This is a genomic window from Paenibacillus sp. GYB004 (genome assembly GCF_036577605.1).
GTDB lineage: Bacteria > Bacillota > Bacilli > Paenibacillales > NBRC-103111 > Paenibacillus_AB > Paenibacillus_AB oceani.
Window position 1 is genome coordinate 1 of record NZ_JARBDB010000072.1, and the last position, 229,944, is coordinate 229,944.

A 229,944-nucleotide genomic window follows, 5' to 3' on the forward strand; every position below is an offset into this window, starting at 1 on the left:
TTACAGGCAGGTTGCCTACGTGTTACTCACCCGTCCGCCGCTAGCCCCGAAGGACTCGCTCGACTTGCATGTATTAGGCACGCCGCCAGCGTTCGTCCTGAGCCAGGATCAAACTCTCCAATAAGGTTGAGTCGCTTCTCCGATTTCACTCACGAGAAGCTTCTCTTTATTTTAGAGCTGATTGCTCAAACGTACTGACTTGTGTCGATTACTCGACTTGTTTTGATCTCTTGCGAGATCATCACTTGCACGCTCGTTGTTCAGTTTTCAAGGAGCAAAAGCTTGTCTTGCTTGCCGCTGTGTTGTTCCCTTTAAGACAAGGTTTCAAGCGGCGACTTTCTTAATGTACCACATCCGGGGTTATCATTGCAAGTCTTTTTTTGCTTGCATTTTTTACCGAATCGCTGCCGTTTGAAGCGGCGAGTTTTAATATAACAAATTTCGCCACGATATGCAAACAAAAAATTGAACTTTTTTTATAACTGATTCAACAAGGACCGTTCCAAACAAAAAAGAAACGCCGACACGCAGCCGGCGCCTCTCGCTTATATACAATTAGTGTACCCCGAGGAACATATAACGAATGACGATCAATATGCTGATGACCCACAGCAGCCAGTGAACCGGAACCCGTCTTTTCGGGAAAACGAGATTGCTGATAATGGCAAGCAGCGTGTAGGAAACGACACCGAACGAAATCCCGTTGGCGATGCTGTTCGTGAACGGCATCATAACGATCGTCAAGAACGCAGGGAAAGCTTCGAAGAAATTGTCCCACTCGATCTCTTTCACTTGCGACATCATCAGTACGCCGACGATAATCAGCGCCGGAGCCGTAGCGGCGGACGGAACGATCAGGGCAAGCGGAGCGATAAACAACGCCAGAATGAACAATACGCCTGTAGTTACAGCGGTCAGACCGGTACGTCCGCCTTCAGCGACACCGCTCGCGCTTTCCACATATGCCGTAATCGTGCTTGTTCCCAGCAACGCGCCTGTACTTACACCTGCAGCGTCTACGAGCATCGCTTTACCGACTTTCTTCTCGCCTTTTTCTTTATCCTTCAAAATCCCCGCGCGGCTCGCCGTACCAACCAGCGTGCCGAACGTATCGAACAATTCAACGAACGTAAAGATCAGGATGATCTCGATAATCCCTACACCGAAAGCTCCCATAATATCGAGCTTGCCTACGGCCAGGTTGTCGAAGGACGGCAGCCAGCTCGCGCCGGACAGGCCGCTTACGTTCGTTACGCCCATCGGAATCCCGATAATGGTCGCTGCGACGATACCGATCAGCAGCGCGCCTTTTACCCGCAAAACCATAAGAACGGCAATCAGGATCAACGCAATGAGCGCAAGGCCCGTATCTTTATTATGTATAAAATCGCCCATCACGATATTAAACTGGTTCGAGTTCAATACCGGTGTCGCATTCACGTCGGTGCCCGGATTTACGCTGACCATCATAATGTTGGCCAGTTTCGCCCCGATAATCGTAATGAACAGCCCGATCCCGACCGTAATAGCAATTTTCAGGTTGTGCGGAACGGCTCTGAGGAGCATTTGACGCACTTTAGTAACGGTCAAAATGATAAATACAATACCCGACAGGAATACGGCGCCCAGCGCGGTTTGCCAAGTAATTGCACCGTTAGAAGTCAATACGACTGTCATGAAGTAAGCGTTCAAGCCCATCCCCGGAGCGAGCGCCACCGGAATGTTGACGAACAGCCCCATCGCAAGCGTAACCAATCCCGCGCCGACCGCCGTAGCGAAGAAGACGCCTTCGTTCGGAATTCCCGCACCATTTTCACCCAAGAACAGCGTGTTGACGAATAGAATGTAAGCCATCGTCATGAAAGTGGTCAAACCGGCGATAATCTCGGTTCGGACCGTGGTCCCGTTCTCCTTCAACCTAAAATAACGATCCATTTTTTTACTATTCCTCCTAAATAATATTTACTTGGAATAACAAAAACGCCCGTCGGGAGTGCCGCGCGGTAGCGGAAAAACAAAAAAACCTTAGACGGCTCCAGGCTCAATGTCTAGGTTTCCACTCCCAGGGAAGCGTTATGCATCCATGACCGGTCCGGTGCGAAAGGTCGCGGCCATCCTGCTTTGCTTCCCTGTTTCGTAGCCAGATCATTTACGGTGACCTCGTAGAAACTCTCAAGCCAATTCTTGAGATTATACGAAAACAGTATGTTATTCAAACATATTCTAATGCGTACTGTCGAACGTTGTCAATACAAATCCGAACATTGAATTTGAATATTTGCAACTTCGTTCGGGAAGTATGCGTTTTCATTGTATTTGCATCGGATTTCAGGCCCTTTCCATCCGGTCACGTACCCGCAACCGGCTGCGTCGACTGACGAATCACAAGCTCGGGCTCCACCACGACGTCCTGCCAGACGAAAGTCCCATCTTCGTTCAACTGCTCTTGCTCGGCCTCGCTGCCTTTGACCGGATGGCGGGTATCGCCATCGCCAATCAGCATATCGAGCGCGGTCCTTACCATATGCTCGATGCTTGGACCAATAACGGTTAAAGGCACTTCCAGCAGCGTCGTCATCTCCGGTATATTATCGTACGAAATCAAAGACATGTCCTCCGGTATCCGAATCCCGAGCTGACGGAAACACCTTTGCACCCGGAATAACGTGCCCTGACTGTCCACGATAATCGCCGTCACCCGTTCTTCCTTGGGCCGGGTCAGCATGGCGAGCAGTTCCGCCTCCGACTCCAATCCGCTTCGCTCATCACGGCGAATGAAGTAATCCGGGTGATGCTCCATGCGGAATTCTACCATACCTTGCATGAATCCGGAGTATTTGTCGTTCAAATATCCGATATACGACACTTTGCGGTGCCCCAGCTCGGCCAGATGCTTCATCGCTTTATAGAAGCCTCTCTGCCGATCGATCTGAATCCGGTGAGCTCCCTCCAGTTTGGCGCCGCCCATTACAACCATTTTCCCCTGAAACGTTTCCTTCTCCTTTATAAAATCGAGACTGGGCACCCATCCCGGACCTTCCCAGAACAAGATGCGGTCAACGAAGTGGTCGTTAAACGTATGCACGGCTACCGCAGGGTCGGCTACCGAGATCAGAAACGTATACCCCCGCCTCGTTACTTCCTTCTGGATCTCTTGCGAGAGGCGAAAATGAAACAGCCCGCCCGCACTTGGCCATACCAGTCCGATGCAGTCCGACTTGCGCTGTACCAGCCGTTTTGCCGCGAGATTGGGGACGTAGTTCAATTCCTTAGCGATCGTAAGAATACGCATTCTTGTTTGCTCACTGACACCCGGTTCGTTGTTCAGCGCCTTCGACACGGTAGGCTGCGTCACTCCGGCAATTTTCGCTATATCTTTAACCGTGACCCTCAAACGGTAACACCCTTTCTCCGAATCGGTCGATCCCCTCTTACTATAAACGAATCCGGCTAATTTCGCATCCTAAATCCTGTGTCAAACATACGCATACTTTGCAGCGGCAAAACTCGCAAGTTCGCTGATCCGTAAACAAAAGAAAAAGCCGCCGGTCCGGCAGCTCCTATACGTACGTTTTTGAAACGGCCTCTTGTGTGTCCTTTCGTGTGTCGCTAGGCAACCAGCTCCAATTCGGTTAATTTCATCAGTTCCTCCAGCTCCTTCAGAAGCTCCGGGATTGCCTTGGACTGCTCCTCAGCCTCTTTCTCCAACTGGGCTAGCCGTTCCGACTTGTATGCGTTCAATTGAAGGAAGGCTTCGTACTGCGGATCGTTACTTTCTTATAGTGGAGCAGCAGCTTTTGTCCGTCGGCGATAACCGCTTTCGCTCCTTTTAATCTGCTCTCCAGCTCTCGTTCCGGATAATCGGGATCAACCTCTCTCTCGAGCCAACCGAGCTCCCGACCGATTTCCTTTACTTTACGGCCCTGCTACACAATGAATCGACAGCCTCACAAACCGCTCCTATTCGGTTCCTCCTCTGCTTGAAGCATGGCAGAAGGTTCGAACGGCCGGCCACCGTCCGCCCACGAAGAACGGCCTGCGACCCTCGCGAACTCGAAAAGAGAAATGCCCCCTAGCACTTCAACAATCTGAACACAAAAAAGAAAACCGCCGAAGCTTATCGCTCCAGCGGCTTAATTTCGCCTTCTTACTCCCACTCGATCGTAGCGGGAGGCTTGGACGTAATGTCGTACACGACGCGGTTGACGTTCTCGACTTCGTTGACGATCCGCACGCTGATTTTCTCAAGCACATCCCACGGGATGCGCGCCCAGTCGGCGGTCATGCCGTCGATGGACGTGACGGCGCGGATGCCGACGGTGTGCGAATACGTACGGCCGTCACCCATGACGCCAACGCTTTTCATATTCGGCAATGCCGTGAAATATTGCCAGATCTCGCGATCGAGTCCCGCCTTAGCGATTTCATCGCGCAGGATGGCATCGGATTCGCGGACGATGTGCAGCTTCTCCTCGGTCACTTCGCCGAGCACGCGGATCGCGAGCCCCGGTCCCGGGAACGGCTGGCGCCATACGATTGCCTCCGGCAGGCCGCACTCCTCGCCTACTTTGCGGACTTCGTCCTTGAACAACGCTTTGAGCGGCTCGACCAGCTTGAACTTGATGTCTTCCGGCAAGCCCCCGACGTTGTGGTGCGACTTGATCGTTTGCGCCGTAGCTGTGCCGCTTTCGATAATATCTGTATACAGCGTTCCTTGAGCCAAAAATTCGAAGTCGTCAAACTTCGCCGACTCTTCCTGGAACACATAAATAAACTCGTTGCCGATAATTTTACGCTTCTGCTCCGGATCGTCTACGCCTTTCAGCTTAGACATAAACCGGTCGCGCGCGTCGATCTTGACGACTTTCATATCGAACTTGCCGACGAACGTCTCCATAACGCCTTCGGCTTCCCCTTTGCGGAGCAGTCCGTGGTCGATGAACATGCAAGTCAGCTGCGGCCCGATCGCCTTGTGAAGCAAAATGGCTACAACAGACGAATCGACGCCGCCGCTCAGCGCGCACAGCACTTTGCTGTCGCCGACCTGGTCCCGGATTTCGCGGATCGTATCTTCAATAAACGTCTCCATGCTCCAGTTGCCTTCGCAGCCGCACACGTCAAACAGGAAGTTGCGGATCATCTCGTTGCCATAGACGGAATGACGCACTTCGGGATGGAACTGGACGGCAAAAAACTTTTTGTCCGGATGGCTCATCGCCGCAACCGGAGCGTGCTCCGTGCTCGCATCCACAACGAATCCTTCAGGAAGCGCGGAGACGTGGTCCCCGTGGCTCATCCAGACGGTTTGCTTGCTCTCCAGCCCTTTGATCAGGCTGCTGCTTGCCTGGAATTCGACATCGGCTTTGCCATACTCCCGCTTCGTCGATTTGTCCACCTTGCCGTTCAGTTGGAACGCCATCAGCTGCATGCCGTAACAGATCCCCAGAATCGGAAGTCCCAGCTCATAGATGCCCGGATCGACCTTCGGCGAGTTTTCCTCGTACACGCTGGCCGGTCCGCCGGAGAACACGATTCCTTTCGGCGACAGCTCGCGGATTTTCTCCACCGTTGTGTTGTAAGGCAGAAGCTCGCTGTAAACGCCCATATCGCGAATACGGCGCGCGATAAGCTGATTGTATTGTCCTCCGAAGTCCAGCACGACGATCATTTCACTCGGCTTGCTCATATAGGCCCCCTCAAAAGCGTTAACGCTTTTCGTTTTCATTCGTTTTCATTTAGAGTTAATTATATATAAGAGCTTGTTCAAAAAGCAATATTGCAGTTTGCCAAATATGAGCAGCTCAAACAACCGGGCAATCCTTAATGAGATCGAGGGGTGTGGAAGCTTAATAAAAAGACTCCCTCCAATTACCAGATGATCAATTTCATCTAATAATCGAGGAAGTCCATTTCGTCAGCACATCGAGCCGGCAAAACCGGATATGATCAGATCTCCGATGTGCGACCGTAATCTATTCATTTGGTCGGCTATCCCTCCCGCGCGTAATTCGCCGCCATAGTTCCTTCAAGCCGCGCGCGGTCGTCCGCGGAACCGGGGCGGCTCCGTAGCGGACCGCTTCGTACCGCTTCACGAAATCGAGCAGCGCTTCGCGTTGTCCAACCTCGGACAGCGGCAGCGATTCGACGTATTCGCGGACGGTGTGCTCCGGCTTCTTGCGTCCGAGCCGGCCGAACAGCCTGATCCACAGCTTGTCGAACGGCCGGTAGGAGGACGCTCTTCTGCTCGTATAGGCACCCGCGGAAGGGTAACCCGGGCCGTTCCGGATCGACGGGCTCCGCCGGACGATCCGGACGAGTATAATCAGCAGCGGTAGCAGAAGCGCGATCAGCGCTGCCGCGGTCCATTTCATGCCGGCGGAAAGCCTATCGCTGCCGCCGGCGCCCTGTCTCCCGAAGCCGGACAGCCATTGTCCGGCTTCGGCCATCCGCTGCTGCAGCCGCTGCAGCAGCGGCGCATCGCCATCGGCGGCAACCGCCGCTGATGGCAGAGCGGACGCCTGGACGGCGGCTCCGTTCTCTGTCGGGGCCGAGTCGGGACCGGCCGGCGTCGGGTCGAACACGGTCCATCCGCTGCCCGGGATATACGCTTCGACCCACGAGTGGGCGTTCCGGTTCAGCACTGTAACGTCCAGCATCCCGCCCGCTCCGGTTCCGGTCACCTGACCGGACGTAAATCCTTTCACCCATCGCGCCGGAATGCCCGCCGCTCGGAGCAGCACGGCCATCGAGGTTGAGAAGTAGTCGCAATAGCCTTCCTTCGTCTCGAACAAAAACGTATCCGCAAAATCTGCCGCCGTCTTCGGCAGCTCCGGAACGTCCATCCGGTACGTATAATTTTCCTGCAAAAACGACTCTATCGCCTGCGCCCGCTCCGCATCGCCGGTCAGGCCGGCTGTGAGCGCATCGGCAAGCGCGTATACCCGAGCCGGCAGCCCCGGCGGCAGCTGCAGCTCCGCGCGGAACGTCTCCCGGTCCGGCAGCGGCTCGGATCGCCTGGCGCTCTCTGCTGCGGCATCAGCCTCGCCGTCCGCCGCCTCCGCTGCAGCCGGTTCCGGGACCGCCTGGATCGGCGCCAGCTCCGCAGGCTGATGAACGGCCGCGGTTACCGTCCATGCCTCGGAAGGCGCCATGGTCAAAGTCCAGCTGTTATCCGGAACTGTGGCACGAACAGCAACAGTGTCGGACGTCCCGCCGCCCTTCGGAGGCACCGCCACCTTCACCCGGTATGACAACAAAGGATCTGAGGTGGACGAAGCGGTTGTATAGGCGCCGCCCCCCTCAATCACATCCAAGGGAGCGAGATTGCGCCCGCTCCGGGCCACAAGCCGCTCGATCTCGATGATCGTCCCTCCGGCGAACAACCGCCCGGCGAGCGCCGCATCGACAAGCGTCACTTCCTGCACGATCGGAGCTTCCCTCCATCCGCTGGCCGCTGCCGGTGCAGCTGCCGCTTCCGAAGCCGCTGCTCCCTTCTCCCAGCCTTGGCCCGTATACAGCGTCTTGGCCTCTCCCCGCCAATAAGTCAGCTTCTCCGTCCGGGCATAAAAAGCGACCGAGTCGTCCGGGCGTACCGGTCCTCCCAGAACCGAGTCGTCTTCGCCGTATCCGGTTCTGGCCGGTCCGGATGTCCCGGCCGCCACGGAAGCAGCCGCTCCGGTTCCGCCATTCGCCCAAGAGGCGAGTCGGTCGGCCAGACCGCTGGAATCCAGCGGCTTCATGACGCCGGTGCTTGACTCCGGCGGAAGCCATAAGCCGACTGCCACGACAGCCGCAAGCAGCAGCGGAACGACCGCCAGCCAGCGCGCAGGCCAGCCGCTCGGACGATGCCGCAGCTCGAATCGGCTGACCAGCCGGGAAAACTGCAGCAGCCCCATCAGCAAAAAGCCGAACCAAACGGTGCGGATAACCGCATTGGCCGTATTCACGCCGGGCCACAGCTGGAGCCCAAGCAGATACAGCAGCGTAGCGGCCACGAACCACAACACCTGCTGCCGCTCCACGACCGAGGCATATATGACGCTGATCATCATCGACCAGCCGATCAGAAACAGCATCGTCCGGTTTTCCGGACTGAAATAGGCAAATTCCCCGTCCGCAAGCGCCGCCGCATCCTGCATCGTCAGCCCCGCATGGTGGATCAGCCACCCCACCCCTGGAAACCCGGGACTGTCAAACAAAAAACCGACGATGCCGACACAGACGATCATTCTAAGCGGCCATCCGATCCAAGGGGACAGCCGCAGCCAATCGACGGCCAGAAACAAACCGAACGCCAGCAAAAACGGACTGAGTCGGTACACGCCGCTCCATTCCGACATGTCCAGTAAAGGACGCAGCCATTCGAGCAACAGCGCAAACAACAGCACCGAAGCAACGCCTTCGCGAATATACGACCGTTCAGGCGATGACATCTTCGGCACCTCCCGCTTCGCGCCAATGCGAACGCACCAGGGCTACGGCGTATACGCGGCACCCGGCCGTCTCCAGCTCCTGTACCCATGGGCGGTAACGGTCCGGTATCTCCGTGCCGGTATGGACAAGCCATACGTCGAGTCTGCGCCGGCACGTACGCAATATGCGCGCTGCACGGACGACCGATTCGTCCGCTGCCGCGGTGACGAGAGCAACCGGGCACTCCGCAGGCCAGCTCATCGCTTCCTGCAATATCAGGTCCGCCGCCGAGCCGGAACCGTCCGCCTTAACCCGGCTCAACAGCTCATACATGCCCGCCAGCCCCGGTGTAAGAGCCAGGGGAAACGCCTGATCCGGATGACGGCCCGCATACAAACCGATCTGCAGGCGCTGCCGCACAGCCTGCTCCGCCAAGCCCGCAGCCACCCGGACACAAGCTTCGAACCGTTCGTCACCTTCTTTTCCTACATAGACGTCAGAGGAACGGTCCAATACGACCAGTAGACGGCCGGAATCCGTAGGATCGGATGATTTCGTCATCAATGACCCGATGCGGGCGGTCGCCTTCCAATGAATCGTCCGTTGCGGGTCCCCGGGGGCATATCCGCGTATGCCGGTCATCACCGCCGATTGGCTCGGCTTCATCCACGGCAGCGCAACCGGGTTGTCCGATTCTGCGAACGTCCTTTTGCCGTATTGATCCAGATGTAGCGGCTTCGGATAAACCGCAATCCCGGTCTCCCCTGCAAAAGAAAGACGCCTGCGAAGCAGTCCGATCCAATCCCCGGCATGAACGTCCGTGCGGAAAAACCGGTACTGCCCTCGAGCGGCACGGCTCAGCTTGTACCGATAACGAACAATACCGCGAAAGCCGGGAAACAGCAGCCGGCTGTGGCGGTATTCCTCCCTTCCGTCCGTCCACACGTCGGTCACTATGATCCAACCGGCCGGAAAGACGGTCCCCCGGCGAATCGTAACCGTCACTGGAACGTCTTCTCCGGCAAAATAACGGCTCTGCTCGATAGTCCGCTCCACCCGCAGTCCTCTCATTCCGAGACTTACGGGCAGCAGCGCCAGGATTAGCAGCGCCGCCGTTCCATACAGGAGGAAGGAAGAGGAGTAGCCGCCTCTCCATGCATATAATCCGTAAGAACCTAAGCATAGCCCGGCTACGGCCGCAAAATTCCCCCAGCTCCAGCTTCTCATGACGTCCTCCCCGAAGCCGCCTGAACCGTCGGAACGGGAATCGTTGCGATCAGCTGTCTGACGATAGTATCCGCCGTTTTGCCCGTATAACGGGCGTCCGGCTGAAGCGCGAGCCGGTGAGCGATGACGGGCAGCGCCATAGCCTTGATGTCGTCCGGCACCGCATAAGAACGCCCGTTGCAGAACGCCTTCGCCTGCGCGGCGCGCATCAGCGCATACGACGCCCGGGGGCTGGCGCCTAGCGCCACGTCGGGATGCGTGCGGGTAGCGGACGTCAGCCGGACGATGTACTGCTTCAGCGTCTCGTCTACGAGAATTTGCCGGACTTCCTGTTGAAGCCGAATCCACTCCTCGACCAGCAGCACCGCCTTGACCTCATCCAGGGGATGACGCTCCTGCAGCCGTCCGAGCAGCTCCACCTCGTGCCGTTCCTCCGGGTAACCCAGCCTGATCTTCAGCAGAAACCGGTCCAGTTGAGCTTCCGGCAGCGGATACGTCCCTTCGTGCTCCACCGGATTTTGCGTAGCGAGCAGCATAAACGGGTCCGGCAGCAGGCAAGTTTCACCGTCGACCGTCAGCTGTTTTTCTTCCATCGCTTCAAGCAAAGCGGACTGTGTCTTCGGAGACGCGCGGTTCATCTCATCGGCCAGAACTACGTTCGCCATCACTGGTCCGGGGCGAAATTCAAACTCCCCGCTCCGCTGGTTGTATACCGACACGCCGGTCACATCGGACGGAAGCAGGTCGGGCGTGCATTGAATCCGTTTAAACGAAGCTCCCACCGTCTTGGCCATCGCGCGGACGAGCATCGTCTTGCCGACTCCCGGCACATCCTCGAGCAATATATGTCCTCCGCACAAAAAGGCGATGACAACCGCTTCGATGCTTTCGCGCTTGCCGACGATCGCCTTCTCTACTTGATGGACGATCCGCTCTATGAAGGGGTGGGGCCGATCGAACGGCGAAGGAGCGCCGCGTCCTAGCTGCATGTGGAAAACCTCCCTATCTTATCGATAGTTTCAGTTTTCCCTTCGTTCTACCAATTTAGACTTGCTTCTATTAAAATTTCGGAGATTTCGGTCCGTCCGCCAAATAGATAAAGTTCCGCCACTCCAGGTCCAGATGCTTCGGCGCCGCTGCCAACCCGTATCCGCCCTGCATGTTCACCGTTACCTCGCGGCTGTCCGCCAGAAACGAATAATCGCTCACTTCTCCGCCCAGCAGCTCGACCGCGGAGCGAAGCGGGACGATCAGCCGGTTATCCTTTAATTGCATACCGGGCAGCACCAGCTTTCTCGGCTCTTTGCCGGGAGCGATAACGGTGACGGACCGATCCGGCAAATCATAGACGACCTGGTACCTACCATACCGGGCGGTCGCTTTGCGGCTGTCCGCTTCCCATTCGACAAGGCCTCCGGATGATTCCACAAGCGCCCGCAGCGGAACGTACAACCGGTCGGACTGAAGCGAGTAGTCGTTTCCTTCCAAAGAGAGCATAGACGTCCCGATCCGGAGCGTCAGCGGCGGAGCCGCCTGCTCAGACGTTGCGTTCGCTCCGGCAACGGAAAGCACGACGCTTTTTTCCGCCTCCTCTTCAGCGTGCGCCAACGCTTGCCGGGCATTCCGCTCCTCCTGATCCGGCCAGACGGCCGACCGTTCCTTCGCAGCAGCGATCCAACCGTTATACTCGGCAAAGGTACCGCCGCTCCGGTTCCACTTCGGCTTGCTGACCGCGAACTGAACCGGCTTCACCTCGGGCGAAAGCGATGCGAACGAGTAGCCTTTCTCTTTGTAATAGCGGATAATCGCCGGAAGTGCCTTCACCGTCTCGGCGTGTCCGGACCCGTCATGGAGCAGGACGGTCATCTCGTGCCGTAACGTTACATTCGTGGAATTGGCCACGATATCGGAAGCCGGCACCCCTTTACGCCGCGAATCGCCGCTGTCCACGTTCCAATCGAAGATATGGTAGCCCGCCTGCTCCAATACGTAAAAGTAGGCAGCGTCAAAATTCGTGCTCGTGCCTCCCGGAGCCCGCAGCAGGCGCGTGCTCACCCCCGCCTTCTCCTCCAGCACCGCATCCGTCTGCCGGACCTGATCCCAGAACGTGCCAAAGCTTCCGTACAAATCGGCGTACACGTGGTTGTAGGTATGGTTGCCGATCGCATGCCCGTCCTGTACGATCCGCTTCACCAGCTCCGGTCTTGCCTTGGCCGATTCGCCAAGCACGAAAAACGTTGCACTCACCTGTTCCTGCTGTAAAATATCGAGAACTTCCGGCGTATGGGCGCTCGGACCGTCATCAAATGTTAAATAAACGGTAGGCCGCTCCGGGGTTGCATATTCCCGCTCTGCAGCCTGCCTCTGTCCGGCCTTCAGCCGGTTGTATACCGCTTTCTCCGAGTCGGATGGAGCCGAATCTTCCGCCGAAGCGCGGACTTCAAGCAGCGGCAGCGCAAGCAGCGAGACCGTCAGCAGCAGCCCCATCCATTGCAGTACCGTTTTCCAGCCAAAATGCTTCCCGTCCGCCAACATCCGTCTCTCCATCCCGGTCCCCTCCGTACATGCCTATTGCGATTTTTCGCGATGCTAGAGTATATGGTAGAAACGGCGGGAGTATGACCTGGGGCAGATCGGATGCGAAGTAACACTTTATGGAGACGTCTTTATCAATAGCCTGTTTCAAGATGAAGCGGCCCCCTTTGCGCATACAAAAAAAGAGACTCGCCTCAAGCGAATCTCCTACTTCCGACAAAAAAGAGTTATCCGGCCGCAATCCGGACTCCTCTACAAACTATATAAGTTGAACTATTGTTTGAAGTCCATTTCATTGCGAAAAAAATTGCTTGAAGCTTCAGACATCTTGTTTTAAGTGTCTCGGATTGGATTGGCCTTCGGACGGTTGACACTCAAAGCCAAAACTCGCTTTCAAGCTAATTTCTTTTCTCCACTACATTCAGCTTATTCATAGATGATATTTAGTTCAACTTATATAACCACAAGTTTGGTTCAGGTTGGGCAGCGCTGTGAGTAGCGCTTCTCGCCTGCCCTTAGCCGACCTAGACCGCAGAAAAGATCTACCCCGTTCATGATTCACGCTGTTAATCGAACTGGACGCATTCTCCCGGTCTTTCGATCCGACATCAGCAAGCTCACCCTACTACCTTCCATCTACTCCAGCCCTTTCACCGCCGCCAGCACCGCTTCCACATGCCCCTTGATCCGCACGTTGCGCCATTCGCGGGCCAGCTTGCCTTCCCGGTCGATCAGGAACGTCGAACGCTGCACTCCCATATATTCGCGGCCATACAGCTTCTTCAGCTTCCATACGTCGTACAGCTTGCACGCTTCCAGCTCCTCGTCGGCCAGCAGCGGATAAGGCAGGCCATATTGCTCCGCAAACTTCAAATGACGATTCACAGGGTCCGGGCTAATGCCCAGCACAACCGCGCCGTGTCTGCGGAACTTGCCAATCCCGTCGCGGAATTCGCACGCTTCCGCCGTGCAGGTGGGGGTCATGTCCTGGGGGTAAAAAAACAGCACGACTTTTTTGCCGGCGAATTGGCTCAGCGATATAGATTTGCCGGTCGAGGCCGGAAGCTTGAAGTCCGGCGCCGGTTGTCCGATTTGTAAAAGCGACATCTCCGATCCCTCTCTCTACTTTCTTTTTAATCCCGACCCGATTCGAACCCGTCTTCGCAGATTCGAAGCCTCTGGCTTTTCCGCGGCTCAAGATCCGGCTCCCCGATACCGTTTCACGCCGAAATTCCATAGCGATAAGCCGATCGTCAAAAATACGATGCCGACGACAGGCGTCCACAGCGCGATCCAGCCCCAGCCTTCCCGGTCCAGGAAATAAGCCGCCGGATAAAAGCCGACGAAAGCGAACGGGGTGACGAACGTCAGCACGAACTTGATCGTTTTGTTATAAATATTGACCGGATACCTTCCGTAGTTCTGAATGTTCCACATCAGCGGCAAAATGCCCGTCGGCGCGTCCGAGAAAAACGAGACCGACGTCAGCGAGATGTACACTCCCCCGTAAATCATAATCGCCCCGGCTGTAAACAGCACGAACATAATCGGATCGTACCAAGCGATGGACAAGTCCAACTGCGCCCCCGCATACCCCATAATGAACAAACCGACGACAGTACCGGACAATGAGGCGGGATCGAGATTTTCCAGTACAATCTGCCATAAATTATAGGCGGGACGCGTCAGAATACGGTCCATCTCACCCTTTACGATATACCGCTCGGTAAACCCCCACAAGTTGAAGAAACAGCTGAATATCCCGTACGGCACCATAAAATATCCGTATATAAACACAACCTGCTCTTGAGACCAGCCGCCCAGCAGCGGGGTATGAAGGAATACGACGAGAATGAAAATGAGGTTCATCCCTTGAAACAGCAAGTCCGACACGATCTCGATCAGAAAGTCCGACCGGTAGGTCAGCCGCCGTTTCAAATAATCTTTGAAATAATCGATAAATAACGAAGCGTAAAACATCCCTTCACCCCCCTTGGACAAACAGCCGGCCGCGCGCTTTCCGCCACATCCACCAGATCGGAACAATTAAGACCGCAAACCAGACGAACTGCACGAACATCGCTTGGTACACGGCGGCTCCGGTGACGCGGCCGGTAAATACCGATCCCGGCAAATACGTTATCGCCTGAAACGGAAGCCATTCCAGCACCCTGGCCATAAAACCGGGGAACAGCGATACCGGAATAATCAGACCGGAGAACAGATCGACCGCAACCCGCTTCATCCGCATCATGCCTTCGTTGTTTTCCACGAAAAAGGCGAACAGTCCGGTCAGCATATTAATCTGCGAATTAATCAAAAAGCTGAAAAACATCATGATCATAAACACGGCCCAAACGGCCGGTTCCTTGGGAAGCTGGACGGGGAACAGCAGCGAAGCGATGATCATGCCCGGCACCGAAAACAGCAGCAGGCGGAACAAGCCCTCTCCGAAGCCCTGCATCATTTTGACGACCAGATAGTTATAGGGCCGGATAAATTGGACCGCGACGCTTCCGTCCCTAATTTCGGTAGCGATCTCGCGATCCAGATTGTTGAAATAAAACGCCCGCGCCATCCACGAAACCGCGACGTAAGTCGTCATCTGAGTCACGGTCATGCCGCCCAGCGTCTCGCTGGAGCCGTAGATCGCTTTCCATAAGAAGTAGTACGCTCCGATATTCAGCGCATAAATAAGGATTCCGCTGTAATAGTTCACGCGATAAGCCAGCATCATCATGAAGCGGATCCGGATGACGTATGCATACGTGTTAAGCAAGACGGCCCGCTCCCTTCGCCCCTGCCGGAACGGCTGTCTGCGGCTCTGCGCCGTCACTGTCTCCGCCGCCGTTCGCAGCGTCAGACGCCGGCCCGGCACCTGCTCCCGGCTCTTCCCCGCCGCCGGATTCGCCGTTCCCATCCCGCTTGTCCGGGTCCGGCCCGGACCGCCCGTGCGCCGGCGATTCGCTCCGCGCTTCCGCAGAGCCGGACTTGTAAATCTCCCGTACGATATCGTCCGTGTTCGGCTCGAGGATACTCACATCCCCGACTTCGACCGCTCCGACTACCCGGCTGAGCACCACCGATACAGGGGCCGCTTCGAACGGCACCCATACGCTAGCCGCCAGCTCGTTTTCTTTGCTCCACGTAACGCCGAGCCCTTCGGTCAATCCGTTCAGCGTATCCAGCGAGACCGGCTCGTGCAGGCGGAACGTAATTTCCCGGCCTTTGCCCCAACGCGTCTTCAGCTCGTCGAGGTTGCCGTCATAAATAATATTGCCGTCGTCCAGCATAATGACGCGCGTACATAAAGCTTCAATATCCTGCAGGTCATGCGTCGTAAGCAATATCGTCGTACCGTACTGACGGTTCATCTGTTTGAGAAATTCGCGAATTTCCGTCTTCACGACAATATCGAGTCCGATCGTCGGCTCGTCCAGAAACAAAATATCCGGGTTGTGCAGCAGGGAAGCCGCCAGCTCACAGCGCATCCGCTGCCCCAGACTCAGCTTGCGAACGGGGCGATGAAGCAGATCGCCAAGCTGCAGCCGGTCCGTCAATTCGCCGAGCCGCTGCCGGTATTCGACTTCGGGCACCCGGTATACTTTGCGCAGCAGTTGGAACGACTCGATAACGCCGATATCCCACCACAGCTGGCTTCGCTGGCCGAATACGACGCCGATCCGCCGGACGAATTTCTCCCGCTCCTTGTACGGGACATACCCGCCCACCTCGAGATCGCCGGAGGTCGGAACGAGTATGCCTGTCAGCATTTTGATCGTGGTCGATTTGCCCGCCCCGTTCTCGCCGATATAGCCGCATATTTCCCCTTTCGGAATGGTGAAGCTGATATCCTTGACGGCGGCAACCTCCGTGTATTCGCGCTTGAACAGGTCGCGAAGGGCGCCTTTTAGTCCTTCCCGGTTTTTCTGAACGCGAAATTGTTTGCGCAGATTTTGAACTTTTATCGCAATAGACGCGTCTGTCATAATGATTCCTCCTACATGAAACGAGTGCAAACGACAAGCTCCGCCAACGTGCCCGGGCCCCGATTCCGTTGATGCCAAGCCAACTTTTGGCTGCTGGTTGCCGGCCGGCCCATTGAAATTCCGCATCCGTCAAGGCTCGGGGTTGCGACGGTTATTCCCCGGCACGTATAATGGAATAGGCGCTTGATGATATTGCCGCACGTTTTGGATACATTAATTTTGTTGAACGATCCCGAATTTTATGATACACGAAAACAGCGCCAGAAGGAAAAGTCGAACCGGGTCTAAAGGAGTTGGAAGCATGTGGAGAAAGGTGAAATGGATCGCGTTGTCCCTTACGGCGGTCATCCTATGCGTCGTCGGCTATTATGGATATTCTTTATACCAATTCGGCAATCATATTCAGGAAAAGCAGGATGATCCGCTTTTCTCTCAGTTCAAACCTCAACCGACGAGCCAGAAGGAAGAGGCTCCGCCAAAATGGGAGGGCAAGGAGCGGGTCAACATTTTGCTGCTCGGAGCCGATGCCCGCGGGCTTTCCAAAAACGAGGTGCCCCGATCCGATACGATCATGGTCGTCTCCGTCGATCCGGTAACCAAAAAAGCGAATTTATTCTCCATCCTTCGCGATACTTACGTGAAAATACCCGGACATGGCGACGATAGGATCAACGCCGCTCTCGCTTACGGCGGTCCGAATCTGGCGATGAAGACGGTAGGCGACTTGCTCGGCCTGTCCATCCAATATTACGTTTACACCGACTTCCAGGGCTTTATGGCGCTCGTAGACGCCATCGGCGGCATCGAGCTCGAAGTCGAGAAGGATATGAAATACCGCGACTCGGAAGAGCCCGAATTCGACATTAATTTGAAGAAAGGGCTTCAGCATATGGACGGCAAAACCGCCCTCCAGTACGTGCGCTTCCGTCATGACGCGATGTCCGACTACTCGCGGACCGAACGCCAGCGCAAATTCATGACGGCCGTCGCCGAGGAGCTTCAGACGACATCATCGATCTTGCGTCTGCCGAGCATTTTGAACAAAATCGATCCTTACATCACGACCAACATATCCATTACCGATATGATCAAGCTCGGTTCGCTCGGATTTGAAGTCAAAGCCCAAGGCATCAACAGCCAGCAAATCCCTCCGCTGAACCTGCTGCAGGAGGACAATGTCGGGGGCGCTTCCGTTATTACAGTCAACAAGCAGAAGCTGCATCAGTTCGTCAAAAACCAGCTGGAGCGCACCTCTTCTTCCGACGATACCGAAACGGAAGGAACGGAGCCGGAGCGGAACGGATCGGGCTCAGCCTCGGGTTCGAACGGCGGCGGCACTCCCGCAAGAAGCGGATCTTCGTCAAGCAGCAGCGGCGTAACCGCAGGCGGCAGCGACAAGTCCGGCTCCAGCTCGGGCGCGACGTCCGGCGGGACGAAGACCGGGACAAGCTCCACCAAACCGCCGAGCAGCACCGGAAGCACGAAGCCGGGTACCGCGTCCGGCAGCACCTCCGGTTCATCCGCGGTGAAGCCCGACACCGGAACGGCAGGCTCCGGCACTACGAACGGCGCCAAAAAGCCGGACGACTCCACAGGCACGCCGGGCACGGGCAATAAGCCGGACGCCGGGGAAGGCAAGACCGGCTCAGGCAGCACGGCAGGCAGTACGCCAAGCGGAGCGAACGGCGGCGGAACGACAACAGGGAATGGCAGCGGAACCGGAACCGGCAGTTCCACCGGAACTGGAAGTACGTCCGGATCGGCAGGAACAAGCGGCACGAAACCGGAAAAACCGATCGATATTACAATCATTCCCGACGGTACCGGCAACGGCATTCCGCAGAAGCCGTCCCAAGGAACCGGCAGCGGTACGAACGGTTCTACGGGCAGCTCGTCGACAAACGGCGGCACAACCGGGGGATCGTCCGGCAGTTCCGCAGGCACCAGCTCTTAGAGGCTTTGGAACCGTTCTATTTTGAAGTTTACTTGACGAATGGCAATAACACTCACTACAGCCGGCAACGGCTGTAGTGATTTTTTGTTGGGCAACAGGTACAATGAGACTGCAGCAAGATGATTCCCGAAAGATCCACACCTGCTTCCATCCAAAACGCAATTCAGAAGAGCAGCCACTCCCTCCTTACGGCTCTGCAGCAAATTCGGTTTGAATTCATACAGGAGATGATATTGCAAATGAGTATGATCCAGCAACCAGACCGGAAACAATCCTTACAACTGTACGAAGAGGCACAACGACATATCGTCGGCGGGGTAAACAGTCCTTCCCGATCGTTCAAGGCGGTGGGAGGCGGAGCACCCGTCTTTATGGAACGGGCGCAAGGAGCTTACTTCTGGGACGTCGACGGCAACCGTTACATCGATTATTTGGCCGCTTACGGTCCGATCATCCTCGGACATGCGCATCCTCATGTAACCGAGGCGATCTGTACAGCGGCTGCAAACGGCACGTTGTACGGCACTCCGACCGAACTGGAGATTACGTTCGCCCGGATGCTGAAAGAAGCGGTTCCGTCTCTGGACAAAGTCCGCTTCGTCAACTCGGGGACGGAGGCGGTCATGACCACAGTCCGCGTCGCCCGGGCGTACACCGGACGGGACAAAATCATTAAATTCGCCGGCTGCTATCACGGCCATTCGGATCTCGTACTCGTCGCCGCGGGCTCCGGCCCTTCGACTCTCGGCATACCGGACAGCGCCGGCATTCCGGTCAGCATCGCGAAGGAAGTCATCACCGTTCCATATAACGACCTGCCGGCGCTGGAGGCGGCGCTTGAACGCTGGGGCGACGAAGTGGCCGCCGTTATGGTGGAGCCGATCGTCGGCAATTTCGGGATGGTTATGCCGGAGCCCGGCTTCCTGGAAGGCTTGTGCAGGCTGACGCGGGCTCACGGAGCTCTCGTCATTTATGACGAAGTGATCGTCGCCTTCCGGCTGCATTACGGAGCGGCCCAGACGTATGCGGGGGGACACTTCCCGGATCACGCCGCAATCGAGCCCGACCTGACCGCCATGGGCAAAATTATCGGCGGCGGCCTGCCGATCGGCGCTTACGGCGGACGCCGCGACATTATGGAGCGGGTCGCTCCGCTTGGCCCCGCCTATCAAGCAGGGACGATGGCAGGCAACCCCGCCTCCATCGCCGCCGGCATCGCCTGCCTGGAGACGCTTCGTCAGCCGGGCGTATACGAGCGTATGAGCGCCTTGTCGGAGAAGCTGGCCGGCGGTATCGCAGACGGCGCCCGCAGGCACGGCATACCGCTGACGATTAACCGGATCGGCGGCGCCTTCTCCACTCATTTCTGCGATCATCCGGTCCGCAATTACGAGGATGCGCAGCAGACGGACGGAGAACAATTCGCCTTGTTTTTCCGGCTGATGTTGAATCAAGGCATCTGTCTCGCCCCTTCGAAATACGAAGCCTGGTTTTTGACGACCGCCCATACGGAAGCGGATATCGACGCTACCATCGAAGCGGCCGACCGCGCTTTTGCCGCTATGAAATAAAATAACTTTGTCCACATACACGAACATTCAATGAGACGATCTCATTCTATGTTCGTGTATTTTTTGTGAAGGTTTATCCGACTAACGCGCACACTTCCATATCGTTCTAGGAGACTGATGTTTTCTGAAAATAATTGACATTTACTTGAAGTATCGCAAAATTCGTGTTATGATTCTTAGTGTAGTTTTTTGATAGGATGATTTCTTCGCTATCCGGCCCATCCGGGCCAAAGAGGTGAGGTCATCCGGTCCCTTCGTCTCACCGGGCGGTCCCGCTTCGAAACGGCCGTTGGAAGCAGCCCACCCGTCCCCGAGAACCTTTGTACCGGATGCCGAACCGGCCCGTCCTCATGGACGGCAAAACGTTGTACACTCACGGCCGAAATATTTTTTTCAACGTTAACCCTGTTTGTCACAACACCTGTTACCCATTTATAAACTAATACAACCTAAAACCATTGAAACCAAAAACCAATAACCCAAACAAAACCCAAAAACCAAAAACCAATAACCCTAAACCAAAAACTAAAAAACCTATAACCCTTAAACCAACAACTCTAAACCAAAAACCCAATTAATCCCATAAAACAACCTTTATTCCATCTGAAACCAAAAACCAAAACCTTAAACCCATTAAAAACCTACAACCCCTTAACCGAAAACCGGCGACCTATAATCCGACACGACAGCAGTGACTGATGCACAACAGGACTTAGGACATGACGTAACCGAAGAAGCGTACGTTTCTTTGTCGTCTGGCGAGGTTCTTTAACCCAATTAAGGAGGTCAGTAGGCCGGTGAAGGTTTTTTTAGGCTCCCTCGAAGTACCGGCTGAAATTACAATATGCATACATCCATGATCAACGAGGGTCGTTTTCAAGACCTGTTAACGACCGAGCACGACAGCTGCGGCATTATTTGTATTATCGAAAAAGACGGACACCCGTCCCGTGACAATATTCAGAAAACGATCGATGCGCTCGTCAAGATGGAGCACCGCTCCGGGTTTATCGACGGCGAAGGCGACGGCTGCGGCATTTTGACCGACATCCCGCGGGCGCTCTGGGCGAAACGTCTGGAAGACGCCGGCTTGTCCCGACAATTGGCCGAAGACCCGAACTTCTCGATCGCGCATATCTTCATTCCGCGCAAGCTGGATCAATCCGTAGCGGACATTCAGGAAACGATCCGTTCGATGTTCGCGGAGCGCGGCATCCGGATTCTGATCGAACAGGAAGCGCAGACGGACAGCAGCGTGCTGGGCCGTAACGGACGCCTCGACGAGCCGTGCTTCTGGCAGGTAGCCGCCCTGTGCGAGCAAGAAGGCGTAGTGGCAGCCGACCACCTGTTCGAGCTGCATGCGGCGATCGAAGCCCGCTTCACGGTGCACGTAGCTTCGCTCAGCAACGTGACAGCCGCTTACAAAGTGATGGGCGCGGCGAGCATTTTGCCCAAATATTTCAAGGACACGCAAGATCCGTTGTTCGCGGCTCAAGTGACGATAGGTCACAACCGGTATTCGACGAACACGCTGTCGAGCTTTTTCCGGGTACAGCCCTTCTCCCTGCTCGGCCATAACGGTGAAATCAATACGGTGAAGAAAATGCGCTACGAAGCCGACATGATCGGCGTACCGCTCGTCGACGGCGGAAGCGATTCGCAGGATATGAACCGGGTGATCGAGACGTTTATTCACCGGTTCGGGATGAGCCTGTTCGAAGCGATGGAGCTTGTCTTCCCGCCGATTCATAATGAAATCAAGCTGTTCCGTCCGGAATTGCAGGACTTGTATATGTATTATCGCCAGATCTGGGGTCACTATGCCCAAGGACCGGCAGGTATCGTATCGCGCTACGGCAACGAGTGCGTATTCAGCGTAGACGCTCTCGGGCTCCGTCCGGTATGGATGGTCGAAAGCGAGACGTCGCTTTATTTCTCCTCCGAGCAAGGCATCATCACGGTTGACGAAATGGTCGCCGAGCCGAAGCCTACCGCACCGGGAGAGAAAATCGGCGTCGTGCTGACCCCAGGACAGCCGGTTCGCGTCGTCCCTTACGGCGAGCTGCAAACCCTCGTGCTGGAACGGACGAAGTCCCGCATCGACCTGCAAGGAATGGGCGGCCACTTGTCTTTCGGCAAGACGGATGCAGCGGTCGAGCGGTTCCCTAAAGTTGCTGCTGCCGATAATGTGTACAGCGCGTTCGGCTGGGACCGCGACGGCATCCAGATGATTGAATCGATGTCGCAAACGGGCGCCGAGCCGATCCGTTCGCTCGGACACGACGCTCCGCACGCGGCTATTCATTGGGAACGTCAGAACATTCCCGATTTTATTAAAGAGAGCGTCGCCGTCGTCACGAATCCGGCGATCGACCGCGACCGCGAGCAGGAGCATTTCTCCACCCGCGTGATCATCGGACGCCGTCCTTCCGTCTATGGACAGCCGGGCAGCGAGACGCGGTTTGAGATTATGGCGCCGATGGTGCTCGAAGGCGAGAACGGGATCGGTTCGCTGGAAGAGATCGGCCATATGTCGCTGGAGCAAATTATGGCGGAATGCCGGAAACAGGGCGAACACGCGGTGGCGAGCTTATCGCTGTCGTTCAAGCGCGGATCGTCGCTTCAGGGCGCTCTGAACCAGCTTGCGCTGGATGCCGTCGACGCCGTCCAAAACGGCGCGGTCCTCGTGCTGCTCGACGACGCGGCCGTGCATCAGGACGACAACCTGTGGATGGACCCGCATCTGGCTATCTCCAGGATCGACGTCGCGCTTCGCGCCGTCAAGCTCGGGTCCGGCGACAATCTGCGCCGCCGCGCTTCGATTGCGGTCCGTTCCGCTTCGATCCGCAACCTGCACGATATTGCGCTGGCCTGCGGTCTGGGCGCGGAAATCGTCTCTCCTTACATCCTGTTCGAGACGGCCGCTGTCAAAGACGGTGCCGCTGCAGCCCGCAAAGTGCTGCTGACCTTGCAAAAAGGGCTGGAGAAAGTAATCTCCACGATCGGAACGCACGAGCTGCGCGGGTATACCCGATTCTTCTCCTCGATCGGATTAAAGCCGGAGCTGGCGGAAGTGCTTGATATCGTCAATTATTTAGGCAGCGAACAAGCGGGCACCGGGTATGCCGAACTGGAGAAGGACGCCGAAGCCCGCTGGACGGATTATCACAATCCGAAGGCGAAAGCGGGGAAAAACTTCCGTTTCTTCCAGCGGATGTGGAAAGCGCTCGGCGACGCCGCATCGGGCGAAGCGCCTTACAGCGAATACCGCGACAAGCTGTATGAGGAAGAAAAGAAAAATCCGATATCGATCCGTCACGTCGCCGAATTCGATTATGAAAAGTCGGGGCGCAAGCCGGTCGATCCGTCCCAAGTCGATATTTCGGTCGGCAAGCACAGTCTGCCGATGCTCATCTCCTCCATGTCGTTCGGCTCGCAGAACGAAACGGCGTTCCGCGCTTATGCGGAAGCCGGCGAGCGTCTTAACATGGTGACGATGAATGGTGAAGGCGGAGAGATCAAAGACATGCTCGGCCGCTACAAGCGGACCCGCGGGGCCCAGGTCGCGTCCGGACGTTTCGGCGTCAACGTCGAGCTGGCGAACGCCGTGGCGTTCCTCGAGATCAAGATCGGCCAAGGCGCGAAGCCGGGCGAAGGCGGCCATCTGCCGGGCTCCAAGGTTACCGCCAAAATCGCCGCAGCCCGTAATGCGACGATCGGCTCCGACCTGATCTCGCCATCGAACAACCATGACATTTATTCGATCGAGGATCTGGCGCAGCTGATCTCCGAGCTGAAGGAAGCAAGCGGCCGCAAGGCGCAAATCATCGTCAAAGTACCGATCGTTCCGGGAATCGGCACGATTGCCGTAGGCGTCGCCAAAGCCGGCGCGGACGTTATTACTTTGTCCGGCTTCGACGGCGGCACGGGTGCGGCGCGGATTCACTCGCTGACACACGTCGGGCTGCCTACCGAGATCGGGACGAAGCTCGCTCACGTCGCCCTGATCGAAGCGGGCCTCCGCCACAAAGTGGAGCTGTGGTCCGACGGCGGCATGAAGTCCGGTTCGGACGTCGTGAAGCAGGTGCTGCTCGGCGCGAACCGGGTTGGCTTCGGAACGATCGCGATGCTTGCCATCGGTTGTACGACCTGCCGCGGCTGTCACCTCGATACGTGCCATGTCGGGATCGCCACGCAAATCGATCATATGGAGGAAGCCGAGGAAAAAGGACTTCGCCGCTTCGTACCGCGCCAGTTCGATCTGGCCGTCGATTCGCTTGTTCGTCTGTTCGGCCAGTTCGGCGACGAGATTCGCGAGATCGTGGCGAAGCTCGGCTATACCAGCCTGCAGGAGCTCGTAGGCCGCTCCGACCTGCTGAAGCAGGTCGACCATCTGGACCGGATCGATCTGTCCGACCTGCTTCGTCCGGCTCCGCTGTCGTTCCTGCAAGCGGCTGACGCTCAGGCGGAAGCGGCTGCGGCCGTATCGTCCGATATCCGGATTGCCGCAGGCGCGGAAGGCCAAGAGTTTTATCCCGACGTACTCGCGTTCGACCGGGCTGTGGAGCGCAGATGGTCGAAGATCGACGCGGAATCGCGTATTATCGGCAGCCGCTTCTCCAGCCATCGCGTCCGCGACCGATTCGACGGCAGCTACGACAGCCTGCCGGAAGTGTCGCTTACGCTCGCTGACGGCTCGGTGCCGGGCAACGGCCTCGCCGCCTTCAACGCCCGCGGCGTGAACATTACCGTACACGGCGGAGCCGAGGACGGCGTCGGCAAAATGTCGTTCGGCGGCAAAGTCGCCATCCTGAAAGCACCTGGTAAAAATGGAGTGCGGATCGACGGCTCTGTCGGCAAATCGTTCTGCTACGGCGCGCAGAAAGGATTGTTTATCGTACAGGGCGGCGCGGACTCCCGTGCCTGCATCCGGCTGTCGGGCGCCGACGTCATCTTCGGCGGCGAAGTGACCCAGCCGCTGCAAGACGCGCTCGGTTCGATCGCGAGCCGCGCGAACTTGAAAGGCTTCGCGTTCGAGTATATGACGAACGGCCGCGCTGTCGTGATGGGCGATCCGGGTCCATGGATCTGCGCCGGCATGACCGGCGGCGTCATCTACCAGCGTCTCGTGCCGGAGATGGGCCTCGATACACAAGCAATCGAGCGCCGCATTGCCAAAGGCGCGAAGGTCAGTATTCAGCCGCTCGGCACGCAAAGCCGCGCCGATCTGACCGGGCTGCTCGCCGCTTACCGCGAAGAGCTGCAAGTCTCCGGACAGACGGAAGCGGCTGCGCGCATCGAAGCGCTGCTGGGCGACCTGGACGCGAACTTCGTTCGCATCTCGCCGGTCGGCATGCAGGCCGATCAGTCGGTAGCGACGGAATAATTTTCGCAAGACGGGGCTCAATTACGCAGCACTTATAACGAACCCCCGGAACTCTGCTTGGGCAGGGAACCGGGGGTTTCCTTGTAAGGACCGGGATCAATCAGGCGCTGCCGTACGGGTAGCGCAGCCCCTCTCGGCGCTGCTCGATAACGATCGCGCCTAGCGATAAATCTGCTTCATCGAGCCCGGCTCGATGATGTTGTCCCCTTCCACGGTCGGCGGATTGCCGCCGTTTGCGTCGCCGGGGCGAATGTTTTGCTGCCGGTCGTATACGTCCTGCGGAGTCGTACCGCCTTGCGGAAGGTTCGTATTAACCCGGTCCTCCAGGTAACGCTCATCCCGGGTGCCCCGGGTGTCCTGATTCGGGTTTTGCTGCTCTTTCATCCGGTAATTCGTCTGCTGGCAGCCGGTCGCCGTTACGGTCAGAAGCAGGACCGCGGCGGTCAGCCCGCTTGTGCCAAGCCGCGCTTTCCACCGGCCGGAATGTGCTTTGTTCGTTATGCTCATGCTAGCTCCACCTTCCTCCTGTTGCAAGATTTACGAAACCTTTTTAGGATGCCCCGCAAATCGTGTTACAATAGAGGGTACCCGCTGAAAGAATTTCATCCGTACAAGGAGGCGAATGCGGCATGCCCAAACAAACGATTCTGTTCGATCTGGACGATACGCTGATTCACTGCAACAAATATTTCGACGCGGTGCTGATCCAATTCGCCGATCTGATGACGACATGGTTCAATGGGTATCGGCTGACCGAAGACGAGGTGCGCCGCAAGCAGTCCGAGTTCGATATTGCCGGCATACACAAGCTCGGGTTTGCCGCCGGTCATTTTCCCCAGTCGTTTCTGGAGACGTACGACTACTTCTCGGCCCAAACCGGGCGGAAGCCCAGCGCAGAAGAACGGAAAAGGCTGTATGAGCTGGGCAAGAGCGTATACGAATTTCCTGAGATCGAGCCTTACCCGGACATGACGGAGACGCTGGAGAAGCTCCGGCACGCAGGGCACGAGCTGTTTCTATATACAGGCGGTGAACCTTCGATCCAGCAAGGCAAGGTGAGTAAAATGGGACTGGACTCTTTCTTCGGCGACCGGTTGTTTATCTCTCCCCATAAAACGACGGAAGTGCTCGAATCGATTTTGACCCAAAGCAAGTTCGACCGCAATGCGACATGGATGATCGGCAATTCGATCCGTACCGATGTCGTTCCGGCGCTGGAGACCGGCATTAATGCCATTCATATTCCGGCCATCACCGAGTGGTCGTTCAACATCATCGATATTCTCGTGAAGCCGAAGCGGGCTTTCCTGCAGTTGAACAAGCTGCTCGACGTTCCGCCCGCCATCCGTAAACACAGCCTGGCCTAATTCGGCCCTAATCTTAACGGCCGCTGCAAAAAGAAGCCTTCATCCCCACTAAAGGGTGAAGGCTTTTCTCTTTTCACTTTTCGCCCGGAAGGGACGTTTCCGGTTTCGCTCCACCTTTATCGGGCCGGCTACTTCGCTTTCTCCTCGGCGATCAATTTGACCATCTCCTCGTCGATTTGCCGGAAGGCGGTGTTCAGATCGATCGTGCCTTTGGCAAGATCCTGGATATATTTGCCGTAGATGGACCGGGCCTTGGCTTCGTACGTAACTTTCGGTGTAATCGGCGCGAACTTTTTGCCAAGAATGGCCTGAAAGTTTTTATCTTTGTATTTGCTGTTTTTTGCGAACGCTTTCATAACTGTATCGCTTTGCAGCACCGGAATGATCGCCCGCTCGGACAACGACTTCTGCACCTCCTCGGACAGCATATAGGCGAGAACTTCGGCAGCGGCTTCCTTATGCTTGCTGATCGAGGTAATGCCGAACATCGTAGGCAACGGCTGTGAGGCGATTCCGGGTGCGGACTTGTAGGAGGGATAGCTGACCAGATCCCAATTAAGCGTTGTCATATCGAAGTTCAAAAACGCGTTGGCCAGCCCGTCAACCATCGCCAAGTTTTTCTCCTGAACGAAGTTGCTCGCATTAAGCGACTTGTAGTCCGTCGTCTTCTTCATCTCAATAAGCTGGTTAAAGATCGTGCTCCAGCCGCCGTTCGTCAGAATGGTCGGCTTCTCCGTCTTCGGATCGACGTACGGGATCGATAAGGAGCTCAAATTCAGATGCGGCTGAACATCGCTTCCGATGCCGTAATATTCAAGCCCTCCATCCGTCCTGCGCATGCGCTTGGCCACCCCGATCACTTCGTCCCAGGTCACCCCGTCTTTCAGATACGGTACGCCGAACTTATCGAACAAATCTTTGTTGTAGTATAGGGCGGCTGCATTATTCACGATTGGTAGCGCATACATTTTCCCGTTTGACATCGATCTCGCCGCTTCTACAGAGGAGGGCTCCAGTTGGTTCAAATTGACGCCGTATTTCTTAATCAGCTCCGTCATATCGTATTCCAGTTTGTATTGGAGCAGATGAGGAATCGTATTGTCCACCGCCTGCCAGTAGACGTCGATCTGCGCTCCCGCCGAAAGCATATCCGGAAACTCCATCCCTTTGCCCGAAGCAACGTATTCGATCTCATACTCAGGAAACTTCTTCCTCATCGTATCGCCGAACCGTTCGTTGAAAGCTTCCTGCGTCCAGCCTGCCGTCGAATAAAAGACAAGCTTGACCGGGTCTTTCTTCACGGGCGTCGTACCGGACGGTCCCTCCGCCGTCATCTGTTGTTTCTCAGCCCCGCACGCGGCGAGGAGAAGCAGCAGAACGGCGGCGGAAACCGGAGCCATACAGTTTTTTACCCCTATCCTGCTTTGTCCATTCATCTTCTTGTTCATCGTACCCCTCCCTTTTCCCCTTTGCACATCCTCTATTCGTAATCATCATACGATAGCCGCCGGGGTGGAGAACATGCAATTATCCCGCAATCTGCATATCCTTTTTTGTAAGGAAAGGGAAAGCTGCGGAAAAAGGGCAGCTGCGAATCGGCAACATTCTATCAGGCAAAATCGGACGGACTGCGTCCCGTATACTTCTTGAACACCCGCGAGAAGTAGCTCGGGTCCTTATACCCGAGCCGGTCCGCCACTTCGTACACAAGCGCCTGCTCTTCCTGAAGCAGGCTCATTGCCTTTTCCATCTTTTTACGAAGCACGAAATCGGAGAACGCCTCCCCGGTTACTTCGCGAAACAGCCTGCTTAAGTAGGAGGAGTTGATTCGGATATGTTCCGCCGCATCCTCGCGCGTGATTTTGTCGAAGATATGCTCCTCGACATAAGTCATGACCGCCTCCATCAGCTTGACCTTGCGCGCCTTCCGGTAATTATCGAACTGCAGGCTGATCCGGATAAACCGGTCGCACCACCAGCGGCCCATCTCATCCAGCGAGCGGAACTGCTCCGGGTAACGGAACAGCTTGTAGTCTTCCTCGTCCAGCACGCTCCGCACGCCTCGGCCCAACCGGTGCACGAGCGACACGAACAGTCCAGCAAACGGGAAAAACAGCTCCTCGGGATATTTATGAGGAGGATCGAGACGTTTGGCACTGTCGAAAAACTGTCTGATCACGCGCTCCAGCTCCGCTTCGTCGTTCAGCTCGACGCAATGAACGATCAGCGTCTGATCGGAGTCGGTCAGCAGCGGCAAGTGTCCGGACGGAGGCAGCACCAGATCCTCGTACAAGACGAGTCCCGCTCCGACCGACAGCTTCAGCCGCAGCGCCTGCTGGGCTTCTGTGAACACGGCCGGCACTTCCGCCAGCGGCACCACCCGGCTGCCGACACCGACCGTAATCGATACTTTCAGATACCGTGCCGCTTCCCGCTTGGCGCGCTCCACCCATAAAAGCAGTTCGTTCAAGCTGTCTTTGGCGGTGACCGACTGATAGATGACGACCGTCTGTCCGTTGCCCCGCAGATGCGAGATGCCGCAGCCTCCTAACTGCTCGGAGACGATATTGTGCATGGCGAATTGCAGCAGCGGATCGTCAGCGGGAGACTCGGTCCGGTCGAGCTCGAACACCGCCACCGCCGCAAGTCCCGTATCGTCGAGAGGCAGATCGAAGAAGGCGATTTTCTCTCCGATCGGCCCGGTTCTCTTCCCTTCCCCGTTCAACCAGTCTTCCATAAAAGCCGAGCGGAGGACAGGCAGCTGCCGTTCCATGCTGCGGCGTATCGCCTCGGTGTCGTGCTTGCGATCCAGAGCTTCGCGCCAATCGTCCCTCGCGCTTTGCAACTCTTCGAGCAGCTGCCGCTTGCCGATCGGCTTGAGCAAATAATTGCGGACGCCGAGCCGGATCGCTTTCTGCGCGTATTCGAACTCGTCATAACCGGTAAGCACGATCAGAAGCGTCTCCGGCTGCTCCTCCACAATCTGCTCCGCCATCTGCAGGCCGTCCATGACAGGCATCCGCACGTCGGCAAGCACCAGGTCGGGCCGATAGCGGCGAAACGCCTCAAGCCCGTCGAGACCGTTCTCGGCCGTCCCGACCAGCTCCATCCCGTGTTCGTTCCAGGCGATCGCCTCCGACAGCCCTTCCCGTACTCTAGGCTCATCCTCGACGATCATCACCTTCATCTTCATGGCGGACCCCCTCTAATCTGGACTCGGCGATCCGGATCGCCACGGTCGTCCCGCCGAACGGTTCGCTCGTCATCTCGAATCGCATATCTTCTTCGCCATATATGAGCCGCAGCCGCTGATACAGATTGCGCAGCCCGTACGTCTTCCCGCCCTCGGGCCGTTCGTCGCGCACGGCCTCCAGCAGCTCCTTAAGCCGGGGAGCCGGAATGCCGATACCCGAGTCCGTCACCTCGAATAAGATCCACGGCCCGTCCCGAACCGTTCTCACCCGAAGCCGGCAGGCGTCAGCCAAAGCTTCCAGACCGTGAACGATCGCATTTTCCACGACAGGCTGCAGCATCAGCTTAATGATCTTCACCTCATGCAGCGTATCATCGATATCCCATTCCACTTCGAACTTACCTTTATGCCGGAACTGCTGAATCCGGATATACGTCTTCAGATGGTCGATCGTCTCGCGAACGGTAACGAACTCCTTGCCCCTGCTTAAGCTCAGCCGGAAAAACCGCGACAAATCGAGCACCATGTCGCTGATCTCGTTATTGTCCGAACGCTCGGCCGCCCAGTAGATCGAATCCAGCGTATTGTACAGAAAGTGCGGATTCATCTGCGATTGCAGCAGCTTGAGCTCCACATCCTTGCCGCGCAGCTCCTGCTCGAACATCGCTTGGCGCATCTGCTGCTCATTCACGACCATATCGTTAAACCGTTTCTGCAAATAACCGAATTCGTCCATCATCGATATGGGCACCGGGACGAACGCCGCCCCGCTCTCGACGCGCCGGATGCCGGCCATCAGCTGGCGGATCGGAGTCGAAATCTGCATATACAGCAGCGTGAACAGTGCAAAAGAAAGCAGCACCAATACGGCGAGCACCGCGTACAGCAGCAGCTTCATCCGCCGGATCTCCCCCATGATCTCCTCTTCCGGAATGCACATGGCCACCTTCCAGCCCGTCAGCTCAGACTGTTTCTGGACGAACCGGTACTCACGATCCCCCAGTGTGACCGGCGCGTATTCGGAAGCCGGAAAGCGCCGCACTTCCCCGCCGCGCCCGTCTTGCGGCTGTTCGGGTACTATCCAGCCTGCCGCCGCACGTTGAAAATCCGGGTCCCCCTTGCTCCAGATCACGTTCCCGCCGTTGTCATAGATCAGGATGCCGGTTCCCTTCCATAGCGGGCTGTCGCCGACCAGCATCTCGAAGATCGATTTCTCCGTATTGACGAGCAGCACGTTGGCTCCGCCGCCGTCGGACGTACGCAGCAGCCGGGCAACGCTGACGAGACCGCTGCGGCTTCCTGCAAAGGCCGGCGCCGAGGCGGCCAGATCGGCCCCGATCAGCGGCGTTCCTTTGTAACCCGTCACGATCTTCAGCCAGTCCGGCCTGGCTTCGGGCTCGGAAGCCGAAGACGCCGAATAAATGCCGTCCTTGGTGGTCAGCATTTTGTTCGACGTTTCGTTGTAGATTCCGACGGAATCGATATATTGGTTTACTACGGAAAACGACTTCAGGTCGCCCATCACCTCGAGCAGCGGCCATACCGCGTCAGGCGAACGGAAGTCGGGATACCGGCCCAGCTGCTTCAGCAGATTGTCGCTTGCTGCGATCGACTCCGACAGCTTGACCGTATTCTCCATATACATCTCAATGCCGGAAATCGCCGTTCCGAGCGCCTGCTCCGCCGAGGTGCGGATTTTCTGCTCCAGCACGTTTTGAAACCATAAAATCAACAGGAAAGTGACCGCCGCAAATACCGCCAGGCTGCCGACCGCGAACATAAGAAGTGTCGATTTAATAGTGCGTTTTGGGGGGAAGGCGAGCTTGCTTCGATTCACGACGATCACCGCTTCTGCTAGGCGTTATGCCTGTTTTCTGAGTAAGTTCTTGCTGTATCTTCACCAATTGTATCATACGAGACAGACTGCTATGATCTTACTTGCCCTTTTGGGCGTACCACTCTTCGACTTCCTTCCATATTTTGTCTCCGCCCTTGGCTTTGTAATCGGTGACAAACTTGTCGAACGCTTCGAGCGGCAACTCGCCGATAATGATTTTCACGAACGTTTCGTCGCGCAGCTTGCGCAGGCTGCTCAAATTCTCGATCATCGCCGGCGTAGGCGAACCGGTGAACTGGTCGCGGATCGCGTTTTTGACCGACAGATTGATATTGTCGACAAGCTTGAAATCGGCGCCGAGCGACTCCATCTTACCGGAATTGAGTTCCTTCGGCTGCATGAACATCAGCTGCTGGCGGTAGCCGTACTTGTTGTGGTTTTCGAAGTTCAGCGCTAGCTTGCCGTCTTTTTTCGTATACATGAAGTTTTCGCCGTACTCGCCGAAGCCGAACACGAACTTGTCGATATTGCTCTGAACGGACAGCCAGTCGAGCATGTTCAGGATCGCTTCCGGATGTTTCGCTTTGCTCGTAATGACGGCGAACGACTTGTAGGCCGGGTCTCCGAACACGCCTTTTTTGCCGGTAGGGCCAGTCGGCGGATCGATGGCGATCCAGTTTGCCGCAGGGTCGTTCGTTTTGCTCGTATTGATCTCGTTGCGCGCTGCCGCCCAGTTTCCTTCGTACAGCCCGACCTTGTTGTTGCTGACCTTCTCCGTGTACGCCTTCACTTTGGTCAGCGGCCATTCGTTATCGAGCAGCTTGTCGGCGTGCAGCTTGCGGATGTAATTGAGCGCGTCCTTCATCTCGGGTTGGATGTCCGCTTGGACGATTTTGCTGTCCTTGATGATCCACTCGTCCGGGATGACGCCGAAGGCTCCGAACAAGCCCGACCAGCCTTTCAAATTATCGTAGCCGATAAAGCCGTACGTATCCGGTTTGCCGTTGCCGTCCGGGTCCTGCTCTTTGAACGCTTTGGCGACGTTGTGAAAGTCGTCGAGCGTCTTCGGCACGTCCAGCTTCAGCTTGTCGAGCCAGTCTTTGCGCACATAGAAGTTGTTCGTTCCGAGGTTCCCGTCGTTCAATACCGGCACGGCATAGATTTTGCCATTGTATTTGGCGGCTTCCCACGCGTCGGGGAATACGGCGTTCGACAAGTTTTTGTAATTTTTCACTTTGTCGCCGAGCTCCATCAGCGCTCCCTGCTTGGCGTTGTCCATCAGCCAAGATTGGCTCGTTGCCGGAAGGACGAAGAAATCGGGGATGTCGCCGGAAGCGAACTTCAGGTTTAGCTTGCTTATAAAATCTTCCGGAGTGGCCGGTCCGTATTCGATCTCGAGGTCAACGTTCGTCTCCTTCTCCAGCATCGCCGTCCAAGGATTTTCATTGATCGTCTGGCCGTCCGGAAATTTCAAGCCCCCGGACATAAATACTTTCACGACAGGCGCTTTCTCCGGCTCCTTCGCCTTCGAATCCGCTCCGCCGGCGCTGCCCGTTTGCCCCGTTTGGCCGGACGAACAGCCGGCTGCCAGCGCTGCGGCCAGCAAGGAGTTGACGACAAGTGTTTTTCTCAGCTTCATGTTGTAAAGTGCCTCCCTTTTCTTGTCTTTGTTAGTATAACTCTTCTTGCCTTGGTTCTCTTCCCTTCGGACGAAAGCGGCTGCGGAGCCCTTATTCCTTCACCGCTCCGAGCATCACTCCTTTCACGAAAAACTTTTGCAGAAACGGGTACAGAATGATCATCGGCAATACGCTTGCCATGATCGTCGCCGCCTTTAACGTTTCCGGAGCGACGAGGAACAGCCCCATGTTGTTCGTAAGCTCGATATTCGATTCGTTCTGAACGATCAGATTCCGCAAATAAACCTGAAGCGGATTCAAGTCGGCGTTGCTGATATACATAACCGCATCGAAGTAGCTGTTCCAGTGCATCACCGCGTAGAACAGCGTCAGCGTCGCAATGGCCGGCAGCGACAGCGGAATGAACAGCCGCGTCAGAATCGTCCAGTGGCCGGCCCCGTCGATTTTGGCGGATTCCTCCAGGCTTTCCGGAATCGATTCGAAAAAGTTTTTCATCAGAATCAGGTTAAAGGCACTGACTGCGGATGGCAGAATTAGCGACCCGAACGTATTAAGCAGGCTCAGCTCCTTCAAAAGCAGGAAGCTCGGAATCATTCCGCCGCTGAACAGCATCGTGAACACGACCATCGCCATAACGGCGCCGCGTCCCCGGAGCGTCCGGCGCGAGACGGAATACGCCATCAGACACGTCAGAATCATATTGATCGCCGTCCCGAATACGGTCCGCATGACCGAGATGCCGAACGCCTTGTAAAACGCGCTGTCCTGCAAAAGCAGCTTGTACGCTTCCAGTTGAAAATCAATCGGATAAATCGTCACCTGATTGGAGACGACCGCATGCGGACTGCTCAGCGATTGGGCCAGGACATGCAGGAACGGGAACAGCGTAAGCAGCCCGAAGCCGGCCAGCAGCGTATAGTTCAGCGCACTTCCGAATTTCTCGGACCAAGACCGGTTCATCACCATACCCCTCCCCCATAACGTTTCGCGATCCGGTTGGCGATCAGAATGAGCACCAGTCCGACGACCGATTGGAACAGCCCGACGGCGGTGGCGAAGCTGAATTTCTGCTCGGTCAAGCCGACGCGGTATACGTACGTATCGATAATATCGCCTACCTCGTAGACGAGCGGATTGTACAGCATGAACACTTGCTGAACGCCGAGCTCGAGAATGTTGCCCAGCTGGAGCACAAGCAAGATGAGGATCGTGCTGCGGATGCTCGGCAGCGTAATGTACCAGATCTCATGACGCTTTTTCGCTCCGTCGATCCGGGCCGCCTCATACAGCGACGGGTCCACGCCGGTGATCGCCGCCAGATAAATAATCGAAGCCCATCCGGATTCCTTCAAAATGTCGGTGATGATTAGGATGCTCCGGAAGTACGCCTTCTCTCCCAGAAACAATACCGGCTCGAAGCCGAGAAACACCAATACGTTGTTAATCATCCCCGTCCCCGACAGTACGTTGATGACGATGCCCCCGAAAATAACCCAGGAGAAGAAGTGCGGGATGTAAAACAGCGTCTGGGCCGTCCGCTTAAACCAGGAGATCCGCACCTCGTTCAGCATGAGCGCGATCAGGATCGGGACGGGAAATCCCCATACCAGCTTGTACACGCTGATCAGCAGCGTATTGCGGAAGACGGTCAGAAATTCATCGTCGGCGAAAAACCGCTCAAAATGCTTCAACCCGACAAATTCGCTGCCGCTCATGCCGAGAAACGGGCTGTAATCCTGAAAAGCGATCAGCACGCCGTACATCGGTACATACTTGAAGAGGATAAAATAAAGCAATCCCGGAAACAGGAACACGTACAACAGCCATTCCGTCCGCAGATGCTTCCGCCAGTTGCCGCGGGTTGCAGTTTTCATCGAGCGTTACACCTTTCCACATGTTGATGGCGCCACTTGGCTATGTCTTTATTGTGGCAGGCGGGCAGAGCGTTTCACTAGAGGAATTGTGTTGAAATGACAGGACTTCTGTGACTGAAATGCAGCCGCAGAAGTCCGGGTACAATCGGGTATCAGGTTCCGAGAAGTCGGCTGACGGCGGCTTCCTGAAGCGAAGGGGCATGATCGTAGGCGAGCAGAACCGGCACATCGGGCAGATGGTCCGCATCGTAGTTGGAGCCGAAATGCACCCAGCGGACACCGCTGCCGCCGCGCTGGCGGAGCCGCTCGTTCATCTGCGCAAGGTAAGCCTGATCGATCGGTTTATTGTGGCATACGGCTACAATAATACGGCTGCCGCCCCCGATCCGGTCCAGCGCCTCTCCCAGCTCCAGATAAGAGGGGATCGTGACTTCGCCGGCCAGCCGTCCACCCAGCTGATCTTTCAGCCGCGAGGCGAACATTTCCGCTTTGACGTCGCGAATCAGCGTCCAAGGCTGGCCGTCCGAGGGCAGGGCAGCCATCCCGTGAAGAGGGCAAAGCGCCAGCTCTGCGATCTCCCGGCTGACGCGCCGGGACGGCTCGGCATCGAGCCTTGACAAGCCGTCAGCTGATGACGATGCCTCTGCAAACCGCTCGCGCGTCAGGCCATACTTTTCCTTCGCAGCCAGAATCCGCGCTACCGATTCGTCGATCCGCGCTTCAGAGATGTCCCCGCCGGTTACGGCAGCCATCACCGTTTCCACCATCGAGAGCGCCTCTTCGTGACTGCGCGCCGTGCCCAGCAGGATGTCCGCTCCCGCATGGAGCGCTCGGACGCAAGCCTCCTCCATCGAATAACGGTTCGTAATGCCTTTCATCGACAAGCCGTCGGTCACGATCAGCCCTTGGAAGCCGAGCTCCTCGCGCAGCAGCCGGGTCGTCATCTCGTAAGAGAGCGATGCGGGCAGCCCTGTAGAGTCCAGCGCCGGCACCGAGATATGGCCGATCATAATCGCCTCCACGCCCGCTGCGATCGCCCGGCGGAATGGCTCCAGCTCGAACTTCTCCAGCCGCTCGCGATCGAACGTCAGCTCAGGCAGGTTGTAGTGCGAATCGATATTCGTATCGCCGTGACCGGGAAAATGTTTCGCCGTCGCAATCAATCCGTGATCCTGGTAACCCCGGATGACGGCGTTCGCGAGCAGGGAGACGGACTCCGGATCGTCGCCGAATGAATGGGTGCCGATCACCGGGTTGCCCGGATTGTTATTAATGTCCGTTACCGGGCTGTAGTTGAAATTAACGCCCATCGCCAGCGACTCTTCCGCGGTGACACGTCCGGATTCGTAGGCGAGACGCTCGTCGCCCGCCGCTCCGATCGCCCGGTTTTTGGGGAAATGAACCGCTCCGCCCTTCAGCTTGCAGCCCGCGCCCGCGACAAAATCGGCCGAGATGAACAGCGGAATGCCTGCGCCGTTCGTCAGCGCCTCCCGCTGCAAATCGTCCGTCAGCCGCTTCACCTGCTCCGGGTCCTGCAGGCTGTCGATATTCAGAAACACGCCGCCCAGCTTCTTCTCCGCCACGAGCTGCCGGGTTTCCGGCGATACGGTCGTACCTTTGCTTGTTAATGCGAACAACTGGCCTACCTTTTGCTCCAGCGTCATGTTCGATATGTTCATTCTGGCTGCTCTCCTTCCGGACCGCGCTTTACGATACTTGCATACGCGTTTGTCCGTGTGCTGTGTCTACTCCGGTTACCGGTACCAAATTCAAAACTTGTCTATCAGTTTGAAAAGGCATAACCAGCGCACTGAATGTGTACTCGTCCTAATTGTAAAAGCGGTTGTCGCCTGACGACAGAGGAATGGCGTGCCATTTCCGGTACTATTGTGACATGGGAAAGAGAGCCGGCGGATTTTTTCAATGTTAAAAAAGCCCCTTCTGAATTAGCTATCCAGAAGGGACTTTTGCTCATTACACTTATTCGTTTTTATTCCATGCGGGGATTACTTGGCAGTACTTCCCTCAGATAAAACTCATAAAGCTGGTTAATCGAAGAGCTTGACAAGATCGGACTGGCGCGTTCAACCTGCTCCCGTTTCCAATCGAACCAACGCATTTCCTTTAACATTTCGATTTCATTGTCCTTAAACCGCTTCTTGATCTCTTTGGCCGGGTTGCCGCCTACTATGGTATAGGGCGGGACATCTTTTGCAACAACCGATCCGGCTGCCACAATGGCGCCTTCGCCTATCTTCACACCGGGCATGATCATTGCATTCATGCCGATCCAGGCATCACTTTCGATGACCGTATCCCCTTTCGGTTCGTAAGAAGTTTCAATCTGCTCCACAAACGGATACACGGTAATCCAGTCAGGACGATGATTGTGATTGCCGCCCATTAAAATAATTACACCACTTGCCAGACAGACGTAATTTCCTATAATCAATTTATCCAAATGCCAACCATAGTCTTCAATGGGGTTAAATAGCGTTCTGGATTTCTCATCTCCCCATAAGTATCTGACGCATCCATCCTCAAAATCATGATTATCGTAATAACCGGAGTAATAGGAGTATTCCCCTACCTCGATCATGGGGTTCGTGACTATATCCTTCAGATACTTCATTTCCGACCAATGATTAAACCGATGCTGTTTCATTTCGTTTCCCTCGCTTCTAAGTAATGAAGATCTTTTTTTACTTAGAAGCTTAATCCAGTAGCCACATTCTTAAACCGTTTCAAACGACGAACCATCGTTCTCATCCTTTTCCCGATTGATTAGGAGATTGTAACAAACGAATCTTTTGTTCGTCAAATTTACTATAGCGGAATCCCCTATTCCACGTTTACGAGCACTGGATCAAGCGCAACAGCTTCAAATATTAAGCGTATTATAATGAAAGAGATCAGATCTTAAGCAACGGGAGAGGCGTACCGAAATGAAGCTCAGAACGACCCAAATATTCCTGTATCTCATCATTATTGCGGGAATGTTACTACTTGGTACCGGGTTCTGGCAATATGTGCCCGAGTCGGTTTCATCGCAGATTCCGGAAAAAGTAAGAATTGCAATTACTGCGGAGAGTATTGTATTTCCGATTCTGGGCATCCTGCTGATCGGTTTTGGTTTTGCCTTATTAAAGATCATTCGTGAAGTTAGAGAAGAAGCTCGGGTACTTAGAGAAGAGATCGGGTATTTGGCTGAAACAGTCGAAAGTAGTTACGACGATTCGGAGTACGAAGATCAAGGCGATGAAGCTGCAGTAGAGTATTGTTCGTTTTGCGACAAGCAACAGGGCGATGTATGGAAAATTATTACCGGTCCGGGGGTTAATATTTGCTCAGAATGTGTGGAAGCATGCGCAGAGTTATTAAAACAAAAGAAAGAAGCCAGAGAATAGCGTGGACAGTCCCATCGCAGGGAAGCCTGCTTTCAATGGTATCAGCGAGCGAGCTGTCCCCAACGAACGAAGCACAAAGACGCTCCCATAACCACGGTATAAGCGGGGCTGGAATCGTCTTTGTGCTTGTATATTCCTAGGAGAGAGGAAGCTCCATAAATCAAAGATTGACTTTTGGATCGTCCCCTCGCATGATCAGGCGGAATAAAGATAGCTCCCGTGCCTGTTGAAAGCCGGGCTCACTTCCCCTTCGCCTCGCGGTAAGCCGCAATGTACTGGGCCGCCTTCTCCGCTATAAGCCCGTAGTCGCCCGTCTTGACCGCTTCGCTCGTCAGGTCGGAGCCGATACCTACGGCCGCCGCTCCCGCTTGGATCCATTCCCCGAGATTCGCAAGCGATACGCCCCCGGTAGGCATAATGTTCGCTTGCGGCAGCGGACCTTTAATCGCCTTAATCATCGACGGCGAGTACAGGTTGCCCGGGAACAGCTTCACGATGTCCACCCCGAGCTCGAGCGCCGTCTGAATTTCCTGAACCGTCATCACGCCCGGCATCACCGGAATCCGGTACCGGTTGCACAAAGCGACGGTCGCCGGATTCAACGACGGCCCGACTACAAATTCCGCTCCGCTCAATATCGCGGCACGCGCCGTCTCCGGATCGAGCACTGTACCTACGCCGATGATCGCATAGTTGTCTGCGCCAGGCCGGGCGCTCGAATACCGCTGCGCCAGCTGCTCAATCGCCCGCAGTGCGAACGGTACGGTCATCGTCACTTCGATGACCTTGATGCCGCCCGCGATCGCCTGCTCGGCCATCCGGACGACCTCTTCGGCCGTATCGCCGCGAAGTACGGCAACGACTCCTTCTTCTGCGATTTGCTGAATCAGTCTGATTTTTTTCATGATGTATATTCCGCCCTTCTGCGATCTGTATCGATGCCCGCTTCTACCGCTCCACGTGCGTTTCATTATGGAGAACAGCCTGCACTTGCGCCCAAGTCGGCAGTCCTTCCCAGTCTCCGGACGCCTGCACGACCAGCGAACCGATCAGATTGCCGAGCCGGACCGCCTCCGTATGCGACTGTCCCTTCAACAGACCGGCGATAAATCCGGCGCAAAAGCCGTCGCCTGCCCCTACCGTATCGATGACGCGCTCGGCCTTAAAATAAGGAACCGCGGAGACGCTGCCGTTCTCGACCACATAGGTTTCGTCATCGCCGCCCTTAACAATCGAGACCGCGTTCAGCTTGCCGAGCCGTTCCACGATTTGTTCGAAATTGTCGGTTTCGTACAGAAGCTTCAACTCATCGAGCCCCGGCAGGAAGTAGTCGGCCTGCCCGGCCAGCTCCAGCAGCACTTCTCTCGCCTCGGCGGCGGACCATAACTTCAGCCTCAGATTCGGGTCGAAGCATACTTTCACTCCATGTTTGCGCGCGATCCGGACCGCTTCCTGAACTGTATCCCGGCACGAGCCGCTTAACGCCGGCGTAATTCCCGTTACATGCAGCAGCTTGGCTCCGGCAATGTACGCTTCGTCCAGATGAACCGGCTGCATGAGGCTGGCGGCCGAATGCTTCCGGTAATAATAGACCGACGACCTTCCGTTTACGACCTCGCGAATAATTAGCCCCGTCGGAGCGCCTTCGGTCAGCTGAGCGCGGGATACATCGACGCCTTCCCCGCGAATCAGCTTCAGCCCGTATTGTCCCAATGGATCTGCGCCCAGATGACCGAACCAGCCGACCGTATGGCCAAGACGAGCTATCCCGATCGCCACGTTGCTCTCCGCACCGGCCAGCGATTTCTCAAACTGGGCGGAATACTCGATTCCTTTTACGCCGGTCGGCATCATTAAACCCATCGTTTCGCCGAAAGTGACGACCTCCGGGGACGGGGTGATTGTTCCAGTATGCGCCTTCGACATCTTCTGACCATCCTCCATCATCTGCACACAAATTAGCCGCTTTTGTACCATCTTAACAAGTTTAAACGTTTAAATCAATTGGAATCGCCGGATCGAGACTTGATCCACTAGCTATATTGCCAGTTCCGTCACGGCGTTATACCATAGCGGCCAAACTCCAGGATATCGCTATCGTGTCCGCTCAGGTACAGCTGCAACCCGAAGGGAGCTCTCGTCGTATCGATCCGGCCGAACCGCGAATCGAAGCCGCTCCATCCGAAAAGCGTTTCTTCCGCGTCAAAGTCTCCGCTAATATACTGCCTGGCCAGCCGCTCGTCGTCCCAGAACGTTAAAATGACCTCGCGCTCATGCGCGAACAGGACGGCTGCCTTCAGCAGAAACGTTTCCTTTTCCTTCAGATCCGTCAAACCCTTTACATAGATGACCTTTTCGTTCCCGTTGTTGCCGGCTCCGGCAGCGAGGACGGTATAAGCAAGCTCCCGGTTTTCCGTGATCCCTCTCACCCGGTCCTCCGTTACCCGAAGCTTGTTAATGACGGCGTCCTGCTCTTGCACCGTTTGTTTCGCCTGGCGAGCCTCCTCACTGAGCCGGTTTATCGTTTCGTTCCGCTGGTGCAACTCCCCGGTCCGGCTGCGGAGTTCTTGTTCAAGCTCGGCCACTTGCCTGGACAGTTGTTCATTTTGTTGTGCGAGACCGCCGGATTCGCATCCTGCGATCGCCAGGACGAACAGCATGCCGACTGCTACTCTTTTCATAGCTGACCTCCTTCCGCATATGCGATGCGCTCATAGGACACTGCTTTTGGTCTCACCCGCAAATGTCGCGTATGTCACGATCGGAACGCCTACCGCTCTCTGGAAATAATGCGCTGTCCCTACTTGCTCCATTTGAGCCGATAAACTTCTTTCCCTTCGTATTGTTCTTCCCCCTTCCACCAGGTAAGCTTTACTTCGGCTTTTTCTGGAAAGCCTTCTAGTTTAATTTTTTTTGTTGTAAGTCCTTCCTGGAAGTTATCGGTACTGAACTCAGCAAGACTTCAAATAATCACCCGCCCCTTCCTAACACAAGTCCCGCTCTTCCTTACCTATAAAATAATAAACCCCATTGACCCCCAAAAAGTCGCGCCGAAACGTAAAATAACAGCAAAAAAGCAGAAGCTGCCCCAATCGCGAACAGCTTCCTTCTTTTTAATCCGCTGCATGGTTAGGAACCTTTATTTTTGATCCTGGTAATCTTCCCATAGATCGTGTCGGTTCTCGGTAATCAAACTTGGCGGGCGTATCCGGAACGGCGTACCCGAGCTAGAATAGCAATCCGGAAGAAACGTCAGAATAGACGAAAGGGTACAATAGAAGAAACAGAGGTCCATAATCGAAACCAGAGAGGATACTGCCAAATGGCTAAACACACGACTTATATATTCTCGGAAGATGCGAAGGGGCAAGCTGAATTTTACATTCAGGCATTCGGGGGCGAGATCTTATCCGTCATGACCTACGGTCAGCTTCCCGATGCGAAAGAGGGGCTCCAGGACAAGATCATTCATTTAAGTATGGTCGCCGGCGGGGTGCCGTTCTACTTGTGCGATTCTTTCAAACCTGTCCATCCCGGCAATGCGATCAGCCAAAGCATGGAATTTGAAACAGAGGCCGAAGCCCGCGATGCGTTCGATAAGCTGGCGGCAGGAGGTAAGGTAACTCAGCCCCTGAAGCCCGAGTTCTGGGGCGACTTGTTCGGTCAGCTCGAAGACAAATACGGAATCCAGTGGATGATTACCGCCAAGGCGGAACAAGCCCAGTCTTGATCTACCGGTGGCGAGCCTGAAAGGCCCGGCAGCCGCAGCGCCGCAGCCCGTTCCATCCGCTGGGACGTGTTGCGACGTCTTTCATTAGAGACGGAGCGGTTTGCCGTCATCCGTTTCATTTTTCGCCTCTTACAAACGTTCCGTATCCGATCTCATAATCGGCCTCGATTCCGCCGCCCTCAGCAGGAAAAGATTCGGTATAGATTCGTTCCATCGTCTCCAGCAGCTTTCGGCCGCCGACTCCGCTCCGGCTTCCCGTTACCGCATTGCCCGCTCCCACCCGTTTCACCTGATGAAGAAACGTGCGCACATCCGCATACACGAACGTCCGGACCGACTCGCTCCATCGGAACTCCCCGGATTCTCCTGCCACACACGCGCTCCACTCATCCTGTCCGAGAAATCGCTGTCCGTGCGGCGACGGTGCTGCGCCTAACTGCCGCTCCGCTTCCGCGAAGGAAGCATGCAATTGGTGAAAGGTCCCCGGTCCAAAGGTAGAGAAAGCAAGCACGCCTCCATCGGTGCCCAACAGATGGATACAAGCTGCCACCGTCTCTGCCGGCTTATTGAACCATTGGAAGGCGGCGTTGGAGATGATCAGGTCGAATGGCGGGAGCGGCATGGGGTCGTCCGGCCGCCGAGCTTCGCCAGTGACAGAGTCCCATCCGGCAGCTTCCACCGAACACCGCAGCTCCGAGTGGTCGGCCAGCAGCTTCTCCGCATCTCCCACTATCCAGCATACGCGATCTGCCCGCTCCGGCTGGGAGCGCCGCAAGTTATGCCGGGCCGCCTCCACCATATTCGGCGACAGGTCGACAGCCGCAATCGTCGCATGCGGAAAAGCCGATACGAGCATCGCCGTCAATCGGCCGGTCCCGCATCCGATCTCCAAAATTCGCTCAACTCGCTCGGCCCCTCTCGCCCCAAGCCGCTTCATCGCATGAGCAACCAGCTCCTCGGCCATTTCTTTCTGAACGTCCGCATAACGCTCGTACTCCGAAGCATGACGGTCGAAATGACGGCGCACAAGCGACTTATTGATGTTCATGGGCGATTCTCCTCAACTGTTCGGCGAAACGGTCCGGCTCTGTCCAAAACGGCGCATGGCCCGCTCCCGGAAATAACACCTTCATCGATGCAGGGATGTCTTGAAGAGCACCCGCCGGGCATATCGGATCTTCTTCGCCGTGCAGCCACATAATTGGAGGGGTTGCGATTCGGGCTTTGCCGGATTGGTCTTCGCCGCCTGTCTCCCTGCTTCGAATAAAGCTTTGCCACCGCTGCGTCAAATCCGTTTCCGCCAAGTAAGCCAGACCCGCGTCCAGTCCCCGTTGTGTGAAATCCGTATCCGCCCCAGCAGCGGACATTCGCGCGACGACAACTTCCCGGTTCCGCCGTTCCCGCTCGGAAAACATCGACTCCGCGAACTTCCGCAGTGTCTCACGGGGCTTGTCGGCAAGCTGAGAGCGCATGCGCCTCACCAACCGCTCCGGCCAACCGCTCGCCCGGTCCTCCGCCACAAAGCGCAGGGTTGCACCGACCAGCACCAACCGCTCGATCCGGCAATGGAAATCGCCCGGATTCGGAGCAGCTCGCAACCCTGCTTCCCAGCTGTCCAGCACCGTATCCAGCGCCAGCATCCCCCCGAGCGACCAGCCGATTACATAAACCGGGCCGGTAAGCCCGCTCACCGTCTGATGCAGACGGCTGCGCATCTGTCCGACGGAATCACAGTCGGCATAGGTGAACAAACTGTGCCGGGCATCCGGCAGCCACCGGTACGACTGATCCCATACGCGCGGCGACTGTCCCCAGCCATGTATCCATACTACGGACGGTATCGTCCGCTCCATGTCAAATAACCCCCAGTTCCAAGCCGATGCTCACGATGATATCGAGCGCCATTCTCAAATCGTCGTCCCGGTGTGTAGCCATCGGCGTCAACCGAATCCGCGCCGACCCTTCCGGTACGGTAGGCGGCCGGATCGGCACCGCCGCGATGCCCGCCTCCTGCAGCTTCGAACCGAACACAAGCGACCGCTCGTTATCCCCGACGATAACCGGTACGATGTGGCACTCGCTGTCTCCCGTGTCGAATCCGGCGCTCCGCAGCTCGCCTCGCAGCCAGTCCGCTTTGCGAAGCAGGGCGTCTCTTCTCCAGCCTTCCGTCCGGATGATGTTCCACTGATCCCGGATCGCGTACACGAGCATCGGCGGCAGCGCCGTGGAGTAGATCAAGCTCCGGGCCTTGTTGATCAGATAGTCGATCACCAGGGCAGGCCCAGATGCATAAGCGCCATAGCAGCCGTATGCCTTGCTGAACGTCCCCATGTGGACATCGATCCGCTGCGTTAAACCGAGCTCTCCGGCCAGTCCTTCCCCCCGGAGTCCGAACACGCCCCCGCTATGGGCTTCGTCAACCATCAGCATCGCGCCGTAACGCTCCTTCAGCTCCACCAGTTCGCGAAGCGGCGCGATACTGCCGTCCATACTGAAAACCGAGTCGGTCACAACGAGCTTGCGCTTGGCAGGATCTGCCTTGCGCAGCAATTGCTCCAGATGGTTCATATCCCGGTTCCGGTACCGGAACACCTTGGCTCGGCTGAGAATAGCCCCGTCTACGATGCTCGCATGATTATATTTATCGCTGAAAACCAGATCGTTGCGTCCTGCCAGCGCGCTGATGATTCCGATATTCGCCATGTAGCCGCTGCCGAATATAAGGCACGCTTCCGTTCCTTTGTACGCCGCGAACTCCCGTTCGAAGCTTCCGAGGATCGGATCTCCGCCGACGATCAGCCGCGATGCGGTCGCGCCTGTCCGGATCGGTGAGCCGCCGGGTTCACCGGATTTCCCCGCTTCGCTCCCAACCGCTCCCGAGCCCGATTCCGCGCGGATTCGGTCTGCGTAATCGTTCCAGCGGGACATCACGTCCTCGTTCACCTCATGATGAAGACCCAGATAATGGTTGGAGGCCAAATTAAGCATGCTCCGTCCGTTTCGGATGATCCAGCCTTCCCTCCGTGCCCGGGCGCTTTCGGTTAAAGCTCGGGCCTGCCCGGCGGCCGCCAGCCGGTCCAGCTCGCCGCGCATCCATTGCAAATGGTCCATTCTCTCCTCATCCCTTACTTATCCGTGCGGATTGCTTCCCCTCACAGTGCGCATCGTTCAATTTCAAAGCCGAGATCTTCGATCATCCGGTGATCCTCTCGCGCTTCCTGACCTTCCGTCGTTAAATAGTCGCCGACAAAGATCGAATTGGCTGCGTACAGACCGAGCGGCTGCAAGGAACGCAGATTGACTTCCCGTCCGCCCGAGACCCGGATCTCCTTAGTCGGGCAAATGAACCGGAACAGCGCCAACACTTTGAGGCATTTGCGCGGATTCAGCTCCCGGTTATTTTCCAGCGGAGTGCCCGGGATGGAGTTGAGAAAATTAACCGGAATCGAGTCGGCGTCCAGCTCCCGCAGCGCATAAGCGATCTGCACGATCTCCGCGTTCGTCTCTCCCATGCCTACGATACAGCCGGAACAAGGGGACATGCCGGAAGCTTTCGCCTTCTCCACCGTAGCGACCCGATCGTCGTATGTATGAGTGGTCGTAATATTCGCGAAGTTGCCTGCGCTCGTATTCAGGTTATGATTGTACCGGTCGACGCCTGCCTCTTTCAGCTGCCCCGCCTGCTCCTCCGACAAAATTCCAAGGCAGGCGCATACTTTCATCGGCATCGTCGCTTTGATTTCCTTCACCGCATCGATGACTTGATCCAATTCCTTGCTTGTCGGACCGCGTCCGCTCGCCACGATACAATATGTTCCGACCTTCAACTCCATCGCCTTCCGGGCGCCGTCGATCAGCACGCTTTTCTCCAGCAGCGGGTACTTCGAGACGGGCGCTTTGGACACGATCGACTGGGAGCAATATCCGCAGTCTTCGGGGCACAACCCGCTTTTCGCATTGATGATCAGGTTTAGCTTCACTTTTTTGCCGTAATACGTCTTCCGGACTTTAAAAGCGGCGTGAAGCAGCGGCAGCAGCTCGTCGTCATCCGCCTCCAGTACGGCAAGCCCCTCCTCCGCACTTAGCAGCTCGCCACGCAGCGCCTTCTCTGCAAATAAGTCCCATTTCGAACGCAATTCGATCATTCAGTTCTCCTCCGACCATTGGATTTCAGTGTGAATGTGCGATCTGTCGCACTTTGCAAAAAGGTAATCTATGTATGAATTACAGCTGCAATAACGTCTCCCAGTCGATCGCAGACCGGACAACGTCCGCCCAGCGGTTCGGCGTTCCGCCCAGTTTCGGTTGGCTGGCCGTGGCCGCGGGCTTACTAGCCGTGTTCTCGCGCGCATCGCCTGCTGGATGGCCGCTTTCCGCTTCCTCCTGCCATGGCAGCAGACCGACGACCGGGATACCGGAAAACGTCTCGATCATCTCCGCATTTTCCCGGACAGCGGGCATATCCGTAACTGTATGCTTATAGCCGTTAAGTATAATTCCCGCGACAGGAATCCCGAACTGCTTCGCCACAGCAACCGTGAGCAGCGTATGGTTAACTGTCCCTAGTCCGGGTCTCGCCACGATCAGCAGCGGCAGACCGAGACCTGCGGCAAGATCAGCCACCAGATGCCGTTCCGTCAGCGGCACCGCAAGCCCTCCCGCCCCCTCGACGAGCAGGAAGTCTCCGGCACTCAGCCTGCTCCGCCCTTCTGCAAGCAGCGCGTCCACATCGATCGTCTCGCCGATCCGGCGGGCCGCCATCCACGGCGCCAGCGGGTCCGGCAGCGTCAGTGTCGCGATATCCCGTTCCTGCTGCGCCAGCCCGCCTTCCTTGCGAAGGCGATAGCTGTCCGATTCCGGAGCTTCGGCAGAAGGAATCCCGGTTTGTACCGGCTTCCATACCTGCACGTTCCCGGGGCAGTATCCGTCCCTTATCGGGACTCGCTCCCGCAATACGGCGGCGAGGCCGGCCGTCACGCTCGTCTTGCCGACTCCCGTGTCGGTTCCCGTAATGAACAAACCTCTGCGGTTCTTCATCGTGAATCCTCCTCCAGATCGTGTTCGTGTTGTCAGCGTCTAATGGAGTTTAATTGTTAACCTCTTTCTACAATACGGGTTAACAATTAGGCTAGAACCGATTGTAACACGATTTTCGAGGCAGCGACAATGACTATTTTTGCAAATGAACTTGAAAGCGGGTCGAAGAATAGGGTCAAAAAGCTGGAGTGGCGCTTCGTCCGGTGACCTTGCAAGGAAGTTTTCCACAAAATAGGAGGTACTAAAAAGGCTGTCGATTCATTATGGACAACCAAGTGGAAAGGGAAAAGATTACCTTCTGGCGAGTTTTGTCAGGAATCCCCTACTTTACAATCCTTATTATATCAAGGGATTCCGGACAACCTGTTTGAGTAGAAGAAGGTAACTTTTCACTTGGAGCGGCCTGCTAACACTTCTACACATTGAATCGACAGCCTCACTAAAGACCGTTATTTCTCATCAAGGGGGCTGCATCGCGGTTAACCACCGCCCAGCGACACCACAGCCTTTTTACGGCCCATTGCTGCCTCAAATAAAAGTAAGGCGCCCCGCAGGGCACCCAAGCAAGCTTAACCATCTTAAAGTTTGCCTCCCGCCGAAGCGGCGCTTATGACGGCGTATCGATCACCGTCAGCAGCTCCGACGCCGGTGTACGCGGCTGTGCCGGCGGCACTTTGGCCGGATAGCCGATATGCAGGCTGGCGACGGCCCGTTCCCCGGGCCCGATGCCCAGCGTCTCGCGGAATTCCGCCTGCGTCAGCAGCGGATAGCTCTCCCAGACGAGGCCGAGCCCCTGCTCCCAGGCGAGCAGGCTGAAATTTTGGATCAGGCAGCAAATTGCAGCGAAATCGTCCTCCCGCACGGCCAGATTCGGATTCTCCTTCTGGACGACGACCAGGATCACCGGCACGTTCATAAACCGGTTGTAAAACTTCTGCCCCATGCCCAATCATAACCTGACAATGGACTTTCATCCCGGAGCATATGGATTTTTCCCTAAACCGTCTTCACTTTGCGGTATATTTTCTGCGTGCAGTCCATCGCCGTGTAACGCCCCGATTGCTGGACGGCCAACAGCGACTCCTTGCTGCCGAGCGCAAGAATCCCGGTCGGATGCAAGCTTTCGTCGAACAGGCTGTGCACCTTATTTTGCAGAACCGTATCGAAGTAGATCAGCACATTGCGGCAAATAATGACATGAAATTCGTTAAAGGACCGGTCCGTCACGAGGTTATGCTGAAAAAAATGAATGTTCCGGCTAAGCTCCGGCTGAAAATAGGCAAATTCATGATCCGTCGTATAATAGGCCGAAAATTCCTGACTGCCGCCCGCAAGCAAATAATTTTTCGTATAGCCTTGCATCCGCGCCAGCGGAAACGCGCTTGCCCGCGCCCGTTCCAGCACATGCTCATTCATATCCGTAGCGAACAGCTGCGCTCTCTCGGCAAGTCCTTCCTCCTGCAGCAGGATCGCCATCGAATAAACTTCCTCTCCCGTCGAGCAGCCGGCGTGCCAGATGCGAATTTCCGGCAGCTCTCGCAGCAGCGGAACGACATTTTGGCGTAAAGAGGTAAAAAAGGCAGGATCCCGGAACATCTCGGTCACATTAATCGAAAAGTCGCCCAGCAGCTTCTTCGCCATGTCGGGATGGTGGAGCACTTTGTCCAGAAGCGCGGTTATCGACGGCAGCTTTTCCATCCGGACCCGGTTCATAATCCGCCTCGTAATGGAAGTACGTACATAATTCCGGAAATCAAACCCGTACAGACGGTACAATCCTTCCAGCAATAAGCCGACCTCGATCTTCTCCAGCTCGCTCGTATGGGTCTCCTCGGCTTCCAGATCCGCCGGTTGCAGCATCAGATCATCCGTATTCATCGTTCACACCTTCGTCAGCCAAACCCGCATCAGCGAGAACAGCTGATTCATATTTAATGGCTTGCTTATATAATCCGAAGCTCCCGCTTCCAGACATTTCTCCCGGTCGTACTTCATCGCTTTGGCCGTGAGCGCGATGATCGGCACCGCATCGAACTCCGGCATTTCGCGAATGTGGCGCATCGTCGTGTAGCCGTCCATAACCGGCATCATGATGTCCATCAGGATCAGATCGAATTTCTCCGCCGCCCTGTGCAGCGACTCCATGCATTCCTGCCCGTTGTGTGCGACTGCGACCTCGATGCCCGCCGCTTCCAGCGAAATTTGCAGCGCATACCGGTTGCGTGCATCGTCGTCCACAACCAGCACTTTTTTGTTTTTGAAAATCTCCTTGTGTATCGAGGCTGACGTCACCAGGCTTTCTTCGATATGGCCCTCGCCGCCCTCTGTGCACGCTGCCTCAACCGCCGAATCGGCCGCCGCCGACGCCTCGCTGACCATCATAGCCGACTCATGAGATTTCGTCTGACCGAGCGGAGGCAGCAGGATCGTAAACGTGCTGCCCCGTCCTTCCTCGCTGTCGAGCAGGATCGTCCCGCCAAGCAGATTGGCGAATTCGCGGCAGATCGATAACCCGAGTCCCGTACCGCCGTATTTGCGGCTCGTCGTCCCGTCGACCTGCTGGAACGCTTCGAAAATAATTTCCCGCTTGCTTGCAGGGATGCCGACACCGGTATCCGCCACAGATATCGCCAGCACCGTCTCGTTCCGGTATTCCGGCAGCGCGTCCGCCACAACGGTCGGGTCGGCCCGGCGGATCGACAGAACGACTTCCCCGCTGTCGGTAAATTTGAATGCGTTTGACAGCAAATTTTTCACAATTTGATGCAGCCGATGCTCATCCGTCCAAAAAATCGCCGGAGCGTCCGGCTCCATTCGGGTAACGAAACGAACCCCTTTTTGTTCGGCGATTTTGCCGAATTGGTATTCCATAACGAGCGGAAACTCGGTTACGCTCATCTCTTCGGGCACAATTTCCACTTTGCCGGCTTCCACCTTGGACAGATCCAAAATATCGTTAATCAGCGTAAGCAGATCGCTGCCGGACGAGTGGATGACTTTGGCGTACTGCCTCTCCTCGATGCCAAGCTCGGCATTCTCCGCAAGAAGCTGCGACAAGATCAGCATGCTGTTCAGCGGCGTCCGGAGCTCGTGGGACATATTGGCCAGGAAATCCGACTTGTACTGCGAACTCTGCTCCAGCTGCTCCGTATATTCCTCGAGCTCGATCCGGATCTTCTCCAGCTCCCGTGATTTCTCCTCGGCGTACCGGTTCTGCTCTTCCAGCTGTTCGTTCGAGACGCGCAGCTCCTCCTGCTGGGTTTGCAGCTCCTCGGCCTGAACCTGCATCTCCTCCGCCTGCGACTGCAGCTCCTCGGTCATCGCCTGCGATTCGCGAAGCAGCCGTTCGATCTCCATCTGGTTCTCGACCCTGTCGATCGTCGTGCCGAACGTATCCAGAATCTCTTCGAGCAGTTGCCGCTGAACCGGCGTAAACGCATCCAGCGTAGCCAGCTCCAGCACGGCCGTAACCCGTCCCTCGAACTCGACCGGAGCGATCAGCACCTGCTTCGGAACAGCGCTCCCGAGACCGGAAGCGATCCGAATATAGTCGTCCGGAACGTGCTCCAGATGAAACATCCGGTTTTCTTTGGCGCATTGCCCGACCAGCCCTTCTCCCGGATAGATCGTCTCCGGGCTGACTGCCGGCTCGCCCTCCCCCGCATAAGAGGCTAGCCGCATCAGCTTGCGCTGCTCCCCGCGGCCTGTACCTACATACAAGACACCGTATACGGCATCGAGCAGCGGCGTTACTTTATCGATAAACGAATGACCGAGCGACGAAAGATCGGTCACCCCTTGGTACATACTGACGACCTCGGCAAGCTTCGTCTTCGTCCAGTTTTTCTGCTCCTGGTCCCCCAACAACTCGTTCATCGCAGTCCCCAGATCGCCGATCTCATCCCGGGCGCTTACTTCGACGCGGCGCTGCATGCCTCCGGCCGAGCTGGAAATTTCTTTAATGCTTTGCGTAACCGCTTGAATCGTCCTCAGGATCGAGCCTGAGATGAGCGTTGCCGCAGCGGCCGATATGACCGTCACCATAACGAGCATCACGTACAAAGCCGTCTTCAGAGCGGCGTTCCGATCGTTCAAAGCCGCCGCTCTCTCCTGGGTCAGCTGATTTTCGGTCTCGCGGAAAATGTCGAATTGCGAACGCATTTCGTCCATGTAAATTTTACCGGGATCTTTCCTGTAAAATTCGGCGATTCCCGCGTTATCGTTCGCTTTCTTCAACCCGATAGCCCGCTCCCCGGCCGATTCGATCCATTGCTCAATCGTTAACTTGACCGTCTCCAGCCGTTGCTGCTGAGTCGGGTTATCCGACACGAGCTGCTTCAGCCGGATATAGTCCTTCTGCCATTCCGCCTTGGCGGCCATATAAGGCTCGAGGTAAGCGGCGTCGCCTGTAATCAAATAACCGCGCTGGCCGGTCTGCATGTCGAGCAGATGTTTTTCGATCCGGTTCGTTATATCGATTACCGCCATATCGTGCTCAATGACGTAATTCCGCTCCTCCTGCATGGAAGTCATCTGTTGATCGACAATAATTAGCGAGACAACAAAACAGATAATGCTCACCATGTAGCCAAGTACGATTTTGGCGCGTATTCCAAATCTGAACCTGTTTGCCATTACCTTGTGTCCTGCCTTTTCTTGTAGATAGGATAAATTGCCGTTGAACGTCGAATAATCCAACCTTTTGACTATTATCATACTACCATACTATAGATCGAGACAATTTGACCATTTCTTAAGTTACACAAAAAAGAGACTCCACAGCTCTTCGTCTCTGCGAGTCTCTTTCTCATACACACAATTTTGCAAGAACGGACATACACGCTTATTGTCCAAAACGTCCGATCGCTTCAACGACACCCTCCCCGTACGGCGACCGGGTGACGTAATCGGCCGCCGCCTTCAGCTCGTCGGGGCTGTTCGCTACCGCGACCCCTACGCCCGCCGTCTTCAGCATCGCCAAATCGTTGAGCTGGTTGCCGATCGCCATGACGTCGACCAGTTCGACGCCGAGCACGTAAGCCACTTTGCGCAGCGCCGTGCCCTTGTCGATTCGCGCGGGGATCAGCTCCAGATAGTCGCTTTCCGATTGAAGCGCGGCGATCCGATCGCCCAGCAGCGGCTCCCAGCGCTTCCATAGCTGTGTGGACAGGCGGATGTCGCCGAGCAAGATGACTTTATCCAGCTCGCCCTGCCTCCACCCTTCGTCGGCTGCGGACAGCAGCGTGCAGGCCACCTGCTCCTTATGCTCGAACGTCACGATTTCCGGGGTCCGGCCGAAGACGCCGATCCGCTCGTCGCGGAATTGCAGCACGTTCAGACCGACTTCGTGCGCGGCGACCAGCAGCTCCGCCGTCAAACCGGCCTCGTAGCCGTTCTGTTCCAGAATCCGGCCGCGAGCGGCAAGGACCGCCCCGTTGCACAGGATGACCGGAATCTCGATGCCGAGCTGCTCGATCACCCGCCTAGCCGTCAGCAGCGGCCTTCCCGTCGCAATCGTAAAGTATCCGCCCTTCCGGACGAATGCGTGAATACTGCTTGCTACTTCTGGCGCAAGCTTGTGGTCCGGGGACAGCAGCGTCCCGTCCAGATCGCTTACAATCAATCGGATGCTGCTCATGCTGTAGTATTATTCTCTCCTTGGCCCCGCGACCAAGGTGAACAGGCTTTCTCCGTCCTCCGCCCGCTCCCGAAACCTGCGGCGCGTTATTTGAAAGTCGAATTGGCCATCGCCGTTACAATATGTTTCTGCATCGAAGCGAATACGGCCACAATCGGTAAAATCGCCATGACGCTCGCCGCCATGATGACATGGAAATGCATCGCCTCGTTCCCTGCAATCGAATCCCGAAGCATCGTAATGCCGACCGTCAGCACCCGCATCTCGTTCGTGTTGGTCATAATCAGCGGCCAGAAATAAGAATTCCAGCCGGAGATGAAAATAAGCACGCCAAGCGTGACGACCGTCGGCATCGCCATCGGCAGCAAGATCCGGTAGAGCATCCCGAACCGTCCGGCCCCGTCCACACGCGCCGCCTCGAGCACGTCGTTGTTAAGCGACTTGAACGCCTGCCGGAGCAGAAAGATGCCGAATGCCGAGGCGCCGTGGGGGACGATCAGCGCCCAGAACGTGTTCAGCCAGCCGAGCTTGGACATCATCACGTAAACCGGCACGAAGGTAACCTGGTCCGGCACGATCATCGCGGCGAGCACGAGGAAAAACAAAACTTCCTTGCCCCAAAACGTCCCTTTGGCAAACGCGTAAGCGGCCATCAGAGCGACGTTCAGCTGGAGCACGATCAGTCCGACCGACATCAGCAGCGTGTTGCCGAAAAAACGTGCGTACGGAATGACGCGGAATGCCTCCGCGTAGTTTTCCCACGCGAACGACTGCGGCCACAGGGTCGGAATCGCCATCCGCATCTCCGCCTGAGTCTTCAAGGAACTGATGACCAGCCAGTAGACGGGAAAAAACATCACCACTACAACAAGAAGCGCGATAACGCCTCGAATCACGTACTTAAACTTGCCGTTTCCTTGTCCGGCCATCCGGCTATCCCTCATAGTGCACCTTCTTCCGGCCGACTGCCCATTGAAGGAGCGTTAGCAGCAGGATGATGACGAACAAAATGATGACAAGGGCCGAAGCGCGTCCGGTCTTAAACTCCGAGAACGCCATCGTGTAGATCCAGTAGACGATCGCATTGGAAGCTTGAAGCGGCCCCCCGTTGGTCATCACGTCGATCGACTGGAATACTTGCATCGAGGAGATAAACGTCGTAATCAGCAGGAATAAGGTCATCGGCGACAGCAAAGGAAGCGTAATATGGCGGAACTGCTGCGCCCTGCCCGCCCCGTCGATCGCGGCCGCTTCATAATATTCCTGCGGAATGCCGCGCATGCCCGCAATGAACAAGATCATCGCAAAGCCGGCGCCCTTCCATACCGACACCGCGACAAGCGCGGGAATGACGGTAGCCGGGTTAACGAGCCAATTGACTCCATCGAGCCCCAGCAGCCCCATTATATAGTTCAGCAAACCGTACTGTCCGTTGTAGATCCATGTAAATACCATCGCGGCGATAACCATCGAAATATAATACGGCATAAAAATTACGCCGCGCATAAACGCATACAGCTTCGAGTTCGCCACGTTGAACAGCAGAGCCAGCAGCAGGCCGATGCCGAGCGTAAACGCCACATCCAGCACCGTGTATACCATCGTCACCTTCAACGACTGGTAAAAATCGGCGCTCGTCAGCAGACGGGTATAGTTATCCGCCCCGACGAACTTTTTGACCGGCCTCGTCATGTTCCAATTCGTAAAGCTGATATAGATCGAATACGCCAGCGGATAATAGAGGAAAGCGCCCATGAAGACCAGCGCCGGCAAAGCGAACGAAAAATCTTTCAGCGCCCCGATCCATTTGCGCCCGCCGCGAAGGCGGGAGGAAGCGGCGATCCTGCCGGATGCCGCCACCGTCCTCTTTCCGTTAGTCGTTACGTAGCTCTCCATCGACATCACTCATAATCCTTCAAGACGTCGTTCATTTTCTGGGTCGCTTCCTTCATCAGAGGTACCGGATCTTCGTTGTTAAGCGCCAGACGTCCCACCACTTCCATATACTGCTTGCTGAATTCCGGGTAAGCCGGATGCTGCAGGCGCGGAGTGACGCTGTCGAAATTATCGAATACCGCTTTATACTGCGGCCATCTCTTGAAATATTCCGCTCCTTCGGAAGAAGCTATCGCGGATTTACGGGTAGGCAGGTAGCCGACTGATTCCGCCCACTTGATATTCGGCTCCGCGGACGTCATAAACTCGATGAACTTCCAGGCCGCTTCCTTCTGGTTCGCCTTCGCGCCTTCCATCATGACAATCCCGGCGCCGCCGATATTGGAGGTGCGTGTCTTGTCGCCCGGCAGGAACGAAACCCCTACCTCGAACTTGGCGTTCTCGCGGTACATCTTGAGCAGAGCGGACGTGTGCTGCACCATGGCGATTTCGCCGTTCAGGAACATTTGCCGCATATTGTCGGAGGCGCCTTTGCCGTACCCGATATGCATACTGCCCTCTTGCTTCCACTTTTTGAAGTTTTCGATAAACCGCAGCGATTCCGGCGTATCCATCGCCGACTTTTTCATATCGCCTGTCAAAATTTTGCCGCCGCCGTTCACGATCCACGGATCGTAATACCACGTATCCCAGCCGGGCACAGAGAAGGCGTAACGCGTCGTTTTGTCGCCTTCTTTTTTCGTTACCTTCTGGTTGAATGCCTCAATCTCGTTCCAGGTTTGCGGAGGCTTTACGCCGAGCTCGTCGAGCAGCGTTTTGTTGTAGACGAATACGCTGGTGCTGACGATCAGCGGGAAGCCGTACTGTTTGCCGTTATAAGCATAAGCTTGCAGCATGCCCTTGGAGAAATCGTTCAGATCGGTTTTGTCGCGCTTGATCCAGGAGGTCAGATCTGCGAATACCCCGCCGTCGGCGAAGTTCGGCAGCGACGCCACCTCAACGTTCGTCACCGCAGGCACATCGCCGGCCGCTACAGCCGCCTGCAGCTTCTTATGAAGGTCGCCGTACGCTCCTTGATACACCGGCTCTACCGTAATATGCGGGTATTTCTTCTTAAACTCCTCGATCATATCATTCAAGCCGGCCAACTGCGCTTCCGCATGGGCATGCCAATATTGAATCGTAACCGGAGTCGTGTCCGGCTTCGCCTCAGCCGGCGCCGCCCCGGCCCCCGTCGTCCCGGCCGGTGTCCCTCCGCTCGAGCACGCCGCCAAACCGGCTGTAAGTACGCCTGCCAATACCGGCGTAACCCATCTTTTCACATTCATGTTCATGTACATAGTCTCCTCTCCAAATTGAAAACCGCGGTTTTTGTTTCGTTTCCAGACACACCAAAAGACACGATCAAGCCCGACTAGACAGACCACCCCCGCAGAATCGCTTGGACGTCCGCATGCCGCTGGGTTTTCTCGTCGTCTCCACCCGAGGCGCACTTCTGAACGAAATCCGATCCTTTACCAAAACCGCTGGTCTCCGATGGAGACGTGGTCCGCGCCGCTGTTCAGCGCAACTCTGATTTCTTCCTCGCTGCGGATGAGCCCGCCTACTATTAACGGCCGATTCAGTCTCGCCTTCAGATCGCGGATGACGCGGGGCATCAGTCCCGGCATCAGTTCCACTTCGTCCGGCATCACTTGGCCGATCATTTTCACCGCTGTTTCGACCGCTGCGCTGTCGATCGCGAAGATCCGCTGGATCGAGCGGATACCCGCCTGCCGGGCCGCCGCAATCGCGTTGCTCTTCGTCGTAACGATCCCGTCGACCGCGAACGTTGCCGCCAAATACTGCACCGCGGAACTGTCCCGGCCAAGCCCCTGCACCATCTCCAAATGAACGAACACTTCTTTCCCGGACTCGTGCAGCCGATTTCGAATATCCGCCAGCCTCACGATATCGCCGGTCATCAGGATGACCCGTTTCACCTTGCTGGCCGCCGCCGCTGCAATCTGCTCCGGCTTCGTGATGGAGGCTATAATCGGAAGCCCGCTTTCTTCTGTTTGTACCATTGACTAGTCCCCCTCCTCGTAAGCCATTGTAAACGACAACTATAATCGCAATATTCGAGAAATGTTAAGCGAATGTTAACCTTTGCCTTTTGCTACGGCTTCTCCGGATAGGCCGACAACGTCTTGCCGTCTGCCACGAACAGCAGATGCCCGTTTTTCCCGGTGTTGTATACGGTCGCGCCTTCTTTTTCATACCGTTTCAGCACGTCCATGCTTTGCAGGAAATTGGCGCTTAAGACGGTTATTCCCGGATTGACCGCCTTGATGAACGTGCCCGACGAGGACGTCATGTCCCCGTGATGGGGAGCGTGCAGCAGATCGGCCTTCAGCTTGCCGCCGTATTTGTCCGCAAGGGCGTATTCCTGCGTCTTGTACAGGTCCCCGGTGAGCAGGATGCGATTGTCTCCGTATGCCATCATCAGCACGAGGGAATGATTGTTGTGCTCCTCGGTTCCCCACTTCTCGTATTTGTCCGGCGTCGTGCCTTGCGGCGGGTTCAGCACTTCCATCGAGACGGAAGGCGACCATTCGATCTTCATCCCTTCGGCCGCCGCCTCATGGGGGATCTGTTTCTCCTGAAGGATGCTTTGTACTTTGCGGTACGTCTCCGTCTGATGCGGAATGCCGTTATGGATCAACCGATCAACCGTCTTCGTATGTAAAAGGGTCGTCAGTCCTCCGATATGATCGATATGCGGGTGCGTGTTCACGACCAGGTCGAGCTTGTTCACGCCCAGCTTCGTAAGCTGCTCCTCCAGCTTAGGACCCGTCTCCGGAATCCCGGCGTCCACCAGCAGCTGCTTGCCCTCCGGCGAAGTGATCAGGATCGCATCCCCCGACTTTTCTTGCGACTGCAAATGGAAATAGCGGATCGACAGCTTCCCCTGATTCGAAGCCATATCGTAAAAAGGCGCTTTCGCCGCGGCGGTCCGCCCGTTTCCCGATTCGACGGCGGAAGTCGGCGAGCAGCCGGCCGCAAGGAGCAGGCTAAATCCCAGCGCCGCCGGGACTGCAAGCTTTCGGAGCCAGTTGCGTATACGTTTCATCTCTTGATGTTCCCCCCCGGACGTATTTCAATTTATGAACAGCACAAAAAACCCGAACACAAGCCGCCTCCATCCAAAATACAAAAATAGAAGCTGCAAGCGTCGCGGGTTTTCTCTAGGCTCTACCCGAACATATGCTGATACGGTTACTATACTGGGCAATTGTTCGAACCGTGTTAACTGGTTGTAAAGAAATCGTAAAGAAGCGCAAGAGGAGTGCTCAGACGCCTTTGACTTTGAAAACCCGTACGTTTGCGTGGGAATGGGGGCACAGCATACTGGCTCCAGCCGCATGCGGATCAGGTTATACGGAACCATCAACTTCAGAGGAAGCCCGTGATCCTCATTCCGGTGAGCGGGTCGTGTTCGCCCGCCTTCGCCAAAACGTATGCATCGCGGGCTCAGAACAAAATAAGAGTCTTTGGCACCTCCTACGTTCGGCCTTATGGCAAAACCGAAACGAACAGAGGCGATTTGCACCCCTTATTTCCACCAACTGGGCGCATTTGCACCTTCTTCGTCTATTTTAACGGTCCCAAACCGCACTCGCTGACCGACAAGGAAGGAGATCCTCTTCTTCTGCTTAGTACGGATGAAGAAAATCAAACCTTCTACTTCATAAAAAAAGACCGCCCTCCAGTCGGTTCGACTGGAAGGACAGCCTTTATGCGTACTTACTCGCAGATTGCGATGGCCAGGATCGGTCACGCCCCCGTCGCGCCCGCCTCGGACAACGTCGTCCGTAGCTCGTCGTGAACCGTCCCGTTCGTGGCGAGCACGTGGCGAACCGCCAGCGTGTACGGCTGTCCGGACGTGTCGGTTACCCGGCCGCCCGCTTCGCTGACAAGCAGGGAGCCTGCGGCGATATCCCAACTGTTCAGCCCGATTTCCCAGAAGCCGCTTAATCTTCCGGCCGCTACATAAGCCATATGAAGCGCCGCCGAGCCGGCCACCCGGATGTTTCTCGCTTTCGGGGCGACCGCCTGAACGCCTTTCAAATTAAGCGGAAGCGCAAAATCGCTGTCTGCCGGGAAGCCGGTCGCGATCAAGGAATCGGACAGCTTCGCTTCTCCCGATACTTGCATCCGCTTCCCTTTCAGATAAGCGCCCTTGCCCTTCTCGGCGACGAACAGCTCGTCCCCGCACGGATCGTACACGACGCCGACAATCACTTCGCCCCGGTGCGCCAGCGCGATCGATACCGAGAAAAACGGAAAGCCGTGCACATAGTTAGTCGTGCCGTCGATCGGATCGACGATCCATAAATATTCGTTATCCTTCATCGTCTCGAGAGCTTTAGCGGAGGCGTCGGCCCCCGGGGCCACTCCCTCTTCCCCGAGTATCGTATGATGCGGAAAATGCGTTTTGATCAAGTTGCGGATCATCGTCTCCGAACCCTTGTCCACCTCGGTGACGAGATCGTGCGGCGTGCTCTTCAGCGTCAGTCTCTCATGGGTGCCAAGCTTCAGCTTGATCCATTCGCCGGCCTTGGCAGCGGTATTGATGGCAACGGCGGTGAAGCTTTTGCCGCCTACTGTAAAGGTTGGTTTTGGCTCATTGCTCAACGGTAGATCACTCATTTCTATCGATACGTTGCGATACTAGTAAGTATAGTATAATTTCGCTTGATTGTCCTCGGAGTTTCACCCAAAATCGTTCGGCGAATCGTACAACTTCCCGCTAGTTTCCTAACCCCAGATCATTTTGAGCGCCAGCACAATCAGCGTGATGCGCAGTACCCACAGCAAGGCGTTGCCGCTCATCTTGCGCACGATCCGGGCGCCCAGCCAACCGCCGACCCACGCTCCGGGTGCGAGAGCCAACGTACTGTACACATCGATCTCGCCATGAAAACCGTGTGTAATGCTGCCCAGGATGGACGACAGGAAAATGACGAACATCGACGTGGCCGTCGCCACATGGGGCGGATACCGGAACAGCAGCACCATAACCGGCACGAACAGAGATCCGCCGCCGATGCCGAACAAGCCCGAGATGAAGCCGACGCCAAATCCGACCGTTAACGCTAATGCGATATTATAACCGTATTCGTACGAGTTCCCCTGCAGATCCGTATAGGATCGCTTGATGCTCCAGTCGATGGCCGCCGGCTTAATCTTATTGCGAAACATAAGCAACAGCGCCATGAACAGCATGAAGAATCCGAACGACAGCTCGAACGGGCGCGGCGCGAAGTTGCCCGTCAGCGAAGCCCCGATCATCGCAGCCGGTCCGCTCGTCGTAAAATAAAGCCATCCGCTTCGAAAGTCCACCTTCTTCTCTTTCATAAACGTTAACGTCGAAGACAGCGCGGTAAAAATCAATACCGTCAGCGAAGTCCCTACCGCCATCGCCGTCGAGATGTCGCGCTCCAGAAAAATCGGTGCAATATATAGAAGCGCAGGCACGATAATAATGCCCCCGCCCAAACCAACGATGCTTCCAAACGTCGCCGACACGACGCCGAGCAGAAGCAGCAACAGGAAGCCGGTCATACGAATCCCTCCGCAGCAATGTCATTTCCTTAATGTAGCAATCCGGTCACCGTTCGTCAATCGCTTGTCCCCGTTCCCATAACAATTCGCGCACCCGAAATGATTCAGGGATAACATTAATTCTAAATAGAAGCTCTTAGAATGTTGCGTAATCTGAGTTACAATATACACAGTATCAAGTCACAATGGTTTTTTCCGGCCAGAGGGTCAACTGAGGCTTCCGGAAAATGTATTGTACGGAGCGGTGTAACTGTCTGCTTTTATCTTTTTTAGAATGGCCGCTCTTCGGTTTGTGATTCAGCCGGTTTTTGTTGCATAATTTTTGTATAAATATTGTATAACCTTTTATCGAAATAGTGTACAATTATGAAGATCAAGTAACTCTGTTCTTGAAGGGGCCATCCGTATGAAAAAGTGTCCGTATCATGCCTTGACTTCACTCTTGAAGCCGTCTGTAAAAAAAGAGTATTCGCAGCATTCATCCCGCATAACTCTCCCGTCTACATCGCCGGCAAACGATACCGTCAAGCTGGAAGCATTCGCAGACTCCCAAATAACGGCCCAGCTCCGGATGATTGCGCTGACCGAGGAAGATTTGCGGCTTCTGCAAAGCATTCAGCCTTTTATTATGGAACATATCGACGAGATCGTGGACGATTTCTACAAAACCGTCATAGCCGTTAACGGGCTTAAAGACATTATCGAGCGCCACAGCACAGTCGAAAGGCTAAGGGAAACGCTTCGCCAGCATCTGATCGAGATGTTCGACGGCAGGCTGGATGCCGAATTCGTACAAAAGCGGCTGAAGATCGCCGAGGTTCATCAGCGGATCGGACTTACGCCCAAATGGTATATGGGCGCTTTTCAAAACTTGCAGAATACGCTTCTCACTGTCCTTTTACCTTATCTTCGTAATGGAGAAGACAGCTTAACCGTCGGAAAGTCGATTACCAAGCTGCTTAACTTCGAGCAGCAGTTGGTATTGGAGGCTTACGAGAAAAAAAATGTAGAGCTTCGGGAGCTCCAGTACGAGCGGATCAAGAAGGAATTGAAGCATTCGATCAGCACAATTAGCGAAGAACTGGCCTCTATTACGGAGCAAACGTACGCTTCGACCCACAAGCTGATCGCAGCCAGCAGTCAAGTGAACGAATCGGTCACGCACAGCACGGACCGGGCCAACGAATCCAGGAGTCTGGCGGAAGACGGCGCGAAGAAAGTTTCGGAGCTGCAGGCGCGCATCGAGCTGATCCGCCAAAGCTCGCTGCAGGTGGAACGGGCAGTGATGCAGCTTAAGGAATCGTCGCGGCAGATCGGCAGCATCGTGACGATCGTAAAAGATATAGCGAGTCAAACGAATCTGTTGTCGCTGAATGCGGCGATCGAAGCGGCGCGGGCCGGAGAATTCGGAGCGGGCTTTTCCGTCGTCGCCCAGGAGGTCAAAAAGCTGTCCGACCATACCCAGCAAGAGGTGCGTCAAATCAGCAAGCTGATCGAACAGTCGAACGAATATACGAAGCAGGTGATCGACTCGATTCAGGACGTGCAGCAGCAGGTCGAGGCCGGGAGGCACGAGTCGTATACTACGAAGGAAACGTTCGCTCAAATCGAGCAGTCGCTCGAGAACGGGCTGTCTGAAATCAGCAAATCGAAGCAGGAAATGAAGCAGCTCGCCCACGCCATCGAACAGATGGAGGAAGCGACGCACCGGGCCGCCGTATCCGCCGAACGGCTGGATGCGACGACGCGGAATTATTAGTGAGGCCAATGCGCAGCCGAGGAACCCGTTGACATGGCAGACAGGTATTTCCCCCGTCATTTTCAGGACTGTCCAATTGATAAAGTCTAGAAGGACCGTAACCGGGCAGCACTTACCGGGCGAGTCGCCTAGCGCTTAGATGCCGTTACATTAGGAAAAGCCATCCCGGGGGGCAGAATCCCCTGGAATGGCTTTGTTGGTAATTCGTTTAAACTCCGATAATATGATAGCCGTTGTCGACGTGGATCACTTCGCCGGTGATGCCTCGGGACAGGTCGCTCATGAGGAACATCGCGGTGTCTCCGACTTCCGCCGTCTCGGTCGTGCGGCGCAGCGGAGCTTTCTCCTCGACTTGACGCAAGATCGAATTGAAGTCCTTGATGCCTTTGGCCGCAAGCGTTCGGATCGGTCCGGCCGAAATGCCATTGACGCGGACGTTGAATTGGCCGAGGTCGTTCGCGAGATAACGGATGCTTGCTTCCAGCGCCGCCTTGGCGACACCCATGACGTTGTAGTTTTTCATCGCGCGTTCGGCTCCGAGATACGTCATCGTCATGATGCTTCCGCCTTCGGTCATCAGCGGATAGATCCGCTTGGCAACCGCCGTCAGCGAGTAGGCGCTGATATCGTGCGCAAGCGCGAATCCGTCACGGGACGTGTCGACGAACAGTCCTTCCAGTTCCTCGGTCCGTGCGAAGGCGATGCTGTGCACATACCCGTGAAGAACGCCGAAATGCTCTTTCAGCTTCTCCGTAAGCGTATCGATTTCGGAATCGACGGTTACGTTGCACGGCAGCACGATCGAATTCGGGATGGTGGCGGCCAGCTTGCTGACCCGCTCCTCTACCCGCTCGCTCTCATACGTAAATGCAAGACGCGCTCCTTGAGCGGAAAGCGATTGGGCGATCGCCCAGGCGATGCTGCGATCGTTCGCGACACCCATGACCAATATATTTTTACCTGCCAGCAATTGACTCATCGTTTCGTTTCCCCTCTCGACAATGAACAAATGGTCACAGCTCGGTTAATTCCTCTTTCAACGTACCTTATTTTCCCATCCGGATCAAGCCCTGATCTCGAAACAAGCCTGATCTGCTATCCGAATCCCGCTTCTGTTCCGTATATCCTCCATCAGCCGGAGCAGAGCCGCATCCTTCATCTTGGCCTCCAGCATCACATCAAGCCGTTCCGTACCCGCTTCGGCCGCCATTCGCAGAAAGGCCAGCAGCTTGTCCGCTTCTACATAATCGGCATGACCCCGGACATCCTTCAGGCTTTTGGGGCTGGACATGTGGATCTTGGGAGGCAGCGCCCGGGTCGCCCAAGTATTCGTGATCCGCGGCCACAGCTGTCCGGCAGTATGTTCTCCGGGATTCACTCCGTGGTGGTGGATATCAAGCACCATCGGCGTCCCTACCGCTTCGCAGATGTCCAGCGTTTCCTCCGCCGTGAACGTCTTGTCGTCATTCTCCAGCGTAATGCGGCGCCTGATCGGCCCGTCCATCTCCTGAAACTGCTTGACGAACCGGTCGCGGGCTTGCACCCGGTCCCCGTATGTACCTCCGACATGGATGTTGCACATCGCCCGCTCGTCCAGTCCCATGGCATCCAGCATCCGGACATGCCGCCGCAGATCGTCAACCGAATTGCGCAGCACCTCCGGCCTAGGCGTACTTAATACCGTAAAATGATCGGGATGAAAGCTGACGCGCATATCATGCTCTCGGACATAATCTCCGATTGCACGGAAATCGTCCTCCAGCGCCGGAAACGGGTCCCATCCTTGGAGCAGCTCGTGTCCGATCAGAGGGATCAGCTTGGAGGAAAAGCGGTACATCCGAATATCAAAAGCGCGGTTATGTCTGAGCAGCCTGAGCGTGTTATGCAAATTCTCGGCCGCAATCCGTTCCAGCTTGCGAATCGCCGCTTCACGATCCGGAAGCTTCCTGAAAAAAGTGGCAGTCATCGTTTTGGACGGCGAAGCGTTCTGGACAATAGTCGACATCGCTACATATCCGAGTCTGACGATCAAGCGGCAATCCTCCCATCGGCACCTCATATAGAAATGGAAACCTCTATAGTAGGATGCCCTTACGGAGGAAAACCATAATCCGCCCCCGAGCAAGCCGGCCCGACATCGGCGAACTTCTTCTTCGTAAACTACGCCTCCGAAGCCGCTTCGGGAGCAAATCCCTGCTTCCGCAGCCAGTTGGCGCATTCCAGCGTCCATGCGTACGCTTCCGGGTGCGTCTCCGCCAGACCGAGGCCGTGACGGCCGCTTTCGTAGACGTGAAGATCGAACGGGATCTTGTGCCGGCTTAAAGACGCGGCAAACATCAGACTGTTCTCCACCGGGACGGCCCCATCATTCGCCGTATGCCACAAAAACGTAGGCGGCGTCTCGCTGTTGACCGCGAGCTCACCCGACATCAGCTCGCGAAGCTCTTGAGACGGCTCCGGTCCAAGAAGATTGTTCATCGATCCCTGATGATAGGATTGAACAAACGAGATTACGGGATAACAGAGCACAAGCGCATCCGGCCTGGAACCGACCCGTTCGATCGGGTCCGCCGCCCCGGGATCGCCCGGCTCGTGATGGACGCCTGCCATCGCGGCGGCATGTCCGCCAGCCGAGAAGCCCAAAATCCCGATCTTGTCCGGATCGATGCCGTACTCCTCCGCGTGGCTCCGCACCCAGCGGATCGCTCTGCGGCAATCTCCGAGCTGCACGGGATGGCGGTAAGGAGCCACCCGGTAATGCAGCACGAACGCGGCGATGCCGAGCGAATTCAGCCATCTGGCGATCGGCTCTCCCTCATGATCCGCTCTGCGGGCATACCCTCCGCCCGGGCATACGATTACACATCCTACAGGTTTGTTGCTGCCGCTAACCGGAAACGCAATCAGGCGAGGGTAATCCTCCTCGGTCTCTCCCGCCCGATATGGCGCGCCCTCCGGCCATAGTTCGATCGTCATTGTAAAGTCCGCCTCTCCCTAAGGTTGGTTCTTCACACTCGGATGACTGATTATGCGGGCAATCTGTTTGCATGGTCAACTGACGTTTGGTTCCCGGCCGCTTCCTTCTACTGCCTGTCGCCAAAAAACATTTCGTGGGCAAGCGACGTCTGAATGCGGGACTCTTCCTCGGTCAGCTTGCGCACGAGCTCCATTTCCACTTCGGTTACTTCTTCGCCCTGAAAATTGATTTCCGCAATCGAAACGACGATCTTCACGATCGCCACCGCTACGTTGTTAGGCGTGTAAGCAATAACCTTCTGCCCGGTCGGGTAGACGCGGAACCCTTTCTTAACCATCTTCCCTCTGCCGTACTCCAGCAGTTCGTACAGCTCCTGGTCCGACTTGAACTTGCAGACGGAGTTGAATTCCGATTGAAAGCCCATTGCATCATCTTCCTTTCTCTATTAGAGGTTGTTCAAAAAGTCCACTTTTGATCACGAAGCACATCAGGAAGCCTACTTGACATCGAATATGGAATTTAGCCGGAACTTCCGGTGCTCACAAAAGCTGCCACTACGCTCCGCTCCTCATTTCCTAGCTTCATCCCATCTTCTCGGTGCTGAAAACTGGACTTTTTGAATTCGCACTATTAGTCCAGATCGAATGAATAACGGATGCTTTGTCTGGAAGCATGCCGCTCCAGCGCCAATCGGATCAGTTCGTTCAGCAACTCGCCATAAGGCTTGCCGGTTTCCTTCCATAATAACGGATACATGCTGAACGGAGTAAAGCCAGGCATCGTATTAATCTCATTAATAAAAACAGCCCCGTCCGATTTGCGCAGGAAAAAGTCGACACGCGCCAGCCCGCTGCCATCGATCGCCTGGAACGCGCGCACGGCCATCTCGCGAATATCCTTTGCGACCTCCTCGGAAAGCTCCGCAGGTATAATCATGGCCGACTTGCCGTCAATATATTTGGCCCGGTAGTCGTAAAATTCATTGGACGATACGATTTCTCCGGGAACGGAAGCTTCCGGCTGCTCGTTGCCCAGTACCCCGACCTCAATCTCTCTGGCTTCCACGAACTCCTCGACAATGACTTTGCGGTCGTATTCGAAAGCTTCGGTTACCGCCGCAATCAGCTCTTCGCGGTTGCGCGCCTTGGAGACACCTACGCTGGAGCCGAGATTGGCGGGCTTGACGAAGCACGGATACCCTACGGATACTTCGATTTCCATCAGGAAAAACGGCTGATCCTTATCCCACTGCGTCCTCGTGAAATGACGGAATACGCACTGCGGCAGACCTTCCTGGGCGAACAGCTTCTTCATCATGACTTTGTCCATTCCCACTGCCGAGGCCAGTACGCCAGCCCCTACATACGGAATGCCAGCCATTTCCAGAAATCCCTGAACCGTCCCGTCCTCGCCGAACGTACCGTGAAGCAGCGGAAGCACTACATCCAGCTTACGTTCGGAGGCCATCCCGGATGCGCCGGCTACCGGCTGCAAATTGCTGAAAAAAGGCTGCAGCGCTGTCGAGCTTCCGGAGGAAGTAGCCGAATCCGCCGCCGCGATCCGCACTTCACCGTCCGTCTCAAACCGCAGCCGCTGCAATTGGTCCACAGGCCCGGTCAAGGCAGGCCCCGACCTCCACTCTCCGTGCTTCGTAATATAGAAAGGATGAACTTCGTATTGCGTATGATCGAAAGCGCGGATAACGGCCATCGCGGTTTGCAGGGACACGTCGTGTTCGCCCGATCTGCCGCCATATACCAATCCGACCCGAATTTTTCTATTCATGGCTACCTCCGTCTTGTTGAATAATGAAGTCGTGTTTTGTTGCATGCTAACGGTATTAAAAATAGTCCGCAATATGAAAAAAGCTGTAACGGGTATTTGGTGTCCATGCATAGGAATCCCGGTAGTCCCAGTAACGCATGCGGCTGTCGATCGTATGCGCGTTAACGAGCGGCATCCCTGCCGCATCGAAGCCGGTTACGATCGTATTATGTTGAAACCGGCCGTCGCCGTCCCAGTCGTAGCAGATCACGTCACCGATCGTAAGCTGCCTCGGCGAGTAAACGATTTCCGAACGCAATCCGGACTTGCTGGAAGCCAAAAACGATTTCAGACTATGGGCTACCGCCCAGCTGTAACTCCACAGCTCGCGGCCGCCGTCCATGCCTTGATACCACCATCCCGATTCCCTTTTTCCAGTATAGTTCATGGGGGCTCCCCCTGCAACGAGGCATTGCGAGACATAGTTGGTGCAATCCACCTCGAAACTCGTGTAGGCGGGATTGGCTTTATTCCACCATGTTTCGGCATAACGCTGCGCCTTGGCGCGGTCATAAGGGATGTTCCGGACGGACGGCTGGGCGGCGAACGAAGACAATACGCCGTAATTCAAATAAGGAACGGAGCGAAGTCCGGCCTGCTTCTCTCTCTCCGGTTCGGCTTCGGCAAAAGGAAGCTCCGACTGCGGCGGTCTGCGCCGCTCCGATTCGTCCGGCTGCACGTTCGTAATGATCCATTGCTTGCCTTGCTTCACAACCTGAATCCGCTCCCGGTCCATCCGTTCTTCGCGGTGCGACTGACCGGCCTGCCCGTATTCCGTGCAAAGACGCAGCTCCAGATCCACGACCGCCCGGCGTTCGGTATCGTCGATCGCGCGCATCCTCATGCCCGCTTCGCTGCGCAGCGCGACGACCCCCCTGGCGTCCCGGCTCGCCTGCACGCGGTGAATTCGCTGCTCCAGCCGGCGGACGAATCTGTCGTCGCGGACGATCGGTACAAGCTGTCCCGCATCGCCGTCGACCTCAAGCCGATTGCGGCGGTGCGCATATTCGTAGATGGCGGATTTCCAATTAGCGAACATGGCGATTCCTCCTAATAGTCGGAACTACATGCAGGCGATCATCGTCCCTCGTTTCCTCGGGCTGAGCGCTATTTTCATATGTATGTTCACATCGGGCAAAACATGTGCCGGACGCCGGGGACGGGCAACCGTCAAAAGGATTAAAAAGCCCGTAATGACAACGATTCTCAGTGCGAAACAGGACAAAAAAGAGCTTTACGCTTGCCGCAAGAGACGGTATACTAAAGGTATAGCAATTTTGAAATCAGGTTTCATAAGGTGAAACTGATAAGCCGAACATCCGGCTACTTACAAGTACAAAGGAGGCTATCATCCATGTCCAGAAAGGACCATTTCAGCGTCCGGACGCAGCTTGCCGTCGGCGGCAAGCCGTATAACTACTACAGCCTGAAAGCGCTGGAGGGCAAAGGCTTCAGCGGCATCGACCGTCTGCCTTTCTCCATTAAAGTTCTTCTTGAAGCAGCTGTCCGCCAGTTCGACGGCCGTGCGATTACGAACGAGCACGTCAAGCAAATCGCCAGCTGGGCCGAAGGCCGCGACGATAATAAAGAAATTCCGTTCATTCCTGCACGGATCGTGCTTCAAGACTTCACCGGCGTACCGGTTGTCGTTGACCTCGCAGCTATGCGCGCGACGATGAAACGTTCCGGCGGAGATCCGAAGCGCATTAACCCGCTCGTTCCGGTTGATCTCGTTATCGACCACTCGGTCATGGTTGACGCATTCGGCAGCAAGGACGCTTTGGAATATAACATGAAGGTCGAATTCGAGCGCAACGAGGAGCGTTACCGTTTCCTCCGCTGGGCGCAAACGGCGTTCGACAACTTCCGTGCCGTTCCTCCGGCTACCGGTATCGTTCACCAGGTCAACCTGGAGTATCTGGCATCCGTAGCGGCAACGAAGACGGTTGACGGCGAAACTGAAGTATATCCGGACTCCCTCGTCGGTACGGACTCCCATACGACGATGATCAACGGTCTCGGCGTAGTGGGCTGGGGCGTTGGCGGTATCGAAGCGGAAGCCGGCATGCTCGGACAACCGCTGTACTTCGTAACTCCTGAGGTTATCGGCTTCAAGCTGACCGGAAGCTTGGCGGAAGGCGCTACGGCGACTGACCTGGCCCTGACGGTTACGCAAATTCTCCGTAAAAAAGGCGTTGTCGGCAAATTCGTCGAGTTCTACGGCTCCGGCCTCAGCAATATCAGCCTTGCAGACCGCGCTACTGTGGCGAACATGGCTCCGGAATACGGCGCTACAGTCGGCTTCTTCCCGGTCGACAGCGAGACGCTGAACTATATGCGCAGCACCGGCCGCGAAGAGGATCAGATCGCCCTCGTCGAAGCCTACTATAAAGAGCAAGGCATGTTCCGTACGGACGACACGCCGGACCCGGTATTCTCCGACACGATCGAGCTCGATCTGTCCACGATCGTACCGAGCTTGGCCGGTCCGAAGCGTCCTCAAGACCGCGTCGAATTGACGCAAATGAAAGAAGCGTTCAACTCGATCATCCGTACACCGATCGAAAAAGGCGGTTACGGACTGAGCGAGGAGAAAATCGAGCAATCCGCCGAAGTGAAACACCCGAACGGCGAAACGACGAAGCTCGGAACAGGCGCTGTCGTTATCGCGGCGATCACGAGCTGTACGAACACGTCGAACCCAAGCGTTATGCTGGGCGCCGGTCTCGTCGCCAAAAAAGCGGTCGAACGCGGGCTTAAAAAGCCGGCTTACGTGAAAAGCAGCTTGACTCCGGGTTCCCTTGTCGTTACCGAATATTTGCAAAAAGCAGGCCTGATCGAGCCGCTCGAAGCGCTCGGCTTCCACGTGGCAGGTTACGGCTGCGCGACTTGTATCGGGAACAGCGGTCCGCTGCCGGACGAAGTGAGCCAAGCGATCGCCGACAACGACTTGACGGTAGCCGCCGTATTGTCCGGTAACCGGAACTTCGAAGGACGCGTTCATGCTCAAGTCAAAGCAAACTATCTGGCTTCTCCTCCGCTCGTCGTCGCTTACGCGCTTGCCGGTACGGTCAATATCGACCTGGCAAACGATCCGATCGGCTACGACAGCGAAGACAAGCCGGTTTACCTGAAAGACATCTGGCCTACTAACGATGAGATCAAAGCAGCGATCGGTACCGCTCTTACGCCTGAGATGTTCCGCGACAAGTACCGCAACGTCTTCACGCAAAACGAGCGCTGGAATCAAATTCCGGTGCCGCAAGGCGAATTGTACGAGTGGGATACAAGCTCGACGTACATTCAGGAGCCTCCGTTCTTTATGGACCTGGGCGAGCAAGTGGGCGACATCGGCGAGATCCGCAGCGCCAAGACGCTTGCGCTTATGGGCGATTCGGTTACGACCGACCATATCTCCCCGGCCGGCAACATCAAGACCGACAGCCCTGCGGGCAAATATTTGCTCGAGCATGGCGTACAGAAGGCGGACTTCAACTCGTACGGTTCCCGCCGCGGCAACCACGAAGTAATGATGCGCGGTACGTTCGCCAACATCCGGATCCGCAACCAAGTGGCTCCAGGCACCGAGGGCGGCGTAACGACTTACTTGCCAAGCGATGAAGTAATGTCCATCTACGACGCGTCGATGCTGTACCAAGGCGAGAACACGAACCTGGTCGTGATCGCCGGCAAAGAATACGGAACCGGAAGCTCCCGCGACTGGGCGGCTAAAGGTACGTTCCTGCTGGGCGTCAAAGCGGTTATCGCGGAAAGCTTCGAGCGGATTCACCGTTCCAACCTGGTGGGCATGGGCGTTCTGCCTCTGCAGTTCCCGGAAGGCATGGGCTGGAAAACACTCGGCATCACCGGCCGCGAAACGTTCGACATCATCGGCCTCGACAACGGCGTACAGCCGAGCCAAACCGTCCGCGTTCAAGCAACCCGCGAAGACGGCACCACGTTCGAGTTCGACGCCATCGTCCGTCTGGACAGCATGGTTGACGTCGACTACTATCGCAACGGCGGTATCCTGCAAACGGTACTTCGCCAGCTGATTAAAGAAGCGAAGTAAGCTATATATGGAAGAGGCCCGGGGGCTTAGCCCCTGGGCTTTTTTGGTCGACTGCCTAAAAAAAATCCGAAGAATTGGGAATTCCGGATATCGTAGCCCTCAATCGATCTCCAATGCAGCAGCCAGCACCGGGTCCCTGTTCTCGTACAAGTCTTCCCGAGTCGGCGTAATGGCAAGATCAGGAGCAATGCCTACTCCTTCAAAAGGAGAGCCGTCAGGGAAGTACGCCCGCTTCGTACTGATCCGGAACGACATCCCATTGGCAAATTCGTAGTAAAAAGGCTGTCCCGTTGACCCGAACGTCGATTGTCCGATCACAGCCGCTCTCCCGTTGTCTTTGAAAGGCAGTACAAAATCCTCCGCCGCCGAACCGGTCCCCCGATCCGTCAGGATAATGACGCGGCCGCCGTACGCACCGCCGTCAGACTCTTGATACGGGCGGCGCATCAGTACATAAGAATCGTAGTATTGGTTCGCCCAGCCTTTGGCCGCCTGCAGCGTATGAATGCCTACGTTATGCGGAGTCATTTCCGCGTACCACCGGTACGGTTTGTTCATCAGCGCCCGGGTCAGCTTCGAAGGCGTGCTCCCTCCGCCATTTCCCCGCACATCGATAATCAATCGCTCCATGTCAGCGTATTCCTTCACAAGCTCCATCGCCCTATTCTCGAACTCCGGATTACCAAAGGAAGGGATGCGGATATAACCTGCTCCTGCTCTTGTTCCTGCCTCTGCGCCGATAACGCGGCCCGTCGTGCCCCTGTCGCCGTCCGCAGCCCCAGATGGGGAAGGCTGCTTTCGGAGCAAAGTCCATTCCTTCTTCTGACCTTCCCGGTTTTCCGCTTCCAGAACGAACGTCTCCGGCAAGATCAAGTTTAACGCTCTAAACAACTGCCGCTTGTTCGATTCCGGATTGCTCGGATGGATGTACCTTCTCAGATCGCAGTACCATTGATCCGGCGTCTTGCCCTCCACGCGCTCGACTTTATCGCCGGGAACGAGTCCTTCTATGGAACTGTCCCGCACAATCCATTCCCCACGGAAAGGAAGGGCATATACCCCGATCGGCGCACCGTACAAGGAAGGCTTTGGAGAAAAGTTCGTATGGCCGTTGTTCAGCTTGGCCATAAACTCGATCATCTGCAAAGAAAACTGCCGCTCCGTATCGGCTGCGGCCGCTTGTGCGATCAGCTCCTTATATCGTTCATCCAATTCCTCCTTCGGAAATGATGCATCCTCCCAATGTGCAAAATAAAGCGGAATCGATTGAAACACTTTGCTGACGATCCACATCTTGTCCTCTACTTTCATTGCAGCCTCTCCCATGCCCGATTCGCCTCCCATTTCCCGTTTTCTGTAATTAGATTACAATATTGTCACCCGACTTGTCACCGATTCAATGGCGGCTCGCCTTGCGATTCGCTATAATTAACCGCGTTAGACATTCATCTGTTAAACAAGGAGTGTGCCGCATGCGTACAACGACGGGTGCCTACGACGGGGAGCGGATCGATACTCTCGATTATTTGCGCGGTTTTGCCTTGATCGGCATCGCGCTTGTTAATGTTCTGACGCTGTTCAAGGTCGGCTCCGGCGCTCCCGGCAGTGCCGACCGCTATTGGTTTGTATTTCTGAATCTCACCGTGGAAGGCCGATTTTATGCGATCTTTTCGTTTCTGTTCGGCATCGGGTTTTCAATTTTCTTGTCCCGGGCCAAGGAGAAAGGCGCAAAAGGCAACGTACTGTTCATACGCCGCCTGCTGGTGTTGCTCGTCATGGGTATCGTCCACCAGCCGTTTCATCCGGGCGAGGCGCTGCTGCCTTATGCGGTGTTCGGATTTGTGCTGCTGCCTTTTCAGAAGCTGAGGCCGGCGGTTAACATGACGCTTGCGCTTGTCCTGTTCGTTCCTGCTGCTTATTACGGAGGCAAGCTGCTGCTCGTCCTGCCGCTGTTCCTGCTGGGCTTGGCTACCGGACAATACGGCGTGTTTGTCCACATCCGGAAGCATTTGCGGGGAATCCGGAGCATTCAGTACGTTACCGGCGCACTCTCCGCCATCGGACTCGTCCTGCAGCTCTTATGGATGCCGAATCAGCCGGAAATGGCGATCGTTGACGAAGGAACTCGCGTTTCCCTCATGAGCCGGCTCGCCGATTACTCGTTTATCCAGACGATGACGGGGCTGGTTATGGCGGCGTTTTACGTCACGACGCTGATCCGCGCTCTCCAGAGCGAGAAAGTCCGCAGCTGGTTAAGGCCGATGCAGGCGTACGGGCGGATGGCTTTAACGAACTATTTGGGGCAAACGGTACTGTTGCTGACGGCCGGGAGCCTGTTCAGGTGGAGCGGTAATCTGGGCGTCGTGCAAACCACTTTAGTATGTATCGGCATGTACGTGATGCAGATGGTATTCAGTATGCTGTGGCTTTCCTGGTTTCGGATGGGACCGCTGGAATGGTGCTGGCGGCTTCTGACGTACGGCAGGCTGCCGGAGATGCGAAAGGCGAGGGGAATGTAGCGTCAGAGGCGGAACCGGTTGCAGGCTTGAGGAGTTTGCTCGCTCGCCGGAAAATGAAATAGCGGTCTTGTGCGAGGCTGTCGATTCATTGTGGACAACCAAGTGGAAAGGGAAAAGATTACCTTCTGGCGAGTTTTGTCTGGAATCCCCTACCTTACAATCCTTATGAAATCAAGGGATTCCGGACAACCTGTCTGAGCAGAAGAAGGTAACTTTTCACTTGGAACGGCCTGCTAACACTTCTACACATTGAATCGACAGGCTCTCTAGCACCTCTTATTTTCGGAAAAAGTGGCCGATTCCACCAAATAGCGGATGTTTGAGGCTGTTATTTGGGGGAAATTAGGATGATCTTGCAGATAGGCTGAAAATAAGCGTCTCAAGAAGCTCCTATTCACATTTTTCTCGTTAATGGGCCGAATTTAGCGTATACGAAAGACTCTTATTGTCGGCGAGGATTCAAGGCGCTGCCATAGCGGACGCCGCCTTACCTCGTTTACCTTACGCCGCTTACCTTCTACCTTACACAGCTTCACCCTTGGCATCATTCATGCCCACTGTAAGTGTATGGAAATGTACAAGCTAGCCTCGGCGGCGCCCCCCCTCCTCTCCGCCAAATAGATAAGAACCGGGCAGTAGTTCACCCGGCTCTTTGTCTTGCCGCTATAACAGATCCGCATCGACTCGATTCCACAGAGCCCGGGATCACGCTTTTTGTCTTGAACACCAGTGATCGTATTCTTCCTGCGCCTTGTCCTTGGCGTAGCCGTAACGCTCCTGCAGCTTGCCCACGAACTTCTCCTTCTCGCCATTGATGACGTCGAGGTCGTCGTTGGTCAATTTGCCCCACTGCTTCTGAGCTTCGCCTTTGAGCTGCTTCCAGTTGCCTTTGATAACGTCTTGGTTCATGGTTATCACTCCTATTCAAGGGTTGGATGGGTGTACAAGAATGTATTACCCCTATTGTTTGACATTCAAACTTTAGCTCCCTGCCTATATCCAACCCATGAGTCCAATCCGGCGCAAAAGGAACCTGCTCTGCAACACTTCCATTATATGCTATATCAACCCTCGCCGTCCGTCACCCGATTAGGTTGCCGCTGCCGATGGCACCTTCACCGTACAACGGCGTCCCATCTACCGCATTACCTGCACCCGCCAGTTGCCCGCAGGCAAGCTTATAGCGGAGCCCGTCAGGTTGGTCAGCACGACCCGGACGAGGTCCGGACCGACAACCATCGCGCTGACGCCGAGACTTCCCGTACTCGTATTGCTTCCGGCCAGAGCAAACTGTCCGGGCAGCGCACCCTGCACCGACACATCATATTCCGCGTAACCTCCGGCCGGTACCGTAACGGCGTTCCAAGCGAAGGAGGCCGTCAACGGAGCCGCATACGGATCGTATCCCTGATTATTAAAGGACGAGAAGTCCGTCAGCATGGTCAGTCCCGTTGGCGCAGCGCCAAACTGATTATGCAGCATTCGGATATTGGCCGAAGGATTAACCGTAAATTTGACGGTAGAGTTTTGCAGATCGTTCGAGTTGACCGTAATACCTTCGCTCGCCCGGATGTTGATTCCCGCAAATGCGGCGCTTGCATTGCCGATTCCGCCGATGATGTTGCCCTCGATCGTCGAATTCGCCACATGGTCCAGCACGATGCCCAGACCGCCTCCCTGGATCACGTTGCCGGTAACGAGCAAATTTTGCAAATTCACGGCGCTGATCGTACGCGTGCCTCCCGGCGACGGCGCATTGCTGCTTAAGATGTTGTTGGCGATCAAATAGCTGGACGGAAGCGGCGATACATTGTTCGGCATTTGCAAGCCGATCAGATTGCGTCCGGACGTACTTTCGATAATATTGCTTTCTATAAGCAGGTTATTTGCCTGGTAGTCTGCACTAATTCCGCGCCCCGTGGACGTTTCGATCTTGTTGCCGACGGCGAGACTGAAATTTCTCGTAGTGCCTGTAAAGGTGACTACCGGCGAATAGGCGAAAGCGATGCTGGAATATTTGGCTGTGGACGTATTGTAGTACGGCTTGCTGACGCCTCCATCCGGGGAATCGTTGGCGTTTCTCAGCGTATTGTTGACGATTTTCACTCCCGTGGACTGGAACATCGCAATATTGTTTTTCCCGGTATGCTCGACGATGCTGTTCACGATCGTCAAATTCCGGTTCGAGCCGCCGGAAATCCCATCCTGACCGATATGCTTCACATGGACGTTCTCGACCTTCGAGTTCGAGGTGGTCGACAGCGTCAGGCCGTTCTGATCATAAATCCCGCTGCTCTCCATACCCGTCGGCCCGGCCCACGTCACATTGTTCCAGTTGCCGTCGATGGTCAGATTGGCGATCCGAATATTGCTGAGCGCCTTGGCCAGCGGGCCGTCGATGCTGGAATTATTGATGACAGTGCGCAGGATCGTGCCGTTCTGGCCGTCCGCCATCTTAAGAATCGATACGCCCATGCCCGAACCTTCGATCGTCACATTGCTTTCCTTGATCAAAAGGCTGTAATTATAATTCCGGGCCGGCGAAGTCCGAGAGACGCTATAGGTTCCCGGGGGCAGGAAGACGACACCGCCGCCCGCTTCACCCGCCGCATCGATCGCCGCCTGAACCGCAGCCGTATCGTCCGCGACTCCGTCGCCTATGGCGCCGTAATCCTGGACCGAATAAATCCGCATCGGATTCGGATCGATCCCGTACACAGCCTGCTGCACAACTTGCCGGACATACTCGCCAATCGCGCCGAATTCCTTGCCTCCCCGAAATTCGGACGAGTCCGCACGTGCCGGCATCGCCGGGGATACCATAAAGAATACTGCCGCAAGAGCTAGCCAATTAAACCATTTCAACCGCATTGTACCGCCTCCCGTATTTATATTAGGGACTGAACCCGGGTGCACCTATTTGCTTTTTTCTTTCTCGACTTCTTTTCTCAGCCTCTCGCTTACATCGTTAAGGGCTGTGTTGATGTCCATCTCGCCTGTTGCGACTTTCTGAAATGTGTTTGCGACCAGATTTTGCTGGGTGCCCAGAGGGACGTCGGCCAGCCCGGCCTCGCGCTTGGCCGTCGGGGGAATCGGCGCATAGTAGTTGACCGCCCCCGTATTTTTCTTGCTGTACACCGGATGGTCTTTCCCAAGGTTGGCTGCGATCTCTTTGCTCGCCAGCGTAGTCGGGATACCGCCGCGCGAGTCCTGCATCTGGACTTCCTCCGACAGCATCGTCATGATCGCCTGGAACGCTTCGCTCTTATACTTGCTCTGCTTCGTAATCGACCAGTAGGCCGGGCCGCGCTGCGGCATCAGCTTCGGGGCTCCGTCCATCGTAGGAGCGGATACGATGTCCCAATTGAGCTCAGGCGGCAAATTGACATAGATGCTGTACTGGTTCACCTGCATCGCGACCCGGCCTTGACCGAATACCGCCCCCTCCTCAACCGCCGTCTTGGCAATCGTATTGTTCGGGATATCGTAAAACCGCTTCAGATTTTCAAACAACGTTTTCCACACGTCCGGATTAGCTAAGCGGTCCGCCTTCGGGTCGAGAATCGGCTGCGAATACGGGTTGTCTCTCAGCAGTGCGATCGTCCCCGCGCTAAATCCCCGATAGATCCGATCCCCGTCTACCCTCGTCAGCTTTTTGGCTAATTCGTAAACCTCGTCCCATCTCATTCCGTCTTTCAGGTAAGGTTGGCCGAACTTGTCGAACAAATCTTTGTTGTAATACAGCACTTGGGGAAAATAAGGCGGAACGGGTAAGCCGTACAGCTCTCCGGTCTTGACTACATCGACGATTTCCTGCACGAACACCGGATTGAACCGGCTTGTCGAATAGTTGTGGACGTTCAACTGCTCCCGCAAGTCGTAAGCCAGACCGAGGTCGATATAGGACGTTTTCAATGAAGGAATATCGGTTCGGATCAGGTCGGGAATGTCGCCTTGGGCGACGAGCTCTTGAATCGAGGAGCCTTTGTCGCTCGTTCTGAACTTGAACGTAATATGCGGGAACTTGCTCTCCAGCGCCTTGCGGAATCGGGAGTCAAACTCTTCCGCCTTGACTCCCGCCGCATAAATTGTCATCGTGAACGGTTCCGGAGCTTCCTTCGCCTGCTTCTCCGGCTGGCCGTCCTCCTTCCCTCCTCCGCAAGCGGTTAATGCAACCGTTCCCAACAAACATACAGCCGTAAATAACCGTTTCATCCTTCGCACCCTCCGACTAATTCACATCTAAATTCATATTGATATGAATTAATAGTTAAAAACTCTTCATTAATTCACATCATGATTATAATGATATTTAGAAAGCGCTGTCAATGCATTGTTTTTGTTTACCAAAAAAACGTATTTCACACTTCATTCTGTTGCAAACTAACTTCCCAAACAAAAAAAAGAGAAATAAATATCCTCTACCCCCTTTTAATCCATATGTAATTCATATACAATCATAATATCAATTAGATCGAAAGGTGAGATTATGTCCGAGAAAGCTAGCCGCAAAACGTTCCGAGCCCGCCTTCAAACGATGGTTCAGCAGCTGCGCAGCGGCATAATAGAGGGCACCTACTCCATTGGCGACTATTTGCCTGCCGAGAGCACGCTCGCCGAGCAATTTCAGCTCAGCAACAATTCGGTGCGCAAAGGACTCGAGGTGCTGGTGGACGAAGGCTTTATTGTCAAAATCGATAAAGTCGGCAGCCGTGTGATCAAGTCGGCGGAGCGGGAACGGATCACTGTAACCGTAGGCTGCATGCCTTCAATAACGCGGGATTTGGAGTTTATGCGGCTGCTCGATGATTTCCACGCCCTTCATCCTGCAGTTGCCGTCAAACCGGTTACCGGAACGGCAAGCGGTCTATTCACCAGCCGCACCTATATCGAATCGATCAGGGAGCAGATGGAGAGCGGCTCGATTGACATTTTCACGCTCAACAACATGAATTTCAACGAGCTCGCGGAAAGCGGCTATACGGGGCTGCTGGAGGAGCAGCAGGCAAATGCGGGTATCTATCCGTTCCTGAACGAGGCTTTTACTGCTGACGGCACCTTGTATGTACAGCCCGTAACATTTTCGCCGGTCGTGCTCTGCTACAACCGGACTCATTTCGGCGAAGCGAAGCTGCTGGAGCCGGACTCCGGATGGAAATGGAACGATCTCGTTCAGGCAGCGGCCCGGCTGACCGTGCCCGGTCAGAAGCACGGCTTTTACTTTTATCAAGTATCGGAGAACCGATGGCCGCTCTTCCTGCTCCAAAGCGGCGAATCTTTTCTACGGGATGGCGGTCTTCCGGGGGACATACGGGGAACCCGGCTGATGGAAGGCATCCGGCTGTGCGGGGAGCTGATCCGTGATAGAGACATCTTCCCGGGCTACTTGTCCGAGAGCAGCACGGATGCGAGCCGTCTGTTTCTGGAAGGAAAAATATCGATGATGCTGGCTACGTACAGCAGTTTAAACGACCTAAAGCATTCCGGCCTCGACTACGACATATCGCCGGTACCTTATATCCATATCCCGATTACGCTGCTGCTCTCGATCGGTATGATCGTGAACAAGCGCTCCAAGCATAAAGAAGCGGCCCGGCAGTTCGTAGACTATATGACCTCCGAAAGGGCGCAGAGTCTGATCCGCCGACACACAGTCAGCATTCCCGCCATGAAGCAGGCTGCAGAAGCTCCGGTCCCGGAGGAACCCCGGCTGAACCGGCCGAGACACTATTCGTTGTTCCGCGAAATCATTCCTTCGTACCGGCTGCATTCGGAGCTCCACTGGCCGGCCCGGGATTTCGAGCCCCTGCGCCATCTGCTCAAAATGTTCTGGTCCGGTCTGATCGACGAACACACATTGAGCGAACGGATCACATCTCTGCTGCGGAAAGACGGTGCATGCTAAACGAATCAGAATCCGGCCGTCCGACTGCGGACAGACGGCGAAACCGCCCGGCATCGGACAGGAACGAACCCTTGACGGACACGCAGAGAGACGCGGGTATGCTCAGCGGCAATACGAGTCCGCCCGCCTCACTCTAAGATTCATACGGCAAAGAGGCAGCCCGATGGCTGCCCCTGACCTCTTTACCTATTGTCGCATCAAGCCTTCAAAGACACGATCATATCGACCTCAGTCGAGGATCCGAGCGGAAGCGTGTGAATGCCCAGAGCGGCCCGGGCATGCTCGCCGGACGATCCGAACACGCCGATCAGCACCTCGCTGCCTGCGTTCATGATGACCGGATGCTCCGTAACATGATCGGCGCAGGACAAAAAGCCGTTGACTTTGAGAATTTTGTCCACCTTGTCCAGACCGATCTCGCGGTCGAGCGATTCGAGACAGTTAATGACGGACAACGCCGCCGACTTCTTCGCTTCTTCGATCGACACGTCGACGCCGATCCGCCCTTTGTACAGCAGTTCTCCTCCGGAGAACGGCACGTGACCGGACACATAGGCGAGATTCCCCTCCACCCGTACCGGCAAAATGACGCGAGGCCCGCTGCTTGCAGGAGCAGGCTTAAATCCTAGCGATTGTTTAATCTCTTCATACTTTTGACGATCCATGTTCCATCCGCCTCCATGATCTTTGATTGATAGGATATGGCTTTCTGCTGCGACTATCTCCCGCAGGCTGTCTCATCTTCCTAACTCTACCGTTTGCTTTTACTGCGTGTCAATAACGGGGTTCGCTTCAACCTTCACGACGAAACCGTAAGAAGCGTCTCCCCCGAACGTATCCTTCCCGTCCCATACCGCCCTGACCGCGTAGAAATAAACCCCTTCCTGCTCCGGAGCGGCGAAGCCGCCGTTCATCAGCTGGATCTCCGCCATCGTCCCGTCCGCATGCAGCCGGTACAGCAGCAGATGGGTCGGCCGGTTGTTGCCTTTGAAGGAAGTCCGGATAGCCGCCCCGGGGGCGACCGCCTGTATCGGCAACTCCTGGGTTACTCCAAGCAGGCTTCTCTCGGCGCACCCAAACCAGCAATACGTACCGACAGCTACAGGCAGCTCAACCCCGTCTGCGATGACGGCCGGTATCGGGGGCCCCAACGCCCCCGCATCAGAATCGGGGCCCTGATACGTGAAAAAGCCGCCAACCAGCAGCACATCGGCATATCCTGAAAGATCGGCTCCGCCTTCCACCGGAGTTTCGAAACGCTGCACCCGATAAGGTCCGCCTTCCGCATCCTCATGGAAGCGCTGGCTAATACCGGCTCGCCCGATCACTTCGCTCTGCCCGTCGTAGAAGACCAGATCTCCCCGGAACGCATAAGGTATCCTCTCCCGCGCTATGGTGGACATCGTATCATCCAGCAGCACCAGACCGGTCACCACCGAACTCCCGTTTGTTTGACTTACCTGTAATCCGCCAACGTAAATCTCCGGGTAATCCGGATCGTGCAGCAGAGGCCCGGCTTCGTTCGACAAAACGGATACGGTCCGGCTCCGTTCGTCGTAGCTGACGGCGGCTCCCATCTGCTCGGCCATATAGCGAAGCGGAACATAGACATGACCGTCATAATTCAAGATCTCGTACCCGGCAGGCAGGGCAGCCGCTTCCCCGTTCATATGCAGCGACACGGCAGCTTTCACCGCCTGCAGCACCGACTCTCCCGCCGCCCAGACGGAGCTGCCCGCCCCCAGCATCATTCCCAGCACAAGTCCGAACAACACTTTCTTCATCCGCATCCTCTCCTAATCTGTCCCGGCCTCCAGACGGCCGAGTACTATTTTCCAATATATACCTAATTAAAACAGGAAAGTTGTGCAGGCAGCACAAAAAGAGAGCCGCCCACAGGCAGACTCTCTTCCGGTATAACGCTATATCTGCTTCACCACTTCTTGCCGTCCCGTCTCTCCCCGAACACCTGAAGCTCCAGATCGCTCAGCCGGCGCTGCATCTGGCTAAGCGGGTCCTCCGGTTCGATCCGGCTTTCCACGTGCCGCTCCTGAACCAGGGCCTCCAGAGTCTCGATCTTGCCTTCGAGCTCCTTCAGGATCACCACAAAGCGTTCGTAATCTTTGATGATGATATCCAGATATTCGTTCACTTGATCCTCATTATAACCCCGCAGCTGCTTATCGAACTCGTGATTGTATATATCCAGCGGGCTTAAAGACAGCTTGTATTTGCTCAAATGCGATGCATTCCGCTCGGACATCTGCTCAGCGCCTCCTTATTCTTCGGACAGGCTGCTTTCCTTCAGGATGACGTCATGAGCGCCGCCCTCAACGATGCTGGTTGCGGATACGAGCGTAATTCTCGCCTTCTGCTGCAGCTCTTCAATGGAGAGTGAACCGCAGTTGCACATCGTCGATTTGATTTTGCCGATCGTCTTATCGAGGTTTTCCTGCAGACTGCCCGCGTACGGCACATACGAGTCGACACCCTCCTCGAACAACAGGCCCTGCTTGCCGCCCGTGTCGTACCGCTGCCAGTTGCGCGCACGGTTCGAGCCTTCGCCCCAGAACTCCTTAACGAAGTTATTGCCGACACGCAGCTTGCGGGTCGGGCTCTCGTCGAAGCGGGCAAAGTAACGGCCCATCATAACGAAATCCGCGCCCATAGCCAGCGCCAGTGTAATATGATAATCGTGCACAATGCCGCCGTCCGAACAGATCGGAACATAGATGCCCGTTTCCCGGTAGTATTCGTCCCGGGCTTGCGCAACTTCAATGAGAGCGGATGCCTGGCCGCGGCCGATCCCTTTCGCCTCACGGGTTATGCAGATCGAACCGCCGCCGATTCCGACCTTGACAAAGTCCGCTCCCGCTTCGACCAGATACAGGAAGCCTTCGCGGTCCACGACGTTACCCGCTCCGATCTTGGCGTTAAAGTTCGCTTTCACGTACTGGATCGTCTCGCGCTGCCATTCGGAATAACCGTCCGACGAGTCGATGACGAGCACGTCGACTCCGGCTTCCACCAGAGCAGGGACTCTTTCCTCGTAATCCTTCGTATTAATGCCGGCTCCAACGATGTAGCTTTTGTTCGAATCGAGCAGCTCCAGCGGATTTTCCTTATGCGCGTCGTAGTCTTTGCGGAAAACGAGGTATTCGAGGTTTTGATGGCCGTCCACGATCGGCAGACAGTTCAGCTTATGCTCCCAGATCAGATCGTTCGCTTCCGACAGCGTAATCCCGGACTTGCCATAAATAAGCGAAGAGAACGGCGTCATAAAATCGGCTACCCGCTTATCCTGCGCATCCCGGCTGACCCGGTAATCCCGGCTCGTTACGATCCCGAGCAGCTTGCCGGTCGGCAAGCCGTTGTCCGTAATGGCGACGGTCGAGTGCCCGGTCTTCTCTTTTAACTGCAGCACATCTTTTAAAGTATGGTCAGGAGTTAAATTGGAGCGGCTCACGACAAATCCGGCCTTATAGCCTTTTACCTTACGAACCATCTCCGCCTGGTCTTGCACCGATTGAGAACCGAAAATAAACGAAATTCCGCCGCACCGCGCCAAAGCGACCGCCATACCATGGTCGGATACCGCCTGCATAACCGCAGATGAGAACGGAATGTTCAAAGATACGTCGGGCTTCTCGCCCTTCTTAAACTTTACGATCGGCGTCTTCAAGCTGACATTGGCCGGCGTACAGTCCTTTGTCGTCAAGTTCGGCAGCAACAAATATTCGCTAAACGTCCTCGATGGTTCTGTGTAATAATAAGCCACTTTCCTCTGCCCTCCATTATTTGTTCTCGATAAATTTTTGCAATCATACCATACGATTATGAAAGAAGCAACGGATATTTTTGCATCTTGAGGTTCTTCTATGAAGGATGCCATATAAGTTGAACTAAAGATAAGTCCATTCCATTCCGGAAAAAATTGCTTGAAGCTTCAGACATCTTGTTTGGAGTGTCTCGATTTGAATTGGCCTTCGGATTGTTGACACTCCAAGCCAAAACTCGCTTTCAAGCTAATTTCTTTTCTCCATTGCATTGAGTTTTACCATCGAGGATGTTTGTTCAACTTAATATAGCAATCAAAGTAAAAAAACCTCCAAGCCTGATTCTGCATGGAGGGAATACTTGATTGACCGGCTGCCCGGTTACAGAACCCCGATCACGTACCTTAAAGGGTCACTCGCGCTTACGACGGTAAGCTGCGTATGCGTATCAATGGATGCGACCAGCTTGCCGCCGGAGGTGGCGACATTCAGGAAGTCCGTCCCGGGCCGGAAGCCAGACGTATACCAGCCTCTTGCGATTTCGTGGCGCAAACCGCCGCCGGAGACGGAGCCTGTCGCGATGATCAGCGTTCTGTATTTCGTTATATCGTCATTCAACACGACCGTTCCGCTGGAAACATTCAGACTCCCGGTCAGCATACGCTCGCCGCTCTCCATAGCGATGACGGCGTCAGCCGAGTCGCTGCGAATCGTTCCGGACACTCCCGGTGCGGCCGTATTGCCCGAGATCTTCACGCCCGTGCTGCCAGCGGGGATGTAGATCGCGTATTTGTAATTATTCGTATAGCCCGCGTTACTGAGCGAATTGCCGGCTATGTCTACATTCGAGCAGTTGTCGGCACGAATGCCGTAATATTGCCCGTGTTGCGCCTGACCGACTCCCCGAAAGACGTTATTGCGCAGCACAAGATCGTCCGTATTCGTTATATAGGCCCCTTCGCGATTAGAGGTCGACCCGATGTTGCCGTCCACCACAATCCCCGCTCCCCCGATAATTCGAAAAGGCGAAAACGCGATGTTGTTCAGCACATTGCCGCATACCGTGATGTCGGCGGAAGGCTCGTCGAATACGCTGCTCGTCTTGCGGGAAATCGTAATGCCGTGCAAGCCGGCATAGCTTACGGTATTGTTGGCAATAATCGTATTCCGGCACGAGTATACCGCGATCCCCGCACTTCCCGTATTCTCGATTGTATTGCCAGCCACCACGGCGTTCCGGTAGCTTTCCGGCTTGATCGCAATATCGGCGATCTGGTTGAAGTAGTTGTTCACGATACGGATATTGCTGTGAAACACCTGCTTGCCCGCACTGTCGTACTTCGAGCCGTGAGTGCCAACTCCTCTATGTCCGTTCACGAACGTACAGCCCTCGATCAGTACGTCGCAGCATGGCGTATCGTCGAACGCGCCGAATGTGGGGAACGCTTCGGCTGAGGCGAAATCGATCTGCACCATCTCGTATTGGCCGGTCGAAGCGACCACCTGGTCCTGGAACAAACAGTGAAGCAGCTTGACATTGCGGCTCGAATTGAATTCGATGATATGCCCGTTATGCCCGTTAATAAACCGGACTCTCTCGATATGAACACTGTCGGCGTGGGCAATGCCGAACGCCTGGTAGTTGCGCGACGGGTTGGTCGGAGGAAACGTATTCCCGCACAGATCGATCGTCCCGCCGATGACCGTGATGTTGCCATCGCCGCCGTAGCCGCTTGCATATTCAGCATCGCCGATATCCCCGTTCACGAACAGCTTCAGATTGGAGTCGGGATTTCCGAGCTTTTTCAGTACGGCCCCATCTTCCATTTTGATCGTCGTATGGCTGTACAACCGGAGCACCCGGGTGATGACATATTGTCCGGGAGGCACGTAAACGACTCCGCCGCCCCTCATCTTCATATGCAGCAAAGCTTGTTCGAACGCCCCCGTATCGTCCGTCACTCCGTCTCCAACCGCTCCCAGCCGCTTCACATCGTACCAGCCCTCCGTCCCGTGCCGGTCCGGATTAGGGTGACCAGGGTAAACGCTTTCCGTAACCGATAGGTTCCCGCGTCCCGATTGCTCCCAATCGGCAGACTTGCCGTGAGCGATTGCCGCTCCGACGGAGCCAACCGCCATAACGGCACCGGCTGCGCCGAGCGACTGCAGCAGCTTTCTCCGGTTGAATCTGGCCTCCGACGAAGGATTGTCGTATGAATTGTTCGACATCCCGCCCACCTCCCGGTGTTTTATTGTCCCTTCGCTTTAATGCTGTTGTTGATCGCCTCTTCCGCATCTCTCAGCGCCGAATTCACGTCCTTGCCCTTCTGGAATATATTGCGGAGCTCCGCCTGGATCAACGTCATCGAGCTTGTATCATGCAGGGACGGCGTATACGGAGCGGCGGTTGTCGTCTTAAACACAGCTGCAATATTTTTGCCTTTCAGGAACGGCAAGTCTTGCCCGAACGCCGTCTTGTATTTCTCGTCTTTCATGATGCTGTTCCTGCCTTGCTTCGCCATATCGAGCTGGACTTCGTCGGAGATGACGGTCGTCATCACTTTAAACACCTCGTCCGGATATTTGCTTATACTCGTCGGCACCATAATGTGCAGATCCGCTCCCATTCCTTTGCCCGGCGCTTCGGGAAATACCGGGTAGGCTGCAAAATCCCAATTGAGATCGGTCAGTTCTCCCAGCCGGGCGGTCGTGATGATGTTGACATCGGCCAGCATGGCGAGCGTCCGGTCTTTGGTGAAAGCGTTGATGCCGGCCGTTTTCCATGCATGCTTGCCGTTGCCCGGTATGGAGTAGATTTCCGCCGCCTGAAGCAGCACCTTTTTCCATAGCTCATTATTAATAACGGCACGGTTCGTCTTCGGGTCCACGAACGGCAAGGACAGCTGCATCGCCATCCGTTCCGGAACGTTAGGCTCAAGTCCGCGGTATTGGGTCGTCCCGTCCATACGGGTGAGCCGCTTCGCCAGCTCCGTCGCTTCCTGCCACGTCATTCCGTCTTTCGGATACGGCACGGCGAATTTGTCGAAAATGTCTTTATTGTAATACAAGGCGCTGAAGCTTCTGGTGTACGGAATCGCTACGAGATCGTCTCTCTGCGCGGCGGCTTGGATCGCTTCCAGCGTCTGCGGCTCGAATCGGGCCAGATCGACCGAATGCTTCTTCAGCCCTTCCGTAAGCGAGGTTAGCAGCTTGGCTTCGCTGATCGCGGGAATTCCGTTGACGTTATTCGTTACGATAATATCGGGCACACCGTTCGATGCCAGCATCTCCGGAATGAGCTTGTCGTCGTAGTCGACCCGTTCGACCGTAATCCACGGGTAAGCCTTGCTGACCGAATCGGCAAAAAACCGTTTAAATTCTTCATCCGTCAAATAACCGCTCTTCTTCACCCCGATCTTGATCGTTACCGGGTCCGGGGCTTTCTCTTCCGGCTTGGCGGCAGGTGCAGGTTCCGCGGACTGCGAGCATGCGGCGAGTACAATCAGCGCCGCAGCGGGAACGATGTAGCGTAATGCCGCACCTATCCGAATCGTTACTTTTCTAGAATGGATCATTTGCGAGGACTCCCTTCCCATCGGAAATTTTCGTAATCGATTACATTTCAGACAAACCCGTTCGTTCCTGTTTGTACGATCCTGCATCCGGCAATAACGATCGATTTCTTCGCACTACACCGTTCGGCCATCCTCACCCCCTCAGCTTAATTCATTACTGCCGGAACGGGAAGCAAAATTTTGCAACCGTTTTTCGTAATCGATTACATTCCAGAGAACATTACATTCCCTTGCCAATTTTCAAGATATCATCGGTATGTTAACTTGCGGTAAAGAATTTGTAAAGATCGGGAACTACCGCCCGTCGGAACGTCCCGCCCGCCTGAAAAACGTCTCCATATCGTTCATCCCGTACATGCCGATGGTGGAGAAACGGAGCCGCTGCCCGCTAATCGCCGGCGCAAGCTGAGCATGTAATCGCTGTACAGCCTCCTCCGCCTTCTCGCCCAGCTGTTTATTGGCCAAATATCCGATCGAGACGTGCGGCCGGTACTGCGGTGCGGCTGTCGGAAAGCCGAAACGCTGTTCGAACTCGCCATTCAATCGATCTCTTTCCTTCTCAATGCCGCTAAGTACAGCTTCCGCCTGGCTGTCCGTTGGCTTTAGTCTGGCTACAATCGAGGCGTTGTTCCATTTCTCCAGGCAGTCGTATTCGAATTCGATCGGTTCAATGCGGATGCCGATCGGTTCGCCGTCAGGAACGGTAAGAAGCGGATGTCGGGAATCGAACGAGGCCGGCAAGCTTCTCAGCCACTGCTCCGCTTCTAACCGGGCCCGATCGGGCAGCCTGCGGACATTGAAATCGTTCAGGCCGTCCCACACCGTTACGTGATAAGAATGAAACGGCAGCGCACAGAACAAGTAAGTGCAGACGAGCTCGCTCGCTTTACTGCTTGCGTCCCACAACGTTTGATAAAAAGCAAGCTCGGGACTGCCGCTGCGGCAGTCCATCTTCTCCAGTTCCGGGTAACCGTTTAATCTGGAGTAACTGTCCCCCGGATTGTCGAACAAGAGGGAAAATCCTTTGAACGGTGCCCACACAGGTACGAAGCCGCTCACTTTGGGATTGGCAATCATCTTCATTGGATAACCCCTTCCGGTTGCAAGGAATCGTGCAGCAAGTAGATGCATGCATGCTTGTTTGTCTTTTGTAATCGATTACATATCTTTCAAAAGAAAATCGTCCCTCTTTGCCGCCCTCGCCTGGGGTCGGGTACATCTCCGGCCGAATGTGCTCCGTCCCCGCCCGGTACTTTAGCCGCCTGCCCGTCCGTCCGGTTCGCCGAACGCTTTCAACGACCGGACCTGCGGCTCTGCGAGGCTTATGTTTCTCGCACTTCCAAATGGTGCGGCAGCAGGATCAGCCCCTCTTCCTCGTCGCCCGATTCGCCCTGCAGCTTCTCGATAAGTTTGCAGACCGACGTGTAACCCAGATCATACAAAGGTTGGACGATCGAAGTAAGGGTCGGATTCGTAATCTCCGCCACAAACGTGCCGTCGAAGCTGACTAATCCAACCCCGGCGGATAAGCCGATCGACTTTTCCTTAATCCCTTTCAGCAGATAGGACGCCTGGAGGTCTGAATGAGTCAGGATGCCGTCGATTTGTAGTCCTTGGCCGAGTATGCCGTTTACGATTTCTTTGACATGTTCGAATTTGTTTTTCGCTCCGGCGATTAATTCCGGCCGAAACGGGATGCCCGCTTCGTTCAGCGCCTCCTTGTACCCTTCGATCCGGGCGGCAACGGAGCTCGACGCACTGTTTCCGGCAATGTAGGCGATATGGGTATGACCGCGGCGGATCAGTTCCCTCGCTGCCTCATAACCTGCTTTTTTGTTATCGATCGCTACGCAGGCCGCTTTAATACCCGGATAATATTCGGTGCACAGAACGACGCTGTATTCGTCCACAAGCGTTTCGAGCAATTCCTTGCTCACACTGGACGAAACGAAGACGATTCCTTCCGCCAGATTGGTCTTGAGCATATTGATGTAAGTATCCAGTATCCAGCGCTTCGATTCGATCGTTCCGATAATGATGTTGTAGCCTTTGTCGTAGGCGGCGGCCTGCGCTCCCCTGGCAATTTCCGAGAAGTACGGATTGGACATGGAAGGCAGCACCATCACGACTGTGCGGCTGGCCTGCTTTCGCAAATTTTTGGCGAGCAGGTTCGGCTTGTAGTTCATTTCTTTGATAACCTGCAGCACTTTATTCTTCGTGGCGGGCTTAACGACCGGATCGTTGTTCAGCACTCTGGATACCGTCGCGACCGAAACGTTGGCTTGCTTGGCAACCTCTTTAATGGAGCTCATGAGCGGGCAGTTTCCTTTTAGCTGGAGTCGGCTGACATCCGATTTGTAATCGATTACAAAACAATTAATATAACGTTATATTAGCAGAAACCTACATAATTATCTATACCTTTATAACCATCTGCCCGAAAATTTTACGGGGTAACGGGAACAGCTGGAGATTGAAGTTTCGGCAGCCGTCCTTTCCCGTCGCCCGGGTCGGATACAGCCGCACTCCCATAGTCCTGCGGGCTGCCTGCACCTTACATCCGTACAACCAAAGAGACCCGCCAGGCGGCTGTCGCCGAGCGGGCCTTGATGCCGCTCCCACTTCAGGGGAGCGCTGTCTGTACCGATGCTGTGTAATTATGCCGATCCGCGGCGTCCGGTAAACAGCGAGATCAGGAACAAGATCAGGAATATGAAGAACAGCACCTTCGCGATCGAAGCGGCTGCGGATACGATGCCGCCGAATCCGAATATGGCGGCTACAATTGCGATAACGAGGAATAAAGCGGCCCAGCTTAACATATGCATCACCTGTCCTTTTGGGATTATGGATGTCCGACGTTTTGCCGGTACATTTCATTACCCGCTGCCCCCCGAATGAAACATGACGCGTTTTCTCGCCCGGACCTCCCCTTTTATTCGCTGTCGCTTGCCGTTGATTGCGTCTTCTTCGTAACTTCGCATCAGACCGCGATTCCCCTCGCGACAAAGTCATTCCTGCTGGAAACCTTATGTTTCAACCTGTCCTCCCCCGGTTAATAAAAGCCTAGTACGATGCCGGACCGGAAGCGGCGAGGCTTCACCCATGTTGAAATGTTTATCCGCATCCAGCACCGGCTTCGTACACAAGATCGGCATTCGCCCCACCGGGGCAACGAACAGGAGGCGTTCACTATGAACGAAAAAGTTTTCTTGAAAGTAGTCGATAACGGGGCTAGGGCGATGGAGGAAATCAACACGCTTCACCGTCAAGGCTATTTGCCTGAAGATATTTTCGTCCTGGCGCACGATAAGGATCGCACCGAGTACTTGGCGGGAGCGGCGGATGTCAATACGATCACTTTGGAAGAAGAAGGCGTCATCAAAAGTATCGCCAATATGTTCCGCTCCAGGGGAGACGAGCTGCGCTCCAAGCTGGAGGCGATGGGCTGTACCCCTCGCGAAGCGGAAATGCATGAAGCGGAGCTGGACCGCGGCAAGGTGATCATTATGGCGAGAGCCCGGTCCGCGACTCAGAGGATATTGTAGGATGCGACCATGAGCCAGCCTGCCCCCGACCGGGGAAGCTCCGGAACAGGCAAGGAATGAGAGCCCGCCCGCTCTCATTCCTTCTTGTCGTTTCAGCCCGGGTGGACAGCCTTTTGGCCGATAAGATAGTATAAACGTACAGCTAACGTGAGAACATCGCCGGATATTCGAACGATTCCATCGATAAGGGAGCAGCAAACGATGCGCATTATGATTGTAGATGATAACCCGATGAACGTGATGGTCGTAAGGGAGATGCTGAAAAAGGCCGGCTACGCCAAAATCGAGACCGCTTCTTCCGCCGGAGAAATGTTCCAGCATCTCGGCCTGGTCGATCCCGCGCCGCTGCCGCCGCCCAAGATCGACCTGATCTTGCTGGATATGATGATGCCGGGCATCGACGGCATCGAGGCGTGCCGGAGAGTGCAGCAGTCCGAGCAATGGCGCGATATCCCGGTCATTATGGTGACGGCCGTCGGCGATTCGAACAAGCTGGCGGAGGCGCTGGATGCGGGAGCAAGCGACTTCGTCACCAAGCCGATCAACCGGGTCGAGCTGCTCGCCCGAATTCGCGCGGCGCTTCGCCTGAAGGCGGAGATGGACTGGCACAAGGAGCGGGACCGGCGGCTCCGCGAGGAGCTGGAGCTGGCCCGGCAGGTGCAGGCTGCCGCGCTTCCTTCCCCGGTGGAAGAACCCCGCTTGTCGATCCGCGGGCTGTACCGCCCCGCTGACGACCTCGCGGGCGATCTGTACGCCTGGTACCGGATCGACCGCGACCGTTACGGCATCGCCGTCATCGATGCGATGGGGCACGGGATCTCGTCGTCGCTCGTCTGCATGTTCGTCGCTTCCGCTCTAAGGGATGCGATCCTGACCCGAGTCGATCCGGAGTTCGTCATTCGCGAGTTGAACCGGAGGACGATGCAGCTTCAATTTTCGAATCCGCTCATCCAATATTACTTCACTTGCCTGTATGTGGTTGTAGATACATCCCGCGGTACCGCCGAATATGTCAACGCCGGCCATCCTCCGGGACTGTTGTCCCGGGGCGACGGCTCCGCGCCGGAGCGGCTGGAGCGATGCTGTACGGCAATTGGACTGTTCGAGCAGATCGAAGTCGAGAAACGGGTGCTCGACCTGAACGCAGGCGACCGTTTGTTCCTCTACACGGACGGAGTGCTGGAGCTGATCGAATCCGGCGAGGAACAGCGCGTCGACCGGCTGCTGGACGCTTTGCTGGAAAGCGGAGCGGACTGCGCAGCGCTGGAGAACCGTTTTTTCCTCAAGCCCGAGCCTGACGCGCGCCAAGACGACCGTTGTCTGGTTGTCGTCGAAGTCCGCAAAGGAGACAGCTCCTGATGAAAATAAAAACGAAGCTCGTCATGGGCTACGGCCTGCTCGTCGCTCTGCTGATCGTCATTACGACGATCGGCTACGAACGGATGGCCAATATGAACGATGCCCTGGAGAAGTTTTACACGATGCGTTATGCCAAAGTAAAGCTGACCTCCACCATTCACGGGGATGTCAACACCGCCGCCCGGGAAATCAACAACGTCCTGCTCGATGCGGATGGCCCCAGAAGCCGGTTCGACGTCATCGATCAGTCGGTCGATAACGTCATCCGGCAGCTCGCCGAGCTGCAAAGCCGGGTGCAGGAGCCGGCCGAGCAGCAGCTCGTCGATACGGCCGTCCGGGAAGCCGAACGGTTCCGGACCTTCAAGGACAATGTCCTCTCGATGCTGATGGAAGGCCGGATGAGCGCCGCGCTCGAATACCGCAGGACGGTGGGCAACGACACGCAGAAAGAGTTTCTCGGCAGTCTGGAGAGCTTGTCCGGCTATCACCAGCGGGCGCTCGACGCCGAGCTGGCGGCCTCGCAGGCCACTTACCGCCAATCGGTCAGCGCGACGGCCGTCCTGACCGTGACGGGCATCCTGATCGCGCTGTGCATTATGCTCTGGGTCATTCCGAGCATCACGAAGGGACTCAGCCTGCTGACCGGCATGGCCCGAAAATTCGGTCAGCACCGGCTGCGGTCGCTGCAGCGTATCGAGGTGCAATCGAAGGACGAGCTCGGCCAGCTGGCCCGGGTATTCCAAAGAATCGCGATGGACCTGCACGCCAAAAACGAGCTGGAAGCGAAATACAACATGGCCAAGGAAGAGCAGGCCTGGGTTAATACGCATATGGCGCGGATTACGGAGCTGCTGGAGCACGCCACCGATATCGGACAGGTGGCGCAGACGTTCATCACCGAGTTCGCGCCCGTGCTCGGAGCGCAGTACGGCGCCATCTACTTGTACGACGAGCTGCGGCGCACGGACAGTCTGACGCTGCATGGCGTGTATGCCGCAAGCGGCGACGTGGTCGTAGAGCCGTCGTTCCGGACCGGCCAGGGACTGATCGGCCAATGCGCCCAAGATGGCAAGCCGATGACGGTGGACGGCATTCCGGACCATTATGTCCGCATCCGGTCGGGCCTCGGGGAAACTGTACCGGCGCAGCTGCTTATTTATCCGGTCCGCTTCCGCGGCGACGTGATCGGCGTGATCGAGCTCGCCTCCCTCCTCCCGTTCACCTTCATCCGCCGCGAGCTATTGAAGCAGCTTGCCGAGAAGCTCGGCACCATCCTGAACACGATTCACGACCGGCTGCATGTGGAAGAACTGCTCCGGCAATCCCGGGCGCTCACCGAGGAATTGCAAAACCAGTCCAAGGAACTGATGCGCTCCAACGAGATGCTCGAGAAGCATACGAGACAGCTGGAGCGCTCCGAAGAGCTGCTCCAGAAGCAAAGCCTTCTGCTTATCGAGGCGAAAGAAACGGCGGAGCTTGCTTCCCGGGCCAAAAGCGACTTTTTGGCTGTCATGAGCCATGAAATCCGCACTCCGATGAACGGGGTTACCGGCATGACCGATCTGCTGCTCGAATCCGATCTGCAGCCGGAGCAGCAGGAATACGCCCTAATAATCCGCAAAAGTATGGATGCGCTGCTTAAGGTGATGAACGATATTCTCGACTTTACGAAGATGGAGTCCGGGAAGATGGAGCTGGAGGAACTGCCGTTTCAACTGGATGCGTGCATCGCCGAGGCGGCCGATCTGTTCCGCGCGGAGGCGGCGAAGCGTAACCTGGAACTGCTGGCCGATATTGACCCGGCCGTACCCGGCTGGATTGTCGGCGACCCGTCGAGGCTGCGGCAGGTGCTGGCGAATCTGATCGGCAATGCGGTTAAATTTACCGAGTCCGGCGGTATTTACGTGCTCGTTCGTCTGGCCGAGGAACCTGCCGACCGGGCCGATTCGGCCGAAGCAACGGATGTGTCGGAGGCCGCCGCTTCGGATGGGCCCGCCTCGGATACTATGGATGCTGCGGGTGCGGCCCCCTCCGACACCGTTTATCTCGAATTTGCCGTCAAGGATACCGGAATCGGCATCCCGCAGGATAAGGAAAGCAGGCTGTTCCAGCCGTTCTCCCAGCTCGACGCCTCGATGTCGCGCCGTTACGGCGGAACCGGTCTGGGGCTGGCGATCTGCAAGTCGCTCGTGCAGCTGATGGGCGGGGAAATCCGCTCGGTCACGGAGGAGCGGGACGGCGCGCTGTTCGTATTCACGATCCGCGCATCGCGGCTCGATGCAGGCAGCGCCGGCGGCGATCTCTCCTTGCGGGAGATGGCTGCCTCCGCCGATAACGCAGCCGAAGAGTTTGCCGCCCGGACGTCCGGAGTCCCCTTAACGGCGGTTATCGCCGATACGCGGCCTTACCGGGCGCTGTTAAACGCCGGTCTGCTTCGCCGGCTCGGGTACAGCTCCACCATCCTGAACGCCTCCGATCCCGCAGAGCTGCGCGAAGCCGTCTCGGCGCAAGACCCCGCCAGCCTGCTCGTGTTCGGAGCGAAGCTGCCCGGCGCGGTTCCTCTCGCCAAGGAGCTTGCCGCCGCAGGGCGGCGAATCGTCCTGGTGGCGAACCGCGACGGCGAAGCCGCTCTGCTCCCGGCGGAAGAGGCAGCCGGCGGCCTTGTCGCCCTGGCGAAGCCTCTTACGCTGAACCGCTGGAAGGAGGCGCTGCTGCGTTAGCGGTGCCGTTTATCGTTTCAACCGTCCCGCCCGGGGGTAATAATAGACAGGGCCGAGAGGCCAATCCAAGCGGCGGGAGGTAGATTGCGATGGAAAGAACGATCGGTATATTTCAGGAAGAGACAGGTGTGGTACGCGCGGTCGAAGCCCTGGAAGCGCAAGGCTTCGGTTCGGAGTCGGTCCGGATCATTGCCGGCAACGGCGACCGCGCGCAGCGGGTGGTAGCTGAAACCGATATGCCGGTGGACCGGCTTCGCGGAGAAGAGGCATACGCAGGCGGCAGGCCGGAGCCGCTTGAGGATCGGGTGCCGTTCGGGCCGATCGGCATGCTGGGAGCAGCCGCTTATCTCACCCATCCCTCCGGCTATTCCGCACCCGGCTCTGCAGACGGATACGTCGGACCGGTAATCGGGGCAGCCGCTCTCTACGACGGGGACAGCAATGCAAGACATAAGATTGATGCGCTCGGACTCAAGGAGTCGGATACCGACTACTGTCTGGACCGAATCGAGCAAGGCGGGCTGCTGGTCGTCGTCGACTCGGACCGGACCGGCCGGCCTTATGCGGAGTCGGCTCTGCGGGAAGGCGGAGCTTCGACGATTTTGTAACCGACCGGCATGACAGACCGGCCGCGGGCCGCTCCCGGACTACTGTTCCGGGATGCGGCTCTTTTGGGTTGCCTTGGACTCGCTTGGGGAGCGGGAGAGGCTCGGAGAGGCCCCTCCTGCCTCCCTTTCCGCTGTATAGATCGAGCAGAACCAATTTCCTGCTGAGTTAAGGGTTGAGAGTTGATCAGTTGGGCAGTTGGGCAGCTGGGCAGTTGAGAGTTGAGGAACTGAGTAATTGGGGAGTTGAGCAACTGAAGATCGGAGGAGTTGAGGAGCTAAGCAACTGAAGAGTTGAACAACTAAGGAGCAACTGACGAGCTAAGCAACGGAGCAACGGAGCAGCAGAGCAGCAGGATAAGAGTCGATTGCACCTCTTATTTTAGAGTAAATTCTAATATTTTGAAAAATAAGAGGTGCATAAGGCTGCAATTTTAGTCATGCATCCATAGATACCTCCGGAAACCCAATGGAATCCCTCGATTCGAACACCCCAGCGGGATTCACACCGCCCCCGGCACAGACTTTGGCGCACACTTCCCTTTTTTCCACACCGCGAGCGACCCTGGCGCACGGTGCCCGCGCAGCCTCGTGTGACTGCGACACCACTCGCAATCCGGACCCGGCACCCGGGCCCAGCTTCTAACCAACACTCTTCCCCGGTATCTCCCCCATTCCCGCAGACGCTTTCTATCCTCTATTCCAAGCTGCGGCTATCTTTTACTTATTGGGAAAACGGAACATCCTATCTGCTATCGCTAAAAAAAGGCCGCTCCCGCTTACGGCCCGCACTCCCGATTCCCCATACGGGTTACCCGAGAAGAGCTGCGCGCGCAAGACGGGAACGGCCCCTCTCCGCTTCTATTTCTTTAGAACATCGGAAAGACGTATTTGACGAGGAAGTACAGGGCGCCGAAGAAGATGACGATGTATGCCGCATATTTGATAAAGGTTGACGCCACCAGGCTCGAATCCATCTTTTTCTCCACATTGGTTTTCTCGATTTCGACGTTCCGGTTTTGTTCGATAGCCATACGATCGCTCCCTTTCCGTCTTGTATAGTAGCGAAGCAACGCTTACTTGTCGTTACCCGCTCCAAGTCTTTCCTAAACGATTTGTTTTTCGATGCCGCCGGCATGTTTCAACCCGATTTTTTGTGGTTAAATAACAATAGACGTTCGGATAAGGGAGATGAACCGAGTTGAACAAGCATACCTCTGATAAATTAAAACTGCGCACCGAGACCCAGGAAGGCCGGTGCACCGTGTATATAAGCGGCGAGCTCGATCTTGAAGTCGCTTCACAGATGCGGGCGGTCATGGAGCCGCTTGTCGAGCTCTGTGACCGGATCCTGACGTTGAACCTGAAGGAGCTCCGTTACATCGACAGCACCGGGATCGGCATTCTGATATCCGTGCTGAAGGCGCGTCACGCCAGGAACGGGTCTTTCACGGTAGAAGCGATTCCGCCCAATATCAAGAAACTGTTCGACATGACCGGCATTACGCCGTTCCTCACCCAAGTCGGCCCATCGTCGGCCGCTCAAGCTCACTAAGAAAGGATCGATACAATCCAGATGAAATCCGTTGAACCGACTGTCACGCTTCGCGTTCCGGCCACGGCGGAATACGTCGACCTGGTCCGGTTAACTTTATATGGAATTGCCTCCAAGATGGGATTTTTGTACGAGGAAATTGAGGATATGAAGGTGGCGGTTTCCGAAGCTTGCAACAATGCCGTATTGTATGCTTACGAAGGAATGGGCATGATGGAGATCCGTTTCCTGATTGACGGGGATGCTCTCTCCATTACCGTAAAGGATGAAGGAAAAAGCTTTAGCGTGACAGCGGCGGATGCTCAGTCGTCTCCATCGCTGCACGGCAAGACGATCGATGAAATCGAAGCCGGGGGGCTAGGTTTATACTTGATGCAGGCGCTTATGGATGAGGTCGAGGTAAACGGCGGTGCCGGAACCGAGGTCGTCATGACGAAGCGTCTGGGCAGGAGTGAGGAGATGGCATGAGCTCTAACCCGGCATGGCCTTGCCCGAATTCGTCTGCTGCACTGATCGTCGAGTATCAGCGCAACCCGAGTGACGATTTGGCTACAACGCTCATCCGGCAATACGAACCTATGGTCAAAATGGCAGCGGGCAAAATGTCCCGAAATCGTCCCGATCTGTACGAGGATTTAATTCAGGTCGGGCAAATGTCGCTTCTCCGCTTGTTCGACCAGTTCGACGCCGGAAAGGGCAGCCCGTTCGAACCTTACGCTATGAAAAGCATTATCGGGCATATGAAAAATTTTCTTCGCGATACGTCCTGGTACATTCAAGTGCCGCGCCGCATTAAGGAAAAAGGCGCCCTGCTCCAACAGGCGGTCGACGAATTGACGATCCGGCTGGAGCGTTCTCCGAAGATCGAGGAAATCGCAGACCACCTCGGACTGTCGTACGAGGAGACGATGGAGGTGTTCGCCGGACGCGAGCTGTATCACTACGTTTCCCTCGACACCCCCGTATCGGAGGAGGAATCCACCTCTACGCTGGGCGATCTGATCGGCGCGCCGGTTAACGATTTCGAATCTGTGGATAACCGGATGGATCTGGAAGCGGCGCTGGCTCACCTGAAGCTTGAGGAACGAAAGGTGCTGTCCCTCGTCTTCGAAGCCGGGCTGTCCCAGCGGGCGATAGCCGAACAGCTTCACGTCTCACAAATGAGCGTATCCCGCATTCTGAAAAGGGCTACAGAAAAGCTGAAAGCGCTGCTGGAGAACGAGAACCCGGAGCCGTAGCTTCGCCCTTCGCGCGCTGCGGCAGGCAAAGCAGAACCAAGACGGCGCGTACGGCCCGGAGCCGACCGGAGAACGGACGTGCCTCTTCGGAATGGCCGGGACCGCAATGCCGAGAGGAGAGCGGATATGAGCGAGCCTACTTCAAGCCAATACTCAAGCCCGGATTCGTTTGCCGATTGGCAGTGGGTTCGGCGGCAGCTTCCCCCGCACAAGGACGATCTCTTCGTCACTGACACGGACACGGCTGCCTGGATCGAACGCTTAAGCCAGGAAGACGACAATTTGACGATCGTGACGGCGACATCGGGCGGGCTGCCCGTCCTGTACGGGACGTTGCGGTACAAGGTCGATTTCGGTTCGAAGCCTGCTCACCCGGAATGTCCTCCGCTGCATTTCCATGTGATGAAATCGCGGCTGATCACCGTTATTCCGGCAAGCAGCGGGCTGGACATCCGCTTGGAGGAATCACCTTGGGCCCAGCGCCTGGAACGCTGCAGAACGGCCCACGAGGCGTTTTGTGTCCTGTTATGCTCGCTCGTCGAGCCGCTGCATGCCGCGCTGGACGGCTACGAGGCCAGGCTCGGCGAATTGGAACAGTCGATGCGGGAGCGCAATCGCAAGCGGATTGTGGATCGGCTGTTGGAGCGGAGGCACGAGCTGATTCGATTCGGTCTGGCTCTGACTCCTCTGCGTGAAGCCGGGGACGCCGTACGCGAATCGTTTCTGGACGAGCCGGACGAGCTTCCGGAATGCCTCCGGTTGAGCCTGAAGCTCGAACGGATCGAGCGGCTGCTTCGCAAGCACGAGAACCATATCGATACGCTGCTGCAGATGGAGGAGGTCGTCTCTTCAGTGCGCGGCAACGAGATTATGAAAACGCTGACGATCTTCACCGTGCTGTTCACGCCGGCTACAGTCATAGGCGCCCTATGGGGGATGAATTTCGATCTGCTGCCGTTTGCGGATTGGTCTTCCGGGTTTGGGGCCGCCTGCGCGGCCGTGCTGGTGCTGACCGCCGTCATCTACGCCTGGTTATGGCGCAAAGGCTGGACCGGCGATCTGCTGAGGGGGCGTAAAGCCGGCTCCAACGTCTAAAGGAGAGCTGTTCCAGAAGAGTTCGCCTACATCGCAACGTCCCGATTCCGAAGCGAAAGGACCTCGGTTTCCACTGCAACGTGGAGGACGAGGTCCTTTTTCTCGGGTAAGCCGACGTGTGACCGGGCATCAATCGCCGGGAAAATCGGTGCGAAGCGGGGCGCAACCGTCGCAAAAAAACGTTGAGGACAGCCCCTTCCTATTGTTCCCTCAGTCCCGCGAATACTCCCTTTCGGCGGATAACGGAATATACAACGCCGCGCCCTCCTTAATATCGTAAACAAATCCTTTGGCATAGTCCTCCGGATCGGCGTACGAGCGTATGAGCGTCATATCCCCGATATCCAGCACCGTCCCGCCTCCGGGACCGGCATAAGCGCTCCGAATCCGGTATACTGCATTGCGGACGCCGTCATTCGCAACGTATACGAACCGTCCCGCGAGCGTCTGCAGTTCCGCTGCCTCCGCCGTTCCTTCGAGCTGTACGGTTATCGTGTTCCGATCGCTTGGCTCCTTCGTAAACCCGGTTACTTTGCCGGTACGTCTTCCCGCTGCCAGCACCAGCCGTTCCGCGGAATCCGCGCGTCCGATCTCCGTTCCGTCATGGACATAGGCGTACTCCGGGCGGCCCGCACGCTCGGAATACAATCCGAACGCCCCGCGGAATACGATCTCGCCGTCCAGCAGCAGTTCCTCGTCCGGATGAAGCGAGCTGACGATATAGTCGGTTCTTCCGCACGCCAGCTCCACCCGGACCGCACGGGCGGCCAGATCGCCGGCGGCAGCTCTTTTCGCTCCCGCTTCGGCTTCGGCTCCGGCTCCTGCAGCTTCCGAACCGGCATTCTTCCGCTCCACGGTCGCCAGCCGGATCGCCCGTACAACACGTTCGCCCTGATAAGGCTCTAGGACCGAGGTGAAAAAACTGGACAGATCGCCGCCTTGGCGGTGGGCCAGCACGTAGCGGAGGGAGGCCGGGTTGCCGGGTTTGTTGCGGGGCGGCACTCCGTCCGCCAAGGCAACCTCGTCGAACTCGCCCAGCATCGTCAGCCTGATGTGCACGGTTCCCCGTTCGCTCTCCGGCAAACTTCCCCATGTGTCGACGACAGACCAGTCGACGCTGAACTGCCGCTGCGGATTGCGGTCCCGCTCGACGTTATTCAGCCAGTGGAAGCCGGCTCCGTTGTAAGCCGCCCCCGGCACATCGTCCCCTTCCGGGCGGACGCCGAACGAGCTGTCCGCCCCCGCATACGTTCCTTCCTTCTGCGGGACCAGGCTCAGTCCCTCGACCGTAACCGGCCCTTCGGCGCCGTGGAAGCTGTAATGATGGTCCTGACCGCCCTGTACGCGGAACAGGTCAACGGCGTAAAACGATTCCCGCCCCACACGGACCATCGCCGTCACCCTTTTGTACATCGAGATGTGGCGGTACGCCAGCGGAGCTTCGACGTCCATCAGCTTGATACGGCCGGCGTCGTCAAAATGTCGGGGCTCGCCGACCCATTGCGGGTCCTGCTTTTTCTTGTCCACCAGCACTGTATTGTGACTGATCGTCCCGATCACCCACTGGGCCCGGTGCATATCGACCACATCGGCGAACTCGGGGTAGCCCAGATCCGGCGTTAAATCGATGCCGAACGCGTGAATCCCGATATTCAGCGTGTCGCGGTGCCCGTGCCCCGTGTTGCGGCCGTAATACATCCAGACGTCCCGCCTTGTATCCGCCGCGCTTCCGTCCGCTCCGCCTCCTTCGCCCTCCTCGCCGTCCCTCAGTACGGAGAAGCCGTAGCCGGTTAACTGATCGCTGTCCAGACGCAGCCGTCCGCGGTTTGCAATTACGTCCTCGATGTCGCGCGCGATCCGTTCCGGATCATCCGAGAACATCCCGCCGGTAATCCCCGCGGTTCCGTTCCCGTTGATCAAGTAGGCAGCCTGCGCGAATACCGGATCTCCGTATACTTCAAACGCCTTTACAAACACGGAACCTTTGAACCCTATGCCGGGATTTCCGGCCTTCCCGGTATCCCCGATCGTCGGCACGAACCGTCCGGAGCATATTAACGGGATAAAGGCATCAAACATTTTGCGGAATTTGGGATGCCGGTACAAATCGGCCGCCGGATCATCCGAATACCCTTCCATAATATCCGCCACCTCGAGCAGCGAATTCAGCCACAAAGCGTTGTAGCCGGGCGAAGCTTCGTTGCCGTGACCGTCGCGGTCGACGTCGTTGACGAGCGCTGACAATATATTGCCGCCGGTCACCTGCCAAGGCTGATTCAGTCTTTTCCCCGCACGCCCGTTGAAGGCGATCCATTCCCCGGTTTCCGGCTCCTGGTCGAGTACGACGGCCGCCAGCGCCAGCGCGCTTTGGTGGAAGCCGGTATTTCCGTAGTTTCTTGCCGCCTTGACGGCGGGGTATACCTGCCTCACGATCCCGTGCTCGATATGACTGCACAGCGTTTCCGCCGTATGACCGGTCCCGGACAAGGCCGGCGATTTCCCGTTCAGAAAGCGGATCGCCTCCGGTTCGCCCATCGCCGGGAAAAAAGCGTCGTAGCTGTAAAGCAGCTGCTTGACCAGCGAAGCCTCCCAAATCGAGCCGAGCGCCTGACCGAGTCCGGTCCCTCCGTGCGAATTCAAAAAAATCGTTTTGTCATGCTCGGCTACGTCCAGACTTGGATAGACGTCAGCCACGCGATGCAGCAGTACAATGCCGGCTGCGGCATATTCCGGCCTGCCGGTATATAGGTAGGCGTCGCGCAACGCGGCAAGCGCCTTTAAGATCACGCCCGTGCCCGGGTGCCACAAAAACCAATGCACATAATAAGCGACGAACGTATACGTATTCCCTTTCTCATCCGTCCAGCCATAGCCGTCGTCGACGCCCCAGTCCAGGCCCCTCTCGGGATACAGCGTGTTGACGAGCAAGCTGCGGTCCGCTCTTTCCGGACGGAAGAAGCCCGATTCGTCGAGGCCGCTGGCGTAATACGCCGCGAAATCGTTCGCCGGGAACGACATCCCGCTGCTCGGGTCCGTTATTTTCCAAGGCGCCTTCAGCGGGTCGGCCTGGTACGGATAATTGCCGTACTTATCGATCTCCTTGCCCGTAACCGGGCTTCCTAGACGCTGATTCACCCCGTAGCTGCGCGGCAGTGTCTGCCCCGGCACGAGATTCCACAACGCTTCATGCCCGATCGCCAAATAGCTGTCGGCGTCGTTCACCGCGCAGTCCCTCAGCACCTTCGCCCACTCGAACCGCTCTGCGTTACGGCGGGCATTTTCCCTTTTGGGCGGCGTATAAATCGTGCTTCGACGTTTCATCCGGATTCCCCTCTCCATCCTCTCGGTTATCCTATCATACTGCCGGCCGCCTTAGAGGTCATGCCAATTTCGTAAGAAGTGACGGTCATTTATTGAGGTGTAGACGAACTTCTCGGTAACCGGTTTCAAATCGCAGCGTTCCGGTTAAGTAGAAGTACGGGATACCCTAATATAAGCAAGCATCGTACCGTACGATCAGGCTTAACCCTTATTCTAAGGACAGGCGGTGAATGTCATGACAGTGAAACATCAGATTCGTTGTTTTGACAGTGACATATTGGTTTTCGAGACGGATCGCTGCTTCAATGTGAATATTCAAACCCGTTCCAACCCGCTGGGCTTCGGGCGTACGCTTTGTGCCTATGATTCGCTGGAGCAAGCCGTCGAAAGCGCGGAGCACTTCTGTATGGTGTATCAGATCGCCAAGGAACACGGCTACTACTTGAAGGAGGACGAACTGGTCCGGCACGAGCGCAGACCGATCGCCGTAGCGTGGATTATGGAGAGGCGTCTGACCTCCCGCGAATGGATGGACCTGCTGTCCCGTGCCGAGACGGTTTCATAAGGAAAAAGCCGGCCTCCGGTCCGCTCATGGCGGCCAGGCCGGCCGTATTTTTAAAGCAGTAATTCTAAAGCAGTTGTTTAAGCAGTATTTTAAGCAGATTATTAAGCAGGTTTTTAAAGCAGTATTTATAAGAGCGATCTGCAGCTCTTAATCGGGAACTTGTTTGTTTTTTTGGGAAATAAAGGTGGTTTGTATCTCTTATTTTCCGTTGCTGGTTGAAGTTACTCCATTTTTCTTCCGAATTAAGCGCTGCAAAAAGCTCTTATTTTCGAGAAAATGGGGGGGCATCCAAAAAAAAGAGTTCCAAACCACCCTTATCCCCCGTCGGCTCCCTGATCTTCGGCTCCACTTTCAACCTAAGATGGGATCTATCCTTTGTTTTGGTTCAACCTTGGTTTTGTTCATTTTTGCTTTTGTTCATTTTTGCTTTTGTTCATTTTTGGTTTCGCTTCAATCTGGATTTTGGTTCATCCCGGCTTCGTCCACTCTTGATTGCGGTCCACCCTCGATTGCGCTCCGTCCAAAGTTTCCGTTCTTCCACGCTTTCTTCATGGCCGCTGACCCGGCAGGTGTTGACTTTCCCGAGCAGTCCCGCATATTTCCGGGGACCTTCCACAACCAACAACATCGACAATAATCCGGCACCCGCCGCTTCTCGCACAATTCGATCCGCACGTCCCACATTTCTCATCCTTTTACTCCCTCCTGTGATGATCCTCCGATCACCTTTACAAGGTAGGGGAAAAATGCCGGCTTTTCTGTAACCTAGTCACTTTACTTGCACAGCAGCCGCTCAAGCTCGCCGCGCCGGAGCACGTACAGCTTGCCTCTTCCCAGCCGGAGCCAGCCGCGCTTCTCAAACCTTTTCAATATTCTGCTGACGACCTCCCGCGCCGTTCCCAGTTCGACAGCCAGCGATTCATGAGTGATGTACAAAGGGATCTCCGTTGACCCGCCCGGCTGCCGCAGCAGCCATTCCGCAACCCTATGGTCCATGGAGTGGAACGTCATCTCCTCGATCAGCCCGGCGACCGAAACCATGCGTTGGATAAACAATCGGTAAATGAACTGGCTCAGCTCCTTGTGCGTATGCATCCATAATTGGAACGGCGCGGCGGGCAGCACCAGCAGTTCCGTGTCCTCCTCCGTCTGCGCCATCGCTTCATAGCCGGTATTCCCCAGGATGCTGGCCATCATAATAACGCACGTCTCGCCGCTTCGCACCCGATAGAGGGTCAACTCTTTGCCGGCGATGCTCGAATAGATGTCCCTCTCCGACCACGGGCTGAGCCGGGAGACGCATTATGAACGCTTCCGACTGCCGCCATTCCTCTTGCGTAGCAACATCCTGCTAAAACCTTCAACATCGGAAAATCGCTCTTTGAAGCTTAGAAGACTACTCCCCGCAATGTCGCTTTTAACGTTCCGCCGCAAAAAAAGACGCCTTCCGGCGTCAGTTTTGGATCGGATCGGGAATCATCCCTTCCTGCTCCAGCTCCGTATTCGTCTTCATCGCTTTCATCTCTTTGCCGAGTCGGATCAGATCCTGTTCATCCTGCGCCATCACGCCGTTTAACGTCATGTGCAGCGCCGGGTCCGCCTCTTGCTCCGCCTGACCGGTTCCGGCCCCAGCGCTCGGGGTCTCCCGCCCCCGCGCACGGTGCGCCGATTCCCCGATCAGCTCGCACAGCTTCCGGTGCGCTTCATCCCGTACGGATACGGGGACACCCTCGCCGCCGCTCCAGTCTCCGCTGAACTCCGCTTGTTGAACGAGCAGCGTAATCCGCTCGGAGCCGTCCGACAAAAACGGAATCCGGTACGTGATTGCGCCGTCACGCTCAGGAGAACGAAACGTCAGCTGGATCACTTTGCGGCCTTCCGTCTCGGAAGGCTGAAACCCTAGCCGAAATGCAGTTTTCCCAAATTCCACCAACGGCCTCGTTACATTTAATTCGCTTAACGTCATCCTGCCTCGCCTCCTGTTATCGTGATTCCGGCCCCGCTCCGCTTCCTTCCACCCGTGATTAGCGCCGAAGCAACCCCCTGCGCGGCTTTGCCTTGCGCACCCGCAGCACCGAACGGGCCATACCCCGTGCGAGATCCGACCATTCGGACGCGTACCCGCTTACTTGCTTGACCGCTTTTTGAGTGCTGTAGGATGCATCCTTGGCCCATTCGCTCGTAGTATCGCGAAGATCCTGGGCTCCGCGTACAAGATCACGGCGAAGCCTTTTGCCTGATTTGGGAGCAAAAAGCAAGGCGGCCGTCGCTCCCACCATTCCTCCGATCCATACCGCTTTCCAGGAACCTTGCAGGTTGCGTTTGCTCATTGCGAATTCCTCCTCATTTGGTTTGTATCGCGTTATCCCATCGTTCATGCTTGCCGTATAGGGTTTATCCGGTTATTCGCTAAGCCGACTTTCGAATCGCTTGGGACAGCATCCCCAGCAACAATACGAACAATGCGGCGCCGACAATGGCCGGGATGACTGCAAAACCGCCAATGACCGGGCCCCAACTGCCAAGCAGCAGCGATCCGAGCCAGCCGCCGGCAAATCCGGCAACCATCGCTCCGAGCATACCGCCCGGCATCCGGTTTCTTACAAGGGCATCTCCGATCGTCCCAATTAAAATGGCCATCACGATGCTGATCAAGAGTCCCCACATGCGATCTCCTCCTTCTTGTTGATGAAGGCCGCCTACCGTTTATTACCCCGGCATGCCGCGCATGAACCAGCCAAATACCGCCACTCCGCGGCGCCCCGTATAAAAATAACCCTACTAAGTGAGACCTCGGCTTTGAAGCGAATCCGGCTGTTTCTCGTAAAACCGGAAACTGCCATGCGTGGTTGCTAAAAAAAAACGGTCCGGACGGTCCTTTGGCGTGCAAACCCATACGTTGGTGCATGGAAGGGAACCGGTACCTTCGATCCAGCCGGTCGTTAATGAGGTTGTGCGGGAACAACCCGTCCCCGAATGAAGCCTGTTACCAAGTTTCTTGCGAACCGATCGGGTTGGGCTGCGCCTTTTTTCGCCAATATTAGCAGCTTCAAACCGCTCATATTCCGCGCCCAAGCCGGTTTTCGGACAAGATAAAGGCTGCAAACCACTTCTATTGACGGTGCACAATAGCAATGCAACTCCAAAAAACCGTCCCTCCATTCCAGAGAGACGGCTTTTTCCCCATATTTCCTTGGTGCAACGAATACCGATCACGGCCCCGGTTCCCTAGATACGAGAAACGTTACTAAACCTATCTTAATCTCACTTCAGCATCTTCCCCATCCGGTTCGCGCCTTCGATAATCAGCATCGCATGCTCCTTCATCTTCTCCAGCGTCAGCCGGTTGGAAGGGCCCGATACGCCAAGTGCGGCGACGAGCTTGTGCGCACGGTTGTAGATCGGAGCCGACACGGCGGCCGCGCCGGGTTCACGCTCCTCGATACTGGTCGCATAACCCAGCCGGCGTATGTCCCCCAGTTGACCGACGAAAGCATCCCGGTCTGCGGGCGAAGCCCATTCCAGCTCCTGCAGCAGTTGCGCCTGCTCATCCGGTTCGGCGAAAGCGATAAGCACCTTGCTCGAAGCGCCCACGCTGAGCGGCAGCCGCGCCCCGATCGGAGCGACCCGCCGGATCGCCTGATTGCTCTGCACCGCCTGAATCCGGATCCGCTCATTCCCGTCGCGCACATACAGACTGATCGTCTCGCCGAGCGAATCCCGCAGCCGCTCCATCTCGGGTTGCAGCAGGACTCCAGGATCGTCGCTTTGCGACATGTTGGCGGCAAGCTCCCAGATCCGGAAGCCGATCCGGTACTTTTCCGTCTCCGCATTGCGGACCAGATAACCTTTCCCTTCCAGAGACGCGAGCAGCCGGTGGACCGTGCTCTTGTGAAGTTCGGTCTTGGCGGCGATCTCGGTGAGACTCAGCTCGGCCTCGTCGGTGAACAAGGATAAAATATCGAGCGCCCGTTCCACGGCGCGTACGGTCAGCTTCGTATCGTCCATTTTCGATTCGCTCCACATGTTTCATTATATGAAACTCAGTTTTAATTCAAGTATACCTTATCCTTCTTCGGATCGTAAAGAGACTCCGGACTGCCTTTTTCTACACATTTCCTATCCGGCATCTATTGACCAACAGGCCTGTAAACGAATACTATAGAATTAAGATAATTACTTACGTGTATACGATTGGATTCTTGCCCCTACCGCCGGCCTGCGCTTGCCGGAGCGAGTCTCCTTTCCAATCGGCACCCTGTCCCTGGCCGCAACGATTTTATCCCGATCCAAGCAGAGAACCTCCCTTATTACGCAACTCGAAGTGCATCATCGATCAAGGAGGGTTACCCCATGGAAACGACCCACGTTCCATCCACAACTTACAGCACACCCGTATTTGAAAACGCTAACATTGGCAAATCGTACAAAAAGCTATGGATGCTGCTTCCCCTTGCCTTGCTGATCGTTCTGTGTACCGGAGCGATCGTCGCTTTCCACGGTTATATCGCCTGGATGCTCGGCCGGCCGTCGATCGCTCCACTCAGCTCGAACCCGATGAAGGCCGCAGGACTGGCCTATGACGACGTCGTCTTCACGAGCAGCGACGGCGGCAGCACGCTGGAAGGCTGGCTGATTCCGGCAGCCGGCTCCGACCGGTCGGTCATCTTCTCCCACGGGTACGGCGGCAACCGCGAAGAGCTGTGGGTCCCTTTCTACAGTCTCGCCAAAGAGCTGAATAAGCAAAACTTCAACGTTCTCCTGTTCGACTACGCATATGTAGGCACGGATATGTCCGTGACGGGAGGCGTACGGGAGTCGCTCGAGCTGCAGGGCGCGATCGACTTTTTGAAGAAAATCGGGACGAAGCACACGTACGTATGGGGCTTTTCCATGGGAGCGGGCACTGCGTTGCAGACGGCTCTGTACAGCAAAGACATCGAAGCGATGATTCTCGACAGCACCTTTCTGCTCGAGCCCGACACGCTTTACCATAACATTAAAAATCAGGTCGACTTGCCCCGGTTTCCTTCTTTGCCGCTGATTCGCCTGTTTTTCCCGATTATGAACGGCACGAGCATGAACCAGATTCCGTATCAGGATGTCAAACAAAAAGAGTACCCGATGCCGATCCTGTTCATCCATGGCATGAAAGACACCAAAGCGCCGTATGATATCGCGCAATCGATCTATGAGAACCAGTCCGCTCCGAATACCGACCTGTGGCTGCTTCCCGAAGGTCGGCACGAGTTGATTTACAAAGCGAATAAAAAAGAATACGTTAAGCGGGCGATGGCGTTTTTTAACACTGCGGCGGCACGCCAACCGTAACCTCATTTGCCTGCAAGATCGCTACGTTCTCCCGCAGAATCGCCGATTTCCCCGCATGGGCCAACTTCCCTTCCGAATACACTAAAGGATACAGCCTTAGGTAGGAGGGAAGACCATGTTAGTTGTATACGGCTCGCTGATGCCGCTCAGACTTCTGGAGGAAATCCGCTTCTGGAAAATGCAGGAGAAGGAGCATACCGTCGTAATCCGCGAGCTTATCCCGAATTTGGAGCAGCCGTACGTGCAGCTGCTGGAGCAGTGGGAGCTTGTCTTCGCACAAACCGAGGCCGCCGCGAACAAATGGATCGAAGCGGTCATTCGGTCCAATATGACGATAAGCCCGGAGCTGTGGAAGCATGTCGAAGCTTTGCTCCAGCGCTCCACCGCCCAGTCGACGGAATTTATCAAGCAGCTGTTCGGCATGCTTGAGAGAAGCGCTGCGGTCCGCAGCGTACCAACCGCGCCCACGGTCATTCAGCACATTATCCGGGAATCGGAATATTTCCTCGGCATCCTGCAATCGATCCTCACCGCGCCGGCGTTCCCCCCGTCTTCCCATCCGGTTCCGTCCCCTCAGCCTCAACCTTACCGCAACGAGGAGCAAGCAGACCGGGAGGAGCCGCTTACGCCGGAAGGCGTATGGACCGATTACACGGCTGCCGCAAAGCCCGTGCCGATCGGCGGTCATACCCTGCCGCCGCTTCCTTATGCGTATAACGCGCTCGAACCGCATATTGACGAGAAAACGATGCGGATTCATCACGACAAGCATCACCAAACCTACGTAGACGGCTTGAACAAAGCCGAGAAAATGATGGAGCAAGCGCGCAAAACCGGCGATTTCGACCTGATCAAGCATTGGGAGCGGGAAGCGGCATTTAACGGGGCGGGACACTACTTGCATACCCTCTTCTGGTACGTGATGGCTCCAAAAGCGGGCGGCAAGCCCACAGGGGCGATCGCGACTCAGATCGACCGCGACTTCGGCAGCTTCGAATCGTTCCGGAAGCACTTCTCCGCAGCAGCCGACAAAGTCGAGGGGGGAGGATGGGCCGTGCTCGTCTGGAGCCCGCGCAGTCATAGGCTCGAGATTTTGCAGGCGGAGAAGCATCAGAATTTGTCGCAATGGGATGCGATCCCGCTCCTTGCCCTGGATGTCTGGGAACATGCTTATTATTTGAAACATCAAAACGAGCGGCCCAAATACATCGAAGCGTGGTGGAACGTCGTCAATTGGCCGTACGTGAACGAAAGATTCGTCCAGGCGTCCAAATTGAAATGGCGGCCGTACTGAGGGAGGCGGCGCTCCGGAACGGGCCCCGCTTCTAAGCCGCAGCCGCTAATACAGGTCAGCTCAGGCTCTCAGGCACCCATCCACCGTTGTGTGCCTTTTCTGTCCGAATGATCCGAACCGTCCGCTCCCTTTCCCGATTGGCCTGGTCATTTCGAGTGAAATCGGATCTTTTCTTCTGCCTTCCGTTCCGGTACGATCATAGAAATCCCGGACATTAGAGACACGTTTTCCGGACTAGGGAAGGTGGCGCCATACAATGAACAGACTATACCAACCATTAACCGGAACAGCCGTACAGCTTGTACCGATGGAGCTTGCGCATGCGAGCGCTCTGTACGAAACCGCCCGTGCTCCCGGTGTCTGGACCTATATCCCTGTACGCATGGAATCGCCCGAGGACATGCAGCGGCTGGTCGACGAAGCTATGGCCGAAGCGGAACGCGGTCACACGCTGCCCTATACGATCATAGATATAGCAGACAGCCGGGTGCTCGGAAGCACTCGGCTGTTCGATTTATCCGATGAAAATCGTTCCCTTGAACTTGGCTGGACATGGCTGACCCCAGGCGTGTGGCGAACACGGGTTAATACCGAGTGCAAGCTGCTCCTGCTGACTCATGCCTTCGAGACGATGGGCGCTAACCGCGTACAGATCAAAACGGATTCGCGGAACGAGCGCTCCCGCCAGGCGATCGAGAGAATCGGCGCCGTCTTCGAGGGCGCTCTGCGCTGCCATTATATTTTGCCGGACGGCTACGTTCGCGATTCGGTCTATTACAGCGTCATATCGGCGGAATGGCCGGAAGTGAAGCACAGGATAGAACACCTGCTTATAAACCCTCCTTCCTCCAGGCGGCAAGTAAGACTTGTCGGCGACTAAAGGAACGGATGAACCTCTGACCGGCAGGAGTCCATTTCACAAACCGTATACCGTATATTACTTTCGTCGGCCCGGTTGTATGTGATTATCGCAGGAATGAACTTATCCCGTACTAATTCAGTTGCCAGCGGCTGGTCGGTTTCGCCGATTTGCTCCCTCCGGCATGCGTGTAATCCGCTTTATGCCTGCATTTGCGGCAAACGTTCCGTCTCCGGTGCACATGCCCCGTTTCCTCTTCCTCCTGAGCGGCGGTTTCCGTTTCGCGGGCATATTCCCGGAGCAGACGGATATAATCCGCCGCCTTCGCCACTTCCTCCGCCTGCGGGCGGAACACGTACTTGCTGCCGCTCAGCACGCCGAACACCTCGATGCGTCCGGGCAGCTCCTCGAACGCTTCGCTGCAGAACAGGACGGCCAGATGGCGGAAACCGGCAATCACATCGGGATCGTCATCCACCAGATATTTCCGGATCACATAAGGCGAATCCGGACGGTCGTCGGGACGGTACAGCACCTGCACGATGAACGAAATTTCCGCTTGAACGGCTTCGATATGGGTGCGGTACGACTCGAATACGATCAGCGGCCGGATTGCGCCATTCTGCTCGCCGTGCAGCAGCTGTTTCAACGCGCTTACGGCCCGGTACCGCACCTGCCAGTAATGATCGGCGGAATCGAACTTGTAAGTCCGGTTCGTCCACCGACGGTCCGCCGACCGTTCGATCGAATACTCCGACCGGTGCTCCGGCGGGAGGCTGTAATAATCGTTAACCATATGACAGACCGAATATTGGACGAGCTGCTGCCAGCTTACCTCCGTACCCAGCATCGCCGCGGCGCCGGCTTCCTCATCCGCTTTGCGCTTCAGATAACGGGACGGGCAGCGCAGCAGCTCTTCCAGCTTGTAATCTTCGATCAGCGCCTCCTCCCCCTGCTTTCGGCCGAGCTCTTTATACGCTTCCAGTCCATTCGCGCGTATCATCATCCGGACACACTCACAGCGGCAGCAGCCACCCGTCTTCCCAACTCGCGGCACGCCTCCTTCTCCTGCTCGGACGGATTCAGCTCCACCTTCAGACCTTCCGCAGCAAGTACCGCTCCGCAGCTCAGCAGCTTTTCCTCCAGCAGATTCACCGCTTTGCCGAATTCAGGATAGGAGGAATCGGCCGAGCCGAACGCCGCCGACGGTTTGCCCGATAAATCGACGTCGTCCATCTCGTCATAGAAATCGAGAAATTCATCCGGCAAATCCCCGTCTCCCCATGTATAAGCGCCGAGCAATATCGCGTCATAATCCGTAAGCTCCGAGGCGTTCGTATCAAACACGTCTTTCAATACAGCCTCGGCCCCTTGCCCGCGAATCCCTTCCGCTACCGCATCAGCCATTTCTTCCGTGTTCCCGGTCATGCTCGCAAATACGACAATAACCTTCATTCCTGTCCGCTCCTACCCTTCTCCCTTGATCCGATGATCCTTTCCGGAGTCATCCTACATGTCCCATACCGAATTTATGTACAATTGCGCAGCTTGGATGCTCTGGCCCGCATATACAGCTTCAACAAAGCAATCCGGACAGCCAGCAAAATCAATGCCGTTAACCGGGCAGTCGTCACAGCCGTACCTCCTTCCTGTTCCCATCCGATGCGTACATATCAAGCAAAGAAAGCTCGTTCTCGCGTTTCATCCATATATCGCAGCACGAGCACTCGTAGCGGACGATACCGGCCGGCGGCAGCTCGGAGATCACCGCTCCGTACCAGTCGCTGCATACCTGATCGAACTGCTCCGCCGTCAGGTCCCACCGGCTGGTGACGATAAATTCCTCGTACTCCTCCGGACTCCGGGCGGCTAATACTTCGATCGACGACCATTTGCCGCAACCCGCCTTCGACTTGAACTTATCGATGCCGCTAAGCATCCGTCCGCTCAGCCCGTGCTTCAAACAGATCCTTTGAACAACGGCGATCACATGCTCATCCTCCCAATCGAAAGTTCGTACTGCCCGCAGCTGAAAGCAGCCGGTCCGCACACGGCATTGGCCCTTATTTCGCTCCCTTTCGCCGGCCCGAACCGGTATCCTAAACGCAAATGGGCTCGGTACTTCCGAATCCCAAACGATACCCCGACAATCTATCCAAACAATCGCAACAATATATAAGCGAACAACTGATAACGTTTCTCATTATATTGATAATGATTTTCAATGTCAATAAAAAAATATCTTTATTCTACTTCCGCCTATCGTTCATCATGCTGTCCCTGGCCCTGACGAAGACCCGATAACGGGCATACAAAAAGACGCTCCCACCTCACTGTTACCCAGTGAACGGTTGAAAGCGTCTTTTGCTCTTTGCTTTTGCTTTTGGAATTGCTTTGGGTTCCGGCCATCGCCGCAAGCGAACGTCCGGGAAAGAGCCGCGCTCCTCTCATTCCTTCACAAGCGACAAAAACTCCGAGCGCAGCGCCGAGTCTGTAGCGAACCGGCCGCGGACACCCGATGTAACCGTCTTGCTGCCGGGCTTCTTCACGCCCCGGGAACACATGCACAGATGCTCGCCTTCTACGATGACCATGACGCCTTGCGGGTGAAGCACTTCCACGAGGATATCGGCGATCTCCGACGTAATCCGCTCCTGCACTTGCAGCCGCCGTGTTACGGCCTCCACCAGACGGGCGAACTTGCTCAGTCCGGCGATCTTGCCGCTAGGCAAATAGCCGATATGGATCTTACCGAAAAAAGGCGCCATATGATGCTCGCACTGGCTGTAATATACGATATCCTTAACGATAACGAGCTCCTCATGCTTCTCGTCGAACGTTACGCCCAGCACTTCCCGGGGATCTACGGAATAACCCGCGAAAATCTCCTCGTACATTCTCGTTACCCGGGCCGGTGTCTCGATCAGCCCTTCGCGGTCGACATCTTCCCCGATCAGCCGCAAAATTTCTTTCACATGATTCTCGATCAGCTCGCGGTTCCGTCCAACGTTATCGTTCTGGTATTCCTTGGTACCTGCCATTCTACCCCTCCTCCTCGCTTGCGCGGGAGACGCAGCAATTATTTCCACTTCTGGTTTTTCATCATGTGCTGCATTTGCTGCATCTGCTTTTTATTCAAATTGTAGCCCATTTTTTTGGCCATCTGCTGCAGCATCTCCGGATTCGACTGCATCGCTTCCATCTGCTTGCGCAAATAATAAACACCGATGAAAAAACCTCCGACCAGACCAACGATCAACGTTACGATCGGAATTACCCAATTCCACCACATTCCAGCGTCACCCCAACATTTGTTCGTAAAAACTCCCGAATACACTTCATCATAACGAAATAAGCCGCTCTTAGCAAGCGGTACAATGTGCCGGATTCGGCCCCGCTTTTCGTGCAGTCGAGCCGGCTTTTAAGTTAGATCCGGCTCGGGTCAAGCGCTAGAGCAGCACATTTTCTACGAACACGGTCGTATGTTTGGCGAGATCCACTTCCTTGACCTCGATATGGTCGTCGTTTTGGCTGACGACGCGGACAACCGGACGGCCGGGCAGCCCCCGGTGCTGTCCGACGACAACGCCGGTCTCCCTCGTCGACAGCCGGACCGAGGAGCCGGTCGGATAGATCGAGACGGTGCGCAGAAAATGAATCAGCACCTCCCGGTCGAGCTTCGAACCCGCCAGCGCCATCATATGCTCGCAGGCCTCGTGCGGAAGCATTCGTTTGCCTCCGGCCGGCTGCTTGAACTGCAGATTGTCGAACATGTTGGCGACCGCCACGATTTTGGCGTACAGATGAATCTGGTCGGCCGCTACTTTCCGCGGCAGCCCTTCCCCGTCCGGCGTCTCATGATGCTGCAGCGCCACGTGCGCAATTAACAGGTTGAACTCCTGCTTCTGCTTCAGCACCTCGAAGCCCCGCCACGTATGATGACGCTTCGGATCGGCCGAGCTGTCATCCGTCAGCTTCTCCACCTTGCCGATATCGTGCAGCAGGGCGCCGATCGCCAGTTCCTTGAGCTGCTGCGGGGTGAGGCTCATATTGATGCCGATCATCGTCGACATCATACATACGTTTAAGGCATGCACGTACGATTCGTTATCCTGTGTGCGGATGTCGGAGAGCTGGATCAGCACCTCTTTGTTTCTCATCACGTCTTCCAGCAGTTGATCGACGCTGATGCTCACTGCGCGGGTATCGAACTGCTTGCCCGAGCGGATCGAGTCGAACGTCTCCGTCATTTTTTTCAGTACGCCCCGTCTCGTCTCCTCCGACAGCACATCGGGAATCTCGACGTCCTCGAACTGGGGATCTTTAATATAAATCATCGTTGCCCCGATCCGGTTCAACGTATTGATCATGTAGACGGTCAATTGCACACCCTCGGACAGCAGCACTGCCCCGGAGCTGGAGAAGATCGTTTTCCCCAGAAATTGTCCCGGCTCCACCTGATCGATGCTAATGTATCTCATGATGCGCCCCCTTCCAGCATAAAAACTTCATCCACCCCTTCATTCGGGGCGTCTATGAGCGCACTTCCGCAAACGGTTATACGTCCCCCTCCTCCAGTTCCTGAAGAGCGGAGCCAATCCGCTCGGCCGCTTCGGGATGGCTCTCCCTCGGCCAAGCGCGCTTAAGCGCCTCAAGCGCTTCCGCACCGCCTATACGCCCGAGCGCCCACGCCGCCGTCCCGCGAATTTCCGGCCTCTCGTCCTCCAGCAGCAGACCCGCGAGCAGCGGCACGGCTGTCGCGTCCTTGAAATTGCCCAGCGCGATAACCGCATTGCGCTGAATCGGCTTCTTTCCGCGCCACGAGGCGGACATATCGCCGTAAAGCTCGCGGAATTGCTTGTTCGTCATCGACAGCAGCGGCTTCAGGAGCGGCTTCACCTTCTCCGGGTCCGGCTGCAGCTCGGGCTGATGTGCCCAGTGCTTCCCTTTATTCACGGGACAGACCACTTGGCACGTATCGCAGCCGTAGAGCCGGTTGCCGATCTTCCGCATCAGCTCGTCCGAGACGAAGCCTTTGGTCTGGGTGACGAACGACACGCACAAGTTCGAATGCAACTGCCCCGGACCTACCAGCGCCCCGGTCGGACAAGCGTCGATACAGATCGTACAGTCGCCGCACTGATCCGTAATCGGCTTGTCCGGCGGAAACGGAATATTCGTAATCATCTCGCCCAAATAAACCCACGATCCCCATTCCGGGGTGATGATCGCACAGTTTTTGCCGCTCCAGCCGATCCCCGCCCGTTCGGCAACCGCACGATCCGCCAGCGCGCCGGTATCGACCATGCTCTCGGTACGGGCGTCCGGCACCCGCTCCCGGATGAACACCTCAAGCGCCGCCATCCGTTTGCGCAGCACGCGATGATAATCCTCGCCCCAGGACGACCGTGAGATGATCCCCCGGTAAGCGCCGGGCTCCGACCTGGGCGGGTTCGCCAGCTTGGACGGATAGGCGATCGCGATCGACACGATCGACTGCGGCTGCTCCAGACTAAGCGCTGGATCGGTACGCTTGTCCAGATCCGGCTCCTCGAAGCCGGATTCGCGTCCGAGCTCCCGGTGGCGAAGCAGGATTTGCTTCAACTCTATAAAAGGCTCCGCGGACGCGAAGCCAATCTTGTCGATTCCAAGCGAGAGCGCAGCCTCGCGTATATCTTCTTTTAGTTTTGCCCAGTATTCCCGGGTACCGGGCGCCTTTCCCGCGTCGTCCATGGTGCTCACCTCATGTCAGGCGCTTGATCGCTTCCCGAGCCAAAAAATCGCAATGATTGTTGAACTCGTTGTCGCTATGTCCTTTAACTTTAATATACTCCACCTTATGCGTTTCCATTAATTGAAGCAGTTGCTTCCACAGATCCTGATTTTCCACCGGCTGCCCTTTGCTGTTCTTCCAGCCGTTCTTCAGCCAGCCCCGGAACCAGCCCTGCTTGAAGCAGTTGACCAGATAGGCGGAGTCGCTATAGAGCTTTACGGTGCACGCTTCCTTCAGCGAGCCGATCGCTTCGATGGCGGCCAGCAGCTCCATCCGGTTATTCGTCGTATGCTTCTCGCCTCCGGACATTTCCTTGCGGTGCTGGCCGTAAAACAGAATGGCTCCCCAGCCTCCGGGACCGGGATTGCCGGAGCATGCCCCGTCCGTATAGATCATGACGTCCTTCACTTACAAACCTCCCATTTGATCGATCGGCCAGAGGATGAAGTCCGCACGACCTTGAATCGCCTTCTCCGATACCGTACCAAATATGCGGCTGTCCTTGCTGGCGTTCTGGTGCCGGTTATCCCCCATTACAAAGTAACGGCCTTCCTCGACTACGACCGGTCCGCGATCGCCGTCTTCGATCTTGATGTCGGTATAGGGCTCGGCCACCGTGTCTCCGTTCACGTACAGCTTGCCCCCGCGAATCTCCACTTGATCGCCGGGAATCGCTACAACCCGTTTGACCAGATACTGCTTCTCTACCGACTGCATGTCGGGGTCCTTCAAGATAACGACGTCGCCGCGGTTCGGATGCCCTACCAGGTATACGAACTTGTTGACGAACAGCCATTCCTTCTCCCGGAGCGTAGGCTCCATCGAATGACCCTTCACCGTAGACAAATTGAACACGTACAAATTGAGCAAAATGACAATGACAAGTGCCACTGCGATCGATTTGGTCCAATCCCACAATTCCGCCGCCAAACTTTGTCCCTTCGGCTCCTCGGCTGTTACCGCTGGTGCCGTCTCCCGTCCGTCCTGGCTTTCAAAAGTGCCCATGTCACACCCCCGGCCCTTCGTTTCTCCACAACTCGTAGTAGGCAAGCACCTGATCGTTGCAAAACGGCGGCCCTTCCCGTTTCAGCCGCGCCAGCAGCGATTCGAGTCCCCGCTTCACCTTGCGCTCCACGACATCGGAGTAATGGTAATTGTGCTTATGAAGCTCGTATTCTTCCTGATCGACGATCTGAATCGTGCCGTTCGGCGTGCGGATGACATCCAGATCGTAATCAATGTAAGTGATGACGCCTTCATTCACGTAGGGAGGCGAAGCGATGTTGCAATAGTAGCGGATACCCTGATCCTCCAGTAGCGAGACGACGTTGTACCATTCCCCGGGGATAAAAAAAGTGACCGACGGAATCTTGCTCGTCCATTCCTTGCCGTCCCTTTCGCGGATCGGCGTCTGAGAGTTAATCAGCGCAATCATCGATTCGGCCCGATGCTCCGGGGCAAGCAGCGCGTCCGGAACCCGCCAGTTCTGCATCCACATCCGGTGAAGATGACCGTCATGCTTGAAGCTTTTAATTTGATATGGGAGATATGGATTCATAGTAAGCCCTTTCTGACAACTACTCCTATTATATATCGTCCACCCGTTATTGTCTTTTTAATAAATCTCGAAGTACGTTCTAAAAAAACTCGTTATGTAATACAAAAGCATATCTCTTCGCCAAATGCAATGGCTTCAAGATATGCCCCTAGAAACGCCGATAGGCAGACGACTGTTACCGGCCGCTGACGATTCTTAAATGACGGTAAGAACGGGAAAAATGATGGTCGGTGTAGCCGACCGCTTCATAAACAGGGAGAATCGGTTCGTTGTGTACGTCCACCGTTACGAGAATTTTGCTGACCTTCCGCTGCGTGAACTTTTTCTTCAGGCCGTTAATTAAAGTCTTGCCGATCCCTCTGCGCTGGTGCTCCTTCGCTACGGCTATTCGGTAATAGTATCCTTGATTGCGTTGATCGATCGTACCGATAATAATCCCGGCGATTTCGTCGTCCACTACCGAGACGAGAACCAGCTCCGGATCCAGAGACAGCTGCTTAGCAAAGGCATCCATCGTTTCCTCGCAGCACGATTCGGACAACACTTCGCTAAATAGAGTCGTAATCGACGCATAATCGGACAATTGGAAAGGTCGAACGAACATCTTGGTCTCTCCCCGTTTTGTTTTTTGTAAACGATAAAGAATGTTTCACTTCGATCAGAAGCTTTTTTTCTTGTAACGTAACAAATACGACAAAAATCGAGGAAATCCTTCCTAAACCTTAACAAAACCTTAAAAAGTTTCGTTTTTTTCGATATTTCGTGAGAAAACGCTTTACTGAGAGCGATTTCACTTCCTTCTCAGGAAAGAGTTGCTTGCAATCGCCGGATGAAACATGGGCATTCCTGTGCGCTCTGCTCCGTGCCGCTTCTATCCGTTGCTTCTATTTGTTGCCGGGCATTAGTTCTTTTCTCCCGGATATGGTTCGGAAGAGCTACGGCGTACCCTCTTAAGCAGGAAGTTTTAATAATTAAAAATATGAAAGCCGTTTGGAAAATATACGAGTCATCCAACGGATCTAATATCGGCCGCCGTCATCCTGAAAAATCCGGTTCATTCCGGCCCGTCCGTTACGGCCCCGGCTCTTCAATCGGACAGCTGCAAATCGCGGATAACGCCGGTTCATTTTTTTTCGGTTGTGGGCATAATGGAAGAGGACCCCGGAGTAACTTTTCAAACATAAGTGTTTCACATGTATATTTAGTGTTGATTTACGTTCAAAAATGAGGGATAATAGTGTTTGTACAAATCCAATATTTAGGGAGGGCTTACTAATGGCACACCAATTGCCACCACTGCCTTACGCTAACAACGCGCTGGAGCCTCATATCGACGCTCAAACGATGGAGATCCATCACGACCGTCACCACAATGCCTACGTTACGAACCTGAATGCAGCGCTTGACAAGCATCCGGAACTGCACGACAAATCGCTCGAAGATTTGATCGCGGATCTGAACGCTGTACCGGAAGCGATCCGCACAGCTGTTCGCAACAACGGCGGCGGCCATGCGAACCACTCCCTGTTCTGGACGACGATCGGCCCGAACGCAGGCGGTCAGCCTACAGGCGCACTTGCTGCAGCGATCGAGAGCGAGCTGGGCGGCTTCGATAAATTCAAAGAAACATTTGCAGCAGCCGGCGCTACCCGTTTCGGCAGCGGCTGGGCGTTCCTTGCTCTCAGCGCTGACGGCAAGCTGAAAGTGTACAGCCTGCCTAACCAGGACAGCCCGATCATGGAAGGCGAAACGCCGCTCCTCGGCCTGGACGTATGGGAGCATGCTTACTATCTGAAATATCAAAACAAACGCCCTGACTACATCGCCGCTTTCTGGAACGTAGTGAATTGGGACGAAGTTGGCAAGCGTTACGACGCCGCCAAAAAATAATTCGCTCTAAGCGGACTCCGGCTCCCCGCCCGGATCGTTACCTTGCGTAACGTCCGGCGGGGAGCTTTCGTTTGTCGGTAGAGCCTCCGCTCCCCATCAGCCCCGCGTGTCCGTTTCTCCTCCCGCTGCTTCCGTTCGGGCTTCGCATGTTTTGCCGGTTCTCCGAATACAATGTAGCGAATCCAGATGAACCTAAGAGAGAGGAACGAAACCGGTATGTCCAAATCAAACCGCGGAAAAGCGCTCTGGAAGCTGCCCTCCAGAGGGCGAGGAACATGCCCCGTCTGCCGGGCCACCCGCATCAAGCTGCTGTATACCCGGACGCTGGAGAACGGCGCCAAAGCCAAAGTATGTAAACGATGCCGCGTCAGCGCCTGATGCGATCCCAGAGCTTATCCTACGGCTTCATCCGGCGTCACGAGCATCAACTCCCCTTTGTTCAAACCAATCTTCAGCCCTGAACTTGCACTGGCTGGAAGCGCCGCTATCGCAGCCTGAGGCGAGCGCAAAGAGGCTGCGCATCCCGCGACGAATTCGCGACGATACGCAGCCTCTTTGGCCTGTCCCGCCGGTTCAGCTTCTGTAGCTTCCCGCCTGTTTTAATATTTTCAGGAATACGTTCGGCAGCGCGTACTGCTCCAGCTCGCGTTCACCGAACCAGAGGAACACGTTTCCGTCGTCGGAATCACCCGCTGCGGAGCCGTTCTCCGCCGCCCTGCCGGCCAGTCCGGCGAACCGGCAGCGGTAGACGCGCATCTGCCAGTGGATGTGGCTGAACGTGTGCTCCGCATCCATCATCGGGGCCAGCGGCTCCACCTCCAAGCCATACTCGCTCGCCAGGCTCTCGCTTAGACAATGCATTGCCGCTTCGTCCGATTCCGTGCCGAGCGCCGCAATCGTCTCGGGCAGCAGAACGTGCGGCAGCTCCCACATGCGGGCGAGCAGCCCTTCCTTCGGCCGCTGGCGGGCGAGCACTTTGCCGGCGTTCTCTCCGGCGCCCTCGATAAAAGCGACGGCGCGCTTCTCCGGACGGGGCGGCTTCGCTTTCGTTTTGACCGGAAGCTCGTCCACCGCCCCTTCCATCCGTCCCGCGCAATGCTCCATGACCGGACAAGTCAGGCAATGCGGCGATTTCGGCGTACACACGGTTGCGCCCAGCTCCATCAGCGCCTGATTGAAATCGCGCGCCTCCCCTTCGGGGATCAGTTCCTTGGCGAGCCGCTCCATGCCGATCCGCGTCGCAGGCTTGGCAATATCGTCGCGAAGCAGGAAGTACCGGGACAGCACCCGCATCACATTGCCGTCCACGGCCGGCTCCGGCTTGTTGTAGGCGATGCTCAGCACCGCTCCGGCCGTATAAGGCCCGACGCCCTTCAAGGAGGAGATCTCCTCCTGCGTGTCCGGCACGCGCCCGCCGTAGACCTCCTTCACTTCCCGCACCGCCGCCTGCAGATTGCGCGCCCGCGAGTAGTAGCCGAGCCCTTCCCAGGCTTTCAGCACTTCCTCCTCCGGGGCGTCCGCGAGCGCCTCGACCGACGGAAACTTCTCCACGAACCGGTGGAAGTACGGAATAACGGTCTCGACCCGGGTTTGCTGCAGCATCACTTCCGATATCCATATATAGTACGGGTTGCGGCTTCTCCGCCAGGGCAAATCCCGCTTATGCACGTTGTACCATTCCAACAAATGTTTAGAAAAATATAGCTTTGCCTCCGTTGTATCCACTCGAATCTCCTCTTTCGTCGCTGTCGTATCCCGTTTCTGGTATGATTGATCTTGTTGTTGATCCGCAAGAAGCTTGCGGGTGAAAGGAGCGTAGGTTTTCGTATGCTGACACCGGGGGAAATAGCCGCCAGGCTGAACCGGCTTGTCTACTCCATCGTGCTGATCGGTCATCAAAAATGCGAACCCACCTGGGCGCATCCGATGCGCTCGATCAAGCACCATTCCTTTTGGCTGATCGTAAAAGGCAAAGGGACGTTTACCGTCAACGGTACCCATTACCCGGCCGAACCCGGCAAGCTGTTCTTTTTCTCGCCCGGCATGCTGGTAGAGCGCCGTACCGATCCCGAACAGCCGATCGAATATTACTTTTTACGTTTTCATTATACGGAAACGTACGAAGAGAAGGAACAGTGGATTTCCCGCTGCTCTGCGGAAAGTCCGTTTCCGCTGCAGGGCATGTACTCGCTGCAAAATACGCCGCAGTTCATCTATTTGATGGAGCAGCTGTTCGTTCTGTGGCAGCGGCGGGGCCATATAACGGCGATGCGCCGCAAAATTTTGCTTCACGAATTTTGGCTGGCGCTGCTGCAAGATTTTCGCGCACAGAAAAATGCTGGCGACACGACCGCAGCCATCGAGCATACGCAAGATTACATGGTGCAGCACTACCAGGAGCCGCTGACGCTCGAATCGCTTGCCCAGCTCGCCGGACTGAGCGTCAGCCACTACTCGCGCCTGTTCAAGAAGGTGATCGGCTACAGCCCGATCGACTACTTGACGCATCTGCGGATGGACCGCGCCAAGGAGCTGCTCGTCTTGTCCGACTACCGGCTCAAATCGATCGCCCACAGCGTAGGCTACGGCGACGAGTTTTATTTCAGCCGCATCTTCAAAAAAGTCGTAGGCCTCTCCCCCCGCGAGTACGCCAAGCGGCATCGGGTCGATACGGTACGGTGAGCTGGCAAGCTTCGCTTGGCGTTGCAGGACGGGGGCAGCCGCCTATGTCGACAGCGGTTGTAACAGCAAAAAGACGGGATCGTTTCCTCTCCCGTCTTTCTAAATAATCAGTTATGATTTTGCGGTCTGCACTCAACCCTGTCAGCGCTCTGACAACCGGACAATCCGCCGGTAACGGGAATGCCCCTTCAAGTCCTCCCATTCCGCTTCCGTATTGTAGGGATCGCGGTAATAGACGGCGGCCGCAGGCAGATAGCCGGCAACGGGTCCCATTCCCCCGCAGATCATACTGCCGCCGTCTCCGCCTTTCGGCATAAGGCCGCTGCCGCCCTCCGTCAGCTCGTACTGATAAGGATCTCCGGCGAAGATCAGCCCGAACGCATTGGGAAGCTCCAAATCGTAGGGACGCCCGTCTCCGCTCCGTATCGCGCTCCCGTCGGCCTCGTCCTCGTCCGCCTCCGGCTCGCTCAGCTCTTCGAAATACTTCAGCTTCATGCTGTAATCGAAACTGTCTCCCCAAGGAAACAACGTACGGCAGCCTCCCCCGTACATATCTCCCACTCGTCCTCCGTAGGCAGGCTGAAGCCTCCCTGAAAAGCATCCTCCCTCCACTGCTCGCAGGTGACATCTTCCTCATACAGATAGACCCGTATGTCCCCGTTCACCCGTTTCAAGCGATAACTCTCATATACCTCGTACGAGCCAAGGTCAGACTTTTTAAACCGCTCCAGCTGTTCCGTCATCTCGGAATCGTCCAGCGCCGGAACGTCCTCCGCCGAAATTTCGCGCCATCCGGCGGAGTGTGTCTCGCATTCGGCCAGCATAGGTCCGATCACAACTTCCCGTACCGGCGTCATCTGCTCCTGGAGAAACGCATCTACATCCTCCACGCCGTTTTCACCGAACGCATCCAGCAAGTCTTCCCGCGTCGCCTCGTCCATCCCTTGCTGCCAGCCGTTCCATCCCAGTCTCACGACATCCCCCGGCACAAATACGAACCGGCGTCCCTCGTACTCGAACACACCCGTTTCCACACCTGTCCCATACCGTTCGAAAGTTTCCAAGCCTACGTAGGCGAAGCCCGGGGTGAGTCCACCGGACAGCCCCCGCATGATGCCGTCCTTCGCTTCTCCGGACAAGCCGTTCCATCTGTCCCGTTTTAGTTGATCCATCCCTGCACTTTATCCTTTCCGGCCCTAGGTAAAAGAGCTTTCTCGTCAAGCTTTCTCTGCATCTGCAAATGTACGGCTTCTCTTGAAGGCTACTGCTTATACCCGCTCCAGATACTCGGAACGGACCATACCGTACAAAGCCAAATCCTCGTAGCGTCCCCACTTCAAAACATGCTGCCGGTATACGCCCTCCGGCTTCATCCCGATCTTGACCATCACTTTGGAGGAGGCGGGGTTGTTGGTCATCGCGGCCGCATGGATGCGGTTTAATCCCAGCTCGTCGAACCCGAACTGAACGATTCGGCCCGCCGCTTCCGTTGCATATCCCCGCCCCCAATAAGGGACGCCGACCCAATAAGCCAGTTCCGCACGATTATGTTTGCGGGACACGCCCATGCTCATATTCCCGATCAGGGTCCCCTCGTCTTTCGTAATCATCGCGAAAGCGTAATGGTCTCCACTCTGGGACGATTGCCGCACCGCTTCAATCCACTTTTCAGCCGCTCCGTCCGGATAAGGGTGAGGAACCGCAAGCGTTGTGCGCGCCACTTCTTGACTGCCAGCTAGCTGTTGAACCGCCGCCGCATCGGATAACTCGAACATCCGGAGATCCAATCGCGTGGTCTCCAATTTGAACGACATGGTTAGACCTCCATTCCATATATCTCCATTATAGTAGTTTCGGCGGCACGAATATATCCTTTTCCGTTGATCGCGCTTCGTACCGGCCTCCGAAATTGACTTCACCGTCTGCAAATAGTAAGCTAACGTTGTTAATTCGAGGTGATATTCGTGAAAGCAACCGTTACTTTTAACCGGATCGGCCTATACTCGTATACTCCTTATTTGTATATTTGGGGCGCCCAGTGGATGGGCAGCTCATTTTTGCAATACTTGTGGCCGCTCGACCCTCACGGAACGATCCGTAATGTGCTGCTGGGAGCGGCAGTCGTTCTAAGTGCGTTGTTCCTGTGGCGGGGTGCAGGAAAAGACTCGCCTGCGGTTTCCGCAAAAGCTTCAGTCGAAATTTCCGCCGAAACTACAGCTCCGGCTTCAGTCCCTGCCTCCACGATCGGCTGGCTGTTACCCGCTGCAATCGCCGCCGTGCTGCTAGCGGCTGTGTTGCTGCTCGTACGGATGGAGCTCGTCTCCCCGCTCGCCGCCGAGCTGCTGCGGGCGGTCGTGTTAGCGGTACTGTATATCGGAATCGGCGCTTCGCTGGGCCGGGAGCTCGTCTATTTAGGATTGTGGCTGCTTGTGCTCTCCGCTGTTTTAGGCGTATGGTACTTGGGTTATGCGCCGATCGTGCTTGGTTTCTCGGCAGGGGCGAGCCTGCTGGCCTGTGCGCTCATTTTCCGCTTCTGGAGCAAGGCAAGCCGGGGATAGCAAGCTTCGGTTTAGCCAGGCAGAGCCACAGGTCATTGCACGGAAATGCAGCAATAGCCTATGTGCGATTTCATGACAAGACCGATGATTCGGTTTGCCCATAAGGCGTGTTACCCCACGCTGCTCCCCCTCGCTTCATCCCGCTCATCCGCAGTCGTATTGCCGATTCGGGCTGATGGCACCTTCAGCCGACTTCCCATCCCCCCAGGAGGCTTCTTACGGAAGTTTTACTTCCGCTACCTGGGGTTCGCAGCAGGAAATCGACGCTTAGCGGAAGGAATTGTTCCGCTATTTCCCGTGTTTCCGCCTACATCCCCCTATAAAGCCAAAATAACGGAAACCATACTTCCTCTATCGATTAAAATCTACATACTTGGCGGGAATAGAGGAAGTTACTCTTCCGCTGATAGGTACCAAATGCTGCTCGACAGTAACTTCCGCACGAATCCGGTACGGTAAGGTGACCTATTTTCGAACTTCGGCAGTTCACACGAACTCGGCATTTGCGGGGCGTTCGGAAACCTGGGAGACGTGAATACTAGGTTTCCCGGAGGTGCAACGGTGCGGCGCTCTGGCGAGACCCTTGTCCTTCCCGGTACCGATCGCCCTCTTGCGCAGACGCGCTCCCGAATGATCGAAGCTACCGGTGAAAGAGCCAAATAATAAGAGCTTCTGGCACCCTCTATTTCCGCCATATGGGGGTGACAGAGACAAATAGAAGCGGTTTGCCCACGGTTTGCCCCCCTTATTTCAACCAACTGATAGGGTCTGCACCTTTTTGACCGATTTTAAAGGTCCCAAACCGCTCTTATTTCCCCATCCAAACGGGTTTCGGACAAAATAAAGGGTACGAACCGTGTACGAACCGCTCTTATCCAGTTTCCTCTCACCATTAGCGAGCACACAACGCTGAGCAGCCACGCTGAACGCCCCAGCGTAAGCGTAAGGTAAGAGGCGGCTTATCATGGTTTGGAGTGTCTAGGTTCGGCTTTTGCGCTTTATTGAAATTAGAAAAAAGCTGCCGGCATCGTCCGCAGACAATCACCGGCAGCTCTGCTACCTTCCCTTTACAACTGGAAACCTACCGCTTGCAGCCATCCCGCATACTTCCGGTTCCGCAGCTCCTCTTCCATCCCCGGCTCGAACTGCCGGTCCTTCTCCCAGAGTGACTTCAGCTCGTCGCAGCCGCTCCAGAACCCGACCGCCAGGCCGGCCAGAAAGGCGGCGCCCAGCGCTGTCGTCTCCTGCACCTTGGGCCGCGTCACGCGGACGCCGAGCATATCGGCCTGAAACTGCATCAGGAAGCCGTTTTTCGCAGCTCCCCCATCGACCCTCAGCTCATGCAGCCGAATGCCGGACTCCCGTTCCATCACCCGCAGCACGTCCATCGTCTGGTATGCAATCGACTCCAGAGCCGCCCGCACGAGATGCGCTTTGCCGCTGCCTCTCGTCAAGCCGGTAATCATCCCTCTCGCCTCGGCGTTCCAATACGGGGTGCCGAGACCGGTAAACGCCGGCACGACATACACGCCTTGCGTATCTTCCACCGACGCCGCCAGAGGCTCCGTCTCGTTCGCATGCGTGATCAGCTGCAAGCCGTCGCGCAGCCACTGGATGACCGCTCCCGCTGTAAACACGCTTCCTTCCAGCGCATAGTTCACTTGACCGTCCAATTGCCACGCGATCGTCGTCAGCAGCCCTTCCTTCGAAGCGATCGGCTTGGCGCCGGTATTTTTCAGCAGGAAGCACCCGGTTCCGTACGTGTTTTTCGCCATCCCCGGCTCATGGCACCCTTGGCCGAACAGCGCCGCCTGCTGGTCTCCAGCCGCGCCCGCCACCGGGATCGCCGCAGCGCCGCCCAGCAAATCGGTCTCCCCATACAGGAAGCTGGACGGCTTCACCTCCGGCAGCATGCAGGCCGGTATGCCGAGCCGCTCTATAATCTCCTCATCCCACTTCAGCGAATGGATGTTAAACAGCATCGTCCTCGACGCATTGGACACGTCCGTCACATGGGCTTTGCCGCCGGTCAAATTCCAGATCAGCCAAGAGTCGATCGTCCCGAACAGCGCTTCGCCGGCCTCCGCCTTCGCCCGTATGCCCGGTACATGGTCCAGAATCCATTTGAGCTTCGTTCCGGAGAAATACGGGTCCGTGACGAGACCGGTTTTGTCGCGAATGCGTTCCTCCCAGCCTTCCCGCTTCAGTTCCTCGCACGTCTCCGTCGTCCGGCGGCACTGCCAGACGATCGCCCGGTACAGCGGTTCCCCGGTCGTCCGGTCCCAGACGACTGTCGTCTCCCGCTGATTCGTAATGCCGATCGCAGCGATCTCGGACGGCTCGATGCCGTCTGCGGCTTCGCGCATCACTTGCAGCTGGACGCTCCATATTTCTGCCGCATCGTGCTCCACCCAGCCCGCTTGCGGAAACCATTGCCGAAATTCCTTCTGCGCCATCCGCACGACCTGCCCGCTCCGGTCGAACACTATCGCCCGGCAGCTTGTCGTTCCCTGATCGAGCGCCATTACATACTGCGTCATGTCCGGTCCCTCCCCTTAAGCTGTATGCTACCTACGATACCATCCTCATCCCCCGAAAGAAATACCGTCCAGCAATTTCCCCTGTTTGGCGAAACTTTCCCGCCTCCATTTACGTAAACAGAGTAAGCGTATTCATACCAAACATTCCCTAGACGCGAAGTGCAGCCCATCGCTCGCTGCGGTTTACGAATTCAAACGAGGTGCCTCTATGATCGTAATCAAATGGATTCCTTATGTGTTCATCGCAATCGGCCTGATCAATATCATCTTCCCGGCAACCGGCCGGTTCTGGAATATCGGCTGGCAGACCAAAGCCGCCAAAGCGGCCAAACCCGGCGAAACCGCCGTCCTCATGAGCCGGATCGGCGGCTTGCTGGCGCTCGGCCTGGGCTTGTTCCTGCTTCTCTATCTGTAAAATCGCCTGTTTCGCCATCGGCGGGCGGCTACTCTTTCCCTTCCGGGAAGCTCGTAACCTGGGCGATGTAGTCGAGCACATCCCGCAGCTGGCGGTCGGCTTCCTCCCCGCTCCAGCCGAGCAGCCGGGTCATCGTCTCGACCACCGGAGTGCTCAGCGTCTCCGCCCGCGGACGGTCAAACGTGACGAGACCGGAGCGGCGGATCAGGAAGTCCGAGGCGGTAACCGTCATCTCATGCGTAATCGCATAGTGAAGCTCCGCTTCCAGCAGCTCCCGGTTGATTCCGTTCCCGTCACGCTTCGTGCGTCCTCCCGCTTCGGTGCGAGCTTTATATTCCTCGAATATAGGAGCGATGTTGGACCCGTAACGGGCGAGTAAATAGTCGGTATCACGTTTCGCGATTCCCAGGTTCGTCCCTTTCTCGATCCATTTGTTGCGGTACTCCTCATACAGCTCGAAGCCGTCCCGGTCTCCGCCGCTAATCGAGTCCTGATCCGTCGTGCAGCCCGCGCTGCGTCTTCCCTCCTGCTCGGCCAACTCCTTCTCGACGAGGTCGACTACTTTCTCGGCCATTTTGCGGAAGCCGGTCAGCTTGCCTCCGGCAATCGTAATCAGCCCCGACTCTGAACGGAAAATTTCATCCTTGCGGGATATTTCCGACGGTCCCTTGCCTTCCTCGCGGATCAGCGGTCGCAGTCCCGACCAGGACGATTCGATATCCTTGGCAGTCAGCTTCACGCCCGGGAAGGCGTTGTTAACGGCATCAATCAAATAATCGCGGTCCTTGCGCGTCGTTCTCGGCTCCTCGATCTTGCCTTCGTAGAACGTGTCCGTCGTTCCGACGTACGTCTTGCCCTCCCGCGGGATGACAAAGATCATCCGGCCGTCAGGGACGTCCAGATACGCCGATTGGCGGACCGGCAGCTTCGCGTGATCGACGACGAGATGAACCCCTTTGGTCAGCAGCAGCCGTTTCCCTTTGACTTCCTGATCCTTGGAACGTACACGGTCTACCCATGGTCCCGCCGCATTCACGATCTTCTTCGCGCGGACGGCGTACACGTTCCCGGTTAAAACATCCTCCACATGAACCCCTACCGCTTTGCCGTTCTCGTATATAAAATCAACCGCCTTGGCGTAGTTGACCAGCTTCGCCCCATGCCGGTACGCAGTCTTGGCGATCTCGACGGTAAGCCGGGAATCGTCGGTACGGTATTCATAATAAAAACCGGACCCTTTCAATCCTTCCGTCTTGAACAGCGGCTCCATCTCGATCGTTTTGCTGCGTCCGTACATAATGCGCCGCTCGCTGCGCTTGACCCCCGCCAGCCAGTCGTAGACGTACAGACCGATCGCAGACATCCAATACCCGTACGTGCCGCCTTTGTAGATCGGCAGCATCATCGGCGCCGGAATGACGATGTGCGGAGCTTTTTTGTACAGCAGCGCCCGTTCTCGGCCGACCTCCATGACCAGTTTGACTTCGCCCTGCTTCAAGTATCTCAGCCCGCCGTGAACCAGCTTCGTCGAGCGGCTGCTCGTACCCCATGAGAAATCGTGCATTTCGACCAGTCCCGTGCTTAAGCCCCGCTTGCTGGCGTCCCAGGCGATGCCGGCTCCGGTAATGCCTCCCCCGATAATCAACACGTCCAGTTGCCGCTCCGACATGTGCTGGAGCAGTTCGGCCCGATTGCTTGCTGAAAAGCTTGCTTTTGCGCTCATACAAGTTGCCTCCCCATGACGACAAAGGACGGGATCGGAATGTTCCGCTTCAGCCGCCTCCGGCAAAGAGAACGACAAAAAACCCTCCCGCATGATGAAGCAGCCCGTACCCTATAAAGAATACAAAGCGCTTACCAGCAAAAGGGTTCTCCTCGTCTCCGCCCGTTTGATGATTGCCGTCCATTCGATTGTTCTTCTTGCTAACAAGCGTAACACACCTGCGCAGCGCCTGTAAAGCCGTAAGCCGGCGAAATGCCGCCCATTTGTAGAGGTTGTTCAAAAAGCCCACTTTTGATCACGAAGCAGATCAGGAAGCTTACTCGACATCGAATATGGAATTCAGCCGGAACTTCCGGTGCTCACGTAGGTCCCACTACGCTCCGCTCCTCATTTCCTTGCTTCATCCCATCTTCTCGGTGCTGAAAACCGGACTTTTTGAACTCGCACTTGTAGAGGTTGTTCAAAAAGTCCACTTCTGATCACGAAGCAGATCAGCAAGCCTACTCGACATCGAATATGGAATTCAGCCGGATCTTCCGGTGCTATAGCGGCTTTGGGCTTGGGCTTTGGGCTTTGGGTGTTGCTCTTAGCGCCCCTCTGTCCTGCTGTGAAGCAGAGCTTCTCCGCCTTGGCGCTCCATCGCCTGCAAAGCTTCGGCAACCGTTTTGCGGCCTTCCAGCACCTGGGCCGCCTCTCCGTCCATCATCCCGGCGAATACGCTGCGGAAAGCGGCGGGCACTCCGTCCTTCGGCGCGGACACGTTCGCTCCCGGCTTCAGCTCGTAGAAACAATCGATATCGGCTTTCACGCCGCTGCTCCTCAGACGTTCGAGAAGCTGCTGCTTTCTGGATAGGAGCGGAATTTCCCGATTGTCATGCAGCTGCTGATCGGCGATTTCCGGGCTGTTGATATGCTTCACCAGCTCCCACGCTACCTTGGCGGACGGCGAACCGGCATAGACGGCATAAATCATCGGAATTTGAAAAGTAGCCGACTGGTCGGGACTGCCCGGGTTAACCGGCTCGGTCACAACGTCCCAATCAAAAGACACTCCGTCCGATTCCCGCAGCTTCGACAAGAAGGTAAAAGGTTGCACGCTCATCGCCACCTTCCCCTCCAGAAACAGGTTGCGTGCCTGCAACGTCTCCCATGCCAAATACCCGTTCTTGTAACCGCCCATCACCGTCGTCCAGACGTCCCGCCAGCCTGCAGCCTGCAGCGTAAGCCCCCGGGATACCGGGTCGATCATTCTTAAGTCGAGTGTCGCCGCAACCAGACTGATCAAGCTGCCGGGTGTAGAACGCGGATATACGCTCAGGCCGAATATGCGCTCGCCATCCCCGACCTCCGTCTGAAAGCGGGCGGCCGTCTGCAGAACGTCATACCAGCTCATCCGGCTGACGGGAAAAGCAAAGCCCTCCGACCGAAACAGGTCACGGTTATAAAATAACCCCATCCGTTCCATCTCCGGCGCCAAACCGTATAAGAGGCCTCCTCCCAGCTGCCTCAGCCGGTCCGTCACCTTCGAATCGATCGCCTGCAGGTCGAACCGGTCCCGGACGATCCAGCTGTCCAGCGCCGCCAGCTGATTTTTGGCAGCCAGATACCCGAGCGATTCCTGGTTTAACAACAGAACGTCGGGGCGCTGCTGATTCAACATCTTCTTGAGGGAGCCCGACTCCGCCAGAGGGATGCCGGGGTCTCCGGGAACCGCGGTCAGCACTTCAAACGATACGTTTGGGTAACGGAGCAGGAAAGACTTTCCGTATTTCTCCATAAATATCTGTTCATCCGGATATACAACCTTCAAACGGACAGGCTGATCCATATCGATACGGTCATCCGGGTCCCGGCTCGTTTCTCCAGTCAGCCGCGATATCTGTTCAGATACGGGCTGAACCACAATGAAAGCGATTACAAAAAGAACGCATACGAGGGCTGCCACTCCCGCTTTAACCTTGCGGCCGTTCCCACGGCGGCGGTTAAGCTGCATGGGCTTCAACTCCTTGCCGATTATCTCCTTTATGTATAACGCACTGGACAGGCAAAAAGTTACTATTCATCCAAATATTTTTGGCCATTCCTTACATCGGAGATGAAATCGAAAGGAATCAGCAGGAGAAGTAATGGAAGGACGACGGAGCACGGATAACTCCGCCGGCGCAGGGCTTCGTCCGCATGAATGAAAGCAGATCGAAAGCTCTGCGGCTGACAGATTGGAAGTATGCTCCGTCGATTCCGGAGTTCATCTCTCTTCCAGCTCGGAATCGGAGCGATCCGGACTCCGTCCCTTGAAACGGGTTGGCCGATCGCCCACCTCATCGTCATCTCGCCCCGATAGGGCAGTTGCCGCGCTAGTCCAGTTCGCGTACATCCAGTAGGCTGCCGGTCGGATAACGATCGTCGAACAACACCCGCAGCAGCTTGCCCGCCGTCTCGTCCGGGGAAGCCAGAGCGCCGGTTTCCTTCAGCTGTACGAACCGGCTGTGCTGTTGGAATAACGCCGGGTCGGTCCGCCTGATTTCCTCCTGCATCCCGGTATCGACCACTCCGGGAGCGACTGACAAGATTCGGACTCCCGCGGCGCCGGCGGCTTGCTGCTCCTCGCCGACGCAGCGGGTGAACATATCGAGCCCCGCCTTGGACGCGCAATAGGCGCTCCATCCGGCATACGGCTTCTTGCCGGCACCGGACGACAAGTTCAATATCCGCTTATCCGCTCCCCAGCCCGCCGTCAGGCGAAGAAAGGCCGAGGCGAGCACGACCGGAGCGATCAGGTTAACGGTCAGATTGCGTGCCAGTTCGGCGCCTGCAGCGACGTCCGCCGGGGCGATCGGCTCCACCATCCCTGCATTGTTAATCAGCACGGCGGTCTCCAGCCCGTCCGCCGCAATTCCGGCGCACGCCTCCTCCATTACGGCATCAAGCGATGAGATATCGTTCATGTCACCGCGAATCCATCTCAGTACGGCGCCTTTGCTCTCCGCTTCGGCCCGCAGCGGTTCGCCGTCGCTGCGGGCCATGCCGACCAGCGTATGGCCGGGCTGCATCAATCGGCGCAGCAGCGCCTCTCCGAGCCCTTTGGAAGCGCCGGTTACAATAAAAAACTTCATGGAACATAACCTCCATGCCTGTTCGGTCTCCACCGGACCTTGATGGGTCAGTCCGATCCTAACAAAACCGGGAACGCAGAGCAAGCTGCCACTCCCGGTAAAAGGCGGCCAGCGTCGGATGACGGCTCTCCCGGTCGGCGGATACGGCCCGGAGCGCGACCTCGAACAGCTCATCCGGCGCTTTCCACGCTTCCCGTGCCCGTACCCCGTCCGCCAGAAAAACAAAAGCCGCCGCTCCCATCGTATATACGTTCGTCCGGTGATCGATCAGGCTTCCTCTGACGAACTCCTCGGGAGCCATAAACCGGCTGGACCCGAAGTTGCGATCCGTCCCGAGCCGGAACGCTCCCTTGGAGTACAGTCCAAGTCGCAAAAAAACGTGGTGTGACGGTTAAAATCGTACAGGATGCTGCCGTCGTACAGATCGACCGCAACGTACCCTTTCGCTTCCACTTCCACATGCAGCTCATATAAGTCGGTCAACATCGCGACTCTTATCGAACCGCTTGAACACCTTCCCCGCCCGGGCGAGACATTCCTCGATCCCCGCTTCGGTTCGTTTTATCTCCGCAATTCCGTTTCCCTTCATCCCGATAACCGCCTCCCCTATGTTCGTCGTTAACCGTCCAACCTTTAACCGCCCCGCACTTTCCTTCAATCCGACTTTATACCGGCCCGTATATTGTAACGGCAGACGCTGCTCGGAGTAAGGGGGAGAACGGTTTCAGCCAACCTTTCCGACTTTTTGTCCCGAAAATGAAAACAGCTTGTAACCAAAATGCAATGTCTCTTTCATCTCGCTTTAATGAAAAGCGCCTATACTAAATATCGACCCCCTTTTTCATATATATAACTTTCAGATCCGCGGCCCGTTGCTTGCGGGTCTCTTTTTTTGTCTCCTCTTGTCGCCATAGGCAATCCGGCAGTCAGGAAGACAAGCTCCGCACAGCAGCAGGCAGCCCCTCATGGGACTGCCTGCACGTCTGTCTGTTACCCTCCACCGTCAGCGATCAGAGCAGCAGCAGTGTAATCGCCAGCAGATCGAACAGAGCCAGCGTCATGATCTGGTTTTGCGCTCCATATCCGTATCCGTACGGCGGGTAGAAGTTCCTAGCTTGGCCGTTCGCGTCGCCGGACAGCTGCAGGTACACATGCTCGCTATCTACATGTACGATCGTCCCATGATGAGTCTGGCCATGTCTGGTCTGCAGCTGCACCGGCCGGTTCATATACAGCTTGCAGATGCAGTAGGCGTCTTCCTTCAGCATCGACACTCGTAATCCCTCCTCGTTGTTCAAGCCGCTATAATTGGATTGGGTGCGGGCTAATGCGGATTTAGAATACTATATGTAGACGAATGCCCGGTGGCATGGGCTTTTGATCGGGTTTTCGCCCATTTTGCCGGAAGGCGGAAGGCAATGTTCGCAGAACGTTCATAGGAAACCGGCGTTCATAGCCAATAACCGGAGTGGATATGCTAAGATGGGCATAACCGGAAACCGGAATTCAGAACATGGAGGGTTGCAGATGAAGCAGCCAAGCAAGGCGAGATTATGGGGAGCGGGGATCGTCTTGTCCGCCGCCGTGATGTTGAGCGGATGCGGGGCTTCCGGTTCCGAGACGGTGGGCACGGCGGAAGCATTGTACAAGAAAAAGTGCTTGTCGTGTCACGGCGAAAAATTGGAAGGACGCATCGGCCCTCCTACCAACCTGACCCAAGTAGGCGCCAAACTAACCCGCGACCAGATCGCCGACCAGATCGCCAAAGGCGGCCGGGGCATGCCGGGCTTCAGCGGCTCGCTGAACGAGACGGAGATCGGTACGCTTGCGGACTGGCTTGCCGAGAAAAAGTAAAGTACGCCGCACTGAAGCGAATACTGGCTCATGCGTTTTGTAATATCGCGACTGTCTTCGCTGGCCGGCTCTGCATAACCGCCAAGCTAAGCATTCTTTCTTTATAGTTATCTGGTTTAAATGTCCGTCGAAACGATTGCCCAGCGGATCGGATACGCGAGCAGCAGCTATTTTCGCCGGGTATTTCGCAGTATTCTGGGCGTTACCCCGCACCAGTTTCGCTCCAACGAAGAATGGAGCCATGATCATATTACGTTTTAGGAGGCGCTCCTACAGCGAAAGGCTGCCGAATCTCTCGTTCGGCAGCCTTGTCTGAATCGGTATGAAGCTGGCTCGTTTGCAAGAAACACGCGGATTAGATTAACCCGGCTTTTTGCAGCAACCGCTGCACGATTGCAGCCGTCTCCGCCCTTGTAATATTGGCCTGCGGTCTTAACTGCTCGCCGCTTCCCTCTACGATGCCGTAGCGGATATTGAGCACTGCGGGCAGCGCGGCCCAATCGCTTAACAAGTTCTGATCGGAAAATGCGCCTAACAGCTTCTCCTGTTGTCCGGAAGCAACCGACAAGTCCATTCCGATCAGCTTCATCGCCTTGGACAGAATAGTCATCGCCTCCTGCCTGGTGATCTTCCGATCCGGACCGAACGTGCCGTCCTCGTAGCCTTGCACCAACCCGTAAGAGGCTCCGATGGAGACGGCTTCGTAGCTCCAATCCGACGATTTCATATCGTTGAACGCCGGAGCTTGATCCGCCTTCCGAAGACCAAGCGCTCTGACGACGATCGCCGTGAATTCCGCCCGCGTAATCTCGTGGTCCGGCTTAAACTGCCCGGCAGTTGTTCCGTTGACGACCAGTCGCGACGCCATATCGTCGATGTTGGCTTTGGCCCAATGGCCGGCTATGTCGTCAAATGTTTTCACGTTGTAGATGACCGCGTAGCTGCTGTTGGTCAAGCTGTTGATTACCGCATAATAGTTTCCTTCAAATTGCGTCACTTTCGTCGGCACATGCGCAAGCGTACCGTCCGCCTTCAAAACGACGCCCGTCGTAATCCGAGTCGGGTCCACGCCCTCCGGAATCGCAATCATCCGTTCCACGTAGGAGTCAAACTGATTCACCTCGACGGCATCGCCGCCGGTAACCGCTCTTATCGTAAAATCGTGCGGCGGCACGACCACGGTCAGTTCATCGTCGGCGGCGGCATTTTGGACAACGCGCACCGTGTCGGAAGTCGAGACGGCTACTTCGATTCGGATTTCAATGTTCTCGAGCGCTTCGGCTTTGCCGAGCTGTTCCGAAACCGCGTCGATCCGGATCTGCGATGCCGGAATGATGTAGATGCCATAAGGCGTTTGGAGTCGTACAACCCCTTGTTTTTGCTCCAGGCTTTTCACCATCCGGCCGTTCAGCTCGCCAATGATCGTATCCGCATTCGCCGTAACCGGAATCGTAATGACCGCACCCGAGCCTTCGGCCGCAAGCTTCTCGTCCAGCTTCTTCGGGTCGAGCGCAACCGTGGTGACTTTCCTGTCGTTCACCGTTGTTGTCGTCACTACCCCGGCGTTTTCCGCTTTTCCGTTTACGTACACGATTGCGGTTGTGTCCGGGTTAACGGACGGTGTGGATGGCTGGGATGGTGCTGATGGCTCTGAAGGTGTCGGCGGCGAGTTATCCCCGTCACTGTCGCCGCCGGAAGGCAGGCTTGGCGTAACGGCATTGGACAGTTCGGAAGCGGCGCTGCCGCCCAAACGGTTGATCGCTTTAACCGTGAACGTATAAGCCGTGCCGTTTGTCAGACCTGTTACGCTAATCGGGCTCGTCGTTCCGGTTGCCGTGATGTTGCCGGGCGATGCTGTCACTTCGTAACCGGTGAGCGCGAATCCGCCGTTATCGGCCGGAGCCTGAAACGTAACGGTTGCCTGCCCGTCTCCTGCCGTCGCAGAAACCTGATACGGAGCGGTTGGAACCGAACCCGGCACGGTGCTTCCTTCGTTCGATGCCGCACTGTCTCCTCCCGCATTCATCGCTTTGACGACAAAGTAGTACGTCGTTCCGTTTACAAGATCCGTTACAGAATGACCGTAGACTGAACCGCCTACCGTAGCAATCTCCGATCCATACTGGCCGGACGTCGCGCTGACGTAGATTTTATATCCCATCGCGCCGCTGACCGGATTCCAGGAAAGAGCAGCTTGTCCATTGCCTGCAACAGGTGCGTTCAATACCGGCACTCCCGGCAACGGTACTTGCGGCGTTGCGCTTCTTTCGTTCGATGGCGGGCCGTTCACTCCACCGTACTTCGCTTTGACGACAAAGTAATACGCCGTTCCGTTTACAAGTCCCGTCACCGCATGCTCGTATACCGAGCTGGCCACCGTCGTCATTTCCGTTCCGTACTGGCCGGGTGTCGTGCTGGCGTAAAGGTTGTACCCCGTCGCTCCGTTTACCGAGCTCCAGGAAAGCGTGACTTGCCCGTCACCCGCAACCGGAGTATGCAGGATCGGCGATACGGCCTCCATAATCTGGTCGCCCGCGATCGGAACCTGGGTCCATTGGAGAATCCCGTTGCTGCTGTCGACCTCGACCACATACAGATACTGGCCGTTCGTCGCTTCCATATTGCCGTTTATGGTCAACGTCTGCGTATACCCAAGGACGGCCGCGTCTGCTCCGACCGCCGGCTGCATGTAGGCATCCGCATCGCCGATCGCGTATTTATAGCTTCCGCTGCCGGGCAGATGAATCGCCTGCGTCGTTCCCGGAACAGTCCCCTTGGCGAGCTCGATGCCGGTTAAGGCCGGCGCCGCTACCGCAATCTGACTGTCCGATACGGCAATATCTTTCCATTTCAAAATCCGGTTACCGCTGTCCACTTCAACCACATACAAATGCTGTCCGCTGCGAACGGCGATGTTGCTGCTTAATGCGAGCGTCGCTGCATAATTCAACGCTCCGGCATCCGCGCCTGTAAGCGGATGGGAATACACGCCGGCTTCTCCGATCGCATATTTGTATACGCCGGCGCCCGGCAGCTGCGTTGCTCTCGTTGTGCCGATATACTTGCCGGTGCCCCATGTCAAGCCGTCTAGCGAAGGAGCCAGCTGCGCGATCTGCTCCTCCGTGACAAGGACATCGCTCCATTTGACAATCTTGTTATGGGTATCGACCTCGACGACGAAAATATGCTGACCGCTGGTTACGGATACATTGCCGTTCGTCACCAGCGAACTCGTATAGCCGAGCTGTGCAGCGTCGGCACCGCTGATCGGCTGCGTGAAGGAGCCTGCTGCGCCGAGCGCATACTTGTAAGTGCCTGTGCCAGGCAGCTGCGTGGCCTTCGTCGTGTCCGGCACGTTGCCCGGTGCCCAGACGAGGCCGACGATCGGAGGCGCAGCTGCGGCGATCAAGCTGTCGTCAATCGGAATGCTGGCCCACTTGAGAATACGGTTGTTGCCGTCCACCTCGACCACGAACACCCGTTTACCGCTTTGCATGGTAAAATCAACGTTTTTCTGAAGCGTTTGGGTATACGCGACGGCGGCGTCATCGCCTACCATCGGCTGGGACAGCGCATCCGGATCGGCGATTGCGTATTTGTACGTGCCTGTGCCGGGCAGCTCGGTGGCGCGAATCGTTCCCGGCGTGCTGCCGGTGCCCCATTCCAAACCGCTTAGGGTCGGCGCCGGCTGAGGGATCGCAACGCTCACTTCCGCCGAATAAGAGCTTTCCCCGTCGGCATTGACGGCCTTAACTGCCAAGTAATACGTGTTCCCTGCCTCCAGGCCGGTGGCCGTGTAGCTTCCTTGCGTGCCGGGGAGGGTTGCAAGCGGTGCGGAGCCATACGTACCCGACTGGGTTCCCATGTACACTTTATACCCCGTGATCCCCGTTCCGACCGTCCAGCTAAGCGCTGCTGAATCGTTGCCGTTTCTTGTCACCTGTACGCCGACAGGTGCCGGCGGTCCTTCCTTATACGCGGACACTCTGATTTTACCGGAATGTGCCCACACCATATAGAGCAAGTCGTCCGTGGGGACCACCGCGCCCATTCTCCCGTCCGTATAGCTCGATTCCAACCCGCTGCTGGCCGGTGTCCAATTCGCTCCATCATAATAGGTGGCCGTTGCAAGAAGAAGGGGGATAAAGCCGGAGCCCGGATTCACCCAGTTGGCAAACAGCTTGTCGTGAAAGACGGTCAGGAACATGTATTGCGGAGTAATATTCGGTGGTGCCGGGAATGTCCCGTCCCCTACCCAACTCCAGCTCGTTTCGTTATATGCTTTTATTTTATAGGCCGTGTCGGTTTTCCACACCGCATACAATAGGCCTTTGTAGGTTTGCATCTTTGGCAAAACGGCCGGAGCTGTCGACTCACTGATGCCATCCACACCCGATACGCTGTGCCAAATACCGTTTGCCGCTCGTTTCATGACAGGAATATAGTAGGAATGAGGGGGGCTGCTTAACTGCTCGCTCCAAGTCAAATAAATCTCATTGTTATGAACGGCAAAAGCCGGGAACGTTACCGTACTGTTCGGTTTCAGCGAAATGATGGATTCGTTCGTCCACGTGCCGTTATATTTCTTAACTTGGATGCTGCCATTCTCGACCCACGCTGCGTACAAGAAACCGTTGTGTGCGATAATGGCAGGCATATACCCGTTCCGGCTGCCTGCGGTCCCGTTGAGCGGAGTAGAGTTGCTGGTTACCGGCACCCACGTATTGCCCTGCAGCTTTTTGACGTAAATCGACCTTGGCGAGATCCCCTCTTCCCAGATCGCATAGAGTTCATTGTTGTACACGGCCAAGAACGGGGAGGATACGTGTTCGAGCGGATCGGGGCTCACATTCAAGGGTGTTCCCCCGTCGACGCTCACCCACTGCCCGTCCTCCGATTTCATGACTCGAATCGCATTGGTGGAGGACATCATCATCATATCCTGAACCGATTCCACAAAAATCGTATACAATTGATTGTTGAACATGACTGCATGCGGAAGAGCGGCGCTTTTATTCGGTAAGTCGGGACTCGTCCCGATTCCCCCTCCGTCAACGGAGGTCCATCCGGGGCCGCTTGCGGGGTCCGCATGCCCGATAGCAGGCGGGATGGTGCTCCATAGCAACAAGATCGCGAGCAATGAGAAGAACCATACTCGCCAGAAAGAGTTTGATTTTGCGTACATCATTTTGCTTCCATTCACCTCGTTGTTCAATGTGGATGATAGAACTTCATCCCCAATGTAACAAACGGGCACTCAACATTTTTACAACATTCAACTTTTATCGCCCTAATTCGACAAGGAAACGGTCGACTACGCCCAAGCTTTACGCGTCATCCAGCAACATCCGCTCTTTTATCGCTTTCGTCTGCCGGGCTCCGGCCTGGTCTCCGCCTTCGTTAAGGCAGTCGATCAGCATGTCGTAGTACTCTTCCCGGTTCGGCTCGAGCCGGATCAGTTGGCGGAGAATCATGGACCGCACATCGGGCGAAGCGTTATCCAGTGCCTGGACCATGCTGGAGATCCATGTCAAGCGCAGCTCCATTCTGCGGGCGTCGGCCCATTGATAATGCTCGGTTTCAAAATAATCCCCGGTATACAGCGGCAGCGTTTCTTTCCATTCCTTCTCGGAAGAGCCGTCCTGCATAGCGTCCGATAGCCGGTCGACATCGCTTTGGATGATCGAGCTATGAATCCAATATCTTTCGTCGCCGTACATAACCATATCCGGATACCCTTCCGACTTGAACATACTCCGCAAATAATAAAGAGACGTATGGAATAGGCGTTGGCTTCGCTCTACCGGATACTCCGGCCAGAGCTCCTCCAGAATGACATATTTGTACACCGGCTGACCTTGATGATGCCAGAGGAGAGCGAAAAGCTCTTTCGTTTTTTTCGTCCGCCACGTCATCAGCCGGCCGTCGGCCGAGTAAAGCTCCATGCTCCCCAGCACCTTGAGCGTCAGCGGCGCTTCCCCGCTGTCACCGGTTTGCCCATCGGATTTGGGACCTGCGCCGATTGGATTCGTTTTTCTTTCATGCAAATCCGCAAATCGGGACAACGCTTTGACCAGCTTTTCCTTGGCAACGGGTTTGAGCAGGTATCCGATCGCATTCGTTTCGAACGCGTCGATCGCATAGTGATGGTGCGCGGTCACATATATAATTTCAGCGTCGGGACAACGGGCGAACAACGCTTCCGCAGCTTCAAGACCACTGATTCCCGGCATCTCGATATCCAAAAAAATCAAATCGGGAAGCAAACGGGCGCATTGTTCCAGCGCTTCGGACACGAGTTGGAATTTGCCCGCAACCGTGACGCCGCCAATTTCCATAAGCTGAATGTCCAGGACGTCCAACGCAATTTCTTCATCGTCGATCAGTATCGCTCTCCACATCAGAATCCTCCGTAATATAAATCGTAATTTGGGTTCCCGCACCCACTCGGCTGCTTATGTCCAGCTTCCGTCCATACTTCATTTGCAGCCGGCGGTTTACATTGCCGATCCCGATTCCGTCGGCATGCCCATTTTCGAGCATAACCAAAGTTTGTTCATCCATGCCGACGCCGTCATCCTCTACCGTAATTTCCAACCCCTGTTCGCTGCGTCGAACGATAAGATGTACGGTCCCGCCTTCGGGTTTCTGCCCGATTCCGTGACGAACCGCATTTTCGACGATGGGCTGCAGGATGAGCGGAGGCAGCAGGCTTTGCGCTTTTTCATCGATACTGTATTTGACCTTAAGCCGCTGACCGAAACGAAGCTGTTCGATCGCAAGATAGGCGCGAACGAGCTCCAGTTCCCGTTCCAACGGTACCGTCTCGCTTTGGAATACGAAGGTGAACTTGGCGCGGAGGTAGACGGTCAAGTGCTGGATTGTTTCCCGAAGCTTGTTCACATCCTTATAACTAAGCCCGACCAGAGCATTCAGACTGTTATATAGAAAATGCGGAGTAATTTGCGCCTGCAGAAAGTCCATTTCCCTGCGAACCGCCCGTTCGGAAGAGCTTTTCATCGCAAGCAGCGACTGTACGCGCGCCTTTAATTCCGCCAATTCGAACGGTTTCTGCAAAATATCGTTGGCCCCGGCCGCGAAGGCGGCTACGATGTCCCCCGTCTGCCCCGAGGCGGTCAGCATCAGCACCGGAAGCTCGGCGAGCCCGTGCAGCATGCGGATTTCCCCGCATACGTCCAGCCCCGACACGCCCGGCATCATCAAGTCCAAGAGAACCATGTCCGGCTTCTTGCGGCGCAAAACGGCCAGCGCCTCCTCGCCTCCGCCAACAGCCGTATAGGCAAGTTTCATGGAGGCGATGGCATCCATCGCCACTTTCAGATTGGAAGGCTCGTCGTCGACGATCAAAATATGAAACGCCGTCTCCGGACCGGTTTGCGCCATAACGGACGGCGAAGGCGCGGACGGCTCCTCCCGATTATCGGCTGCCGCTGCAGCCTCATCCGCCATGTTCGGAGCAATCGGCAAGGTGAACGTAAACCGGGAACCCCGCCCCGCTTCGGACTGCACTTCCATTTGGCCCCCTTGCAAGTCGACCAGTTGTTTGGAGATGCTGAGTCCGAGCCCTATGCCGTCGCGAGAATCGGCATAGGCCTCATCGTATTGGAAGAAAGGCCGGAACAAACTGCCCAACGCGTTCGGGGGTATGCCCCTCCCCGTATCCGCAATCGAGACGGCCAGCATCGCTCCCCGTACTTCCGCCGAAATGGACACCTGACCGCGATCGGTGTATTTCAACCCGTTTTCCAATAAATTATGTAAAATTTGCCGCAGACGATTCTCATCGGCCATCACAAAGGGAAGCGCGGCAGGCAGCTCGTTGACCAGCCGGACTTCGCTATTGACAGGTGCGATCGATAACGTCTCGATAACGAAACGAGTCGACATGTTCAAGTCTACGGGCTTCGGATGGATGGAGAGCTGACCGTGCCGAATCCGGTTCATATCCAGAATATCGTGCACCAATCCGGCCAGCCTTCGCCCGATCAGATGAAGCAGCCTTATATTTTCGCGATGTTCCGGGGATAGCGGCCTCTCCTTGTTGTCCAGCAGCGATTGCGACAAATTGATGATTCCGTGCAGCGGGGTGCGAAGCTCGTGCGACGTTTTGGCCAAAAACTCGTCTTTTTGACGATCGTACGCGATCAGTTGCTCCGCTAACCGCTCGTTCTGCAGGGAGGCCTCCCGGGACCGTTCGGACATCAGAAACGACTGTGACAAAACAAGAAGCAACGGCGTTACGATCATATAAAACGGGTTGTCCAAGGCGAGCTGGTAACGCGTCTGGGCATACACCCAGCTAATAAGAAGAAAGAATACGCCGAGCAAAATATAATAAACATGCACTCCGCGATCCCGGTTGCGAAAAATCCAAATAAAAATGAAAGCAAAGGCAACGATTTGCAGCACGATCCCCGACCACAACAGATCGACCAAATAATCGTTCGGAATGACAACCAATACACAAAGGTATCCGAAGGAAACCCGGGATAGCACCTTAAATCCCGATCCCCGTTCGTCCAAATAGGAGTGCACATAGTGGACAAAAAACAAAATTGAGAAATAAGGAAGAATAAAGAGCATCTTCTGCAGCGGCGGGAACGAGATCGACGGCAGCATGGTCGCCATGACGATTTCGTTGTCGATGCTGAAAAACACCCCCATCGTCAAACAAAACAAACTAAAAAACAACAGATAAGGTTCCCTGCGCCACTGCCTGAACATTCCGGCGAAATAAATCCCGAATACGAGCAAGGTCGTAATAACGATCATATCCGCCATCCGCGCGTTATCTCGCCTGGCCAGCACGTCCGCCGTTAAACCGAATTCCGGCGCTTGCACCAAGCCGCCCTCCATGTACCGATAGCTCGCTACTTGAATAAGAATCTCAATCGTATCCGTCTCCGCTTGGATCGTTCCCATAAAAGGAAGGTTGCTCGGAATAAACCGATCGCTCTGCAGATCCGGATTACCGGTACCTCCGAGGTCCTCTCCCCCCATATAGATGCGGCTCGACATGCGAATCTTTTTTCCTCGAAGGCTGTAATAATCCGGGTCGCTCACCTGGATCTGCAATCGGTACGTACCCGCGCCATATCCGCTGCCGGTGGACACGATGTCCTTCCAGCCTCCGGGAACCTGAATGATTCGGCGCTCCGCTTGTACCGAAGTCCCGCCAAGACGGAATTGTTGCGGCGTTAAGAGCACATTCTCGTAAAACTCCCATTCGCCCCGCAGCGGAATGATTCCTTGCTGCTCAAAATCCCATTGCTGCGCATCCAGCACGCCGTCCCGGGCTTCCGGGTATTGGAACGTAGGATGCAGCCATTCATAGATGAATATAGTCGTAACTACGGCAAATACGCTGATCATGCCTATTAATACCGCCAGCTGTTTTCTCATAAAGCCCGTTTACCGTCCCATCTGCTCACTTGACTATCAGGATTGTGGCATACACAGGTATAAGTATAGCATTCCTTTTAGTAGAAATATGAATAACCGTCCGGAGAAGTCCGGACGGTCCTTTGACTTGACGTGCAAACCCATACGTTGGTGTGTGGGAGATAACGGGAAGGAGCCATCGCTCCAGCCGGTCGTTAAAAAGGATGCGGGGGAACAACTCGACTTCGAATGAAGCTCGCAAACCAGTTCTTGCGAATCATGCAAACCGATCGTGTCGGTCGCTGCTGAGACGGCATGATTGCTGGATACCTAACCATATTAAGAGTCTCTGGCAGCTTTTATTTTCGGCATCTTGGGAGGAAAGAGACAAATAGAGGCGAGCCTTTTTCGCGGGTATTAGCAGCTTCAAACCGCTCTTATTCCGCGGCCAAACCTTATCCGACCAAATAAAGGCTGCAAACCACTCCTATTCGATTCCTACGTGCCATTAAGCAAAAGCACCGGGCCAAACCGACAAGCCTGCACTCTTGCCTCCGGGTGCTGCGACATTACCGGTGTAACATCCAGCACATTACCTGAGCGCCAAACATGGTCTAACCGAAGCAGATAAAGCCCCCTCTTATTCCGTCGCAGACTCCGCCACCGCATAGGCGCCTGCCATCGTGGACGAATGGGTGATGCTCAGATGGATCTGCAGCGGCTGCCGGCGACCAAGCCGCTCCCACGCCTCCGGCGTCAAGGAACATTCCGGCTTGCCGGACGCGTCCGGCAAAATCCGGATATCCTGAAATCCGACGGCGCGGCCGAGCCCGCAGCCGATCGCCTTGACGACGGCTTCCTTCGCGGCGAACCGCCCGGCGACGAATTCGGCCAGCCTCGCTCCGCGCCGTTCAGCCGCGAGCTCGCGCTCTTCGGGCGTCAGCACCCGGGCCACGAACCGCTCCCCGTGAGTTTGCCCCAGCAGCTTTTTGATCCGGTCAATCTCCAGCAAATCGATTCCCACACCGACAATCATGTTAGCAAACTCCCTTTCTTCCTGCACGCCATATCCGCAACTTGGAATGCTATAGAAGTTATTATAGGGGAAACCGGAAAGCGCGTCTAATCCGTCATCGGAACGGCTGACGATCCGGAAGAGCCGGGGGTTACGCCGCACTCTTCTGCGCGCCCCCCACCTTCATTTACTCCGCCGCCCGCCTTGGGATATGATGAAGATAGCCAATGAGCTGTACCGGCCACTATTCCACAGCAAGCAGTCAAGGAGGATTCACATGACACCGGCAGACAAGCAAGAGCTGTTACATAAAGACCGGAAACGGGTATGGCATCCGTTCACCCAGATGAAGGACTACGCCGAGCGGGACCATCTGCTGATCGAGAAAGCGGAAGGCCTCTACCTGTACGACGCCGACGGCAACCGGTATTACGATACCGTCTCGTCCTGGTGGGTAAACGTCCACGGACACGGGCATCCCCGGATCAAGCAAGCGATCGCACGCCAATTGGAGGACACCGACCATATTATGTTCAGCGGGTTCACCCATCGCCCCGCTATCGAGCTGGCGGACAAGCTGATCGGGATCGCCCCGCCGGGGCTCGGCAAAGTATTTTATTCCGACAATGGTTCTACCGCCGTCGAGGTCGCCCTGAAAATGTCGTTCCAGTATTGGCAGCACATCGGCCGTCCCGGGAAAACGAAATTCGCCTTTCTCGAGCACAGCTACCATGGCGACACGCTTGGGGCGGTAAGCGTAGGGGGCGTCGATCTGTATCACGCAACATTCCGGCCGCTGCTGTTCGAGGCGTACCGGATTCCAGCCCCGCGCATCAGCCGGTGGGAGAACGGCAGCCCGGCACCTGAAGCGGCGGAGCATGGCGTGGCCGAAGCGCTCGAGGCGGTGAAACGGCTGTTCGAATCGTCCGCGGACGAGATTGCCGGCTTCATCATCGAGCCGATGGTCCAGGCGGCCGGCGGCATCCTCATCCATCCGGCGGCTTATGTAACAGGGGTGCGTGAGCTGTGCACCCGCTACGACGTGCACTTGATCGCCGACGAGGTCGCGGTCGGCTTCGGCCGGACCGGAACGATGTTCGCCTGCGAGCATGCGGGGATCACGCCGGACTTGCTGATCTTGTCCAAAGGGCTGACCGCCGGGATTATGCCGCTTGCCGCCACTTTGTGCACCGACCGGATCTATGAGGCGTTTTATGACGACTACGAGACGATGAAAACATTTTTCCACGGACACAGCTTCACCGGCAATCCGCTCGCCTGCGCCGTTGCGCTGGAAAGCCTCCGCTTGTTCGAAGAGGAGCGAGTCCTGGAACAGGTCCGAACCATATCCGAAGCCCTGCGCGGGCAGTTGCCCCGCTTCGAGCCATTCCGGCATCTCGGCAACATCCGCCAGTTCGGCATGATCGCCGCGTTTGATCTGGTTCAGGACACGGAAACCGGTAAGGCATTTCCTTCTTCCGAACGAAGAGGTTACCACGTCTATCTCGAAGCGCTTAAGGAAGGACTGATCCTGAGACCGCTCGGCGATACGATCTATTACTGGCTGCCTCACTGCACAAGCGAGGAGCAGCTGCACGATATTGTCGACCGGACCTGTGCCGTATTGGAGCGGTTAGGCTACCGGTAGACGGAGCGCTACCGCATACCGTTATCCTGCGGCGGAACTCCCGTAAAACCCGCCCTTCCCTAGACAAAACCTCCCTTCCACAAATGTGGTACGGGAGGTTTTGTTTTTCACTCTTTCAGCTTACTGCCAGACGGTCGCAACCAAATTCTCAATCTCCTGCTTTTCTTCCGGGTATCGGGCCGTGAACCGGTCATACAGCGCCTGATCGGCTTTCCCCATCTTTTTTAATGCGGCCAAATACCAGCGCGTACCGGGTTGGTAGATCGTTTCGTTAAGCGTCTCGTCGGTAGTCCCCGATAAGAACGCCGCCGCTTGCTCGACTTCCCCGCGAACGAAATGAAGCTGCCCGAATTGGAGCCCGAGCGTAGGCGTCACATAAAACGGATCGCCCGGATTTTGCCCCTCAGGCAAAGTCTCCAGCTTTTTCATCCCGGCCAAAATGTCTTGATGCAGCTCCAGCGCCGCCGACCAGTGTCCGTCCATGACGTCCTGTTGCCCGGCTTGACGGGCTCGATCCCCTAACTGAATATGCAAGGAAGCCGCCCTTTCATACATCGCGATGACCCAGGGGTGGTCCCGCAATCCTACCTGGATCAGCTCCAACGCATCCTCCAGCCGGTTTTTCTGCATATAATGCTTGTACTCGGCTTCGAATACGACCCGGTCGTACGGCTCCGTCGCTTTGATCGACTTCAGCCAGCGGGAGGCGTCTTCATAATACGTCTCGTTGCCGGACTGTTCGTACACCTGTGTCATAAAATCCGTTCTCGCCAGCACGTAGGAAGGATTATCCGGCTGAAGCCCGAGCGCCTTGTCGAGCGGCACGAGCACCTCTTGAAGCGACTTGCCCTGCTGGGCCAGCTGCAAAGCTTTATAAAATTCCCGGTTCGCCTTCCAATGAACGGCCGACAAGATCAGGAACACGACCGCCAGCACGCCGACTATGGCCGGGGGAACGAACCTGCCTTTCCGTTCCGCCTGTTGCATCCAACGCCACGTTACCGGCTGTGCGAATCCCGAAGCCATGCCTCCCAGGCTAAGAAAAACAAGCGCGGACACATACACATAACTCATCTCAAAGTCCATCATACTGTGGAATAAAATCGACACCACGACCGCGTAAAACAACAAATTTCGTTCCCGATCGTCCGAACCCGCGGCAAAATAAGATTTGGCGAACCGGTAAAAAATCGAGCCGACCAGCAGCAACAGCAGCAAAAGCCCGAATATCCCGGTCTCCACCATATACTGCAGCACAAAGCTGTGGACCTGATTAATCGTGTACGGGTTGTTCGCATATTGCGGATATAAGACCGACCAGGCATTGCCGCCGGCGCCGAATACGGGGTAATCCGCAAGCGACTTGAACGTATCCCGGTACATCGTAAACCGCTCCAGCACGCTATGCTGCTGCAGGTTAATGCTTTCCACCCGTTTGCCGAGAGCTTCGGGAAGCAGCTTTGTCACTGAGGAGCCTCCGGCTAACAGCACTACACCAAGGACGATTCCGACTATAATTAGGCCGGGAACGTACAAGTTCGACCATTTGGCGGCGGATACCCGGCTCAATCCCCGGTCCAGGTAAGGCATCGCAAACTTATGTACAAGCACGATCACCGCACTGGCGGCTATCGACGCGATCAACAGCAAGCTCCATCCGCTGATGGACAGAGGGTCGAAAACCGACAACGTCTCCTTCACCTTAAAATCAGGCCCCCGCCGCTCCAGCATCAGGTTCGTCACTTCCGTAGCGACCGCCTTGATCTTGTCGGTAATCAGGAAGGAAGCCGCGCTCCCGATCAGCAGATAGACGAAAAACCGAACTTGCTTCGCAAACGACAGGAACGGAAGGAACGCCAGCATAATAAACGGGAGCATGACCAAGCCGCCGCGCGATAATGTCAAAAAGAAAGACAGCAGCACCGGAACCAGCATAAAGGCGTGAACGGCTGTCACATACCACCGGCGCGAGACCACGATCAGGTACAAGCCGCATAAGAGAGGAATAATCAGAAATCCGGCATACGCGTTCGCGTACTGGAACACCGCTGTAAGACGCAGCCCCTCTCCGGTCAGCATCACTGCATCCTGGGAATACACATTACCGAACATGTTCAGCACACAAAATCCGACTACGGCGTAAGCGGACACTACGATTCCATATTGAATCACCGAATTGCCGGACCGTTCACGGGCGAAGAAGAGACCGATCTGGAAAAAGAAAGCATACATGATGTGCAGCAAAATATAGTTCTCGGCGTGATGCCGGGTTGCGGCAGCCATTAGCGGCAGTACAAAACTAAGCGGGATGCACCAAATCGCCACAGCGTACCAGTCCCGTACTTCATCCAGCCTCCAGCGGGTAAATACATACAAAACAACCGGGAGCGACACCATCGCAGTCCAAAGCATCGACGAATAAATCGGCCCCTCGTATTGGACGGTTGGACCGTAAAAAAGCCCGGTCTGATAGGGTGCGATAAACAAAAACATGAGCACGAAGCCGATTACGATCCAGTACAGGACGGAATGCTGGCCCTGTTGCTCCATCCTCTTCCTCTCCAAATGATACTGATTGGTTTTCACACCCATAGGTTCCTCTTTTCTCCGGCCATTATTTCTATTACTGAGACAGCTCGGCAATCCAACGTAAAAACAGACAGCAACTGTTCTTATTCGACATCTTTCCTTATTTTCCTTTATATTCCTATGGATTCCCCCATAAAAAGATAGCCCACAGACGCGGGCCAAGGAAAGCGACCGTCAAACACCCCGAATCAGATAGCCGACGGTCCTTATATTCCGCCGGATCGTACCTTTTTCCAACCCGACCATACCTTTCTGCATTCACAGCGCCAAACCGCTGCATGTATGCTAGAAACAGACTTGGAAGGGGGAATACAACCATGATGAAATCAGGATCATTAGCCATTCACGGAGGCCAGCCCGTACGGACGAAACCTTTCCCGGAATGGCCTATTTTTGATGAGACGGAAGAAAAACTGCTGATGGAGGTGTTCCGCTCCGGCAAATGGGGTGGCACCGGGCGGATCAAGCTGCCGGCCTTCGAGCAGCAATTCGCCGACCTGCACGGCGCGAAACATGCCGTTTCCGTCGTAAACGGAACTGTCGCGATTACGCTTGCGTTGCAAGCAGCAGGCATTCAGCCAGGTGATGAAGTAATTATGCCCTCCTATACGTTCATTGCAACAGCCACGGCTACACTGCTCCTGGGGGCGATCCCGGTATTCGTGGATGTGGAGGAAGATACGCTGCTGTTGAATCCGGAGCTGGTCGAGGAGGCTATCACCCCTAACACCAAGGGGATCGTGGCGGTGCATATCGCCGGGGCGCCTGCGAACATGACCCGGCTGCGGGAGATCTCGGAAAAGCATGGCCTCGTTCTGATGGAAGACGCGGCACAGGCGGTCGGAGCCAGCTGGGAAGGCCGGGGCGTCGGCACGCTTGGCGACGTCGCGACCTTCAGCCTGCAGTCCAGCAAAAACATCAATGCCGGAGAAGGCGGCGTCATTTTGACCAACAGCGACCGCATCGCCGATATGGCTTGGTCGCTGAGCAACTGCGGACGCATCAAGAACGGAGCCTGGTACCAGCATGAGCATGTGGGCTGGAACTTCCGGATGACGGAGTTCCAAGCGGCGATCGGCCTCGGCCAGCTTTCCCGGCTTGGGCAGCAAAACGAGACGCGGGAACGCAACGCAGCCCGCCTCACCGAGCTGCTGTCCGCAATCCCGGGAATCGTCACCGTGAAGCGCGATCCAAGAATAACGACTCATGCGTATCACTTATATATGTTCAAGCTGGACCCGGCACTGGCTGTCCGAATCGAGAAGTCCGATTTTATGGAGAAACTGACGGCTGAGGGCGTTCATGCGAATCCGGGCTACATCCCGCTGCACCTGAACGAAGCGATCCTCAACGATTCGGCCAAACGATCCGGAACGCGCCGGACGTACAGCTGTCCGGTAACAGAACGGATGTGCACGCGCGAAGTCATCTGGCTGCATCAGAACTTGCTGCTCGGAACGGAAGCCGATGTAGACGATATCGCCCGGGCCATAGCGAAGGTGGCAGACTCCTATGTCTAAAGGGGCAGACTGCTTTGCTCTGAAGCTGGGGACGGCCAAGCTCGATATTACGCCCCGGCAGCCTATGCCGCTCGCGGGATTTTCCTCCCGCTCGGGATCGTTCGAGCGTGTGGCTCAGCCTCTGTTCGCCCGGTTTTACTGGTTCGAGCAAACGCGGCTCCCTGCTAACGACAATACCGCTGCCGGGTTCGCCTCTTCCCGGCCGGTACTCCTCGTAACCGCAGACTTGATCTGTTGGGGCACGGACCGGATGCCGGGACTTAGGCGCAAGCTGATGGAGCGCTTCGGCTTGGAGGAGCGCTCGATTATTATGCATGCTACGCATACTCATTCCGGTCCCCAAACCTCAGCGCAGCTGTCCAAGGCTATAGGCACGCCTTCGCTCGAATACTTGGATTGGCTGGAGGAGCAAGTGCTGGAAGGCGCCGCTCGGGCGGCAGCGGATCTGGAGACCGTCCAGGTTCGCCGCGGCGCGGGAACGTGCGGGATCAACGTGAACCGGCGCAAGCTGGTGGAAGGACTCATGCGAGGAGAGCCGAACGAGCTCGGTCCCGTGGACCGGGACGTGACCGTGTTCGCATTCGCAAGAGAGGACGACTCCCTCAAAGGGGTGCTGACCCACTATAGCTGCCATCCTACAATCAGCAACCGCAACGAAGTATCCTCGGAGTTTTGCGGAGCGGCGATGGACCGGTTGGAGGCCGAGCTGGGCGGGGACGTGATTTGCGGGTACTTGCAAGGCTGCACGGGCGATGTGCGCCCCCATCTGGTTCAGGACGGAAAGTTCGTTTACGGCGGTGCGCCGGAAGTAAAACGGATGGGCGATCAGTTGTTCGACACGATCCAAGCCGTACTCAAAGGGCCCATGCGCCGTTTGCCCCTCTCCCTCGTCTGCACACGGCAAGCCTCGGTTCCGTTGAAGCTGCAGCCCTTGCCATCCGAGGACATGCTGCGCGGCTGGCTGCACCACGAAGATATTATGGGAGAATGGAGCGGAACCATGCTTCATAACCCGGACCAGTATCGCAGTCCCGTACTGCTGGAGCTGACGTTCATCCAGCTGGCCCAAGGGCTGAGTTTTCTGGCGATGAACGGGGAAGTCGTCATGGAGTACGGCTTGCATGTCAAGGCCCATACCGCCGGGCAGGTGCTTCCCGTCGCTTACAGCAACGGGATGCTCGGTTACGTCCCTACAGCGCGGCAAGTTCACGAAGGCGGCTACGAAGGGGCGACTTCATTCCGTTATTTCAACCTGCCGGGGCCGTTCGACCCTAGGATCGAGTCTGACATCCAGCAAGCTATAGCTGAATTGATCCGAAATCCGTAACCCTCGTCATTCTAATAAGACCTCCAACCTGCACCATGACGGCGAGTCTGGAGGTCTTCTATTCAAACGGTTCCGAGCCCCATCGCATATTCTGCAGGCGTCGTGCCGGTAGCGGACTTGAATACCCTGCTGAAGTAAGCAGGGTCCGAATATCCTACCTTCTCCGCCACTTCATAGACGAGATGCTGGCGGGTGCGGAGCAGCTCTTTGGCCTTTTGAATGCGGTAAGCCGTTAAATACGTCATGAAGCTGACGCCCTTCTCCTTCTTGAACAGAAAGCTGAGATAGTTCCGGGTCACATGAAGCTGCTTGGCGAGATCGGCAAAAGAGATGTTCTCCTGATAATGCTTCTCTACATACTCGCTGATTTTATGAATGTACCCGTCCTGCCGATACGCGTTGTATTGGTGCTGCATCGCATGCAGCAGCTCGCGAAGCAATTCCCGGACTGCCGATAAAATCGTTTCGCAGGCACGGGTGTGGTAAATGTCTTGTACGGTTACATGGAGATTGGCGGGCAGCGGATGCTCCTCCGGCAGCAGCTCCAGCATCATCCTGCTAATCAGCGACACGCACAGATTTTGTACATAAAACAGGGGCGGCTCCGATTGCAGCACATCCGCCTCGATCAGAGACCACATCTGCATCGCTTCCTGCGATTCGTGGTTCCGGATATAATCGACGAGCAATTTCACTCTCTCCAGCGAGTAGTCCGGCACGTAATTTTGCACACGCTTGAACTGCTCCGCCGTCCCGATTTTGTTGGAGCCTTCGTATTCGATCCATTTCAGACTTTCCAGCGAATCTTCATACGACAACGGGTAGTCTGAAGCATGCCCGATCCATCGGCCGATCCCCACGTTCAGGTCGATGGCAAGCTTGGATGTCACTTGCCGGATCAGCTCCTCCCCCAGCCGGCGGGCATCCGAGAGCGCTTGTGAGCTATCCGCATTCGGCAGCAGCAGGATTAACCGGTCCTCCACATAACGAAGCGTAAAGGCAAGTATGTTCAATTGCCCGCTAAGTTCCTCAATGATATTAACGGTGGAGTATTTGAACAGCTGCCAATCCTTCTCTGTGGCTGCACGCCCGTGAATCGGCCTGTACAGCGCGATGCTTAAGGCGATGGCGCCGGTCAAGACCGCCCGGTCCAGTTCATAAAAAGCAAGGACGCCGGCATCGGGCTCCGTTCCGCTTCGCCCTCTCGTCACCAGGTCGAACAGGAATTGTTCGCGAAGAATCGGCACATTCCTCTTCATCTGCTCGACAAATTGGTCCATATAGGCGCTTCGTTCCGAGGCGGCGTCAAGCTCGGCTACCGTTTCCTCCAGCGCCTCTTGAATCTCGGTGAATACAGCCGGCTTGAGCATATATTTCGCCACTTGCAGATGCAGGGCGCCTCGCGCATATTCGAATTCATCGAACCCGCTCAGGATGAGAATCGGCACATCGGTGTCGATTTCCCGTATTTTCGAAGCGAGCTGAAGCCCGTTCATCTTGGGCATGTATACGTCGGTCAGCACGAGATCCGGCCGCTCCTTCTGGTACAGCTCCCAGGCTTCCAATCCGTCCGAAGCGGTAAATACTTGACCGACGCTCAGCCGCTCCCACTGGATCATCGCCTTTAACCCTTCCGTGACATGAAACTCATCGTCCACAATCAGTATTTTACGCATCAGGCCTCGTCCCTCCGGTCTTCACATACGATGCCACATCCTCTTGCGAGGTCAGGACAGGAAGCGTCAGCTCGGCGCGTACCCCTGTCTGCGAATCCGTCCGCTTCTCTTTGCACCTCTCGTCGTGCGCTCCCGGTTCCTCCTGCCCATAGCCCACGGAGTCACGGTTCTCGACCTTCACGCCATATTCGCGGCCGAAATACAACTGGATGCGCTGCATGACGTTGCCGATGCCGTAACCGCTGTTCCCGTCCGCATCCGGCTTGCCAAGAGCCGCTTGCGGAACCAGGGCCGCCTCCCGCTGCATGCCTTTGCCGTTGTCTTCAATACGAATACGGAGGCTGCTGCGGCTGGAACCCCTTACCTCCCAAGCTTGAATCGTGATGGTCGGATGTACGGTGTCATGGCCGCCAAACCCGTGAATGATCGAGTTTTCAATAAAAGGCTGCAAAATCAGTTTCGGAACGAGATGACGCTGCAGATCCGGCGGCACATCGATCCGATAAGCGAATTTATCTTTAAACCGGGCTTGCTGCAGATCCATATACAAAATGCAATGCTCCAGCTCTTCACGCAGCGGAATGAAGGTTCTCCCCTTGCTGAGACTAATCCGGAACAACTTGGCCAGCTTGGTCGACAGGACGCTGATTTCGCTCACGCCCCGGGTTGCGGCCATCCAGTTGATCATATCGAGCGTATTGTACAGAAAATGCGGATTAATCTACGACTGCAGCGCGGCGAATTCGGCTTCCCGCTTGGCCCGGTGTTCTTCCTTCAATTGCTCAAGCAGGTCATGGAGCTGAACGTTCGTCCGGTTAAACGCCACCGAGAGCAGCTTGAACTCCAAAATGTGGTTGTTCTCTCCCATCCGGACGTTGAAATTCCCTGTCTCCATCTGCTTAAATCCGCTTAACAGCTCCGGGAGAGGACGAATGATCCGGCGCGATAAATAGAAAGCGACGGGAACGGACAGCAGCATCCCGAAAAGTCCCACGAGCAGCACCATGTTGCGGATCGTATACACCGGCCGGTACAGCACGGCAGTCGGAATCATCTCCACGACTCTCCACTGCGCATGATTCGGCCGGGAATACATCATCAGATACGCTTCGCCGTTCTGATTCACTTTGCGGTAGCCCTGATTCTGATCCGTCTGCAGGTTGGTGTACCAAGCCTGCTTGGCAGCCTCATGCTCCAATAAAGCAGGAGCGGTGTTCGATCCCGAACGGACCGAGATGAGTCGTCCTCCGCTATCCAGAATGAAACGGACGCTCTCTTGATTCAAGTCATCCGTCTGGAATATTTTCGCCAGCGCTTTCTCAATCACGTTCACTTCCAGATAACCGGCCACAGCTCCATTGTACGAGTATACTTTGGACAAAAAAGTAATGACCGGCTGCTGGTTGTATAGAGCGGTCGTATCCGGGTGCGAGCCGATCCAGATCGAGTCCGCCGCCTCCAAGCGGATCATGTCCGGGTATACCGGCATGCGGTCCAGCGGCAGGACCCGGTCTTTCTCACTATATGGAATATCGTTGTACATGCTGCTGTACACCACAATGCTGCTGATGAACGCTTTGGAGTACAGGAAGCTGTTGATGGTCGTATTCACGTTTTGCCGGCCGCGAATCGCTTCGAATACACCGGTGGATTTGCCCGATAACAGTTGGAGTAATTCGGGGTGGGTGGAGATCGCCAATCCGGTTTCTTCGATTTCCCGAAACTGGGCCGTGAGCTGCTTCTGAGCTTCATTTAATAGTTCCAGCCGAACTTGGCTTGTGTGCTCGGTAATGATCTTGGACACCCCGTAATAGGCGATAGCAAGCGTTAGCAGCAGCAGGATGCCGGTGAACGCCAGGAAGACGAGCAAGAGCAGTGGGCGCAGCCGCCAATCTTTCATCCATGAACCCATCTTTGTCCCCCACCTTTACGGAGCTCCCGAATTAGCCTTTCAGTCCGGTAGTCGCGATTCCTTGAACCAAATACTTCTGACATGTCAGGAAGAAAACGAAGCTTGGTACTAAAGACAAAACCGACATGGCCAGCATGGGACCCCACTCGCTCTTGCCGCTGCCATCGAGAAAGAGCCGGAGTCCAAGCGGCACCGTGTACTTGCTGACTGTATTAATATAGATCAATTGGCTGAAGAAATCATCCCAGGTCCAAATAAAGCTGAAGATCGCCGTCGTAATGATGGCAGGCACGCACAGCGGCATTACGATACGCCAGTAGATCTGGAACGTATTGCACCCGTCGACGATCGCAGCCTCGTCCAGCTCCTTCGGAATCCCCCGGATGAACTGCACCATCAGAAACACGAAGAACGGAGCCGCTCCGAGGAAATGCGGCACGGTTAACGGCAGGTACGTATTCACCCACTCCAGCTTGTGGAACAGCACATACTGCGGGATGAGCGTCACTTGACTCGGCAGCATCATCGTCATTAGCATAAGCGCGAACCATAACGATTTCAGGGTGAAGTGGAGACGCGCGAAGGCAAAGGCAACCAAGGAGGCGGACACGATATTGCCGACGACTACCAGGAACGAGATCGTAAACGAGTTGCGCAGGAAGATCCCGAAATCCAGCCGCGGTATAGCGTTCCATCCGAGCTTGTAGTTGTCCCAGAACCACGTTTTCGGCAATAGGGACACCGAGGAGAATATTTCGGCCGTTGGCTTAACCGAACCGAATACCATCCAGAAGACGGGGTACAGCATCAAGAGACTCCCCACCGCGAGCAGGACATGCAATAAGATTCGGCTGGCCGGAAATACAGCTGCTTGTCTCATTATTTATCTCCTCCCGATTCGTAGTGAACCCATTTTTTTGAGGTTTTGAACAAAATAGCGGTGAAAATACCGATAATGACAAGTAAAATCCAGGCAAGCGCGGATGCGTAGCCCATCTGAAAATATTTGAACCCTTTTTCATACAAATAAATCGCATAAAACAGCGTAGCGTCCATCGGACCGCCCTTTGTAACGATAAAACCTTGAGTGAACACCATAAATCCGCCGATTACCTGCATAACGAGATTGAAGAACATCACCGGCGACAGCATAGGCAACGTGATGCGGAAAAATTGCTGCACCTTCCCGGCACCGTCGATGGCCGAAGCTTCGTATAGATGTTCCGGGATTTGCTTCAAGCCCGCCAGGAAAATAACCATGGAGGAGCCGAACTGCCAAGTGGCCAGCGCGATTAACGTATAGATCGCGTAATCCGGGTTGCTGATCCAGATCGGCCCCTGCAGGCCGAACATGCTGAGCAGTACATTGACGACTCCCGTCTCTCCGAAGATTTGGCGCCACATGATCGATACGGCCACGCTGCCGCCGATCAGCGAAGGCAAATAATAGAGACTGCGGTACAGGCCGATGCCTCGAATATTACGGTTCAGCATCATCGCTACAAGCAGGGCGGCCAACAGCTTGAGCGGGACGGAGAGGACAACGAAATGAAACGTAACCTTCAGCGATTGCCAGAACCGCTCGTCGGCCGTAAAAATCTCTTTGAAATTTTGCAGGCCGACCCATTCGGACGGCTGCAGCAATTCAAAACGCGTGAAAGATAAGTACAGGGAACTAATCATGGGCCATAACGTGAACAGGAACAGACCCACCAGCCATGGCAGCATGAACAGATAAGCGGTCGTGTTTTGTCGAAGCAGTTTACCTTGCATGGTACGAGCCTCCTTGATCTTGGTGATGAAAGGTACCGCGAATCGCTATCGCGGTACCTCCCGGGGAATGCTCTATTTCATTTTGTCCAGGATGGCGTTCGCTTTGTCCATAAACTCTTTGGCGCCCTGCTCCGGCGTTTTTTTGCCGAACTGGATCTCTTGCGAAGTCGTGCCGAGCAGCTGCCTGACTTCGCCTGCGCCTTTCGGATCGATGACGTTGATCGGCTTCGCTACCTTGGTAACCTTGTCTACGAAATCGAACTGCTTCTTATCGAGATCGTTCAACTGCGGTTTCAAAGCTTCGCGGATTTTGCCGGATACCGGGACGCCGCGGTTGGCACCGAGAATTTTGCCCGCTTCCGGATCGTTCAGCATGAAATCCATCAGCAGTGCAGCTTCCTTCGGATATTTGGTTTTGGCATAAATCGACCAGTACATGGAAGGCGAGACAAAGTCCGCATCGATGCCTCCGCTTGCCTTAGGAATGAACGTCATTTCAAGCGGACGATTGGCCAGCGTCGAGATGGAGCCGATCTGGTTCGAAGAGAGCAGGGCGAACGGCGTTTTGCCCGTTACGATCGGATATTTCTCAAGCGGCGCTCCGAAGTAAGAAGCGGTCTGCTCCGGAGTCGAAGCCGCGCCTTCCTTCCGCAGTTTCTCCCAGTAGTTGAAAAACTCAGTCAGCGCTTCGGTCGTGAAGCCCAGCTTGCCGTCTTTGAAAAACTCCATCCCCTTCTGCCTGATGAAATATTGCAGCATTTCCGGGGAGCCGCTGTCGTTCGTGACGCCTATTACGTCTTTGCCAAGCTTCTCGGTGACTTGTTTCGCGGCGGCGGCCAGATCGTCCCAAGTCATGTGTTCGGGGAGCTTTACGCCAGCCTTAGCCAGCATAGCCGGATCGTAGACGTAAGATTGCGAGTTAATGCCGGCCGGGATCGCATACAGCTTGTTGTTCAGCTTGCCCGTACTAAGCGTACTTTCATCGATATCACTCAGCTTGATGCCTGCTCCGTCCAGCGGCAGCAGCGCTTGCCGGTTCACATAATCGTTGATGTAAGCCGTCGACATCTGAATAACGTCCGGTGCCGACCCTCCGCCCACTTGCACGGACAGCTTGTCCCAGTAGCCGTCGAATCCGGAATATTCCGGGGTTACTTTAATCGTAGGATTTTTGTCTTCGAACAGCTTAATCGCTTTCATCGTCAAGTCGTGACGGTCCTGCGATCCCCACCAGAGCACGCGAAGCTCCACTTTGTCGGCGGATGCTTCCGGCGTCTTGCCGGAAGCGTTATCATTATCGTTGGAGCAGCCGGTTAGTGCGACAGCTCCCATCAACAAGCTTAGTCCTGCGGTTGACAACAGACGGCCTGATCTTCTTTTCATGCGATGACTCCCCTTCTTATCTCGAGTTGTTGGAAGCTAAGGTACCGGTTCCAATTACTCTCATCATAGCTGACCGCCGTTCGATCCTGAATGTAATAATGTAAGGTCCTGTTGCAGAAATGTATGCACTTTCACAATTCGATTGCCAATATGGAAGCGCCCAAGGTATCATAACGGGGACAGCTGCAATTATAAATTAACGATGCAGAGGAGAGAAACACGTATGTCCATCCGATTCGGAATTATAGGCTGCCGGCATGCTCATGTTACGATCTTTATCGAAGAAATGCTTGCGCTCGGCCACGTGTGCGCCGGCGTATATGAGAAGGACGATCCTTCCTTGGCGGAGCAGCTCGCACAAAAATACAACATCCCTCTGGTTCAGTCACGGGACGTTTTCCTGGACGATTCGGTAACGGTGATCGGGTCTGCCGCTATCAATAGCGAGAAGATCGAGATTATCGAATGGTGCGAGCAGCATGGCAAGCATATCATGGTGGATAAGCCGGCCGTTACGGACCGGGACAAGCTGGACCGACTGGAAGCGGTCATCCGGCGCGGGCGCATTCAGGTCGGGATGCTGCTGACCGAGCGCTACCGTCCGGCCGTGTATACGCTCAAACGCGCAATTGAGGCAGGAGAGCTTGGGCAGATCGCAAGTATTATGATGCGCAAGCCGCATCGGCTTAATCCGGCTTCACGGGCGGCCTGGCACTTCTCCAAGGAACAAAACGGCGGAATCGTCATCGACCTGTTCGTGCACGACTTCGACCTGCTGCGCTGGCTGACCGGCCAGGAAGCCGTGTCTGTGAAAACAGTCGTCGCCAAAAACGAGCTGCCGGAATATCCGGAGTTCCTCGATACCGCTTCCGCTCAAGTCGTGATGAGCGGCGGGGCGATCGGGATGCTGTACGCGGATTGGCACACGCCGGACAAAAGCTGGACGTGGGGAGATTGCCGGATCTTCGTCAATGGGACAAAAGGGTTTGCTGAGCTGCGGCTGAGCGGAGACCCTTCGGTGTCGGGTGCGGACGAGCTGTACCTGCGCGTAACCGATTCGCAGCCGCTTGAGCAAGCGGAGCTTGCGAATCCGGCTCAGTCGTTGACTGCGGATTTCCTTTCCAGAATCCATGGAGAGCGCGGTACGTTAACTCACGACGATGTGCTCGCCACCAGCAGATTGACGATCGAGGCGGATGCCGGGGCAGAAGTACTGGGAATGGGCAAGTGAGGCGGAATACGCCATAACGAATCAGGTTATAAAATGTGGGACGAGTTACGTTGGCGGAGCGGCTAAACGAGTCGTATGGGTTGGTCGGGTTAACGAGTCGTTACGCTGGTATGGCTAAACGAATCGTACGAGCTGGTCAGGCTAACGAACCGAATAAACTGGTCAGGCTAACACGTCGTACTAGCTGGTCAGGCCGAACGAGTCGTACGAGCTGATCAGGCTAACGCATCGTACGAGCTGGCTGGCCGAGACGTATGCTGCGCCGGGGCCCTTGCATAAGGGTTCCCGGCTTTTTTTCGTTCACCAGCCCTGGCCACCCGCTTCTTTTGCTTCGCATTTGATTTCGCCAGTTGTCCACAGGGTTATACACATCTTATCCACATATAAACGAACACGGAATGCTCCCTTCATCCGGTTTTTGTTTCATCTTAGGTGAAGGGAGTACAAAACACCGGAAGCTGCAGAACCGGAAGAATCGTTTCCTCTATTTCTGTTACATGGCGGATCAACCAGGTTTACGGAAGTTTTAGTTCCGCTATTCTTCGATGCGCAGCCGAATTTGTCTGTTTTCGCCGAAATAACGGAAATAATTGTTCCGGTAAATGGCCTGTTCAGCCTGTTTACAGATAATAGCGGAAACCGGACTTCCTATAGGCGGACGGACAAACGTCACCAAGTGCAGCGAGCGGACATCCCGCCCTTTAATCGTCCACCAAAACAAAAAGCACGGAAGGTCCGCAGACTCCTCCATGCCCATAGCTCTGTAATCTCTACTTATACTCTTGTGCTCTTGTGCTCTTTTGCTCTTGTGCTCTTGTGCTCTTGTGCTCTTGTGCTCTTGTGCTCTTGTGCTCTTGTGCTCTTGTGCTCTTGTGCTCTTGTGCTCTTGTGCTCTTGTGCCTTATCCTCTATACTCTTTACACCGCACCCCATGCCCCACGCTGTACTCTGTGCCCGTACCCGGTACTCTTTGATCTTTGCACTGTGCAAGGTACTCGAGCTCCGTACTCTCTCATGCCCTGCTCTGTGCCTCACTCCGTGAAGCCGGGCTCCTCTATTCATCGGCCCGGCTGACCGGCCGCTGTCATGAAGCGTATTACTGCAAGCTAGAAGAAGCTATGCCCGGTGCGAAAAACAATCGGCAGAGCGCTAAATTCCCGGGATAGGCGACCGCTTGTGCTCGGTCTTCAAATATTGTCTCTCCAGCTTTTCCCGGGCGGCCGGGTCGATCTCCTTGCCTTCCAGGTAATTGCTGTTGTCCTCATACGTGATGCCGAGCTCCTGCTCGTCGGTCTGGCCTTCCCACAAGCCGGCCGTAGGCGCTTTGTCCAAGATCGGCTGCGGAACGCCGAGGCGTACGGCCAGTTGACGAACCTGGCGCTTGTTCAGCGAGCTGAGCGGCGTAAGATCGACTGCGCCGTCGCCGTATTTGGTGAAAAATCCGGTAATCGCCTCCGAAGCATGGTCCGTGCCCACCACGAGCAGGTTCATATCAAACGCCAGGGCGTACTGGACGACCATCCGCGTGCGGGCTTTCACGTTGCCTTTGCCGGCCCGGCTGATGTGCCGGTGAATGCCGAGCGATTTGAAGCCGTACTCGACCTCCAGCGCGATCTCGTCGACAGCCAGCTCGATATTCGTCTCCACCTTGTGCGTCAGATTAAACGCTTCGGCCACCGAATAGCTGTCGGAGATGTCCGCCTGTTCTCCATAAGGCTGGAATACGCCGAGCGTAATATACTCCATGCCCTTCTCCTTCGTCAGCTCGTCCGTGGCCAGCTTGCACAACCCCGTTGCCACAGCGCTGTCGATACCTCCGCTGATCGCGATCAGCAGGCCGGTCACCTTCGAATCCAGCACGTATTGCTTCAAAAAATCGACCCGCTTGCGAATTTCCGCGTCGGCGTCGATATCCGGCTTGACGCCAAGCCGGGCGATAATATCCTGCTGCAGGCTCATCGTCCCCATCACCCTTCTATGTTCATCATGGAACAGGCGTTTTTTTGCCGCCCAACAAACCCAACGTCAGACTTCCTAACATCAGTATAGTTCACCACCGCCAGATTTCAAGCGAATCGAAAAAAAAGTGCGGGGTGAGCTTCCTCCCCCGCCTTCCTGTAAGCTTTTCTTTGCCCTCTGCGCCCCTAGCGTTATGTAGCAAAGCGCACATTCGCCCCCGCCCGAACCACGGTGCCTTCGTCAGCCCCTTCGCAAATCCGTTTCATCGCACCCGCCCGGTCGAAGTTGAACACATGCAGCGGTATGCCATAATCCCGCGCCAGAATAAAGGCCGACGAGTCCATAACTTTCAAATCCCTGCGGATCACTTCCTCGTAAGGCAGCGAAGCGAACAATCTCGCCTCCCGGTTGCGCTTCGGATCACTATCGTATACGCCGTCCACGCCCTGCTTGGCAACCAGGATCGCCTGTGCGTTCACCTCCAGAGCCCGCTGCACCGACGGGTAATCGGTCGTCACATACGGCTGGCCGTTGCCGCCCGCGAAGATGACCACATACCCTTTCTCCAGATGATGAATGGCGCGCAGCCGGATGTACGGCTCGGCTACCGCATTGACGGCAAGCGAAGACATGACCCGGACCTCCTTGTCGGTCTTCGACTTAAGGACGCCGCGCAGCATCAAGCTGTTGATCACGGTCGCGAGCGTCCCGATATTGTCCGCCTCCGCCCGCTCGATGCCCCACGCCTCCGCCATATTGCCGCGGAAAATATTGCCCCCGCCGATCACCAGACATACTTCGATGCCAAGCTGCGTTACCGCCAGCACTTCATCCGCGATATGCTCCAGCCTGCCGTGATCGAACCCCGTCGCCTCTTCGCCCGATATCGCCCCGCCGCTTAATTTGACCAACACTCTTCTGTACCTCATCCCTAGACACACCTCCGCGATTGGACAAAAAAATAACGCCAAAGCCGGAAGGCTTGGCGCTGTTGACCGAAATTGAAAATAAGGATTTGACCCACACACATGAACCGGAAAAAGGATGAAGCAGGAACCATGAAACGTCAGCGAGACCCATAACGGTGGCAGCCTTGTTGTATGAAGCCAAACCGGAAGCCTCAGCCCGTCCACGACCGGACTTCGCAGCCTTCTCAGCTGAGAGCGCGCCGACAACGGCAAATGACGAACCGACGTTCCATCCGGCCATATAGCCGCTTCCCGATCCGATCCGCATCGTCCCCGTCGCCCCTTCCCGATTGTTCCTTCTTAGGATCATACCGGAACTTGCGTGTTGTTGCAACGGGGATTTTCATGCTGCGAGGCGGACCGGAGTTTCGGCTATGAATAGATTCCGCCTTATTGAACGCCTTATCCTCGATCGGCAAACTAGGAAAAGCCATTAAATCAATAAATAATATCTATCATTATAATAAAATATATAAAGTTTCATTTATCAAACAATTTTCATACAATAAACTCATACGAAGAAAGGGTGAAGCGACAATGAATGAAAAACGCAACTCGGACGATCGATTCCTCTCCGCAGCCACACCTGCAGAGCCCAACCTGCTACGTGAACAATTTCCTTACGACGCTCCTCCGCTTGTACTCTTCGACGGCGTGGACGTCCCGATGGACCGTCCCGACTCGATCTTCATTACCGACACGACGTTCCGCGACGGCCAGCAAGCCCGCCTCCCTTACACCGTCGATCAGATTACCGATTTATTCGATCTGCTTCACCGGTTATCGGGGCCCAGCGGCGTCATCCGTCAGAGCGAATTTTTTCTGTACAGCGAGAAAGACCGTCAAGCGGTCCGGGCATGCCAGGAGCGGGGATACGAATTTCCGGAGATAACGGCATGGATTCGCGCGGTGGAGAAAGATTTTCAGCTGGTCAAAGAGATGGGCATCCGCGAGACAGGCATCCTGACCTCGTGTTCGGACTACCATATCCATCTCAAGCTGGGCTTGAACCGGGAACAGGCGATGATGCAGTATTTGTCCGTTGTGCGCGCCGCCCTGGAGGAAGGCGTTCGCCCCCGCTGCCACCTGGAGGATGTGACAAGGGCTGACGTGTACGGCTTCGTCGTTCCGTTCGTACAGCAGCTCCAGCAGCTTTCCGCCGAAAGCGGCATCCCCGTCAAGGTGCGACTGTGCGATACGATGGGCTATGGCGTCAGCTATCCCGGAGCGGTAATGCCGCGCAGTGTGCCGCGGCTGCTGCACGCTTTGCGGACAGAGACCGGCATCCCGTCCGCACAGCTCGAATGGCACGGGCATAACGACTTCTACAAAGTGCTCACCAATGCGGCGACGGCTTGGCTGTACGGCTGCTCCGGGGTGAACGGAACGCTGCTCGGGTTCGGCGAACGGACGGGGAATACTCCGATCGAAGGGTTATTGTTCGAATACATGGGTCTTACAGGGGACCGTTCGGTTGATACGCGGGTCGTTACGGAAATCGCGGATTATTTCGAACGCAAGCTCGGGTACGAAATCCCTCCGATGACGCCGTTCGTCGGCAAAAGCTTCAACGTAACCGCAGCCGGCATCCATGCCGATGGCATTATCAAAAACGAAGAGATCTACAACATCTTCGACACCGCGAAGCTGCTGAACCGGCCGCTCGGCGTCCTCGTCACCGACAAAGCAGGCACAGCCGGCGTCGCGCATTGGGTGAACCGCTATCTCGGCCTTACCGGCAGCGAGCGCGTCGATAAACGCCACCCTGGCGTGAAGGCGCTGTACGAATGGGTCGTCCGGCAATACGAGAACGGGAGAACGACCAGTCTATCCGACGGGGAGCTCGCCGGTGCGGCACAGCTCCATCTGCCGGAGCGGTTTCCGACCGGAGGGAAGTCCCCAGAACCCGTCTAATCCCGCCGATCACTTCGGCAATAACGGAACACAAGCGTTCCGCTATCCCCTTCGGGCATACCGGCCCCAGACGATAGCGGAAACGCAGCTTCCCAGCACCATTAGCCCACATATCCACATTTTATTAACAACATATCCACGAAAATTTGCAACTTATCCACGGCAATTACGCACACTATCCACAACTTATCCACAATTTGCACAGAGAGGAGCGGCGTCTCCATTCAAAGCTTAACAAGAGCCAGCCCTTCAGGCGCGCGGCTCCCCGGAGAGAGGCAAAAACAACAAAAAAACCGTCAGGGGAATCACCCTGACGGTTCTCTGACGTGCAAGCCCATACGCATGCGTGTGGAAGGGAATGGATACCACCTTCTTCTTTCGATCCAGCCGATCGCCCTCAGTCGTGTTGTCTTTTTTACGGTGGTATCGCTAACGAACCCAGCAACCGTTATAAGCGCCGAATGCGGGCGTTTGAATTTGTAGCGAACTCTTGTATTGTTATTCCTCGCAAATCGGATCGTTTTTTTCAACTATCGTTTCAATAACGATCTCCGGATTCGTTACGTCTGGAATAACGTCGTTTTTCAGCCATAAGCACGATCCGATTCGTTAGTCCACGAAATTAACGTTCAAAAAAGCTGCCCTTGCGGGCAGCTCACTGCTTGCTTAGTTCCCATCCGATTAGCGGCAGAAACGCTCAAACGCTTGAGTCAGATCTGCGGCGATCTCCGATGCGGAGCGGTTCTCGATCTGATGGCGCTCAATCATGTGTACCAGCTCTCCGTCCTTCATCAGGGCGATCGACGGAGACGACGGCGGGTATGGCGCGAAATATTCGCGGGCTTTAGCCGTAGCTTCCTTATCCTGTCCGGCAAAAACGGTGAACAGGTGATCCGGCGTAATGTCGTGCTGCAGCGCTTGGGCGACACCTGGGCGGCATTGGCCGGCGGCACAGCCGCATACCGAGTTAACGACGACGAGCGAGGTGCCCTTCGCGCTTTCGAACTGCTGGGCGACCTCATCAGGCGTACGCAGTTCCTGAATGCCAATACGGGTCAAATCTTCCCGCATCGGTTGAACCACATCTTTCATATATGCTTCGAATGACATGGACATGATCTTCACTCCTCCAAGATTCGCAAGTTTCGAATCGAAAATGTTGACTAACTTTTATTATACATCTCCAGCCCGCGTAAGCAAAGCCCCCATTCAAAACCGAATGGATGAGATTTCTATAAAGAGCCGTCATCTCCGGTCGAAACGCCGCTTTGTCCTCATCGTCGCATGGCTGCCTGGTTAAGCGCCGTCTGTCTCTTTTACAACAACAGGTGGTACGGTCTGCCCGTCGAAACCTCCAGTCGGGCTAACCCGGCACCCCGCCCTTCCAACCACTCAATCCCGCTTATTCCTTTACATGATCCGGATCGGGGTCCGTGCCTGCATCGTAAGCGGTGTTTTTATCCGGATGCATGAACCGGCCGCCTTGAGCCGACGGCAAGATCCCCTTCTCGAAATAATCGCGGTTCTCGTCGGTCTGAAATCCGATATCCTTGAACGGGTGCACCCACTGATCGCCCGCCATCACCATAGGATCGGTTTCTTCCGTCCACTGGCTGAGCGGAGAGTCCGGCGATTCGTAGATATGGTCGCCGATCGTAACGCCGAATTCGTTAATAAACGGTTTTCTCGGGCCTCGGCCTTCCGTAAACTGGGGCAAAAAATTAATCTCGAACGGGTCCAGCGATGCATCGTCCCCGCCTGCCTGCGGCTGCTGCTTCGTATCCCGCTCCTGGCGCTCGTTGTAGTTTTTTTTGTCCATATTCCGCTCCTGTCGGGACCCGGCTTAAACCGAGGGACGGTTAGGACCGTCCAGCTTTTTATCCACGACGCTGCCGGCCGATTTCCCGCGGGTTTCTTCGTTTTGCTGGGCTTGACGACGCTGAGCGATGGAGTCCTGATCGTTTTTTGGTTGATTTGACATGATTGGTCATCTCCCTTCCGCCTTATTATGCGACAGAGTAGACGAAACAATGCCAATTCCCGCCAAAGCAATCGCCCACCATTGATCGGACGACAGCAGCAGCACAGCAGGCTTCGGAACCGCACCGAAGGAGACGGCCAGCAGCCCAAGTCCCATATAGATCGAGCCGGCTCTGTACAGCTCCCCCGTACCCGCCTGCCCCCGGCGCATCCACAGCAGCAGCGCAACGAACGCCGCCGCCAGCATCGTATAAACGGACACCGGATGATACCGGAATTCGGGGTCGCTCAGGCTTATTCCCCACGGCAGCGATGTCGGTTTCCCGTAATTCCAGTCGATCGCCGCGTATACGATAACGGCCAGCACGGCTCCGAAAGCGGCAAGATCGAGAAAAAGCCGGATCGGAATCGCTCTCCTGCGCAGACGCACCACCAGATACACGCCTGCCACAAGCATCGCAACGAAAGCTTCCCGCGTTCCCCCGCTGAGCAGCAGCAAAGCGGACGGCCGCTCCCAGACGACAGCCGGAGCGAACAAGACGTGGCCGAACTTCCATACGATCAGCGCGATAAAAGCCGCATTCTGCAGCAGCTCCGCCGCTTCCTTGGCATGGCTGTCATTGCTGCCGCCAGCGGCTCTCGCCATCAGATGGACAGCCGCGATCGCCGTCAGCGCCGCCGCAATGACGGCCAGCAATCCGGTCTGGATCGCGAACGGCCCCCATGAAATCATTTGAGGCACACCCTATCACTCCGTTCCTGTATGTATAAGTCAGGGAAATGAAACCAACCTAATCGTAAGCGCGGGACAAAACCACAATCCCGCCGGACCAACTTCGGGAGGCGAATCCGATTCATAAAAACACGCTCGTATTATGCGTTTCGGCTGCGCTTGCGCTATGTTCCTGCGCTGTAACCGGCCTCGCAGGCAGATGGACAGCTGAAGCTGAACTGCCGCCCGGGAATCCGTCCGGCCCCACGTCTTCCGGCGCTTTTGCCGCAACCGAAAACCGTGCTGCAGAGCTTCCGCGGCAAACTCCGGACAAGCAAATATCCCCCGGATCGCAATCGGAGTCGCCCTTGCTCTCCTTTATTCTGCTGAGCGACCTGCACATTCAAGAGACCGATAAGGAATCGCAGCATTTGCTCGTGAAAACGCTTAAAGAATATTATACCATAAAGCCGGACGCCGATTTACTCGTACTCAATGGAGATTTGACGAACGGCGGCGAGCGGGACTTTATTCGCCTGAAGGAGCTGCTGAGCCGCACGCCACACCCTCCTGTTCACGCTACGATGGGCAACCATGACTATTACCGGATGTGGCTGCATGGCGGGACTCATTACGATTACACCAAGTTAAGCGGGGATTGGAGCTCCTACCGGGCAACGTCCCAGTTCAAGCGGCATTTCGGCTATCGCCGGTTGTATCACGAAACGTCCGTGCGCGGCGTACCCTTTCTTTTTTTAAGCGGAGAAGCATACCGGGACGTCGACGAATCGGTCGGCGAGGACGCCAGTTTGTCAGAGGAGCAGTTGAACTGGCTGGACGGACGTCTTGCCGATTTAACGAGTCCTCCTCGGCATACGGGAGCATCGGGAGGGAAAAAAGCGGATTCCGGCAGCTCTTGCATGCCGGCATTCGTCTTCCTGCACCAGCCCCTGCCGGACACGGTGGAAGGCAGCTCGCTCGAGCGCGGCGTGGTCCAGCATGAACGTCTACGCGCCATCCTCGCGAAATACCCGGCCGTCGTCCTGTTCTCCGGACATACGCACTGGGATCTGGAGACGACCGGGCAGCTGTGGCGCGGTCCCTTTACGGCGGTTGGCAGCGGCGCCGTCCGCGGGGTGTATTCGGCCGGAAATAAGCCGGTGTCCCCGCTCAAAAGCGAAAGCTTGTTCGTCGAGGTATACCGTGACGGGCGAATCGCCGTGCGGGGGCGCAACCATACGGATGAACGGTGGACGGGCGAAGTTTCGGTAATCCCGTAAAATTAAGCGGCGTTAATCCACAATACAGGCAACTATCTACTCCCCTCTCTGCTCGCCACCGTTTTCCTTTTCCGCCAAAACACGCTACAATGAGCGTATTCACCCGGCTTCGTCCGGAAAAGGAGCGGAATTCACGTGATTTACGACTGTATCGTCATCGGCGGCGGCCCTTCAGGCCTGATGGCCTGTATAGCGGCGAGCGCGGGAGGAGCAAACGTGCTGCTGATCGACAAAGGAGATAAGCTGGGCCGCAAGCTCGGCATATCCGGTGGCGGCCGGTGCAACGTCACCAATGCCAAAGAGCTGGACGAGCTGGTCCGGCACATCCCGGGCAACGGCCGGTTTTTGCACAGCGCCTTGAGTACGTTCAGCAATCGGGACATTATCGCCTTTTTCGAGGGGATGGGGATTAGGCTGAAGGAGGAGGACCGCGGACGGATGTTCCCGGTCAGCGACAAAGCCAAAACGGTCGTAGACGCGCTCGTAGGCCGGGTAAGGGATCAGGGCGTTGCGGTTCGCGTCAACAGTCCGGTCGACCGGGTGCTGTACGCAGACGGACGTGTGGCTGGAGTCCGGCTCCGTTCGGGAGACAAGCTCGCAAGCCGCTGCGTCGTCGTCGCATCCGGGGGAAAGTCGGTGCCGCATACCGGGTCCACGGGGGACGGCTACGCCTGGGCTGAGGACGCGGGGCATACGATTACGGAATTGTACCCGACCGAGGTGCCTCTTACGTCGAACGAATCGTTTATCCGCAGCCGCGAACTGCAGGGTTTAAGTTTGCGCGATATCCATTTGTCCGTATGGAATGAGAAGGGCAAAAAAATCATCGAGCACGAGGGCGATATGATTTTCACCCATTTCGGCCTGTCCGGCCCTGCGGCGCTGCGCTGCAGTCAGTTCGTCGTCAAGGAGCTGAAGAAGTCCGGAGAAAACACCGTACGGGTGACGATTGATCTGTGTCCGGACCGTTCGGAGGATGAAGTGTTCGCCGAGTCGATGCGGCTGGCCCGCGAAGATTCGAGAAAAGCGGTCAAAAACGTACTCAAGCCGCTGTTCCCGGACCGGCTTATTCCGCTTCTGCTCGCCAAGGCGGAGATCCGGGAAGACGTTACGTACGACAATATCCCTAAACAGCCCTGGAGCGAGCTCGCCAAGCTCGCCAAAGCGTTCCCGGTACGCGTGAACGGCACGCTGTCGATTGAAGAAGCGTTTGTCACCGGCGGCGGCGTCAACCTGAAGGAGATTGACCCGAAAACGATGCAGTCGAAGCGGATGCCTGGACTGTTTTTCTGTGGCGAGGTGTTGGATATTCACGGCTACACCGGCGGCTACAACATTACGGCCGCCTTTACGTCGGGATACACGGCAGGTAAAAGCGCCGCCGAAGCGGCGGAGCAGCTGATGCTTGAACAAGGAGCGGACTGAATTCACTTCGGATCGGTCAGCAGGAAGACGTGCTAACACTGCCTGTTCAACGTTCATAGGTTTGATCATCAAGCAACCCTTAGCGGAAGATCTTCTTCCGCTATTTCTTCTATTTACCCGTTTTTACAGGTTCAACGGAAGAAAAACTTCCGCTATTTCTTGGAAAATGGGGCAACTTCTCCTCTTGCGCATGGATAACGGAAGCGTTTCTTCCTCTATGAGCTCTTTTTACGCTCATTGGTCGAAACAGCGGAAATTATACTTCCGCGCTCGTCCCGGTAACATGCCGTTGTTTCGGATTTCCTCGAAACGGTGTGGTGCGGGCTAACGTGAACCTCCGCATTTTACTTCAGATCAACTCATCCCCACTCCATCCACATATTGTCCACAAGAAACCAACAACTCCACCCCAACTTATCCACAGTATCCACGGGTGATATCCACAACTTATTCACAAAAGTAAGCTTCCTGTGCCCTCACCAGCAAATAGCGCACTTTTTAGGCGAAGTCTTCTCCACGATGAATATCCTTTAGTAATTTACAGCTTTTTTATGGCAAGAAATCGGCAATTTCCATACGGCTTTAATCATTTCAATCATTAAATTTATATCAGGTTAATGATCCGCAGACGGCCTCAACAGCCGTCATCCTGCCGCAACAAAAAAAAAGCGGCAAGCTCCTCCCGAAGCTCCACCGCTGCTTGCTGCCTGCTATTTAGCTATTCGTCACTTGCCAATCGTCAATTGCCGCCTCTTACAACTTAATGCCCGCCGGAAAATGATCGTAATCGTCGCCCGACGGGTCGAACGTTTCAGGTCCGTCCGCCGTATTGGCAAAGCCCGTTCCGTCCGCATCCCCCCGGGACGTGTCCGAGAAGTACGATTCCGGCCAGTCTTCGTTAACGGTATGCGCCGGGATCGGCACGGTATCAAGCGCGTACGCCTCCGCATAGGCCGCATGCCCGGATACGCTCCCGTCCGTATCCAGCAGCGTTCCTCCGGTAGCTTGCGTGATCTCCAGAGCCGAAGTCAAATCGTTGTGCTCCACATACAACTCCAGTCCCGGCCGGCCGTCTATCGCGGTCGCATGTACGTGATAACCGAGCTCGGCCAACGTATCGACCGCCAGATTCGCGGAGCGGGAATCCGGAAATTCGAAGTAGATCGGTGCATGACTCATCGAAAGCCCCACTTTCAGGTTGGAATAAAGGTGTCAGCACTTAGCATCTCCTCCAGCCGCTTCCCTATTCTTCACCCGGCATTCCTCCATAATCCCCGGTTGTTCATCGGACTTCCCGGAACCGCACCGGCAGTCACTCTACCCTACCACCCGTTCAGCATCTCTCCCATCACATAACCGATCAGCCATCCAGCCGGAATAAGCAGCAGTCCCGCCCACCATCCGTACGCGCTCCAGCCGAGCAGCAGACCGGCCGGCACGTAAGCCGGCACGAACAACAGCGGAGTCGCTCGGCTGATCGCTTTCAGCCGGTCGGCATCCTGCCAGCGGAACAGCTTCAAAAACGAGGACGCCATCACTTCCTTGCCGTACATCTTGATCCAGTACGCGAGCAGGAACGAAACGCCGAGCCAGAACACCCACTTCACAATAACCGGCAGCGCCAGCAAGGCGAAGCTGCAAGCGAGCGTAAATTGAATGTACAGCTTAAGCTGCGTCCCGCTTCGGAAAAACGACTTAACGATCGTCTCCGCCAGCACGCGATCCGGCGTACGTTTTCGGAACAAATGACGGGAGCCCGCGAGCAACCACGGCTTTTTGCGTTTTAACAGCTTCGCAGGCTTCGGCACGACATACCCCATCAGCAGGGCGGCGAACTTCATCCGCTGGTCGTATTCGTAGGCCGCATCCTGATAAAACGTTCCGGTCATCCTCATCCGCACCCGGACGAGCAGCACGGTTCCTGCGGCCAGCACCACAGCCCAGACGGCGCTCCAGCCCCACCCCATCTCCAGCCGGGCTGCGTACAGGAACATGGCCCCGAGGGCGAGAAAACAGCCCGCTTGCGCAAACCAGCCCGTCAGCCGCGGCAGCCGCAGCGCAATCCACCTGCCTGCGAGCTGCATCAGCATGCCGTTAAGCGCCGCCACCGCACCGAGCAGCAGCAGACGGGCAGACCCATACTGATGCACCTTGACGAGAAACGGAGCGGCGAGGCATGTCGCTGCAGCCGAGAGCGGCGCCGCTGCGGTCAGCGAATAGGCGATTCCCCAACCTTTCAGCCGGTTCATCCAGATCTGATTACGTATAAGGAACAACTGGTCGGCCTCCTCCAGAAACAGCCGCAGCGACCCGGAACAGGAAGCGAAATAGAGCAGAATCAGCAGAGCGAGCTCCGGCACGTAGTGCCCCCAAGCCGGCATATCCCGCCACCACAATGTATAGTTGTACCCGGCGACAAGCAGTCCCGGAATGACGAAATACAGCGCAACCGTCCAATCGACGGCCATCTTCCATACTTTATACTGAAACTTCCATTCCGATTTCAGCCTTCGGGCGAACAACCGGTTTGCCTGAATCATCTCACCCCTCCGCTCACGTCAACGTATGAAAGCATTCGAACAGCGTAGCTTCCGGCTTGCCGCACGACTGCCGGATCGCGTCCAGATCGCCCTTGGCGACAACCCTTCCCGCATCGAGCAATACGAACGAATCGCAGATCCGTTCCGCCGTATCCAATACGTGCGTCGACATTAGAATAGCCGCCCCCCGCTGCCGCTCGTCATTCAGCGAATCGAGCAGCTCCTTCGTCGCTTTTGGATCGAGCCCGATAAACGGCTCGTCCACAATATATACGTCGGGCTTGGTCAGAAAGCCGAGAATCAGCATAACCTTCTGCTGCATCCCTTTCGAGAACGAGGTGGTCAGATGATGCTTTGAACCGCCGAGCTTAAACCGGGTGAGCAATTCCTCCGCTCTCTCCCGGAACAATTCCTCGGTCAGCCCGTAAGCGGCCGCAGCCAGCTCCAGATGCTCCCACAAGGTCAGCTCCTCGTACAAGATCGGATGCTCCGGGATGTACGCGTACGTCCCTTGCGGTCCGCCGAACCGGATCTCGCCGGTCGTCTTTTTTATCAGGCCGAGTATCGCTTTAATCGTCGTGCTTTTGCCCGCTCCGTTCGGACCGATCAGTCCGACGAGCTGCCCGGCCTCCAGCGTGAACGATACGCCCTGGATCACGCTCTCCTGCTCGTCGTACCCGGCCTGCTCGATATTCACATGCAGTAGCTCCATTCAGCCCGCAGCTCCTTTTCTCCCTAGCTCCATACGAAAAAACCGTCTTGGATGTATCTATCGTCAGCTCTCCTAACGATATCACAATCCAGACGGCTTTGGAAAAAGTCGCATCCGTTGCCCTCCTGAGCTTACCCCCGGCCCGATTCACGGCGGATTCGCTCATACTCGTTCAGCTTTTTGTCGAGCTGCTGGCTGATTCTTACGACACAGTTGTGGGTCAAATTCCCGTGACGGTCGGCCATCCGGGACAGTCTGCGTTTAAGACTTTCGATTTCGTGCAGCAAGCTCATGCGCGCCATCTCCCTTCACCGCATCTTCCGTCGTCGTTTGGCGAATCAAATGATTCATCAGCTCCACCAGATCGGCATCATACAACACATCGCTCCAGCAGTACAGTTCCTCCATCGCCTCTCTCGGGCCGAGCCTCGCCGCCCCCTGTGCATCCGTCAGTTCCGTGTAGCTTCCGGCAATCCGGAGAATGCGGGCGTTCAGCGTAATCGACTTCCAATTCAGCGCGGATGGATACCCGGTGCCATCCAAATTTTCGTGATGCTGCAGCACAGCCTCTCCGTCGACTTCCCCGCTCGCAATAAACGTCTGCAAAATATCCGCGCTATACTTCGGGTGCGCCTGCATCTGCCAGACCGCCCCCTGATACAGCCGGTTCCGGCTGTCGAGAATATCGCGGGAGATATGCAGCTTGCCGATATCTTGAAGCAGGGCGGTCCGGAATAATACCGTCTGCTCCTCCCGGGTAAATCCAAGCGCCTTCGCGAGCTGCAGCGAGTAGTAGGCGGTAAGCAAACTTTTGCGATAGGTGGGGGCATGATGCCGTTTGAGCCGTTTAAGCAAAAAGGCCGTTTGTGGTTCCGCACGTTCCATCACTTTGACGTCGCGCTCCATGTATTCCAGTGTTGCTGCAGTTTGTTTCATTTTCATCCACTCCTTCGAATCCGTCTATCTGGTCCGCTCTAGCTGTTACTTCTATTTTCCGTTTTTCGGACGGAAAAAGGTATCCCCGGGTATTCTTATCTTTTCCTTCGGGCCACAGCGCAGCTCGTCCTACTCCTTTCCTACTCGCGGCAGATTCCGGTTCGGGCGTTCCTATATGTATGTTCCCTCTTGAATTCCATTAATCTCCTTTTGGCGAAATGAAACGGAGGCGCGGGCGGGGGCAATAACGAAAAAAGAGAAGGTTTCCCTCCTCTTCCCGGCTTAACATTATGTATGTAAAAATGCGCATCCAGAAAGCCCGGAGCCTCCATTACCGGTTCCAGCCCGCCTTGTACACCATCGCGATCGCTTGCGCGCGATCGGTGACGCCGAGCTTCTGGAAGATATTGGTCATATGATTTTTGACCGTATGTTCGCTGATGACGAGCTGCTCCGCGATCTCGCGGTTGCTCTCTCCCTGCAGCACGTGCCCTAGCACTTCCCGCTCGCGTGACGACAGCGGCGGCAGATCCTTCAGCTTGCGAATGTCGGGAAGCTCCGGCACCCCGTTCGCACGGGAATCCTCCTCCTCGGCCGTCAGCGAGATTTCGCTCTCGACCACTTCCCGGGAATCGCAGAACGCCCGGAAAGCGGCGCGAAGCTTCGGAGAGACCGGCCACAGCTGATCCAGCGACTGCGTATCCCCGCCAAACTGCAAGTAGAAATAAATCATCGCGATAATCTGGCCGCCGGCGCTGAATTCGGAAACCGCCGCCTGTTCTTGCCCTTGCCCCCCCGGCTTGCCGTCCTCCAGCAGACGGGTGATCGCGTGAAAATGCCCGATCAGTTCCATCTGCTCCGGACTGCGGAGAATATCGCTCAAAAAAGCGGGTGAATACGGATAGACGAGACACGCTTCGCCGATCTGCTTGATCGTCGTCTCATCCAGCTTGAGCGAACGGGCGAACGGCAGCGCGAGTTCCTGGGCCTGATGCGTCATGTCGAACGCATACGAGTCCCAGTAGCCGAGCGCCCGGTTCAGCAGTTGAACCGCGTCGCCCCGGCATACCCTGCCCTTGTCCCACAGCCGGTAGAGCGAGGCGCTCCCCGCTTGCGCGACGATCGTCATATATTCCCGGTACAAGGCATACTGGTCCGGACTTTTCAGCGCGATACACCATATGCCCAGCAGCTCGCTTTGATAATACAACGGGCATTCCATCACCGGCGGCATGCCGGAGCCCTCGTACAGCTCCGTCTGAGGCCAGCCTCTTCTGTCCGCCGGCGGCGACCAGCGGGCCGCAAGCTCCTTGACGTAACGCTCGGCCTGCTGCTGGCCCAATCCTCGGGATACGAGCTGCACCTTCTGCTCCGACTGTTTCAGCACGACGCAGGAAAACGATCCTTCCACCAGATTCAGGCTCATATCGACCAGAATATAAGACAGCCGCTTGACGTCCTGCGCATTGTTGATCGAGCCGCACGTCTCCACGAACGTCGACAGCCGGGTAAAGTTCGTGTTCCGGTCTTCGCGGACCGCCCCCAGCGTGACGCGCATGCTCCAGCCCGCCGCGTACGCCTTGACGAACGATTGCGCTCCGCGGCTTAAGGTCGGTTCGGTCACGCTTCCGCCGAACAGCACGCCCTCCAGCTCCCGGTCGCGAAAGACCGGCACGCAAAACAGCGACATCGGATACAAGCCGCACTGCGAGAAAGCGAACGTGCGCGGGTCCCGGGCAACCTGGTCCCAGAATACCGCCTTTCGCGAAGTCGCTACCTGGCCGACAAACCCTTCTCCCAGCGAAAAGGACAACCTCCGCACGGCGTCGGCCGACGGCCCCGCGTACTGCACAACGGCAAACCGCTGGCGCTCCGTCTTGGCGGCGAAGCCGATAAAGTCAGCCTCCTCGGACGCTTCGGCCAGCACATGCGCCCATTCCTCGGACGCCTCGTAATTGGAAGCCAACCGGCGTAGCAGCTCCATCCGGCGGCACAGCGCCTCCTCGGCAAACGCCGGCTTCAGAAGCCCTTCGACGATGGACGCCAGCGTGCACGTCTTAGTAAGCGCTTTCTCCGTATCGGCGCTACTTTGTTTGGCGCTGGCCAACACCTGGGTCCACGGAAACTTAGGTTCCCCCTGGCGATTGTGCATGGCCGAATGATTCACGATTCTCTCGTCCACCAGACAACCGGTCCATACGTAATACGTCTCGCGCCTGTTCAGGAATACAGGCGCCCTAACGAGCCGGACGCCCGGCGATACATCGTGCACAATGCCGTTGCGAATCGCGGCATATTGCTCCAAGATCGCCCTCAGCCGCTGTTCAAGCTGGCCCCTTACCGGACCGGACTCGAGACTTCCCACGATCGTACCGGACGGTCGCGTTATCCATTCGCCACGATCGTTGGTCAGTATGACGGACAGTCCACTTTCGTCCGCGAACAGATCCAGCATGCTTTGTACCAGGCTTAGTTGATGTTCCATTGCACGTCCATATCGCCATTGAAATTCGGTTCGATATAACGGTAAATGGAACGCGATCCATTCCCGACCTTCTCCAGGATCGATAACATGACGAGCCTGCCGAGTACCGGACTTAAGTGCTCGACCTTACGCCCCAACCTCAGCGATATGCCTTCCGCCGTCTCCATACTGTACGGATTATTTTGAAAAAAACGGGTGCACTCCATCTGCAGCAGCCATGCTTCTTCTTCCGTCATCGTTTGCCCCTCCCGTCTCAAGCTCGCCGCGCTCAGGTTAGTCTCATGAAAGGAGCCTGCGCGGTCGTCTCCACGACATAAGGCTCGGATATGATACCGTTCGGCGATTTCATCACTTGCATATATTGATACGAGCCGTCCACCCACGTACGGATGACGCCGTTGCACGTCCGTTCCAGATAGGCAGAGCATTCGGGTCCGATTTCGCTGAAGTTGCACATCACCATCATCGTCATCCCTTTTGCTTTAATCTCCGCCGTTTCTTCCGCGAAAAACTTCATGACGTACTCTTTGCCGCGCTCGGAGAGCACGGTGTTCAGATCGTAATAAATGAACCAGTTGCCCGGACTCTCCTCGGCCCGCGGCCCAAGTGATTCCCGCACAAACTCCCGGTATTTCTGGCTGCCCGTCAAGCCCTTTACATCAATAACCGCCGCCTCGCAGCCGTCCGGGTACGAACGCTTGTAATGCTCGATAAAGAACAACCGCCCCTCCCCGGCCATCCGGCTCATGGACAACCCCTGCAGCGCCAACATTCTATCGAAATCCTGCGGCGTGTGGAAGCTTGACAGCAGCGCCACCACCTTATCTCCCGCCCGCAGGCGGTTCGCCAGCACGGAAGCTACGAGGTACTTGTAATTCGCCTTGCTGTTCGTGTCGAGCAGCATGACCGTGCCTTGGGAAAACCCGCCTTCCAGCAGCCCGTCCAGCACCTCTACGCCTGTCGGCACTTTCTCCCTTCCGTTGATCAGAGCCAGATCCTCGACCATCGACCGGGCCGGTATAAGCCGGATTCCGTGATCCGTCAGCCGGTATATATGTTCCCCTTCGCGGATTCGTCTGCCCCGCATCTTCAAAATCTCCAGCGTCCGCACCCGGTACTTGTCCATCTGCTGCTTCAGCTGAAGCTGGATAAATCCGTCGGATATATACGCCTCGAAGCCGGACTCCTCATTCATCGTCCCTTGCTCCTTGATCAGTACGGAGGTTAAATCGAACTTCCGGAGAATGTTGCGCAGCCGGTATAACGTTCGCCGGTGCTCCTCCTGGCTCGCAGTTCCGTACCGGAACAAGCTGATGCTGTCGATTACCATTCGTTTGCAGCCAACATCGACGATCAGCTTCTCGATCAGCCCTCCCGGTTCGGTCATCTGCTCCAGAAAAATATCGGGCGTCATACTGATCACCCGAAGCAGCCCTTCCGCCTCCAGCTTCCGCAAATCCCACCCGAATACGAGCATATCGCGGTACAATTGATCGGGGAACTCCTCAAACGTAATATAAATTCCCGCTTCTCCGTCCCGTACGGCGCCCTGATGGAGAAACTGCATGCCCAAAGTCGTCTTGCCGGTTCCGGGAGCGCCCTCGACAATGACGGTCGCCCCTTTCGGGAAACCTCCGTCCATCAGTACGTCCAATCCGCGGACGCCCGTAGGCACTGTACCCATCTCTCGATCACCTGCGCGTCTATGAATTAGTTTCGAATACTACTATATTAGCACACGAAACTCCCGGGCGGCGATAGTTTGATCGTTTTTAAGAACGATAGGCCCATGGACTGGTTGAAAACCAATACAGCGTACTCTATAGTAGAACACAGAAGCCACAGTGTTACAGCCACTCAAGCGGGACCGAGGTGCAGCAATGGGAACACATCAAGTGATCAGACTACTACGGCATTTGCAGGATGCCTATGCCTCCCTTTGCGGGCTTACGATATTTATAACCGATTGCCGCGGACGGGTATTCTCCGGCGTCTGCGGGAAGGAGCCGCTCGCCCGCCTGCTGCTTGACGACAAGCAGAGCCTCCTGTCCACAGCGTGGACCGAGCGCGTGATAGGCGAGATTGGCCCGATCGACCGGACGATTCTGTATCAGAACGATCTGGGCATGAACCTGATTATCGCCCCGGTCTCGGGCGACACCGGTCCCGCCTATTACATATGGGCGGGGGTGCTCATTCAGAAGCAATACCGCGAGCCGATCCGCAGACTGCTGGAGCTGGGTCCCGACGCCGCGTTCTGGACGAAAGCGATCGACGAGATCCCGGATACGACGGACGAGGACAAGCAGCTCCACATCGAACGCATGATGCAGATGGCTCAGATCGCAAGCTCACTTCACCAGTTAGATGCGAAGCAGTCGAACCATAACTACTACATCCGGGTATTAACCGACTGGTTCGACCGCCATAACGTCTCCTCCAAAAGCTCCATCCGCTCTGCCGTCGAGATGGCCGCGCGTCTGCTCCATTTCGATTTCGCCGCTTATGCGGAAGCGATATCGGCAGAGAAGCTGCGCGTTACGGTCGTTGAAGGCGGCGGTGTTTACGACAGTCTGCACGGCATGGTCATTTACTGGGGCGAGGGCTTTGTCGGCCAGACCGCCTTAACCGGACAAGCCGGCTGCTGGGACAAGGTCCGGTTCGACCCGAGAGCGGCCGCCTTTGCGGAGCGGGACATCTCGCTCCATCACCTGACCTGTTATCCGGTGCGCAGCGGCGGGACGCTGCATGGGGTCCTGTTCGGCGGAATCATGGACACGTCCCGGGCCGCAGCGCCTAACCGGGAGGCCGGCCAGTTGCTGGCTGCGTCACTGGCGTCCAGACTCGGCATGGTCTCCCTAAGCGATACGTACAATCAATCGATGACCCGCTATTCGACACTGCTCGAAGTCTGCCAGGCGTCCGTCGACATTACGGATATACAGACGCTGCTGTCTCTGCTTGCAGACGTCGGTCAGAGTATCGTACAGGGCAAGTTTTGCTGCCTCGTGCTGAGACAGGACGGCTACGGGGGCATCCGCTACCTGGCTTCGCGGGGATTATCCCCGCCGAAGGCGGAGCGGTACGCCGCCAGTGCAGCCGCCCGGCATTTCGCCTCCTCAGCCGGTTCTTGCCCGACACGCTGCCCCGTATCCGCCGAGACCGATGGGGGCGACCCCGTTCACGAATATCCGCTCATATGGGACAATCGGGTACAGGGCGTGCTTGGAGTCGCATACCGGGACGAGACCGATTCGCTCACGTTCCGCACCTTCCTAACGGCGCTGTCCATCATCGGGGAGATCCGCCTTCAGCTGATCGAGCGTCAGCACAGCTTATCGGCCTCGGAGCGGGCCGGCTTGCTCCGCCAGGCGATGGCGTACTGGAATCCGGACGCGTACAACCGCTGCAAGGAAGTTCAGTCGAAGGCCGAACAACTGATGACCCAGCTTCCGATCTCCCCCACCGATGCCGAGCAGGTGAGACTTGCCGCTTCCTTATCCGGCTACGACGCCGACTTTCTCCATTCGGCGCTGCCCCGGGAACCGGTCGTCCATCTGCTCGAAGAGGCCGGACGGATCGCCCTGGACGGCGAGCTGCTGCGAGACAACGCCTTTACAGGCTTGACGCTGCCCCAGCGTATCCTGGCTCGGGCGCTGCAGCCTGCCTCGCGCCCGCTGGAGACGGAACCCGCCCGGGACATGCCTCTCCAAGCCGACAAAACCGCTCAGACCCGGTCCGCTCCGGACCTGAGCCCCCCGGCCGGAGCCCAGCAGGCGCTGACGCCCCGGGAGCGCGAAGTGTTAAGCCTCGTGCTTCGCGGCATGAGCAACCTGGAGATCGCCGCCAAGCTGTATATAAGCGCGCATACGGTCAAAAACCATGTGACCAAAATATTAGATAAGCTGGGGGTCAGCGACCGGACGCAAGCGCTGGCGAAAATATACGGAAACCGCTTAAATACCGCCCCAGGCAGCGATACCGGTAACAAAACGAAATAAAACGGACACGTCCGCCCACACGATCAGCCGCCGATTAGGCGGCTTTTGCTTTGTCTATAGGAATCGGTTCCTGTATTTTTGTGTCGAATCATGTCTATTTATGAGAATAGGTGGGGATATGTTTCCTATGCCGTTTCCCCCACAATTACAGGTAGATGAACTTGGCATTCCATTCCAGACTTCATCAATACCGGGAGGTTGTAATCTATGAATTGGACCGTGGGCAAAAAAATGTACGCAGGCTTTATTTTCATCCTGCTTATTATGGGGTCGATCGGGTGGATGTCGTTTTCCAATATGGGTTCGATGAACGAAAGCTCCAAACAGATCACCAGCTTTTGGATGCCTGGCGTGGAGGCGATTAACCGGCTCGATTCCCGCATTCAAGACGTTCAAGCCGCCATGCTGAAGCATATTATCAGTCCGACCGCCGAAGCCATGAGCGCGGCGGACAAGGAGCGCGCTACCGCGATTGAAGCGATTCACGACGAGTATACCTACTACGAGAAGTCGCTCATCTCCGACGAAGACCGCCGGCAGTTCAATGCGCTTAAATCGGAAGTCGAAGCGTGGCTCGCACATACCGAAAAGACGCTTAAGGCCAGCCAGGCAGGCAACGACAGCGAAGCGGTCCGATTGTTTAACGAAGGCCAGGTGTTAAAGGAACGGCTCAACAAACCGCTGGACGAGCTGGTTCACTTCAATTCCGAAGGAGCCAAGCGGGCAAGCGCCGAATCGGATAAAACTTACAGCAGCGGGCTTCTCTTAACCTCCTTACTCCTCGCGGGCGGCCTCCTGGTCGGACTCGGAACGGCTTTTTTCCTGACCCGCGCCATTACGAAGCCGCTTCTCGCCGCCACCCGCAACATCAAGGAGGTCGCCCTGGGCAATTTGACTGTCCCCCCCCTGAACGCCGAAGGCAACGACGAGATTGCCCAGCTGTCGCAATCGTCCGACGAGATGGTCAATGCTCTGAAGCAACTGATCGGCTCGGTTCTAGGCTCTTCCCAGAGCGTAGCGGCCGCCGCTCAGCAAATCTCGGCAAGCACTCAGGAAATCGCCAGCGGAGCTACGAGCCAGGCCGGTTCGGCCCAAACGGTCAACGAGCTGTTCCGCGAGCTGTCGATCGCCATCGATTCCGTCGCGAGAGGCGCCGAATCGGCCGCCTCGCTGTCCACACAGACCAAAGAAGTCGCCGAGCAGGGCGGCCAGACGATCCGGGCGTCTGTAGAAGCGATCGGCCAGCTTGAGCAGTCCATGGAGAAGCTTCGGGGAGACTCCGATAAGATCGGCCAAATCATCGGCGTGATCGACGATATCGCCGACCAGACCAATCTGCTTGCGCTTAACGCCGCGATCGAAGCCGCCCGCGCCGGAGAGCAGGGCAAAGGATTCGCAGTCGTCGCCGACGAGGTCCGCAAGCTGGCCGAGCGAAGCAGCGATGCCACGAAGGAAATCGCCGCCATCATCAAAGGCATGCAGAACAATACGAACGAAAGCGTGCACGCCGCATCGAAAGCCGTTGGCCTGTCGCACCAGATCGGCTCGGCCTTCACGAACATCGTTGCCAAGGTTAACGATACGGCCTCGCAGGTGAATGAGATCGCCGCCGCAAGCGAAGAACAAGCCGCCCAAGCGGAGGAAGTGCTGCGCTCGACCGAATCGATCGCCGCTACCAGCGAGGAGGCAGCCTCCGCCGCAGAGGAGACGGCCTCGGCTTCGCAATCGCTCGCCCAGCTGTCGGAAGATCTGAACGAGACCGTATCCGCATTTAAAATCCAATAAAAGGTCGGTGACATCCCACTATGACGGACCCGCTCGCTTCCCGGCAGTTTATCGAGATTCGGATCGGCAACGAACGGCTTGCCCTGCACATCCAAGTCATTCATGAAATCATCCGCGTGCAGCCTGTCACCGCCATCCCGAACGGCAAGCCTTATTTGACCGGCGTAATCAATTTGAGGGGAAAAGTAGCTCCTATCGTAAGTCTGCGCAAACGATTCGGCCTGCCGGAAGTGCCGGATACGAAATCGACGCGTATCGTAGTCGTTAACTATTCCGATTCGGTCGTCGGCCTGACCGTGGACCAGGTGTACCAGGTCACCTCGTTCACCGAAATCCAGCCCCCTCCCGAGCGGTCCGGAGGCGCGGACGGCGGGTTTATCGAAGGAATCGGCAAATCGGGCGAGGAACTGGTTGGCATTCTTAGACTCGACCGCGTCCTGCAGTAGCAACAAAGGCGGAAGCGGTAGCGACCGGCCTATAAGCGAGAGGGGGCTAGCAGCATGACAGATCTGAATATGTCCGCCTATCTCGGCATTTTTATGGACGAGATGGATGAACAATCGCAAATTTTGAACGAACAAATTTTGGAGCTGGAACGCGACGGTACGAATATGGAGACGATCGGGCGTATTTTCCGCGCGGCTCATACTTTGAAGGGGTCTTCGGCAGCCATGGGGTTCGAACCGCTTAAGGAGCTGACGCACGCGATCGAGAACGTGTTCGACCTGATCCGCAACCGGCAGCTGTCGGTCAGCTCCGCCCTGGTTACCGTGCTGTTCCGGGCGATCGACTATATGAAGGTGCTCAAAATCGCCATTGTCGAAGACCGGCTGCACGAGACGAATATTGGGCCGCTCGTCGCCTTGCTGGAACAGGCGCGGGAATCTACTCCTCCACAGCCGGAAGACGAGCCTTGCGAATCGCCCGCTCCGGCCGCCGAATGGGAGCAGGAGCAGTTGGACGCCCTGCCCTATTACCTAAATCGCGGGTATGACGCCTTCACCGTGCAGATCCGGCTGGAGCCCGAGACGGAGATGAAACAGGCCCGGATGCTGATTATGTGCAACAGCTGCTCCGAGCTCGGACAGATCGTTGCGGCTCAATTGCCTGAAGCCGGAGACGGCAGCGACTCCGCCACTGAATTCGCCGTCCTGCTGGCTACCGAGCAAAGCGAAGCCGCCGTCTCGAACGCGATCCGCTGCATGTCGCATGTCCAATCGTTCCGGATCAGCCGGGCGGCCCAGCGGCAGATGTGCGAACCGCCGCAAGGGACGGACATTGCTGCCGACGTCCCCCCCAAAAGGGAACCGATAGCGGCGGACCCGGCAGCCGTTCCGGCGGAAGGAGCGGCCCAGCCGAAAAGCGAGTCGAGGATTAAGGTCAACCAAACCGTACGCGTCGATGTCGACCGGCTGGAGATGCTGCTTAACTTCGTCGGCGAGCTGATCATCGACAACACGCGGCTGATCGAAGTGAAGAACCGGCTAAGCCAGCAATTCAAAGACCACGGGGATATCGCGGAGCTGGGCGATATCAGCAATCATTTGAACCGGGTCGTCGGCGAGCTTCAGGAAGGCATGATGAAGACGCGGATGCTGCCGATCGAGCAGCTGTTTAACCGGTTTCCACGGATGATGCGGGATATCGCGATCCAGGCGGGCAAAGAAATCGACTTCGTCATGGAGGGCAAGGAAACCGAGCTGGACCGGACGCTGATCGAAGAGATCAGCGATCCGATCATTCATATTCTGCGCAATGCCGCCGATCACGGGATCGAAAGCCCCGAGGAGCGCGAACGGCTCGGCAAGCCGCGAAAAGGCAAGCTGCTGCTTAAGGCGGCCCATCAGGAAAATCAGATCGTCCTCTCGATCGCCGACGACGGGAAGGGCATCGATCCCCAGCGGATTAAGGAAACGGCGATACGCAAAGGGTTCGTCACCCGCGAGGAAACGGAGAGAATGACCGACAAGGAGCTCATCTTCCTCATCTTCCACTCCGGCATGTCCACGGCCGACAAGGTGACGGATCTGTCCGGACGGGGCGTCGGCATGGACATTGTGCGGTCGCATATCGAGAAGCTGAATGGGCTGATCGACATTGACTCCACTCCCGGAGAAGGAACCGTTTTTACGATCAAGCTGCCGCTCACGCTGGCGATTATCCGTTCGCTGCTGGTGCAGCTCGGCGCAAGCACCTTTGCCATCCCGCTTGTCAACGTACTCGAGATCGTCCGGCTGCAAACCGGCGATATTCAGACGATTCAAGGACGCGAGGTGTGCGTCATCCGGGGAACGATCTTCCCGCTCGTCCGGATGCACCGCAAGCTCGGATTGGAAGAGACGGAATGCGGCTCGTCCGGCGACCGTCGGCTGATCGTCGTCGTACTCGGCATCGCCGACAAACGGGTATGTCTCGTTGTAGACAAGACTCTGGGCAATCAGGAGATCGTCATCAAGTCTCTCGGCAAATTCGTCGGCGAAGTGCCTTACCTGGCGGGGGCGACTATTCTCGGCAGCGGGAAGGTCGCGCTTATTCTCGACGTCGGCTCCATCGTGAAGGATGAGGGCTCCCTGCTGCTCACCCGGAATCAGGAAGAACAACGGAAGGAATCGTCCCGGGAACGCGAGACACAGCTGGTCACCTTCCGTGTCGATACGGAGCAGTATGCGCTCGATATCGCCAAGGTGAAGGAGATCATCACCGTGCCGCCCATCTCCAAATTGGTGGATGCCCCGGCCGGCATGCTCGGCATGATTAATCTGCGGGGAGCCGTACTCCCGGTCTACGACCTGAGACACAGCTTCGGCCTGGCCCGGCAGGAACCGAACGCCCGCTCGCGAATTATGATGATCGAGTCCGGCCGGCGCGATGTCGGGGTGCTGATCGATCAGGTGATGGAAGTGCTGAAAGTGCGGCAGAGCGATATCGAGATCGCTTCGGATCATACCGGGATGCAGCCAAGCAGACTGGTGCAGGGCGTGTACAAGCAGCAAGACAGCTTCATCGTCGTGCTGAACATCGACCGCGCCTTGCAGTCGGCGGAACCGGCTGCCGCAATCTGCTAGCGACGCCTTCAAAGAAAATAACCGCAACTCCAGACAAAAGGCCCTCCGCTCGGTTAAAGCGGCTGGGCCTTTTATCGATTTTGTATGGGAAGCTCAGCGATTCTCCGCCGGAGGGACGGTAGAACCGCGAACGATGAGCTCCATATCCAGCGACACGGCGCTGGATGCCTCTTTCTCCGATATGGGGGACAGCAGCTGTTCGATCGTTGTCCGGGCAAGCGACTCCAGATCGGGTCCAACCGTAGTCACAGGCACCTCGAGCGTCTCCCCCATCTCCGGAATATTATCATAGGATACAACGGAAACATCGTCCGGGATGCGGATGCCGTATGTTTTGGCGAAGCGGGCGAACCGGCACAACGTACCGTGAGATTCGACGATCACGGCAGTAGGCTTCGAGCCTGCTTTATTCCGTAACGCCTCCAGCAGTAATTCATCCGGGAACGGCTTGTATTTGCTCGCCATCACGATAAGCTCGGGCCGGTACTCCAGCTTGCAATCCAACATGCCCAGCGTATAGCCGATCAGCTTTTCGTTTTTGACGCCGATAAAGACGATCGACCGGTGCCCGAGCTCGCTCAAATACCGGACCGCTTTGTGGATCGCTTCCTGCCGGTCTATTGCGATCGAGCGGCCCTGCTCCAGCGGCACCCCGCCCAAGGACAGCAGAGTCCCGTTGTATAACTCCAGCTCGTTGAGGAAATCCGGTGTCAGCAGCGTGCTGTGAAGCCCCCAGATCACCACATGCCGGATCGACAGCCGGTTCATATGATGGAGCGCTTTGTCCGGAGCCGCTGTGGAGACTACGATCGAATACCCCAGCTTTCCCGCCTCTTTTTCCAAAGTGCCGACCGTATGGGGAAACGAAACTCCATTCGCCTGAGACCAAATGAGACCGATGCACTTGGGGGACGGGTCCGCCGCTCGCTTCGCGGACGGAAGCTTTACATAATTCATTTGTTCAGCGATAGCCTGAATTTTTTGGCGGGTCTGTTCGCTGACGCCGGCCTCCTGGTTTAATGCTTTGGAAACCGTGCTGATCGTAACGTTGGCTGCCTTCGCTATATCTCGGATCGTGGTCATTGGGATCACCTTTTATTCCTTTTATACCTATCTACTATACATCAGCAAAAGAAAAAAAACATCCAGGAAGGAAACAAAAAGAAAATTTTCCTTACTTGCCACGCACCTCCATAAACAACTGCACTTCGACCAGCCCCACTCATCCCCCAAACCGTTCATAAGGAATCAAGCCGGCCGTTCATTTAACGAAAATAAAAAGAAACAAAATGAAATATTGAAAAACATAAAGAATACATGTATAGTTTTCCTCAAGAGGACCTACGCTCAATCTCAGGAAAGGAGGTTTCGTTTCTCAGTAAAGAAACCGATTTCTAAAATGATTAGGGAGGTTGTACCATTGCCCAAAAAAGTCGTAACGACGCTTGCCTTACTCACCGCTCTATCGGCCTTTACGGCCGCCTGTTCCGGAGATAACGGGAAAAAGGATGCGGCAACAGAACCCGCAGCAAACCAATTTAACCCGAACGCTCCTGCGGAACTGGTCGTCTTTTCCCCTAGCGGCGCTACTGAAGAAAGCTTCAACACCCGCTACGGCGATTACTTGAAGAAAAAACTGCCGCACTATACGTTCAAATTCATTCAAAGCAAACAAGGCTCGACGCTGCCCGAGTTAATCGCAACAGGCGAGAAAATTGACCTCCTCTATTACACGATCGGCAACTACGAATATTCGATATCCCAATATAATCTGCAATACGACATGACCGAGCTGATCAAGACCAACAAGATCGACTTGAACCGATTCGAGCCGACTGTAATCGAAGCAATCAAACAAGTTTCCGACGGAAAAATGTATGCGCTTCCAGTTAACGTGTTTAATATGGTTTTATACTATAACAAATCGATTTTCGATAAATTCGGAGTGCCTTATCCGAAAGACGGCATGACCTGGGAGGAAATGCTCGCTATCGCCAAAAAACTGACGAGAAGCGATAACGGCCAGCAGTACTACGGCTTCGCCTCCTCTCCACAGCACATCTTGCGGCTTAATCAATTTTCGCTCCCTACGATCGACGTTGCAACAGGCGCTCCGACCATCAACAAAAACGACAAATGGAAACAGTTCTTTCAAACGGTCTTTATCGATCCTGCAGCGGATGAGGGCTACCGGTCCTTGAAAAAAGTTCCTCCGCTGAACAATTTTACGAAGGAACAAAACGTGGCGATGTGGGCCTTCTTGTCCTCTCACATTTTCGGGGATATCAAAGACGCCAACTGGGATCATGTCGATATGGTGTCCCTTCCGACCTTCAAGGAACTGCCCGGAATCGGTTCGCAGGCTTACCCGTTATATTTCGGCGTTACGAGTCTGAGCAAAAATCCCGAAGCGGCTTTTCACGCGCTGATGCAATTAATCTCGGTCGAGTTCCAGACCGCCAGCGCCAAACAGGGCAATATGCCGGTTCTTGTCGACGAGTCCATCCGGCAACAGATCGGCAAAGAAGCCGAGTATCCGAATAAAAATTACAAAGCGCTGTATTTCAATACATTCGCGCCGATTCCTCCCAGACTCCCCTATGATGCGAATCTCGTTCCCACCTATACGGCGCAGACCAACCCGCTGGCGATGGGGACCGCGGATATCAACACAACCTTCCGGAAAATCGAAGAGGCGGCCCAGAAAGTCATTGACGATATAAGAAAAGCTTCTAAATGAAGCCGTGAAAGCGATTCCGATAAAGGAGCGTGTTCCTTTTGTCCAATAAAAAGCTGTCTGACTCTCCCCAATCGTCCATGGCAGGCATGAGCAGGCGCAAGTTGATTACCTCCCTCGGTCTGGCGGGAGCGGCTCTGGCTGCCGGGGGAATGTATGCAAACGCTCTGGGTGATCCGATCACGGAATTGCCCGGCAGCAGGGGCAACGGTTCCGGCGTTGCCGGGCGCTTGCACAGAAGAAGCGGAGCCGGATTGTTGACGGAGCTGGCGAATGCGGATACGATCGACGACTTGCGCGATTTGAGCGGCATGAGCGACGGGGATACCGCCGTTATTACGTCGACCGGCCGCGCCGGCTTCTTTCGATGGAGTTCCGCCGATCTGTCTGTGAACGTCGCGGCTGATCCCCAATCAGGATTATATGTGGCGCCTGCCGGACAAACCGGAAATCTGGGAGCGTGGATTCGAATCATCGAGAACGGCACTTTGCTTCCGCAATATTTCGGGTTTCAAGAAGGAATGAACGCGTCCAACCTGGCTGCCCTGCAAGCGGCGATGAATGCGGCGGCGGCCATCGGGGCGGAACTGTTCGTGCCTGCAGGAACCTACTACGGCAATTTGGAGACGCGTTCGTCGTTCTACGATTACGTGGTGACGGACTTGCCGGATCACTTGAAACTGACCGGTACGCCGAATACGGTATTTACGAACTTTATTTTCAGGGCCCGGCTTCCCCGGAAAGAGAACATTCATCTAAGTACGTTCCGGTTCGGCCATGATTCGATCATGACGATCAGCTACTACCATTTCGACTTGAATGTGAAAAATTTGCGGGTGGAAAATGTCGTACATTTCGATTCAACCGGTTCCGTCAGCCCCTGGATGTTCGTTCGCGAAGGCCCGACCGCTGAACAGCAGCCGGAAAACAACTGGTTCGTCAACTGCGTGTATCGGGACCGGACGAATATTCATATCTGGAACGGCAAACATATTTACTTCGTCAATTGTGACTTGCGGAATACGGTGCGCGAAGACGGCATCGTGATCAAGACCCGGAAAGGCCGAGGCCAGTCCCACGACGTCCATGTGATCGGCGGGACCTATGATACGACGACCGGTCCGATGTCCATAGGGACGGAACTGGGCGAAGACGTGTACAACTGTACGGCTGGAGGCTGCACACTCATTCGACCGGGATACGTGGCGCTACTGAAGCCAAACAACTCGGTTACCTCGATCCCGGAGCTTCGGGGCGGGAACATTTACGACATCACGTACCACGACATTCAACTGCGGGATGTGGACGGCGCGGAATGGATCGGCTTGACTCAAATCCGGGTCAGCGGCGGCTGCACCGTAGAACGGGTCGCGTTCTCGAATATCCGGGGCATCGTCCGGGCCCGCTCCGGTGCCGCCGATTGGCCGATGCTTTTACTGGCCCAGGTAAACAAGGATTCCTCCGGTACGATACGAGATATTACGTTTGACGGAATCAGCCTGGCGGACCGTCATCCCGGAGCGCTTGCCCCCGGCGACACCGACATCCGCAACGAAATCGCCTCCGGTTATGCCGTGTCAACCTTGGTCACGGTGGACTCGTACACACGTTCGATCAACGCGTTATCGAACATTATAGTCCGGAACAGCTATTTCTCGGGCGTGTCCAGACACGGGGTAGACTGTACGCTGCCGATCAGCTGGACCAATGTCACGATTGCCGACTCGTTATTTTCCACCCTCAGTCCGCGAGGACTGCTTCGGGTCGGTAAAGGCAGCGATGTGAAGGCTGAGAGCGTGCGTATTACGAATTGCCTGGAGCCCGCCCGACTGGTTCAGCGGGATTCGGCGGGTACCGGCACGTTTGAGGCGGTGCGTGTGCCATTATCCAGTCCGATCCGGGTACCGGCTCTGTCCAATTCCGCGGTGCCTGTGAAAGTGTTCGAAAAGACCACCGTGATCCTGCGGATTACGGCGGCACTGGACGACGGGGTGACCGGCAGCTCGACCGACTATGCGGAGTGGAAATACGCCATTCGCCGGCCGGACGGTACCGTTACAGAGCTGCATGCGCCCAATCAGTACCGTCATACATCCACAGGCATAGAAACGGGCGAAAGAATCGTAACCTGGGATGCGACGAATGCGCCGGGCCCCTCCAACCAGCTCATGTATGCCAACGCCGGAGATGTGCTTCTGGTAAGCAAAGTCGATATAGGAGCGGGCGCATCGATTCCATCCGGCACTTATGTCGTTGCAGGAATCGAATTGGCTTGACGCCGGCAAAACAAATAACCTCCGTACCCACACCGATTAGGATGTGAGTATTGGAGGTTTTTCCATGCGGTTTGAGGTCCTCGCGCAGGTTCGTTACAGAATACGCTTGGCCCCGACATATTTGGGCCCCCAGTAGGAGCTCGTTAATGAATCGATTCGGGTTCCGCGGGAAGTCGTAGCCGACACGAACTGGTCGTTGCCCAGATAAATGCCGACATGCGTCGTCACCCGGCCGATGTTGAAAAACACCAGGTCCCCCTTCTTCAGTTCCGTTACCGGCTGACCCGAGTTGTGGAACATATCGCGGGAAGTTCGGGGAAGATCGACGCCGAACTGGTCAAATACATAATTCACAAAACCCGAGCAATCGAATCCGCTCGGTGTCGTGCCGCCCCAAACATACCGGATGCCCAGCATGTTTTGCGCTGTATCCGTAATCCGGTCGGCGACGGAAGGCGCAGGCGCAGCGGCTAGTGCCTGCACAACCGGAGGGGCATACCAGGCCGGAGCGTGGTACTGGCCGTCCTGACATAAAATTGCGATTCGGTTATCGTTATCCCACTGCATCATAATCCCGAGCGACTCCGATATGAATCGAACCGGAACAAATACCGTCCCGTCCCGGAACAATGCTCCGCTCGTCAGCGGTACGGCCTTGCCGTTTAGCTTGGCCTCGCTTACTCCTGTGGTCAGTTCGACGGTTTTCTGCTTATCGCCTTTCACCGTGACTTCCACTTGCCCGTTCTCCATCTCCCAGTCCATCTGGTAGCCCAGCGACTCGAGGACAGGCCGGATCGGCACGAACGTTTGCCCTTTGTCGTCTATGTAAGGTTGAGCTTCGGGAAACGGGATCAGCTGATCGTTAAGCTGGATCTTTACGCTCTGGTCTGCAGACGGGGTAGACGCGGATGCCGTTCCGCCATGTACAGCCGAGGCGGACATCCAAACAGCGCACGACAAAACAACGGTTTTCATCAAAAGCTTCAAACGGTTTTTCCCTCCTGGCGCCTCCGAGGTTAGCTGCCGGGTTAGGGAAGAGGAAACTCCCTTGTCCGCCAAAAGCGCGAACATTCACCCCAAAGTAAATCGTCCCCCGTACCGGATATTCGGTATATCCGGATTCGGCATATTTTGGCCCCTCCTCCCTGTTTGACAACAGGTAAAAAAGGGTAAGTGGTTCGGGGTAAGGGTAGCATACCGTTTTCGGCCGGGTCAACCCACAAAAACTTACAAAACCGATCGAACGCTTATATAGAGCGGTTTCTTTCCTTTAAGCGATTGTAGTGGTCGAGCAGTTCTTTTTTGTTTTTTTGGTAGGTGATGTAGAGGGCTATGATGATCAAGGCGATGTAAATCACGTACAGATGCACTAATGATTGACTTTCACTAAAAGAGATGAATAAAAGCTGTAAAACACCTAGGCACGATATTAGAACAATAAGTAAATAAATGTCCTGCGCCCGGGTTTCCAAGTTGCGAGAAATCCGCTTTTCAAAAAACATAAATCCGATTCTTCTTGTTGTTAACAGATACGCAATCGATATATTAACAATAAATGTTACAAATTGGAACGACATCGCTATAACAAGAGAAGTCCCCATTTGTTCCGTGGATATATTTAGTAGCAAGGGAGCAGCTACGACGAGGGCCGTTTGGATAATTCCAATCCCTAAGTAGCCAACTAAACAAACCATGACAGAGAAAATCAAGCGGATGTTAAAAATAAATTTCACCAGCAAAATGTATGCGGCTATTACGAAAAGAAAGGCTGTAGATTGAGCCATGCCCAAGTAATGTAATTGATAAACCGACACGGCTTCCAAGGCGACGGCAACGATTAAAAGTCTCAACCCATTCTCAGCAACCGGCAACCGGAACATAGCGAACGTCAAGATACATAACCCGTAAAACTCTATGATTCCGAAAAAGATTCGAATCAATAACTCCAAATCGTCATCTTCCCCCTTTTTTAGCTCTTAACGCTCGATTCGGTTAAGCAATGCATCGTTTTATGCAGATCAACCGACGAAAAACTTACCGAGCTTATCGAACGCTTATATGGAGCGGTTTCGATCCTTTAAGCGGTTGTAGTGATCGAGCAGTTCTTTTTTGTTTTTTTGGTAGGTGATGTAGAGGGCTATGATGGCTAGAATTATTATTCCTAGATATACATACATTAAAGATTCGTTCTGAAAAAAAGTTACCACCGCAAATAAAATTACTCCAAAACTAAGCAGCAAAACGATCAATAAAAGTACGTTAGCCATTCGAGTCCCTGTATTAAAAACAACACGTTTTTCAATAAATACGAATCCTATCCTTCTATTGCTCATCCAATATACCAGACTACAGTTAACCACAGCTGTTATTAGCTGCATTATCACTATATCCTTTAAGGAGTGGGTCAGTTTTTCAAAGCTTGTAAATTGGAAATAATCCACCGTCATTAGTAAAAGTGCTTGCACAATAGAAAAACTTACATAACCAAAGAAGCAAATAATAACAGCAAAAAATGTCGGAATATTTAATAAGATATTAATGAGTAATATATAAACAATCAACATTCCGAGCATCGCATAGTGTTGATTTATCATTAGCACTTCCCTTTGATAAATCGACACGGCTTCCACAATAAGTGCAATACACGCAATTTTCTTCCAGCATTGAATGATTGGAAAACGAAATAACGAAAGTGATAACAGGCAAAGACTGAAATACTCAATCGTCCCAAATACAAACTTTATTACCAATTGCAACACAACTACATGCCCCTTTGCATTATTGTACTCAACAAAAAACCCGAAACAATCGTTCCGGGTAGTAGAATTCTTTCGCTTATGATTGTTTCTTTAGCAATTCGGCAGGAACTTCCGGCTTATGAACAAACAGTGAACAGAACGGAGTAACAAAAAGGAAAGCGAACATGGTGAGAAATCCGGATGCCATTTGAGCAGCATAACGTTTCATTGAGACTTCACCTCCTTTTTTTTGTATGGTAGTAATAGAAGGGATTGAACAAAAAAAGTTTTGGCCAAAACTTCCGAACCCAGAGCAAAGTTGCTTGCAACTATGCAAATGCAAATTATTTTGAAAGTAACAGTTTTGGATTGTGCAATTCGATGATGTTCCTCAACCTTTGCCGGAGCAAAAAATAACATAATAGCAAGACTAATCCCGTTTAACCATACCGAATAGCTATCTAGCGGAAGATGGGGGATTACAGCAAGAACAGCGGTCGACACAACAACACACCATTCCGAGGAAGACAGATGCAGCCCACCACTGAAAAAACGAAGGAAAGCAAATCCCCCTAAAACTAATAAGGTTTCTGAAAAGGTTCCGGTTACTAATCCTAGAGCCATAGTTAATAACACAATGGATATAGCATTCAAAACTATAATGAGAGAGAATTTTAAGACCTCTACACTCGATGTTCGTTCCGGATTAGCAGTTTTTATTGTAGTGGCTAGCTGCCCCGCTATTCGTTCGATCATAATTCATCTCTCCGATATGATTTATTCTGTCTTTTTTCGAATATATTTTTCATCTATTTCTTTCTTATTCTTCTTATATGTGACTATAAGCCCCAAAGCCGAAACTAGTATCAATCCTACCAATATATATATTAATGATGCATTTTCTTGAAATGATATAACTGCTAGTTGTATAACCCCGATAGCCAAAATGAGTATGCAAAGTAGAAAGATATTATGAGTACGGTACTTCTGGTTGAAAGTAATCCGCTTTCGAAAAAAAACAAAACCGAGTTTCTTGACCGACAACCAGAATGCTATACAAAAAATTACAATCGCTGTTCCTACTTGCAAAAGTACACTATGTAGTACAGAATTTAATAACATTTCTGAAGTGGTAATGTTCAATGAAGTTATTAAGAGGATCAACAACAGTTGAATAACTCCAAATGCAATGTAACCAAGCAAACATATAACGAGAGAAAACATCAATTGAATATTGAATAAAAATGAAACGAGAAATGTATACGCTATTATTATTGAGAACATCGCACTATCTCCCTTTCCAAGGTAAAACCATTGGAATAAGGAAATCAACGTCACGATCATCGACATAAGCGCCATCTTAGGGATGTTGTACCTAATCGGAATTCGGAACAAGGCAAACGATAAAACTACGATAGAAAAAAACTCCAGCGTCCCGAAAATCAGCTTTACTAACAGCTGTGTGTACTCGATGTCGATCAACCCCAAATTCTGTCTATGTTACGTATTTAATACGACAATAGTCGCTAAAACTCCTCTTTCTGCAATGCAAATTTTATCAAATAAATAAGCCAAATAGCCCGGCTTTGTTACCTTCGTTTAGATCGTCCCATTCTTTCGCTCTTTTTTTATCTTATTAACCAAAAATCCGCATTTTCACCCACCCATTCCAAGCCATCTTTTCACTTCCCACGGCCTAGGCACAAGGGCGTAGTACCGCCCCAGACTCCGATCCGGCACTGCCCACTTATTCTACTCCGTCTAGCAAGGCGACAACTGCCGCCGCCGGTAAGTCTGCGGAGATACCCCGTACACGCGCCGGAACAGTCTGGCGAAGTAGGAAGGCTCCTCATAGCCCAGCTTCTCTGCGATCGTATAGATCGGCAGATCGGTCAGAGCAAGCAAGCTGCCCGCTTCTCGCATGCGCGCCGACAGCAGATAGCCCATCGGCGTCTCTCCCGTATGCTCCTTAAACAACCGGCACAAATAATTGGGCGTTACGTGCACCGACTGCGCCGCTTCTCCGAGCGTGACCGGCCGGTAGCGGTTCGACAGCAGGAAGTGCTTGGCCCGCTCCACCGTATCTTCTGCGGTATGTACTGTTTTCTCCGCATGTACGGCGTTGGCTACAATCGTTTCCACCCTGGCGAGCAGATCGATCACCTGAATGGCGAAATGGGCTCGAAGCTGCGGCAGGTCGTATAAATCGAGAATTCGCCGATAGCCTTCGTCCAGCATCGGCCGGAATCGGGCCGGCACGTCAAGCGGTGCGGAACGCAGTGATTCACTGATGCGAATCGACCGGTTCTCCTCGATCAGGTCGAACAAATTCACTTCCGCCGGCTCGTCGTCGGCCCCTCGCAGCACGAACGTGCTCTCCAGATTCAGCAACGGCCCACGCGTACCGAAGTGAAACTGGTGGGGCTCGTTCGGATTGACGATGTACAGCATGCCCGGCCCAACCTCGGAGGAGGTTTGCCCGACCGTAAACAGGCCGTTTCCCTCCAAAATATACATGATATGAAAAACGGGATGGGCATGCATCGCCCCTTTCACATCGTGCCGGCCGCTCATCAGGTTCGTCGTCACATGATCGATTCCATAAGATCTCCCGCCCGCCATCAGCCGGACTTCCATCCGCCTCTCCCCTTTCCAGCGCTCGTCTGGGCCGCACTCGCGTAAGGTATAGTTTCGATGACCGGTTCTGTTTTCCTCCCAGACTGGCCCGCAATCGGGACGGTAGAGCCGACAGGATAATATCGTGCAGGTTCCGGGATAGATTGTTCCTACAACAGACCGGGCCGATTTTTTATACTGAGGGGGAAACGAACCACCTATAGGAGGAATCGGAATGGCGTTAACGCTTGAGCAAATCATCGACTTTCAAACCAACGGTTATGTCATCGTAGAGGATGTGCTTACAGAGGACGATCTGGGGCCGGTTATCCGCGAAATCGAACGATTGATCGATGAACGGGCGCGTGCTTATCATGCGGACGGGCGGATTACGGAGCTGCATGAAAACGAACCGTTCGAGCGCCGGTTTGCCCTGCTGCATGCCCAATGTCCGGACATTAACCGCGGCTTCGACATTATGCAGCTGCTGGGGCGCGAGATGTTCGCCTTTCTGACCAATCAGCGGCTGCTCGATATCGCCGAATGTTTGCTCGGACGGGAGCTGTCCTGCAATCCGATCCAGCACTTGCGGTCGAAGATGCCCTGGAAAGGCGAGGGCGAGCAGTCAGCCGGCATGGAGAACGTCCCTTGGCATCAGGATGCCGCCGTTACGTCCCCCGATTCGGAGGCGTCCGAAATTATTACGTTCTGGCTCCCTCTGGTCGACGCGACAAAGGAAACCGGCTGCATGGAGATCATACCCGGCGCTTTTAAAGGCGGCTATCTGAAGCATCAGGCCGAAGGCGGCACCACCATCGTCAAGGAGCTGCTGCCTTCCGATCCGCCGATTACCGCGGAGTGCCGTAAAGGCGGGATCGTCATCATGAACAAATATACGCCGCACCGGGGAACGTCCAACCGTTCGGATATCGTGCGCTGGTCGCTCGACCTCAGGTATCACAAAACCGGCGCCGCCTCCGGCCGCGACTTCCATCCTTCGTTCGTCGCCCGCAGCGCCAGTCGTCCGGAGAGCGTGCTGAACGACCACGAAGCGTGGCGCGCGATGTGGAAAGAGGCGCTTGCGAAACCTTCGCAAAAAGCCCACCGGGTGTAACGGCAGCAAGCCGCGCCCTACGCCCCGGGTATCCTTAAGCTCCGGCAGCCGCTCCTCGCGGTGACCGGAGCTTTGCTGTTTTCGCAGCCCGCCAACGTTCACAGAAGCGTCGTTGACACGGTCCAGGCACAAGTTTAAGATAACGGTAACCGGCCATCAGAACCGCTCACTTGGAAAGGAGCCCGGACATGAAACGATCGAAAAACGCCGGTCAGGAGCGCTTGATTACGATTATCGTCGTCGCTTTGACCGTGATCATTAACGGCATCGTGCTCGCCTTGCTGTTTATGCCGCAAATGGGCGACGCCAGTAAAGATTACACGTATTTACCCAAGTTTAACGCGATACTGAACGGGTTCACCTTCGTATTTCTCGTGTTGGCGCTGATCATGATTATCCGTAAAAACATCGTCTGGCACCGCAACTTTATATTTGCCGCTTTTACATCGACCGCCTTCTTCCTGGTGTCGTATCTTACCTACCACTCCTTGTCCGAATCGACTTCGTACGGCGGCAGCGGGATGCTGGCGGGCATCTACTATTTCATCCTGATCACTCATATCGTACTGGCCGCCGTCATCGTGCCCCTTGCTTTGTTTACGCTGGCCCGGGGACTTCAGATGAACGTGCCGAAGCATCGCAAGCTGGCCCGATGGACGATGCCGATCTGGCTGTATGTCAGCTTGACGGGCGTGCTCGTCTACTTGATGATTTCGCCTTATTATTGAATATGCGAGTAGGAGAATCCATCCCTTCGTCAGATCGTTAACCGATCCGACGGGGGATTTTTTTATGCAAACATCAATAATATTATGAAATAGATGATATTATACTATTTACAATAGTGTGTGTCGTACAGTATGATAACAACAGGAGCTGATACCAATGAAGGAACTTACGGAGACGATTAACGGATTAACCCAAGAGCTTCGGCGAGGAACGATTATTATCGGCGTGCTCAGTTTATTGTCCGAACCGCAGTACGGCTATTCGCTGGTTACCGTGCTGGAGGAGAACGGGATTAACGTCGACCCGGGCACCCTGTACCCGCTCTTGCGCCGACTCGAGAAGCAGCAACTGCTTGAGAGCAGCTGGGACACGAATGAAGCCCGCCCCCGGAAATATTATGTGCTCAGTCCCACCGGGAAAGAAGTGTACGAACAGCTTTGTCTGGAATGGAAAAGCCTGAGCGTCAGTATCGAAAGCTTGATTGGCGGAGGAGGAAACAACGATGGAATTGGTTAAAAGATACATCTATGCAGTAACGCACAAGCTGCCTGAGGCGCAGAGAGCGGATATCGAGAAGGAGCTTCACGGATTAATCGAGGATATGCTGGAGGAGCGTGTCCAGGACGGGGAGCCGACGGTGAAGGATGTGGAGGAAGTCCTCCTCGAGCTGGGTCATCCGCGCAAGCTGGCCGACCAGTACCGGGGATATAAGCAGTATCTGATTAGCCCGGTGCTGTTCCCGACCTATATGTCGATTCTCAAAATCGTTCTGTTCGCAATCGGAATCGCCATGGCCGCCGTATTCGGCATCGAGACGTTTATGGACCCGGCCAACGTGCTCGACCATTTTGTCGGCAATCTGGTTTCTTTCATTAATGCTTGCTTTCAGGGCTTCACCTGGGTCACGGTGGTCTTCGGCTTTATCGACTATGCCGGTGTCCGCAAGGAGAAGCTGGGAATCAAAGAAGACGCGGCCTGGAAACCTTCCGAGCTGCCTCCCCTGCCCGATTCCCGGACCCGGATCAGCCGCGCCGATCCGATCGCCAGCATCATCTTTACGATCCTGTTCACGGTGTTGTTCACCTTTTCTATCGGACTGCTCGGCGTCTGGAGGTTTCCGGGCGGCGACTCGTCGATCGTGGTGCCTTTCTTCAATGAAGAAGTATTCCGTACGTTTCTTCCGTTCATCTGGGCTTTGGTCGCCGGGAGCGTGCTGCTGGATTGCGCCAAGATCATCTTCGGCAGATGGACCACCAAGCTGATCGCCGCCGATATCGTGATTCATCTGCTTCATTTTGTGCTTGCCTTGGCGATGTTCTCCGACACGGCGATCTGGAATCCCGGCTTCTTGGAACAACTGGCGGGCAGCGGGTTGGCGCCGATCGGCAGCGAAGCTTACGAGCTGGCGAGCTCCATTTGGAATCGGGCTACGGAGAGCTTGCTTTCTCTGATCGGGGTCGTCGTTGCCGTTCAAGTGATTGCTTCGGTTGTAAAAGGCTACAAGATTAAAGACGTCTGCTAGGAGGACGGGTACAAAGCGGCTATGTCGAGCGCCGCCTGGCGTAAAGCTGCGCCCAGACGGGCAGGCTCCAGCACCAGCACCTCGGTCTGGAAGCGGAGCAGGAAACCGATCGTCCACTTCTCATCAGGCATAGCAGTCCGGACCAGGAGCGATCCGTCCGGCTGCTTTTCGATTTCTTTCTCGTCGAAATAGTCCGATGCATGTACTTTGGATTCTCCCGTAAACTGCATCACCAGATCGACCTTAGGCTCGTGCCGGGGCGTCGACCAGCGCTCGTTCAGCATGGACAGCGTCACCGGCCGGCGCTGGAACGACTCCGGCTGAACCTGCAGCTCCCGGATGCGGGACAGCTTGAAGATCCGGTAATCCTCGCGGCTTAAACAATAACCGTGCAGATACCAGGCGTAGTTTTTGAGCGCGAGCCCCACCGGCTCGATGAGGCGTTCGGTCTCTTCCCCTTTGCCGTCGGTGTAGGTGAAGCGGATCAGCTTTTTGTCTTGGACGGCTTTTTGCAGTGATTCGTACTTGGTCCGTTCCGCCCCATTATTTCTCCAAGGGGTCAGATCGATCAGAATCTGGTCGCCGTCTGCGAACCGGTCCTGCTCCGCTTGCGACACCAGTGCGCCGACCTTATCGAGCAGCCGGTCCATATTGGCGGGGGTCGGCGCCTGCGTCGACTGGAGACCCCGCAGGGCGGTGCATAACACGATCAGCTCGTCGAGCGACAACATTTGACGATCCAGGCGAAAGCTCTCCATAATTTCATAGCCGCCTTCCGTTCCCGTATAGGACACGATCGGAATGCCCGCGAGGCTGAGCGACTCCAGGTCGCGGTATATCGTGCGCAGCGAGACTTCCAGCCGTTCGGCAAGCTCCTGCGCCTGCACCCGTTTACGGTTCAATAATAAGATGGTGATGGCCATCAGCCGTTCCAGTTTCATCGGCGAACCTCCAGCTTCGGAGAATAGTACATTCATCATACCTGATTTTCCCCGACAGCTGTACGTCAGGATCGGGTCTTAATGCGAAGCGGCGTATTCGTCCGCCTGCGAGGACGGGTCGAGCTTCTCCCGGCTCATGATAAACGCTGCGGCCACCGCGAGCACGGCAGGGATCAGCGTCCAGGCGAACGTCGAAGCGATCGAGGAAGACAGTCCTTCGGTGATCAGGCTGAGCGCCTTCTGGTCCATCGTCTGGCGAATTGCGGGATTTAACAGCACATACGGATCGCCGAAGTTGATACCTGCCGGCATATTCGCCGCGTCGCCGCCCTCGAATGCGCTCGTCAGTTTGCCCGTGAGCGAGTGGCTTTGGATGATGCCGAAAATCGTAATACCGAGCGTCATGCCGAGCGAACGGTTGAAGTTCAGCGTCGACGTGGCGGCTCCCCGCTGTGCGGCCGGGAACGTATGGATCGCGGCGCTGCTGAGCACCGAGAAGGACGCCCCGATGCCGAGTCCTACCAGAATCATATAAATCGTCATCAGGAATCGAGGCGATTCCGCTGACATCGCAGCCAGCAGCGCAATCCCGCCGACCAGAATCACGAGCATCGGAATCAGGATCGTCCGATACGGCAGTTTGGACATCAGAAATCCGCCCACCGTCGCCGTCACCACCGAGCCGACCATCATCGGAAGCAGGACAAGCCCCGCGTTCGTCGCCGTGCCTCCCAGCACACCCTGAATATAGATCGGGATGAACATCGAAGCGGTCATAAACGAAGCGCCGCTCAGCATCGCGACCAGATTGCTCGTCGTATAGAGACGGCTGCGGAACATCCGGAACGATATAATCGGTTCGGCGGCTCTTCGCTCCACCACGATAAGCAGCACGACGAGAATTGCAAATCCCGTGAACAAACCTCCGATTTGCGGCGAACCCCAAGCGTACACTTTGCCTCCCAGCTCGATCGCGAACATCAGACAAACAATCGCACCCACCAGCAGAAACGCGCCCGGAAAATCGATCTTTTGTTTGGAATGCTCCTTGGACTCCTTGTAGAAAAACGCGATGAAGACGAAAGCAATCAGACCGAGCGGCAAGTTAATGTAGAAAATCCATGCCCAATGAAGGGAATCGGTGATGTAGCCGCCGAGCAGCGGAGCCGCAATGCTGGACAAGCCGAACAAAGCGCCGAACATGCCGGTCATCTTCCCGCGGTGCTCCGCCGCCACGACGTCGAACATAATCGTGAACGCGATCGATACCATCGCGCCGGCGCCGATTCCTTGAATCCCTCTATACAAGCTGAGCTGCACGATCGATTCCGCCATTCCGCATAAAGCGGAGCCGATCATAAAGACGATAATCCCGAATACGAAAAACCGTTTGCGCCCGTACATATCGGATAGTTTCCCGAAGATCGGCATGCCCGCCATCTCCGCGATCATATAAGCGGATGTCGCCCAGACGAATTTGTCCAGACCTCCGATCTCCCCGACGATCGTCCCCATCGCTGTCGCTACGATCGTATTGTCCATCGACGCCATCAGGATGGCGAGCAGAAGTCCCGCGATGATTACACCCAGATTGTTTTTCGCTTTTGTTTTGGTCATTGGAAGGTTCCCGTTCCTTTCTTTGTTTCAGGTAATGTGAATCCGAATCTGTAATCATCATAACGTTTCGTTGTTGACAACTGTGTGTCAGGAACGAAAGGCGGCTTCATAAAAGCGTCTAAACGAAACCTATTCAGCGACGAATGACGCTGCTTAAAATAAAAGACACCTTAGTAGGTGCCTAGTGTTCTCGGTAATTCAGTTCATGGTTCAGCTATAGCTGCTCTGCGGTTGGTGGTGTATCTTTCTTCGGGCATCGATCGCTAGAGCTGTCTTTGTAGACCAGTATTGGGGATAATAATCGCCGGAACATCATTGAATTAAATTCGAAACACGAAGACTCTATTGTCTTTTATAATAAAATCTAATTTAACTTGAAACTCTTCCTTTTTTTAGGTCGTTAATATTAATGTGGGCGAAATGATTGCATTCAAATAAGTAGTGGTATCGATTGCTAATAAGAGGTGTGTGTATCCATGAAAAGTAAAAAGCGAATTGTCACTGGGATCGTTGTTTCCCTCTCGCTCGTTTTGGCAATTGGAGGGTATCAGATTGCAGATCGACGGATCGTTGCAGAAGTAAAATCTTCCGAAGCCAACGTAAAGTTGTACGATAATGTAAATGATTTGATGAAGGATACGTCACTAGTGGTAGAGGCGACAATTACTTCTAACTCGAAACAAATAGACCTAATGAACGAGTATAATGATTCTTACACGCTCACAGAAGGGTAATCGATAAGATCATTAAAGATGATAAAAAATCTCCTGTCACAGCCAACAATGCTACGGTAATCGAACCGTTTCCATTGTAGATAATGGAGTAATCCCAGGAAAAACAATGTTAACCATGGATGAGTATACCAAACTGGTTCCAGGTGCTAAATACATCCTATTTCTCAACTGGTCCGAGCAACGAAACGCTTACTGGATTCATGCATTATATCAGGGTAAGATCAATATAGACGGTAAAGATTTAAGAGAAAGAGACCTTTATCTGCATGATGATGGATTCAAAAAATTGAAAGATAGTGCTTTTAGTAGCCTGAAGTAGTTTATACTACAAACATTCGCCTCTAACCCCACACATAGAGTGGGGTTAGAGGCTACTACTTTATACGCCGTTTCTGCCACCTATGCCTGGCAGTCCCCCCTTCAAGAAAGACATATCACGTCATCCTGCGTCCTCACAGACGTCCGCCCCGTTCCCTTCCGACAATCCGCCTGGGCGAGTCCGGCTCGGCCGGGCACTTTCCTGCTTCTGCTGGGATTCGCCCTTCTGCCGGGAAAATTGCTGATGGACTTGTTCAAGAACAGCCGGATCCAAACCTAACTGTTCCATAACTTTCACGATATCGATATCCGTTTTCATACCAAGCCTGTCTCTCCTTCTGATCCGCATCAGGTCGCGCCCATTGGTTGTGTATCCCATTTTATCAAATCAAAAGGATCCCACCTATTATCCCTTCGGATACAAATTCGCCCTCCCGGCGGATCGTTGCGATAGTGGTACAGCTTCCGTCCACGATGAAGAAGAAACGGTTGCGCCCAGCCAGACGGTATACTACAGTTTTTATTGAAAATCATTCTCAATTAAGTGAAGGAAATAGGAGTTGATCCGTTTATGAACCCAACTCACAATCCGGCCTATGTTGCAGATATCGAAGAGATGCGGCTGCTTTCCGTAACGGGAACCTGGATGCAGCCTGCCGGTAACGGCGGCTGGAGCATCGAGGACGCGTCGCCTGGCGTGCAAGGGCTCGTCCGCGTGCAGCCGATGCCTCTCGTCCGGCACAAGCTGGAGCAACTGCAACGCTTAACGGTCCATAGCCCTCTCGACGCCCCTGCCTTGCAGATGGGCTGGCTGGAGCTGTGGGAGACGATCCGTAAAGGATGGGCCGCAGAGGAACCGGGTCTCGACTCGATGCTGCAAGACATCGTTCATCATATGGATCTGCATTGCGAAGAGGCGTTTCAGGTCGAGCGGATGGCCCGTCATTCCGGCGTGACGCCTGCTGTATTTTATAAACGGTTTAAACAATATACGTCGTTAACTCCGCTGCAATATATAACCCGGAAGCGGATGGAGAAAGCGCGCCAGCTGCTGGTCCGGGAAGAAGCCAATATACGCGAGGTGGCGGGCGAGATCGGTTACCCGGATGTATACTACTTCAGCCGTATATTCAAAAAAGCGGTAGGCATTCCGCCTTACCGGTACCATTAGCTGCTCAGGCGGAAAATCGCTGTTACGAGTCCGCCGCTTTACGACAATCTGCTGGCCGATATCGCCCCGCTGAAGACGATCCCGTTCAAACCTTACTCCTGGCGCGAACATCTGCGGGAATTGGCCGCTATCCTGGACGTGAACGAAGTGGCGGAGTATTGGCTCTATTATTACGAACGAAAAGCGGAAGCCGTACGCGATCGCATCCATCAACGGCCCGATCGAGCTGGAGGAAGATACGCTTGCCGCAGCGACTCTCGTGCAGAACTTTCAGCTCGCCGCCTGGGAGCAAGGAGTCGGCGTCAAATGGCTGACCGACCCTTATACGTTCAGACCCGAATTCCGGGCCAGCATCGGCCTCCAGTCGGGAGAGAAGCTGATCGGACTGCTCCAGGTCGGCTATCCCGAGGACATTCCGGCCGCCCGGCCCCGAACGCCTGCAGAGCAAAAGCTTACCGTCATCCGCGTGTAAGACTGTTGAGGAAAATAAAACGAACCTCCGCTCGCCTCTGATTGGCGGGCCGGAGATTCGTTTCGTTTTACGCCCGGTTCGGGCTTTGTCCTGTCCGGATTGTGAGTGAATCCTTCCTAAAAGCTGCCGCGATTAACGCCCCCGCTGCCCCGCCGCATACCGGGACATCGCATACGTTCTGTAGCCGCCGGTTACGTTTTTGACCCGATATCCGTGCTGGCTCAAAATTCGGGAAGCAACATGGCCCCTCACGCCGACAGCGCAATAGGCGTAAATCTCCTTTTCCTTATCTAATTCCTGCATCCGGCTGCGCAGCTCGTCGACCGGAATATGGACAGCCCCTTCGATATGCCCTTTGTCGTATTCGGCTTTCGTTCTGACGTCGAGAACGATCTGCTCGCCTTCCGTTCTTTGGTCCACATCCTTATACGTAACTACCTCGGCCAGCCCGTCCAGGATGTTCCCTGCCAAGTATCCCGCCATATTAACCGGGTCTTTAGCCGACGAGAACGGCGGAGCGTAAGACAGCTCCAATTCGGCCAAGTCGTACACCGTTCCGCCCAAGCGTTGTACCGTGGAGATTACGTCCATCCGTTTATCCACGCCCTCCGAGCCGAACGCTTGCGCGCCCAGCAGCTTGCCCTGTCCATTAAACAGCAGCTTGATCGCGATCGGAGCGGCGCCGGGATAATAGGCGGCATGCGAATTCGGGTGCACGTACAGCACGTGGTACGGAATTCCCAGACGCTGCAGCGCCCTCTCGTTGTTGCCGATACTGGCGCCGGTCAGGCCGAATATTTTAATAATCGCGGTGCCCTGCGTCCCCTTGTAAGCCGATTCCAGACCGCAGATATGATCCGCGGCGATCCGGCCCTGCTTGTTCGCAGGTCCGGCCAGCGGTATCGCCGTCACGTTGCCGTTGACGTAATCGGTCACCTCCACCGCGTCTCCTACCGCATAGACGCCTTCTTTATTCGTCTGCATATACTCGTTTACTTGGATATGGCCGCGCGGTCCGAGCCCGATACCCGAATCTTTCAGGAATCCCGTATCCGGAGTGACGCCGATCGCCAGAATGACCATATCGGCGGGTAGAGCCGTTCCGCTGTCCAGCATCACTTCAATCCCTTGATCCCGCTCCCGGAATGTCCGCACACCATCACCGAGATACAGCACCACGCCGTGATCCTCCAGCTCCTTCTCGGCGAAAGCGACCATCTCCGTATCGAACGGAGCAAGCACATGGGGAGCGGCTTCCACCAAGGCGACCTCCAGTCCCCTCTGCCGCAAGTTCTCAGCCATCTCCACGCCGATAAAGCCGCCTCCGACTACAATCGCGCTCTTCACGTTCTGCTGATCGACATGCGCCTTGATCCGGTCCGTATCCGGAATGTTCCTGAGCGTATAAATAAGCCCGCTCTCGATTCCCGGTATCGGAGGCTTCATCGGCTTGGCGCCCGGTGATAAGATCAGGAAATCGTACGACTCCTCGTAGATTCCCTTATCCGCACTGCGGACCTCTACCCGCTTCCGCTCCGGATCGACCCGGATCACTTCGCTGTGGGTCCGGACGTCAAGGTTGAACCGGGTCTTCATCCCTTCGGGCGTCTGCACCATCAGCTTGGACCGTTCCTGAATCGTCTCCCCGATATAATAAGGCAACCCGCAGTTGGCGAATGAAATGTATCCGTCCCGCTCGAACAATATAATATCCGCATGCTCATCCAGTCTTCTTAGTCTGGCTGCCGCCGACGCACCTCCTGCTACTCCTCCGACGATAAGGATCTTTTTCTTCATTAGGCACTCCCCCAATTTTTCCATTTACTCATACGCGTATGGGTATATACTCAGTTTACCCAATTTCCCGCCTCCTGTCCTGTGATTTTGATTACAATGTTGAAAACTTTCATGAAGCCTGTCTCTCAGCGGCACCGCGATGCATCTTGTCCTAACCTTGATCCGGAAATCCCGCCTCGTTAAATTAGTCTATATGACTACGATCTTGGCCCTTTTGCCACTTCCTGGCGATTCGCGGCAATCGTTATGATAGGAAGCGAACCCACCTATCACGCTGCAGGCGGGATGCCTGAACCCGCCGTATCCAGCTGGCAAAAGGAGACCGAAATGAATACGATCTGGCACGTTCGCACCGGAATCCGGGATCGGCTTGAATCGATTTACCGGGTTTGCCAAACATGGATTTCGAAATATCCGTTGATCCGGGCGGTTTATGCGGTTTGGATCTGGTTTTCACTGCTCGTCTTCGTCGCCAGCTTGTTTTTCTTTAAAGAGTCGCGTACGATGGTCGTTCAGTATGTATGGTCGTTTTATGTGCTGCTGCAATTTTGGTTCTTATGCCGGAGCAAAACGCTGCCGTGGAAGCACACGGTATGGTTCGTACTCGCCGGTGTGTTCGTAGTCGTGCCGCTGAATACGCTGACCCTTACGACGATCCACGCCATGTTCGGCGGCAAAACGTCGGCTACCTGGTCTGTAGCTGTGGTTACGCCGATTTTCGAGGAATTGTGGAAGCTCCTCCCTTTGGGCTTGTTTGTATTGTTCTCCCGCCGCGCTTCCGCGTTGAGCTTAACCGACTATGCGCTGATCGGCGGCGCAACCGGCACCGGATTTCAACTGATGGAGGAGCTCACCCGCCGCTGGCTGAATTCCGGCGCCTTGTCGGACAAATACGGCTACAGCTATACGCTGCTTGGCGGCGAAACAATCCATTGGGACTTCTTCACCCTGTTTCCCGGGTACTTCGAGGAAAGTCTGGCGCCCTCGTTAATGACCGTCGGTCATCCCGTACATACCGCCCTGATCGCGCTCGGCTGCGGGATCGCCTACCGGCTGCGGTCCCGGCTTACGAGGTGGGTGTGGCTGCTCCCGGCGCTCCTGCTGCTGTGGGCGATCCTGAATCACGCGGCCTATAACGGCCAGTATAAGCTGCCGGACTGGGTGTTCACCCTGCACGAATGGACCGGCGACGGCTATACGACTCAGCCCGTATTCCTTATGATGCTGGCCGTAGCACTGGTCGCCGATTATGTGCTGCTGAACAAGATGCGCAGCCGATTGCCGTCACTGCCGGGAGAGCGGTTCCTCAACCCGTTCACCGAGCTTTGGAACATCGGCTCCTCCCTCTTGCGAGACCGGGGGAAGTTCGTGTACGGGCTGGAGTTTTACCGGGGGCGAAGGGAGCTCGGCTTCAACCTGTTATACGGGAATGAAGAAGCTGCCGGCATACAGGAACACGTGCGGGAGCGGACGAAAGTGTTCTACCAGGCGCTAACCGCAGTCGCGATGATCCTCCTCGCCGCTGGACTGTTCTCAGGTTTGGGAGCTTATTCGGGCGGCGGCGAGACGGCCTGCTTCGCCTGTATGTTCGATTCGCTTCAAAATTGGTGGGATCGGCTCGAATGGTATGAGCAGGCCGGAATCGTCCTTGGCGCGCTCGCGTTGTCCCTGCTGTTCGTCGGGTTCTGGCCAGCGCTCGGCATCGCGATGACGGTGGCGGGAATTGCCGGCAGCGGGCACCAGATCGCCAGTTATATCCGTGACCCGCGGAAGATGCTGACTCCGGAAAATGCGCTCGCTATCGCGACAGGCATCGTGCTCAGCCGAATTCCTTTCGGCAGAGCGCTCGGCTGGCTGGGCCGGAAAGGGCGCGCCTATGCGCGCAAGCTCTTCGACAAGATCGGTATCCGGAAGCCGAAAGTGGACGTTCCGGAGAAGCCTCCGTCAACCGGCGGCCGGACAACGGGCAAACCTCCGAAGGAGCCAAACGAGCCCAGCAAGCCGGATGAGGAGGCTCCGAAAAAGGATAAAACGGAAGAGGAAAACGACGACGGAGTCCCCGCGACAGGGAAAACCTATAACGAAGTCGAAATAGTCGACCATCGGGGAAGTCCGCTCGGCGAATTTGACGAAATCGACGTAGGAAAAGGAGTTTTCTACGAAGACAAAACAGCTAAAGGGCTGGATCGCCTTAATCCGCGGACGGGTCAACCCGCGCAGACGCCGCAGCAATTTGCCGACAAGCAAATTCTTGGAAAAACGCGGACACGTATTCAAAACCTGGCCCAAGCCGCCGCGACCCGGCCGACGACCAACGGATCGCCCGAAGTACCCAGTCTGGACCAGATCAAGTCGATCCGCAGCTTCGTATTCCGGCTGGACGGCAATACCCCGGAGCTGCAGAGCGCTGTCGAAAACAGCTTGAACCAGCTGAGACGCGAATTTCCGGATTATACCTTTAACGTTATATTTGGAGGGAAACCGTAATGTCCATTAGTGCGTTTGTACCCGATCCCGTCAACGGTTTCGAACGGCAATTCCATATACCCGTTGCGGCGGAAGCTTTCTTTGCCGAATACTGGGAGCCTGCAGCAGAACAACTGGGCCTCCAGTGGGTCCCCCTCTTCTCCACCGGCATCGACATCACGAAGGAAGATTTGCCGGCGGTGCTGGATGAGCTGGCCCGGCTGAAAGAATGGGCTCTGAATCAACCCGGTGGAGAACGGATCGCCAAGCTGGCGAGCCGGATCGAGCTGCTGCAGGCCGAGCTGCCCAAAGCGCTGGAGCGGGACGGGGCTGTCGTCTATATTGGATAACCAGCGGCCGGTATAGGAGTGCAGGTTTATACAAAAAGCGGCAGTCCCGAACCTTCATGAGAAGTTCCGGGCTGCCGCTTTTTTTTTCTGCATCTTACTTCGTGTAATTATCGAAGTAGCCTTGAATGTACACAATCGGCGTTCCTTTGTCTCCGCTGCCCGAGGTGAGGTCGGATAACGAACCGATCAGATCGGTTAACTGCCGCGGTGTCGTGCCTTGCGATTCCATGGCGCCGACCAGATCCGCTTCCTTGTTCGTAATGAACTCGGAGATCGCCTGCTTCAATTCCTCGCCGCGCAGACCGGCAAAATTGTTGTCCGCCAAATATTTCAGCTTCACCTCGTTCGGCGTCCCGTTCAGACCGGCCGTATAGGCAGGGGATACTACAGGATCGGCCAATTCCCATATTTTACCGACCGGATCTTTGAAAGCTCCGTCCCCGTAGATCATCACTTCGACCTGCTTGCCCGTCTTCTCGTGAAGCGTCTGCTGAATCCGGTCCACCACCGGCTGGCAATCGCGCGGGAACAATTTCACACTCTCCTCCGTCGATTTGTTGGAGCCCAGCAGGCCATACGATTCGTTATAACCGCTTCCGTCAACCGGGGAAGACAAGATCTCGTCGAGGCTGTACACCTTCTGTCCGCCGTTTGCCTTCAGAATGCGCTTCGTCCGGAATCGCGAATGAATATCGCAAGTCAGAACGTCCTTCGTGTACTCCAGAATCGTCTTCGGGTGGTTGGAGAAAATGACTTCGCATTCCGCGCCCGCATCCTCGATCAGCGATTTGTAATACGAGATGTAATCGACGCCTGTGAAGCGGTGTTTGTTGTAACCGAACGCTTCACGGAACTGCGCTTCGGTCAACACGTCCGTCCAAGGGTTAATCCCTTTCTCATCCAACAGATCCATATCCACCAGCTGGTTGCCCACCTCGTCGGAAGGATAGCTGAGCATGAGCACGATTTTTTTGACGCGTTTCGCGAGGCCGCGCAGCACAATCGAGAACCGGTTGCGGCTCAAAATCGGGAAAATCACGCCAATCGTGGCGTCATCGCCAAATTTGGCAAACACATCGGCTGCAATATGATCAATCGTCGCGTAGTTGCCTTGCGCGCGCGCAACTATCGACTCGGTAACGGTTACAATATCTTTGTCCCTGATGGCGAAGCCTTCTATGGACGCGGCCTTCAATACGCTGTCTACTACGATATCTTCAATGCAGTCCCCTTTATTAATAATGGGACAACGAAGCCCTCTAACAACTGTTCCAACCACTCTTTCCACTCTGATCGCTCCCAACAACAAATTGAATAAAGTGTCACTCCTGTACCATACCCTATATGTCCACTATAAGTAAAATGAACATATTCAATATCAGCTATAAACTCGATTTATAGCCCACTTCAAATAGACCCCTGAAAGATCATCCAGAGACCTTTAATGCCACTGTATTAATCTAGCCACAAATCGTCCGAGAATGCAAGAAAACCAATCAAATCGGGATTGGATTTGACTGGTTGGCCGGCTCGTATCGGAATCGGATGCGGCTCGCTTCCCTTTATTCTTCCTCGAACAATTTCTCGCCGCGATGGAGCCGCCATGCAATTTTCGCCGTATGCGGCGTCTCGCGGGAAGTCGGAGCATGCGCCGCCAAATATCGGGTAACGGCAAGAATCAGCGTTTCGCGGGCTTTCTCGGCGAACGGTCCCGGCGATCTCGGGAGCGATATGGTGTTTCGCGCAAAAATCAAGCATCTCCTGTGTTTCGCGAATTCCCCCGATCATCGATCCGGCAAACGACCGGCGATGAGGGATCAGCGAGAATACTTGAACTGGCAACGGTTCCGCTGGCGCACCTACGTTGACCAACGTACCGTCCAGCGCGAGCAACGAAAGGTAAGCATTAATATCGATCTGCGCGCTTACCGTATTCACGATAAGGTCGAACGAACCCGCGAGTTTCTGAAACGTATCCGGATCGCTTGTGGCATAATAATGGTCCGCGCCAAGCTGCAAACCGTTTTCTTTCTTCTTCCATGTTTGCGATAAAACCGTAACCTCCGCCCCCATAGCATGAGCGAGCTTCACAGCCATATGTCCAAGCCCGCCCAGGCCAATAACAGCTACCTTCTTGCCGGGAGCGGCTCCCCAGTGGCGCAGCGGCGAATACGTGGTGATACCGGCACACAAGAGCAGAGCGGCGACGTCAAGCTCCATCCCATTGGGAATTCGGACCACCACGAACTCTTCTATTACGACGATGTGGGTGGAATAGCCGCCTTGCGTATATTGCCCATACCGGTCGATGGCTCCATAAGTGCCCGTATTACCATGAAGGCAGTATTGCTCCTCTCCTTTATGGCAGTTCACGTATCTAAAGATGATCGACCACAATCGCTATCATTTACAGACATCACTCACTACTTTGTTACCTATCCTCAAACCTTAAAAGCCTTCATCGCTTTCCGAAGCTCTTTAAACGAAGGACGCTTGCCGTACATCAGCACGCCGACCCGGTAAATTTTCGCGGCGAGCCAGCCGAGCAGGAACATCGTAGCTGCCGTCACCCCGATCGAGAGCCAGATTTCCCACCAGGCCGGGTCGCTCATCCCGATCCGCAAAAACATAATCAGCGGCGAGAAAAACGGAACGAACGACATGGCGACGACGAACGGCGCATTCGGGCTTTGCAGGCCGAACATCGCAATCATAAAGGCCGCGATAATCAGGAACATGACCGGCATGATCGCCTGCCCCACCTCTTCGGTACGGCTGACCAGCGAGCCGACGGCGGCGAAAATCGTAGCGTATATAAAGTAGCCGAGCAAATAAAAGATGATAAAATATCCGAGCAGCGACAGCTGGATATCGCCCAGGCTGATGTTCAACTCGCTGATCATTTCTTTATTATGAGGCATCAGCATGTTGGCCGCTCCTACGATGACGAATACGGCGATCTGAACGAGACCGAGCAGGCATATGCCGATGATTTTGCCGAACATTTGCTTGAGCGGCGATACGCTGGAGATGAGCACCTCCATGACACGCGAGCTTTTCTCCGCCGTGATCTCCGTCGCCACCATGTTGCCGTAGCCGATAACCGTCATATACAGCAGGAACAGCAGAGCATATACGAGCACGTACGCGACGGCCATTTGCGACTCGGTCTTGCCGGTCGTCCCTTCCTGCACTTGAACCGTTTCGACCATCACAGGCGCATTCAGCTTCGTACGCTGCTCGGCCGTCAGACCGAAATCCTTCACGACGATTTCCGCTTTGATCACTTGCAGCACTCGCTTCAGCTTCGATTCCATCGAAAAGTCCATCGAGCTTTTGGAGTTGTAGATCACTTTCGGGAACCCTGCAGCCGGGTCCTCCACGAGCTCCAGGTACCCTTTCACATCACCTGCGTCCAGCTTTTCCTTGCCCAGCTTGGCGTTCGCTTCCTTCGATCCGGCATCGCCGAGCATCACGATCTGCAATTCCGGCTCCGGCTGGCTCTCGTAGAAGCTTTTGAGCGAACGCGTCACTTCGGTTTCTTGACCCACGATCCCGACCTTAGCCGCCGAACCGTCTGAAGAAGAGAAATACGAGATGATAGCCGGTAAATTCATAATCACCGTCAGCACGATCGCAAAGATCAAGGTACTCACCGTGAACGCCTTGGCCCGAACCCGATTCATAAACGTAAACTTGATGACCGTCGACAGCTTATTCATGCTGACCACCTACCGTCTTTATAAAAATTTCGTTAAGCGTCGGCTCCACCAGTTGGAACCGGTATACTTCGGATTGAGACGAAGCGACTCTCAGCACTTCCTGCGCCACTTCCGGCCTTCCGATGCGAAGCTCGGTCCACGACTCGCGCTTCTCCACCGAGAGTACGCCCGGGATTCGGTCCAGTCCTGTGATCTGCAGCTCCGTATCGAGCAGCACCTTTTCGCGCGGGAATGAACGCTTGATCGACTTCAGGCTGCCTTTCAGCACCGTATTCGACTTATGCAGAATGCATATATTTTCGCAAAGCTCCTCGACATGATCCATCCGGTGACTGGAGAACAAGATTGTTTTGCCTGCCTTGCGCAAATCCGTGACCGTTGATTTCAATAGCTCTACGTTGACCGGGTCCAATCCGCTGAACGCTTCGTCCAGGATCAGAATATCCGGATCGTGAATGACGGCTGCTATAAACTGGATCTTTTGCTGGTTCCCCTTGGACAGCTCTTCCACCCGCTTATTGTAATACTCCGGCACTTCGAACCGCTCCAGCCATTCGCGCAAGCTCTTCTCGGCCTTCTGCCGGGGGACTCCGCGAAGCTCCGCCAAGTACAGCACCTGCTCGCTCACTTTCACTTTCGGGTACAGACCGCGCTCCTCCGGCAAATAGCCAAGCAGCTGGCGAAGCTCGTCGGAATACCCTTGGCCTCTCCACAAAATACGGCCGTCGTCCGGGTAGATCAGTCCCAGCACCATACGCATCGTCGTCGTTTTACCGGCTCCGTTCGCGCCTAGCAGTCCGAAGATTTCTCCCTGCCTGACCTCGAAATCGATCTGATTAACTGCTACCTTATCTCCGTAATTTTTGGTCACCTGCTCTACTTTGAGAGGGTTCATACACGTATAGCCCCTTTCCCGTTTGGTTGCTTCCTTTGGGCTGCAATGACGTGATGCAGCACTTCGTCCAGCTCGACCTGCTGACGCTTCACGATGGCGATTCCGGCCTCCATGAGCGCCTGCTCGGCTTGCTGCGCCTGGTTCGTCGTAATTCGCATCAAAGGCCCCTCTTCCCATTCGACCATACCGGGCAGCAGCTCCGGTTCGGGCAACGGCTGACTGACCCAGAACGTTTTCCAGCTATCGACGAGCGAATCTTTGTCGGTATATTCGAGCAGCTGTCCTTTATGAATGATCGCCACATAATCGGCAAGCCGCCGCACTTCTTCGATCGTATGCGTGGCCATTATAACCGAGCGGTCTCCGGCAGCCATATATTGGCCGATCTCCTCCAGCATAATCCGCCAGGCATAAGGATCGAGTCCCGAGGACGGCTCGTCGAGCAGCAGCAGGTCCGGCTCCTGAGCGAGTGCCAGACTGAACAGCAGTCGGCGCTTCATCCCTTTGGACAACACTTTCACATTCGTATTCGGATCGATTTCGAACCGTTCGGCAAGCGACAACCACTTGGCTTGATTCCAGGTCGGAAACCACCGCGAGTGAAAAGCTACAAGCTCGCGCACTCTCCAACCGGCCTCTTCGGAGTAAGACGATTCCGGCACATAGCCGATGCGCCGCTTCACGTCTACTTCAAAATCCTCGTATCGCTTTCCGAACACTTCGATCGTTCCGCGGTCCGGCAATACCGTATTCATCATCATCTGAAACAAGGTCGTCTTCCCCGATCCGTTCGAGCCTACCAACGCTACAATAAGACCGGGCTCTACGTTCAGCTCGATCGGGCCCAACTGGAACGATTCGTATCGTTTCTCCGCACCGTTCACCGATATGACGTACGAGTTCATTCCTGCTTCCCTCCTTTTTCCGGTTGCGCTTGTTCCGGCGGCATCCACTTTGCCAGACACTGTTCAAAAATCTGAATCGTCTCTTCCCGCGAGCAGTGAACTCTCTTTGCCGTCTCGATTGCTGCGCGAAACCCTTCGATCACGGCATCCGCCCTATATTGTTCCCTCTCGGTCACACCAACGGAGGCTACGAACGTTCCCGTTCCTTGCCGGGTGCGAAGCAGCCCTTCTCCCTCGAGGTCCTGATACACTCTTCGAATCGTTATAATGCTGCAGCCGAGCTCCTGTGCAAATTCTCGTATGGACGGGAGCAATGTGCCTTCCGGCAGGTGGCCGCTTAGTATTAAAGACCGGAGCTGAACTTCAATCTGATGGTACATCGGTTCCGCCGATTCCGCCGAAACCTGAATTGGGATGCGCACAACGTTACCCTCCTTCCGCTGCTGCCGCTGTCAGCGTCATCTCGCGTACTCCCGTCTGCGGATTTTATCATTCGTCATCCTGCCCCAGAACCAGCCCCAAAGCGCCGTAATCACCAGACAAACGACGGCTGCGAGCAAACCCGCTTTTTGGGCGAAGATTACCGAATGCTCCACAAGACCGAAGTTCCAATACCAGCAGAGCCCGCTAACCGCCATGTATCCGGCAACCGAGATCATACAAAACCAAAAGTACGACTTTCCGGAGCCGCTCAGCTCCTTATAAGCAAACACCATCGATGAGCAAGCTCCCACGCACATCCATAATACGGCGAACGAGATATACTCCGTCACTGTAAGTATGTCGTCCAAAAGACTGATGAAATAAAGCGGTATGAATAAGATCGCAGACATTATCAGCAAGTTGATTCCAATCTGTACGTACCGGGCCCATACCAGCTCCTTGGTGCTGATTGGCAGGGACCGCAAGTACAGCAGCTTCTTGGTGAACACATCGCTTAGCCAGTAACTGCGATACTCCCCGCTCATCACGAATCCGATACAGCTCAGGCTGCACAGAAACATAAGGTCCGCCAGAAAACCTACCCCGCCCCGATTCCCCATCGTCTCGAACAAATCGGAAACGATGAAGGAACCGAAGAAACAGAAGTAAACGTACATAAACGCGGAAATTAAATATCCCCACTTCGCCCTTTTCACATCCGCCTTAACGATAAACCATATGTTGCTCCACATCCGGCATCACCTTTCGATGTAGTGTGCATACTGTGTATATTTATATTAACAGTATACCCACTTATTTTTTAGATTTCAAGTTTATTTTACAAGATCCGGTCTTTTTCAATGAAAAAAGCCCATCCCGGCGAAAATTCGCCAAGACAGGCTTAGTTAACTGTCCATCCGCTGCATCCGCAATCCCGAATCAGAGACCCGCTCCGAAGATCGCGTCGAGAAGCGGTTTCGTATCGCCGCCCGGATAGATCCAATACAGCAGCAAGTATACCGTCGCCCCTGTAATCGCAGTGATAAACCATACGATCGACGTGATCGGTCCAATTTTCCGGTGCTTCGCCAGCTGATTGGTGAATCCCCATCTTAAAGTAATGATCCCGAGCACACCGCCGACGGTTGCCAGCGTAATATGAAACAGCAGGAAAACGAGATAAAAGATTTTAACGTTATGCGGTCCGCCAAACTCCGTATTGCCGGAAATAAACGTACGTGACACGTATACGATAAAAAACAGCGTTGCAAATGCGGCCGCCCACATCATTAATTTGCGATGCCCGGCGATGTTGCGCTTCGCTATTTGGATCCAGCCGAGTGCGACGAAGATAGCGCTTATTACGATAAACGAAGTGCTTATTGTCGGTAAAATCGTCCCCATGTTTTACATCCTCTCCACTACAAAACCGGTTCCGGCTCCAGATCGTCCTTCCTCCGTTCCCGGACGTACCAGTTGAAAAAGATATACGCAAGTGCGGCACCATATGTGATCTCTTGCATAATTTTCATGATAACTCCGCCGAGCTGCTGATCTTCCCGCGAATCGAATATCGCGAAAAATTCAGGTCCCGAGAAGTTGGCGAGCAGTTCCTGCGAATTGGCCGGCACGCAGTAGCCCATCGCCGTCGCCCACATTTGCGGGTCGTTGTATGTGGCATATACGGCCGTATTGGCGAAAATGATGAGCGCACAAGCCGGAGTGATCAGCACGCCGTTGGCGAATATAAACGCCATTTTCTTCAATTCACTTAGCCGTCCATATTCCGGCAGCGGCGATACGATCGGCCACCACATCATAAAGGAAGTGAGCAGCAAAACGAAAAAGTAGATCGTGTGCACCGTATAGTGGGTCATCACATAATCGTGAATAGCCGGCAGATGATAAAAGGAAAACAACATGTTAAAGGTTACTACAGCTATTAAAGGCTTTGTCAGTGTATTGATAATGGCACCAATCTTTTTTATATTCATCACGGGCCGGATCATCCAGGCCGGTATCCCGATCAATATAAGCGGTGGCGCAACCAGATAAGCAAGCGACATGGCCGTCATATGCGCACTGAATATTAAATGCCCGAGCAGTTCCAGCGGACCGCCGTCAGCCAAGTAATAGATGGTGATCCCAAGAAGAAACATAGTCTTTTTGCTTCTCGATACCGGCTCGCTATCCGCAAACAGCGAACGCTTCGGTCCGATCAGGATCAGGTAACCTACTCCGATCGCTATCATTACAGCCAGTTTCCAAGGGCTCCATAATTCGGCAAAAGAAAAGTACTGCAAGCCTAACACAGCTTTCCCTCCTATCTTCGTTTTCCATGCGGATGATTTATACTTGGAGTTAGTTGCTCGCCGTCATGAAAAACGCACTTCATTCCGTGCCATTATATCACGGCTGGCTTCTATCTCCAACAACCATACAAGGAGAGCCGCACCTTACATAATCCCCCACAAATTGGGGCTTTGGCTTCGATGCTGATCCAGGTATTTGGTGGGAACCGCGAATCCGTAATCACTCTACACATTCAAAAAAAAGGGGGGCTTTTTTTGTCAAAAAAGTCCCCCCCCGGCTATTACCACCATATCATATACACGGCTGCCGCCACTCCGGTAAGAGCGACGATCAATCCTGAAGCGATTCCTACGATTGCGAATCCGTGTCCGCGGTCCTTCATGTGCATCCAGAAAGCAAGCTGGAAAATCACCTGAACAATCGCCAGAACTACTATAAACAAAATCGTAAACGTTTTTCCCATCTCGGCCATTACGATTGCGAACGCGAGCGCAGTCAGGACCAGAGACAAAATAAATGACAAGTAATGGTTTTTCGGGCCCTCATGAACGTGAGGCCGCTTGCTCGTATGTTCCGTAGCGGAATGATGATTGGCTGCCATGTTCTAGCCCACCTTTCCCATCAAGTATACGACGGTGAAAATGAAAACCCATACTACGTCGATAAAGTGCCAGTACAGTCCGAATACGTAGAGCTTCGGAGCCGTAACCACCGTCAGTCCTTTTTTGGTCATTTGCAGCAAAAGGGCAATGAGCCACAAAAGCCCGAACGCTACGTGAGCGCCGTGGAAACCGACCAGTGTGTAGAAGGCCGAACTAAATGCGCTAGTCGAGAACGTATGTCCTTCATGCACATATTCAAAGAACTCGTAGATCTCAAGGCCCAAGAATGCAAAGCCCAGAATACCTGTGATAATAAACCACAAATAAATTTTCGCTATATCTTTGCGGTGTAGCGCCTGGATTGCCAGTACGCTTGTCATACTGCTGGTCAAGAGAAGCAGGGTGGCGGCAGCCACCATGCCAAGCTTGAACAATTCATCGGCGGACGGACCGTCTCCGATCTGATTCCGCAATCCGATAAACACCGCGAACAAACTACCGAAGAGAACCGTTTCTCCACCAAGGAACAACCAAAAGCCGAGTATCTTATTGCGTCCTTCCAGAGTCGCTGATTCCGGTTGGTCAGGCAAGTTCTTGCCGGTCAATTCAGCGTGATTCATACCTTCGCCCCCTTATCCTGCAGCTCTTCGACTTCGATGTGGTAGCCGTGATCGTCATAGAGCGAACGAAGGAGCATACATACGAGAGTGACAAGAATGCCGCCTGCGGCTACATAATAGTTGTGATACATGAATCCGAAACCTGCAATGAACAATCCGAGCGACATAACAAACGGCAAAATCGTCGGATTCGGCATATGAATCGCACTGATTGGTTCTGCAGGAGTCATTTCCTTGCGGCCTTCCATTTTCTCCTTGAACAGCGGGTCCAATCCGCGGACAAGAGGAAGCTGCTTAAAGTTGTATTCCGGTGCCGGAGAAGGAATTGCCCACTCCAGCGTACGGCCGTCCCAAGGATCGGCAGGAGCGTTTTTCGGTTTCATCGATGTGATGAGGATGTTAAGAAGTACAAAGATTGTACCAACCCCCATCAAGATGGCGCCGATTGTACTGATAAAGTTAAACGTATCAAACTCTTGTCCCGGCAAGTAGGTGTATACCCGGCGCTGCATCCCCATCAGACCGAGGAAGTGCTGCACGAAGAACGTTAAGTGGAAACCGATGAAGAACGTCCAGAACGACAGCTTGCCGAGTCCTTCGTTCAACATGCGCCCGAACATCTTCGGCCACCAATAGTACAAACCTGCAAACAAACCTAACACAAGACCGCCGACAATTACGTAATGGAAGTGCGCTACTACAAAGTAAGTATCATGGTACTGGAAGTCAGCCGGCGGCGATGCAAGCATTACCCCAGTCATACCGCCCATAACGAACGTCGGAATGAAACCCAAGGCGAACAAGCTTGCCGTCGTGAAACGAATATGTCCGCCCCACAAGGTGAACAGCCAGTTAAAGATTTTAATACCGGTAGGTACTGCAATCAACATCGTAGCGATGGAGAACAAAGCGTTTGCGACCGGACCGAGGCCAACCGTAAACATATGGTGAACCCAAACCATGAAGCCCAGGAAGCCGATAATAACGGTTGCGAACACCATAGCGCTGTAACCGAACAGACGCTTGTTGGAGAACGTACTGATAACTTCGGAGATAATACCGAAGGCCGGCAAAATCAGAATGTAAACTTCGGGGTGCCCGAAGATCCAGAACAGATGCTGCCAAATGACGACGTTACCGCCGGCGCTAATATCGAAGAAGTTGGCTTCGAACAGCCGGTCGAACATAAGCAGAACAAGTCCTACCGTAATGGCCGGGAACGCGAGCAAGATCAGTCCCGATGTAATAAAAGATGCCCATGTAAAGAGCGGCATACGCATGAAAGACATACCAGGCGCACGCATGTTAATAATGGTGACGAGGAAGTTAATGCCCCCGATCAGCGTACCGATACCGGCTATCTGCAGACCGAGAACGTAGAAGTCGATACCCTTGCCGCTATATTGCGGTGAAGAGGACAATGGCGTATAAGCCGTCCACCCTGCATCAGGCGCTCCTTCCAGAAACCAGCTCACGTTCAGCAGCAGGCCGCCCAGGAAGAACAGCCAGAAGCCGAGTGCGTTCACGAACGGATAAGCAACGTCGCGCGCTCCGATCTGGAGCGGGATGATCGCGTTCATGAAGGCGAATATCAGCGGCATCGCCGCAAGGAATATCATGGTTGTACCGTGCATAGTCAGCAGCTGGTTGAACATTGATGCATCGATTGCATCGTTCATCGGTTTGATCAGCTGAATCCGGATGAGGACGGCTTCCAGGCCGCCAAGTAGGAAGAACAGCGCCCCACCGATTAGATACAGAATCCCGATTTTTTTATGGTCAACGGTTGTGAGCCAATCCATCAGCCCGCTGTACTGCTTTTTAGCCGCATGTGAATGTGCCAACGTATTACCCTCCTAGAACTTTTTCCTCCGGTGTGAATTTGGCCTGGCATTCGCCAAATTCACACTCGAAAAAGTTTTACTTCGAAAGCTGCGCAATTACGCGTTTATTTCTGTGTCTGACCGGCCAAGTATTCAACCAACGCATTGATTTGTTGATCGTTCAGATCAAGGCTCTGCTCCATTTTGCTGCCCGGAACATTTTTTGGATTCGGCATCAGGTTGCCCGGTTTAACCGCTTGTGGATCGTCGAGCCAAGTTTTCAAGTTATTCTTCAAATCTTCAGGCGAGCGGTTGATCAAAATACCGGCAACGGTCGAACGTTTTGCGTAATCGACCAGGTTAGGGGCTACTTTACCGCCTTCGACTTGCTTAGTCTGGGTATTGTAAATTGCATGGCACGCAAGACATTGATCTTTAAATATTTTCTCGCCTTCCTGAGCCAGAACCGATGTCGGCGCAGCCGTCGGCGATTTCATTCTGCTGATCCAGCGGTCGAATTCCTCCGGCGTAACGGCTTTCACTTTAAATTCCATCAAGGCGTGAGAATCGCCGCACAGCTCGGCGCACTTGCCGTAATAGGTTCCCGGTTCATCCGCTTTCAAGTAATGCATATTCGTCATACCCGGGTTCGTATCTTTCTTACCGCCGAGAGCCGGTACCCAGAAAGAGTGAATGACGTCGGCCGATTCCAGATGGAAGGCGATCGTACGCCCGGTTGGAATAATCAAGTCTTGAGAAGTGTTGATCTTCTCGTTCATATATTCGAATTCCCACCAGAATTGGTGGCCGGTTACTTTAACCTGCAGCGCATTAGGATCATTCGAGTAGTCTTTGTCCAATTCGAACGTATACTTAACGGTCGGAATCGCAATGATGATGAGCAAAATGAACGGAATAACCGTCCAGATGATCTCCAGCTTATGATTGCCCTCGACCTGTTTCGGAACGCCGGTTTGTCCTGGACGTTTTCTGAAGCGTACGAGCACGAACACATAAATGATCGCCACGGTGACGAATACACCGATCATAACGATCAAAGAGAGGTAAATGACCGATAATTGCTTCTCCGCAACCGGACCTTTAGGATCCAGCGCCGTCAGATTTTCCAAACCACATCCCGTAAGCACGAACGTCAATAACGCGAAAAGCGGAATCAAACGCCATGCAGACTTCCACCGTCTCATTTTACTCATCAACCCCAATTCTCTGTGTTTAATAGACCGATCAACGCGCTGAGATCAATCTATTAGCGCTATCATGGATGGCCACAATTTGTCAACAAACTTAATCACCCTATTAACTATAAATTCGCGGCATCTTTTTGTCAATCGCAATGGGAAAGTTCACAAATTGTTCTAAATCAACGGTTTTCAGCCTTTTTTCCTCCCTCGTTTTCTTGGAAAAGGACTCATAAAGGTTATTTCCATAATACGGCCCCTTTATGCAAAAACGAATGCTTTTTTAGACAAACCCGGCTGCTCCCGTCTCCTGATTTGGTCAGATGGCGTTCATGCATAATCCGTCCGAAATAACAAACCCTATAAAGGGACTTTATACGATGAGGAGGTACTTCATGAACCGCCTGACTGTAGTCCGATCGTTGGCCGTCCTCGCCGCCGCTGTCGTTTGGATATCCGCCTGCTCGTATCAGAAACACTTTGAAGCTGGTCCTTCCGATTACGGCAGCCGGACGGAATCCCACGAGCGTTCCGGGTTTCGGACCTATAACACGCAGCTGAAAGCCGCCGACCACAACAATAACAGTCTTCAGTTCACTCAATCCACCACAGATGCCGTAGACGATATGAAGGGAATACGCAGCTCCTTCGTCTTCGTGACCGACAAAAATGCCTATGTGGCCATCGTGCTGGATAAGACGGCAACCGGGACCAAGGGGAAAGGAGCCATTCTGTTCAGCGACCGGACGATCGCTTCGCCCGGAGTGGACGACCATTCCGATGTCTCTTACGTGCTCCCGAAGGGTGACGTCGTAATGGACAAGTACAGCTTCGATACGATTCCGAATCCGCAGGATCTCTCAAGCGAGCTTGTGAAGGAATTGTCCGCCCTTGTAAGGCAGCATCATCCGAATATAACGAACGTCTTCATCTCGGCCAATCAGCAGTTCATTAACCGTATGAGTTCCTACGCGCTCGAAGTATGGAAGGGCGGGTCGCTTCAGCCTTACGTTGCGGATTTCAATGCTTTGGTTAAAGATCATTTCGGAGACCACGGCATTATTGAGACCAATCCGTAACAAAAACGTCTTTTCACCGAGTTTCTTCATCTAAATAAGAATCAATTTCAATGAGAATAGTGGATGTTTCACCACCGCCAAGGCTATGACGCATTTGGCGGTTTTTCGTTTGTCGTCGTACATGATTTACGGGAAATTCTTAAAAGACGTGAACAGAAAGGTCTTGAATCCTCCATATAGCTTAGATAAAACCTCGATACATCCTCCATAATTCCCTTCTCCATCCCACTGTCAAGCGTCTTGTGCTTCCATGAGATGAAAGGGCCTGTAACAGGCGCCCGTATTTCGAATCAAAACCGTTCAGGATGCGTAATGAACAATTAGTCGCCCCAAACTATACGAAAACGAATCCGGGGTTAGGGAATTTTTCCTACTTTACAGCGCTATATTGGCTATCACCCGGATAGAGATGACCAGACTCTTTGAGTTTTTCGACAAATATACTCCATGCAATTACAATCTATACCTTTTTTGTTTTCTTCCTATGCAGGAATTTGTCGGTATTAATCGAATTATAGTCCTATACAACCAAACCGTATAGGATGGACTACTTAAGGACGGTGCAACGGATGGAGAAATCAACTGGAATTGGCCTTATACTGGCGCTTATCGCAGTAGGGCTGGGCATGGTGATGAAGGGAGCCAGTCTGGTCTCGCTGGCTAACCCGGCCGCTTTGCTCATTATCATTTTGGGTACGATTGCGGCCGTGTTCATCGCCTTCCCGATGAACGACCTCAAGAAGGTGCCGAAGCTGTTCGCCATTTTGTTCAAGCAGCAAAAGCTCGTATCCAAGAAGGAACTGATCCAATTGTTTATCGAATGGGTCACGATTACCCGCCGCGAAGGTTTGCTCGCGCTGGAAAGCAAGGTCGACGAGATCGACGATATGTTTCTGCGCAACGGAATGCGTATGATTATTGACGGCAGCGACCAGGAATTTATCCACGATGTGCTGATGGAAGAAATATCGGCTATGGAAGAACGGCATCGTTCCGGCGCGCTGATCTTTACTCAGGCGGGTACATATGCTCCTACACTGGGGGTACTCGGTGCCGTCGTCGGTCTGATCGCCGCGCTCAGCAACCTGAACCAGGTCGAACAGCTGGGCCATCTGATCTCGGCCGCCTTCGTGGCGACGCTGCTCGGTATTTTTACCGGCTACGTGCTGTGGCATCCGTTCGCCAACAAGCTGAAGCAAATTTCCAAGAAAGAAGTCGAGTTGAAGATGATGATGGTAGAAGGCTTGCTGTCGATTCAGTCCGGTATATCCGCTATCGCGATCGAACAGAAGCTGTCTGTCTATTTGCCGCCGTCCGAGCGTTACTCCGACCAAAAAGGAGAGGTAGGCAGTGAACAAGAAGCGCAAGCAGCATCATGAAGACCATATCGACGAGACTTGGCTAATTCCTTATGCGGATCTGCTGACGCTTCTTCTGGCGTTATTCATTATTTTGTTCGCTTCCAGTCAGATGGATTCCAAAAAATACGATTCGATCATGAAAAGCCTGAATTCCGCTTTTACCGGGGGCTCCAGTTTCTTTGATCAGCCTGAGGTCATTCCGCTGATCGACCCTCCCGCTTCGGATATCAAGAAAAAGGATCAGGACGGCAAGTCGGCTCAAGAGATTAAAGCCGAGCAACAGCAGCAGCTGATTCAAAAAGAAACGGCCGAGTTGAAGGAATTGAAACAAAAGATCGATCAATATATTCAGGACAATAACCTGGATACCCAACTGGAAACGAAGCTGACCCACGACATGCTGATGATTACGATTCGGGACAACGCCCTGTTCGCTTCCGGAAGCGCGAATGTGAAGACCGACGCCCAGAAGCTGGCTGTCACGATCTCGGACATGCTGACGCAGTACCCGCAGTATCAGATCGAAGTGGCCGGACATACGGATAACGTACCGATCCGCAATGCAGAATTCGATACCAACTGGGATTTGAGCGCCAAGCGTGCGATCAATTTCATGAAAATTTTGCTTCAAAACGACAAGATCAGTGCCGAACGGTTCCGTACGATTGGATATGGAGAGTTCCAGCCGATCGATACGAACGATACAGCCGAAGGAAAAGCCAAAAACCGCCGGGTTGAAGTATCGATTCTCCGCACGATCAAGGAACCGGATACGCTTAGCGTCACCGGTAACCCTTAAGGCATACCTACAAGACCAGAAGAGCTTCCGCTAATGGAGCTCTTCTTTTTTGCATCCTTTACGAATAGGATAATACATGAAACGTCTTCCGTTCCGGCTTCATAACGAGCGAAACATACTCTTCTGAAGGAGGAGATCGATGTGCGAAAAACCATTTTCGTATTCACAGGGCCGGACGGTTCCGGACGCAAGACGATCGCCGATATGACTGGAGCGACGCTTGAACTGACCAAAGTGTTATCCTATACGACCCGGGCGAGGCGAGCCGGAGAGCAGGACGGTCAAGATTACCACTTCATTGCTGCGGATTCCTTCCTGGAATCGGAACGACGCGGCGAGTTCGTAGAGAGTGTGCGCATCGACGGCCAACTGTACGGAATCAAGCACGCCGACATTTTGCGATTATGGGAGGAGCACGGATTTGTGTACGTCATCTTGAATCCGGAAGGGGCGCGTATATTGAAGCAAGCGTTCGGTCCCTCAGTCGTGAGACTGTTCGTGTATGCAGACCGGCCTTCCGTATTGAAGAGGCAGCGTGACCGCGGAGACAGCGACGAGCTGATCTCGGCTCGCATGGCCTACTACGACGAAGCGATGTCCGCACTGCCGGAGTGCGAGTATGCGTATGAGAATGTCGACCTGGCCCATACTGTCTTCGCTATATCGAATACGATAGAGCCGTACATGAACCGGCAGCTTCTACAATTGGATTGATCCTATCCCCCGCCAAACCGACGGGGTTTTTTCTTGTTGCATTTTGTGACACAATAGAGGGGAGGAGGGATATACGGATGAGAATCATATCCATCGAACCGACGCCTAGTCCGAACTCGATGAAAATTAACTTAGATGAAGCCTTGCCAAAAGGCTCGATGCGAACGTATACGAAAGCGAACACCGCCATGCCCGTTCCGTTCCAGAGCATTCTGGAAATACCCGGGGTGACCTCCATCTTCCATACTGCCGACTTTATAGCTGTGGATCGGCATCCAAAAGGTGACTGGCAGGCGATTCTCGCAAGCATACGGTCCATACTGGGATCGGATGAGGTTCAGACCTCTGCCGTGCCGGAGAGCATAGATGCCGATTCATTCGGTGAAGCTTCCGTCCTTGTCCAATCGTTTCGTTCCATTCCTATGCAAATACGAGTCCGGTCCGGGGGCGAAGAAGTCCGGAGGGCGATGCCCGAACGGTTCGTAGAGGCAGCTATGAACGCCGGCAACGCTTCGCCCAATCTGATCAAGGAGCGAAAGCTTGAAGAGATCGGGATTCGCTATGGGGAGCTCCAGGAGATAGCCGACCAGATCGTTCAGGAGCTGGATGCGACTTATGACCAGACAAGGCTGAATGAACTGGTGAAAGCGGCCCAATCCGCCGGAGTGGACGGGACAAGCGAGCCTGCGATCCGGCCGGAACTGGGTTCAGCTGAAATCGAACGTCATCTGGATGACCCTGACTGGAAAAAGCGGTACGCCGCCCTTCAGCAAATTAAACCGTCCATGGAGAGACTGCCGCTGCTAGCCAAGGCGCTGAACGACCCTCAAGCGTCAATCCGGAGACTTGCCTCCGTCTATATCGGCGATATTCGCGAACCGGAAGTGCTGCCTTATTTGTATCAGGCGCTCCGCGATAATTCCGTATCCGTCCGAAGAACGGCAGGTGATACGATCTCCGATATCGGAGATCCCGCGGCCATTGATGCGATGACCGAGTCGCTTCGCGATTCGAATAAGCTCGTCCGCTGGAGAGCCGCACGTTTCTTGTATGAGACTGGAGACGAACGTTCGTTGCCGGCACTGCTGGAGGCGGCCGACGATCCCGAATTTGAAGTGCGTATGCAGGTCAAACTGGCTATAGAACGGATTGAAGGCGGAGTAGCAGCCGAAGGTTCCGTATGGCAGCAAATGACCCGAAGGAACGATAACTGATCTGCTATACACTTTTCTTTTCCGTTGCCCCTCGACGTGTTGACGATACTGCAGATCCTAGACATCACCTGCTTGCCGCTTTCGGTGAAGACTTTTGCTTCAAGTGAGGGTCTTACGTCATATTGTGTCTGGTAGAGGAATCTTGATGAATCGCATGCTAAATAGCATTTCGGTTTGAGGCCCTCGGTCATGTAGAATGAGCCTTGTAAGCGACGCACGGGATATCTGTTTTTGTGAGCCTAAAGGGTTCAGCTTCGCGGGAAAACTCTTTATGAAAAACCGTCCGGAGGCGCCACGACGTCCGGACGGTCCTTTGACATGAGTGCATACTCATACGTTTGTGTGGAAGGGAATGAGTCCCCTTGGCTCCAGTTGCTCGTTGATGAGGTTTGAGGGGGCCAACCTCACTCTTGGTCCGGCCCGAAAATATCTTGTTTGCGGGCAGAATGCATTCCGCATCGCCGAAAGCGGAATACGTATGTCCTCCAACAAAATAAGAGGCTCGACAAGCAAGATGGCCCCTTCTCTGCTTTATCACGGTGAAGAACATGTGCTGATATTTAAAAAAGACGCCTCCAATACCACTGAAGATAGTGGTTAGAAAGCGTCTTTCTCGTGTTATTTGCCTCTAGGCGCTCCGCGGCGACCAGCGCCTGCGAATCCCGGACCGGGGCGGTTTTTGCCGGCTCCGCCCCCGAAGGTTGACCGGGAACCTCCCGGTCCTTTGCCGAACCCTTTCGATGAGCCTCTGCCTGCTCCTCCGTCCGCTGAACGCTTCGCCCCTTGGCGGCCCGTATCGGACTTCCGGTATTTCGAAGCGGCCGAATCGGAGCTTTTACGGAAGCCTGCTGGCTTCCCAGCTGTCTTCTTGACCACCTCGCTGGAAAGCAGTCCACCAGTCTGATCACGGCGCGGCAGCTTCATGCCGATCTTGCTTTCCAGCTTCGCCAGTCTCAGACGATCGCGTGCCGTCACCAGCGTAATCGCGATACCGCTCTCTCCTGCTCGTCCGGTACGACCTATACGGTGAATGTACCACTCGAAATCTTGCGGCACATCGTAGTTGAATACATGGGTAACTCCCTCGATATCGAGCCCGCGAGCAGCGATATCTGTCGCAACGAGCACTTGAAGCTTCGCTTCGCGGAACCGCTTCAGGACGAACTCCCGCTTGGCCTGGGACAGATCCCCATGCAGCACGTCGGATTCAATGTCCGCTTTTTGCAGCGCTTCGTTCACGACATTCGCCCGGCCTTTGGAACTGCAGAAAACCATCGCCAAGAAAGGACGGTAATGTCCGATCAACTGAATAAGCGTATTGTTTTTTTCCGTTTCCGGCGTTTCGACAGCAGCTTGTTCAATTTCATCTACCGTTACTTGCTTGCCGGCTATTTTCAACTGCTCCGGCTTGCGCATGTAGCGCTCCGCCAATTGACGGATCGGTTGCGGCATCGTAGCGGAGAAAAGCATCGTTTGCCGTTTCTCCGAAGCCAGGGCGAGCAGCGTCTCGACTTCCTCCAGAAATCCTCGGCGAAGCATCTCATCCGCTTCATCGACAACAACCAGACGTACGCCGTTGAGGGATAACGTCTCTCTCTTCAAATGGTCAAGCAAACGGCCCGGCGTACCGACAACGATCGTCGGAACTTGCTCCAGCTTCTTGTTTTGACGGTCTACGTCCGTTCCCCCGTAGATCGCCTGAACCCCGGCGCCGACAACCGAAGCCAGTCTTTCCGTTTCTCTGGCAATCTGTACGGCGAGTTCGCGGGTAGGCGTAACGATCAGAGCCTGAGTAAACGGGCGATTCGGTTCCACCTTTTCCAAAATCGGGAGCACAAACGCTAATGTTTTGCCCGTCCCGGTCTGGGCTTGTGCCGCTACGTCACGACCTGCGAGCAGCAGCGGGATCGCTTTGGCCTGCACCGGTGTCGGATCTGTAATTCCATAAGCAGCCATCGCTTTCTGGAGCTCCGGGCGAACGCCTAATTTTATAAAATCTTCAGCCATGGTATACACCTCTTTCTAAGGACTTGCCGTCCGGCGATTAGCCCGATTATTATGATTCCCACTATACCATACCGCAATTGATGTTCACAAACCGCCGATAAAGGCAGAAAAAAGACTGCCGGCTTCCGCCGACAGTCTTCACTGTGAGTTTACGTAAGCGGGTGATGGGAATCGAACCCACGCTACCAGCTTGGAAGGCTGGAGTTCTACCATTGAACTACACCCGCAAATGAAAAGTCGGGACGACACGATTTGAACATGCGACCCCCTGGTCCCAAACCAGGTGCTCTACCAAGCTGAGCTACGTCCCGATAATATAATGCCGGTGAAGGGACTCGAACCCCCACGGTTTCCCTCACGATTTTGAGTCGCGCGCGTCTGCCAATTCCGCCACACCGGCTTAAGGTATAAGCGGACGACGAGATTCGAACTCGCGACCCTCGCCTTGGCAAGGCGATGCTCTACCACTGAGCCACGTCCGCATACGATTCAATCAAAGCGTTCAGGATTCTAATTATACACAATCGACGCTCAGGTAGCAATATAAAACTGCATATCCGGACGAAGGATTGCATAAACAACATCCCAAACCAGGGACAAAATATGGACTGCAACCCTGAGGTTAGAGTCCATACTTGCAAGTAAATCATCTATGCGGTCGAGAGGACTCGAACCTCCACGACTGTTACATCACTAGAACCTGAATCTAGCGCGTCTGCCAATTCCGCCACGACCGCACAATATAAAGTTAGTAAAATGCGGTTGAGAGGACTCGAACCTCCACGGGCGTACGCCCACTACCCCCTCAAGATAGCGTGTCTGCCATTCCACCACAACCGCGTATGAAAGAAGGAACAATCATTGTTGTTCCCTGAAAACTGAATGCGAACCGAAGAAGAGAGAGAGATGAAACGTTACCCCAAGGGCTCTTGAGGCCTCCACGAAGGTTCGTGGAGTATTGTAGGATAAGCCCTCGACCGATTAGTATTCGTCAGCTCCACACATTGCTGCGCTTCCACCCCGAACCTATCAACCTGGTCGTCTACCAGGGGTCTTACGAATTGGGAAATCTCATCTTGAGGGGGGCTTCGCGCTTAGATGCTTTCAGCGCTTATCCCTTCCGTACGTA

Annotated in this window: 193 protein-coding genes, 6 tRNA genes, 2 rRNA genes, 2 pseudogenes and 2 riboswitches; of the genes and pseudogenes, 56 read left to right on the forward strand and 147 right to left on the reverse strand. The window is 55.2% G+C overall.

The annotated features are described in order from the left end of the window. From PV433_RS32160 to PV433_RS32220, 13 genes are all read right to left on the reverse strand, one after another. Positions 1-124 (reverse strand): 16S ribosomal RNA (locus PV433_RS32160); the annotation flags it as partial. A gap of 431 nt (positions 125-555) precedes the next feature. Next, positions 556-1,935, reverse strand: coding sequence for an NCS2 family permease (locus PV433_RS32165; protein WP_332076051.1), 1,380 nt, complete (start codon positions 1,933-1,935; stop codon positions 556-558). A gap of 182 nt (positions 1,936-2,117) precedes the next feature. After that, a riboswitch (purine riboswitch) is annotated at positions 2,118-2,218 on the reverse strand. 129 nt (positions 2,219-2,347) lie between these two features. Beyond that, a complete protein-coding gene (locus tag PV433_RS32170) occupies positions 2,348-3,394 on the reverse strand; it encodes a LacI family DNA-binding transcriptional regulator (protein WP_332076052.1) in 1,047 nt (348 codons plus the stop codon). A 215-nt stretch (positions 3,395-3,609) separates the two neighbouring features. Then, positions 3,610-3,741 (reverse strand): hypothetical protein, encoded by a 132-nt coding sequence (locus PV433_RS32175; protein ID WP_332076053.1) that lies wholly within the window; start codon positions 3,739-3,741, stop codon positions 3,610-3,612. Between the two features lie 406 nt (positions 3,742-4,147). Next, on the reverse strand, positions 4,148-5,686 hold the full coding sequence (gene guaA, locus PV433_RS32180; protein ID WP_332076054.1) for a glutamine-hydrolyzing GMP synthase: 1,539 nt from the start codon (positions 5,684-5,686) through the stop codon (positions 4,148-4,150). 286 nt (positions 5,687-5,972) lie between these two features. Further along, the gene (locus PV433_RS32185; protein WP_332076055.1) at positions 5,973-8,432 is read right to left on the reverse strand and encodes a DUF4129 domain-containing transglutaminase family protein; all 2,460 of its coding nucleotides are present in this window, start codon (positions 8,430-8,432) and stop codon (positions 5,973-5,975) included. Next, on the reverse strand, positions 8,419-9,639 hold the full coding sequence (locus tag PV433_RS32190) for a DUF58 domain-containing protein (RefSeq protein WP_332076056.1): 1,221 nt from the start codon (positions 9,637-9,639) through the stop codon (positions 8,419-8,421). The genes PV433_RS32185 and PV433_RS32190 overlap by 14 nt, the downstream gene beginning before the upstream one ends. Then, entirely contained in the window at positions 9,636-10,628 is a 993-nt protein-coding gene (locus tag PV433_RS32195; protein ID WP_332076057.1) for an AAA family ATPase, read from the reverse strand. Before PV433_RS32195 ends, PV433_RS32190 begins: the two co-directional genes overlap by 4 nt. Positions 10,629-10,698: 70 nt before the next feature. Next, on the reverse strand, positions 10,699-12,186 hold the full coding sequence (locus PV433_RS32200; protein WP_332076058.1) for a polysaccharide deacetylase: 1,488 nt from the start codon (positions 12,184-12,186) through the stop codon (positions 10,699-10,701). A 624-nt stretch (positions 12,187-12,810) separates the two neighbouring features. Then, the gene (gene bcp, locus PV433_RS32205) at positions 12,811-13,281 is read right to left on the reverse strand and encodes a thioredoxin-dependent thiol peroxidase (protein WP_332076059.1); all 471 of its coding nucleotides are present in this window, start codon (positions 13,279-13,281) and stop codon (positions 12,811-12,813) included. Positions 13,282-13,368: 87 nt separating this feature from the next. Then, a complete protein-coding gene (locus PV433_RS32210; protein ID WP_332076060.1) occupies positions 13,369-14,154 on the reverse strand; it encodes an ABC transporter permease in 786 nt (261 codons plus the stop codon). A 4-nt stretch (positions 14,155-14,158) separates the two neighbouring features. After that, positions 14,159-14,914 (reverse strand): ABC transporter permease, encoded by a 756-nt coding sequence (locus PV433_RS32215; protein WP_332076218.1) that lies wholly within the window; start codon positions 14,912-14,914, stop codon positions 14,159-14,161. A 31-nt stretch (positions 14,915-14,945) separates the two neighbouring features. Further along, positions 14,946-16,163, reverse strand: a complete 1,218-nt coding sequence (locus PV433_RS32220) for an ABC transporter ATP-binding protein (RefSeq protein WP_332076061.1) — start codon at positions 16,161-16,163, stop codon at positions 14,946-14,948. Positions 16,164-16,464: 301 nt separating this feature from the next. Here PV433_RS32220 and PV433_RS32225 point away from each other — a divergent pair. The 3 genes and pseudogenes from PV433_RS32225 to PV433_RS32235 form a co-directional block, all read left to right on the forward strand. Continuing rightward, positions 16,465-17,454: pseudogene (locus PV433_RS32225) on the forward strand (LCP family protein); the annotation flags it as partial. A gap of 902 nt (positions 17,455-18,356) precedes the next feature. After that, positions 18,357-19,688 carry a glutamate-1-semialdehyde 2,1-aminomutase gene (locus PV433_RS32230; RefSeq protein WP_442951603.1) on the forward strand — a complete coding sequence of 444 codons (1,332 nt, stop codon included), beginning with the start codon at positions 18,357-18,359 and terminating at the stop codon, positions 19,686-19,688. Positions 19,689-20,532: 844 nt separating this feature from the next. Then, positions 20,533-25,074, forward strand: a complete 4,542-nt coding sequence (locus PV433_RS32235) for a glutamate synthase-related protein (RefSeq protein ID WP_332076062.1) — start codon at positions 20,533-20,535, stop codon at positions 25,072-25,074. A gap of 159 nt (positions 25,075-25,233) precedes the next feature. Here PV433_RS32235 and PV433_RS32240 read toward each other — a convergent pair whose 3' ends face one another. Next, positions 25,234-25,581 carry a hypothetical protein gene (locus tag PV433_RS32240; protein WP_332076063.1) on the reverse strand — a complete coding sequence of 116 codons (348 nt, stop codon included), beginning with the start codon at positions 25,579-25,581 and terminating at the stop codon, positions 25,234-25,236. A gap of 122 nt (positions 25,582-25,703) precedes the next feature. Here PV433_RS32240 and PV433_RS32245 point away from each other — a divergent pair, with 122 nt between their 5' ends. Then, a complete protein-coding gene (locus tag PV433_RS32245; protein ID WP_332076064.1) occupies positions 25,704-26,441 on the forward strand; it encodes an HAD family hydrolase in 738 nt (245 codons plus the stop codon). A 128-nt stretch (positions 26,442-26,569) separates the two neighbouring features. On the opposite strand, the gene PV433_RS32250 is transcribed toward PV433_RS32245, so the two are convergent. From PV433_RS32250 to PV433_RS32285, 8 genes are all read right to left on the reverse strand, one after another. Continuing rightward, complete coding sequence (locus PV433_RS32250; protein ID WP_332076065.1) at positions 26,570-27,889, reverse strand: ABC transporter substrate-binding protein; 1,320 nt, start codon at positions 27,887-27,889, stop codon at positions 26,570-26,572. Between the two features lie 161 nt (positions 27,890-28,050). Further along, positions 28,051-29,634 carry a response regulator gene (locus PV433_RS32255; protein ID WP_332076066.1) on the reverse strand — a complete coding sequence of 528 codons (1,584 nt, stop codon included), beginning with the start codon at positions 29,632-29,634 and terminating at the stop codon, positions 28,051-28,053. Next, positions 29,603-31,471: a cache domain-containing sensor histidine kinase gene (locus PV433_RS32260; protein ID WP_332076067.1), complete on the reverse strand. Its 1,869-nt coding sequence runs from the start codon at positions 31,469-31,471 to the stop codon at positions 29,603-29,605. Before PV433_RS32260 ends, PV433_RS32255 begins: the two co-directional genes overlap by 32 nt. Before the next feature lie 97 nt (positions 31,472-31,568). Continuing rightward, positions 31,569-33,110: an extracellular solute-binding protein gene (locus PV433_RS32265; protein WP_332076068.1), complete on the reverse strand. Its 1,542-nt coding sequence runs from the start codon at positions 33,108-33,110 to the stop codon at positions 31,569-31,571. 91 nt (positions 33,111-33,201) lie between these two features. After that, positions 33,202-34,071, reverse strand: a complete 870-nt coding sequence (locus tag PV433_RS32270; RefSeq protein WP_332076069.1) for a carbohydrate ABC transporter permease — start codon at positions 34,069-34,071, stop codon at positions 33,202-33,204. Beyond that, entirely contained in the window at positions 34,071-34,985 is a 915-nt protein-coding gene (locus PV433_RS32275; RefSeq protein WP_332076070.1) for an ABC transporter permease, read from the reverse strand. The genes PV433_RS32270 and PV433_RS32275 overlap by 1 nt, the downstream gene beginning before the upstream one ends. 152 nt (positions 34,986-35,137) lie before the next feature. Beyond that, positions 35,138-36,664 carry a glycoside hydrolase family 3 protein gene (locus PV433_RS32280; protein ID WP_332076071.1) on the reverse strand — a complete coding sequence of 509 codons (1,527 nt, stop codon included), beginning with the start codon at positions 36,662-36,664 and terminating at the stop codon, positions 35,138-35,140. A 311-nt stretch (positions 36,665-36,975) separates the two neighbouring features. Beyond that, entirely contained in the window at positions 36,976-37,650 is a 675-nt protein-coding gene (locus PV433_RS32285; protein ID WP_332076072.1) for a CatB-related O-acetyltransferase, read from the reverse strand. 280 nt (positions 37,651-37,930) lie between these two features. Between PV433_RS32285 and PV433_RS32290 the strand changes: the two genes are divergently transcribed. Then, the gene (locus tag PV433_RS32290) at positions 37,931-38,392 is read left to right on the forward strand and encodes a ClpX C4-type zinc finger protein (protein WP_332076073.1); all 462 of its coding nucleotides are present in this window, start codon (positions 37,931-37,933) and stop codon (positions 38,390-38,392) included. A 239-nt stretch (positions 38,393-38,631) separates the two neighbouring features. Here PV433_RS32290 and PV433_RS32295 read toward each other — a convergent pair whose 3' ends face one another. The 3 genes from PV433_RS32295 to PV433_RS32305 all read right to left on the reverse strand — a co-directional run bounded on the left by PV433_RS32295 (position 38,632) and on the right by PV433_RS32305 (position 41,073). After that, positions 38,632-39,297 (reverse strand): bifunctional 2-keto-4-hydroxyglutarate aldolase/2-keto-3-deoxy-6-phosphogluconate aldolase, encoded by a 666-nt coding sequence (locus tag PV433_RS32295; protein WP_332076074.1) that lies wholly within the window; start codon positions 39,295-39,297, stop codon positions 38,632-38,634. A gap of 43 nt (positions 39,298-39,340) precedes the next feature. Next, positions 39,341-40,318, reverse strand: a complete 978-nt coding sequence (locus tag PV433_RS32300; protein ID WP_442951604.1) for a sugar kinase — start codon at positions 40,316-40,318, stop codon at positions 39,341-39,343. A gap of 128 nt (positions 40,319-40,446) precedes the next feature. After that, a complete protein-coding gene (locus PV433_RS32305) occupies positions 40,447-41,073 on the reverse strand; it encodes a hypothetical protein (protein WP_332076075.1) in 627 nt (208 codons plus the stop codon). A 641-nt stretch (positions 41,074-41,714) separates the two neighbouring features. On the opposite strand from PV433_RS32305, the gene PV433_RS32310 reads away from it, so the two are divergent. Next, positions 41,715-42,122: a VOC family protein gene (locus PV433_RS32310; RefSeq protein WP_332076076.1), complete on the forward strand. Its 408-nt coding sequence runs from the start codon at positions 41,715-41,717 to the stop codon at positions 42,120-42,122. A 115-nt stretch (positions 42,123-42,237) separates the two neighbouring features. Here the strand turns inward: PV433_RS32310 and PV433_RS32315 are convergent, their stop codons facing one another. From PV433_RS32315 to PV433_RS32390, 16 genes are all read right to left on the reverse strand, one after another. After that, positions 42,238-43,170: a methyltransferase gene (locus PV433_RS32315; protein ID WP_332076077.1), complete on the reverse strand. Its 933-nt coding sequence runs from the start codon at positions 43,168-43,170 to the stop codon at positions 42,238-42,240. Further along, a complete protein-coding gene (locus tag PV433_RS32320) occupies positions 43,157-43,975 on the reverse strand; it encodes an alpha/beta fold hydrolase (protein ID WP_332076078.1) in 819 nt (272 codons plus the stop codon). The genes PV433_RS32315 and PV433_RS32320 overlap by 14 nt, the downstream gene beginning before the upstream one ends. A 1-nt stretch (position 43,976) precedes the next feature. Beyond that, positions 43,977-45,233 carry an aminotransferase class I/II-fold pyridoxal phosphate-dependent enzyme gene (locus PV433_RS32325; RefSeq protein WP_332076079.1) on the reverse strand — a complete coding sequence of 419 codons (1,257 nt, stop codon included), beginning with the start codon at positions 45,231-45,233 and terminating at the stop codon, positions 43,977-43,979. Positions 45,234-45,274: 41 nt separating this feature from the next. Then, positions 45,275-46,267 (reverse strand): biotin synthase BioB, encoded by a 993-nt coding sequence (gene bioB / locus PV433_RS32330; RefSeq protein WP_332076080.1) that lies wholly within the window; start codon positions 46,265-46,267, stop codon positions 45,275-45,277. A gap of 79 nt (positions 46,268-46,346) precedes the next feature. Further along, a complete protein-coding gene (gene bioD / locus PV433_RS32335) occupies positions 46,347-47,159 on the reverse strand; it encodes a dethiobiotin synthase (RefSeq protein WP_332076081.1) in 813 nt (270 codons plus the stop codon). 607 nt (positions 47,160-47,766) lie between these two features. After that, entirely contained in the window at positions 47,767-48,102 is a 336-nt protein-coding gene (locus PV433_RS32340; protein ID WP_332076082.1) for a nitroreductase family protein, read from the reverse strand. A 53-nt stretch (positions 48,103-48,155) separates the two neighbouring features. Continuing rightward, entirely contained in the window at positions 48,156-49,037 is an 882-nt protein-coding gene (locus tag PV433_RS32345; RefSeq protein ID WP_332076083.1) for a CheR family methyltransferase, read from the reverse strand. Between the two features lie 3 nt (positions 49,038-49,040). Continuing rightward, positions 49,041-51,794, reverse strand: a complete 2,754-nt coding sequence (locus tag PV433_RS32350) for a CHASE3 domain-containing protein (RefSeq protein ID WP_332076084.1) — start codon at positions 51,792-51,794, stop codon at positions 49,041-49,043. A 208-nt stretch (positions 51,795-52,002) separates the two neighbouring features. Next, positions 52,003-52,797, reverse strand: coding sequence for an HAD family hydrolase (locus PV433_RS32355; RefSeq protein ID WP_332076085.1), 795 nt, complete (start codon positions 52,795-52,797; stop codon positions 52,003-52,005). 86 nt (positions 52,798-52,883) lie between these two features. Next, positions 52,884-53,741, reverse strand: a complete 858-nt coding sequence (locus tag PV433_RS32360) for a carbohydrate ABC transporter permease (RefSeq protein WP_332076086.1) — start codon at positions 53,739-53,741, stop codon at positions 52,884-52,886. Continuing rightward, positions 53,731-54,699: a carbohydrate ABC transporter permease gene (locus PV433_RS32365; protein WP_442951606.1), complete on the reverse strand. Its 969-nt coding sequence runs from the start codon at positions 54,697-54,699 to the stop codon at positions 53,731-53,733. The genes PV433_RS32360 and PV433_RS32365 overlap by 11 nt, the downstream gene beginning before the upstream one ends. Further along, positions 54,699-56,021, reverse strand: coding sequence for an ABC transporter substrate-binding protein (locus tag PV433_RS32370; protein ID WP_442951607.1), 1,323 nt, complete (start codon positions 56,019-56,021; stop codon positions 54,699-54,701). Before PV433_RS32370 ends, PV433_RS32365 begins: the two co-directional genes overlap by 1 nt. Positions 56,022-56,207: 186 nt before the next feature. Beyond that, entirely contained in the window at positions 56,208-56,759 is a 552-nt protein-coding gene (locus PV433_RS32375; RefSeq protein WP_332076088.1) for a glycerol-3-phosphate responsive antiterminator, read from the reverse strand. A gap of 92 nt (positions 56,760-56,851) precedes the next feature. Continuing rightward, the gene (locus PV433_RS32380) at positions 56,852-57,805 is read right to left on the reverse strand and encodes a ComEC/Rec2 family competence protein (RefSeq protein ID WP_332076089.1); all 954 of its coding nucleotides are present in this window, start codon (positions 57,803-57,805) and stop codon (positions 56,852-56,854) included. A 704-nt stretch (positions 57,806-58,509) separates the two neighbouring features. Next, entirely contained in the window at positions 58,510-59,385 is an 876-nt protein-coding gene (locus PV433_RS32385) for an inositol monophosphatase family protein (RefSeq protein ID WP_442951605.1), read from the reverse strand. 108 nt (positions 59,386-59,493) lie between these two features. Next, positions 59,494-60,300 carry a sulfite exporter TauE/SafE family protein gene (locus PV433_RS32390; protein WP_332076091.1) on the reverse strand — a complete coding sequence of 269 codons (807 nt, stop codon included), beginning with the start codon at positions 60,298-60,300 and terminating at the stop codon, positions 59,494-59,496. A gap of 406 nt (positions 60,301-60,706) precedes the next feature. Here PV433_RS32390 and PV433_RS32395 point away from each other — a divergent pair, with 406 nt between their 5' ends. Next, positions 60,707-62,059 carry a globin-coupled sensor protein gene (locus PV433_RS32395; protein WP_332076092.1) on the forward strand — a complete coding sequence of 451 codons (1,353 nt, stop codon included), beginning with the start codon at positions 60,707-60,709 and terminating at the stop codon, positions 62,057-62,059. Between the two features lie 208 nt (positions 62,060-62,267). On the opposite strand, the gene fabI is transcribed toward PV433_RS32395, so the two are convergent. From fabI to PV433_RS32425, 6 genes are all read right to left on the reverse strand, one after another. After that, positions 62,268-63,038 (reverse strand): enoyl-ACP reductase FabI, encoded by a 771-nt coding sequence (gene fabI, locus PV433_RS32400; protein ID WP_190931488.1) that lies wholly within the window; start codon positions 63,036-63,038, stop codon positions 62,268-62,270. A gap of 84 nt (positions 63,039-63,122) precedes the next feature. Beyond that, positions 63,123-64,091, reverse strand: a complete 969-nt coding sequence (gene uvsE, locus PV433_RS32405) for a UV DNA damage repair endonuclease UvsE (RefSeq protein WP_332076093.1) — start codon at positions 64,089-64,091, stop codon at positions 63,123-63,125. 128 nt (positions 64,092-64,219) lie between these two features. After that, entirely contained in the window at positions 64,220-65,035 is an 816-nt protein-coding gene (locus PV433_RS32410) for an alpha/beta hydrolase (protein ID WP_190931490.1), read from the reverse strand. Between the two features lie 107 nt (positions 65,036-65,142). Then, a complete protein-coding gene (locus tag PV433_RS32415; protein ID WP_190931491.1) occupies positions 65,143-65,460 on the reverse strand; it encodes a hypothetical protein in 318 nt (105 codons plus the stop codon). A gap of 206 nt (positions 65,461-65,666) precedes the next feature. Further along, positions 65,667-66,821, reverse strand: coding sequence for a D-alanine--D-alanine ligase (locus PV433_RS32420; RefSeq protein WP_332076094.1), 1,155 nt, complete (start codon positions 66,819-66,821; stop codon positions 65,667-65,669). Between the two features lie 55 nt (positions 66,822-66,876). Beyond that, positions 66,877-67,899, reverse strand: a complete 1,023-nt coding sequence (locus PV433_RS32425; RefSeq protein ID WP_332076095.1) for an amidase domain-containing protein — start codon at positions 67,897-67,899, stop codon at positions 66,877-66,879. Positions 67,900-68,214: 315 nt separating this feature from the next. Here PV433_RS32425 and acnA point away from each other — a divergent pair, with 315 nt between their 5' ends. Then, on the forward strand, positions 68,215-70,932 hold the full coding sequence (gene acnA / locus PV433_RS32430; RefSeq protein WP_332076096.1) for an aconitate hydratase AcnA: 2,718 nt from the start codon (positions 68,215-68,217) through the stop codon (positions 70,930-70,932). Positions 70,933-71,031: 99 nt separating this feature from the next. On the opposite strand, the gene PV433_RS32435 is transcribed toward acnA, so the two are convergent. Next, complete coding sequence (locus PV433_RS32435) at positions 71,032-72,258, reverse strand: S41 family peptidase (protein ID WP_332076097.1); 1,227 nt, start codon at positions 72,256-72,258, stop codon at positions 71,032-71,034. Positions 72,259-72,404: 146 nt separating this feature from the next. Between PV433_RS32435 and PV433_RS32440 the strand changes: the two genes are divergently transcribed. Continuing rightward, entirely contained in the window at positions 72,405-73,451 is a 1,047-nt protein-coding gene (locus PV433_RS32440) for a DUF418 domain-containing protein (RefSeq protein WP_332076098.1), read from the forward strand. A gap of 705 nt (positions 73,452-74,156) precedes the next feature. Here the strand turns inward: PV433_RS32440 and PV433_RS32445 are convergent. The 3 genes from PV433_RS32445 to PV433_RS32455 form a co-directional block, all read right to left on the reverse strand. Next, positions 74,157-74,360: a CsbD family protein gene (locus tag PV433_RS32445; RefSeq protein WP_332076099.1), complete on the reverse strand. Its 204-nt coding sequence runs from the start codon at positions 74,358-74,360 to the stop codon at positions 74,157-74,159. 228 nt (positions 74,361-74,588) lie between these two features. After that, complete coding sequence (locus PV433_RS32450; protein ID WP_332076100.1) at positions 74,589-76,322, reverse strand: right-handed parallel beta-helix repeat-containing protein; 1,734 nt, start codon at positions 76,320-76,322, stop codon at positions 74,589-74,591. Positions 76,323-76,367: 45 nt separating this feature from the next. Further along, on the reverse strand, positions 76,368-77,666 hold the full coding sequence (locus PV433_RS32455; protein WP_332076101.1) for an ABC transporter substrate-binding protein: 1,299 nt from the start codon (positions 77,664-77,666) through the stop codon (positions 76,368-76,370). Positions 77,667-77,940: 274 nt separating this feature from the next. On the opposite strand from PV433_RS32455, the gene PV433_RS32460 reads away from it, so the two are divergent. Then, positions 77,941-79,356 (forward strand): extracellular solute-binding protein, encoded by a 1,416-nt coding sequence (locus PV433_RS32460; RefSeq protein ID WP_332076102.1) that lies wholly within the window; start codon positions 77,941-77,943, stop codon positions 79,354-79,356. Between the two features lie 197 nt (positions 79,357-79,553). On the opposite strand, the gene PV433_RS32465 is transcribed toward PV433_RS32460, so the two are convergent. The 9 genes from PV433_RS32465 to PV433_RS32505 form a co-directional block, all read right to left on the reverse strand. Further along, positions 79,554-80,021: a RidA family protein gene (locus PV433_RS32465; RefSeq protein WP_332076103.1), complete on the reverse strand. Its 468-nt coding sequence runs from the start codon at positions 80,019-80,021 to the stop codon at positions 79,554-79,556. A gap of 99 nt (positions 80,022-80,120) precedes the next feature. Beyond that, positions 80,121-81,140: a stalk domain-containing protein gene (locus PV433_RS32470; RefSeq protein ID WP_332076104.1), complete on the reverse strand. Its 1,020-nt coding sequence runs from the start codon at positions 81,138-81,140 to the stop codon at positions 80,121-80,123. Between the two features lie 149 nt (positions 81,141-81,289). After that, positions 81,290-81,619: a DivIVA domain-containing protein gene (locus tag PV433_RS32475; protein WP_332076105.1), complete on the reverse strand. Its 330-nt coding sequence runs from the start codon at positions 81,617-81,619 to the stop codon at positions 81,290-81,292. 15 nt (positions 81,620-81,634) lie between these two features. Beyond that, positions 81,635-83,134, reverse strand: coding sequence for an IMP dehydrogenase (locus PV433_RS32480; protein WP_332076106.1), 1,500 nt, complete (start codon positions 83,132-83,134; stop codon positions 81,635-81,637). A gap of 379 nt (positions 83,135-83,513) precedes the next feature. Continuing rightward, the gene (locus tag PV433_RS32485) at positions 83,514-85,361 is read right to left on the reverse strand and encodes a right-handed parallel beta-helix repeat-containing protein (RefSeq protein WP_332076107.1); all 1,848 of its coding nucleotides are present in this window, start codon (positions 85,359-85,361) and stop codon (positions 83,514-83,516) included. Positions 85,362-85,381: 20 nt separating this feature from the next. Continuing rightward, the gene (locus tag PV433_RS32490) at positions 85,382-86,707 is read right to left on the reverse strand and encodes an ABC transporter substrate-binding protein (protein ID WP_332076108.1); all 1,326 of its coding nucleotides are present in this window, start codon (positions 86,705-86,707) and stop codon (positions 85,382-85,384) included. 294 nt (positions 86,708-87,001) lie between these two features. Beyond that, positions 87,002-87,790: a hypothetical protein gene (locus PV433_RS32495; protein ID WP_332076109.1), complete on the reverse strand. Its 789-nt coding sequence runs from the start codon at positions 87,788-87,790 to the stop codon at positions 87,002-87,004. A gap of 239 nt (positions 87,791-88,029) precedes the next feature. Next, positions 88,030-89,019: a LacI family DNA-binding transcriptional regulator gene (locus PV433_RS32500; protein WP_332076110.1), complete on the reverse strand. Its 990-nt coding sequence runs from the start codon at positions 89,017-89,019 to the stop codon at positions 88,030-88,032. Between the two features lie 345 nt (positions 89,020-89,364). Beyond that, a complete protein-coding gene (locus PV433_RS32505; RefSeq protein WP_190929866.1) occupies positions 89,365-89,529 on the reverse strand; it encodes a DUF1328 domain-containing protein in 165 nt (54 codons plus the stop codon). Positions 89,530-89,901: 372 nt separating this feature from the next. Here PV433_RS32505 and PV433_RS32510 point away from each other — a divergent pair, with 372 nt between their 5' ends. The 4 genes from PV433_RS32510 (at position 89,902) to PV433_RS32525 (ending at position 94,942) form a co-directional block, all read left to right on the forward strand. Further along, complete coding sequence (locus tag PV433_RS32510; RefSeq protein WP_190929853.1) at positions 89,902-90,255, forward strand: general stress protein; 354 nt, start codon at positions 89,902-89,904, stop codon at positions 90,253-90,255. Between the two features lie 201 nt (positions 90,256-90,456). Next, positions 90,457-91,614, forward strand: coding sequence for a PP2C family protein-serine/threonine phosphatase (locus PV433_RS32515; protein WP_332076111.1), 1,158 nt, complete (start codon positions 90,457-90,459; stop codon positions 91,612-91,614). Further along, entirely contained in the window at positions 91,614-94,334 is a 2,721-nt protein-coding gene (locus PV433_RS32520; RefSeq protein WP_332076112.1) for an ATP-binding protein, read from the forward strand. Before PV433_RS32515 ends, PV433_RS32520 begins: the two co-directional genes overlap by 1 nt. 89 nt (positions 94,335-94,423) lie before the next feature. Then, complete coding sequence (locus tag PV433_RS32525) at positions 94,424-94,942, forward strand: hypothetical protein (RefSeq protein ID WP_332076113.1); 519 nt, start codon at positions 94,424-94,426, stop codon at positions 94,940-94,942. Between the two features lie 866 nt (positions 94,943-95,808). Here PV433_RS32525 and PV433_RS32530 read toward each other — a convergent pair. After that, entirely contained in the window at positions 95,809-95,973 is a 165-nt protein-coding gene (locus PV433_RS32530; protein WP_190929849.1) for a hypothetical protein, read from the reverse strand. Between the two features lie 167 nt (positions 95,974-96,140). Between PV433_RS32530 and PV433_RS32535 the strand changes: the two genes are divergently transcribed. The 4 genes from PV433_RS32535 to PV433_RS32550 all read left to right on the forward strand — a co-directional run bounded on the left by PV433_RS32535 (position 96,141) and on the right by PV433_RS32550 (position 98,827). Beyond that, the gene (locus tag PV433_RS32535; protein WP_190929848.1) at positions 96,141-96,494 is read left to right on the forward strand and encodes an STAS domain-containing protein; all 354 of its coding nucleotides are present in this window, start codon (positions 96,141-96,143) and stop codon (positions 96,492-96,494) included. 21 nt (positions 96,495-96,515) lie between these two features. Continuing rightward, positions 96,516-96,962 carry an anti-sigma B factor RsbW gene (gene rsbW, locus PV433_RS32540; RefSeq protein ID WP_332076114.1) on the forward strand — a complete coding sequence of 149 codons (447 nt, stop codon included), beginning with the start codon at positions 96,516-96,518 and terminating at the stop codon, positions 96,960-96,962. After that, positions 96,959-97,732, forward strand: coding sequence for a sigma-70 family RNA polymerase sigma factor (locus tag PV433_RS32545; protein ID WP_332076115.1), 774 nt, complete (start codon positions 96,959-96,961; stop codon positions 97,730-97,732). Before rsbW ends, PV433_RS32545 begins: the two co-directional genes overlap by 4 nt. Before the next feature lie 126 nt (positions 97,733-97,858). Beyond that, entirely contained in the window at positions 97,859-98,827 is a 969-nt protein-coding gene (locus tag PV433_RS32550; RefSeq protein WP_332076116.1) for a magnesium transporter CorA family protein, read from the forward strand. Positions 98,828-99,037: 210 nt separating this feature from the next. Here the strand turns inward: PV433_RS32550 and PV433_RS32555 are convergent, their stop codons facing one another. Beyond that, on the reverse strand, positions 99,038-102,148 hold the full coding sequence (locus PV433_RS32555; protein WP_332076117.1) for a heparinase II/III domain-containing protein: 3,111 nt from the start codon (positions 102,146-102,148) through the stop codon (positions 99,038-99,040). A gap of 235 nt (positions 102,149-102,383) precedes the next feature. Between PV433_RS32555 and PV433_RS32560 the strand changes: the two genes are divergently transcribed. Beyond that, complete coding sequence (locus PV433_RS32560; protein WP_190929843.1) at positions 102,384-102,713, forward strand: hypothetical protein; 330 nt, start codon at positions 102,384-102,386, stop codon at positions 102,711-102,713. A 433-nt stretch (positions 102,714-103,146) separates the two neighbouring features. Here the strand turns inward: PV433_RS32560 and PV433_RS32565 are convergent, their stop codons facing one another. From PV433_RS32565 to PV433_RS32590, 6 genes are all read right to left on the reverse strand, one after another. Beyond that, on the reverse strand, positions 103,147-103,404 hold the full coding sequence (locus PV433_RS32565; RefSeq protein ID WP_332076118.1) for a hypothetical protein: 258 nt from the start codon (positions 103,402-103,404) through the stop codon (positions 103,147-103,149). 83 nt (positions 103,405-103,487) lie between these two features. Then, positions 103,488-103,910 carry a Crp/Fnr family transcriptional regulator gene (locus PV433_RS32570; protein WP_332076119.1) on the reverse strand — a complete coding sequence of 141 codons (423 nt, stop codon included), beginning with the start codon at positions 103,908-103,910 and terminating at the stop codon, positions 103,488-103,490. A gap of 256 nt (positions 103,911-104,166) precedes the next feature. Further along, entirely contained in the window at positions 104,167-104,679 is a 513-nt protein-coding gene (locus tag PV433_RS32575; protein ID WP_332076120.1) for a hypothetical protein, read from the reverse strand. A gap of 58 nt (positions 104,680-104,737) precedes the next feature. Next, positions 104,738-105,043: a YtxH domain-containing protein gene (locus PV433_RS32580; RefSeq protein WP_332076121.1), complete on the reverse strand. Its 306-nt coding sequence runs from the start codon at positions 105,041-105,043 to the stop codon at positions 104,738-104,740. A gap of 79 nt (positions 105,044-105,122) precedes the next feature. Further along, a complete protein-coding gene (locus PV433_RS32585; RefSeq protein WP_332076122.1) occupies positions 105,123-105,380 on the reverse strand; it encodes a GlsB/YeaQ/YmgE family stress response membrane protein in 258 nt (85 codons plus the stop codon). 597 nt (positions 105,381-105,977) lie between these two features. Next, positions 105,978-106,721, reverse strand: coding sequence for an IclR family transcriptional regulator (locus PV433_RS32590; protein WP_332076123.1), 744 nt, complete (start codon positions 106,719-106,721; stop codon positions 105,978-105,980). A gap of 345 nt (positions 106,722-107,066) precedes the next feature. Here PV433_RS32590 and PV433_RS32595 point away from each other — a divergent pair, with 345 nt between their 5' ends. The 3 genes from PV433_RS32595 (at position 107,067) to PV433_RS32605 (ending at position 110,218) form a co-directional block, all read left to right on the forward strand. Further along, positions 107,067-108,044 carry an alpha/beta hydrolase gene (locus PV433_RS32595; protein ID WP_332076124.1) on the forward strand — a complete coding sequence of 326 codons (978 nt, stop codon included), beginning with the start codon at positions 107,067-107,069 and terminating at the stop codon, positions 108,042-108,044. 115 nt (positions 108,045-108,159) lie between these two features. After that, complete coding sequence (locus tag PV433_RS32600) at positions 108,160-109,338, forward strand: Fe-Mn family superoxide dismutase (RefSeq protein WP_332076125.1); 1,179 nt, start codon at positions 108,160-108,162, stop codon at positions 109,336-109,338. A 256-nt stretch (positions 109,339-109,594) separates the two neighbouring features. Further along, positions 109,595-110,218 carry a GNAT family N-acetyltransferase gene (locus PV433_RS32605; protein WP_332076126.1) on the forward strand — a complete coding sequence of 208 codons (624 nt, stop codon included), beginning with the start codon at positions 109,595-109,597 and terminating at the stop codon, positions 110,216-110,218. A 112-nt stretch (positions 110,219-110,330) separates the two neighbouring features. Here the strand turns inward: PV433_RS32605 and PV433_RS32610 are convergent, their stop codons facing one another. The 11 genes from PV433_RS32610 to PV433_RS32660 form a co-directional block, all read right to left on the reverse strand. Then, positions 110,331-111,203 carry a hypothetical protein gene (locus PV433_RS32610; protein ID WP_332076127.1) on the reverse strand — a complete coding sequence of 291 codons (873 nt, stop codon included), beginning with the start codon at positions 111,201-111,203 and terminating at the stop codon, positions 110,331-110,333. Beyond that, the gene (locus PV433_RS32615) at positions 111,200-111,652 is read right to left on the reverse strand and encodes a flavodoxin (RefSeq protein ID WP_332076128.1); all 453 of its coding nucleotides are present in this window, start codon (positions 111,650-111,652) and stop codon (positions 111,200-111,202) included. Before PV433_RS32615 ends, PV433_RS32610 begins: the two co-directional genes overlap by 4 nt. 175 nt (positions 111,653-111,827) lie before the next feature. After that, positions 111,828-112,187 (reverse strand): hypothetical protein, encoded by a 360-nt coding sequence (locus tag PV433_RS32620; protein ID WP_332076129.1) that lies wholly within the window; start codon positions 112,185-112,187, stop codon positions 111,828-111,830. Positions 112,188-112,644: 457 nt separating this feature from the next. Further along, positions 112,645-113,238, reverse strand: coding sequence for a GTP cyclohydrolase I FolE (folE, locus tag PV433_RS32625; protein ID WP_190929831.1), 594 nt, complete (start codon positions 113,236-113,238; stop codon positions 112,645-112,647). A gap of 38 nt (positions 113,239-113,276) precedes the next feature. Further along, entirely contained in the window at positions 113,277-113,489 is a 213-nt protein-coding gene (locus tag PV433_RS32630; protein ID WP_190929830.1) for a YneF family protein, read from the reverse strand. A 157-nt stretch (positions 113,490-113,646) separates the two neighbouring features. Further along, a complete protein-coding gene (locus PV433_RS32635) occupies positions 113,647-114,678 on the reverse strand; it encodes an HD-GYP domain-containing protein (protein ID WP_332076130.1) in 1,032 nt (343 codons plus the stop codon). Between the two features lie 76 nt (positions 114,679-114,754). Continuing rightward, positions 114,755-115,930, reverse strand: a complete 1,176-nt coding sequence (gene queG / locus PV433_RS32640) for a tRNA epoxyqueuosine(34) reductase QueG (RefSeq protein WP_332076131.1) — start codon at positions 115,928-115,930, stop codon at positions 114,755-114,757. Between the two features lie 10 nt (positions 115,931-115,940). Then, on the reverse strand, positions 115,941-116,378 hold the full coding sequence (gene rnhA / locus PV433_RS32645) for a ribonuclease HI (protein ID WP_190929827.1): 438 nt from the start codon (positions 116,376-116,378) through the stop codon (positions 115,941-115,943). After that, positions 116,379-116,975 carry a signal peptidase I gene (gene lepB / locus PV433_RS32650; protein ID WP_332076132.1) on the reverse strand — a complete coding sequence of 199 codons (597 nt, stop codon included), beginning with the start codon at positions 116,973-116,975 and terminating at the stop codon, positions 116,379-116,381. A gap of 1 nt (position 116,976) precedes the next feature. Then, positions 116,977-117,528 (reverse strand): DUF402 domain-containing protein, encoded by a 552-nt coding sequence (locus PV433_RS32655; protein WP_332076133.1) that lies wholly within the window; start codon positions 117,526-117,528, stop codon positions 116,977-116,979. 175 nt (positions 117,529-117,703) lie between these two features. Then, positions 117,704-118,132, reverse strand: a complete 429-nt coding sequence (locus tag PV433_RS32660) for a GNAT family N-acetyltransferase (RefSeq protein WP_190929824.1) — start codon at positions 118,130-118,132, stop codon at positions 117,704-117,706. Between the two features lie 671 nt (positions 118,133-118,803). On the opposite strand from PV433_RS32660, the gene PV433_RS32665 reads away from it, so the two are divergent. Next, positions 118,804-119,418 (forward strand): superoxide dismutase, encoded by a 615-nt coding sequence (locus PV433_RS32665; protein ID WP_190929823.1) that lies wholly within the window; start codon positions 118,804-118,806, stop codon positions 119,416-119,418. A gap of 216 nt (positions 119,419-119,634) precedes the next feature. Beyond that, the gene (locus tag PV433_RS32670; protein ID WP_190929822.1) at positions 119,635-119,796 is read left to right on the forward strand and encodes a hypothetical protein; all 162 of its coding nucleotides are present in this window, start codon (positions 119,635-119,637) and stop codon (positions 119,794-119,796) included. 195 nt (positions 119,797-119,991) lie between these two features. Here the strand turns inward: PV433_RS32670 and mutY are convergent, their stop codons facing one another. Continuing rightward, on the reverse strand, positions 119,992-121,143 hold the full coding sequence (gene mutY, locus PV433_RS32675; RefSeq protein ID WP_332076134.1) for an A/G-specific adenine glycosylase: 1,152 nt from the start codon (positions 121,141-121,143) through the stop codon (positions 119,992-119,994). A 102-nt stretch (positions 121,144-121,245) separates the two neighbouring features. On the opposite strand from mutY, the gene PV433_RS32680 reads away from it, so the two are divergent. Continuing rightward, on the forward strand, positions 121,246-122,100 hold the full coding sequence (locus PV433_RS32680; RefSeq protein ID WP_190929820.1) for an AraC family transcriptional regulator: 855 nt from the start codon (positions 121,246-121,248) through the stop codon (positions 122,098-122,100). 141 nt (positions 122,101-122,241) lie between these two features. Here the strand turns inward: PV433_RS32680 and PV433_RS32685 are convergent, their stop codons facing one another. The 3 genes from PV433_RS32685 to PV433_RS32695 form a co-directional block, all read right to left on the reverse strand. Beyond that, positions 122,242-122,628, reverse strand: a complete 387-nt coding sequence (locus tag PV433_RS32685; RefSeq protein ID WP_332076135.1) for a hypothetical protein — start codon at positions 122,626-122,628, stop codon at positions 122,242-122,244. Then, positions 122,592-123,272: a hypothetical protein gene (locus PV433_RS32690; protein ID WP_332076136.1), complete on the reverse strand. Its 681-nt coding sequence runs from the start codon at positions 123,270-123,272 to the stop codon at positions 122,592-122,594. Before PV433_RS32690 ends, PV433_RS32685 begins: the two co-directional genes overlap by 37 nt. Before the next feature lie 96 nt (positions 123,273-123,368). After that, the gene (locus PV433_RS32695) at positions 123,369-123,914 is read right to left on the reverse strand and encodes a GNAT family N-acetyltransferase (protein WP_332076137.1); all 546 of its coding nucleotides are present in this window, start codon (positions 123,912-123,914) and stop codon (positions 123,369-123,371) included. Between the two features lie 150 nt (positions 123,915-124,064). Here PV433_RS32695 and PV433_RS32700 point away from each other — a divergent pair, with 150 nt between their 5' ends. Then, entirely contained in the window at positions 124,065-124,658 is a 594-nt protein-coding gene (locus PV433_RS32700) for a hypothetical protein (protein ID WP_332076138.1), read from the forward strand. A 1,067-nt stretch (positions 124,659-125,725) separates the two neighbouring features. Here PV433_RS32700 and glpK read toward each other — a convergent pair. Further along, complete coding sequence (gene glpK / locus PV433_RS32705) at positions 125,726-127,198, reverse strand: glycerol kinase GlpK (protein ID WP_332076139.1); 1,473 nt, start codon at positions 127,196-127,198, stop codon at positions 125,726-125,728. A 208-nt stretch (positions 127,199-127,406) separates the two neighbouring features. Between glpK and PV433_RS32710 the strand changes: the two genes are divergently transcribed. After that, positions 127,407-127,613, forward strand: a complete 207-nt coding sequence (locus PV433_RS32710; protein ID WP_332076140.1) for a hypothetical protein — start codon at positions 127,407-127,409, stop codon at positions 127,611-127,613. 28 nt (positions 127,614-127,641) lie between these two features. On the opposite strand, the gene PV433_RS32715 is transcribed toward PV433_RS32710, so the two are convergent. The 6 genes from PV433_RS32715 to PV433_RS32740 form a co-directional block, all read right to left on the reverse strand. After that, a complete protein-coding gene (locus PV433_RS32715; protein ID WP_332076141.1) occupies positions 127,642-129,336 on the reverse strand; it encodes a glycerol-3-phosphate dehydrogenase/oxidase in 1,695 nt (564 codons plus the stop codon). A gap of 586 nt (positions 129,337-129,922) precedes the next feature. Then, positions 129,923-131,329, reverse strand: a complete 1,407-nt coding sequence (locus PV433_RS32720) for an ABC transporter substrate-binding protein (protein WP_332076142.1) — start codon at positions 131,327-131,329, stop codon at positions 129,923-129,925. A 361-nt stretch (positions 131,330-131,690) separates the two neighbouring features. Next, positions 131,691-132,449 carry a (S)-benzoin forming benzil reductase gene (locus PV433_RS32725; RefSeq protein ID WP_332076143.1) on the reverse strand — a complete coding sequence of 253 codons (759 nt, stop codon included), beginning with the start codon at positions 132,447-132,449 and terminating at the stop codon, positions 131,691-131,693. A gap of 58 nt (positions 132,450-132,507) precedes the next feature. Continuing rightward, on the reverse strand, positions 132,508-132,822 hold the full coding sequence (locus tag PV433_RS32730; RefSeq protein WP_332076144.1) for a hypothetical protein: 315 nt from the start codon (positions 132,820-132,822) through the stop codon (positions 132,508-132,510). Between the two features lie 93 nt (positions 132,823-132,915). Then, on the reverse strand, positions 132,916-133,038 hold the full coding sequence (locus PV433_RS32735; RefSeq protein ID WP_332076145.1) for a hypothetical protein: 123 nt from the start codon (positions 133,036-133,038) through the stop codon (positions 132,916-132,918). A gap of 421 nt (positions 133,039-133,459) precedes the next feature. Further along, on the reverse strand, positions 133,460-133,717 hold the full coding sequence (locus PV433_RS32740; protein ID WP_332076221.1) for a hypothetical protein: 258 nt from the start codon (positions 133,715-133,717) through the stop codon (positions 133,460-133,462). 259 nt (positions 133,718-133,976) lie between these two features. On the opposite strand from PV433_RS32740, the gene PV433_RS32745 reads away from it, so the two are divergent. Beyond that, entirely contained in the window at positions 133,977-134,303 is a 327-nt protein-coding gene (locus tag PV433_RS32745) for a c-type cytochrome (RefSeq protein ID WP_332076146.1), read from the forward strand. A gap of 120 nt (positions 134,304-134,423) precedes the next feature. Next, on the forward strand, positions 134,424-134,564 hold the full coding sequence (locus tag PV433_RS32750; protein WP_332076147.1) for an AraC family transcriptional regulator: 141 nt from the start codon (positions 134,424-134,426) through the stop codon (positions 134,562-134,564). A 94-nt stretch (positions 134,565-134,658) separates the two neighbouring features. On the opposite strand, the gene PV433_RS32755 is transcribed toward PV433_RS32750, so the two are convergent. The 4 genes from PV433_RS32755 to acpS form a co-directional block, all read right to left on the reverse strand. After that, positions 134,659-139,290, reverse strand: coding sequence for a fibronectin type III domain-containing protein (locus PV433_RS32755; protein ID WP_332076148.1), 4,632 nt, complete (start codon positions 139,288-139,290; stop codon positions 134,659-134,661). Between the two features lie 340 nt (positions 139,291-139,630). After that, a complete protein-coding gene (locus PV433_RS32760; RefSeq protein ID WP_332076149.1) occupies positions 139,631-140,704 on the reverse strand; it encodes a response regulator in 1,074 nt (357 codons plus the stop codon). Beyond that, positions 140,676-143,726 (reverse strand): ATP-binding protein, encoded by a 3,051-nt coding sequence (locus PV433_RS32765; RefSeq protein ID WP_332076150.1) that lies wholly within the window; start codon positions 143,724-143,726, stop codon positions 140,676-140,678. Before PV433_RS32765 ends, PV433_RS32760 begins: the two co-directional genes overlap by 29 nt. Before the next feature lie 619 nt (positions 143,727-144,345). Continuing rightward, positions 144,346-144,741: a holo-ACP synthase gene (gene acpS / locus PV433_RS32770; protein ID WP_332076151.1), complete on the reverse strand. Its 396-nt coding sequence runs from the start codon at positions 144,739-144,741 to the stop codon at positions 144,346-144,348. Between the two features lie 256 nt (positions 144,742-144,997). Here acpS and bioA point away from each other — a divergent pair, with 256 nt between their 5' ends. Further along, positions 144,998-146,368 carry an adenosylmethionine--8-amino-7-oxononanoate transaminase gene (gene bioA / locus PV433_RS32775; protein ID WP_332076152.1) on the forward strand — a complete coding sequence of 457 codons (1,371 nt, stop codon included), beginning with the start codon at positions 144,998-145,000 and terminating at the stop codon, positions 146,366-146,368. Between the two features lie 120 nt (positions 146,369-146,488). On the opposite strand, the gene PV433_RS32780 is transcribed toward bioA, so the two are convergent. Further along, complete coding sequence (locus PV433_RS32780; protein ID WP_332076153.1) at positions 146,489-148,918, reverse strand: O-antigen ligase family protein; 2,430 nt, start codon at positions 148,916-148,918, stop codon at positions 146,489-146,491. Between the two features lie 356 nt (positions 148,919-149,274). Here PV433_RS32780 and PV433_RS32785 point away from each other — a divergent pair, with 356 nt between their 5' ends. Then, positions 149,275-150,477, forward strand: a complete 1,203-nt coding sequence (locus PV433_RS32785; RefSeq protein ID WP_332076154.1) for a DegT/DnrJ/EryC1/StrS family aminotransferase — start codon at positions 149,275-149,277, stop codon at positions 150,475-150,477. Continuing rightward, positions 150,470-151,804, forward strand: a complete 1,335-nt coding sequence (locus tag PV433_RS32790) for a neutral/alkaline non-lysosomal ceramidase N-terminal domain-containing protein (RefSeq protein WP_332076155.1) — start codon at positions 150,470-150,472, stop codon at positions 151,802-151,804. Before PV433_RS32785 ends, PV433_RS32790 begins: the two co-directional genes overlap by 8 nt. Positions 151,805-151,866: 62 nt before the next feature. Here the strand turns inward: PV433_RS32790 and PV433_RS32795 are convergent, their stop codons facing one another. From PV433_RS32795 to PV433_RS32820, 6 genes are all read right to left on the reverse strand, one after another. Further along, positions 151,867-153,480: a response regulator transcription factor gene (locus tag PV433_RS32795; protein ID WP_332076156.1), complete on the reverse strand. Its 1,614-nt coding sequence runs from the start codon at positions 153,478-153,480 to the stop codon at positions 151,867-151,869. Continuing rightward, positions 153,473-154,201, reverse strand: a complete 729-nt coding sequence (locus tag PV433_RS32800; protein WP_332076222.1) for a sensor histidine kinase — start codon at positions 154,199-154,201, stop codon at positions 153,473-153,475. Before PV433_RS32800 ends, PV433_RS32795 begins: the two co-directional genes overlap by 8 nt. After that, positions 154,202-155,392, reverse strand: coding sequence for a cache domain-containing sensor histidine kinase (locus PV433_RS32805; RefSeq protein ID WP_332076157.1), 1,191 nt, complete (start codon positions 155,390-155,392; stop codon positions 154,202-154,204). Positions 155,393-155,423: 31 nt separating this feature from the next. After that, positions 155,424-156,272, reverse strand: a complete 849-nt coding sequence (locus PV433_RS32810; RefSeq protein WP_332076158.1) for a carbohydrate ABC transporter permease — start codon at positions 156,270-156,272, stop codon at positions 155,424-155,426. Then, positions 156,272-157,165 (reverse strand): carbohydrate ABC transporter permease, encoded by an 894-nt coding sequence (locus tag PV433_RS32815; protein WP_332076159.1) that lies wholly within the window; start codon positions 157,163-157,165, stop codon positions 156,272-156,274. Before PV433_RS32815 ends, PV433_RS32810 begins: the two co-directional genes overlap by 1 nt. A 72-nt stretch (positions 157,166-157,237) precedes the next feature. Next, on the reverse strand, positions 157,238-158,548 hold the full coding sequence (locus PV433_RS32820) for an ABC transporter substrate-binding protein (RefSeq protein ID WP_332076160.1): 1,311 nt from the start codon (positions 158,546-158,548) through the stop codon (positions 157,238-157,240). 223 nt (positions 158,549-158,771) lie between these two features. On the opposite strand from PV433_RS32820, the gene PV433_RS32825 reads away from it, so the two are divergent. After that, entirely contained in the window at positions 158,772-159,779 is a 1,008-nt protein-coding gene (locus tag PV433_RS32825; RefSeq protein WP_332076161.1) for a Gfo/Idh/MocA family protein, read from the forward strand. 1,149 nt (positions 159,780-160,928) lie between these two features. On the opposite strand, the gene nadE is transcribed toward PV433_RS32825, so the two are convergent. After that, a complete protein-coding gene (gene nadE, locus PV433_RS32830; protein WP_332076162.1) occupies positions 160,929-161,738 on the reverse strand; it encodes an ammonia-dependent NAD(+) synthetase in 810 nt (269 codons plus the stop codon). A 191-nt stretch (positions 161,739-161,929) separates the two neighbouring features. Beyond that, positions 161,930-162,667 carry a UMP kinase gene (gene pyrH / locus PV433_RS32835; protein ID WP_332076163.1) on the reverse strand — a complete coding sequence of 246 codons (738 nt, stop codon included), beginning with the start codon at positions 162,665-162,667 and terminating at the stop codon, positions 161,930-161,932. Between the two features lie 576 nt (positions 162,668-163,243). On the opposite strand from pyrH, the gene PV433_RS32840 reads away from it, so the two are divergent. Continuing rightward, complete coding sequence (locus PV433_RS32840; RefSeq protein ID WP_332076164.1) at positions 163,244-164,620, forward strand: hypothetical protein; 1,377 nt, start codon at positions 163,244-163,246, stop codon at positions 164,618-164,620. A 681-nt stretch (positions 164,621-165,301) separates the two neighbouring features. Here the strand turns inward: PV433_RS32840 and PV433_RS32845 are convergent. The 4 genes from PV433_RS32845 to PV433_RS32860 form a co-directional block, all read right to left on the reverse strand. Continuing rightward, positions 165,302-165,736, reverse strand: coding sequence for a BrxA/BrxB family bacilliredoxin (locus tag PV433_RS32845; protein ID WP_332076165.1), 435 nt, complete (start codon positions 165,734-165,736; stop codon positions 165,302-165,304). A 286-nt stretch (positions 165,737-166,022) separates the two neighbouring features. Further along, the gene (locus PV433_RS32850; RefSeq protein WP_332076166.1) at positions 166,023-166,439 is read right to left on the reverse strand and encodes a DUF3905 domain-containing protein; all 417 of its coding nucleotides are present in this window, start codon (positions 166,437-166,439) and stop codon (positions 166,023-166,025) included. Positions 166,440-166,463: 24 nt separating this feature from the next. After that, positions 166,464-166,601, reverse strand: a complete 138-nt coding sequence (locus tag PV433_RS32855; protein WP_332076167.1) for a hypothetical protein — start codon at positions 166,599-166,601, stop codon at positions 166,464-166,466. A 6-nt stretch (positions 166,602-166,607) separates the two neighbouring features. Beyond that, the gene (locus PV433_RS32860) at positions 166,608-167,333 is read right to left on the reverse strand and encodes a hypothetical protein (protein WP_332076168.1); all 726 of its coding nucleotides are present in this window, start codon (positions 167,331-167,333) and stop codon (positions 166,608-166,610) included. 347 nt (positions 167,334-167,680) lie between these two features. Here PV433_RS32860 and PV433_RS32865 point away from each other — a divergent pair, with 347 nt between their 5' ends. Then, the gene (locus tag PV433_RS32865) at positions 167,681-168,592 is read left to right on the forward strand and encodes a metallophosphoesterase family protein (protein WP_332076169.1); all 912 of its coding nucleotides are present in this window, start codon (positions 167,681-167,683) and stop codon (positions 168,590-168,592) included. A gap of 135 nt (positions 168,593-168,727) precedes the next feature. Continuing rightward, the gene (locus PV433_RS32870; RefSeq protein WP_332076170.1) at positions 168,728-170,017 is read left to right on the forward strand and encodes an NAD(P)/FAD-dependent oxidoreductase; all 1,290 of its coding nucleotides are present in this window, start codon (positions 168,728-168,730) and stop codon (positions 170,015-170,017) included. 753 nt (positions 170,018-170,770) lie between these two features. Here PV433_RS32870 and PV433_RS32875 read toward each other — a convergent pair. The 8 genes from PV433_RS32875 to PV433_RS32910 form a co-directional block, all read right to left on the reverse strand. Next, a complete protein-coding gene (locus PV433_RS32875) occupies positions 170,771-171,196 on the reverse strand; it encodes a hypothetical protein (protein WP_332076171.1) in 426 nt (141 codons plus the stop codon). A gap of 143 nt (positions 171,197-171,339) precedes the next feature. After that, positions 171,340-172,557 carry an ABC transporter permease gene (locus PV433_RS32880; RefSeq protein WP_332076172.1) on the reverse strand — a complete coding sequence of 406 codons (1,218 nt, stop codon included), beginning with the start codon at positions 172,555-172,557 and terminating at the stop codon, positions 171,340-171,342. Between the two features lie 13 nt (positions 172,558-172,570). Next, the gene (locus PV433_RS32885) at positions 172,571-173,269 is read right to left on the reverse strand and encodes an ABC transporter ATP-binding protein (RefSeq protein WP_332076173.1); all 699 of its coding nucleotides are present in this window, start codon (positions 173,267-173,269) and stop codon (positions 172,571-172,573) included. Between the two features lie 131 nt (positions 173,270-173,400). Further along, on the reverse strand, positions 173,401-173,562 hold the full coding sequence (locus tag PV433_RS32890) for an aspartyl-phosphate phosphatase Spo0E family protein (RefSeq protein WP_332076174.1): 162 nt from the start codon (positions 173,560-173,562) through the stop codon (positions 173,401-173,403). Continuing rightward, positions 173,531-174,205, reverse strand: coding sequence for an HD-GYP domain-containing protein (locus tag PV433_RS32895; RefSeq protein WP_332076175.1), 675 nt, complete (start codon positions 174,203-174,205; stop codon positions 173,531-173,533). Before PV433_RS32895 ends, PV433_RS32890 begins: the two co-directional genes overlap by 32 nt. A 331-nt stretch (positions 174,206-174,536) precedes the next feature. After that, entirely contained in the window at positions 174,537-176,690 is a 2,154-nt protein-coding gene (locus PV433_RS32900) for a LuxR C-terminal-related transcriptional regulator (protein ID WP_332076176.1), read from the reverse strand. Beyond that, positions 176,675-176,926, reverse strand: coding sequence for a hypothetical protein (locus PV433_RS32905; RefSeq protein ID WP_332076177.1), 252 nt, complete (start codon positions 176,924-176,926; stop codon positions 176,675-176,677). Before PV433_RS32905 ends, PV433_RS32900 begins: the two co-directional genes overlap by 16 nt. Positions 176,927-176,958: 32 nt before the next feature. Further along, positions 176,959-178,374 carry an ATPase domain-containing protein gene (locus PV433_RS32910; protein WP_332076178.1) on the reverse strand — a complete coding sequence of 472 codons (1,416 nt, stop codon included), beginning with the start codon at positions 178,372-178,374 and terminating at the stop codon, positions 176,959-176,961. 211 nt (positions 178,375-178,585) lie between these two features. Between PV433_RS32910 and PV433_RS32915 the strand changes: the two genes are divergently transcribed. The 4 genes from PV433_RS32915 (at position 178,586) to PV433_RS32930 (ending at position 185,541) form a co-directional block, all read left to right on the forward strand. Continuing rightward, positions 178,586-180,691, forward strand: a complete 2,106-nt coding sequence (locus PV433_RS32915) for a LuxR C-terminal-related transcriptional regulator (RefSeq protein WP_332076179.1) — start codon at positions 178,586-178,588, stop codon at positions 180,689-180,691. Positions 180,692-180,898: 207 nt separating this feature from the next. Continuing rightward, complete coding sequence (locus tag PV433_RS32920) at positions 180,899-182,476, forward strand: methyl-accepting chemotaxis protein (RefSeq protein ID WP_332076180.1); 1,578 nt, start codon at positions 180,899-180,901, stop codon at positions 182,474-182,476. Positions 182,477-182,496: 20 nt separating this feature from the next. Then, positions 182,497-182,922, forward strand: coding sequence for a chemotaxis protein CheW (locus PV433_RS32925; RefSeq protein ID WP_332076181.1), 426 nt, complete (start codon positions 182,497-182,499; stop codon positions 182,920-182,922). 54 nt (positions 182,923-182,976) lie between these two features. Beyond that, entirely contained in the window at positions 182,977-185,541 is a 2,565-nt protein-coding gene (locus PV433_RS32930) for a chemotaxis protein CheW (RefSeq protein WP_332076182.1), read from the forward strand. 93 nt (positions 185,542-185,634) lie between these two features. On the opposite strand, the gene PV433_RS32935 is transcribed toward PV433_RS32930, so the two are convergent. Continuing rightward, positions 185,635-186,624 (reverse strand): LacI family DNA-binding transcriptional regulator, encoded by a 990-nt coding sequence (locus tag PV433_RS32935; RefSeq protein ID WP_332076183.1) that lies wholly within the window; start codon positions 186,622-186,624, stop codon positions 185,635-185,637. 337 nt (positions 186,625-186,961) lie between these two features. On the opposite strand from PV433_RS32935, the gene PV433_RS32940 reads away from it, so the two are divergent. Both PV433_RS32940 and PV433_RS32945 read left to right on the forward strand, forming a co-directional pair. After that, a complete protein-coding gene (locus tag PV433_RS32940; protein WP_332076184.1) occupies positions 186,962-188,281 on the forward strand; it encodes an ABC transporter substrate-binding protein in 1,320 nt (439 codons plus the stop codon). Positions 188,282-188,319: 38 nt separating this feature from the next. Beyond that, positions 188,320-190,554 (forward strand): hypothetical protein, encoded by a 2,235-nt coding sequence (locus tag PV433_RS32945; protein ID WP_332076185.1) that lies wholly within the window; start codon positions 188,320-188,322, stop codon positions 190,552-190,554. 93 nt (positions 190,555-190,647) lie between these two features. Here the strand turns inward: PV433_RS32945 and PV433_RS32950 are convergent, their stop codons facing one another. The 6 genes from PV433_RS32950 to PV433_RS32975 form a co-directional block, all read right to left on the reverse strand. Continuing rightward, a complete protein-coding gene (locus PV433_RS32950) occupies positions 190,648-191,541 on the reverse strand; it encodes a C40 family peptidase (protein WP_332076186.1) in 894 nt (297 codons plus the stop codon). Between the two features lie 4 nt (positions 191,542-191,545). Continuing rightward, a riboswitch (cyclic di-AMP (ydaO/yuaA leader) is annotated at positions 191,546-191,691 on the reverse strand. Positions 191,692-191,801: 110 nt separating this feature from the next. Further along, the gene (locus PV433_RS32955) at positions 191,802-192,503 is read right to left on the reverse strand and encodes a hypothetical protein (RefSeq protein WP_332076187.1); all 702 of its coding nucleotides are present in this window, start codon (positions 192,501-192,503) and stop codon (positions 191,802-191,804) included. A gap of 105 nt (positions 192,504-192,608) precedes the next feature. Next, positions 192,609-193,313 carry a hypothetical protein gene (locus tag PV433_RS32960; protein WP_332076188.1) on the reverse strand — a complete coding sequence of 235 codons (705 nt, stop codon included), beginning with the start codon at positions 193,311-193,313 and terminating at the stop codon, positions 192,609-192,611. Between the two features lie 76 nt (positions 193,314-193,389). Then, positions 193,390-193,521: an AgrD family cyclic lactone autoinducer peptide gene (locus PV433_RS32965; protein ID WP_332076189.1), complete on the reverse strand. Its 132-nt coding sequence runs from the start codon at positions 193,519-193,521 to the stop codon at positions 193,390-193,392. Beyond that, positions 193,518-194,048, reverse strand: a complete 531-nt coding sequence (locus PV433_RS32970; protein WP_332076190.1) for an accessory gene regulator ArgB-like protein — start codon at positions 194,046-194,048, stop codon at positions 193,518-193,520. The genes PV433_RS32965 and PV433_RS32970 overlap by 4 nt, the downstream gene beginning before the upstream one ends. 1,005 nt (positions 194,049-195,053) lie before the next feature. Continuing rightward, a complete protein-coding gene (locus PV433_RS32975; protein ID WP_332076191.1) occupies positions 195,054-195,929 on the reverse strand; it encodes an AraC family transcriptional regulator in 876 nt (291 codons plus the stop codon). Between the two features lie 214 nt (positions 195,930-196,143). Here PV433_RS32975 and PV433_RS32980 point away from each other — a divergent pair, with 214 nt between their 5' ends. From PV433_RS32980 to PV433_RS32995, 4 genes are all read left to right on the forward strand, one after another. After that, on the forward strand, positions 196,144-197,022 hold the full coding sequence (locus PV433_RS32980; RefSeq protein WP_332076192.1) for a phytanoyl-CoA dioxygenase family protein: 879 nt from the start codon (positions 196,144-196,146) through the stop codon (positions 197,020-197,022). 188 nt (positions 197,023-197,210) lie between these two features. After that, entirely contained in the window at positions 197,211-197,750 is a 540-nt protein-coding gene (locus PV433_RS32985; protein ID WP_332076193.1) for a DUF420 domain-containing protein, read from the forward strand. Positions 197,751-197,907: 157 nt separating this feature from the next. Next, entirely contained in the window at positions 197,908-198,267 is a 360-nt protein-coding gene (locus PV433_RS32990; RefSeq protein WP_332076194.1) for a PadR family transcriptional regulator, read from the forward strand. Next, entirely contained in the window at positions 198,254-199,273 is a 1,020-nt protein-coding gene (locus PV433_RS32995; protein WP_332076195.1) for an HAAS signaling domain-containing protein, read from the forward strand. The genes PV433_RS32990 and PV433_RS32995 overlap by 14 nt, the downstream gene beginning before the upstream one ends. Here PV433_RS32995 and PV433_RS33000 read toward each other — a convergent pair. After that, the gene (locus tag PV433_RS33000) at positions 199,270-200,214 is read right to left on the reverse strand and encodes a helix-turn-helix transcriptional regulator (protein WP_332076196.1); all 945 of its coding nucleotides are present in this window, start codon (positions 200,212-200,214) and stop codon (positions 199,270-199,272) included. The two genes, PV433_RS32995 and PV433_RS33000, sit on opposite strands and share 4 nt — an antisense overlap. Before the next feature lie 78 nt (positions 200,215-200,292). Next, positions 200,293-201,831 (reverse strand): MFS transporter, encoded by a 1,539-nt coding sequence (locus tag PV433_RS33005; RefSeq protein ID WP_332076197.1) that lies wholly within the window; start codon positions 201,829-201,831, stop codon positions 200,293-200,295. 476 nt (positions 201,832-202,307) lie between these two features. Here PV433_RS33005 and PV433_RS33010 point away from each other — a divergent pair, with 476 nt between their 5' ends. Continuing rightward, the gene (locus tag PV433_RS33010) at positions 202,308-202,565 is read left to right on the forward strand and encodes a hypothetical protein (RefSeq protein ID WP_332076198.1); all 258 of its coding nucleotides are present in this window, start codon (positions 202,308-202,310) and stop codon (positions 202,563-202,565) included. Positions 202,566-203,004: 439 nt separating this feature from the next. Here the strand turns inward: PV433_RS33010 and PV433_RS33015 are convergent, their stop codons facing one another. After that, a complete protein-coding gene (locus PV433_RS33015; protein ID WP_332076199.1) occupies positions 203,005-203,202 on the reverse strand; it encodes a hypothetical protein in 198 nt (65 codons plus the stop codon). A gap of 252 nt (positions 203,203-203,454) precedes the next feature. On the opposite strand from PV433_RS33015, the gene PV433_RS33020 reads away from it, so the two are divergent. Next, positions 203,455-204,054: a helix-turn-helix transcriptional regulator gene (locus tag PV433_RS33020; RefSeq protein WP_332076200.1), complete on the forward strand. Its 600-nt coding sequence runs from the start codon at positions 203,455-203,457 to the stop codon at positions 204,052-204,054. 220 nt (positions 204,055-204,274) lie between these two features. Continuing rightward, a complete protein-coding gene (locus PV433_RS33025) occupies positions 204,275-204,526 on the forward strand; it encodes a nitroreductase family protein (RefSeq protein ID WP_332076223.1) in 252 nt (83 codons plus the stop codon). 132 nt (positions 204,527-204,658) lie between these two features. On the opposite strand, the gene PV433_RS33030 is transcribed toward PV433_RS33025, so the two are convergent. Further along, positions 204,659-206,323 carry an FAD-dependent oxidoreductase gene (locus PV433_RS33030; RefSeq protein ID WP_332076201.1) on the reverse strand — a complete coding sequence of 555 codons (1,665 nt, stop codon included), beginning with the start codon at positions 206,321-206,323 and terminating at the stop codon, positions 204,659-204,661. Positions 206,324-206,650: 327 nt separating this feature from the next. Between PV433_RS33030 and PV433_RS33035 the strand changes: the two genes are divergently transcribed. Continuing rightward, positions 206,651-208,810, forward strand: coding sequence for a PrsW family glutamic-type intramembrane protease (locus PV433_RS33035; RefSeq protein WP_332076202.1), 2,160 nt, complete (start codon positions 206,651-206,653; stop codon positions 208,808-208,810). Beyond that, complete coding sequence (locus tag PV433_RS33040) at positions 208,810-209,139, forward strand: hypothetical protein (RefSeq protein WP_332076203.1); 330 nt, start codon at positions 208,810-208,812, stop codon at positions 209,137-209,139. Before PV433_RS33035 ends, PV433_RS33040 begins: the two co-directional genes overlap by 1 nt. A gap of 94 nt (positions 209,140-209,233) precedes the next feature. Here the strand turns inward: PV433_RS33040 and PV433_RS33045 are convergent, their stop codons facing one another. From PV433_RS33045 to coxB, 13 genes and pseudogenes are all read right to left on the reverse strand, one after another. After that, a complete protein-coding gene (locus PV433_RS33045) occupies positions 209,234-210,427 on the reverse strand; it encodes a coenzyme F420-0:L-glutamate ligase (RefSeq protein ID WP_332076204.1) in 1,194 nt (397 codons plus the stop codon). Between the two features lie 428 nt (positions 210,428-210,855). Then, positions 210,856-211,509 (reverse strand): annotated as a pseudogene (locus PV433_RS33050) (NAD(P)-dependent alcohol dehydrogenase); the annotation flags it as partial. Between the two features lie 71 nt (positions 211,510-211,580). Continuing rightward, a complete protein-coding gene (locus PV433_RS33055; RefSeq protein WP_332076205.1) occupies positions 211,581-212,861 on the reverse strand; it encodes an ABC transporter permease in 1,281 nt (426 codons plus the stop codon). Continuing rightward, positions 212,854-213,756 carry an ABC transporter ATP-binding protein gene (locus PV433_RS33060; RefSeq protein WP_332076206.1) on the reverse strand — a complete coding sequence of 301 codons (903 nt, stop codon included), beginning with the start codon at positions 213,754-213,756 and terminating at the stop codon, positions 212,854-212,856. The genes PV433_RS33055 and PV433_RS33060 overlap by 8 nt, the downstream gene beginning before the upstream one ends. After that, positions 213,753-214,661 carry an ABC transporter ATP-binding protein gene (locus tag PV433_RS33065; protein ID WP_332076207.1) on the reverse strand — a complete coding sequence of 303 codons (909 nt, stop codon included), beginning with the start codon at positions 214,659-214,661 and terminating at the stop codon, positions 213,753-213,755. The genes PV433_RS33060 and PV433_RS33065 overlap by 4 nt, the downstream gene beginning before the upstream one ends. Then, positions 214,658-215,083, reverse strand: a complete 426-nt coding sequence (locus PV433_RS33070; protein WP_332076208.1) for a GntR family transcriptional regulator — start codon at positions 215,081-215,083, stop codon at positions 214,658-214,660. Before PV433_RS33070 ends, PV433_RS33065 begins: the two co-directional genes overlap by 4 nt. A gap of 36 nt (positions 215,084-215,119) precedes the next feature. Further along, entirely contained in the window at positions 215,120-215,836 is a 717-nt protein-coding gene (locus PV433_RS33075; RefSeq protein ID WP_332076209.1) for a hypothetical protein, read from the reverse strand. A gap of 187 nt (positions 215,837-216,023) precedes the next feature. Beyond that, the gene (locus PV433_RS33080) at positions 216,024-216,488 is read right to left on the reverse strand and encodes a DUF420 domain-containing protein (protein WP_190929742.1); all 465 of its coding nucleotides are present in this window, start codon (positions 216,486-216,488) and stop codon (positions 216,024-216,026) included. A gap of 17 nt (positions 216,489-216,505) precedes the next feature. Continuing rightward, on the reverse strand, positions 216,506-217,396 hold the full coding sequence (ctaG, locus tag PV433_RS33085; protein ID WP_332076210.1) for a cytochrome c oxidase assembly factor CtaG: 891 nt from the start codon (positions 217,394-217,396) through the stop codon (positions 216,506-216,508). Positions 217,397-217,677: 281 nt separating this feature from the next. Then, complete coding sequence (locus PV433_RS33090) at positions 217,678-217,998, reverse strand: cytochrome C oxidase subunit IV family protein (RefSeq protein WP_190929740.1); 321 nt, start codon at positions 217,996-217,998, stop codon at positions 217,678-217,680. A 3-nt stretch (positions 217,999-218,001) separates the two neighbouring features. Then, positions 218,002-218,619, reverse strand: coding sequence for a cytochrome c oxidase subunit 3 (locus PV433_RS33095; protein ID WP_332076211.1), 618 nt, complete (start codon positions 218,617-218,619; stop codon positions 218,002-218,004). Further along, positions 218,616-220,463 (reverse strand): cytochrome c oxidase subunit I, encoded by a 1,848-nt coding sequence (gene ctaD / locus PV433_RS33100; protein WP_332076212.1) that lies wholly within the window; start codon positions 220,461-220,463, stop codon positions 218,616-218,618. Before ctaD ends, PV433_RS33095 begins: the two co-directional genes overlap by 4 nt. A gap of 104 nt (positions 220,464-220,567) precedes the next feature. Continuing rightward, positions 220,568-221,647 (reverse strand): cytochrome c oxidase subunit II, encoded by a 1,080-nt coding sequence (gene coxB / locus PV433_RS33105; protein WP_332076224.1) that lies wholly within the window; start codon positions 221,645-221,647, stop codon positions 220,568-220,570. Between the two features lie 389 nt (positions 221,648-222,036). On the opposite strand from coxB, the gene PV433_RS33110 reads away from it, so the two are divergent. The 5 genes from PV433_RS33110 (at position 222,037) to PV433_RS33130 (ending at position 226,808) form a co-directional block, all read left to right on the forward strand. Next, positions 222,037-222,720 carry a hypothetical protein gene (locus PV433_RS33110; protein WP_332076213.1) on the forward strand — a complete coding sequence of 228 codons (684 nt, stop codon included), beginning with the start codon at positions 222,037-222,039 and terminating at the stop codon, positions 222,718-222,720. A 569-nt stretch (positions 222,721-223,289) separates the two neighbouring features. After that, on the forward strand, positions 223,290-224,099 hold the full coding sequence (gene motA / locus PV433_RS33115; protein ID WP_190929736.1) for a flagellar motor stator protein MotA: 810 nt from the start codon (positions 223,290-223,292) through the stop codon (positions 224,097-224,099). After that, positions 224,071-224,880, forward strand: a complete 810-nt coding sequence (gene motB / locus PV433_RS33120; RefSeq protein WP_332076214.1) for a flagellar motor protein MotB — start codon at positions 224,071-224,073, stop codon at positions 224,878-224,880. Before motA ends, motB begins: the two co-directional genes overlap by 29 nt. Positions 224,881-225,021: 141 nt before the next feature. Next, positions 225,022-225,594: a guanylate kinase gene (locus tag PV433_RS33125; RefSeq protein ID WP_332076215.1), complete on the forward strand. Its 573-nt coding sequence runs from the start codon at positions 225,022-225,024 to the stop codon at positions 225,592-225,594. Between the two features lie 77 nt (positions 225,595-225,671). After that, complete coding sequence (locus tag PV433_RS33130) at positions 225,672-226,808, forward strand: virulence factor (protein WP_332076216.1); 1,137 nt, start codon at positions 225,672-225,674, stop codon at positions 226,806-226,808. A 618-nt stretch (positions 226,809-227,426) separates the two neighbouring features. Here PV433_RS33130 and PV433_RS33135 read toward each other — a convergent pair. The 8 genes from PV433_RS33135 to PV433_RS33170 all read right to left on the reverse strand — a co-directional run. Then, positions 227,427-228,815, reverse strand: coding sequence for a DEAD/DEAH box helicase (locus PV433_RS33135; RefSeq protein ID WP_332076217.1), 1,389 nt, complete (start codon positions 228,813-228,815; stop codon positions 227,427-227,429). 156 nt (positions 228,816-228,971) lie between these two features. After that, positions 228,972-229,042 (reverse strand) — tRNA-Gly (locus PV433_RS33140). A gap of 10 nt (positions 229,043-229,052) precedes the next feature. After that, positions 229,053-229,126: transfer RNA gene (locus tag PV433_RS33145), tRNA-Pro, on the reverse strand. A gap of 9 nt (positions 229,127-229,135) precedes the next feature. Further along, positions 229,136-229,215: transfer RNA gene (locus PV433_RS33150), tRNA-Leu, on the reverse strand. A gap of 10 nt (positions 229,216-229,225) precedes the next feature. After that, positions 229,226-229,297 (reverse strand) — tRNA-Gly (locus PV433_RS33155). Between the two features lie 171 nt (positions 229,298-229,468). Beyond that, positions 229,469-229,552, reverse strand: a tRNA-Leu gene (locus PV433_RS33160). A gap of 20 nt (positions 229,553-229,572) precedes the next feature. After that, positions 229,573-229,655: transfer RNA gene (locus PV433_RS33165), tRNA-Leu, on the reverse strand. Between the two features lie 121 nt (positions 229,656-229,776). Then, positions 229,777-229,944 (reverse strand): 23S ribosomal RNA (locus PV433_RS33170); the annotation flags it as partial.

Bases quoted from the DNA above. Each gene is read 5' to 3' on its own strand.
- PV433_RS32415 (WP_190931491.1), bottom strand. From the start codon at position 65,460: ATGGGCTTTCAATCGGAATTCAACTCCGTCTGCAAGTTCAAGTCGGAC.
- PV433_RS33060 (WP_332076206.1), bottom strand. From the start codon at position 213,756: ATGAACCCTCTCAAAGTAGAGCAGGTGACCAAAAATTACGGAGATAAG.
- PV433_RS32600 (WP_332076125.1), top strand. From the start codon at position 108,160: ATGTTAGTTGTATACGGCTCGCTGATGCCGCTCAGACTTCTGGAGGAA.
- PV433_RS32280 (WP_332076071.1), bottom strand. From the start codon at position 36,664: ATGAACATATCGAACATGACGCTGGAGCAAAAGGTAGGCCAGTTGTTC.
- PV433_RS32790 (WP_332076155.1), top strand. From the start codon at position 150,470: ATGTCTAAAGGGGCAGACTGCTTTGCTCTGAAGCTGGGGACGGCCAAG.
- PV433_RS32905 (WP_332076177.1), bottom strand. From the start codon at position 176,926: ATGACGGAAGAAGAAGCATGGCTGCTGCAGATGGAGTGCACCCGTTTT.
- PV433_RS32165 (WP_332076051.1), bottom strand. From the start codon at position 1,935: ATGGATCGTTATTTTAGGTTGAAGGAGAACGGGACCACGGTCCGAACC.
- PV433_RS32360 (WP_332076086.1), bottom strand. From the start codon at position 53,741: ATGAGGGATAGCCGGATGGCCGGACAAGGAAACGGCAAGTTTAAGTAC.
- PV433_RS32880 (WP_332076172.1), bottom strand. From the start codon at position 172,557: ATGATTCAGGCAAACCGGTTGTTCGCCCGAAGGCTGAAATCGGAATGG.
- PV433_RS32895 (WP_332076175.1), bottom strand. From the start codon at position 174,205: ATGAAACAAACTGCAGCAACACTGGAATACATGGAGCGCGACGTCAAA.
- acpS (WP_332076151.1), bottom strand. From the start codon at position 144,741: ATGATTGTCGGTGTGGGAATCGATTTGCTGGAGATTGACCGGATCAAA.
- fabI (WP_190931488.1), bottom strand. From the start codon at position 63,038: ATGAGTCAATTGCTGGCAGGTAAAAATATATTGGTCATGGGTGTCGCG.
- PV433_RS32315 (WP_332076077.1), bottom strand. From the start codon at position 43,170: ATGAACATCAATAAGTCGCTTGTGCGCCGTCATTTCGACCGTCATGCT.
- PV433_RS32525 (WP_332076113.1), top strand. From the start codon at position 94,424: ATGGAAAGAACGATCGGTATATTTCAGGAAGAGACAGGTGTGGTACGC.
- PV433_RS32610 (WP_332076127.1), bottom strand. From the start codon at position 111,203: ATGATGATACGCGCGAATGGACTGGAAGCGTATAAAGAGCTCGGCCGA.
- PV433_RS33135 (WP_332076217.1), bottom strand. From the start codon at position 228,815: ATGGCTGAAGATTTTATAAAATTAGGCGTTCGCCCGGAGCTCCAGAAA.
- PV433_RS32815 (WP_332076159.1), bottom strand. From the start codon at position 157,165: ATGCAAGGTAAACTGCTTCGACAAAACACGACCGCTTATCTGTTCATG.
- PV433_RS32325 (WP_332076079.1), bottom strand. From the start codon at position 45,233: ATGGACCATTTGCAATGGATGCGCGGCGAGCTGGACCGGCTGGCGGCC.
- PV433_RS32530 (WP_190929849.1), bottom strand. From the start codon at position 95,973: ATGGCTATCGAACAAAACCGGAACGTCGAAATCGAGAAAACCAATGTG.
- PV433_RS32750 (WP_332076147.1), top strand. From the start codon at position 134,424: ATGTCCGTCGAAACGATTGCCCAGCGGATCGGATACGCGAGCAGCAGC.
- PV433_RS32515 (WP_332076111.1), top strand. From the start codon at position 90,457: ATGCGCATTATGATTGTAGATGATAACCCGATGAACGTGATGGTCGTA.
- PV433_RS32570 (WP_332076119.1), bottom strand. From the start codon at position 103,910: ATGATGGCCAGCATCCTGGGGAATACCGGCTATGAAGCGATGGCGCAG.
- PV433_RS32380 (WP_332076089.1), bottom strand. From the start codon at position 57,805: ATGAAACGTATACGCAACTGGCTCCGAAAGCTTGCAGTCCCGGCGGCG.
- PV433_RS32665 (WP_190929823.1), top strand. From the start codon at position 118,804: ATGGCACACCAATTGCCACCACTGCCTTACGCTAACAACGCGCTGGAG.
- PV433_RS32255 (WP_332076066.1), bottom strand. From the start codon at position 29,634: ATGAAGATGAAGGTGATGATCGTCGAGGATGAGCCTAGAGTACGGGAA.
- PV433_RS32965 (WP_332076189.1), bottom strand. From the start codon at position 193,521: ATGAAACGTTATGCTGCTCAAATGGCATCCGGATTTCTCACCATGTTC.
- PV433_RS32495 (WP_332076109.1), bottom strand. From the start codon at position 87,790: ATGAAGATGATTGCCAATCCCAAAGTGAGCGGCTTCGTACCTGTGTGG.
- PV433_RS32780 (WP_332076153.1), bottom strand. From the start codon at position 148,918: ATGGAGCAACAGGGCCAGCATTCCGTCCTGTACTGGATCGTAATCGGC.
- PV433_RS32565 (WP_332076118.1), bottom strand. From the start codon at position 103,404: ATGAGAAATGTGGGACGTGCGGATCGAATTGTGCGAGAAGCGGCGGGT.
- PV433_RS32395 (WP_332076092.1), top strand. From the start codon at position 60,707: ATGAAAAAGTGTCCGTATCATGCCTTGACTTCACTCTTGAAGCCGTCT.
- PV433_RS32200 (WP_332076058.1), bottom strand. From the start codon at position 12,186: ATGGAGAGACGGATGTTGGCGGACGGGAAGCATTTTGGCTGGAAAACG.
- PV433_RS32450 (WP_332076100.1), bottom strand. From the start codon at position 76,322: ATGCGGTTGAAATGGTTTAATTGGCTAGCTCTTGCGGCAGTATTCTTT.
- PV433_RS32370 (WP_442951607.1), bottom strand. From the start codon at position 56,021: ATGAATGTGAAAAGATGGGTTACGCCGGTATTGGCAGGCGTACTTACA.
- PV433_RS32215 (WP_332076218.1), bottom strand. From the start codon at position 14,914: ATGATGATGCTGGCTTATCGCGTGAACTATTACAGCGGAATCCTTATT.
- PV433_RS32930 (WP_332076182.1), top strand. From the start codon at position 182,977: ATGACAGATCTGAATATGTCCGCCTATCTCGGCATTTTTATGGACGAG.
- PV433_RS32670 (WP_190929822.1), top strand. From the start codon at position 119,635: ATGTCCAAATCAAACCGCGGAAAAGCGCTCTGGAAGCTGCCCTCCAGA.
- PV433_RS32300 (WP_442951604.1), bottom strand. From the start codon at position 40,318: ATGTCGAAGGCGCATACTGGAACAATCACCCCGTCCCCGGAGGTCGTC.
- PV433_RS32230 (WP_442951603.1), top strand. From the start codon at position 18,357: ATGAGTATGATCCAGCAACCAGACCGGAAACAATCCTTACAACTGTAC.
- PV433_RS33130 (WP_332076216.1), top strand. From the start codon at position 225,672: ATGAGAATCATATCCATCGAACCGACGCCTAGTCCGAACTCGATGAAA.
- PV433_RS32385 (WP_442951605.1), bottom strand. From the start codon at position 59,385: ATGAGTGATCTACCGTTGAGCAATGAGCCAAAACCAACCTTTACAGTA.
- PV433_RS32295 (WP_332076074.1), bottom strand. From the start codon at position 39,297: ATGAAAAAAATCAGACTGATTCAGCAAATCGCAGAAGAAGGAGTCGTT.
- guaA (WP_332076054.1), bottom strand. From the start codon at position 5,686: ATGAGCAAGCCGAGTGAAATGATCGTCGTGCTGGACTTCGGAGGACAA.
- PV433_RS32275 (WP_332076070.1), bottom strand. From the start codon at position 34,985: ATGAAAACTGCAACCCGCGGCAACTGGCGGAAGCATCTGCGGACGGAA.
- PV433_RS32445 (WP_332076099.1), bottom strand. From the start codon at position 74,360: ATGAACCAAGACGTTATCAAAGGCAACTGGAAGCAGCTCAAAGGCGAA.
- nadE (WP_332076162.1), bottom strand. From the start codon at position 161,738: ATGAGCCTGCAGCAGGATATTATCGCCCGGCTTGGCGTCAAGCCGGAT.
- PV433_RS32695 (WP_332076137.1), bottom strand. From the start codon at position 123,914: ATGTCGTTCAAATTGGAGACCACGCGATTGGATCTCCGGATGTTCGAG.
- PV433_RS32755 (WP_332076148.1), bottom strand. From the start codon at position 139,290: ATGTTCAACAATCAATTGTATACGATTTTTGTGGAATCGGTTCAGGAT.
- PV433_RS33030 (WP_332076201.1), bottom strand. From the start codon at position 206,323: ATGAAGAAAAAGATCCTTATCGTCGGAGGAGTAGCAGGAGGTGCGTCG.
- PV433_RS32575 (WP_332076120.1), bottom strand. From the start codon at position 104,679: ATGACGTTAAGCGAATTAAATGTAACGAGGCCGTTGGTGGAATTTGGG.
- PV433_RS32555 (WP_332076117.1), bottom strand. From the start codon at position 102,148: ATGAAACGTCGAAGCACGATTTATACGCCGCCCAAAAGGGAAAATGCC.
- PV433_RS32715 (WP_332076141.1), bottom strand. From the start codon at position 129,336: ATGAGCGCAAAAGCAAGCTTTTCAGCAAGCAATCGGGCCGAACTGCTC.
- PV433_RS33080 (WP_190929742.1), bottom strand. From the start codon at position 216,488: ATGGGGACGATTTTACCGACAATAAGCACTTCGTTTATCGTAATAAGC.
- bcp (WP_332076059.1), bottom strand. From the start codon at position 13,281: ATGTCGCTTTTACAAATCGGACAACCGGCGCCGGACTTCAAGCTTCCG.
- PV433_RS32460 (WP_332076102.1), top strand. From the start codon at position 77,941: ATGTCCGAGAAAGCTAGCCGCAAAACGTTCCGAGCCCGCCTTCAAACG.
- PV433_RS32975 (WP_332076191.1), bottom strand. From the start codon at position 195,929: ATGGAAGTCCGGCTGATGGCGGGCGGGAGATCTTATGGAATCGATCAT.
- PV433_RS32435 (WP_332076097.1), bottom strand. From the start codon at position 72,258: ATGGGAGAGGCTGCAATGAAAGTAGAGGACAAGATGTGGATCGTCAGC.
- PV433_RS33055 (WP_332076205.1), bottom strand. From the start codon at position 212,861: ATGAATAAGCTGTCGACGGTCATCAAGTTTACGTTTATGAATCGGGTT.
- rsbW (WP_332076114.1), top strand. From the start codon at position 96,516: ATGAAATCCGTTGAACCGACTGTCACGCTTCGCGTTCCGGCCACGGCG.
- PV433_RS33010 (WP_332076198.1), top strand. From the start codon at position 202,308: ATGAAAAGTAAAAAGCGAATTGTCACTGGGATCGTTGTTTCCCTCTCG.
- PV433_RS32900 (WP_332076176.1), bottom strand. From the start codon at position 176,690: ATGGAACATCAACTAAGCCTGGTACAAAGCATGCTGGATCTGTTCGCG.
- acnA (WP_332076096.1), top strand. From the start codon at position 68,215: ATGTCCAGAAAGGACCATTTCAGCGTCCGGACGCAGCTTGCCGTCGGC.
- PV433_RS33000 (WP_332076196.1), bottom strand. From the start codon at position 200,214: ATGAAACTGGAACGGCTGATGGCCATCACCATCTTATTATTGAACCGT.
- PV433_RS33095 (WP_332076211.1), bottom strand. From the start codon at position 218,619: ATGAATCACGCTGAATTGACCGGCAAGAACTTGCCTGACCAACCGGAA.
- PV433_RS32885 (WP_332076173.1), bottom strand. From the start codon at position 173,269: ATGGAGCTACTGCATGTGAATATCGAGCAGGCCGGGTACGACGAGCAG.
- PV433_RS32635 (WP_332076130.1), bottom strand. From the start codon at position 114,678: ATGAGATACATTAGCATCGATCAGGTGGAGCCGGGACAATTTCTGGGG.
- PV433_RS32740 (WP_332076221.1), bottom strand. From the start codon at position 133,717: ATGCTGAAGGAAGACGCCTACTGCATCTGCAAGCTGTATATGAACCGG.
- PV433_RS32240 (WP_332076063.1), bottom strand. From the start codon at position 25,581: ATGAGCATAACGAACAAAGCACATTCCGGCCGGTGGAAAGCGCGGCTT.
- PV433_RS32785 (WP_332076154.1), top strand. From the start codon at position 149,275: ATGATGAAATCAGGATCATTAGCCATTCACGGAGGCCAGCCCGTACGG.
- PV433_RS32490 (WP_332076108.1), bottom strand. From the start codon at position 86,707: ATGATCCATTCTAGAAAAGTAACGATTCGGATAGGTGCGGCATTACGC.
- PV433_RS32270 (WP_332076069.1), bottom strand. From the start codon at position 34,071: ATGAACCGGTCTTGGTCCGAGAAATTCGGAAGTGCGCTGAACTATACG.
- PV433_RS32425 (WP_332076095.1), bottom strand. From the start codon at position 67,899: ATGTTCGCTAATTGGAAATCCGCCATCTACGAATATGCGCACCGCCGC.
- PV433_RS32250 (WP_332076065.1), bottom strand. From the start codon at position 27,889: ATGAACAAGAAGATGAATGGACAAAGCAGGATAGGGGTAAAAAACTGT.
- PV433_RS32725 (WP_332076143.1), bottom strand. From the start codon at position 132,449: ATGAAGTTTTTTATTGTAACCGGCGCTTCCAAAGGGCTCGGAGAGGCG.
- PV433_RS32190 (WP_332076056.1), bottom strand. From the start codon at position 9,639: ATGAGAAGCTGGAGCTGGGGGAATTTTGCGGCCGTAGCCGGGCTATGC.
- PV433_RS32795 (WP_332076156.1), bottom strand. From the start codon at position 153,480: ATGCGTAAAATACTGATTGTGGACGATGAGTTTCATGTCACGGAAGGG.
- PV433_RS32920 (WP_332076180.1), top strand. From the start codon at position 180,899: ATGAATTGGACCGTGGGCAAAAAAATGTACGCAGGCTTTATTTTCATC.
- PV433_RS33015 (WP_332076199.1), bottom strand. From the start codon at position 203,202: ATGAAAACGGATATCGATATCGTGAAAGTTATGGAACAGTTAGGTTTG.
- PV433_RS32375 (WP_332076088.1), bottom strand. From the start codon at position 56,759: ATGGTACAAACAGAAGAAAGCGGGCTTCCGATTATAGCCTCCATCACG.
- PV433_RS32970 (WP_332076190.1), bottom strand. From the start codon at position 194,048: ATGATCGAACGAATAGCGGGGCAGCTAGCCACTACAATAAAAACTGCT.
- PV433_RS32220 (WP_332076061.1), bottom strand. From the start codon at position 16,163: ATGACAGACGCGTCTATTGCGATAAAAGTTCAAAATCTGCGCAAACAA.
- PV433_RS32210 (WP_332076060.1), bottom strand. From the start codon at position 14,154: ATGTTTTACGCTTCGTTATTTATCGATTATTTCAAAGATTATTTGAAA.
- PV433_RS32560 (WP_190929843.1), top strand. From the start codon at position 102,384: ATGACAGTGAAACATCAGATTCGTTGTTTTGACAGTGACATATTGGTT.
- PV433_RS32805 (WP_332076157.1), bottom strand. From the start codon at position 155,392: ATGGGTTCATGGATGAAAGATTGGCGGCTGCGCCCACTGCTCTTGCTC.
- PV433_RS32470 (WP_332076104.1), bottom strand. From the start codon at position 81,140: ATGAAGAAAGTGTTGTTCGGACTTGTGCTGGGAATGATGCTGGGGGCG.
- PV433_RS32860 (WP_332076168.1), bottom strand. From the start codon at position 167,333: ATGATTTCATGGGGGCCGTTCGCGATCCAGACCGGATTGCTGGCCGTC.
- PV433_RS32320 (WP_332076078.1), bottom strand. From the start codon at position 43,975: ATGGAGCGGACGATACCGTCCGTAGTATGGATACATGGCTGGGGACAG.
- PV433_RS32590 (WP_332076123.1), bottom strand. From the start codon at position 106,721: ATGGACGATACGAAGCTGACCGTACGCGCCGTGGAACGGGCGCTCGAT.
- PV433_RS33020 (WP_332076200.1), top strand. From the start codon at position 203,455: ATGAACCCAACTCACAATCCGGCCTATGTTGCAGATATCGAAGAGATG.
- PV433_RS32690 (WP_332076136.1), bottom strand. From the start codon at position 123,272: ATGGATCAACTAAAACGGGACAGATGGAACGGCTTGTCCGGAGAAGCG.
- bioB (WP_332076080.1), bottom strand. From the start codon at position 46,267: ATGATCGAATTGCGTTCGAAATGGGACTTATTTGCAGAGAAGGCGCTG.
- PV433_RS33065 (WP_332076207.1), bottom strand. From the start codon at position 214,661: ATGAACTCGTACGTCATATCGGTGAACGGTGCGGAGAAACGATACGAA.
- PV433_RS32630 (WP_190929830.1), bottom strand. From the start codon at position 113,489: ATGTGGTGGAATTGGGTAATTCCGATCGTAACGTTGATCGTTGGTCTG.
- PV433_RS32505 (WP_190929866.1), bottom strand. From the start codon at position 89,529: ATGTTAAGCTGGGCCGCTTTATTCCTCGTTATCGCAATTGTAGCCGCC.
- PV433_RS32910 (WP_332076178.1), bottom strand. From the start codon at position 178,374: ATGGGTACAGTGCCTACGGGCGTCCGCGGATTGGACGTACTGATGGAC.
- PV433_RS32990 (WP_332076194.1), top strand. From the start codon at position 197,908: ATGAAGGAACTTACGGAGACGATTAACGGATTAACCCAAGAGCTTCGG.
- PV433_RS33035 (WP_332076202.1), top strand. From the start codon at position 206,651: ATGAATACGATCTGGCACGTTCGCACCGGAATCCGGGATCGGCTTGAA.
- PV433_RS32265 (WP_332076068.1), bottom strand. From the start codon at position 33,110: ATGAAGCTGAGAAAAACACTTGTCGTCAACTCCTTGCTGGCCGCAGCG.
- PV433_RS32615 (WP_332076128.1), bottom strand. From the start codon at position 111,652: ATGAAGGTTATTGTCGTATTTGCGAGCATGACCGGGAACACGGAAGAA.
- PV433_RS32605 (WP_332076126.1), top strand. From the start codon at position 109,595: ATGAACAGACTATACCAACCATTAACCGGAACAGCCGTACAGCTTGTA.
- PV433_RS33040 (WP_332076203.1), top strand. From the start codon at position 208,810: ATGTCCATTAGTGCGTTTGTACCCGATCCCGTCAACGGTTTCGAACGG.
- PV433_RS32720 (WP_332076142.1), bottom strand. From the start codon at position 131,329: ATGCAGCTTAACCGCCGCCGTGGGAACGGCCGCAAGGTTAAAGCGGGA.
- PV433_RS32245 (WP_332076064.1), top strand. From the start codon at position 25,704: ATGCCCAAACAAACGATTCTGTTCGATCTGGACGATACGCTGATTCAC.
- PV433_RS32585 (WP_332076122.1), bottom strand. From the start codon at position 105,380: ATGTGGGGACTCTTGATCAGCATCGTGATGGCCATTTTAATTGGGACG.
- PV433_RS32290 (WP_332076073.1), top strand. From the start codon at position 37,931: ATGAAGCTCAGAACGACCCAAATATTCCTGTATCTCATCATTATTGCG.
- PV433_RS32455 (WP_332076101.1), bottom strand. From the start codon at position 77,666: ATGAAACGGTTATTTACGGCTGTATGTTTGTTGGGAACGGTTGCATTA.
- PV433_RS32285 (WP_332076072.1), bottom strand. From the start codon at position 37,650: ATGAAACAGCATCGGTTTAATCATTGGTCGGAAATGAAGTATCTGAAG.
- PV433_RS32825 (WP_332076161.1), top strand. From the start codon at position 158,772: ATGTCCATCCGATTCGGAATTATAGGCTGCCGGCATGCTCATGTTACG.
- PV433_RS33110 (WP_332076213.1), top strand. From the start codon at position 222,037: ATGAACCGCCTGACTGTAGTCCGATCGTTGGCCGTCCTCGCCGCCGCT.
- lepB (WP_332076132.1), bottom strand. From the start codon at position 116,975: ATGGGCACTTTTGAAAGCCAGGACGGACGGGAGACGGCACCAGCGGTA.
- PV433_RS32760 (WP_332076149.1), bottom strand. From the start codon at position 140,704: ATGTGGAGAGCGATACTGATCGACGATGAAGAAATTGCGTTGGACGTC.
- PV433_RS32420 (WP_332076094.1), bottom strand. From the start codon at position 66,821: ATGAATAGAAAAATTCGGGTCGGATTGGTATATGGCGGCAGATCGGGC.
- PV433_RS33005 (WP_332076197.1), bottom strand. From the start codon at position 201,831: ATGACCAAAACAAAAGCGAAAAACAATCTGGGTGTAATCATCGCGGGA.
- PV433_RS32995 (WP_332076195.1), top strand. From the start codon at position 198,254: ATGGAATTGGTTAAAAGATACATCTATGCAGTAACGCACAAGCTGCCT.
- PV433_RS32545 (WP_332076115.1), top strand. From the start codon at position 96,959: ATGAGCTCTAACCCGGCATGGCCTTGCCCGAATTCGTCTGCTGCACTG.
- PV433_RS32980 (WP_332076192.1), top strand. From the start codon at position 196,144: ATGGCGTTAACGCTTGAGCAAATCATCGACTTTCAAACCAACGGTTAT.
- PV433_RS32550 (WP_332076116.1), top strand. From the start codon at position 97,859: ATGAGCGAGCCTACTTCAAGCCAATACTCAAGCCCGGATTCGTTTGCC.
- PV433_RS32500 (WP_332076110.1), bottom strand. From the start codon at position 89,019: ATGAGCTCCATTAAAGAGGTTGCCAAGCAAGCCAACGTTTCGGTCGCG.
- PV433_RS32850 (WP_332076166.1), bottom strand. From the start codon at position 166,439: ATGGACAAAAAAAACTACAACGAGCGCCAGGAGCGGGATACGAAGCAG.
- PV433_RS32810 (WP_332076158.1), bottom strand. From the start codon at position 156,272: ATGAGACAAGCAGCTGTATTTCCGGCCAGCCGAATCTTATTGCATGTC.
- PV433_RS32595 (WP_332076124.1), top strand. From the start codon at position 107,067: ATGGAAACGACCCACGTTCCATCCACAACTTACAGCACACCCGTATTT.
- PV433_RS32935 (WP_332076183.1), bottom strand. From the start codon at position 186,624: ATGACCACGATCCGAGATATAGCGAAGGCAGCCAACGTTACGATCAGC.
- PV433_RS32765 (WP_332076150.1), bottom strand. From the start codon at position 143,726: ATGAGAAAACAGCTGGCGGTATTAATAGGCATGATCAGCGTATTTGCC.
- PV433_RS32890 (WP_332076174.1), bottom strand. From the start codon at position 173,562: ATGAGCTTGCTGCACGAAATCGAAAGTCTTAAACGCAGACTGTCCCGG.
- PV433_RS32185 (WP_332076055.1), bottom strand. From the start codon at position 8,432: ATGTCATCGCCTGAACGGTCGTATATTCGCGAAGGCGTTGCTTCGGTG.
- PV433_RS32305 (WP_332076075.1), bottom strand. From the start codon at position 41,073: ATGAAAAGAGTAGCAGTCGGCATGCTGTTCGTCCTGGCGATCGCAGGA.
- PV433_RS32580 (WP_332076121.1), bottom strand. From the start codon at position 105,043: ATGAGCAAACGCAACCTGCAAGGTTCCTGGAAAGCGGTATGGATCGGA.
- PV433_RS32820 (WP_332076160.1), bottom strand. From the start codon at position 158,548: ATGAAAAGAAGATCAGGCCGTCTGTTGTCAACCGCAGGACTAAGCTTG.
- PV433_RS32925 (WP_332076181.1), top strand. From the start codon at position 182,497: ATGACGGACCCGCTCGCTTCCCGGCAGTTTATCGAGATTCGGATCGGC.
- PV433_RS32840 (WP_332076164.1), top strand. From the start codon at position 163,244: ATGAATGAAAAACGCAACTCGGACGATCGATTCCTCTCCGCAGCCACA.
- PV433_RS32465 (WP_332076103.1), bottom strand. From the start codon at position 80,021: ATGGATCGTCAAAAGTATGAAGAGATTAAACAATCGCTAGGATTTAAG.
- PV433_RS32855 (WP_332076167.1), bottom strand. From the start codon at position 166,601: ATGTCAAATCAACCAAAAAACGATCAGGACTCCATCGCTCAGCGTCGT.
- PV433_RS32735 (WP_332076145.1), bottom strand. From the start codon at position 133,038: ATGAAGGGAAACGGAATTGCGGAGATAAAACGAACCGAAGCGGGGATC.
- PV433_RS32655 (WP_332076133.1), bottom strand. From the start codon at position 117,528: ATGAATCCATATCTCCCATATCAAATTAAAAGCTTCAAGCATGACGGT.
- PV433_RS32475 (WP_332076105.1), bottom strand. From the start codon at position 81,619: ATGTCCGAGCGGAATGCATCGCATTTGAGCAAATACAAGCTGTCTTTA.
- PV433_RS32310 (WP_332076076.1), top strand. From the start codon at position 41,715: ATGGCTAAACACACGACTTATATATTCTCGGAAGATGCGAAGGGGCAA.
- PV433_RS33075 (WP_332076209.1), bottom strand. From the start codon at position 215,836: ATGTGGAGCAACATATGGTTTATCGTTAAGGCGGATGTGAAAAGGGCG.
- PV433_RS32510 (WP_190929853.1), top strand. From the start codon at position 89,902: ATGAACGAAAAAGTTTTCTTGAAAGTAGTCGATAACGGGGCTAGGGCG.
- PV433_RS32195 (WP_332076057.1), bottom strand. From the start codon at position 10,628: ATGCAGCTAGGACGCGGCGCTCCTTCGCCGTTCGATCGGCCCCACCCC.
- glpK (WP_332076139.1), bottom strand. From the start codon at position 127,198: ATGACGCAGTATGTAATGGCGCTCGATCAGGGAACGACAAGCTGCCGG.
- PV433_RS32345 (WP_332076083.1), bottom strand. From the start codon at position 49,037: ATGAATACGGATGATCTGATGCTGCAACCGGCGGATCTGGAAGCCGAG.
- bioD (WP_332076081.1), bottom strand. From the start codon at position 47,159: ATGAAGAACCGCAGAGGTTTGTTCATTACGGGAACCGACACGGGAGTC.
- PV433_RS32440 (WP_332076098.1), top strand. From the start codon at position 72,405: ATGCGTACAACGACGGGTGCCTACGACGGGGAGCGGATCGATACTCTC.
- PV433_RS33090 (WP_190929740.1), bottom strand. From the start codon at position 217,998: ATGGCAGCCAATCATCATTCCGCTACGGAACATACGAGCAAGCGGCCT.
- PV433_RS32710 (WP_332076140.1), top strand. From the start codon at position 127,407: ATGATCGTAATCAAATGGATTCCTTATGTGTTCATCGCAATCGGCCTG.
- folE (WP_190929831.1), bottom strand. From the start codon at position 113,238: ATGGCAGGTACCAAGGAATACCAGAACGATAACGTTGGACGGAACCGC.
- PV433_RS32485 (WP_332076107.1), bottom strand. From the start codon at position 85,361: ATGTCGAACAATTCATACGACAATCCTTCGTCGGAGGCCAGATTCAAC.
- PV433_RS32680 (WP_190929820.1), top strand. From the start codon at position 121,246: ATGCTGACACCGGGGGAAATAGCCGCCAGGCTGAACCGGCTTGTCTAC.
- PV433_RS32390 (WP_332076091.1), bottom strand. From the start codon at position 60,300: ATGACCGGCTTCCTGTTGCTGCTTCTGCTCGGCGTCGTGTCGGCGACG.
- PV433_RS32660 (WP_190929824.1), bottom strand. From the start codon at position 118,132: ATGTTCGTTCGACCTTTCCAATTGTCCGATTATGCGTCGATTACGACT.
- PV433_RS32985 (WP_332076193.1), top strand. From the start codon at position 197,211: ATGAAACGATCGAAAAACGCCGGTCAGGAGCGCTTGATTACGATTATC.
- coxB (WP_332076224.1), bottom strand. From the start codon at position 221,647: ATGAGACGGTGGAAGTCTGCATGGCGTTTGATTCCGCTTTTCGCGTTA.
- bioA (WP_332076152.1), top strand. From the start codon at position 144,998: ATGACACCGGCAGACAAGCAAGAGCTGTTACATAAAGACCGGAAACGG.
- PV433_RS32340 (WP_332076082.1), bottom strand. From the start codon at position 48,102: ATGGGGCAGAAGTTTTACAACCGGTTTATGAACGTGCCGGTGATCCTG.
- PV433_RS32410 (WP_190931490.1), bottom strand. From the start codon at position 65,035: ATGACGATCGAACTATGGCCGGAGGGCGCGCCATATCGGGCGGGAGAG.
- PV433_RS32365 (WP_442951606.1), bottom strand. From the start codon at position 54,699: ATGTCGATGGAGAGCTACGTAACGACTAACGGAAAGAGGACGGTGGCG.
- PV433_RS32875 (WP_332076171.1), bottom strand. From the start codon at position 171,196: ATGAGTCATGCACCGATCTACTTCGAATTTCCGGATTCCCGCTCCGCG.
- queG (WP_332076131.1), bottom strand. From the start codon at position 115,930: ATGGACGACGCGGGAAAGGCGCCCGGTACCCGGGAATACTGGGCAAAA.
- PV433_RS32355 (WP_332076085.1), bottom strand. From the start codon at position 52,797: ATGAGCAGCATCCGATTGATTGTAAGCGATCTGGACGGGACGCTGCTG.
- PV433_RS32745 (WP_332076146.1), top strand. From the start codon at position 133,977: ATGAAGCAGCCAAGCAAGGCGAGATTATGGGGAGCGGGGATCGTCTTG.
- PV433_RS32235 (WP_332076062.1), top strand. From the start codon at position 20,533: ATGCATACATCCATGATCAACGAGGGTCGTTTTCAAGACCTGTTAACG.
- PV433_RS32350 (WP_332076084.1), bottom strand. From the start codon at position 51,794: ATGGCAAACAGGTTCAGATTTGGAATACGCGCCAAAATCGTACTTGGC.
- PV433_RS32845 (WP_332076165.1), bottom strand. From the start codon at position 165,736: ATGTCCATGTCATTCGAAGCATATATGAAAGATGTGGTTCAACCGATG.
- pyrH (WP_332076163.1), bottom strand. From the start codon at position 162,667: ATGAGGTACAGAAGAGTGTTGGTCAAATTAAGCGGCGGGGCGATATCG.
- motA (WP_190929736.1), top strand. From the start codon at position 223,290: ATGGAGAAATCAACTGGAATTGGCCTTATACTGGCGCTTATCGCAGTA.
- PV433_RS32520 (WP_332076112.1), top strand. From the start codon at position 91,614: ATGAAAATAAAAACGAAGCTCGTCATGGGCTACGGCCTGCTCGTCGCT.